The sequence below is a fragment of the Bradyrhizobium sp. LCT2 genome, assembly GCF_009931255.1.
Taxonomy (GTDB): domain Bacteria; phylum Pseudomonadota; class Alphaproteobacteria; order Rhizobiales; family Xanthobacteraceae; genus Bradyrhizobium; species Bradyrhizobium diazoefficiens.
The window spans coordinates 3,993,893-4,217,626 of sequence record NZ_CP034432.1; the positions used below are offsets into that span (position 1 = coordinate 3,993,893).

Sequence of the window (223,734 nt, forward strand, 5' to 3'; positions counted from 1 at the left end):
GTCGCCTGGGAGGTCGTGTTCGTCGACGACAATTCACCCGACGGCACCTGGGACGTCGTGCGCGCGCTGGCCCAGCGCGACAGCCGCGTGCGCTGTGTCCGCCGCATCGGCCGCCGCGGCCTGTCCGGCGCCTGCATCGAAGGCATCCTGGCCTCCAGCGCACCCTTTGTCGCCGTGATCGACGCCGACCTTCAGCACGACGAGACGCAGCTGCCGAAGATGCTGCTGCTGCTCGCCAGCGACGAGGCCGATCTGGTGGTCGGCAGCCGCTATATCGAAGGCTACAAGAGCGAAGGTTTCAACAAGCAGCGCGCCGGCGCCAGCGCTCTGGCGACCGAGGTCGCCAGGAAGATGCTGCGGGTCGAGATCGCCGATCCCATGAGCGGATTCTTCATGGTCCGCCGCGATCGTTTCGAGGAATTGGCGCCGAAACTTTCGGTGCATGGCTTCAAGATCCTGCTCGACCTGGTCGCGACCGCGCATGGCAGCTTGCGGGCCGTCGAGATTCCCTACACCTTCGGCGCCCGCCAGCACGGTGAGAGCAAGCTGGATTCCATGGTCGCGCTCGACTTCCTGGGCCTCGTGCTGGCCAAGCTGAGCAACGACATCCTCTCGCTGCGCTTCATCCTGTTCGCGATGGTCGGCGGCATAGGTCTCGTGGTGCACCTGGCCACGCTGTTCATCGGGCTTCACGTGTTCAAGGCGCCGTTCGCGGAAGCGCAGGCGGCAGGCGCCGTCGTCGCCATGACCAGCAACTTCGTCCTCAACAACTTCCTCACCTATCGCGATCAGCGGCTGAAGGGCTTTGCGCTGCTGCGCGGCCTGATCGCCTTCTACATCGTGTGCAGCGTCGGCCTGCTCGCCAATGTCGGCGTCGCCTTCTCGGTCTACGACCAGGAGCCGATCTGGTGGCTGGCCGGCCTGGCCGGCGCGCTGATGGGCGTGGTGTGGAACTACGCGATGTCCGGACTGTTCGTCTGGCGCAAGAAATAGCGCGCCAAGGAAACCGGTATGGGCGGGGCTGACGCGCGGATTGTCCGCAACACGGCGCTGGTGATTCTCGCGCTGGTGGCCCTGCGGCTCGTCGCGGCCGCATTCACGCCGATCACTTTCGACGAAGCCTATTACTGGATGTGGTCGAAGAACCTCGCCGGAGGTTATTACGACCACCCGCCGATGGTCGCCTATGTCATCCGCGCCGGCACCATGATCGCCGGCGACACCGAGCTCGGCGTCCGCCTCGTCTCGATCCTGCTCGCGCTGCCGATGAGCTATGCGATCTATCGCTCGGCCGCGATCCTGTTCGGGGGTGCCCGTGTCGCGGCCACCAGTGCCATCCTGCTCAACGTGACGCTGCTGGCCGCGGTCGGCACGCTGATCGTCACGCCCGATGCGCCGCTGCTGGTCGCCTCCAGCTTCGTGCTGTTCTTCCTCGCCAAGGTGCTGGAGACCGGCCGCGGCGTCTGGTGGCTCGCGGTCGGTGCCGCCGTCGGTGCGGCGCTGCTGTCGAAATACACCGCGATGTTCTTCGGGCCGGCGATCCTGATCTGGCTCGCGGCCGTGCCGAAGCTCAGGCGCTGGTTCCTCTCGCCCTGGCCCTATCTCGGCGGCCTCGTTGCCCTTGCGCTGTTCTCGCCGGTGATCCTCTGGAATGCGGATCATCAATGGGTCTCGTTCGCAAAGCAGCTCGGGCGCGCCAGGATCGAGGATTTCCGCCCCGTCTTCATCGCCGAGCTGATCCCGACCCAGATCGCGTTCGCGACCCCGCTGGTCTTCATTCTCGGTGCCATGGGGCTGCACGCGCTGACCTGGCGCCGCGCCGGCGCGCTGGCCTCGCGGGTGCTCATCGAGACGATGTTCTGGACCATTGTCGCCTATTTCGTCTGGCATTCGCTGCATGCGCGCGTCGAGGCCAACTGGTTCGCGCCGGTCTACCCGCCCTTCGTGATTGCGGCCGCGGCCGCCGCCAACCTCGTGCAGTGGAAGCCGCGTGCGCGGCGCCTGGTCGATTTTTGCCTGCGCTGGGCTGCACCCGCCGGCATCGTGATGTTTGCGGCCCTGATCGTGCAAGCCAACACGGGCATCTTGTCCGGCTATCGCCGTGACGCGACCGTGCGCAGCGTCGGCGTCGGTTGGCGCGAACTCGCCGCGGAGATCGAAGCCGTGCGCGCCCGCACCGGTGCGACATGCGTGCTCGCGCCGGACTACGGCACCACCGGCTGGCTCGCCTTCTATCTGCCGCGCGGCACTTGCGTGGTGCAGCAGAACCAGCGCATCCGCTGGGTCAACATGCCCGAGCCCGATCCAAAGCAGCTTGCCGGCAAGCTGATCTATGTCGATGAGCTGCGTGAGGGCGGCCATCCCGCCGTCAACGATCTCTTTGCGCAGGTGACGCAGGTTGCGCAATTGCAGCGCAAGCGCGGGCCGCTCGTGATCGAGACCTACGGCATCGATCTGCTCGAAGGCGCCAAGGGCGACGTGCTGGACCGTTCGCCGCCACCGGAAGCGCGGTAATCACCGTCGTCCCGGCGGAGTGTTGGGCGGGTAGCGGTGGCTATTCAGTCGATCATCTCGGCCTTGGCGGTGGCCTGGCTCGGCCTGTGCCGGTCGCGCCAGAACCAGACGGTCACGACGCCGGAGCGGCCGCGGACCTGCGTGAGCAGGGGGCCTGTCAGGACGCCGTTGGGAGTGCCGTGGAAGTCGGCCGCATCCAGCAGCGTGTCGGTCAGCGCGAGCCGCGCATCGTTCTGGGCGGCGACCTCCATCAGCCGGCTTGCGACGTTGACGGTGTCGCCGGTCGCTGTGATGTGCTGGTGGCTTTCGCCGAGACGGGAGGCGACGATCGGGCCGAAATGCGCGCCGATCTTGAAACCGAGCTGGCCCCCGATCGCAGGGGGCAGCGAGGCGATCCAGCGTTCGACGCCGCGATGCAGGTCGATCGAACAATTCAGCGCACGCGCCGCGTCATCCGGCATGGCGTGCGGCAGTCCGAACAGGAGCATGGCGCCGTCGCCGAGAAAGCCGGTGACCATGCCGCCGCAATCGACTGCCGCCTTGTCGATCAACGCGTGAAACGCCTTCAGGAGATCCCTGAGCGCGTCCGGATCGGTCCGTTCGCTCAGCGCCGTAAAGCCGGAGAGATCGATGAAGACCACGGCGGCATCCTGCCGGACGGGCTTCGACAGGAAGTTCGGATCGCGCGCCAGCCACTCCTGCACGGCCGGTGCCTGGAAGAGCGCAAGCGACCTGCTCTTGGCGGCGAAATACTGCGTGCGGCGGCCTCCCGCCCATAGCTGCACGCCGGCAAAGATCGCAACGGGCGGAACCGCGGCCGCAAGCGTGGTCGCGGCGTTCAGCCAGACCCCGTGCGTGAACGCGAACAGATTGAGCCCGGCCCAGGCGATCATCACCGCCGCCGCCGCCATGATGCCGAGCGCGCTGCGCCGCCAGGCGAGCAAGCCCACCAGCAGCACCGGCAGCAGGATGGCGGCAAGCGCGTCGGCGATATGCACCTTGCGGTCGCGCACGATGCCGTCGCCGGCGACGAGATGGGTGATCGCGGTCGAGATCACCTCGACGCCGGGCATGAGGGAATCGAACGGCGTCGGATAGAAATCACCGCCGCCGGCGACCGAGGCGCCGATCACGACGATGCGGTTCTCGATGGCGGCGCGACTGAGCGTGCCGTCGAAGATGCTCTGCGCGCTGACGGTGCGGATGGTGCGGCGCGGGCCGTAATAGGTGATCGGCAGCGCGAAGTCGGTGTCGGTCGGCACCGCGCGATCGCCGAGCATGAGATGATCCGGCGCGATCGTCAGCGGCTTGTCGAGCGCGCGGGTCGCGACCCGCAAGGGGAACGACAGCTCGACCTTGTCGTGCGTCCGGAACAGCATCGGTATCGAGAGCGGCGAGCCGGACTGTCCCGTCGCGACGTTGACGACGCCAACCTCGGCGTGGTCGGCAAATGCGGGCAAGGGCAGCAGGAAGCGCTCGGCTTGCGGCAGGACGGCGAGGGGGCCCCGGCTGCTGGACTCCACGGTCTCGCTGGCGGACGGGAAGATCGCTGCGGCGGCCAGGACCATGGGACCGGTGGCGAGCGTGTTGGCCAGAGTGGCATCGCCGATCGCGGCGCTGCGGTCGACCAGCAAGAGGTCGATCGCGACGACCTTCGGCTTGAACTGCACGATGGTGTCGACGATCCGGGCGAGATCGGCGCGCGGCAAGGGATAGCTGCCGCCGCGTTTGACGACGGTGTCGTCGATCGCGACGATGGTGACGAGATCGGGCGGAGCCTGCACGCCGCGGATTTGCGTCCGCAGGTCGGTCAGCGTCGCTTCGAGGCGGTCGAGAAAGCGCAGATGGCCGTTGGCGTGAGCGGCATAGATGCCTGCACCCCACAGCGCGGTGAGGACGAGTGGCACCAGGATCTGAACGCGTCTAGTCATTACGTACTGCAATCTTCTTCGCTTTGTCGTCCGGGCCTTATTGACCCAGTCTTGCCATCAGCGCGTCGACGCGCGGCTGGCCCCATGTCTTGACGGTCAATGGACCGGTTGCCTCGACATCGACGCCTTCGCCAGGGCCCAGAACGACGCCGCGTCCGCGGCTCCTGCGGCTGACGCCGACACGGCCGTCGGCGACGAAGACCGAGGTTTTTGCATCGGCGACGTCCACGGCCCATTGGGTGCCCCGCACCGCGGCGATCGCCTGCGGTGTCAGCACCTTGAAGGGATTGCCGCCGGGCTTTTTGGGAACCTCGACCAGCAGCGCTTTGCTGCTCAACTCCACGGAGTCTATATGTCCGTCGCGGTTCGCGTCCTTAAGTTCAAATCTGGCGCCGTTTTCCGCAACGATGGTGATGCCGTTGTTGCAGCGCCAGGTTTGCGTGCCGGCGGCGGATGGCGACGGCGTGCAGCCCGCATTGGCGGGCTGCGCGGCCACGTATCCCGTCAACAACGACGACCACGCCAGGGCGAAAAACCCGGCACGTGCGATCCCTCTCATGCCAGCCTCCGTTTGCGTGCGTGGCACAGTTCAAGGCGATGTTGATACGGTACCGTATCACGCGCAGAGGCTGCTGAAAAGTGCCGGGTCTCGCAGCTATTTCGTCGCTGCGGCCTTTTCCAGACCGGCGCGATCAACTTTCGGTCACGGCGCCGTGCTGCGTGAGCGCTCAGTGCGATGTGTGATGTGTGTGTGCGTTGCCGCCATTCCGCTGACATCGGTGCGCCGAAAGACGGAGGGATGGCCAGCGCGACCAGCCTCGCGCAACGCTTCACCGCTATGGTCAGGCCGCATTGAAGACCACGAAAATGACTTGGTTGGATGCGCCTAGAGAGGCCGTCAAAGACGTCCGCTGACCGCACCGATCCAGCCGAGAATTATAGTTAACAGAAGCGTCTAAGTCCGTAGTTCTGCGGGCTTTTTTCTCGAAATGGGACGGCATTAACGAGTTGCCCCATATCTGCCCGAACTTAATCCGCATTTAACTAAAAGTCGCCTTAATGACGCTCCGACCCTCTGCGAGATGCTGTTCCCGGAACCTGACCAGCAGCGGCACTTCGAAGGGGGACTGAGTGACACCGTCCTGGACGCAAGGCGAATGAGTACGAGTATCGCTGCGCAGAGTAACGCGGCACGGAAGTCCAAAAATCCTGGCAAGAATCCACATCGGAAGCCTTCCCGGAAAATGACCACCAAAAACGTGCTTGGCGCCGCTTTGATCGGCTGCGTCGTGCTTGGCGCCGGCTGGACCGTCTACAGCAACATCTTCGCCGCCAGCGTCTATCCGACCGTCGGCAGTAACGGTTACGACGAGCCCGTGATCAAGCGCGCGCCCAAGGTCGCGCTGCGCGAGGCGGGCGATGCCATCAAGGAAGCTTTTGCGCTCCTGCCCGACCGCTTGCAGGTCGCCGCGCCGATCTCGCGCGAGATGTTCAACGAGCGCTTTGCCGCGGCCGCGACGCAAGGAGTGGAATCCAATGCGGCGAGTGCCGTAGCTCAGGCTCCCACGACGAAGGTCGCCGACACCGCGAAGCCGGGCGTGATCGCGAAGGTCGCCGAAGCGCTGAAGCCGTCCGCCCCGGCCAAGGCCACTGACAAGAGCACTGAAAAGATCGCGGATGCCGCCAAGGCCAAGCGCGCTCCGGATGCTCAGATGCAACTGGCTTCGGCCGATCCGGCCGAGATCGTGCCGGCGCCCGAAGCGAAGCCAAAATCCTTTGCCGATCGCGCCAAGGCCGCGGTGATGTCGATCACCGGGCCGCGCCAGTCGATGGTCGAGAAGCTCTGGGGCAAGCGCGAGTCCTCCGGCGGGCTGCTCGCCTATGCCTCGGCCGATGCCAGCGTGACCGCGTCCATCGCGCCGAGGGAGCAGAACCCCATGCTCGGCGGTTCGGCGCCCTATGAGCGCGACACCGCGGTCTACGACATCACCGCCAAGACGGTTTATCTGCCCGACGGCACCAAGCTCGAGGCGCATTCCGGCCTCGGCTCCAATCTCGATGATCCCCGTTCCTCGCGCGTCCGCATGCGCGGCGTGACCCCGCCGCACATCTACACGCTGAAGCCGCGCGAGGCGCTGTTCCACGGCGTGCCGGCGCTGCGCCTGACCCCGATCGGCGGCGAGAGCGCGATCTACGGCCGCGACGGCCTGCTCGCGCACACCTTCATGCTCGGGCCGAACGGCGACTCCAACGGCTGCGTGTCGTTCAAGGACTACTACGCGTTCCTCGACGCCTACCGCAACAAGGGCATCCGCAAGCTCGCGGTGCTGGCGCGGGTCGATTGATCCCGGTTCATTCTCGATGAGAAAAGGGTCGCTTGCAGCGGCCCTTTTCTTTGTCCTGCGTTGTGGACGCGCTTCAGCCCGGCCAGCACTGTCCGCCGCCGTCGATCCTGAGGACCTGGCCGGAGACGAACGCGCCCATGGGACCGGCGAAGAATTCGACGACGCGCGCGACCTCGTCAACGGTCGCGATGCGGTCGAGCGTGCCGGTCTCGACCATCCGGTCAGGGTCCACCGCGCGCGTGCCGAGGAAGCGGCCGGTGCGGGTATCGCCCGGTGCGATGCAGTTGACGGCGATGTCGTAGGGGCGGAGCTGGTCGGCCAGGCATCGCGTGTAGTGGGTCACGCCGGCCTTCGACACCGCATAGATCGCACCGTTGGTGCGCCCCTTGAAGGCGGCGACCGAGCCAAGCGTGACGATGCGGCCGCGGCGCCGCTCCATCATGCCGCGCGCGACCGCCTGGCAGGTCAGGATGGTCGAGAGCAGATTGCGCTCCAGCACCGCGCGCACATCGGCCTCCTTGATATTCACCGCGTCGTTCGGGTCCGGCTTGCCGCCGGCGGCTGCGATGTCGCCGCCGGCATTGTGCACCAGGATGTCGATCGGCCCGAGCGCGTCTTCTGTCTCGGCTATCACACGCGCGATGTCCTCACCCTTGGTGAGATCGCCGAGCACGCGCTGGGTGCGGACACCGAATTGCCGGCCGATCTCAGCGGCAACCGCGGTGAGGGTGGTACCCTCGCCATATTCCGCCGGTCCGTTCTCGCGCATGCCGTGGATGGCGACGTCGGCGCCGAGCGCGGCAAGCTTCTCCGCAAAGGCGCGACCGAGCCCGCGCCCCGCCCCGGTCACCAGCGCAGTCTTTCCTGCCAAAACCTTCGCCCTGTCATGCGACGTCATGATCTTCTTCCTGTCGTGAGGTGTCAGTCCGCTGCGGGATCGAGGCCGATCGCCTTCGCCTGCACTGCGCGATATCGCACGATCAGCGTTTGACGAAAACCAGGTTGCAGGCACGCGCCTCGTTGCGCTTGCCGCTGCCGCGGGTGCGTTCGAACTGCGCATCGACCGTAAAGGCGTAGGGCGAGCCGGGCGGCAGGTTATTGAGGGTGTAAGTGCTTGCCCCTGTCGTGCCGCGCGCGCTCAAGGTCGTCTTGCCGTCCGGCGGGATCTGGCCATCGATCTCCAGCCGGTTGACGCCGTTCAGGCTCTGCGCCTCGGCGTGGAACACGCCGTTCGCAACGGTGGCGGACAGGGGCCTGGTGAAGCCCTGCGCCTTGCCGGTCGCCTGGCAGTTCAACGTCACGTCCCAGTTGCCGTCGAAGTCCTTGCTGCCGCCGGTTCGGGCGTTGCCGGCCGCCGGCGCAAGCGCCGTCTTCTGTTTCAGGCCTTCAATTCGCGCCTTGGCGAGGGTTGCGAAGATGCAATTCGGAAATCGGGCGAGATGGTCTTCGTAGGCACCCAGCGTACCGATGCCATCCGCAGCCTTCCAATGGGCCTCCGCGGCGGCGCAGGGATCGGGCCGCGGCGCGGCTTGCGGGGCCGCCGGCGCGACCGTGACCGCCACCGGCCCGTTCAGGTAGAACTTGCCGATGATCGAGAGCGATAGCTCCGGCAGCTGGGTCTTGCCGCTGGCGTCATAGACGTCGCTGCTGATGTCGCGAAATACGTCGCCGATCTCCTGCGGCTCCTCGATGTGCTTCAGGAACGCCGTCGTGTAGGGGCTGTTGCGACCGGTGCCATCGGCTGCGACCTGCCCCGATTGCGTCGAGAACGACACGATCGTGCCGCGCGGCGCTTCGACCTTTGACAGACCGCGTCCGAGCGAGGCGGCGCGAGTCGCGGAGCGCTTGAGGCTTTCCGCCAGCGGATTGTCGCGGCAGGAATCGAGCACCAGGATACGCAGATTCTTGGCCTGTTGCAGGTCGTTCACGATGTCGTCGACCCGCACGAAGCGCTTGAGGTCGGCTTCATCAGTCAGCACGGCGTCGACAGGCATCAGGTAGTTCACGCCGTTGTACTGCATCGCATGGCCGCTGTAGTAGAACATGGCGACGTCGGCCCGGCTCGCCGCGCGCGCGAAGCGGATGGTCAGGTCCTGCATGTCGGCCTGGCGCAGGTCGATGCCCTCCAGCACCTCGAAACCGCTGCGCCTGAGCGAGCTTGCTACGTCTTCGGCATCGTGCGGCGGGTTGGGAAGCTGCGCCGTCGACGCATAGGCGCCGTTGCCGATCACCAGCGCCACCCTAGTCTCCGCCGATGCGGGACCCAGGCACAGCCAGCAGGCGAGGAGGGCCAGGAAAAATCGAGGCAAAATTCCAGAAGGAGCACGCATGAATGCCTTCCAGGGAAATATTGAAAAATATTCCTCCAGATTAGCGCATGCCGCGCCGGCATCAATGGCCTCGCTGTGGAACCGTCAAATTTGCCGGCCGTGACAACCTGTCACGCCAGGTTCGCCGCCACGGTCTTGCGCAGCGCCATCTCGGTTGCGATCGCCTCCCGCACGGCGGGGCGCGCCTGCATGCGTTCGAGATAGGCCGCCAGGGATGGCCATTGCGCGACGTCGACCCCCGCGGGACGCAGCAGCAGCAAGGCCCAGGTGAGGTGGGCATCCGCGACGGTGAAGCTGTGGCCGACGAGGAATTCGCGGCCCGCAAGGTGCGCGGCAGGTACCGACAATGTCTGCGCGATGCGTGCACGCGGCTTGGCGAGCGAGCCGTCGTCCTTGTACCAGAAGGTCGGAAACAGGAACGCCTTGTGGATCTCGGTGCCGATGAAGCTCAGCCATTCCTGGAGGCGATAGCGATCGGGATCGCCGGACCGCGGCGCGAGCCCCGTCTCCGGCTTCAGATCGGCGATGTATTGCAGTACAGCCGCACACTCGGTCAGCCGTTCGCCGTTCTCCAGGACCAGGACCGGCACCGCGCCCTTCGGCGAGGCGCCGCGAAAGTCGCTGCCGTCGTCCACGACCTGCTTCGTCAAGAGATGCACCTGATGATAGTGCGCATCGAGGCCGGCTTCCATCAGCGCGATGCGGCTCGCGAGCGAGCAGGCCATCGGCGAGAAATAGAGTTGCAGCATCGCGTTGCTCCGTTATTTCAGCGCATCGCCGCGCGCGATGATCGCGAAACGGTCGGATAGCTCGGCGAGTGCAACCTCGTGGATGGTCCGGGCGTCCAGCGTGCCGCCGCGGCCGTCGGGCAGGTCGCGCGTGGCGCAGGCGTCGGCGTCGATGGTCGTACGAAAGCCGAGGTCGAGCGCGGCGCGCGCCGTGGAGCTGACGCACATATGCGTCATGAAGCCGGCCAGCACGATGTTCTTCCTGTCGGTTGCGGCAAGGCGCGCCTGCAAATCCGTGCCGGCAAACGCATTCGGCAACTCCTTCTCGATCACCAGCTCGCCGGCACGGGGGCTCAGCTCGGCGACGATGGCGCCGCGCTCGGTGCCGCGATCGAACAGGCTGCCGGCCTTGCCGCGATGGGCAATATGGATGATCGCGGCTCCGCTCTCGCGTGCCCGCGCCAGGAGCGCAGCCGCCCGCGCGATCGCAGCGCGGGCGTCGGGCAACGCGAGAGGGCCTGCGAGATATTCGTTCTGGATATCGATCAGCACCAGCGCGGCGTCGCCAAGGCGCGGCGGGTTGAGATCGGCACCGGCGAGCTGCAGCAGGGTCTTTGCGGTCGTCATGGTCTTGGAAATCTCCGGGGCAAAAGGCGCTGCGAACATAGCCCCGGGAGTGCCTGCCGATATGCAGGGATATTGCAGCGGGTGGCTGCAATATTGCAGGCTGCGCCCGGCCGGTATAACCTCAAACAATGAACTGGGACGATCTGCGCATCATCGCTGCCGTCAGGGACGAAGGCACCTACGCGGGCGCCAGCGCGCGGCTGCGCATTGACGAGACGACGGTCGGGCGCAGGCTGTCGCGCATCGAGCGTGCGCTCGGTTTGCGCCTGTTCGAGGCCGCCGACGGCGTCCGCAGGCCGACGCGGAGTTGCGAGGCGGTGCTGGCGCATGTCGAGGCGATGGCCGCACATGCCGCCGAGATCGGCCGCGTCGGCGAGAGCCTGGCAGGTCCGGTGGGACGCCTGCGCATCGCCTCCACCAACACGGTCGCCGAGGAGGTGCTGTCGCCGCGCGCGAGCGACTTCCTGCGCGCCAATCCCGGCCTGACGCTGCAATTCCTTACCTCGAGCGAGAACGTCAAGTTCTCGCGCTGGGAGGCCGATCTCGCCATCCGGCTGCGCAAACCCGACAAGGGTGACTTCGCGATCTCCAGGCTCGGCGACATCAAGCTCTATTATTTCGAGCCTGTTACGACCGAGGGCGAGCCGATGCTGTGCGCCTATCCGGACGAGCTCGGTGCCATTCCCGAGATGCAATTCCTGCGAATGAAGCAAGCCCGCGCGCGCTGCGTCACCGACAACGTTCGCGTCATCCGTAACCTGATCCGCGCGCATCAGGCCGCCGGCGTGTTGCCGGAGCATGTTTGCACGGACCTGCTCGGCGATCGCCGCCTGCGCGCCACGCTGCTGCCGAAGCGGCGCGACGTCTGGCTGCTCGTGCAAAACCACCTCAAGCGCGACGCCGCAACGCGCGTGACGATCGACTGGGTGAGGGCGTGTTTCCAGGAGACGTCGCGCAGTTGACGTCACGTCGCGGTGTGACGATCACGTCACAGCGCAAGGCGCGTGACGAAAAATCTCAGCTTTCCCCCTTGCATCCCGAACCTGCCTCGTCTATTAGCCCGCTCCTTCGCTAGGCCATGGGTTCGGGCTCTCTGAGATCCCGACTGGCGCGGGCCGGTTTCCGGTTTCGTGTTCCGCCGAATGAAGGAGAAACGCAGGACGTAGCTCATGGAGAGCGTCGGGCTGAACGCCCGAAGGCATCGGTTCGATTCCGGTCTCTTGCACAAAGGATAGCTCAGTTGGTTAGAGCAGATGACTGTTAATCATCTTGTCGCGGGTTCGATTCCCGCTCCATCGCTCCGGGTCAGCCTGAAAAACTGACACCTCTGACGAGGACCGGACGCGCGCTTCAGTCGCAGTCCGGCCGTTTTGCCGAAAGGCTTTCCGTCCGAACCTAGACACTGTGAGACCGGCTTTGCGCCGCGGGTAGATACCGCTTGCGCCGATGCCGGGTGGCTCCGCATGACCGCTCGACACGCGTCGAGCGATCGCGCGCGTGCGCCCGTCGTCACGCAAGCTCAAGCCCAGGCCCGCCGATTTCCCGGGAAGCGTCGTCCGCGTCCTCACGTCCTTTGCAAACGAAGCCTGTTGTCCGGCATCCGGCCGGGCGCAAATGAAGGAGGCGTGCCATGACTTGGCACTTGCTGATGCTGAACGTGACGGTGAAGGATGGCGAGCGTGCGTTGCTGACGCGCAACGGGCAGCTCGTGCGCGTGCTCGCGCCCGGCAAGCACCGGCTGTTCGATCCCCTGCACGAGCTGAAGGCCGAGGTGCTCGACGTGGTTCGCAGCGAATTCTCTGCGGATCGCTACGCGGTGCTGAAGGCCGCGCGGCCTGATCTCGCCGCCGAGCTGTTCGAGGCGGTCGAGACCAAGGCGGACGAGATCGCCATCGTCAGCCTCGACGGCCGGCCCGTGCATCTGATGACGCCCTGGCAGGTGCGCGTCTACTGGAAGGTCGCGACCCGCATCGATGTCGAGCGCATCGATGTGTCCGCCGATCCCAAGGTCGGCGCGCGGCACCTGACCATGATCGAGCGCAACCGCTCGACCGTCGTGATGGAAGCGGTGGTCGAGAACCACGAGGCGGGCCTGCTCTACGTCGAGGGCCGGCTCGTGGAGCGGCTTGCGCCCGGCCGGCACGCCTTCTGGACCGTCGGCCGCAAGATCGAGGTGAAGCGCCTCGACCTGCGGCCCCAGGCGGTCGAGATCACCGCGCAGGAGATGCTGACCAAGGATCGCATCGCGCTGCGGGTGACGCTGACGGCGTTCCGCCGGATCGTCGATCCCGAGCGCACGGTTGCGACCGTGCCCGACGTGGATGCGTGGCTGTACCGCCTGGTGCAGTTCGCGATCCGCGAGGCGGTCGCCGGCCGGACGCTGGACGAGGTGCTGTCTGCGAAGGCGGCGCTGGATGCGGAGCTGCGCGACTATGTGCGTGCACGCATCGCGGAGTCTGGCGTCGAGGTGACCGAGCTCGGCGTCAAGGACGTGATCCTGCCCGGCGAGATCCGGGAGCTGGTGAACAAGGTGGTGGAGGCGGAGCGGGTCGCGAAGGCGAACCTGATCCGCCGGCAGGAGGAGACCGCGGCAACGCGTTCGCTCCTGAACACCGCCCGCCTGATGGAGGAGAACCCCCTGCTGCTGCGGCTCAAGGAGCTGGAGTCGCTGGAGCGGCTGGTCGAGAAGGTCGGCCGCATCGACCTCCATGCCGGCAACGGCGAGGGCCTCGATGCCCTCCTGACCCGGCTCGTGCGCCTGAAGGCGCCCGAGAGCGCGTGAAGCAGAGGGGCCGCCCATGGGCGGCCCTTCATATCTGCGTTGTCCTCGCTTGCGGTGAACGCGCAAGCGGGCCCGTGCGACCAAAATCCTGCGAGGGGATTGCGCGCCCGCAAGGGTTGCGTAATCATCACGATGACGATCACGGTCTTGATCAGGGCAAGCCCATGACCACTCTTGAGCAAACGATCCGCCCCTCGGCGCAATCGCGGGAATGGAAGGCGATCGTCATCCTGATCCTGCTGGTCCCGGTGCTGTGGTCGCCGCCGTTCCTGTTTCGCTTCTTCCTGTACCAGCCGTTCAACATCCCCTCGAATTCGATGGCGCCGACGCTGATGGTCGGCGACTACGTCTTCGCCGCAAAATCGGCCTACGGCTACGACCGCTATTCGTTTCCCTATGCGCCATCCTGGATCTCGGGCCGTTTCTTTGCCGCCGATCCCGGCTACGGCGACGTCGTCGTGTTTCGCACGGCGAAGGACGCCTCGGTGGACTACGTCAAGCGTGTGGTGGCGCTGCCGGGCGACCGGGTCCAGATGCGCGGTGGGCAACTCGTCCTCAACGACAGGCCGGTGACCCGCGTCGCGCTGGCGAGCGTGGCGGGCGGGGCCGTCTGCGGGACCGACGACGGCACGAAGATCAAGCGCTGGCGCGAGACGCTGCCGAACGGCGCGAGCTATCTGACCTACGATTGCGTCGACAATGGCTACCTCGACAACACCAGCGTCTACACGGTGCCGCCAGGCCATTTCTTCGCGCTCGGCGATAACAGGGACAACTCCACCGACAGCCGCATGATGTCGGCGATGGGCTTCGTCCCGATGGACCATCTCGTCGGCAAGGTGACGCGGATCTTCTGGTCCCTCGACGCCGACGGCCGCTTGCGAGGCGAGCGGATGGGGAAGGTGTGGTAGCTTTGGTCATTCCGGGGCGGCGCAAAGCGCCGAGCCCGGAATCCATAACCCCAGGCGGATGGAATGGCCTACTACGTCTACATCCTCGCGAGCAGGAGCACGGCACGCTCTACATTGGCGTGACCAATGATCTCGTGCGCCGTGTCTACGAGCACAGGAGCAAAGCCGTCCCCGGCGTCACGACGAAGTATGGCATCGACAAGCTCGTTTTGTTCGAGATCTACGACGACCCCGCGAGCGCCATCGCACGCGAGAAGGAGCTCAAGAAGTGGTGTCGGGATTGGAAGACGCGCTTGATCGAGGAGCAGAACCCGAGTTGGGATGATCTCTATTCCGGGATAGCCAACTAAGGTTCGTGGTTATGGATTCCGGGCTCGCGCTTCGCGCGCCCCGGAATGACGGGGTGGGGAGAGTTGCGCCACAAACAAAAACCCCGGCATCGCTGCCGGGGTTTCGTGTTCGTGGAGCGAGATCCCGGATCTGCGGTGCATCGCTTCGCGCTGCACCGCGTCCGGGACGACTTCGTCGCTTAGAAGTCCATGCCGCCCATGCCGCCGCCCGGAGGCATTGCGGGGCCGGCGCCGCCCTTCTTGGGCAGCTCGGCGACCATGGCTTCCGTGGTGATCAGCAGCGCCGCAACCGAGGCTGCGTTCTGGATCGCGGTGCGGACCACCTTGGTCGGGTCGATGATGCCCTTGGTGACCAGGTTGACGTACTCGCCGGTCTGGGAGTCGAAGCCGTAGGCGTACGTCTTGTTCTCCAGGATCTTGCCGACGATCACCGAGCCGTCTTCACCGGCGTTGATCGCGATCTGGCGAGCGGGAGCCGACAGCGCCTTGCGCACGATCTCGACGCCGGTCTTCTGGTCGTCGTTCTTGGTGCGCAGGCCCTTGAGCTGCTCGGAAGCACGGAGCAGGGCGACGCCGCCGCCCGGGACGATGCCTTCTTCCACAGCCGCGCGGGTCGCGTGCATCGCGTCATCAACGCGATCCTTGCGCTCCTTCACCTCGACCTCGGTCGCGCCGCCGACGCGGATCACCGCGACGCCGCCAGCGAGCTTGGCGAGACGCTCCTGGAGCTTCTCACGGTCGTAGTCCGAGGTGGTTTCCTCGATCTGCGCCTTGATCTGGGACACGCGCGCCTCGATGTCGGCCTTCTTGCCGGCGCCGTTGACGATCGTGGTGTTCTCCTTGTCGATCATCACCTTCTTGGCGCGACCGAGCATGTTGAGCGTGACGTTCTCGAGCTTGATGCCGAGATCTTCCGAGATCGCCTGGCCGCCGGTCAGGATCGCGATGTCCTGCAGCATGGCCTTGCGGCGATCGCCGAAGCCCGGAGCCTTGACGGCCGCGACCTTCAGGCCGCCACGGAGGCGGTTCACGACCAGGGTGGCGAGGGCTTCACCCTCGACGTCCTCGGCGACGATGACCAGCGGCTTGCCGGTCTGCACCACGGCCTCGAGCAGCGGCAGCAGCTCGTTCAGCGAGGAGAGCTTCTTCTCGTTGATGAGGATGTAGGCGTCGTCCATCTCAACGCGCATCTTGTCGGCGTTGGTGACGAAGTAGGGCGAGATGTAGCCGCGGTCGAACTGCATGCCCTCGACGACGTCGAGCTCGGTCTCGAGCGACTTGGCTTCCTCGACGGTGATGACACCCTCGTTGCCGACCTTCTTCATGGCGTCGGCCAGGAACTTGCCGATCTCCGCGTCGCCGTTGGCCGAGATGGTGCCGACCTGGGCGATCTCGTCGTTCGAGGTGACCTTCTTGGAGTTTTTGACGAGGTCCGCAACGACGGCTTCGACCGCGAGGTCGATACCGCGCTTGAGGTCCATCGGGTTCATGCCGGCGGCAACCGACTTGGCGCCTTCGCGCACGATCGCCTGGGCCAGCACGGTCGCGGTGGTGGTGCCGTCGCCGGCCGCATCAGCGGACTTGGAGGCGACTTCGCGCACCATCTGCGCGCCCATGTTCTCGAACTTGTCCTCGAGCTCGATCTCCTTGGCGACGGTGACGCCGTCCTTGGTGATACGGGGAGCGCCGAACGACTTGTCGAGCACGACGTTGCGGCCCTTCGGACCGAGCGTGACCTTCACCGCGTTGGCGAGGATGTCGACGCCGCGCAGCATCTTGTCGCGCGCATCAACCGAGAATTTGACTTCTTTAGCTGCCATCTGGATTTTTCCTTGAGGTTGGCTGGGGGCGAGAGGGGGCTCTTAGGCCGCCTTCTTCTTGGAAGCGGGGACGTCGAGGACGCCCATGATGTCGCTTTCCTTCATGATCAAGAGATCGACGCTGTCGATCTTGACCTCGGTGCCGGACCACTTGCCGAACAGCACGCGGTCGCCGACCTTCAGGTCGATCGGGATCAGCTTGCCGGCTTCGTCGCGGCCACCGGGGCCGACGGCGACGACTTCGCCCTGGGAGGGCTTTTCCTTGGCAGTGTCGGGAATGATGATGCCGCCAGCGGTCTTCTCTTCTGCGTCGATGCGCTTGACCACGACGCGGTCGTGAAGCGGACGGAATTTCATGCAGTCCTCCTAAGCAATTGCTCGGGTTGATGATTTCAGATTGTTAGCAGTCTGTGCCCGCGAGTGCTAGCACGGGTGAGGCTGAAATAGGACAGGAATTTTGCGGGGGCAAGGGCTTCTAGCAGAAAAATAAGCACTCGGAAGGCCCGGCTGCCAGAATCTCTTTCCCATCGTTAACCGTCCGCCGGTCCGTATTAGCACGGAGCCGTCTCTGCTGCTAACGCATTGAATTTCAACAGCTTGTTAAACTTTTGGGCTTGAGATGGATTATCAGTTTGCGTCACATTTCTCTCATGTGAGCGCATCTCCACCGGGTGGCTCGTAAGCAGCGTACCGGATCAAGCCACCCCTGAATGCGCTCCTGCAAAGGAGGTTGGCATGGTCTCGCGGGTTGGGGTTGTTTCCGACGACTTCCGGAAACAGGTGCTGGGTTACGGGCTGACGACGGCTGAAATTCTCTATCGGATGCCGGATCATCCTTCGCTGCTTCAGACCTATGTCTGGCAGAACTACGATCTCTTCCCGAAATTCCCGGCGCTGACCGATTTCCTGGCGTTCTGGCAGCAAAAGCTCGACGGTCCCCTCTATTCGGTCACCGTCGCGCATTCCAAGCTGATCAAGCCGGCCGAGCTACGTGCGGTGGACGGCGTGTTCAGGCTGCATTGACGCAGCGATCAGGCGTCGCTGCTGCAATAGCGCTTCCACATCGCGCGATAGGCCTCGTCCGCCGCTTGCGCGTAGGCGACCGGGTTGCAGGCGGGCGCAGCCCTGACCTGTCCGGGCAACTCGCGGCGCAATTTGTCGAGGTCGTCGATCTCAGTCGCGCGGCTCACCGCGATGTCGACATATGCCTCCTCGCTGTCCGTAACCCAGTCCGGCAGGCCAAGCGCGGTGAGGATGGAGCCGGCGGCACGGCTGGGCAGACTGTTCCCGAGCTTCGCCACCACGGGCACGCCCATCTGCAAGGCTTCCAACGTGCTGACGCCGCCATTCTGCGGGAACGGGTCGAGGGCAATATCGACGCGATTGAACGATGCCAGATGATCGACTCGCAAGGTGGTTCCGAGCAGATCGACGCGTTCGGCCGGCACTCCGCAAGTTGCAAGCCTCGCCAGCAGATTGTCGCGGACCAGTTGATCGTCCAGCGCAACATCCTTGATCAGCAGTCGTGACCCCGGCACCCGCTCGAGAATCCGGGACCAAGCCTGCGCGGCCTGGTCCGAAATCTTGCTGATGCGGTTGAAGACACCGAATGTGACGAAGCCGTTCGAGATCGCCGGCGTTGAGGCCCGCGCAAGCTCGATCGGCAGCGGCTCCAGCGTCACAAAGCACGGCAGGTCGACAACGGTTTCCGCAAACAGATGCCGGACCGCGGCAGGAATCGCGACCGGGTCGGAGAACAGATAATCGATCGTCGGCAGCCCGGTGCCGGTGCCGTGACCCCAGCCATGGGCCTGGATCGGCGCCGGTTTGCGCGCAAACACGCCGAGGCGGTTTCCTTTGGTGTGGCCGGATAGATCGATCAGGATATCGACGCCATCGGCGCGGATCTCGGCGGCGAGGCGATCGTCGCTCCATTGCGAGGCGTCGCGCCAGCGATCAGCGATCTTTTGAAATTCGTCGGTCGCCGCATCCACTTTCGACGAACAAGAGTAGCACACGATCTCGAATTGTGCCCGGTCACGGTATTGCAGGACCGGCTTGAATATGAACGCGGCCGAATGCGCGTTGAAGTCCGACGAGACATAGCCGAGCACCAGAGGGCGATCCGGATCGCGGCTGTTGTCGTGCGGTCTCGCCGCTTCTGAGGCGAACTTCGCGCCGATCCGCTCCCACCAGACTTGCCGCGCTCGCTGATGCTGCTCGACGCTGGCATCCGCCGCGAAATCGAGCGTGAATATCTTGTTGGAGATCGCGCTCGGGAAGTCAGGCTCGATTTCAAGGGCTCTGTCGTAACTGGCCAGGGCTTCGTCGACCCGCCCAAGTGCGGCAAGACAAATGCCCCGTACCAGGTGAGCTTGAACAGCATCGGGATCGACAGCGATCGCTTTCTCGCTATCGTGCAGTGCTTCGGCCATGTGCTGGACCTGGAGCCAGACACTGGCGCGCCCGAGCCACCCGTTCATATCGTTGGGCTCCACGGCGATTGCCCGATTGCAATCCGCCATGGCTTCGTCAATCCGCAGAAGCTCCTGCAAAGCGAGGGCGCGGTTCGCCAGCGCCGAGGCATAGGCGGGCTTGATCGCTAGCGCACGGTTCAAGCTGGCGATGGCCTCGTCATAATTGCGCAGACGGCAGAGCACCCAACCCCGGCCGTTGTGGGCTTCGGCAAGGTTTCCGTCGATTGCGAGCGCCTTGTCGAAGCATGCGAGCGCTTCCTGAAGATCGAGGGTCACGCTCGCGTTACCGAGATTGGACAGGGCTACGGCGAAGTTGGGGCGCAAGGCGAGGGCCCTTCGATAGCTCTCACAGGCCTCACCGTGACGTCGTAGCCCGTTCAGCGCGACGCCTCGGCTCATGTGAGCATCGGCAGATCGCGGATCCACGGCAACCGCCCGGCTCAGCAGAATTTCGGCCTGCTGATAGTTTTTGGTATCTGACTCCAAGCTACCGAGCATATGCAGCGCGATGAATTGGTCGGGCGCCAGCTGCAGAACCTGGCGGTAGGCAGCCTGGGCCTGGGCGAGAAGCCCTTGCTTGTGCAACTGGAGGGCCTGCCCGAGCAACGGCAGCACATCGGCTTTCTGCCGCTTCTGAAGCCGGGCATTTTGAAATGCACGCTGACCTACGCTGTTGCTCATGAATCAATCCCCCAGAATCTCCCGGCGAGATTAAATCGGCGAGGGAACGAATACGAGACGACGGCCGTTCGCGACGACAGCTTCGGGCAAGCTACGAACGATCCCGTTATCGCGCTGCTGATCCAAGCCCTGCAATTGCTGCCTCGTCCAGGACTGGCTAATCTGCCGTCCGGTTGCACCCATCCGGCGGGCGCGGCTCAGATCAGGGAGGCAGACAATGGCCAAGCAAAAGGCATCAAGACCCGCAAGCAAGACCGCGGTGAAGAAGCGGAGCGGCACCAAGGCCGCGGCGCGATCCTCGGCACGCAAGGCGGTCAAGGCGAAGGCGCGCACAGCCTCTCCGAAGAAGCCCGTACGTCCGAAGCAGCGCATCGCGATCAGCCATCACCGCGAGGAAGACTTCAAGGCCGACGGCCTGCGCGCCTACGCGAAGTACCGTGACCTCGGTATCGCCGAAGCAAGCCACGGCCTCGCGCAAGCACACGTGATCCGGCTGCAGGGCCCCTGCAATCCCGCCGAAGTCTCAAAGCTTCACTTCCACGACGTCGAATTCCAGATGGTCTACGTGCTCAAGGGTTGGGTGAAGACCTACATGGAAGGCGAGGGCGAGACGCTGATGAAGGAGGGCAGCGCCTGGACCCAGCCGCCGAAGATCAAGCACATGATCCTGGATTACTCGGACGACGTGGAACTGCTGGAGGTGATTTTGCCGGCGGAGTTCAAGACGGTGGAGCTGAAGGCCTGAGGCGCTCTCTCTTGGGCTCCGGTCTCTCCGCTCGTCATTCCGGGGCGCCGCGTAGCGGCGAACCCGGAATCCATCGGGCGGCAATACGCGCGGTAAAATGGATTCCGGGCTCGCGACTTCGTCGCGCCCCGGAATGACGGTGGAGAGACTTACGCCAACACCCCCACCACCGCCCCCATCAAGCACGTCGTCAGCGTCCCCGACACAATCGACTTCAGCCCGAGCGCGTTGATCTCCTCGCGGCGCTCCGGGGCCATCACGCCGAGGCCGCCGATCATGATGCCGAGGCTGGCGAAGTTGGCGAAGCCGCACATCGCGTAGAGCATGATCAGGCGCGAGCGTGCGTCCAGTGCCTCCGGCGCGAGCTTCGACAGGTCGACATAGGCGATCAGTTCGTTGAGCACGGTTTTCGTACCCATCAGGCTGCCGGCCGTCACCGCCTGATCCCAGGGCAATCCCATCAGCCAGCACACCGGCGCCATCACAAGGCCCAGCAGGCGCTGCAACGAGATCGCCGCGCCGCCGATGTGCGGCAGCAGGCCGAGGATGGCGTTGACGAGGTAGACCAGCGCCACCAGCACCAGCAGCATCGCGATGATGTTGATCAGCAGCTCAATCCCCGCGCCGGTGCCCTTCACGATCGCATCCATCGTGCCGGAGACCGCCATCTCGGGATCCTCCAGCGCGCCGCCGGTGCGCTTGTCCGACGTCTCCGGCACCATGATCAGGCTGACAAGGATCGCGGCCGGCGCGCCCAGCACCGAGGCGATGACGAAATGCGCGGCGGCGTCGGGGATGAGCGGAGCAAGGAGCGTCGCATAGAGCACCAGCACCGTGCCGGCGATGCCGGCCATGCCGCCGGTCATCACCAGGAACAGCTCGCTGCGTGTCATCTGTGCCAGATACGGCCGCACGAACAGCGGCGCCTCGACCATGCCGAGGAAGATGTTGGCCGCGGTCGACAAGCCCACCGCGCCGCCGACGCCGAGCGTGCGTTCGAGCAGCCAGGCCATGCCGCGCACGATCGGCGGCAGAACCCGCCAATAGAACAGCAGCGTCGTCAGCACGCTCATCACCAGCACGATCGGCAGCGCCTGGAACGCCAGGATGAAGTCGGCGCCCGGTACCTTCAGGTCGAAGGGCAGGGGACCGCCGCCGACATAGCCGAACACGAAGGAGGAGCCGGCGCGCGAGGCCGCCGAGATCGCGCCGACCGCGTCGTTGATGGCGCCGAAGGCATGGGCGACGGCCGGCAGCTTCAGCAGCACGGCCGCGGTGACGAAGGTCATGACAAGGCCGATCGCCGCCTGGCGCAGCGAGACCGCGCGGCGATTCTCTGCCAACGCCCACGCGATCAGCAGCAATGCGAAAATGCCGAGTGCCGATTGCAGCCGCAGCATGATGTCCCCAAACCCTCTGTGATTATGGCCGCGCGTGCGTTGCAAACGCAATGCCGGGACGTGCGGGAAATGCCCGGCTGTTGACAAGCAGGCCCGCCTCAGTCACGCGGGGGCATGTCGACGTCAAGGGGGCGAGCGGTCCGAGGGTGACCCAAAAGGCGATGCCAGAGCAGCCAATATCCGAAAATCCGCCGGTCAGCGCCGGCGTGCTCCTCTCCCACCGCGCCTTCCTGTTCTTCCTGCTCTCGCGCAGCCTGTCGCGCTTTTCCAGCCAGATCGCGGCGGTCGCGATCGGCTGGCAGATCTACGACCTCACCGGCTCGGCCTTCGACCTCGGCATGGTCGGCCTCGTGCAGTTCCTGCCCACCGCGCTGCTCGTGTTCGTCGCCGGCCACGCCGCCGACCGCTTCGAGCGCAAGCGCGTGGTCCAGCTCTGCCAGCTCGTGGAGGCCGCGACCGCGCTCTATCTCGCAATCATCACCTATCTCGGCGCAGTCAGCGAAGTGCAGATCTTCATCGCGACCTTCGTGCTCGGCATTGCCGGCGCCTTCGAAAGCCCGACCACCGCGGCGCTGCTGCCGCTGATCGCGCCGCAGGGCTCGCTCCAGCGGGCAACGGCCGTCGCGAGCGGTGCGGGGCAGGTCGCGACCATCACGGGTCCCGCGCTCGGCGGTTTTGCCTACGCGGTCGCGCCGCATCTTGCCTATGCCGTGATGCTGCTGTTCTGGATTCTCGGGATGATCCTGACCGGTTTCATCCGGCCGCGCCCGCAGGCGGTCGCCAAGGAGGGCACGGACGCCGACAACATCTTCGCCGGTGTTCGCTTCATCCGGAGCAATCCGGCGATCCTCGGCACCATCTCGCTCGACCTGTTCGCGGTGCTGTTCGGCGGCGTCACCGCGCTGTTGCCGATCTATGCCCGCGACATCCTCCAGACCGGCCCGGTCGGGCTCGGCGTGTTGCGCGCCGCGCCGGCAGTTGGCGCACTGCTGATGACCATGGTGCTGGCGCGCCACGCCATCTCGCGGCATGTGGGCCTGCGCATGTTCCAGGCCGTGATCGTGTTCGGCATCGCGACCATCGTGTTCGCGCTGTCGTCTTGGATGTGGCTGTCGGTGCTGTCGCTCGCGATCCTCGGCGCCGCCGACACGATCAGCGTCGTAATCCGCTTCTCGCTGGTGCAGCTCTCAACGCCCGACGAGATGCGCGGCCGCGTCGGCGCGGTGAATTTCCTCTTCATCAACGCCTCCAACCAGCTCGGCCAGTTCGAGAGTGGAGTGGCAGCCGCGCTGCTCGGCGCCATGCCGGCGGCAGTGTTCGGCGGCGTCTGCACCATTGCGGTGGCGCTGCTCTGGATGAAGCTGTTTCCCAGCCTGCGGAAGGTGGAGAGTTTGGAGTAGGGCCCTTCTTCGCCTCTCCCCGCTTGCGGGGAGAGGCCGGAATTCGCGCGCAGCGCGGATTCCGGGTGAGGGGGACGCTCCGCGAGTCCAACTCTCACCGTGATTGCGGAAGCAGCCCCTCACCCCAACCCTCTCCCCGTAAGAACGGGGAGAGGGGGAAGAGAGAGCCGCTGCGCGCGCAATGACGATTGTTGAGATAGCTCGTGGATTTGTGTCGCGTCACCCCGGCGGCCGAGCGGCAGTAGGCGCCTCTTGACGCCTACTGTGCATGGGGTTGTTTTTCACTTTTTGAGTCAGGCAGGAGCGAGGCCCGTTTCAGCGGCGCCACACGAACGGCGTATTCCGGACGGCATGGTAGTCCGAGGGATCGGTCTCCACGTAGGATAGAGGGGGAGATGGGCAGGCGATCAAGGTTGCTAGTTCTGGCGTGGCTCGTTCTGGCCGGCGGCGCTTTCGCTGCTCATGCAATGACCAGAAGCATCGTCGAAATGACCTGTCCCTACGACGGCGTCAAATTCACCTACAGCGCGCAGAACTCCGGCACGTCCTTTGGCAAGCAGCTCGATTGGATGCCGGTCGGTGCGATTGAAAGCCCCTGGCCGCTCGCGAGTTGCCCGACCAACGGATTTGTCTTCGTCAAGGCGAAGTACGAGGACGACGAGCTGGAGCGGCTTCGGCCTTTGATTCTGTCATCGGAGTTTCAGGGCATCCGGAGTGAGACGCCTTATTACCGCGCATCCTGGATCATGGAGCACACCGGCGCATCTCACGAGGAAGTATCCAGTCTGCTGCTGCAGGCGACGTGGGAGGCGGGACGAACCGAGCTTGGCGAACGGAGCCGGGTGAACAGACCTGGCCTGTCCGCCAAGGATGCTCAGGATCTCGTCCGGCGCCTGATGGCGGAAGGCACGACCGGCGAACGCTACACTCGCTATGCGACTGAACTGCTGGCGCGGCTGGCAGTGGACGTTGCCGACACAACCAGGAGCGCAGAAGCGCGCCTCGACGATCGGCTTCTGACCGGCGAGATGCTGCGGCGTCTCGGCCGGTTCGACGAGGCCGATAGCCACTTCGCTGCCCTGGCCAGCGAACTTGCGCCCGACAGCAAAGAAGCGACCTTGGCCGCATTTCAACGACGGTTGATCGCGGCCAAGGATCGCGGGCTTCATTTGGTGTCAGAAGCCCTGGGCAAGAACCAGTAACGGTCTTAGCCCCGTCCAACGAACGGCATCTTGGTCGCCATGACCGTCATGGTCAGCACGTTGGCGTCCAGCGGCAGGCCGGCCATGTAGGCGACAGCATCGCCGACCGCTTTGGCGTCCATGCGCGGCTCGTGCTTGGTGGTGCCGTCGGGCTGGAGCACGCCGGGGCCGTTGACCATGCGGTCGGTCATCGGGGTTGCCGCATTGCCGATGTCGACCTGGCCGACCGCGATGTCGTACATGCGCCCGTCGAGATTGCTCGCCTTGGTGAGGCCCGTGATGGCGTGCTTGGTCGAGGTGTAGGCCGCCGAGAACGGCCGCGGCGCATGCGCCGAGATCGAGCCGTTGTTGATGATGCGGCCGCCGCGCGGGGTCTGGTCCTTCATGATGCGGAAGGCGTGCTGGGTGCACAGGAACGGGCCGGTGAGGTTGGTGTTCACCACCGCCTGCCACTGCTCGAGGCTGAGATCCTCGAAGTTCACCGCCGGCGCGCCCATGCCGGCATTGTTGAACAGCACGTCGAGGCGGCCATAGGTCGCCTTCACCTTGTCAAACAGCGCGGCGATCTGGTCCGGCTTGGTCATGTCGGCGGTGACGCAGAGGCTCTTTCCTGCGGGACCGAGCTTCGCCGTTTCCTCGAGCATCTCCATGCGGCGCCCCACGAGCACCACGGTGAAGCCGGTGTTCATCAGCGCCAGCGCGGCCGCGCGGCCGACACCGGTGCCGGCGCCCGTCACCACTGCGATCTTTTTTGCTTCACTCATCGTTTCCTGCCTTTTCTCTAAGCTGTCAGGTTTTGGGTTCTTTTTCGTTCTTGTAGGGCGGGCGCGGAATGTTCTGGTGCGCGGCGCGCAAGGCTGCCGACCAGCGCGAGCGCAGATCGTGGAAATAGGGCTCGCCCGCCTCGATGCGGTGGTTGAGATCGGCATCGCAGGCGTCGGCGCGCACCACCAGCACGTCGATCGGCAGGCCGACGCCGAGGTTGGAGCGCATGGTCGAGTCCATCGAGATCAGGCCGGTCTTCAGCGCCTCGTAGAGCTCGACGTCGTAATGCATGGCACGGTCGAGCACCGGCTTGCCGTATTTGTGCTCGCCGATCTGCAAGTAGGGCGTGTCGGTGGTGCACTCGATGAAGTTGCCGGCGGTGTAGACCATGAACAGCCGCATGCGCGCGCCCTTGATCTGGCCGCCGAACAGGAAGGAGACGTCGAACGAGACGTCCTCGGATTTCAGCGCGGGCCCTTCGGTCGCATGCACCGCCCGGATCGCCCGGCCGATGCGCTGGGCGGCCTGGAACATGGTCGGCGCGTTCATCAGCGTCTCGATCTCGCCCGTATTGGGGTCCTCGAGGCCTTCGGTCAGCGTGGACAGCACCGACTGGCTGATGGCGAGGTTGCCGGCGCTGGCGATCGCCATGATGCGGTCGCCGGGCTTGGAGAAGATGTGCAGCTTGCGGAAGGTCGAGACGTTGTCGAGACCGGCATTGGTGCGGGTATCGGCGATCATCACCAAACCGTCCCGAACCAGGATTCCGCAACAATAGGTCATTTCCAGTCCCCGAACGCGTTTGCGCGGAATTACTAGCCAATTTCGGGGGCCGCTCCAACCCCAATTCCCGGGATGAGGTCGTCATTCCCGGGCGCGACGGCTGACCTCAGTCGGCGGCGCCGACGAGAAACGCCTCGTCGACGGGAACGCCGAGCGCCGTGACCAGCCGGTTCGTCTCCGCAGCCATGCCGACGATGGCGAGCAGCTCGCCATATTCGGCCTCGGTCATGCCTTTGGCTCGTGCGCCGGCGGTGTGCGAATGGATGCAATAGCTGCAGCCATGCGCCACCGAAACCGCGACATAGAGCATTTCCTTGACCTTGGGATCGAGCGCCCCCGGCGCCATCACCTCCTTGATGCTCTCCCAGGTCCGCCGCAGCGTCTTCGGATCATGCGCCAGCGCGCGCCAAAAATTGTTGACGAAATCCGACTGCCGCACCTTGCGGATGTCGTCGAAAACGGCGCGCGCCTCGCTCGACAGTTCATCGTCCGAAAGCAGTTTCACAGTCGCCATGGGGGGCCTCGCAGGGTCTGATCTGACCCTGCGATCATAGCACGCCCCATGCGGTCAGCCGGCATGTTCAGTTGAGCGGCGCAAGGCCAGCTTGCCGACATCGACATATTGCCGCTGCTGCGCGTGGGCGTGCTGTGCTGCGACGTGAAGGTCACGCAGGCGCCGCTGCAGCGGCGAGCTGTCGTAGACCGCACTGCTTCCGGCCAGGCTAAAGCAGGCGTCGGCGATGCCGACGCAGGTCGTGGCGAGCCAGGTCGCCGATCGGGTCCCTTCGACGACAAGGTCTTCGTCATTCAACGTTCCGGCCAGCGCGTGACGCCAGTGACTGGCAGCCTGGACCTCGTGAAACGCCTGCGCGGCCCCGAGCTCGGCGGAGATCCGGCCGAGTTCGTACTGGAATATCTCGGACTCCCGCATCGGGACAGCCGCATACAATTGCTGCCTCCCGGTATTGGCCAGCGCGAGCAGTTCATCGACGGTGCTCTCGGCCATGCCTACCACAAATGCGCCGTGCACCAACGGCAGCAATTGCCGCAATGCTCGATAGAGCGGACCCGACTGGCGCGGGGCAGCATCGAGATCGAAGAAATTGGCCTCGGGAACCAGCGTCTCCCGCAGCGTGACGTGATGGCTGCCGGTGCCCTCGAGCCCCGCCACGTGCCAGGTGTCCTCGATCTCCCAGTCGCGAGCCGGCAGCGTAACGGCGCGAAGCAGTGGCTTGCCCTGCGGGCCGGGGACCGGTTTGCCATTTTCGGTGACAATGCAGATTCCACCGATCCAGTCCGCATGCATGCAACCGCTGGCGAACGGCCAGCGGCCCTTGACGCGGTAGCCGTCGGCCACGCGCTCTGCCGTTCCACCCGGCTGGGATGAGCCGCAGATCGCCGTATCAGGTCCGTCCTGGTAGACGCGCTTGTACAATTCCGGGGGTGACGCGGCGACGAAGAGGCTGCTGACCCCGGCGACAGCCGCGATCCAGCCGATCGAGCCGTCGAGACGGGCCAGTGTCTTGATGACCTCCAGTCCCGCCGGAAACTCCAGCTCCAGCCCGCCATGGCTGTGCGGCACGAACATCCGAAAGAGACCGATCGACCTCAGCCGCTCCACCAGGTCGGGCGGGATGCGGCGTGCAGCTTCTATCTCGGCGGCACGTGCCTTGATCTCGGGAGCGAGCTCCCGGATGCCCACCAGCATGTCTTGGTGGGGATCGCGCAGGGGCGCCGAATGGCTTTTGTTTTTTTCGTGAAGCTGCATCTGTTCAACCTCTGTTGCGGAAACGGATCGCGACAGACGTTGAATAGATGGTGCTACGGGGCGGTTTCAGCGCGGCAGTCGTGGATTACAGCTGTAACGTAGCGGCTTGATTACGCCGCAGATGTCTCGCGACGCGATCTCGCCGGATTTAGCTCTGCCGCTGGGACTGCGATTGCCCGCCGCGGCCGGCCTGCTCGACCTTGACGGCCACCGACAGCGTCTCTGCGCCGCCGCCATAGCGGGTGCCGCGCACGGGGGCTGCGCCGAGATAGTCGAGCCCGATCGCGACGCGGACATGGGCGTCGGTGGCGCAGATGCTGTTGGCGGGATCGAAGCCGACCCAGCCGAGATCGGGGACATAGGCCTCCGCCCAGGCATGGCCGGCATCCTGGTGCACCGTGCCGTCCGAGCGCAAAAAGTGGCCGGAGACGAAGCGCGCCGGCACCCCGCCGGTGCGGGCGCAGGCGATGAAGATATGCGCGTAGTCCTGGCAGACCCCGCGCTTGAGCGTGAAGGCTTCCGCCGCCGACGTGCCACTGTTGGTCGGATCCTCGTCGAACGTCATGTGGTCGCCGATCTCGCTCATCAGCGTGTGCAGGAACCCGAGCGTGTCGCTCTCGGCCTCGCTGCGCAACTGGCGCGCGACTGCGGCCATGGCCGGATTGACGGAGGTGAGGTCGGTGGTGCGCAGGAACATGCCGGCCGGAAAGCGCTCGTCGGCGCCGCGCAGCACGCCGCCGGTGTCGTGGGTTTCGATCAGGCCCTCGGCCGTGATCTTGATATCGCCGACGGGCCCGCAGGACAGCACATGGGTGACGTTGCCGAAGGCGTCCTCATGGGTGTCGAGCTTGGTGTCGGTCGAGACGTCGATCTGCCATTCCGCCACATACTGCCCGTCATGGCTGCACGGCGTCATGCGCAGGATCTGGATCACGCTGGTCGCCGGCGGTTCGTAGCGATAGGTCGTGGTGTGCTGGATTCGCAGGCGCATGGTGGACCGTTGTTCTGGCGTCATTCCGGGGCGGTGCACAGCACCGAACTATGGTGCGCAATTGCGCACCTGAGAATCTCGAGATTCCTGGTCTGGTCCTTCGGACCATCCCGGAATGACGGCGTGTATCAGATCAAATACTGCTTCGTGATGATTTCGCCCAGCCTGGAATTGTCCGCGATGAATTCCTGAATGAATTCATGCACGCCATGCTGGAAAATGTCGTTCATATTGCTGTGTTCCAGCCGGTTGCGGATGCCGCGGGCGTGGCGCTGGGCCGGGCCCTGGCGGCCATAGGCGACGCCGATCTGGTCGAGGTTGCGCACGAGATTGCCGTAGCAGCTGGCCAGCGAACGCGGCAGCGTGTCGTTGAGGATGAGCAGGTCCGCAATCAACCAGGGCTTCAGCGTCTCGCGATAGACCCAGTGATAGGCGGTCAGCGCCGAGACCGAGCGCAGGATCGAGCTCCACTGATAGAAGTCGAGCGGGCCGCCGACATGCTCCTCCTCGGGCAACAGCACGTGGTACTTCACGTCGAGAATGCGCGCGGTGTTGTCGGCGCGTTCCAGATGCACGCCCATCCGCGAGAACCAGTAGGCGTCGTTGCGCAGCATGGTCCGGTAGGCCGAACCGTCGAAGCGCAGCGAAGTCTCCTGTACGAAGCGCAGGAATTTTGCGAGGTCCTCGCGCGTGGAGGTGCCCTTGCTCCAGACCTCCTGCAATTCAATCCAGGCCGAGTTGATGGTGTCCCACATCTCGCTGGTGAGCGCGGTGCGCACCGAGCGCGAGTTCAGCCGTGCCGCCTCGATGCAGTTCCTGATCGAGGACGGATTGTTCGGCGAGAACGAGAGGTATTCGACGACGTTGTGCTCGTTGGCTTCCTCATAGGTCTGATAGAAGCTTGCGGCGACGCCGGCGGTCAGCAGCGCCGAGTCCCATTCGTTGGTCTTGCCGATGTAGGCGGCGGGAAGCGCGGTGACGCGCAGCGTCGCATCGATGGTGCGCGCAAGATATTCGGCCCGTTCGACGTAGCGGGCGAGCCAGTAGAGGTTTTCGGCGGTACGCGACAGCATCTGACTACTCGTCCAAAATCCAGGTGTCTTTGGTGCCGCCGCCCTGGCTCGAATTCACAACCAGGGAGCCTTCCTTCAGCGCGACGCGTGTGAGCCCGCCCGGCACGATCGTGGTGCTCTTGCTGCCGGTCAGCACGAACGGCCGCAAGTCGACATGGCGCGGAGCAAGGCCGGTGGCCGTACAAGTCGGGCAGGTCGAGAGCGCCAGCGTCGGCTGCGCGATGAAGCCTTCCGGCTCGCGCTTGAGCTTCTCGCGGAACGCTTCGATGGTCGCTTTCGTTGCGGCGGGGCCGATCAGCATGCCGTAGCCGCCGGAGCCGTGCACTTCCTTGACGACGAGCTCGCCCAGATTGTCCAGCACATAGGCGAGGTCCTTCGGCTCGCGGCAGCGCCAGGTCGGCACGTTCTTCAGGATCGGCTCCTCGCCGAGATAGAACTTCACGATGTCAGGCATGTAGGAGTAGATCGCCTTGTCGTCGGCGATGCCGGTGCCGACCGCATTAGCGAGGGTGATGTTGCCGGCCGCGTAGGCCGACATCAGCCCGGGCACGCCGAGCACGGAATCGGGGCGGAAGGTGAGGGGGTCGATGAAGTCATCGTCGACGCGGCGATAAATCACGTCGACGCGTTTCAGCCCCTCGGTCGTCCGCATGAACACTTCGTTGTTCTTGATGATGAGGTCGCGGCCCTCGACCAGCTCGATGCCAAGCTTGTCGGCAAGGAACGAGTGCTCGTAATAGGCGGAGTTGTAGACGCCCGGCGTGAGCAGGGCGACCGTCGGCTCGCCCGAAGCGCCTTGCGGCGCCACCGAGCGCAGGGCCGCGAGCAGCTCGTCCGGATAGCGCTCGACCGGCGCCACTCGGTGGCGGGCGAACAGGTCCGGAAACAGCCGCATCATGATCTCGCGGTTTTCCAGCATGTAGGACACGCCCGACGGCGTGCGCGCATTGTCCTCCAGCACGATGAAGTCTTCGGCGTCGACCCGGACGATGTCGATGCCGGCGATGTGCACGTAGACGTCGTGCGGCACCTGCTGGCCGTTCATCTCGGGGCGGAAGACCGGGTTCTGGAAGATCAGATCGTCGGGCACGACCTCGGCGCGGAGGATGTCGCGGCCGTGATAGATGTCGCGCAGGAACATGTTGAGCGCGCGGACGCGCTGCTTCAGGCCCTTCTCCAGCAGCGCCCATTCCTTGCCCGACATGATCCGCGGGATCACGTCGAAGGGGATGAGGCGCTCGGTCGACTCGGATTCGCCGTAGACGGCGAAGGTGATGCCGATCCGGCGGAACAGGAGCTCAGCTTCCTGGCGGCGATATTCGAGCGCCTCGGGAGGCGTCTCCTTGAGCCAGCGAGCCAGCTCCTGATAGGCGGGGCGAAGGTCCCCGCCGGGAATGTTCATTTCATCAAACGCGACTGCCATAGATCCCGACTTGTCCCCGCAAGGCGTTGCGCCATTGGACAGGTCGTCAGGCCTTGGTGAAGACCGCAACGTCCTGGCCATGCGGCAAGAGTGCATGACTTTCAGGTGGTAGCAAGGGGCGGGCCAGCGCGATAAGCATGGACTGGCAGCATTTACCGGGGATGGCCGGCGGCTTGCCTGAAAAAATGGCTGAGGACTGCTTATTTCGGCAGCAAAACCGCGTGACTTCAACGCGTTACCTCGGCAAAGTCGGCGCTACAGGTGAGGGACTTAAGGCATGAGCGAGATCGTCACGGCGGGCATTCTGGTCATTGGGGACGAAATCCTGTCCGGCCGGACCAAGGACAAGAATATCGGCTTCATTGCCGAATACCTGACCAATATCGGCATCGACCTGAAGGAAGTCCGGGTCGTCTCCGACGACGAGGACGACATCATCGCCGCATTGAATGCACTGCGGCATCGCTACACCTATGTCTTCACCACCGGCGGGATCGGGCCGACCCATGACGACATCACCGCCGACAGCGTCGCCAAGGCGTTCGGCGTCGGCATCGACCATCACCCGGAGGTGGTCGCCCGTTTCCGCGAGCGCTGGAGCGAGCAGGATCTCAACGAGGCCCGCCTGCGCATGGCCCGCATCCCCGACGGCGCCGAGCTGATCCAGAGCGCGACCATCCTCGCGCCCGGCTTCAAGATCGGCAATGTCATTGTCATGGCGGGCGTCCCCTCGATCATGCAGGCGATGATGGACATCGTCTCGCCCAAGCTGAAATCGGGCGTGCGCATGCTCTCCGAATCGGTCCGCGCCAATGCGCGGGAAGGTGACATCGGCAGCCCGCTGCGGGCGATCGCCGCCGCTCATCCCGACACCATCATCGGCAGCTATCCCTTCATGGACGAGGACTCGAAGCCGAACACCAATCTGGTGGTGCGTTCGCGGGATGCGGATAAGCTCGCCGCAGCCATGGCCGCGGTGAAGGAAATGCTGGCAGGATTGAACATCACCCGGTAGCAGAAAGGCCGCCGGACGACGATTTGCAGGAGAGGATGATGGGCGGTGAAGCACCGGAACTGAGCGCGCAGGAGCGGGCAGGCAAGGCCTTTCCGGTCTCGTGGGACCAGTTTCACCGGGACTGCCGGGCGCTGACCTGGCGGCTCAACGAGGTCGGTCCGTTCCACGCGGTGATCGCGATCACCCGCGGCGGCCTGGTGCCGGCCGCGATCGTGGCCCGCGAGCTCGGCGTGCGCGTGATCGACACGGTCTGCATCGCCAGCTACGACCACAACAAGCAGGGCGAGCTTCAGGTCCTCAAGGGCATCTCGGAAGCTGCGATGAAACTCGGCGGCGGCACCGGCAAGGGGCTCCTGATCGTCGACGACCTCGTCGACACCGGCAAGACCGGCAAGCTGGTGCGCGAGATGCTGCCCGATGCGCATTTCGCCACGGTCTACGCCAAGCCGAAGGGGCGCCCGCTGGTCGACACCTACATCACGGAGGTGTCGCAGGACACCTGGATCTTCTTCCCCTGGGACACCGCGCTGTCCTATCACCCGCCGCTCCGCGACGGAGCGGCGTGAGGGACGGAGACATTCCGGGGCGATGCAAGGCATCGAACTATGGTGCGCAATTGCGCACCAGGGAATCCCGAGATTCCGGGTTCGGTCCTGCGGACCGCCCCGGAATGACGTCAGTTTAACGGGCGCGCACCCATGCCCCTGCAAAATCGCGTCACGCCGACCGGCGAGATCATCGCCACCCCGCATCGCGGAATGTTCACCGGCAATCGCGGCATCATCCACGATCCCGCGACGAAGACGCTCCTGAAGAAGCGCTGGTCGTCGCCGGCCTGGATTACTTGCCTCTGCGAATTCCGCGGCTGGCGGCGCCCGGTGATGGCGCGCCGGAGCTGGACCGAGCTGTTCTTCCTCGACGAAGCCACCTCGTTTGCCGCGGGCCATCGGCCGTGTTTCTTCTGTCGCCGCGACGATGCCAGGCGCTTTCGCAGAGCGTGGGAAGCGGGGAATGCTGCAAGCGACGTCAGCGCGAAGGCGATCGACGCCGCGCTGCATCGCGAGCGCCTTGATCGCGGCAGGAAGCAGCTGCACGCGCTGCCGATGTCGCTGGCAGAATTGCCCGACGGCGCGATGGTGCAGCAGGGCGAGGAGAGCTTTCTGGTGGCGCGGGGCAGGGCGCTGTTGTGGTCGCCGGCAGGCTATGCGGCAGTTAACCGCGAGCTCGCCGAAGCCAAGCTGCTGACGCCGCCTTCTACGCTGCGCGCAATCGTCGCCGGCTATCGGCCTGCGTTGCATCCGACAGCGCGCAGCTAGCGCAGCGGCTTACCGTCATCATCCCAGCTTCTCGCGCGCCATTGCGGCACCTGCGCCGAGCGCCATCAGCTTGGCTTCGGCGATCTCGCGCCGCATCGGCGCCATGCCGCAATTGGTGGTGGCGATGATGTTGCTCTTGGGCACGAATTTCGACACCGCGTCGATCACCTTCACGACGTCCTCGGCGGTCTCCACCGTGTCGCTGGCGACGTCGATCACGCCGGCCTGCACGATCTTGGTCTTGAGCAGCGCCAGCAGGTCGAGCGGCACCTTGGAATTGCGGCACTCGATCGCGACCTGCTGGATCGGGCTCGCGTCGATCGCGGGGAAGATCTGCTCGTACTGCCGCCACTGTGCGCCGAGCGTCTCCTTCCAGTCGGTGTTGGCCTTGATGCCGTAGCCGTAGCAGATGTGCACGGCGGTGGCGCAGGTCAGCCCCTGCGCGGCGCGCTCCAGCGCCTTGATGCCCCAGTCGTTGACCTCGTCCATGTAGACGTTGAAGGCAGGCTCGTCGAACTGTACGAGATCGACGCCGTCGGCCTGGAGTGCCTTGGCTTCCTCGTTGAGCAGCTCGGCGAACGCAAAGGCCATCTTGACGCGGTCGCCATAGTAGCGATCGGCAATCGTATCGATGATGGTCATCGGGCCGGGCAGGGTGAATTTCAGCTTCTTCTTCGTGTGCGTGCGCGCCACGCGCGCCTCAAAGGCATGGACGCGGCCCTTGAGCCGGAGCGGCGCGACCACCTGCGGCACCATCGCCTTGTAGCGGTCCTTGCGGATGCCCATCTCGACCTTGTGGGCGAAATCGATGCCGTCGATCTTCTCCAGGAAACCGTGCACGAAATGCTGGCGGGCCTGCTCGCCCTCGGTGACGATGTCGATGCCGGCGTCCTCCTGGATCTTCAGCCAGATCAGTGTCGCGTCCCGCTTGGCGCGGAGCAGCTCATCGCCTTGCGACTTCCAGGGCGCCCAGAGCATGTTGGGCTCGGCGAGCCATTCGGGCTTCGGCAAGGAGCCGGCGATCGTGGTTGGAAACAGCATGGCGGCTCTCCCGGCAGGTTATGTTGCGCCTCTTCCTGCCATGTCTTAACGTCGAGGTACAGAACAACAAAAGTCGCTCTCTATTCCAGCGGCGACGACAGGGAAGGCGATGATCGATCTCTATTATGCGCCGACGCCGAACGGCTGGAAAATCTCGATCATGCTGGAGGAACTCGGGCTCCCCTATCGCGTGAAGCCCGTCAACATCCGCGCGGGCGAGCAGTTCAACCCCGAGTTTCTCGCGATCAGTCCGAACAACCGTATTCCCGCGATCGTCGATCGCGAACCCGCCGATGGCGGCGCACCTTTCTCGGCCTTCGAGACCGGCGCGATCCTAATCTATCTGGCAGAGAAGACCGGCCGTTTCCTGGCCGGAGATTTGCGCGGCCGCTCCACCACCATCCAGTGGGTGATGTGGCAGATGGCGGGGCTCGGGCCCATGCTCGGCCAGCACGGCCACTTCGCGCTCTATGCGGCCGAGAAGGTCCCTTACGCGATCGAGCGCTACCGCGACGAGGCGGCGCGGCTCTACGGCGTGCTGGACCGGCAGTTGGCCAAGACCGGCGCCTATGTCGCCGGCGACTATTCCATCGCCGACATCGCCTGCTTCCCCTGGACCATGACCCACAAGGCGCAGGGCTTTACGTTAGAGGACTATCCGAACGTGAAGCGGTGGTACGCCGAGGTCCGTGCCAGGCCGCCGGTGCAGGCGGGGCTCGCGATCGGCAAGTTCGTGAAAGAGCCGTTCGACGAGGAATCACGCAAGATCATGTTCGGCCAGCGTGCGAAGGAAGTGTTGGGAAAGAAGTAGGCTGCACCCGTCATTCCGGGGCGGCGCGAAGCGCCGAGCTAAGGTGCGCAATTGCGCACCTGAGAATCCATCGGGCCGCAATAAAACTGGTGGAATGGATTCCGGGTTCGCGCCCAAGAGGGCGCGCCCCGGAATGACAAGAGCAAAGGAAACGCCATGATCGAATTCTTCTTCGACTGTTCCAGCCCCTGGACCTATCTCGCCTTTCACAACATCCAGCCGCTGGCCAAGGAGCTCGGCGCGGAGATCGCCTGGCGGCCGATCCTGGTCGGCGGCATCTTCAACACGGTCAACCCGAGCGTCTACGCGCAGCGGGAGAAGCCGGTGCCGCTGAAGGCGCGCTACATGAAGAAGGATCTCCAGGATTGGGCGCGCTCGGCCGGCCTGTCGATCAAGATGCCGCCGACGGTGTTTCCGGTGAACAGCGTCAAGGCGATGCGCGGCTGCATCTGGCTGGGTCGGGACATGGTGCCGTTCGCGACCGCCGTGTTCGAAACCTATTGGAGCGGCGACAAGGACATCTCGCAGGACACGGTGCTCGCCGAGATCTGCAGGACGGTTGGCATCGATGAGCAGAAATTCTTTGCAGGCATTTCGGAGCAGGGGATCAAGGACCAGCTCAAGGCCAACACCGAAGAGGTCGTCGCGCGCGGCGGCTTCGGCTCGCCGACGATCTTCGTCGATAAGACCGACATGTATTTCGGCAATGACCGCCTGCCGCTGATCCGCGAGGCGCTCAAGCGCCGCAGGGCGAGCGCGGCCTGATGGTGCGCGCTGTCGTCTGCCGCGAGTTCGGCGCGCCCGAAAGCTTGCTGCTGGAAGAGTTTCCCTCGCGTGCCCTGAAGCCGGGCGAGGTGCGCGTCGCGATCCGCGCCGCCGGGCTGAATTTTCCCGACGTGCTGATGGCGGCCGGGGAATATCAGCTCAAGCCGGAGCTGCCCTTCACGCCCGGCATGGAAGCGGCAGGCGATGTGACCGAGGTCGGCGTGGAGGCGAGGGGCGTTGCCGTCGGCGACAAGGTGATCGTGAAGATGCGCCACGGTACTTTCACCGATGAAGCGGTCGTCGCGCCGTCGCAGCTCACGCCGATGCCGTCCACCTTCGATTACGCGGAGGCTGCGACCTATCTCGCCGGCCACGGCACCGCCTATCACGCGCTGATCGACCGCGGCAGGGTCGAGCCGGGCGAGGTGCTGCTCGTGCATGGCGCCGGCGGCGGCGTCGGCCTTGCCGCCGTCGAAATCGGCAAGATGCTGGGCGCGACCGTGATCGCGACCGCCTCCAGCGACGAGAAGCTTGCCATTGCGAAATCGCGCGGCGCCGATCATCTCGTGCGTTACGATCGCGAGCCGTTTCGCGATGCGGTCAAGCGCATCACCGACGGCCGCGGCGCCGACGTCGTGTTCGATCCGGTCGGCGGCGAGGTGTTCGAGAGCTCGATGCGCTGCATCGCCTGGGGCGCGCGGCTGCTGGTGATCGGCTTCACCGGCGGCATCGGCTCGGCCAAGACCAATCTCTTGCTGATCAAGGGCGCCAGTGTGCTCGGCGTGCGCGCCGGAGAGGCCGTGCGGAAAAATCCCGCGCTCGGCGAGGTGCGCCTGAAGGCGCTGCTTCAGTGGGCGGAGGAAGGCAAGCTGCGCCCCAACGTCTCGCACCGCCTGCCGCTTGGGGATTACGCGAAGGCGATGCGGTTGCTGATCGACCGCAAGGCGATCGGTCGCGTGGCGCTGGTGATGGAGTGATCTCCATCACCGTCATTCCGGGTTCTCGCTTCGCGAGCCCCGGAATGGCCGTGAACTATTTGTACTCCCGCTCCGTCCACCACGGAAAATAGTCCGGCATGTCGCTCGACACCTTGTTCTTGAACTGCGCCGGACGCTTCTCCAGGAACGACACCACACCCTCCTTGACGTCGTCCGAGCGGCCGCGGGCGTAGATGCCACGGCTGTCGACCTTGTGGGCTTCCATCGGATCGTCCGCACCCATCATGCGCCACATCATCTGCCGGATCAGCGCCACCGATACCGGCGCGGTTTTCGCCGCGAATTCCTTGGCGAGCGCGCGGGCGGTCGGCAAGAGATCATCCGGCGGCACCACCTTGCTGACGAGACGCCCAGCAAGCGCTTCCTGCGCCGGGAAGACGCGGCCCGAATAGCACCATTCCAGCGCCTGCGAGATGCCGACGATGCGCGGCAGGAACCAGCTCGAGGCGGCCTCGGGCACGATGCCGCGCTGGGAGAACACGAAGCCGAAGCGGGCGGCGTCGGAGGCAATGCGGATGTCCATCGCGAGCTGCATGGTGACGCCGATGCCGACGGCAGGGCCGTTCACCGCGGCGATCACGGGCTTGAGGCATTTGAAAATACGCAAGGTCACCTGGCCGCCGCCGTCGCGCACCTGCGGATCGCTGTAATCGACCTTGCCGTCGGCGAGGCGCTTGACGGGACCGCGCCGCGCGTCGCGATCAAACGTGTCGGCGCCGGAAGAGAGGTCCGCGCCTGCGCAGAAACCACGGCCGGAGCCGGTGACGATGATGGCGCGGACGTTGTCGTCCTTGTCCGCGGCATCGAACGCGTCGATCAGCTCTGCTTGCATCTGCGCGTTGAAGGCGTTGAGCTTGTCGGGCCGGTACAGCGTGATGGTGAGGATCTGCTCGGCGACCTCGTATTTGATCGTCTCATACGCCATGGGTTATTTCCTTCCTTTGTTTCTTATTCTCTCTGTAGCACGTCATTCCGGGGCGCGCCTCTTGGCGCGAGCCCGGAATCCATACTCACGATGGTGGTTATGGATTCCGGGCTCGTCGCTTCGCGACGCCCCGGAATGACGGAGGATATTCAGCGTGCCGGCGGCTTCGGCCAGGGCCGCTGCGGGCCGCGCAAGCCCTCGAAGGCCTTGGCCATGCCGAGCACGCCGATGTCGTCGAAGCGGCGGCCGACGATCAGCACGCCGATGGGAAAGCCGTTGGCGTCGAAACCGCCGTTGAGGGAGACCGCAGGGTTCTCCGACATATTCCACGGCACGGTATAGGCGATGTGCTCGAACGGCCTCATGGGATCGTTGGTCGGCGACGCCCAGTCGGCCGGATAGTTCACGTTCGGCGCGGTCGGCGAAATCACGTAGTCGAGCTCGCAGAACAGCTTCGACGCCGCGGCGCGGATCGCCATGGTCTGGTTGAAGCCGCGGATGACATCCACACCCGAGAGCTTTGCGCCGGATGCGCCCCATTTGAAGATGTAGGGCAGCACCTTTGCCTGCTCGGCCGGCGTCAGCTTGGACAGATCGTCCCACATCCGCGCGCGCCAGAAATTGTCGAGGCCGTCGAGCATCTCGCGGGTCAAAATGCCGTCGACCTCGGTGACGACGCTGCCTGCGGATTCGAACGCCTTTGCGGCTTTCACGGCAACGTCACGGACCGGCCGTTCTGCCGGCAGCCCGACGCCGGCATCGAGCATCAGGCCGATCCGCAATTTGCGCGGAGACTTCTCCGGTCCTTTCCAGTTGAGGGGTTCGGCGGGCAGGCTCATGCCGTCGCGCCGGTCGGGCTTTGCGATCGCGCTCATCATCAGCGCGCAATCGTCGACGGTGCGGGTCATGGGGCCGGCGACGCGGCCGACATAGGTGGGGTCGATCGGTACGCGGCCGAAGCTCGGCTTCAATCCGACGAGGCCGCACCAGCCCGCGGGCAGGCGCACCGAGCCGCCGATATCGGTGCCGAGATGCAGGGGGCCGTAGCCGGCCGCCGCGGCGGCGCCCGCACCGGCACTGGAGCCGCCGGGATTCTTGGAGAGGTCCCAGGGGTTGCGCGCGAGCGCGTGGAAGCTGGAGAGCCCCGAGGACAGCATGCCGTAATCGGGCATGGTGGTCTTGGCGAAGATGATCGCGCCGGCCTCGCGCAGCCGCGCGGCGGGCGGGGCGTCCTTCTCGGCCGGCACGAGCTTGACGCTGGCCGCCCCCAGCGGCACCGGCACGCCCTTGGTCGCGATGTTGTCCTTTACCGTGACAGGCACGCCGTCGAGCGGGCCGGACGGCTCGCCGCCGGTCCAGCGCGCGGTCGAGGCCTTTGCGGCCTCGCGCGCGCCGTCGGGGTCGAACGCATAGAGTGCCCTGAGGTGCGGCTCCCACGCGGCGACGTGCGTGAGCACGTCCTCCAGCACCTCGCTCGGCGAGAATTGCTTGGCGCGATAGCCCGCGATCAGATCGACCGCGGAGAGATCGTGCAGCGAGGTGACCGCCTCTTCGACACTCTTTTTATGCATTGCTAAACGACCGGCATGCGCGTTTCGATGATGCGGGCGAACATGCTGGCGCCGATCGGCAGGATCTTGTCGTCGAGCACAAAACCGGGATTGTGCACCGGCACCGAGCCGTCATGGCCGACCCAGAAATAGGCGCCGGGAATGGTCTCCAGCATGTCGGCAAAATCCTCGCTGCCCATCTTCGGCTGGGTGCGGGTGATCACCTTGGCGGGGTCGACGACGGTGCGCGCCACCTCCTCGACCACCTTGGACTGCTCGACCTGGTTGACCAGCACGTTGAAGGTGTCGCGGATGTCGACGTCGATCGCGCACTGATACGCGGCCGCGATGCCGGCGCAGATGGTGCGGATGCGTTCGCTGACCAGGGTGCGGACTTCTTTCGAGAAGGTGCGGATGGTGCCGCAAAGATGCGCGTCGCCGGGAATGACGTTGTAGGCGGAGCCCGCATGGATCTGGGTGATCGACACCACCGCAGCCTGCAGCGGCTCGACGTTGCGGCTGACGATGGTCTGGATCGCCTGCGCCAGCGTGGTCGCGATGATCACCGCGTCCTTGGAGCGTTCGGGCATTGCGCCATGCGCGCCATAGCCGGTGATGCGGAGGTCGAAGAAGTCGGCGCTGGCCATCGCCGGACCGGGCAGGATCGCGATCTCGCCGTGGTTGAGGTCGGGCGCGTTGTGCAGGCCGTAGAGCTCGTCGCACGGAAACTTCTCGAACAGCCCGTCCTTGATCATCGCGCGGGCGCCGCCGAGGCCTTCCTCGGCCGGCTGGAAGATCAGGTGCACGGTGCCGTCGAAGTTCCTGGTCTCGGCGAGATAGCGCGCGGTGCCGAGCAGCATGGTGGTGTGGCCGTCATGGCCGCAGCCGTGGAAGCGGCCGGGGATTTTCGAGCTCCATTTCAGATTGGTGTTCTCTTCCATCGGCAGCGCGTCCATGTCGGCGCGCAGGCCGATGCGCTTGCCGCTCGACCCCTTGCCCTTGATGACGCCGATCACGCCGGTGCCGCCGAGGCCGCGATGCACCTCGATGCCCCAGCCCTTCAGCTTGTCCGCGACGATGCCGGAAGTGCGCACTTCCTCGAAGCCGATCTCGGGATGGGCGTGGAGGTCGCGCCTGATAGCGGTGAGTTCGTCGGCATAGCCGTCGATGCGGTCGATCGTGGGCATGTGTTCTGTCCGGTTAGCGTGAAGGAGGATTGAAAACGGGGCCGTTCGGCTTGATGCGAATGCCCGGGCGCAGCTTCGTCCAGGGCAGGGAGGCGGTATCGGCCGGCATCGCGCCGGGGGCGGCGCAGATCATCAGCTGTTCCGCGATCGGCTCAAAATCGGCGCGGAAGTGCACCGAGCTCTTGTTGACCAGGATCTTCTGTTCGGTCGGCTCGATGCCGACATAGCGGTACATCGCCTGATCGGCGAGCTGCGCCTTGTGCGAGGAGACGACGACACGAACGTCGCCGATGCGCAGGGCCGCGGAAGGACCCATCTCCATCTCGCGGCCGCCGTAATAGGGGCCTGGCGCGATGAAGCGGCCGTCGGACAATTTTTCGACGACGAAGGTCTCGCGATAGGGCTCGTCGCCTGGAATGCCGGACTTGCCGCCGAGCGACAGCGTCACCGTGGCGCCGACACCGGCCGCATGGGCGGCCTTGGCCGATTCCGGATCGTAGATCGCGCCGGTCGCGGCGCTGGCCTTGTTGCGCACCAGCGCGCGCAGCATGCCGGTGGTGTCGGAATCGCCGCCGGCGCCGGGATTGTCCTGGGTGTCGGCGATGATGATCGGCTTGCTGGCGCCCTTCGCGAGTTCCATCGCATGGCGCACGCCGTCGTCGGGCGACCAGATCTTGCCGTCGAAATCGTCCTCGTGGCTTTCGATCAGCTTGACGATCGCATCCGCGGCGCGATCGGCGTCGGCTTGCGTCTTGCCATAGGCGAACACGCTCGGCCCGCAATCGCGGAAGTCGGCGGCGGGGAAGCCCGGCGCGAAGGACAGCGTCGGAACCCCGTCGCTCTCGAGCGCGGCGAGCTTCTCGTAGATGCCCTTGGTCGGCTGGTCGTTGGTGCACTGCCAGCTGATCGGGATCAGGAACGGCAGTTGCCGGAAGGCTTTCGCAAAGCGCTGCTTGGTCTTCAACAGCAGCGCGAGATGTCGCGCCGAGGCGCGGCCCGTCTCGGCCATGTCGACATGCGGATAGGTGCGGTAGGCGATCAGCGCGTCGGCATGCCCGATCATCGCGGGCGTGACGTTGGCGTGAAGATCGAGGCTTGTGACGAGCGGAACATCCTCGCCGATGACGCGGCGTACCCGTGCCAGGATTTCGCCTTCGCCGTCGTCGAGATGCTCCGTCACCATCGCGCCGTGCAGGTCGAGATAGACGGCGTCGATCGGGCCCGCGGCCGCGATGCCGTCAACCATCACCCTCACGATGCGCTCGAACGCATCCTTGGTGACATGTGCGGAGGGGCTCGCGCCGCAGGCGATGGTCGGAATGAGTTCCCAGCCGTTGGCTTCGGCGCTGTCGACGAAACCGGCGAGTCCGACATTGATGCGGCGCATCACCTTCAGCACGTCGGCACCTTCAGTCATCGCCGGCCAGCCGCCGCCATGCTGGAAGTCCGCAAACGTCGCCTTCGTCGGAGCGAAGGTGTTGGTCTCGTGCAGGAAGCCGCCGACCGCGATACGTGTCATCAATTCAAGTCCAGGCGATTGAAAGTGCGCGCGTTAGCCTTCGACGTTAGCCTTGCCCTTGCGGCGAGAGCAAGGTGAGAAGCAATCGCGCCGTGCATAGGGTCAGATCGTTTTGGGAATGCTGCTCCGCAGTCATTCCGGGGCGCGCAACGTGCGCGAGCCCGGAATCCATCATGCGACAGAGTCTGCGGCCTGATGGATTCCGGGCTCATCGCCTCGCGATGCCCCGGAATGACGAGGAGAGAGTGGAGTTACGCCGTCGCCACCAAGCCCTCCGACACCGGCCGGAAGTTCGCAAAGTCCCAACCGCGGCCGGGGGCTGCCTCCAGCAGGGCCCTGGTGTAGGCCTCCTTCGGATGCGTCAGCACTTCGGCGGCGGGGCCCTGTTCGACAACGCGGCCGTGCTGCATCACCACGACCTCGTCGCAGATTTGCGCTGCGACTCGGAGATCGTGGGTGATGAACAGGATCGCGATGCCGAGCCGCTTCTGGATCTCGTCGAGCAGTTCCAGCACCTGGGCCTGCACCGAGACGTCGAGCGCGGAGACCGCTTCGTCCGCGACCAGCACGTCCGGATCGAGCGCGAGCGCACGCGCAATCGCGATGCGCTGGCGCTGGCCGCCGGAGAACTGGTGCGGATAGCGTGACACCGCATCGGCCGGCAGGCCGACCAGCTCGAGCAGCTCGCGGGCGCGCTTCATCGCGTCGGCATGCGAGACGCCGTAATTGATCGGGCCTTCCGCGATGCTCTCGCCCACCGTGATGCGCGGGTTGAGCGAACGGTAGGGATCCTGGAACACGATCTGGATCTTCTGCCGGTGCGGCTGGAGCAGGCGACGCGAGATGTCGGAGATCTCGCGACCGGACAGGCGCACGCCGCCGGAGGTCGGGTCGATCAGGCGCACGATGCAGCGTGCCACCGTGGACTTGCCCGAGCCGCTCTCGCCGACGATGCCGAGCGTACGGCCCTTGCGCAGCGTCAGCGTCACCTTGTCGGCGGCGACGACCTCGCGGCCTTTGCCGAAGAAGGCGCGCTCCTTATAGACCTTGCTGAGGTCGTTGGCCTCCAGCACCACCGGTTCCTTGGTCTCGGGCCGCGCCGCGCGCGGCACGAGGCTCGGCACCGCCGAGAGCAGGTTGCGGGTGTATTCCATGGTTGGATTGCGCAGCACGGCGTCGAGCGGACCGGTTTCGACGAGGCGACCCTGCCGCATCACGGCGACACGGTCGGCGATTTCCGCCACCACGCCCATGTCGTGGGTGATGAACAGCACGGCCGTGCCGTGATCGCGCTGGAGGTCACGGATCAGGGTCAGGATCTGTTTCTGCGTGGTGACGTCGAGTGCGGTGGTCGGCTCGTCGGCAATGAGCAGCTTCGGCTCGAGCACCAGCGCCATCGCGATCATGATGCGCTGGCGCTGGCCGCCGGAGAGGCGGTGCGGGTAGGAGGCGAAGATGCGCTCGACCTGGGGCAGGCGCACCTGCTCCATCATGTCGAGGATGCGCTTCTTCCGTGCCCTGGCATCGAGATTGGTGTGCGCGCGCAGCACTTCGTCGATCTGCCGGCCGACCGGCACGACCGGATTGAGCGCGGTCATTGGCTCCTGGAAGATCATCGCCATCTGCGTCGCGCGGAGCTGGCGCAGCCGGCGGTCGGTCGCGGTGAGCAGCTCTTCGCCGACCAGCTTGACGCTGCCGGCGGTGGGCACCAGCGTGCCCTTCGGCAGCAGGCCCATCGTGGTCAGCGAGGTCACCGACTTGCCCGAGCCGCTTTCGCCGACGAGACACAGCGTCTCGCGTTCGCGCACCTGGATCGAGATGCCGTCGATGATGTTCGCCGCCTTCGGCTTCTTGCCGACGGAAACGACGAGGTTGTTGATGTCGAGAACAGGGTTGGTCATGCCGCAAAACTTTCGCTCGTCATTCCGGGGCGCGCGCTAGTGCGAACTAAGGTGCGCAATTGCGCACCTGAGAATCCATCGGGCCGCAGTACATGAGATGAAATGGATTCCGGGCACGCGACTTCGTCGCGCCCCGGAATGACTGAACTCTTGGTCATCACTTCCCCTCCCGCTGCTTCATGCGGGGATCGAGGGCGTCGCGGGCGGCGTCGCCAATCAGATTGATGCTGAGAATGGCGATCGAGAGCAGGAGGCCCGGCCAGAAGATCAGCGACGGCTTGATCTGGAAGTACTGGCGGCCCTCGGCCATGATGTTGCCCCAGGTCGGCGTCTCCGGCGAGATGCCGGCGCCGAGGAAGGACAGGATCGCCTCGGTTAGGATTGCAGAGGCGCAGACGTAACTGCCCTGCACGATCAGAGGCGCGATCGTGTTCGGCATCAAATGCCGCCACATGATCTTCGGCAGGGATGAGCCGACCGAGATCGCCGCTTCAACATAGGGTTCCTCGCGCGCCGACAGCACGACCGAGCGCACCAGGCGCGCCACGCGCGGAACTTCGGGGATCGTGATCGCGATCAGCACGGTCCAGATGCTGGCACCGGACAGCGACACCACGGCGATCGCGAGCAGGATGCTCGGCATCGCCATCAGGCCGTCCATGACCCGCATCAGGACGGAGTCGACCAGCTTGAAGAAGCCGGAGACGAGGCCGATCGCCAGCCCGATGACGATCGACAGGATCGCCGAGCCAACACCGATCAGCAGCGAGATGCGGCCGCCATAGATGACGCGCGACAGCAGGTCGCGTCCGTAGGCGTCGGTGCCGAGCAGGAATTGCGCCGAGGTCGGCTTCAATCGTTGCGACGGCGCGAGCTGGATCGGATCGTGCGGCGCGATCAGCGGCGCCAGAATCGAGATCAGCACGATCAGCGCGAGCAGGACCGTCGCCGTGGCGATGATCGGCGTCGAGGTGAGGAATCCGAAGCGCGGCCGCAGCGGCGACGTGATCGGAATGGACGACTGGGGAAGGGTATCGACCGACATTTTTGTCCTTATCCTTGCCTCAGTACCGGATCCGCGGATCGAGCAGAGTGTAGGCGACGTCGATCAGGAGATTGACGACGACATAGATCAGCGAGGTCAGCAGGATCATCGCCTGGATCACCGGATAGTCGCGCGCCAGCACCGCATCCACGGTGAGGCGGCCGATGCCGGGGATGTTGAATACGCTCTCGGTGACGACGACGCCGGAGATCAGAAGCGCAAAGCCGGTGCCGATGACGGTAATCACCGGCACGGCGGCGTTGCGCAGCGCATGGCGCATCATCACGGCGACTTCGTTGATGCCCTTGGCGCGCGCGGTGCGGACATAGTCCTCGCCGAGCACGTCGAGCATCGCCGCGCGCGTCATGCGCGCGATCAGCGCGATGTAGATGAAGGAGAGCGCGCAGGTCGGCAGGATCATGCGCTCGAAGAACGGACCGAAGCCGTTCGAGATGCTCTTGAAGCCCTGCACCGGCACCCAGCGCAGGTCGATGGCGAAGACCTCGATCAGGACATAGCCGACCACGAACACCGGGACCGAGAAGCCGAGCACCGAGAGACCCATCACGAAACGGTCGATCCAGGTGCCGTGCTTCCACGCCGCGATCACCCCCAGGGGGACCGCGACGATGACGGCGAGGATGATGGTCGACAGCGCGATCGAGATCGACGGCTCGACGCGCTGGCCGATCATCTTCATCACCGGCAGGTTGGAGATCAGCGACGTCCCGAGATCGCCGTGCAGCAGTTTGTTCACCCAGGTGATGAACTGCACGATCAGGGGCTCGTTGAGGCCGAGTGAGGTCCGGATGCGCTCCAGCCGTTCCGGCGTCGCGTTGTCGCCGGCGAGGATCGCGGCGGGATCGCCGGGGGTGAGGCGGAGCAGGAGGAAGACGAACAGCGCGACGACGCCCATCACGGGCACGGCGGCGAAGATTCGGCGAAGGAGATATCCGAGCAAGTTGAATCCGTCAGATTAGAGTCAAATCGGCGGCAGCGGTCGTTGCCTGTTCTGCCATCAGCCTAACATTTGAGCAATTCCCGTGCCATCAGGGCCACAGGTTTTGCAGTGCGGCCAGTTATTTTCTTGCGGCGTCATTCCGGGGCGATACGCCAGCATCGAAGAATCTCGAGATTCCGGGTTCGCGTCTTTCGACGCGCCCCGGAATGACGATCTAATCACTCCAGCGTGGCCAGCAGTCCTGCCATCAGGCGGCCGCGTTCGACCAGGCTCTCGACTTCGATATACTCTTCGAGCGTGTGGACATTGCCGCCGCGCACGCCCAGGCCGTCGAGCGTCGGGATGCCCATCGCGCCGGTAAAGTTGCCGTCCGAGCCGCCGCCCGAGCTCGCATGCGGCAGCTCGGCGCCGAGCGATCTGGCGATGTCGCGCGCCTTTTCGTACAGCGCCATGGTGCCGGCATCGGGTTCCCACACGGGCCGGGTGACGCCACGCGTCACCTTGAACGCAACATCATTGGTTGTGCCTGACAGCGCCAGCATCCGCTCGACGCCGCGATCGAGATCGGCCTGGCGCTTGGCCATCGAAAGCGCTTCGCCGGTGGCGATCGTAGCAACGCAATTAACCCATTGTCCGCCATGCACGACGCCGACCGAGAAGGTGCAGTCCTCCGTCGTCATCGCATCGATGGCGAGGATTTGCCGCGCCATCTCGCGAATCGCCGAGCGGCCCGCCGACAATGTCGAGCCGGCGTGGCTCGGCCGGCCGGTCGCCTCGAGATTGAATCGCGCGATCGCGTAACGTCCGGTGGTGACGCCGTTGTCGGCACGGCCGGGCTCGGGCACCAGCACGTATTTGTTGCGCGCAGCCTCGGCCTCGATGATGTCGCGTGTCGAGGGCGTGCCGACCTCCTCGTCCGGCGTGAACAGCACGGTGATCGGCAGCGGCGTGGTGAAGGAGGCGCGCGCCAGCTGCCGGATCGCTTCCAGCGAGAGATAGTTGCCGCCCTTCATGTCGCAGATGCCGGGGCCGTAGCACTTGCTGCCCTCACGCCGCCATTTCAGCTTCTCGATGGTGCCGACCGGGTGGACGGTATCCATGTGTCCGGCGATCAGGATGCCGGGCTCGCCCTGCTTCGGATGGGGAAAGCGCGCACGGATCACGCCGCCAAAGCCCTGGCGGCCGGCGATGCGTTCGATCGTCGCACCCATGATTGCCATATCCCGCGCTGCGATATCGAGCATGCGGTTCACGGCGCCCGCGTCCCAGGTCGGGCTTTCGCATTCCACCCATCCGCGCAGGCCCTCGAGCATCGCCTCGGAATCGAAGGGAAGATTGGCTGGATTCATCGTAATGTCTCTCAAGCTTCGAAAGATGGAACGCGCATTGCATCGGCGCGGGGCAGGACAAGCGGAGAGCGTTGTAGAGCCAAACCGATCTTTGGGGAGCCCGTGCGCGCGCCGCCTGGGCCTGCAGCGAAACCGGATTGACGCGCTCGGCACTGTCTGCAAGTCTCGAAAAGATAAAGGCATTGCATGAGGTTAGTTCGCCCAAAGAACGAACCGAATGCCCAACCAATAACCTGCCTTTGAACAGTTTCACGTCAGGAGAAACTTTTTATGTTCCACTTCATGCGCCGGGCGCCTCGCGCGTTCGCCTCCAAACTTGCGCTGTCGGTCGTCGCGCTCTCGACCGCGCTGGCCTCGCCAGTGCTTGCAGCCGGCAAGACCCTCACCGCGGTAATGCATTCCGATCTGCGCATCATCGATCCGATCTTCACCACGGCCTATATCACGCGTGACCACGGCTACATGGTCTACGACACGCTGGTGGCCACCGATTCGAACTTCAAGATCCAGCCGCAGATGGCGGACTGGAAGATCTCCGACGACAAGCTCACCTACACCTTTACACTGCGCGACGGCCTGAAGTGGCATGACGGCACGCCGGTGACCGCGGAAGACTGCGTTGCCTCGCTGAAGCGCTGGGGCGCGGTCGACGGCATGGGCCAGAAGCTCATGGACTTCACCGCGAGCCTCGAGGCGACCGACGCCAAGACCATCACGTTGAAGCTGAAGGAGCCCTACGGCCTCGTGCTCGACTCCATCGGCAAGCCGTCCTCGCGCGTTGCCTTCATGATGCCGAAGCGCCTCGCCGAGACGCCGCCGGACAAGCAGATCCCCGAGCAGATCGGCTCGGGCCCGTTCAAGTTCGTGCAGTCGGAATTCCAGCCCGGCGTGAAGGCTGTCTACGTCAAGAACACCGATTACGTGCCGCGCAAGGAGCCGGCGAGCTGGACCTCCGGCGGCAAGGTGGTGAAGGTCGACCGCGTCGAGTGGATCACGATGCCGGACTCGCAGACCGCGGTGAACGCGCTGCAGTCGGGCGACATCGACTTCGTGGAGAACCTTCCGTACGACATGCTGCCGGTGCTGGAAGCGAACAAGGAGATCACGATCGAGGTCTCGAACAAGTTCGGCTTCCAGACGCTCGGCCGGATGAACTTCCTGTATCCGCCGTTCGACAACGTGAAGGTGCGCCGTGCTGCCTTTCTGGCGATGAACCAGAAGGACGTTCTCGATGCGCTCGTCGGCAACGCCAAATATCAGAAGGTCTGCGGCGCGTTCTTCGTGTGCGATACCCCGCTCGCGACCGACGTCGGCGCCGAGACCCTGGTGAAGGGCAATGGCATGGCGGAAGCCAAGAAGGCGCTCGCCGAGTCCGGCTATGACGGCACTCCGGTCGTGGTGATGGCGCCCGGCGACGTCACGACGCTCAAGGCGCAGCCGATCGTTGCGGCCCAGTTGCTGCGCGAGGCCGGCTTCAAGGTCGACCTGCAAGCGACCGACTGGCAGACGGTGGTGAGCCGCCGCGCCAGCCAGAAGCCTCCGAAGGAGGGCGGCTGGAACATGTTCTTCACCAACTGGGTCGCGGCCGACGTCTCCAACCCGATCGCCAATCTCTCGATCGGCGGCCAGGGCAAGAAGGGCGGCTGGTTCGGCTGGGCGGAAGACCCCAAGATCGAGCAGCTCAAGGATGCTTTCGTCCGCGCGCCGTCGGTCGACGAGCAGAAGAAGATCGCCGCCGACATCCAGAAAGAAGCCTATGAGCAGGTGATCTACGTTCCGCTGGGGCAGTATCTGCTGCCGAGCGGCTGGCGCAAATCGCTGAGCGGTGTGCTCGACGGGCCCGCAACGCCCCTGTTCTGGAACGTCGACAAGTCGGAATAGGCGGGCGGGTCCTTCCGCCTTTCGTCCGGATTATCACGCGGCGCCGCTGTCACCAGCGGCGCCGTTGTCGTTTGCCGGCTCGAGACGACCGTGGAGCCTTTAACTCTTCCAGTTTCCAATCATTGCTATTTGTTTCCAACCTGAAATAGATGTGCCGTCTTCGCGCATCACTTTCCGTGTCCCAATTGATTCCTGTGCCAGTCGATTTTGCATTCCAGGCGATGGCCGAACGGTCCGATCGCGCGCCGGCGCGATGGCGTCGGCCCTTCCTGCGCTGGCTCGACGGCGTCGAAGCGGGCTGGGCCGTGCCGCTTCTCATCGCCTGCTTCGTTGCGATCTGGACGCTCTATCTGGCCATCGCCTATGCCGGCGGCGGCCTGCACCCCGATACGCTCGAGGCCTGGACGCTCGGACGGAACTTTGCCTGGGGCTATCACAAGCATCCGCCGTTGATGGGGTGGGTCGCGGCGGCATGGACCTTCGTCTTTCCGCTCAGTGACGGGTCGCTGCAACTGCTGGCGATGGCCAATGCCGGGCTTGCGCTGTTCTTCGTCGATCTGATCTCGCGGCAGTTCGTGACCGGGCACAAGCGCATCCTGGTGCTGCTGCTGTTGATGCTGACGCCGGCCTATCAATTCCACGCCCAGCGCTTCAACGCCAATGCGGTGCTGCTCGCGACCTGGCCGCTGGCGACCTGGTGCTTCCTGCGCGCATTCGAGACGCGCGGCAAGCTGTGGGCGGTCGCTGTGGGATGCACGACGGCGCTCGCGATGGTCGGCAAATATTATTCGATCTTTCTCGTCGCGAGCTTCGCCTTTGCCGCGCTGGCGCATCCGGCACGGCGCGCCTATTTCACCTCGGCTTCGCCCTGGATCTCGGTCGCCGTCGGGCTCGCGGCGCTGTCGCCGCACCTCTACTGGCTCGCGACGACGGGCGCGTCGGCCTTCACCTATGCGCTGGCTCACGCCAACGGCAACGCTGTGAGCTCGCTCGGTGAGGCGAAGAATTTCCTGCTGGGGTTGGTTGCGGCCATGAGCGTGTCGGCCGTGCTCTGGATGCTCATCGCCGGCACGCGGCTGAAGCAGTTTCCGGCCGACTTCATGGCGATGAGTCCGGGCCTGCGGCTTCTCTTCTCCATTGCGATCGGCACGATCGTGCTGCCGGTCCTGACGTCGCTTGTGATGGGAACGGATCTGCCGTCGCTGTGGGCGTTGCAGGGGCTGTTCCTGTTCGTCATTCTCGTGGTCTGCGGCACGCGCTATCCGATCGAGCGGTTCTACACCGTCAACCTCGCGGTGACCGCGGCCGGCGTCGCGCTCGCCGCCGTCCTGGTCGCGGCCCCGATCCATGCCGTCTATCGCAACAATCACGGCTACGAAGAGGGCCGGAACTTCTACGCGCAGGCGGCCGGCGAATTGACGCGCGAGTGGCGCGAGCTGACCGGCGAGCCGCTGAGCGCCGTGAGCGGCGATGATGCGCTGGCTTTTGCGGCGGCATTCTATAGCCCCGATCATCCCTATTATGCACGGCCGCTCGCGTATCAATACATTTGGGGTTTGCCGCGCAAGAGGACGCTGGATCGCGGCTGGGCCGCGCTCTGTTTCCGCGGCCAGGACTATTGCAACCGTTGGATGGAACGGGTGTCCTCGGGCGCCGGACAGTTCGTCAGGCGTGAATTCACCGTGCAGGCCACGCTGTGGGGCCGGCCCGGTCTCACGCGGGAGGTGGTCGTGCTGATGGTGCCGCCGCGCGGAAGCAGCGCCGCGCCCGAGAGCAGCGCAAATGATTTCAGTGCGAGCCGGCGTCCGACGGAATAGGCTGCGCGCTCAACAATGGCTGTCGCGCAGCCGCTCGAGGCCTTCGCTTGCGAAAGGCGCGTTGAACGCAGCCTGCTCGGCGTTTGGCTCGGAACGCCCCGTATCAGGCCGATCCGGGGTGGGGTCTTCGCGGTGTTCCGGTTCCATAGCGGCGGCCTCTCGAATTGCTGCACTACAACATCGAGGCCGGCCGGAAGTTCCTCATGCGGTGGGGCGATGATGCGGCTTGAACAGCCGACCCTTCTCCACCACCAGCACGATCGCGAGCGCAGCCAGCGTCGACAGGAAGAAGCCGACCGAGAACGGCAGCAGCGTGCCGTCAAAGCTCTGCCCGATCGCCATGCCGACCACGATGCCGATCAGCGTCGTGATCGAGCCGTAAAGCGAGGAAGCGGTGCCGGCGATATGGCCCTGCGGCTCCATCGCGAGCGCGGTGAAGTTGGCGACCATCATGCCGAACGAGAACATCATCAGCGCCGACAGTGCCATGAACAGAGCAAGCGGCAGCACGTTCAGGATTTCGGTGACCAGCATGACGCTGGCGACCACGGCATAAAGCGTCAGGGCGCCGTGCGAGATCACGCGCATGCCGAGCCGTCCGACCAGCCTCGCATTGAGGAAGCCGGCAATGGCGGTGCCGGCCGCGATCGCAGCGAAGGCGAGCGGGAAGTAGTGACCGAGGTGATAGACGCCGGTGAAGACCTGCTGGGCCGAGAAGACATAGGCGAAGAGTGCGCCGATGACGCTGCCGGCGGCCGTCGCATAGCCGATGGTCTGGCGATTGGTCAGGGTCTGCCGGAACGCCGCGAGCACGTCGGCGGGCGCCAGCGACCTGCGTTCTGACTGAGGGAGGGTTTCGGGCAGCCGCAGCACGGACCATGCGAGCGCGAGCAGGCCGTACAGCATCAGCACGACGAAGATGCCGCGCCATTGCGTGACGAGCAGCACCGCCTGTCCGAACGACGGCGCGATCACGGGCACCGCGATGAACACCATCATGGCAAGCGACATCACGCTCGCCATGCGGCGGCCGACATAGCAGTCGCGCACGATCGAGGTCGCGATCACGCGCGTTGCCGAGGTACCGAGCCCTTGCAGCGCGCGCGCCAGCAGCAGCGTCTCGAACGAGGGCGCGGCAACCGCCAGCACGCTCGCCACCGCATAGACCGCCATGCCGCCGAGCAACACCGGGCGACGGCCGAAACGGTCCGACAACGGACCCATGACGAACTGACCCACGCCGAAGCCGATCAGGAAGGTCGACAGCACGAGCTGGAGATGGTTGGCGACGGGAATCTTGAAGGCGGTCCCGATATTGGGCAGCGCCGGCAGCATCATGTCCATCGCAAGCGGATTCAGCGCCATGATGGACGCGATCACGATGACGAATTCGGGAAAACCCATGGGCCGGTGTCCCGAGGACACCCAGCTGTCGGCATTGACGTCGGACAAGAAGCTCACCTCTGATTGGAAGGCTTTATGTATTGTCCATGCTGCGGCGCACAACCCATGTTTTGAGATGGCTGTCAGGCGGAGCGGGAGCGGACAAGGCTGGGTGAGGCCCGCCGTCGCTCCGGGACAGGTCGGCTGGGGCGCGAGCGCCGTTGCACCGGCCACGCCGCCTGGAAGGCGTTCAACAGCCTGACGAAGCGGCGCGGCGATACCACCCAAGGTGGCAGGATTCTTGCTACGGTATCCGTCGCCGGAATGGCGGCGGAGAACCGTGATGCTCTCTACGCAACGCTCGCTCGCGACGGCCCAGCTCGGCCGCAACAGCTTCGAGGAGATCTTCGAGTCCCGGACGCCGTTGCGCGAGGCCGCCCTGGAGTCGTTTCGCCGCAGAAACGCGGTACTCGACGGAATCTTCTACGACATCGGCAAGGTGACCCAAGGGGAGGCCCACGAGACTGCGCCTTGGCTCGCGCGCGAGGGCGCGATCCTGATCGTCCCGCCATCCGGCGCCGGATCGCTCAAGCTCTGCAACACCGTGGAAGACTTCGCCAATGCTGGCGGCGCCGATGTCCGTATCCTGGCGGTGGCCGGCGTCGGCAGTTCGGCGCTGGGGGCGGCGGCCTTCGCACGGAATGTCGCCGACGCGTTTGGCGTGTCGGCTGCTGCCGTGGTGTCGGGCTACGGGCTTGCCGATCTCCTGACCGAGGCGCTCGGTGGCTGGTTCTGGTTCGGCACGCTCAACCGCCTGCGCCATCAGTTCGAGGAGCTGGACGACGTCAGCCGGGCGCTGAACCGGCCCGAGACCGTCAGTCCGCCGACATCACCGCTCGAACTCGGCCGCGTCAGCCTGGATACAAGGACGGTCATGGCTTTGCTGGCCGATGATCGCTTCAGCTTTTCGCTGGTGACCGGACACTCCAAGGGCAACCTCGTGGTCTCGGAAGCGCTGTACGAGCTCAGGGAGCAGCCGGCGATCGAACAGACCATTCCCGACGACAAGTTCTGGATTGTCACGGTGTCTGCGGCGGTCGCGATGCCGCCCCGATACAAGAAGATCGTCGACGTGATGGGCACGATCGATGGCTTCGGCGCGCTCAACTCGACGCCGGGAATCTCGATCGAGAAGTCGTGCCCGTTCAGCTGGCACCACACCAACACGGATTTGCCGCTTCACCTGCCGGTCACGAAGGTGTTCAGGGAGCTCAGGGTCGAGCGGAATGTCGCCGTCTGAGTTACGCCGGGACTCGAAATGACGTCAGCGTACCGGGACGAAAGCGATGCGATTGCAGACGGCGCCATCCGCCGTCCTCGCGCCGTCAACTCTCGTGGTGCGGGCAGCCGGGGTCGAACCGGCACAGCGCTTGCGCACCGAGGGATTTTAAGTTGCTTTCCGGCCGTCCCCGGTAGACCCCGGCAACCGCACAAAAACCCTGTATTTTATTGCACTTATGGCGTATCGTTGGCGTTAGCCGGGGCAGCACTGGTGTCACCGAGAACATGAAAAACGTACCCGGAGACGTACCCTGGGGGAAAGGAGATCCGCCCGATGCCCCACTATCTCTCGGAAGATTTTGTTCGCAACAAAGTCGGCCGCCTGATGGCCGGTCGCGACGAGCGGCTATTTCGCGATAGCAAGCTGACCGGATTCGCGCTGCGGGTTCGCCGCGCCGCGGACGGCACCACGCTCATGCGGGACTGGTTTGTATTGCAGCCGGTGCCGGGCAAAAGCAACCCGAAGAAAATTCCGATTGGCAATTATCCGACGTTCAATGCTGACAAGGCCCGCGAAGAGGGGGAGGGCATGCTGCGGGCGGTCAAGCGCGGCGACGATCCCAGTGCCGAGCGCGCGACCAAGAAGGCGCAGCCCCAGTGGGAAGATCTGCTCGCAGCGTTTCGCGCCAAGTTTCTGCCGAAGAAACAGCCGTCGACGGTCAAGCGCTACAATGGCGTGATTAACCGCATCCTGACGCCTGCCTTCAAGGGCAGGCGCGTCGCCGACATCTCGACGCCGATGGTTGCGGCGATGTACGCGCGCCGCGCCAGGACGCAGGCCGACGCCAACAACGCCATGCGCGTGCTTTCGAAGATGATGTCCTTCGCGATTGGTGAAGGCATGCGCCCGGACAAGGTCAATCCCTGCGGGGGCATCGAGCGTTACAAGCCCCGCGCGCGCGAGCGCTGGCTCGACGAGAAAGAGCTCCCGCTCTATGTGGCGGCGCTCGCGAAGGCCCCGGTCGATGCGGTCCATGATCTACTGCGCTTTCTCACCATCACCGGCTGGCGCGTTACAGATGCGCGCCTGTTGGATCATGCACAGGTCAACCTGAAGACGCTTGAGGTCCATCTTGAGGACAGCGCGACCAAGGGCAGGCCGACAGCATTGTCGGCCGACGCGGCGGCCCTGATTGCAAGGCAGCCAGGCCAAACCGGCGCGGTGTTTTCCAATGGCGGCGGGCGTCCGGTCGACTACAAGAAGCTGCGCGCGGCGCTCGCGGCGGTGCTGCTCGCCGCCGGGGTCGAATCCGCAAAGCCAGCATCGGACGGCGTCATCGAGAACGTCACGCCGCACACGCTCCGTCACACCGCAGCGTCATGGTCGGCGCTGGGTGGCGCAGATCCGTTCGAACTGCGCGATACCTTCGCCTGGAAAACGCTGGCGATGGCTGGTCGCTATGTGAAGCGCGCCGACACCCGCGCGCGTCGCGGGGTCGAGCGACTCGCCGGGGCCATCAATCTCAACGGCAAGCCGTCCGCCGAAATCAAATCCATTGCGGAGGCCAAGCGATGAAGTCAACACCGCGCAAGAAGGCGAGCGAGCCGGTCATTGCACAGTGGGGCGATGGGCCGCTGTTGCAGATTGAACGGCGGCGGCTTTCACCATTCACCGCCGAGGAATTTTGGCGCATCTGCAAAAAATATCTCCCGGCTGAACTGCAAGACGCTGCGGCAGCTTTTGTGTTCGACCTGCACGGCAACGCGCAGCGGGCAGAGACCCCGCACGGTCCAGGCCGTCCGCCGGGGGGCGTCGGCTCGCGGGTGGAAGAGTTGATAATTGGGCTCAAGCTCGATCAAAGGACGGCCAGACGGTTCGTTGCCGCTCAAGTCTGTACTTGCGGCGATGACCGCGAGCGCTGCGCCTGCGGTGCCTACGAGCGCGTAAAGTCCCTGCACAACCAGTGGCGACGCGACCAACGCAAGGGCAAATAACGAGGGGGCAGTTAACTCGGCAATTTCCTGCCCGGCAGGAAAAGGCTGTTTTGTCTGATCTGCCCCGCATCGGTTCACCGGGCTAAACCGGGTGGCACCTGGATAAGGAGTGCCACACAATGAAAACCCCAGACGCAATCACCGCCGTCGTTACGCTGTTCGGCGAACGATCCGCCTACTGGACGAGCCGGGGCTTTTTCGGCGCAGAACTGTACGAGCGGCTTGCCTCAGATAGCGAGCTTCCAGAAAATTTCGACTCCAAGGCCGTCGCCGCCATTCTCGGCGTGAAGCATGACGCGATGGCGCAGCGGCGCAAACGCGGCGATCCACCGTCCTTTATCCGCTTTGCCCAGAATTCCGTGATGTACCCGCGTCATGCGCTGTGCCTCTTCCTGCGCGACCGTTTTGTCGAGCGGCGACCGACGCCAGCGCGGCGCGAGTATACCTGCGCCCAAAATCCATGAATGCATCTTGAGTCTCGGAGCACGCGGAGAGGGCATGACCATGACAAGACGGAAGGCAAAAAAAGCCCGGCTGTAGCTGGCCGGGCTTCAATTGATGATTTGGAGCACGGTGGGGTAAAACCATGCAGCAACCTTTTTATACCGACCCGCACAAAAAGACAAGCCCGCCGCCGCCCGCCCCCATTGTCATTACGCCGGGAACCGGCCGGTTGCGGGCCGAGTTTGGCGAGTGGTGGCCTTGGCTTGATGTTAATCCCTGGAGCCTGGAGGGCCACTGTTTCAACATCACCTGGTTCAGCGGCACCGCCTATATCACCCTCGGGCGTGATAAAAAACTGACGCTGCCGGAGCTGTGCGCCAAGATCCAGGCAACGGTGACCCCCAAAGAACACAGCGCGTACCCGCCATCGCTCAGCCTGTACGATTGCCAGCGCCTCGAGATCAGCGGCATTAACGCAACCTACCCGCCGATCGGGAACACGCCGTTCGCGACCCTCCGCGAGATCGTGCGCAAAGCCAACATCCGGGCGCTGATCTTCGAAGGCCCACACTATTTGCAGGCGCCGCCGATGCTGCACCTGGTGGTGCCGTTCTCCGTGCCGCTGTTGCCTGAAAAACTGGACGACATGGCGGCACGCCTGAACGGGATCTTGCTAGGCAGGCTGATCGGCGGCAGCTTCGATGAATGGCATCATTACCCCTTTGGCCGGATCGGCGATCAACAGATTTCGGCCGAGGCCCTTGGCGGCGACTTTATCGACCGTCGCGCCGATCTCGACGCCGAGGCCCTGGAGTTTAACCATGCGATCGAAGACGCCGAAATCGAGCCCGATGACGACGTAAAGAATGTATGGCCGGAACCTATCGACTTGTGGAGCAATTTTGAGCCGCCGGAATTGCCGAAGGGCTTGCTGCCGTCACTGATCGAAACTTTTGCCTTCACCGAAAGCGAGAATATGGGCTGCGATCCCGCCGGCTTGGCAATGGGCGCGCTAGTGTCATGTGCGGCAGCTATTCCCGATTACGTGCAACTGCAAATGAAACCTGGCAGTGACAGCTGGGCGGAATCGGCACGGCTCTGGGCCACACTGGTTGGCAATGTCAGTGCCAAGAAGACCCCGGTGCTCAATCGAGTAACTTGGCCTATCAAGCAAATTGACTCCAAGCTTTACCGACAATACGCGGCCGAGCTTGAGCGATATGAAGAGCAAGAGAAGGCGAAAGAGAAAGACTCACAAGAGAAACCGGAGCGACCGAGACAACAACGGCTGCGGCTTGAAGATACTACAATTGAAGCAGCACAGGAGGTTTTCGCAAATAGCCCAAATGGCCTGCTCGTGCTGCAAGACGAATTGTCCGGCTGGTACGGAATGATGGATAGATACAACGGTAACGGCGCCAAGGATCGGGGGTTCTGGCTGCAAGCCTACAACGGCGGCGAGTATATTGTTAACCGCATCAAGCGCGGCTCACTGTTCATTGAAAACCTGAGCGCTTGTGTGCTGGGCGGCATTCAGCCAGATAAAATTCGGGAAACCGCCGCCGACGGTGTTGACGATGGACTACTCCAGCGTTCGATACCGATCATCATGCGCCGGGCAACCGTCGACCGTGATGAGGTACACGACAAAGCCAACGAGGAATATGGAAAGCTGATCGGACGATTGAATGATATCGCCTTGGACAAGCCGGACGACTATTTGCAATTCGATTCCGGCGGACAAAAAATCCGTCGCGAGATGGCCGACAAGCATCTGTCGCTTATCAATTGCGACGCGGTTAACAAGAAGTTCGCGGCACATATTGGCAAGTACGACGGGATCTTCGGCAGGTTGTGCGTGGTGTTCCATTGCATCGAGAATACGAGATACCGCGACTTTGCAGTGACCGTGCCACGCATCGTTTTGGAAAAGACCGCGCGGCGGGCGGCTGATTTTCTGCACGACTTCCTGTTGCCGCACGCGGTTTGCTTCTATGCCGGCGTGCTCGGGCTGTCGAACGATCACGAGAGTCTAACCAATGTCGCCGGATTCATTCTGGCTAAAAAACTCGACAAGATCGACAGCCGCACGATCCAGCGCGGCAATCGCGATATGAGGAATATGAAAAAGAGAAACATCGAGGATGTGCTCGATCAGCTTTACGCCTTCGGGTGGATCGTCAAGAGCGTCAACAGTAACGGCAACGCTTTTGGGATGGTTAATCCGAGGGTGCATCTGCGGTTCGCTGAGCGGGCCAAGGCTGAGGCGGCACGGGCTGCCGGCATCCGCGAAGCCATTGCCACGGCCTTGGGCAAGGCTAAGCGCCAGTGAGCCGGCGCGCCTGTTTGGAACCAAAGGCTGCACAAGGGCGGTCAGTGTTAATGTTTGTCCGCAATGTCCCTTGCGCGCATGAGGCGGAAATACAAGTTCAGCCTCTCTCTTTACCTTTTTACCATTGTTGCCTACGCTTGCCTGTGCAGCTATTTACGCCTCGCGCGCGCAAGGGACATCGCGGACACGCACTGTGCAGCCTTTGGTTCCAAACAGGCGCGCGCCTAATGTCAGCTTGAAACCGTGTGACGATCCTTTGCCTCTCATCGCGCTGGGGTCCTTCAAGACGAAGGCCGCGGGGGGGCGCATGTTTTTTCTAGGCCCCCGCTTTGACGGACCGCCCGGATAGCCTTAGGTCGCTAACCGTCCAAAATTTTGCTACACTGGAGCATGCGACAGCGAGGTAGGGTTTCGGCTTCAGAGATTTCAACGGTCGTCATCGGGGCGGGTGAACGCGCGCCCGCCCCGCCGCCACCTGAATTAACCGACGCTCAGGCGACGGTCTGGCGTGATGTCGTCGCATCACTGCCCGCTGACTGGCTTACTCGCGCGGCACATCCGATCCTGGTGGCGTATTCTCGTCATGTCTGCCGCGCACGATTGCTCGAGATGCAGGTCGCACGATTCGAAATCGAGTGGGCTGACATCGATGGCGGTCTGGAGCGGCTGGATCGGCTCTTAGCAATCGCGGAGCGAGAGACGAGGGCGATTACCGCGTGCGCGCGTGCTCTGCGACTGACGCCGCAGGCACAAATGCATCCACGCACCGCTGGACGCGCCATCAGCAATCTACCTGTTGGCCCACGGCCGTGGGACCGCGAATAAAGAAGCCGCTGTATCTCGTCGATGTCGCCTTTGGATCTTGCCGTATGATGCTCCAGGCGATTTCGCGAATGAAGAGCGAGCGCGGTGACGCAACAGCGAAGGCAAGTTGTCGGATCGCGAAACGCCTCCCATGCTTCTTCCCTGACCCTTGCTTCGGATCTTGTCCTGTACCTGTCTCGATCAGGTGCTTCACGTCATCGACGGCACCGACCGGCACTTCCGACATCGACGATGCTGGGCAACGTCGCCGTCGACAACGCGTCCAGAACGGCGTCGAACTCTGCACGGGCAGCACGGCCGCCGGTGCGCTCGATGGCCTCGCGGGCAGCCCGCGTCTGGAAGAAGCTGACCCGCTCCTTGAGTCTGAAGCAGCCGATGGCTGGCGTCGATCTCGATGATCGGAGCGCCCTCCACCCCTTCTGCGAGTGCGCGGACGAGAGTGGTCTTGCCGACCCCACCCTTTTCCTGGCAGCTGAAGAGAATACGCGACATCGTGCTAGTCTTTCTCTGTCATCCGTTGAACGCGCTCAAAAGCGAGACGACGGATTTCATCTTCGCTCTGAGACGGCCGGCCTTCGACCGCTTGCGTTTCTGCCTAAGTTCGGATGACAGAGATAGAGGTTGATTCTGCATTGCAATTTTTTTTTGCTTCGTGCTCACTCCTTTCTTCACCTGCTTGGCGGCGCGTTTCTCATCCTGTAGTTCGATTTGGCGGACAAGCGCGGTCAGGCGATTAGTCGTCAGCGGGATGCGATCTTTGCCCGACTCCCTGGGCAGCCAAGGCCGCCGCAATCGCCAACCATTGCACGCCGTCTTTGCGCAACTTGTAGATTTCCGGAAGAGCCGCCCTGATTGCCTTCGTCGTTCCAGTCGTTTCACGGCTGGATTGCGACTTCGATCGTTCGGTCTGCAATCTTGAGGCGTCGGTGCGAAGGCGCTTGAGATCCAAGGTCGTGCCGTAGACCTAGGCTTTGGCTTTCAGCACCACACTAGCCAGAACTAGAGTTACTAGGGCGTGTACTCATAAATCGAGGAAGTGGGCCGGCGCTTAAATGTCCGCTTGTGCCCCAGTAGCGGCCCAAAAACAGACATGCCGGGAGGTCCGTTACGGGCCAGAAGGCGACGTCTCGAAGATGGGACTGATAATGTAAAAGGCCGCCCAACCGAGGCGGCGTCGAGCGCCCATAGGATAGTGGTCCGCCCTGGGAATATGCGGGCAGCCTCGGAATGGGATGATGGTCATCCTTGCTATCTTGCTGTTTTGGGCCTGGCTTCGGCGAAGCACCTAAGTGTAGCCCGACGCCACTCTGATGGCATCAAAAAGCGCCTCTGGTTGAGTACCTCTTAATGGTAGGCGCTCGATCTACCGCTTGTTCGCGACGATCGGCATGATGCAGGCAAATGACAACGGCCTATGGTGAGGATTTGGTGATGCGCTGGCTTGCGATCGGACTGAGTTTCCTGACCTTCACGGGGGTGGCGGCGGCTCAGCCTCGCACTAGCTCTGAAGCGCAGTTTGCTCCAGCATATAAATACGAAACTCGCGCGGAATGCGAAGCTGATCGCAATAGGACGAGAAGCTGTTGCGATTTTACTGAGCGGCTGCGGTACATCCCGCGGCACGATGGCAGGCTGGTGTCCGAACTAGGAAGGGAGATGCCGACCCGACTGATCTGCCACGACCCAGACTTCAAACGGTGAGAACGGCGTCAGTGCTCGTGCCGGAAGCCGGTTGACATATTTCAGGAGGGTTCTCTTATGTTGCTTTCAGGATTTTGGCGATGCTGTGCAATTGCAACGTTGATACTGCTGCCCCACGGCGCGTTCGCCCAGCCGCCGGAAGAAGTCTCCATCCCAGCAGAAGACACGATCAGGCTACAGCCCGGTCAGATGCGAATCTTCCACTTTGGCGATGCTGTGAAGGATATCGGTACGCCTGTGGACAACATCGTGGAGATCACGCCGCAGTCTGACCGTATATTCACCTTTAGGGGGCTCGCGTCGGGCGAAACTATTGTGACTGCCCGATCCGACGACGGTCGCGTGGTCCATCGGATGCGGGTCGTCGTCGGAGGCAATCTGGTGAAGGTGTATGGCTTGGCGGAGGAACCGGACTATGTCGGCTTTATATGTGACGAGTACGGCTGTGGTCGCGGTGAGTCCGGTCAGGCTAAGGCCAGCTCGACGACGATACGTAAACCATTGCGCGGCGGTGGCTTCATAGAAAAGAACTATCAGTAAGATCAGGCGGCAGCGACGAAGGACTGAACGTCGAATAGAAGTTCGTTCAAGGAGTCAAATGGCCGCTTCGGGTCAAAAGCAGCGGCGGACGCCAAGTTGGATCGTCGTCCGGTTTGCCCCTGGCAGCCGACATGACACGAGTTCAATCGACCTTCGGCTAAGCGTCCGCAAGCGAACGGCGGTGGGTCAGCCAATAGTCATTCTGCCACTCCTCGTAGCCAAGCAACTCGCCAAAGCGCCTTTCGCGGTTGTCGGACCAAGCTCCGCGCTCGCTCAGAAGCGTTAGCATTGCATCAACCCGCCACTCGTGGCCCGGTAAGGCGTAGAATAGCCTCCGGTATTTGAGCTGTGGCAGTTCGGGGCATGGTTCAATCACTTCGTGTCTTATCAGTCGGCCTACAGCAACATGCCTATCGAACAGCCGCCAATATCGAATACAGATGTCTGGCTCATCGCCAACTATATCCATGAAATATGCGAGGGGCTTTGTGCCCCTCAGCATTAGGCCGAGTTCTCTGTTGGTGTGAACCAAATAGGGCAGCTGACGAAGCCATGCGGGTTGCATGTTCGGCATCTTAACTGCACAACGTTAATTTCCGCTAATGGGATGGTCCGGCCGTGCTCCTGCCCCGCCAGCGATAAGCTGGCCAGGGGCGCCAAGACAAGGAGCACGCCATGTCCCAGACACCCAGTACCGCGATCGCCGTGATCGGCATCGATATCGGCAAAAACTCGTTCCACGTCGTGGGCCACGATACGCGCGGCACCGTCGTGCTGCGGCAAAAGTGGTCGCGTGGCCAGGTCGAGGCGCGGCTCGCCAATATGCCGCCTTGCCTGATCGGCATGGAAGCCTGCGTCGGCGCACATCATTTGAGCCGCAAACTCGCATCGTTAGGTCACGATGCCAGGTTGATGCCGGCCAAATATGTCCGCCCTTATAGCAAAGGACCGAAGAACGACTTCAATGACGCCGAAGCGATTGCCGAAGCCGTGCAGCGCCCGACGATGAAGTTCGTGGCGACCAAGACCGCGGAGCAACTGGATCTGCAGGCGCTGCATCGGGTGCGCGAGCGGCTGGTGTCGCAACGCACCGGCATCATCAACCAGATTCGCGCCTTCATGCTGGAACGCGGGATCGCGGTGCGCCAGGGTATCGGCTTCCTGCGCACAGAACTGCCCACCATCCTTGCGACGCGCACTGATGCCCTGTCGCCACGCATGTTGTGTGTCATCGAGGAGTTGGCAGGCGACTGGCGTCGGCTGGATCAGCGCATCGATAGGCTCTCCGGCGAGATCGAAGCACTGGCCCGTCAAGATCAGGCATGTTCGCGCCTGATGACGGTGCCTGGCATCGGGCCGATCATTTCGAGCGCCATGGTGGCCGCGATCGGCACTGGAGACGTCTTCTCCAAAGGCCGTGACTTCGGCGCCTGGCTCGGGCTGGTGCCCAAGCAGATCTCGACGGGAGACCGCACGATCCTCGGCAAAATCTCAAGGCGCGGCAATCGCTACCTCCGCGTTCTGTTCGTCCAGGCGGCATGGGTGGTGCTGGTCAGGATCAAGAACTGGGAACGTTACGGACTCAGATCCTGGATCGAAGCCGCCAAGAAGCGATTGCACCACAACGTGCTGGCGATCGCACTCGCCAACAAGCTTGCCCGCATCGCCTGGGCGGTGCTGGCTAAAGGACGCGCCTTCGAGCTGACAAGGACCAACGATGCAGGCGTCCGACCCGCTTGATCGTCGCGCCGTGCTCGGCGCGGTCAAGGCGCGGCCTGGCAACGCCGGAGCCAGCCGCAAGCAAAGCGCAACGGCCGGCCTTGACCGCCCGTGCGCGCGACGCGACGCACGTCCTGCGGGCCGGGACGAAGGAACGGCCCCTGGCTCGAACACAGGAACTGCGAGGTAGGAGGAGCAAGCGATGACGTAACCCCATCAACAGGTTCCAGCCGAGGTCTGCGAGAGGATGAGACGAGATGGAGGTTCGGTCTTCCCGGCGCATGCGAACACTGGTGACCCAAATGGCCCAATCGAGGCCTGTCCGCTAATGAGAACGCACGCGCGCTGATATCCATGATGGCCCGGAGAAAATGCTCCAATCAAAGGCCGGATACATTGATGCAAGACCACACCACCTGATCGACGAACCTCTTGCTACGCACGGCCGGACCATACATAAGGGTCAAAATCCGAAGAACTCACGTTGAGCACAAATGGTCTGCTGTGCTCGCGGTGTAGACTTCCCATCCGGCCATTTATGAGTACACGCCCTAGTGTTTACCAGTCAGTTTACTATTAAAAAACTAGTCAGAATTGATGCGCACCTGTGCATCTTCAGGTATTATGCGAAGAAGCGTAGCCTGACGCGCACAGCCCTTGCGCGTCAGGCACCGCACCGCGCCAATCCGCTCTCGACTATGACGTCGGAATTTGCCGAGGGCGGCGGCGCCGACGTCAGGGTGACAACCGCCTCGGTACGTCCGCAACTTCGGCGGCAGATCAATTCACGTACGCTGCCGCGCCAGCTGTGACCTCAATCCCGCCGACCTCCGGCGCTTGGTGGCGCGTCGGTTACCATCACGAGTAACGGCTTCACCGGAGCCACCGCGGTGAAGGTCGGCTCCAATAATGCAGCAAGCTGCACGTGGAACTCGGCAACGTCGATCAGGACGGCCTCTGCGCGTGGAACTGGCTCCGTCGACGTTGACGGTAAGGACAGTCGGACGGCAGCGAGACTGGGACGCCTTTCGCAATCTTGGCGCACTCGACACGATGGTCTGACCGCAAGACCCCTGCGGCGGTTCAACGAGCCGATGGACCTGGGCAATAGGTTCATCAGGGCTCAAGGCTCGGTTGGCTTTCTGGCAATCAGCCCCGATCTCGGGGCTCAAGGTAAGCGGCGACCATGATGCGTTTGCCTGTGGCGAGTTGCTGGTAGGCCCCGGGTGGCGGAACGAGAATCCGAACATCCTGGAAGCCCAGCCGGTTGAGCGTCCAGCACAGTCCTTTCGGGGACGGATAGAACACGATATCGCTCGCGCTTCCATCTATGTTGTCGGGGTTTCCTGCAAAGATACCCCAGTACCCGTGCATATAGTTGGTTGCCGTCCAATCACCTGAGTCGATGCGGCCTTCAAGGTCCAGAATGGTGCACTGGGTCTCGATCAGAAGCACCTTGCGCGTCATCTCGCGGCAGCGGCGCAACACGCCTATCGGGTTCTCAAGATTATACATAAGGCCAAAGTTGATGACGATGTCAGCCGGCTCGAACTTTCCTGCCGGCATTGTCTCTACGTTGTCCTGGACGAACTTGACGTGATCAGCGCCCAGGCACTCCGCCATCAGCTTGGCGCTTTCGACATGCCTGGCCTGGTACTCGATGCCAAGGACGGATTTACAGTGTTTCGCCAGTTCAAGGGAAAACCATCCCTGGTGAGACGCAACGTCGATTGCCGAAAGAGAGGTCAGATATTTCGCGAACAGCGGCTCCAGCTCGGCGAGCATCATATCGCGACGGGTGCGGTGGATGTGCTCGACCACTTCGGGAATGTAGAGCTTCGTCCGGCGACCGGATGGCAGCGCAAAATCGTAGAACCACTCCTGAGAGAGAATGCGCTCTTCCAGGGACGGATCTTGCATAGGACCTGAACTCATATCAATTCGCCTCCTGCAGCCGGGACCATCTGGGTCAAAGACATTTCGGCAATTTCCATCGCGATCATCACGCCATTTCGGAAGGGGGAGTGGACGTCGAAGAAAATGGCATCATGCAGCCAGTGATGCTGCACATGCTCTTCGGGAGTGCCCGACGCGAGCGCCAGCGTGATCGAGTATCGGCCTGTGCCAAGGTTGGGTAGTCGGAACCCAAAACGAGCCTCCAGCCGGTCGCCTGGTCGGCACAACAGTGGTGCTGATGCATAGCGGAGAAAGGTATTGTCCCCGAGCAGGGGCTGGCCGAGCCGATCCTTGATGATGAAGCCGGCGATGGGAGCATAGGTCTCGGCTTTGATGTTGATGCGGGCGGTAATCAGCAGATGCTCACCACCCTCGATCCAGCTTGGCCGCTGCCCGTCGGGATGGGTAAGAGAGACCTCGTAGATTTCGGCCTGACCGCTGCCAAAGCTGGTGCTCTCCGTCAGTGCGTTGAAGACGGCCGCGCTCTGATCTTCCGGCGGCAAGGGCAGAGCCATTTTCGGCCGTCTGACGGGTGGGGCGTCAGCCTCGATGGGACTGCGGTCCGGTGCGGTCGGCTGTCCGTCATTTTCCGCTGCCAATGGCTTGACTGGGGGCATGGTAGGATCGGCACTTCCCGTCGCCTGATTCATGATCGAGGCGGAATAAGCCTCGCACACGTCCTTCGCGGTCCCTTCAAGGACCAGGTTTCCCTTGTCGATCCAGATGGCACGATCGCAGAGGCTCATGACTGCCCCCGTGTCGTGCCCGCAGAAAAGGATCGTGCCTCGTTCGCGGAACCGACGAAGCCAGCGCAGGCATTTCTGGGAGAAATAGGCATCTCCAACCGCGAGGGCTTCGTCGATGATCAGGATCTCGGCGTCGACATGCGCGATTACGGCGAACGCGAGACGCATGACCATGCCCGTCGAGTAGGTCTTGACGGGCTGATCAACAAATTCGCCTATCTCTGCAAACGCCAAAATGTCATCTATACGCGCCTCGGCTTCCTCCCGCTTTAGGCCCAGGATGTTCGCGTTGAGAAACACATTCTCGCGTCCGGTGAACTCGGGATTGAAGCCGGAGCCAAGTTCAAGAATGGCCGCTACCTTTCCGTGGACGGAACTGGTGCCTCCTGTTGGAGTGAGCGTGCCGCACACGAGCTTGAGGAGGGTCGATTTCCCCGAGCCGTTGCGCCCGATGATGGCAATGCTCTCGCCGCGCTTCACTCGAAAGGATACGTCCCGGAGCGCCCAGAACTTCGTGAAGTAGGACCGCTCTCGCAGCGAGATGCCGAGCAGGCTGGCGAGCGGCTGCACAACGCTCTGCGCTCTGGGCACGAGCGCCTGCCACAGGCGGTACACTGGATCGGGGTAGATCAGATACGCCTTTGACAGCCCTTCGACGACAATTGCTTCATCAGAGGACATCGGAAAAGCCCGGCCGTAGTCGTTGGAAGACCCAAAACGCGAATGCAAGCGCCGCGGATGCCCACGCCAGAAATAGTCCTAATCGAAGGAAGTCAGGCGAGTGTCCATAAAGAACGACCGCACGGGCTTGTTCCACTGCCAAGGTCAGCGGGTTTACGGTGACCAGCCACCGGATTTTCTCTGGCACGGATTCGAGCGGATAGAAGATAGGCGTCAGGAAAAGGCTGGCGGTCACCAATAGGCCAAGCATCTGGGAGATGTCGCGAACGTAGGTGCCGAGCGCAGCAAAGAGGAAGACGAGAGCGATCACGAAAATCAGGAACGGGAGCAACACAAGGGGTAGTAGCATGACCGTCGGATGGAAGCTGCCGTTTAGCAGGGTGTTTCCGACGAGCACGATAGCAAGTCCGATCGCGGCATTGATGAGCGCCGTGCCCACGGCCACCACGGGCAAAATCTCGAGCGGAAAGACCACGCGCGTGACGTAGTTGGCATTGCCGACAATGAGAGAAGGCGCCCGGGAGACCGCTTCAGCGAAAATCGTATGAACGATCATTCCTGTTAGAAAGATGATGGCATAACCGCTCGTGCCGAGGTCTTCGGCACCTCCCGCCCACCGAGAGCGAAATACGACCGAGAAGACAAAGGTAAACACCATTGCCGTCAGCAGCGGCGTTGCAATTGCCCAGACCGTTCCGAGAATGTGGCCTCGAAAGCGCGCCTCGAACTCCCGCGACACCAGCCGTCCGATGAGGGTGCGGTGCTCCAGGGTGGATCGCCAAAGGTACAAGAGCGAGGTCGGATGCTGTGTCATAGGGTGGCGCCCGGGAAAGGCATGACCGAAGGATGAAGCGGACAGAGGTGGCTCACCTCAACCGCCTGTGATGAGCGCACAATCATGGGAGAGCCCCCCGAGATGCGGGGACCTGCCACCATACGGCCGCCCCATCAACGGCGCTCAATGGAGCGTCGATCCTGTGGGTGGACCGAAAGTTATCGACAGCCTGCGCGCAGTTCTTCAGGATGTAGTCGTCGATGATAACAAAGCCGCCTGGAGAGACCTTGTGGTAGAGTGCATTCAGAGCCTGAATAGTGCTTTCGTACATGTCACCGTCCAGCCGCAGGACTGCGATCTTTTCGATCGGGGCGGTCGGCAGTGAATCCTTGAACCACCCTTCGACAAACACCACGTTTTCGTCGAGCAGCCCGTAACGTCGGAAATTCCGCTCTACCTCCTCCCGGCTGACGCTGAGTGCGGCAAACGTGGAATGCGGATCGTTGGTATCAGCGGGATAGTTCTCCGGATCGGGCGGAGGCAGTCCGCGAAAGCTATCCGCAACGAAAACCCGTCGGGTCGGCTGATGATGTGCCATTAGGATGGCGCGCGCGTAAATGCATGTGCCACCACGCCATACCCCTGTTTCGATGAAATCCCCGGGGATCTTCTCGGCGATTGCGCGTTCAAGCAGCATGCGAACATTACGCAAGCGAGCCACGCCAATCATGGTTTCGGCTGTGGCGGGCCAGTCATATCCAACTGCTCGACGAATCTCGTCCTGCTGCGCTGTTCCTGTGTCAGAAATGGCCGCATCACCGTGGAGGGTGCCGGTAAGGACCTTTTCGAGCAGGCCGAGGTAAAGGTCGATCGCAAGGGCGCCGGTTTCGGGTCCCGCGATCAGTCGTTTCAGTGATGCAACCGCCTCATCCTGGCGACTGCCCACGGCGAGCAGATTTGCTCCGAGCAACTGAAGCGATTCGGCGATTGCCGCCCGCGTGTCCGTGATCTGGTTGGAAATCACCGTAGCTCGAGACGAGTCCGCTAATGCATGTTCTTCAGCGCGATGAAGAAGCGAAGATTGAACGGTGTCGAGGACGCGAAGAATGTCCGCGGCCGCTGCTGCGCTCTCAATATGCTCCGAAACCCTCGTAGCCCGCTCCATTTGCGGAAGCCTGGCATTCCACGCATCAAAATTGCGCTGAAGAGACGCGTCCATTTCGGAAAGCCTGGATAGAATTGCGTCATGCTGAACTTGCAGTGCCCCATTCCACTCATCCACGTGTCGTTGGAGAGTCTGGCCCAGAGCAGAAAGTCCTGCTGAAATTTCGCGATTCTGAATGTGAAGGGTCGCAAGGCGACCTTTCGTTTCTCCGCCAAATGCGCTCGTGAGCCAGTTCCGAATTCGGTTATGTAGCGCCATTCATATGGCCTTCTTTATTTTGGTCACCTACGCAACGGTGCCGGAGCGGACCGAGAGCCTGTGCCAGAGTCGCCTTGCGAGTGCTTTCGTGCTTGCGGGCAGCCTACGGCCCGCGCGTCGCACAAAGCGCTTGATTTTGATAATTGCAGTAACGGGACGTTCGATCGGCAGCGCGACTGGTACCGAGGTTTCGAAAAACGTCGGCGCAACCTCCGTCTCGGCAGGTGGAGCGACAACGGCAGGTTGGTTAATCGCTTCCGCTAAGGCACGAGATCTCGCTTCATAAGCTGCGCGCTCTGCCATCACAGCCGCCGCCAAGGCCTCCGCGCGCTCGGCAACCAGCGCCGTAACCAACTGTGAGACGCCTTCAAGCTCTTCAATCGCCGCAGCACTGCGTGGATCGGGCTCCTTTGCCTGACGTTCGGCCAGCTCTTGTATCGAATTGCGAATCGCGTCTTTCGCGAGCCGCGTCGTATGCCGTGAGGCTCCGATGAAGCCTCGCTGTCCGAGGTTTACCGCCAGGTCGAGAAGCGCTACTGTAGCAGGTTTGGATGATGATCGGCGCAGTTCTTCCGGGGTCAGATTGCCTGCGAAACGACCGAGCAGCTCATTGCACTCCGTGAGCACAATGTCCTTCATGCGATTTGTGCCCTGACCTTCGTGGCCGCGGGCAAAAACTCCGGCGGCCGGCAAATGGACGAACCGGTGCCGGGACGCAAGGCGGAACCATAGGTCGTAGTCCTGGGTGGTCCGAAGGGTCTCATCGAACAGGCCGGACCTATTGAATGCGGCTTTGGGCACCAGCAATGTGCAGCCGTGGAGGATGTTCTGCTCCGTAATGAAATAGCGGAAGTCTTCCGGCGCGACGTGAGGCATCCGTATCAAAGCGGCGTTCTCGACGGAACCAGTGAACACCGAGTAATCGCCGTAAACGATGCAGTTGAACGGATCGGGCTGCTCTGCAAGGAATTCTACCTGGCTGGCGACCTTCTCGGCGGAATAGAGATCATCGTGGCTGAGCCAGGAGAACAGTTCGCCCGACATTTCACGGATGCCACGGTTGAGGGCAGAGGCCACGCCGCCATTCGGCTTGCGCACGTAATGGATGCGTTCGCCGTAGCTCAGCGCGATGGCTTCCGTCGCTCCGTCATCATTTGAGCCGTCATTGACGACGACAATTTCGATATTGGGATACGTCTGCCTTATGGCGCTATCGATCGCTTCCCTGAGGAAGTCGGCGCCGTTGTAGACCGGAATGACGATGGAGACTTTCGGCTGGAAGTAGAGCGCGGCTTTGTCGGAGAGGGCCTTGCCGGCTGGAGCAAAGCGAGGGTCGGTTGCCATCGCAAATCCGTAGTGCTTGTAAAGTCGCCTTGCGCCGGCCTCCAGAATGCCAGGAGGAATGTCACGGTCCTCTGTCATGACCTTGGACACGTACTGGTTAACAGCGGCTGCCAAGGTTTCGGGATCCTGGCTACCGAGAATGTTGCCTGAGTGAGTGCGCACCAGACAGGTCACTTCGTCGATAGCTCCGAACAGGTGATGCTTGGCGATTCGCCGCCACAAATCCGTATCCTCAAAGCGATGCATTGCTTCATCGAAGACCCCGGCCTCGTCTAATACCGCACGGCGCACCATCACGGTGGGGAGCGTGATGGTCACAGGCTGGAAGAATGCGATGTCGGGGTAAATGTTTCCGGAAACAGAGGCGCGATAGACGAAGTTAAGGCTGTCTCCGTTGTCACCGATGCACGAGGCAGAGGTGTAAACGGCAACATAATCCGGGTGCTCGTCAAGGAACTGCACCTGCTTCGCCAGTTTTGCCGGAAGATAAAGGTCGTCGGAGTCCTGGAAGGCAATGTAATCTCCGCGTGCATGTTGCAGAGCGAAGTTGCGCGCGCTGGAGCGACCTCTATTCGGCTGTGAGAAGCACCTCAAGCGAGGGTCATCGAAGCTGCCAAGAACCGCTGGCGTCTCATCGGTCGAACCATCGTCGACGACGATCAATTCGAAATCCCGGTATGTCTGATCTAGCACGCTCGCAATTGCGTATCTGACCAAGTCGGCGCGATTGTAGGTAGGCAGTATGACTGAAACACGCGGGGATTGTGTCATTCAGGGCGCCTCAAATTGGCAAAACTTCCGGCAGGTCGGCGATCCGCCAGAGCCCGAGGCTCTTGTCGGACCAGTGGCCATCCCACTCGGTGCAATTTTCGTTGATGATGCGTATCGGCTTCGGGAAATTGAATGGGGGCAGCGACAGGTTCAGAGGTCTCCATTCTCCGGTTTCGATCTGAGCGTTTTCGGGTCGCAGCGGAAACGTCGTCGTGAGGATGTAGCCCGACCCGCTGGCGCGAAGATTGCCGTAAGCCGATCGAATGTGCTCGAACGAAAAATGGACAAGTAAATCGCGACAAAAAATCAGATCGACTTTCGGGATTTGCTCCTGGGCCACATCGTGCACAATGAATCGACGGTGATCATTGCCATACCTCGTCTGGTTGGTGGCAATCAGTTCGGGAACGATGTCCGCGCCGATGTAGTCGATTCCAAGATCGACGAAGCGCATCCAATTGAAGTCGCCGCAAGGCAAGTCCAGCATTGAGCGCGCGCCCACCATGGCGATGATTTCGGGTATCACTGCCCGGATGGTGGTCGTCTGGGATAGCTCCCCACCTTCGCCGGAACGAGAGTCAGCGCTGCCCCATTTGTTTTCGTGGAAGATACGATCAAACACGTCTCTCAATGCAGTTCCCCCGCCTTGCCTAGCATTTCAGCCCGATTACCCAAAATCGACAGCTAACGCAACGGTTTGGTGTACAATGGGACACTACCTGGAAGACTCTTCAGGGTGCCTCTCGATCAGGTTTCGGTAGTCCCGCACGACCTCGCGTTTCAACACGGAAGCGTCGAGCCGGTTTGAGACTAAAGTCCAATTCATCTCGGCAGCCGCGTCCACGAGCTCGTCATTAGAAAGCGCCTCGCGGATCCGATCGGCAATGACCCCTACGTCATCAGGTGGAATCGAAAAACCGGTCTTCCCATCTTGGATCCATTCCTCGCAACACGAGGTGTTGGTCTGAATTGGGAAAGCGCCCAGGGCCATCGCCTCGAGCATCGACGTGCTTATTGCATCCGAGACGCTGACGCCAAGGTAGCACCGTGCCGCAGCAAACAGCCGTAGCATCCTTCCGTGGTCGGCATATTGCAGGACTTCGATGTCCAAATCGTAGTATTTCCGCAGTTCGTCAACGCGCAGATAGATCGGCTCCGAAGGAGAGAAAACCAGGATCTTGTAGCCGGTCAACGCATCAGAGGCTTTCGCGAGAGCATCGAGCGCAACAAGTGCCCGGCCCGCGAAATGCTGGTAGCCCTTGACCATGATGAGACGACGCTTGGAGGGCGGGCGCAGCGAACGCAATTGCTTGACGGCCGGCAGGTCGAAGCCGCCGGAATTTGGCTTGACCGGCAGCACCTCGGCACCCATCCCCAGACTTTGAGCGATCTCAACGTCTCTGTGACACTCGCAGCTATAGTAGTCGATCGAAGAAAGCAGCTCACGTATCTGCTTCTCATGGGACGGGAAGTGCCTGTAGTAGAAGATGTCGCTGCCCCAGTTGGTCGCCAGCCATTTCGGGAATTTATCTTCACCAATGATCTTCTTGGCCTCCAGCACGTTATATCCGCAGTGCTGAAACTCCATTGAGTGGATCAAATCGGGCTTCAACTTTCTTATGAGCCGCGCGAGCACATGTGGACCATAGGCGAGCGGTGCCTGGGCGCCGGACGTTCCGAGAGGTGTCTTGAAGCCGTTGGCAACACGCGCGAACCTCGTGAGCATCGGGATCGGATAGATCGAGCGTTCCACGACCGAGCCGCTTAAGGGTTCTTGGTCGCCTTTGATGTTGAACACATGTCGCCGAGCAAATCGCTCCGCCGCTGCCAGTGTGGCCCGCGGACGGACGGTGAGCCAGGGCTGATGGACGGTTATGTCGCGGAACTCTGGAAGCAACGGCATCGAGTTGACGGGGAAAAGGTGCAGATCCCAACCCTGATCCGCAATCATGTTGACCCATCGCGCCGCATGCGGACTGGCTTGCATCGCAACAAAGAGAATCCGCGGTTTCTTCACGCGATAACCCGTTCAAAGATCGACTTGTACTGGCGTGCAATGGTATCGGCCGACAGCGTCTGCGCGACCGCTTCATTACGCCAGGTCGCACTTCCTTTGCTCTGGATGTGGTCGAATGCCTGCTCCAAGGCCTGCGAAATGTCGTCAACATTACCCGGCTCGGCATGCCAGCATCCGAGGGATCGGGTGAAATCTCTTGCCGCCCCTGGCGGGACGAGAGCAAGGATTGGCGTGCCTGACCCGACATAGTCAGCAAGCTTGCTCGGGAGGAATAAGTTCACCTTTACGTTGGCTTCGATGAGCACAAGCAGATCCGCACCAGCCATGTATCTGAGCGACTCAAGATATCCGACGTGCGGCGCATTGTTAACCATACCGCCGGGTAAGGAGGAGGCAGCATCCGAAGCAAGCATGGCCGGCTCAACCGGGCCGACAAGCTCGAGCGAAAAAACGCTTGCCAGCTCCGGTCGTCTTGTCAGCAGACCTTGCACGGCTGCGAAGAATGGCTCCGGCGTCCGCCGGCCGAACAGAGTTCCGACGTAACGAATCACAAAGCGATCGCGCGATCGCGGCTCTCGTATTCCGTAGAGTGAGCGATCATAGCAATGCCCGATGACCGAAAATTTGTTCTTGTCGGCGGTGCCTACCGCGTTAGCCATCATTCTCATGGAATAATGGGAGCTATGGATAATAGCGTCAGCGAGCGGCACGACCCGCTGCTCGAAGTGGGAATTCCAGCGATTTGTGCTCCAGTGGCGTTCCAGGGGGTTCCCGGCCCATGGGTCGCTGAACTGTGCGACCCATTTTACGCTAGGACGCTCGCTCTTTAATTCCATCATCACCTGGTTGATGGAATGAAATGGAGACCACGTCAGGATCGCATCGTAGCGGCTGAGGTCGAGGTTCAGCAGTGCATGGAGGGTTCGCCGGCTGTAGGTCGCCATGAGGTCCGGCAGCCGCAAAAGTTCACCACACTTCAACGTCCAGGAGCCGGTCTTTTTATAGTCGTCGACAAAGATTTTCTTCTCAAAGATGGCGTCTGCGTAAGGGACCAGATCGTCGCTCAGCGGAAGGGTGGAAGGAAAATTCCGGACCGTCACGACGTCAACCGAGACGCCAAGTTTGGTCATCGCCGCCATTGGCTTGAGGGCCACCGGGGTCATCTGCACATGAAGCGGAGGAAACGCGTAGGTCAGAACAAGAATTCGCACGCTGCCATCCGGTAATCAGTGATGCTATCTGAAGAATGACTTGATGGTCAGCACAGTCTCATCAGGTTGGTCTTCTTGCGTCAACCTCGACATCGGAACGTGGGAATCGTCTTGCTGGGCAGTAGCCGGACAATGCTGCGCCGCACATTTCGCGTTGTTGGTGAGAAATCTCACACTCAAGCGGGTCAGGAAAAACCGGCAAAGGCAAGGTCTCTAACCCGTCCTATTCGTGAGAGTGCGGCTTTTGGGCCCGATTGATGCGGCCGCACATCTTGTCTGACGAGGCGCACAGGATTGCCTTCGGCTTTTCGCCGCCTGACGACCGGTACTTTGCAACGCGCTTGAGGGATGGGTTGGGCGAACGGGGGCGGACGCCCCGCCGGTCAAGGACCGAGCGGCAGCAGCGCGCCGGGCAAGCCGCAGATCAGGTCGGCTTCGGGACATGCCGCGGCAAACGCAAGGCGAATGCGGCTCGTGGTCTCGACGACACGGGCGGCGATTTTCAAGAGCCGAAGACGCAGCGTCGCGAACTCGGCAGCGGCCAATTCCCGGGCTTTGGGAATGGCGTCGCGTACGGTCAGCATCAGCCAATAAGCGGCCGTATGGAGCACGAGACGGACCTGGTTGGCGAGCGCCGAACGGCAGCTGGTGCGATCGGAGGCGAGCTGCGTCTTATGCAGCTTGATCAGATTCTCGGCTTGGCCGCGCGCGCAATACAGGCTGTCGTAGATCCACTCGGCCGAGCCGACATCGAGGCTGGTGACGACGAAGCGGATGTCGAGGCCGAGCATCGTCGCCTCAATACGGGCGACAGTGCGCCGTTCGCGATCCCAGGACTTTGCCTTGTGGCGCGTCTCGGTATAGCCACGCAGAACCGGCAGGTTCTCGATGGCGCGTCGGGTGCGGATGTCGTCGGCGACCTCGTCGACTTTTCTGGCGAGAGGCTTGGTGCCGGACAGACCGAAGATGTAGTCGATGCCGTTGGTCTCGCACCACGCCATTGCCTCCGGCCGGGCATAGTGCCCGTCGCCACGGAACGTAATTTGCGTGTTGTGCCATCGCGTCCGGATATGCCGTACCAGGCGGCGCAGATGGGCACGCACCTCGACGCCGCCCGGCGTCTTGCCGGGCCGCAGCACGACGGCCACGGGCCGGCTCTTCTCCGTGTCGTAGACGTGGATCGGCAGGAAGCAGCGTTCGTCATAATGAGCGTTGAACAGCGAGAGCTGCTGATGGCCGTGGACGACGTCGCAGGTATCATCGATGTCGAGCGTGACGGATGCCGGCTCGCGCGGGTAGCTATCCATCCATGCGTCGACCAAAGTGTAGGTCAGCCGGATCACGTCGCGCAGGCGCGGAGCATTCTCCAGCCGCGACAGCGTCGGCTGGGAACACAAATCCCGGCCCGTGTCCGGTAGGCGACCGCAGGCCAGTTTGAATGCCGGATCGGACCTCAGATGATCGAGGTCGTCGGCGTCCTCGTAGCCGCAGCAGATCGCGAACATGCGCGCGCGGAACATATCGACCAGGCTGTGCACGACCCGCGTCGGATCGCGCCGATCCGGGAACACCCGGGCCAGATTGTCGGCCAAACCGAGACGCCGCTCGGCCATCGCCAGAAGCATCACGCCCCCGTTCGAGGTTAGGCGCCCACCATCGAAGGCAGCTGTGACTTTCTTGGCGTGAACGGCTGGAAACGAGAAGGGCGCAATCGTATCGTCGGTCATGGCGGGCGTGGCGTTCGCGGTTGGAGGTGATGGGGTGGCTTCGCAACCGAATCCTACGCCGCATCAGCGCTTTACCCCTCAGGCGCACTCTTACGAATAAGACGGGTTAAGTTGAAGAAAGATTGAGTGACTCCCGATCATTTCTGTGCCGAAACGTGGAGTCGCGGTCGTGCCGCGTCCAAAGAAACCGGCGCGAGCGGCCTATTAGACGCGGTAGGTGATCAGCCTCCGAAACGAGACTATCAAGCATGAAGAGATCGAGCGCGAGGCAGAGGTTTTATTTGTGTTGAATTCTTGCTTCTCGATAGTGGTCTGAAATCGTATCATCGGTCATGGCGGGCGTGGCGTTCGCGGTTGAAGGTGATGGGGTGGCTTCGCAACCGAATCCTACGCCGCATCAGCGCTTTACACCACGCTCGCCAGCCTCTCAGGCGCCCTCTTGCGAATAAGACGGGCTAACCCGTCCTATTCGTGAGAGTGCGGCTTTTGGGCCCGATTGATGCGGCCGCACATCTTGTCTGACGAGGCGCACAGGATTGCCTTCGGCTTTTCGCCGCCTGACGACCGGTACTTTGCAACGCGCTTGAGGGATGGGTTGGGCGAACGGGGGCGGACGCCCCGCCGGTCAAGGACCGAGCGGCAGCAGCGCGCCGGGCAAGCCGCAGATCAGGTCGGCTTCGGGACATGCCGCGGCAAACGCAAGGCGAATGCGGCTCGTGGTCTCGACGACACGGGCGGCGATTTTCAAGAGCCGAAGACGCAGCGTCGCGAACTCGGCAGCGGCCAATTCCCGGGCTTTGGGAATGGCGTCGCGTACGGTCAGCATCAGCCAATAAGCGGCCGTATGGAGCACGAGACGGACCTGGTTGGCGAGCGCCGAACGGCAGCTGGTGCGATCGGAGGCGAGCTGCGTCTTATGCAGCTTGATCAGATTCTCGGCTTGGCCGCGCGCGCAATACAGGCTGTCGTAGATCCACTCGGCCGAGCCGACATCGAGGCTGGTGACGACGAAGCGGATGTCGAGGCCGAGCATCGTCGCCTCAATACGGGCGACAGTGCGCCGTTCGCGATCCCAGGACTTTGCCTTGTGGCGCGTCTCGGTATAGCCACGCAGAACCGGCAGGTTCTCGATGGCGCGTCGGGTGCGGATGTCGTCGGCGACCTCGTCGACTTTTCTGGCGAGAGGCTTGGTGCCGGACAGACCGAAGATGTAGTCGATGCCGTTGGTCTCGCACCACGCCATTGCCTCCGGCCGGGCATAGTGCCCGTCGCCACGGAACGTAATTTGCGTGTTGTGCCATCGCGTCCGGATATGCCGTACCAGGCGGCGCAGATGGGCACGCACCTCGACGCCGCCCGGCGTCTTGCCGGGCCGCAGCACGACGGCCACGGGCCGGCTCTTCTCCGTGTCGTAGACGTGGATCGGCAGGAAGCAGCGTTCGTCATAATGAGCGTTGAACAGCGAGAGCTGCTGATGGCCGTGGACGACGTCGCAGGTATCATCGATGTCGAGCGTGACGGATGCCGGCTCGCGCGGGTAGCTATCCATCCATGCGTCGACCAAAGTGTAGGTCAGCCGGATCACGTCGCGCAGGCGCGGAGCATTCTCCAGCCGCGACAGCGTCGGCTGGGAACACAAATCCCGGCCCGTGTCCGGTAGGCGACCGCAGGCCAGTTTGAATGCCGGATCGGACCTCAGATGATCGAGGTCGTCGGCGTCCTCGTAGCCGCAGCAGATCGCGAACATGCGCGCGCGGAACATATCGACCAGGCTGTGCACGACCCGCGTCGGATCGCGCCGATCCGGGAACACCCGGGCCAGATTGTCGGCCAAACCGAGACGCCGCTCGGCCATCGCCAGAAGCATCACGCCCCCGTTCGAGGTTAGGCGCCCACCATCGAAGGCAGCTGTGACTTTCTTGGCGTGAACGGCTGGAAACGAGAAGGGCGCAATCGTATCGTCGGTCATGGCGGGCGTGGCGTTCGCGGTTGGAGGTGATGGGGTGGCTTCGCAACCGAATCCTACGCCGCATCAGCGCTTTACCCCTCAGGCGCACTCTTACGAATAAGACGGGTTAAGTTGAAGAAAGATTGAGTGACTCCCGATCATTTCTGTGCCGAAACGTGGAGTCGCGGTCGTGCCGCGTCCAAAGAAACCGGCGCGAGCGGCCTATTAGACGCGGTAGGTGATCAGCCTCCGAAACGAGACTATCAAGCATGAAGAGATCGAGCGCGAGGCAGAGGTTTTATTTGTGTTGAATTCTTGCTTCTCGATAGTGGTCTGAAATCGTATCATCGGTCATGGCGGGCGTGGCGTTCGCGGTTGAAGGTGATGGGGTGGCTTCGCAACCGAATCCTACGCCGCATCAGCGCTTTACACCACGCTCGCCAGCCTCTCAGGCGCCCTCTTGCGAATAAGACGGGCTAATAGTCGACTCTTATAGGGCTTGATTTGTTGATCGAGTGTGCTGTAAGGCTGCTACAATCAGTAGGGGAGGCGCTCTCGAGTGCTTCGTCGCGGGGTGGCGACCAAGCGTTGAATCTCAAGCGAAGCATTCGCGGCCAACTACCGAACGGCTCTGATGAAGAGTTGCGTGTTGACGTCTCACGGCCAGACATCGACACGAGCTACTTCTATTGGAGTAAGGGGCTGCATATTGTCTGTTCATCTCTTCATAAGTCGACTTCACAGTTTCATACGCCGCTTTTTCACGACTGTGCTTGCGGGTTCGGCGGGGCCTTCTGACGTCGCCCACCTGGACATCAGGTCAAAGTTCACAAAGGTTTACGAGCACAACGTCTTTGGTGGTTCCGAGTCCAGATCCGGTGAAGGATCCAACCTCAAGCAGACGTCAGTAATTCGCGTGGAGGTGCCGAAGCTCATTGCAGAGCACGGCGTCGGTACTCTGTTGGATGCGCCATGTGGCGACTGGCATTGGATGCGTGAGACAAAGCTGGGTGTGCCGAACTATATCGGCGTCGATATCGTCGCCCCTATGATTCAACGGAACACCGAGATGTACGGATCTGAGGGGGTCCGATTCCTCTGTGTGGATATTGCGAAGGATGAGCTGCCGAAGGCTGATTTGATCCTGACGCGCGATTGCCTGGTGCACCTGTCATTCGAAGACGCCTTTAGGGTTCTTGCCAATTTTCGACGCACCGGTGCGATGTATCTGCTCGCGACGACGTTCGTGGAGCGGGCGCACAATGATGACCTCGACGCTCGGTTTTGGCGGCCTCTCAACATGCAGGCGCCACCGTTCAACTTTCCAGCGCCTTTGAGGGTGATCAACGAGCAATGCTCGGAAGGGGGTGGCGCGTTCGCCGATAAAAGCCTTGGTTTGTGGAAGCTAAGAGACGTTCCCGCGTTCGAGCGACCGAGTGAACAGTCTTGAGCGCGCCTCTCCTGATCTACGCTCCGAATGTTCGGGCTGGAGGCGGATTAGTTCTTCTGCAGTCAATCGTGGCAGCGTGGACCGGTGAGCCGAGAGTGATCGCCGTTTTTGACGAGCGCGCCAAGGCAAACCTTTCCGTTCCTGAGGAGATACACGTAGAGTGGGTTCCGCCGGGGCTGCTGAACCGCCTCCGCGCAGAATGGCGTCTCGGGGCTGCCTTGCGGAGCGGAGCGCGCGTCCTTTGCTTTCATGGAGTGCCACCACTTTTTTTGAACGAGGCGTCGGGCTCGAAGCTTACGGTGTTTCTGCAGAACCGTCTCCTCGTCGAGAGTGGCTCGCTCCGCGATTACCCAATCCTGACCCGCTTGCGGCTTGAGGTCGAACGGTGGCTTCTCCGTCGCCGGGTACATTCGGTCGGGGAAATCATCGTTCAAGGACCGAGCATGAAGCGCGCACTTGCAGTCCTGGCTGGCGCTGTCGCTCATCGCCCTAGGATCCACGTCCGGCCGCTGGTGCCGAACGACATATCCGTGTCGGCAGTGACCTTCGGTCGCGCATTTGACTTCGTCTACCCGGCCGACGGCGAGCCTCACAAGAATCACGCCCGGCTGGTCGAGGCCTGGGAGCTCCTCAAGGAGGGCGGATGCCGGCCGAGCCTTGCGCTCACGCTCGGATCAAAGGATCAGGAGCTCTGGGCGCGCCTCAAAGTGCGCATCGAGAACACCGGCCTTGGTATCGTCAACCTTGGAGCGCTCTCACGTCAACAACTGGCGGAGGTCTATGGTGAGTCCGGAGCGCTCATATACCCGTCCACGACGGAATCGTTCGGATTGCCTCTCGCGGAGGCTAGAGCCATAGGGTTGCCGGTCATCGCCGGCGAGCTCGACTATGTCAGGGATGTTTGCGACCCTGTACAAACGTTCGATCCGACTTCGTCACTGTCGATCGCGCGGGCGATAAACCGCTACTTGAGGCGGGGAGACTGCCTACGTGAGTTTGAGACGCCAGAAGGATTCTGGAAAGCGTTGTCGGTAGACGTTGAGGGTGTGTCATGAAGACCCTGATCGTCACCCAGTATTTCTGGCCCGAGACCTTCCGCATTAATACGGTAGCAGAAGCGCTGCATCGTGCCGGCTGTGAAGTGACGGTGCTTACAGGACAGCCGAACTATCCTGACGGGACAATCTTCAAGGGCTATCGGGCCTGGCGCAGCGACCGGGAATTGCACCCAGCCGGCTACGAGATCTTCCGCGTGCCCCTGATCCCGCGCGGAAAGAAAACTGCGCTAACGCTGACGCTGAATTACCTTTCCTTCCTCGCGAGTTCAATCCTCGTCGGCCAGTGGCGGCTGCGCAAGAAGGAGTTCGATGTCGTATTTGTCTACGGAACGTCTCCGGTCCTGCAAGCATTGGCGGGAGCCTTCTTCAGCGCGAGAAAGCGGGCGGCTCTCATCGTATGGGTCCAGGATCTCTGGCCGGAAAGCCTTTCGGCAACGGGCTATGTCAAGAACCCGTACATACTGTGCGGAGTCGCGGGCCTTGTGCGCTGGATCTACCATCGTTGCGATCTGCTTTTGGTGCAGTCTCGCAGCTTCGTAGAGAGCACCTGTGCGATGGCCGGTGAAGTTCCGGTCGTCTATTACCCAAATCCAGGTGACGTTGAGCGAACTCCCCCAGAGCGCCCCCGAAACCCAGTTAGCCTCCCGAGCGGCTTCAACGTCACGTTCAGTGGTAATCTCGGGACCGTTCAGGCGGTGGAGACGATCGTGGAGGCCGCGGAGCACCTTCGCGACGAGCCGCACATCAACTTCGTCATAATGGGAAGCGGGAGCCGGCTTGGCTGGATCCAGCAGGAAATAAAGCGCCGCGCACTGGCCAATGTGTATCTCCTTGGCCGTGTCGAGCCGGAGGTTGCGAACGATGCGATGGCGCGCAGCGACGCGCTCCTCATTACGCTGAAGAATGTCGAGTCCCTCAAAAAAACCGTGCCAAGCAAGCTTTCGACTTACTTCGGGGTAGGACGACCAGTCCTTGCATGTATGGACGGAGAAGGTGCGGAGGTCGTCAGAGCTTCGGGCGCCGGCATCACCTGCGAGTCTGAGAATGCAGAGCGATTGGCCGCGCTGATTCTGGAGTTGAGGTCGATGCCGCAAGAAGCGAGAGATGAAATGGGAATGGCAGGTCGGCGATGGTACGAAAAGCACTTCGAGCTGATGCAGCTCACGGACGTGCTCGTTGATCACTTCAAGCAAGCCATGAATGGCCGCGATTTGAAATATACGAAAGAAACGATGGGAGATGGTCAATGACAGACGCCGACAAGCCGGCGATCCTGGTGCTCGGCGCTACCGGAATGCTTGGTAACACCGCGCTGCGCAGCTTCGCGCTCAGCGCGGACTACAGGGTGTTTGGTACCGCCAGAACGGACCGTCTGCTGCATTACTTGCCGGAAAAGTTGCGCGACAACATCCTTGTCGGGGTCGACGTCGAAGATTTCGACAACTTGCTCAAAGTCTTTGGCCGAGTACGGCCGGCGATCGTGATCAATTGCGTCGGCATCATCAAGCAGCTCTCGACTGCAAATGAGGCTCTTTCCTGCATTCCAATCAACTCGCTGCTTCCGCACCGCCTTGCGGCGCTGTGTGCTGCTGCGTCCGCAAGGCTCATACACATCAGCACGGATTGCGTGTTCAGCGGAGCGAAGGGCGGGTATGTAGAGAGCGATCCGGCTGACGCGCAGGATCTGTACGGACGCACTAAACACATGGGTGAGGTCGACTACGATAACGCGATAACGCTTCGCACCTCAATCATTGGACACGAACTTGGCTCTTCGGTCGGCTTGTTGGGCTGGTTCCTCTCCAGCAAAGGACAGGTGAACGGCTATCGGCGGGCTATTTTCTCTGGTGTGCCAACAATCGAACTGACCGAGATCATCCGCACCCATGTCATCCCGCGGCCGCAGCTGCGTGGCGTCTATCATGTCGCTGCGCAGCCGATCACCAAGTACGATCTCCTGCAGATGGTCGCCAAGACCTATGAGAAGGAAATCGAGATCATTCCGGACGAAAGACTCGTAATCGACCGGTCACTCAACGCAGATCGGTTTCATGCGGCAACCGGCTATCAACCTCCAACATGGTCGTCTCTGATCGAGAAGATGCACGCGTTCGGATGAACTAATCCAAACTGGGTTATGGGATATGTTTACAGGTAAATCCTTGCTTATTACTGGCGGCACCGGATCATTCGGTAACGCTATCCTGAAAAGCCTTCTCGATGCGGATTTCAGGGAAATCCGGATTTTCAGCCGGGATGAGAACAAGCAGCACGAGATGCGGTCACGACTGAAGAACCCTCGCGTCAAGTTCTTCATCGGGGATGTCCGGAACTATGACCCCGTGTCGGACGTCGTGCGCGGGGTCGACTACATCTTTCATGCCGCGGCCCTGAAACAGGTGCCAAGCTGCGAATTTTTCCCGATCGAAGCCGTGAGGACCAACGTCCTAGGTGCTGAGAATGTGATGCGTGCTGCTATAGAGCACGAGGTGAAGCGTTGCGTGGTGCTAAGCACCGATAAGGCTGTTTACCCGATCAACGCGATGGGACTGTCCAAGGCCATGATGGAGAAGGTCATGATCGCAAAGTCCAGGGGATGCGATCCAGAGAAAACGGTGCTCTGCGCAACCAGATATGGCAACGTGATGGCCTCTCGGGGGTCGGTCATCCCGCTTTTCATTGACCAGTTGCTCAGCGGGAAATCATTGACCCTGACAGATCCTAACATGACCCGCTTTTTGATGTCCCTGGAAGAATCGGTGAAACTGGTGCTGTACGCGTTTCAAAACGCGCGTCCGGGCGATATTTTCGTGCAGAAGGCGCCGGCCTCCACCATAAAGGATCTTGCGGTGGCCTTGCGGGAATTGCTGAAGGTTGGGAACGATATCGAAGTGATTGGGACGAGACATGGCGAGAAGCTCTACGAAACGCTCGTGTCGCGCGAAGAAATGGCTGTTGCGCAGGATGTTGGAGACTACTTCCGCATTCCGGCCGACATGAGAGATCTCAACTACAACAGCTACTTCAGCGAAGGAGACACCGAAATCTCCCGGCAGGAGGATTACACCTCGCACAATACGCGAAGGCTTGACGTCGACCAGGTCAAGGACGTCCTTAGATCGCTCGATATCATGCGGGACCACCTCAATGCTTAAGGTGATGACAATCGTAGGAACGCGGCCGGAGATCATTCGCCTTTCGCGGGTGATCGCAAAGCTCGACCAGCACACCCAGCATACTTTGGTTCACACAGGCCAGAATTACGATTACGAGCTGAACGAGGTGTTCTTCACTCAACTTCAGATCCGGCGACCAGATCGTTTCCTGGAAGCAGCTGGCGGCAATGCGGCCGAGACGATCGGGAACGTCATAACCCGGATCGACAAGGCGCTCGAGGAGTATGCTCCGGAGGCTGTCCTCATTCTCGGCGACACTAACAGCAGCCTGGCGGCTATCGCAGCGAAGCGCAGAAAAATCCCGATATTCCACATGGAGGCAGGAAATCGCTGCTTTGACTTCCGCGTTCCAGAAGAAGTCAATCGACGAATCGTGGATCACATCGCAGATATCAATCTGCCCTATAGCGCGATCGCGCGAGATTATCTGTTGCGCGAAGGGCTGCCGCCGGACCAGATCATCACCACTGGAAGCCCCATGCGGGAGGTCATTGACTTCTATCGAAGTGGCATCGACGCATCGGACGTCCTTTCTCGTCTCGGGATGGCAGCGCGCAAGTATTTTCTTGCGAGCTTCCATCGAGAGGAGAATGTCGATGACCAAAAGAGGCTCGGCAGCATCCTTGACATCCTGAACACGCTTGCCGAACAGTACGGCGATCGCATCGTCGTTTCGGCCCATCCGCGAACCCGGGAGCGAATGAAGCACCTGGATAAGGCATCCCATTCCCTTGTTGAGTTCCACAAGCCGTTTGGCTTCTTCGACTATATCAAATTGCAGACCGACGCCCGGATTGTTCTTTCCGACAGTGGCACAATCACGGAAGAATCATCGATCCTGAATTTTCCGGCGCTCAATATGCGCGAGGTGCAGGAGAGGCCAGAGGGGTTCGAAGAAGCGTCGGTGATGTTTGTCGGATTGAGCGTCGAACGGGTGTTGCAAGCCATTCCGATCCTTGAATCGCAGCCTCGCGGAGCGGAGCGCGCGCTTCATCTCGTGCGGGATTATACTCCGGACAATGTCTCCGACAAGGTTCTCCGCATCATCCTGAGTTACACGGACTTTGTGCGCAGGCGCGTCTGGAGAGTGCAGCACTAGCAGCTGCAATCCGGGTTCGAGCTTTTCATTCGGCAGGTGAGGCAATGCTCAGGTCAATTGAGGCCCGGCGAATTTTGGTTTGGCCTGCTACTTACCACGAATTCAATGTTCATACGGCTGATGCCATCGCCGTGGCGATTGCGTTCTTTCTGCCGCTGTCGACCTCGGCCGTTGCGGTTCTGGTTGTTCTCTGGCTCCTGGCTTTGCTGCCGTCGCTCAGTATCCGTGAGGTTCGGCAGCAGCTGGCCACCTGGCCAGGCGCACTTCCGGTGGCGTTGGTTCTCCTTGCTGTAGCGGGTATGCTTTGGGCCGACGTCGGCTGGAGCGAGCGATTGGCAGGCATTAGGCCACTGCTTAAGCTTCTGGTGATCCCTTTTCTGTTTATCCAGTTTCAGCGCTCAGACCGTGGTTTATGGGTCGTCTACGGCTTCATGGCCGGCTGTACGCTGCTACTGACGATGTCGTTTGTCGGCTTCCTCTTCTCGGTGAGCCTCATCCATGGAAAGCCGCCTGGCATCGTCGTGAAGGACTACATAAGCCAGAGTGGATTTTTCGTTGTATGTGTCTTCTTGCTGCTTGAGATGGCGGAGGAGGATTTCCGCGCGAGGCGGGGCGTACGCGTCGTCGTCGAGGTGCTGCTGGTGACAGCGTTCTTGATCAACATTGGTTATGTCGCGGTTTCTCGAACAGCCCTGATCGTCGTCCCGGTGTTGCTCTTGCTGTTCGGTCTTCGCCGCAACTGGAAGATCGCAATCATTGCTTGTGCGGCTTGGGCGCTTCTTTTCGCGATCGCATGGACATCATCGCCATATCTTAAACATCGGCTGCATTCCGCGGCAAGCATCACTGCCGGTGACCCGGCTCTTCCGGCAGTGTCGAACCGGCAGAGGCTCGCCTATTGGGACGCGTCGGTAGATCTGATCAGGCAAGCCCCCCTGCTGGGTCACGGTACCGGAACGATCCGCAGCATGTTCCGGCATTACACGGCGGACGGGCCTGAATCCGACGTCAACAGGGCAGCAAACCCGCACAATCAGGCCTTCGCCATTGCCCTTCAGACGGGGCTGATTGGGGTTATCGTGCTCTACGCCATGTGGATTTCGCACGCCCTGATGTTCCGCGGCCCTGGCATGGCAGCCTGGTCCGGCCTGGTCGTTCTGGCTCAGAACGTTACAGGCTCGCTATTCAATTCACATATCTCCGATTTCACGCAAGGGTGGACATACGTGATCTGCATCGGGGTCGCCGGCGGAATGGTCCGACGCCACGCTCAGAAGCGCGGACCAGCGTCGACTGTCTCCCCCAGTGCTTGGTAGCGGTCTCATCGGAATCGCTGGCATGGAAGACTTTCATCCGCCCGACATCACCATCGGTCGCGCCGTTGAGATAGTCCGCGCGCGGCACCCAGAAGATACCGTTGAGGACGCGACGGTTGTTGCCCGGCTTGCGGCCTAGACCATCCTTCGGAAGAAGAGGTTCGATTACACTACACTCGAAATCCGTCAGGTCGTAGCGCATGATCCTAGCCCCGATGCTTGGTAGCTTGAATCATGGTTTGACCTGATCTGCTAGACGAATTTGAGCACAAGACCTAGTCTGAGAACCGGCGAATCAGCAGAGAATGGAACAATCACAGGCGCAAGATCCGAGTGCGGATCATTGGATTGCCAAGATGGAGGCCTTGCAGGCTCAGCGAACTGTAGCTGCCGCGTTGCGGTGGACGAGAGTTTCGACCCTGATCTCCGGCACAACACTGCTTCTCGTCCTACTGCTTATGCTTCGTTGATAGGACTCAAGCTTGAACCGCTTCTTTAGCCAAGATAACAACGCTTCTCGCAATGAAGCGATGCGAGCATCATTACTGGAAGAGCTAATGCGAATCATGCCTGTTTGAATCTTAACATGGGCAGCTTACTTCTTCAGAGTATGATTGGAATCGGGGCTACTGCGTGGTTGTACAACGCGGCTGTACTAGCAGGCTGTTGAAAAAGGCACTCGCCGTCGACCTGCGACCGTGATTCATTGGCTCCGACGAGATTCGGAGATGGTGCGTGCGCGGCGGGGACAATCGAACGGGCGAGCTGTTCAGCTACGTTGACCTGGAAGCGCGGGTGCGGCGTGATCATCCGCTGCGAGCGATCCGGACGATTGTGAACGAGGCGCTGTCGGCGCTGGAGCGCGAGTTTGCCGCGCTCTATTCACCGATTGGGCGGCCGTCGATCCCGCCTGAGAAGCTGCTGCGGGCGATGCTGTTGCAGGCGTTTTACTCGATCCGCTCGGAGCGGCTTCTGATGGAGCGGCTGGAATACGACCTGCTGTTCCGCTGGTTCGTCGGAATCGGCGTCGATGATGCGGTCTGGGACCATTCGGTGTTCTCGAAGAACCGCGACCGACTGCTAGAAGGCGACATTGCGGCGAAGTTCCTGGCGGCGGTGCTGGCGCAGCCCAAGGCGAAGAAGCTTCTGTCGAGCGATCACTTCTCGGTCGATGGCACGCTGATCGAGGCTTGGGCCTCGATGAAGAGCGTGAAGCCGAAGGACGGCGCGGGCGAGCCGCCGGCGCAAGGCGGCGGGCGCAATGCCGAAGCGGACTTCCATGGCCAGAAGCGCTCGAACGACACCCATGCTTCAACCACCGATCCGGACGCCAGGCTATACCGCAAGGGCAAAGGCAAGGAGACGAAGCTGTGCTTCATCGGGCACGGACGGATGGAGAACCGCCACGGCGCCTGGTGGTCGACGCCTGCCTGACGCTGGCTGACGGGCATGCCGAACGGGTGGCCGCGCTACACATGATCGAGCCTCGTGCCGACCGGCCGACAGCGATCACGCTTGGCGCCGACAAAGCCTACGACGCCGAAGACTTCGTCAACGAGCTGCGCTCGATGAACGTGACGCCGCATGTTGCGCAGAACACCAGCGGCCGCAGCTCTGCGATCGACGGGCGAACGACCCGGCACGGCGGCTATGCCGTCAGCCAGCGCATCCGCAAGCGCATCGAGGAGGCATTCGGCTGGATCAAGACGGTAGCCGGGCAAGAGAAGACCAGCTTCCGCGGCCGTGATCGCGTAGCATGGGCTTTTACCTTCGCTGCCGCCGCCCACAATCTGGTGCGGCTGCCCAAACTGATAGCGGAGACCGACGCGCCATTGCAGTATTGGAAGCCGGACTTTCTATCGAGCTGTGTGACCCCGTCGCAGTCGTGAAATTGAAGCGGCTCGGGCTGATCGTAGGCTCCCATTTGACAGTGGCTGCGCACGAGTTGAGGAGACGCGTTGTTTTAGACGAACTCAGGGCGCGGGATTGAGTCGTGTAACCAATTGGCACGCTCGATCCTCGTTTAGTCGGGAGTGCCTTGACGGGGGGACAACGACGGTGGCAGGTGCAATTGAGCTGATCGTGGAGGGCTACGTTTCCCTCAGGGACCAAGCCGCTCTTGATGAACTTCGGACACAGCGCCGCAAACTTATCGCAGATCTGAATGCATGCACCGGGATCGACTGCACGAGCACTATCCGACAGATCGAGGAAGACATCGTCGTGATTGAGGCGGGCCTGGCCATGGTATCGCGCACGCCGCCGCGCCGCGAAAGCAGCGAAGAACCCGCCAATCCTGCGCTGCCCACGCCGCCGGCCGCCGGGCTTATCAACGGCGCAAGCAACGAATGACGAGGGCAATCTATCATGCGCGCTTCAGCGAGGACGACGCAGCACCGCGCGAAGGCGACTAGGACAAAGCGCGCGGCGATCATCCCCGTAATCGACCGGTGTGTGTGGCTTGGCGGCGTGGTTGCGCCGGGAACGCGCATCGGTGTCCAATGATCGGCATGAGGCACTTTGAATCGTGCGACGCCGAAAGGAGAACAGCGGGATGATCGCAACGCTTACAAATTTGAACAGAAAATGTCGGACGAAGACCTCCAGAAAATTGGCCGTTTCGCCTGTCGTTGGTCGCACATTGAGCACACGGTGAGCAACTGCTTGAGGCGCTTGCTGGACATGGACCCGGACTCGGCTCAGGTCATGGTATTTCCACTGAGCTTAGATGCGAAAATGCGAGCTATCAGGGGTTTATCGGAGCATCGGAGCAGCGTGGCATGACACCCTATCAACGGGCGTTGTTCGGCGAGCTGAGACCGCTGGTCCTCGCGATCCAGTACGTCAGAAATACAGTTCTGCATGGTATCGTGATCGATCTATTCCAAGACGAGGAGCCGTTCTTTCATCTTCGCTCGAAGGGGCGAGACTTAACGATACAGGAGTTGTTCGGGTGGGAGGACCTGATCAATTACACCGCACACGTAAGCCAGGCGTTTCGATTTTCGCTCGGGGAGAAGGACGACGTTCTGGGACATAGCTATGCGCTGCCCGCTAGACCGTCTGTGCCGGAGTTTCTACCTAATGATTGTCGATCTTTCCCGAAGAAAGATCTTTTGCTGCGCGAGTAACGGCATCCCTGTCGGTTGATATGGCCGCCCTGCCGCTGTTAGGCTGCTGCCTTTTTCTTCGGAGCCGCCGCAATGGCCGCCACAAGATACTTGTGCCATTTCGGGTTGTCGGCTTCGTTGACCCGGAACACCGTTTTCTTCTGTAGTTTGTTCAATGGGGCCGCGAACACTTGCACTGTGCCATCAGCGTTGGCCAACAAACCAATTTCGATATAGACGGTGTTGCCTTTGCCTTGACGGGCGCGAACCGGCCCATGACGACGTGGATCAATTTTCCGGTTCATGGCTTTCCTCCTCTGTGTGACATCGTTGGGCTGAGCCGTCGCGTTAATGCGACAGCTGCTTATGCTGATCGATGTCTAGCGCGTTAGCCAGCATGTCGAGCCATTGCGCGGCCTCGCGAACCTGATCGGACGACGGTAGGTGCTCGGCTGATCGGGTCCGCCAGTACGCCGCAACGGCGGCGGTCGTCGTGCTTGACGCAGCATCGATCATGGCTTGAACCGCTGCGACGACGCCCGTCTGATGTGGCTCTTCTTCCACCGTGGCGCCGTAGCTCGGCCTGATGACAACGGGCGGCGCCTCCTCCACCTTTTTCGAGTAGACCGGCGCGACGATGGTGCGCGTTTCCATCCTCACCGGTATGTTGAGCACTCGGCTTGCCGTCGGTTTCGCAGGCTGCGAAACCGACTGCGCGCACAGACGCCATGACCATGCATCTGGGTTCTCGCGAAAATACTTGCGTGCCGCTTTGACGTTGCTGCCAATGATGATCAGCGCCGCGCGATCATCTTTTGACATGTCGCGGAGACCGGCCTTGATGATCCAGTCGTGAAACGCCTGATCGCTCGGCAACTTCTTGCGCGCCTTGCTCAGCGCAGGCGCAACCTCGAACGTCCCTGCTAGAAATTCTGTTCGACCCTTCTTCGAGCGCTCATAGCCTCGCTTGGCGACACGCGCCAACGCATCTGGGCTAGTCACTTTTTTTCGTACAGGTTTACTCGGCATGGCTTCGGCATCTCCAAATGCGAACCACAAGGCCGCGCGCCAAAGCGCACACCTGGATCTCGCGATGAAATTTCTGGAAGCGGCAGGCCAAAAGCACGCCAAATCGGGGGCGTTGCTCTGCCTGCCTATGCCGTACCGTGCCTACTGCGAGCCGCGCGGCCCGCACCGCGCAACATGTAGCTACCCAATTGCCCGCCTGCCACCCCCCGCCCAGCCGCCAGACCAGAAATGGGGAATTGGTTCCGTTTCCCGCCCCGCCTGGATCTCGCCCGCCTTGGCTGGAACCCTCGGCGCCTTGGAGCCCGCCCGCGCGGGATTTGCTTGGGGCAGCCTTGGGCCGCCTCGGAGCGAGATGCTGCCTGGGGGGCCGCCTCGCCGCCACCCCCGGCGCAATGAGGTTTGCAGATTTGCCGAAAACATAAGGCGGCTCAGGAGCCGATAAGAGGCGGGTTGCAACTTAAGTCGTTGATCTGCCGAGCCATCTGAGTTCCCTAGGGAGCGCCAATCTTTTCAATGACTTATACGAATTTCCCGCCGCGTTCGGTCCGTCCGACCAAGTATTAACCGGGTATCGAAGGGGCACGCCGTAGGGAAGCCCGTAGAGGCGCCCGGACCCCGGACGGCTAGCTCCGGAGGGCCTAGGCCGTAGAACGCGCCGGCAGCCTGTTTCCGGGCTGTCGGATCACCTTCCTTAAGCCGTCCGACAACGCCAGATCAGGCCGCCCTGATCTTTTGTCGAGGTGCAGTAGTGCCCTCAAGGTCTAATTCCAAGTGAATACCCAGCGGTTGTAAGGTTGTCGCAGCTCGCTACAGTAAGAAGGCGGGAGCGGGGGAAACTTGGTGTCATTTGCCGATCGGCTCATCGCTGAGCCACAACGAGAAAAGTCTGGTGAAACGGGATACGAGCGTTTCGACTATCAGGCTCTCTGGGGCTTAGCGCTGATCTTTGCGCATCATGGCTCGTCTGACGACTACGCCATCGCCTTTGAGTTTCATGATGACATTGTGTTGCTGGACAGCGAGCGGTCGCCGTCGCGCGCTCGCTTCTATCAGGTCAAGACCAGAGACAAGGGGCACTGGACGCTAACCGATCTATCGCCGCAAAGCAAAAAAGGACGACACGGCTGGCGGAAAGCTGCCCTCCTTCATGGGAAAGCTTTTTTCCAATTATGCCATGTTTCCTGATGAGACTGAGCAACTGAACTTCGTCTCCAATATACCGTGCGCATTTCTGCCGTCGGCATCGGGTGCGTGCCAGCTCGTCACTTGCGACGCTGACACTCTCAAAAAATTCATGGGCAAGCTGGCGCAGGAACACCCCGGGGCCACTCACGCGGCGGTGAGCCTCATGCATTACGTTCAAGCAGATTTGAGCCTGCACGACAGTTCCGCGCACATCAAAGGAAAACTCAACGAGTTTATCCTGGAGCAGATTGGCTCGGTCGAATTCAACCCAGACACTCTTTACAAGACGATCGTCGAAGAGTGCCGGACACGCTCTAAGTACACGGGCACAATTTCCAGCTTTGACGACCTGATCCAAAAGAAATCGATCACGCGGTCGCAGGTGGAGGGATGGCTCGATCTTGTTCGCACGCGACAAGCACTGCCCGAATGGTCAACCATCAGTCAGCAGTTGAGCGTTGGTGCGATTGAGCTGGCCAATTTAACTCGCGAGTGGCAGCGGTACCGCGCTGTCGCTTTGGATCCTGGCAACGAGGCAATCAATGTCCTCAGAGACAAAATCCGATCTGAGTTGGAAAAACGTGCTGGTGGTGCTCACACTTTGGACCAGTTAGTCGATGAAATCTATCTTGAAGTCAAAGACCTCGCGCGGGCGAACATATCACCGTTCAGCAATGCTCGATTGAAGATCATGATACTTTACGAGGTGTTCACCCATGAAACGACAGGAGAAGTTCAAACGATTGATCCGCAGCCTTCGGAAGCGCAATCATGAAAAGCTTGAAATTACAAAGGTTGCTCATCTCCTCCGATCCAGAGAAGGCAGCGAGGATCGTCCAGTTCAACGAACGCAGGACAGTGATCTTCGGCGAGAATGACACGGGGAAGTCTTGCCTAATCAAATCGATCTATGCCGCCTTCGGCGCCGATGCCTATAAGACCAACGACAATTGGGACGCGCTAAAAACAAACCTGCTCGTTGAATTCACAGTGAATGACGTCCCTTACCGCGTCATGCGTTCGGGCAGCTTCTTCGCACTGTTCGATGGGCAGGGGCATGCCATATGGAGTGGTTCCAACGTCGTCTCCGGTATCGGTCCTCAAATCGCGCAGTTGCTGGAGTTCAAGCTCACGCTTTCTGATCGGCAAGGCAATCAGGTGGTGCCGCCGCCTGCCTTTTGCTTTTTGCCGTTCTATGTGGACCAAGGCATCGGCTGGCTGCGTTCGTGGGCTTCCTTTGCAGGACTCGGCCAGTTCGAAAATCCTAAGCGCGATGTTGCTTACTTCCACGCTGGTCTCCGCCCGAACGAATATTACGTCGCGAAAGCAACAAAGATCGATGCGGACCACATTGTTGATGATTTGAAGGTTGACCGCCGAGCATTGAACCGCGCGGCAGTGCGGTTGCAGTCCGGGCGAAGGCCAATCAAATTTGACCTGATGCCGGAAAGCTTCGCTGACCGGATCGATGCGCTGCTGACTGAGTGTCAAGCGCTGCAAGATAAGCGGGATCGGGTTCAGCGCGGCCTCTCTGACCTTCATTCCAAGCGGGCAGCTCTAATCGAGCAGAGCGCGATTGCTGGCAACGCGTTGGCAGAGCTGGACGCGGATTATGAATTTATCCGCAAAACGGCTGACGCCGAGATTATCTGCCCGACCTGTGGTACCGCACACCTCAACGACTTTGCCAACAAGTTCGGTCTGATTTCTGACGCAGAAACTTGCCGTGGCTTTTTGTTGGAGGTGCGACAAGAGACTGCCAAGGTGGACGAGGCGATTTCGCTGGAGCGCGCTAAGTTCGAAAGTCTGGCTGAGAATATCGACCGCATCAACGCGATCCTGAATGAGCAGCGAGGCGAGCTAAAACTGCGGGACCTTGTCGAGGGCGAGAGCGAGCGTATGGTTGATGATGCGCTAGCCGCCGAGCAGTCTGATATCAACGCGAAGATCGGAGAGCAGGACGCGCGCTCGGATGAAGCGTTGGCGACGATGAAGTCGTTCGAAGACAAAAAATTTCAAAAGTCAATTAAGGACCGCTATTTCCAACTTATGAAGCAGTACATTTTCGAACTGCAGGTGCCAGGCCTTGCCGAGAAAAGCTATAAGCAAATTGACTGCGTCATAAACGAAACCGGCAGCGATCTTCCGCGAGCGTTGCTCGCCTATTACTATGCGTTTGTAAACACGATGCGGGCCTCGTCAGCGTCGGTGCTCTGTCCCCTCATTGTTGATAGTCCAGTCCAGCAGGATCAAGACCCCGCGAACGCGACGAGGATGATCCAGTTTGCTCTTGAGCACGTTCCTGACGACATGCAGCTCATTCTCGGTTCGGTGAGCCTGCATGGTGCGGCTTACGATGGTTATTCAATTGAAATCGAGGGTAAGCGCAGTCTGCTCCAGTCTGACGCATACGATGAAGTGTCAGGAATCATGAAGCCCTACTACGATGCTCTGATCCGGCCGCAAGCAACCAGCTAAACGAAGTGGCGGCACGCCTCATCGAGGTCCGTTCAATGGGGGTATAGCGGACTGGATTTGCTCACTCTGAGTTCTTCGCATTTTGACCCAACTCAGACATCACTGGGCGGCCGACGCAGGCGGCCGAGCCTCCGTCGCCGGTCCATTCCTTTCGGGCAAATGTTCACTTTTGAACTTTTGTTCCTCCAATGCGTTGCGCCTGCTGCGGCTCGGGTTGACGCTGCGTGGAGGGGGAGATGGAAGGCGTGCCCATTATTCTCGTTGTTGAGGACGAGGAACCATTACAGGAAATCGTTCACGACGCCTTGAAGGAGGGCGGCTTCGACCTGACGACGGTCGCTTCCGGACAAGAAGCGGTGGCTATGGTGGAAAGCGGCGTGGTCAAGTATTCGGCGCTCGTAACCGACGTCAACCTCAAAGGGCCGATGAAGGGTTGGGAGATTGCGCGCCTTGTCAGGCAGATCGATCCTGCATTTCCCGTGGTCTACATGACGGGCGCTGCCGCCGAAGATTGGCCGTCAGAGGGAGTGCCCAACAGCGTTCTGCAGAAGAAACCGTTTGCTCCAGCGCAATTGGTTACCGCGGTATCCCAGCTTCTCAACACAGGCTCGCCCACCTAGTGGGTGCATCTTCGGCTATTGGCCCATCGCGACAAGTGCAGGAGAATCTTGCTGAGGTCTCCTGTCGAAGGCAGAGCCGACTTGATTTGCTCACCGCAAGTATTACGGCTCGTGACCCAAGGGGGCCTCCCAAGGAGAGACACTCTAAGGCAAGATCGCTACCATTTTCGAGGTACTCATCATTGCCAGTTGCGTGGTTTGGAGGGGAGCCGGCCTAATGTTTGCCGATTGCGGTGGCTGAGAGGGGGCTTCTGTGACGAATTTGCTCCGACAGAACGTGACGTCAGCCCGCGGAATCTGCTCGAAGCGCATCTCGTTCGCCCCCGACGGTACAGAGCCCGAGGCGCAATGCGCGCTGGGGCAAGTCATTGGTCGGACTGCGAGCCGGTTCCCAAACCAGCCGGCGATCGTCTCCAGCATGTTCGCGCCGCTGACGTACGGCGATCTGCAGCGTCAACTGGACGACATCCGCAGGCAGTTGCGTTTGGGTGGGTTCGATCGCAGTGCCCGGATCGGGGTGCTCATGCCGTATGGTCCGGAGGCGGTTCTCGCAACCGTGGCGGTCGCCTGCTGCAGCATCGCGGTTCCTCTTGATCCCCGGCTGTCTCCAGCGGAGATAAACCAGCGGCTTGACATGCTGCGCCTGAACGCGCTTCTCGTGCCGCAAGGCAGTGGTTCCGAAGGCCGGCAAGCCGCCGAGCGGCGCGGGATCGCCGTCATCGAAGCCGTTCCGGTCGGACATGGTCAGCTTGGATTTCGTGCCGCTTTGCGCGCGGCCGACTCCGCTGCGATCGACGCTGAACCTGCTCCACACGCGCCCGCCTTCATCCTGCAGACGTCAGGCACGACCGCCCAGCCAAAGCTCATTCCGTTCAGCCACAGCAACATGCTGGCGGCGGCCGCACGTCTTCAGGCGTGGTTCGGCCTCACGCCCCACGACCGCTGCCTGAGCGTGTCGCCCCCTTTCTATTCTCATGGGCTCAAAGTAACGGTTTTCACACCGCTCCTGACCGGCGGCAGCATTGCTGTCCCGACGAGCGGTGCCATCGTGGCGCTGGATGAGTGGTTCGATATCCTGCGGCCGACTTGGTATTCGGCTGGCCCCACGCTCCACGCTGCGGTGCTCGACAAGGCTACCTCTCAGAATGCGCAAACGGCGCACACCTTGCGGTTCGTGGTCTCGGGCGGCGCGCCGCTTGCGAAAGAGGTCCAGGACGGCCTGCAGGGGGCTTTGGGTGTGCCTGTGCTTGAGCATTATGGCTCCAGCGAAGCTGCGCAAATCGCCGCCAACCTGCCACCGCCCGGCCCGAACAGGCCCGGGACTTGCGGGCGGCCTTGGCCTGATACTGTCGCTATTGTTGGTGAGAATGGACATCCCTTGCCAGCTGGCGAGCAGGGGGAAATCTGGATTCGTGGCCCCACTGTGACGTCTGGCTATCTCGATGCGCCGGAACTCAATCAAGCCGGTTTCGTGGAGGGATGGTTTCGCACGGGCGATATCGGCAGCCTCGACGAAGATGGCTTCCTTTCCCTGCACGGCCGCCTCAGCGAGTTGATCAACCGCGGCGGCGAGAAGATCGCCCCCGCTGAGATCGAAGCCGCCCTGCTACGCCATCCGGCCATAGCCGAGGCTGCAGCTTTCTCAATCCCCCATCCGCGCCTTGGCGAGGACGTCGCCGCCGCCATCGTTCTCCGTCCTGGCGCGCAGACGATACCTGCGCAGCTGCGCCCGTTCCTGCAAAACGAGTTGGCCTCGTTCAAGATTCCGCGGCGCATTCTCATGCTCGAGCAACTGCCAAAGGGGGCAACGGGAAAAGTTCAACGACGACGACTGCGCGAATCCCTCGAAGGGCTGTGGGGGCATCAGGACGCGATGCCCGTGCCTGACGTGAATAAAGTACCGCTGAATCTGGAAGCTGAATTGCTGACCCTGTGGCGGAAGCTGCTCAAGGCAGACGCCTTAACGATCGACGACGATTTTTTTGCCAGCGGGGGCGATTCCCTTCTAGCGATGGAAATGCTTCTTGAAGTCGAACGGCGCATCGGCCGTGCCCTGCCGGATACGATCCTGTTCGGAGCAGAGACGGTCCGGCAACTAGCTCCGAAAATCGCCATCGAGCCGGGCACGCAGCCAACCCCTGTCTTGCAATTCAATGCCAGTGGCGATCGGCCTGCGCTCTACTTCTTCAATGGGAGCCTCGTCAGCGGCCACACCTCGATGCAGAGGATGGTGGAGCTTCTCGGGCCCGACTACCCCATCATCTCCATCGATCCCCATGGTCTTCACGGGGAGGCGATTCCGCCGTCGATCGAGAAGATGGCTGCCGATCGCCTGCCGCTCATCTTGGAAAGACAGGCGAGCGGACCTTTCCTGCTGGGCGGCTTCTGCAACGGCGCCATGGTGGCATTCGAAGCGGCTCGCCTGCTGATGGCAGCCGGCCACAGGGTTGATATGGTCGCAATGGTTGACCCGCCGACCGTTGGTGCCCGTGCGGCGGCGCAAGCGATCCTCAGACCGATGAAGCGACTAGTCTCGCCTTACAGTCTGCGCTGGACCTATCAGCTGATGGTCCGGCTCGAGCAGTTCTTCAACGGGTCGACGAGCAAGCGGGTTGGCCAGCTGTATACCGCTCTAACCAATCCCAAGAAACTGCATGATGCTGTCCTCAATCCCTATGATACGATTCCGCCCGCGTTATGGGAGTTCTATTCGCTCGCAATGGCGCAACATCTCCCGGTACCGCTCGACGTTCCTGTGACGTTCTACGCAGCCGATCACGAGGGTCGCGCATGGCGAGCTCTCAGTTCGCAACTCGAGGTGATCCAGGTGCCTGGAGGACACGGTGAGTGCCTGACCATCGGCGCGGAACGTCTGGTTGCCCATCTGCGGCAAAGAATGGACGCTGTGGCTGACGGCGTGCCGTCTTCCATTGAACCGCACACGTCGCCAATTTCATCTCACAGGGCGCAGGTCGGTAGCCCTATCAGAATCCAAACCTGAGTCGGACGACCGCATCACGATGGGTTCATCGCCGAACGGCTAAATCATGCGGCGCGGCTATCAGGACGGAAGTGCCTATCTAGATTGTTGCGCGCTATACAATCAGATATCTCGCGGACATCCGGTATCGGCCCTCTTCAGACATGACGCGATGCCTGACTAAGAGTCCGTTATGCGCACCATAGCGGACAGGGATGGTGATCCGGGATCGGGTCATCGCGGGCTCCCCGTCTCGTCGTCAAAAAATGCCAGGGCCAGTCTCCGGAGGTAACGACGAAGAGGGAGTTGCACCCTGTCTAAGACCGCCCCGGCTGTGGGCGTTGTTATTCCCGCACGACCACCCACTGCGCGCGCCCGGAGTGGATGAATAAACCCTCCGGGACTTTGGGGTGACAGGAGACCTGCATCCCATCACCCTCGCGACGCGACCGACCGAGTGAAAGGAGGCCCGCTCGGCTTTCCTTTGCATCGCGAAACCATATTCATCTCCGCTGTAGCTCGTCGCCACTGGTGGAGCTTGCAGTCGGTCGGCGATGCGCAGCAGCGGCCAGCTTGGCGTTGGCCGGGGCTGCGAATACCGCAGCGAACAATTGTTGAATGGTTTTAGTTGGCGCTAACGCATGCTGCTTCTCGGCCATCTCCATCAGCTTGTCGTAGGCCGCTTTTGAATCGTCAGCAGTCACAGTCGATCCCACTTCCACTGATGTTGGTTCGAGGCTCATCATGTTCGGATAGGGGATGATGCGGCTGAGAGCCATGCTTTCGAGCGCGCCAAGAGGGTCGTCAAGAGTGACGGCACGAACTGGGAGCCGAACGCTCTTATGGGCGAGATTGGTCGGCAGCTAAGTGAAGCCGCTGACGGTGAATGTCCTCTTTGCGCGTCGTAGCGGCTTGAGCGGGCGCCGCAGCCGGATCAATTGTGGGCGACGCTCGTGTTGCGTTGCGAAGCACGTGCTCGTTGCGGATCATCAAGGCGCAGTGCTCCGAATCCGGGACTTACGAAACAATTTATTAGTCTTTATTTGGCTAGCTGGGAGCGTGCCGATTACCGCCGATTGCGGCACATTGGAATGGGAATGCCGGCCCCGGCTGTTCTCCCAACCTGCGGCTGGGGCCGTTTGAACTTGCGCTGCATCGTTCAACCCGGTCCACAACCATGCTTAGAGGCATTGCTATCGCCCTATTTGGGCTGACCATTCTTTCGCAGCTCGATCAGGCGCTCTTCTACGGCCGAAATACTGACGCTGCGTTCAGGCTTGTGCGGGAGATGCGCCGCAGTTTTGGGCTGTAGGGCCGCCGCCCTGCATTCGATTCAGCGCCTACGCGCAGCGAACGACAGCTACTTCTTCAACAGCATTCCCATCGTTCGGGCCATTCGTCTCACCGACCCGGCATGGCGGCCCAGTTCAGCGGCAATCTTCGATACGCCGACGCCCTGCCGGGCGAGCCTGACCAAGCGTCGGACTTCCTGCTCGGCCCATTGCTTTGGCTTCGGTGCTTTCATGGTGCGGCGCTCAGAACCTGCCGACCACTTAACCAGCGCGCCTGGTTGCCAACACTTGGGAAGTTTACGGGTAATGCCTTCCACCACGATTGACGCCGCGATGCCGGGTGCTGAACGCTAACGTGCACAAAGAGAAACTGTCGTCGGCGCGCTGAACGTGCACCTCCAGGGCAAATTGACATGGATCAACAGAGTGGTGCTGCGAAAAGTGGAAAGTGAGACGCCAGCTGGGATCATTCCACATGCTTCAGAAAGCCACTTGGATCACCACGCTCGCGTCGGTCTTACTTTGCAGCACAGGATCAGTACACGCTATCGATGGGCCCAGTTTCGACTGCAGTCATGGTGTGAATACCGCTCTAGCAATAATATTATGCAGCAATTCAGATGCCGCCAGCGCGGACTGGAATATGAGTTCGGCATTTTGGGCGGCCTTCAAGAGCGATAGAGACGAAACTGAACAGAACGCATTCAACCAATCAGTAAGCTGGCGCTGCGGGCTTCCTCCGCAGCCCTCGCAACTTGACCGGTTCTACGGATTTCCACCGCCGCCAGCCCAGCCGATCACTCAAGCGCACGTAAACTGCGTCATCAGCGCATTCAACGCGCGCACCGCAATTTTGCGGGCCAGGCTCCGCCGTGATGCTCTCCTCGAGTCAAAACTTACTCCAGAGGAGCACATCGAAATTCAACAGGCGCTGATCATTAAGGGATTCTTGCGCAACCGGGTGCAGAAGTACCGGGCGAATCCGGACGGCCAGTTCGGTCTAAACACCCGGGCGGCTATTCGGGACTATCAACGGAGTATCGGCGCAAGTCCGACAGGTTTCTTATCTGACCAGCAGCGTGTAGCTGTCCTTCAAAGCCCGGAGGAGATGGAAGCTCGCGAAGCACGTGCTGCAGCCGAAGCCAAGGCTAAACGGGCTGCGATCGACGCTAAGAAACAGGCTGAAGAGCAGGCAAAGCGCGCGGAGGAACAGGCTAAACAGGAAGCAGAGGAGCGAGAGAAAAAACGACTAGAGGAGGAAGCAGCAAGAGCCGCGGAGTGGCGACAAAAGATTGATGAGGCCCAAAGAAAGGGGCCAGAGTACGCGGCTAAACTGTCTGACGTGAAATGGACGTTGCGAGAACACATAAACCCTATGACCGAGGAGATGGAATACACGGTGCTATCCAGACAAAGCAATGGCACAGGTGCGGTCGCAAACGTGGAGGGATTCTGCGAGAGAAATCAGGTGCCGTTCCAGGCAACGCTGGAAAACGACCACGACCCAGCGGCTTCGCTCGGATTCATCACCTCGCGTTTTGATAACGGCATCATCGGCAAGAAGCGTATTAATGACGGTCCCGTCGAACCGACTAGTTTCCCGGCCGAGAAATGGAGGAATAGAATAACCGTTGCGAGCCTCATTTTCACTCACGACGGTCCAGAGGTGGCGGAGACTACATGGCGAGTACTGGCGGAAATCGAGACTTCGCGTGGCACGTTGTATATCAAAATTCCAATGTTCAATGGGAATGTTCAGAAGCTGATTGCGAATTGTCAGCATAGGTACGAAGTCGAGAAGCGGCGGGGCGGGCACCCTGACGCACCGATGTCACAGCCAATGTAGGGCTAAGCGGGAGAAGCGGTCAATGGTGGGCGCTACGCAGCGAGCACCACGACGAGTTGCAGCTCAAGCCGGCATTAGCCCCCGATCCTCGACGGGACGAAGGGCTGTGCAACTAAAGGCCATCGTCGGCCGGCAGGTCAGCCTGCAGCCGATCACGCCCGAGAAGCCGGGCCGCGTGATCGTGTGTAAGTGGGTCCTGTTGTGGCGGCGAGATGGTTAGGCCAGGGAGCCCGCCGCGCCTGTGCGCTCGACCGATGCCGACGCTTTGAAAGCGCCGCCCACTACTACCCCAGCGGCTGGCCCCCCTGCTGCCCTTGTAGCAAGAATAGGCGCGGTTTTTCGTCTGCCCGATCTCCCAGGGCGCGGGCGAAAAAACTCGCCCTGTTCGCTGCCTTTACGTGGGAGCGCGCGTAGGTTTTATCGTCTATGTTGACAACTTGCGTGATACGCTCCGGGGTGTTCGTACCCGGAAACGTACCCTGACGGCTTTAAGCCCGCGAAATTGCGTTAGATGAAATCGTCAGTTTTAGTAGCAAAATCAAGATGGTGCGGGCAGTGGGACTCGAACCCACACGACGTTTCCCTCGAGGGATTTTAAGTCCCTTGCGTCTACCAATTCCGCCATGCCCGCTTGATCCAACGAGATCAAACACTTAAGTCCACCTTCGGCCGTTTGGAATTGGCGCTTCGCGGGCCGGGTGGGTGGTTCTTCCTTAAGCGAGCCGGCCGCACAAGGCAAAGCCTCAATCCGGACATCTGTTGCTGCTTTAGGCATTCTCAATCCACGGGGACTATTCATCCGGCATGGTTGCTTCGCTTTCCCATCGCCTGCGCTTTTGCGGCGCGCTTTTCGTGCTGCTCGCGGGCGGCGCGCTGTCCGGCTGCGCGAGCATGAGCGAGACGGTCGCTCCGGCGTTTGCCGATCCGGCAAGATACGATCTGTATGATTGCAAGCAGCTCGAGTCCGAGCGCAAGGGGCTCGCCAGCCGCACCGCGGACTTGCAGAGGCTGATGGACAAGGCGCAGACCGGCGCCGGCGGCGCCGTCGTGGCCGAACTCGCCTATCGCAACGAGTACGTCGCGGTGCGTGGTCAGGCGCAGCTGGCCGAAGAGGCCTGGCGCCGCAACAGGTGCCGCGAAACGCCGCCCGAGCCGGCACCGGCTGCTGCGCCGGCGCCTGCAGCTGCCGCCAAGCCTGCGCCGAAATCCGGGAAAGCGGTCCGCTGAAGCGCCGCGCCTGCAGCGCTTCGCATCAGGGGCGCCAGCCGTAGATCCAGTCCTGCCGCGCCAGCATGCGCTCCGGGCCGAGCGCCCGGATCGCAACATCGCGCGCGATCGCGAGCGGTCCGCTGAAATGATAGATACGGCCCTGCTGCCGTGCGGTCCGCTGCACCCGTCGCACGCGCGCCTGGCGTGCACGGCCATATTGTTTCAGCGCTGCGACGATGCCGTCCGTGCTCTCGGCAGTCTCGGGGCTCAGATGCTGTGCCAGCACGGCGGCATCCTCGATCGCCATGCCGGCGCCTTGCGCGGCGAACGGCAGCATCGCATGCACGGCGTCGCCGAGCAGCGCGACCGGGCCTTTGCTCCAGGGGCAGCCGTCGGGCACGCCGAACAGCGCCCATTTGCGCCAGCTATCGACTGCGGCGAGCATCATCCGCGCCTGCGACGGCCAGCGCGGCGCGGCGAACGCATCCATCACCTCGCGCGGATCGCCGGGCGTGCTCCAGCCCGGCCTGTTCCAGGTGCCAGGCAGCACCGCGACCACGTTGATCTGTCGTCCGCCCGCGATCGGATAGGCGACGAGGTGGGCGTTCGGGCCCATCCAGAGCTGGACCCGGCGCGCGGTGTAGTCCTTCGGCAGCTGCGTGGCGTCGAGCGTACCGCGCCAGGCGATCAGCCCGGAGAAGCGCGGCTGGATCTCGGGAAACAGATGCTGGCGTACCGTCGACCAGATGCCGTCGGCGCCGATCAGCGCGCTGGCAAGATCGCTGCGGCGGATCGTGCCGCTGCGATGGACGACGGTCAGCCCCTTGGCATGAGGCGCGACGTCTTCGAAGGTCGCACCTAGCTTCAGGTCGATGTCGGGATGGTCGGAGACCGCGCCGGCGAGCGCGGATTGCAGGTCGGCACGGTGCACCACCCAATAGGGTGCGCCGGCGCGCACCGAGGCCGCTTCGCCGAGCGGCATGCGCAGCAGTTCGCCGCCCGCCCGCGCGCTCATGATCGAGACCGCCTCCGGGACGACGGCACGCAGCTTGAGCCGTTCGGTCAGGCCGAGCCCGACCAGCACGCGGCTCGCATTGGGGGAGAGTTGCAAGCCCGCACCGACTTCCTCGAGGCGCTCGGCTTTTTCCAGCACGACGATACGGAAGCCCCGGGCGGCCAGCGCAAGCGCGGCCGTCAGTCCACCGATTCCGGCTCCGGCAATGACAATCGTTCGGGAGAGCGCCACCCCTGACCGGTGGACGCGGTCAGGCCACCTTGTCCTTCAGGACGCATTCCGGCGGACGGGCTTCGCCGGCCTTCAGGTCGGCCGCGAAGCGGTACAGCGTCGAGCAGTAGGGGCAGATGATCTCGTTGTCGTTGCCGAGGTCGAGGAAGACGTGAGGATGATCGAACGGAGGGTTGGCGCCCACGCACATGAACTCTTGCGAGCCGATCTCGATGACGGGAACACCGGCATCGTTATGGAAGTGCGGGACGACATGGTCGGACATCGTAACTCATCCTGGAGTGGCAGTGGCGGCAGACACAATCACAACTGACGCGGCATCTTTGAGGCGCCGCGGACCATACTGGCGGGTGCAGATGATTGCTAGCCCGGCGGAACCGAAAGGTTCGCAACTGCCCCATGCTCATTTGCTCATGCAAATTCGACACAATCTTGCGGCCTGAGAGAAGCCCTTCTTTCGTCGGGGACGTTGTGTCGCAATTTTGGCATACTATGTCTGTGGACGAGTGGAATTGCGGCAAAAGATCAACCTTCGGGCGCAAACGATCTGGGAACATCCGGGCTCTTGGCATGAAGTGGCTGCGAATCAGCACAGCGTTGACCGGCATCGCGGCATGCAGCTTCATGCTCGCGCAGGTCGCGCCGCACGCCCGCGAGGCCGGCGCGATTCTCGCCGCCCAGGATGATCCGGCCGCGCTGTCCGAGCTGAAGCTCGACGCCGTACTGCGACAGAACGACCGCCTGGTTCAGGACAATATCGAGGCCGCGCTCGCCGCCGGCGATGCCGATCTCGCCGACAGTTTTGTTGCGCTGGCGCGTGACCGCAACATCGCGCTGCCCGACGACCTCCTCGCCAGGGTGAGCGATGCGGTCAAGGACGAAAACTCCACCTCGCATTTTGCCAGGCGCTTCGCCACCGGGCTCGTCACCGGCAACGCCGACGATGTCGCGAGCCTGTCCGGAACCGTGGCCGGCGATCTCTTCGTGATCGGCGACGTCAGGGACGTCGTGCGCGAGGGCAAGCATCTCGCCATGGGCGAGGACACCGACCGCCTGGTGCTAGGCCTTGCAGCCGCCGGCCTTGCGGTGACGGCGGCAACCTATGTGTCCATCGGCGGCGCCGCGCCCGTGCGCGCCGGCCTGACGCTGGTGAAGGATGCGCGGAAAGTCGGGCGGCTCGGCGAGGGCCTCGCGGCCTGGGCCGGCCGGTCCGCGCGCGAGGTTGTCGACACGCCGGTGCTCCAGAACGCGGTGGCGTCCGGCTCGGTGCTGCGGCCGGGCCAGACCGTGAGCGCGATCAAGGCCGCGTTCCGTGCCGAGAAGGCAGGTGCCCTGGTCCGGCTCGGCAAGGACGTCACGCGCGTTGCCGAGAAGACCGGCACGCGCGGCGCGATGGACAGCTTGCGCATCGCCGAGGGCCCCAAGGACGTCGCGCGCGCGGCGCGGCTTGCCGAAGCGCAGGGCAGCAAGACCCGAGCGATCATGAAGCTCTTGGGCCGCGGCGCGCTGCTGCTCGTCGGCGGCGTGTTCGATCTTGCGCTCTGGCTGTTCGGTGCGGCGCTGACGCTGTTCGGCCTGTTGTCTTCGATCAAGGCCACCACCGAGCGCCTGACGCAGGCCTGGTGCGATCGCAGACGGGCGAGGCGGCTTCGCCGGGCGCAGGTCGCCGCCGAAGCCGCTCTGGCAAGTGCGGCCGGTCCGGCCTAGAATCAACCCTTCCCCTCAACACCGCGGAATATCTGATGCCGAGCTTTCACAACGGCGCCGTTGAAATTGCCTATCTCGACGAAGGCGAGGGCGATCCGATCATCCTGGTGCACGGCTTTGCCTCCAGCAAGAACGTGAACTGGGTCTATCCGACCTGGGTCTCGGAGCTGCGCAAGAACGGCCGCCGTGTCATCGCACTCGACAATCGCGGCCACGGCGAAAGCGCAAAGCTCTACGAGCCCACGCAATACTCGATCCCGACCATGGCCGGCGACGTGCTCGCGCTGATGGACCATCTCGCCATCCCGCAGGCCGACATCATGGGCTACTCGATGGGTGGGCGGATGACGGCGTGGCTCTCCCTGAACGAGCCGCAGCGCCTGCGCTCGGCGATCCTCGGCGGCATCGGCATCGGCGGCCTGATCGAGGGCACCGGGCCCGGCGAGAATGTCGCGAAGGCGCTGGAAGCGCCCGCGCTCGACGACGTCTCCGATCCCGTGGGGCGCACCTTCCGCGCGTTTGCCGATCAGACCCGCTCTGATCGGAGGGCGCTCGCCGCCTGCCTGCGCGGCACGCGCGACCTCATGACCAGGGGCGAAGCTGCACGCATCGACGTGCCCGTGCTGATCGCGGTCGGCTCAACCGACGACGTCGCTGGCTCGGCCAGCGCGCTCGGCGCCATCATTCCGGGCTCGGAAGTGCTCGACATACCGGGCCGCGATCACATGCGCGCGGTCGGCGACAAGGTCTACAAGACCGGCGTGCTCGATTTTCTCTCACGCCGCGGCTGAGCCTTTAGGTTCCTCGTCGCCGAACGCGCGCGCCAGCGCCATCAGCACCACGAAGGTCGCAACCCACACCATGCGCGCGCCGTAGCGGTCGTGCGGACCGGAGATGACGGCGCAGATGAAGGCGTTGCCGAGCAGCGCGAGCGTCACCGTCGCCGCCAGCAGCGTCAGATCGTCGAGCCGGCGGCGCGCCAGCGCATGCGCGAGCAACCCGACCAGCGCCAGCATCGAGGCCAGCGCGACGGGAACATGCAGCCAGTTGACGTAGTCGAAATTGACATCCCATTGCTGTTGCCGCGCCGCGCGCATCGGCGCGATCTGTGCGGGGATGTAGCGCTCGATGATGCCGTAGGTGTGCGGGATCCAGCCGCTGGTGCCTTCGCCGGTCGCCACGTGCAGCAATTGCTGGCCCACCGCCCGCAGTGCGGCGCCGGCCTGCCAGGCCGGATAGTCGGCGAGCGAGTGCACGACGATATAGCTCATCTCGTCGTTCATGCCCTCAAACCGGCCGAGCGTGTTGAACACGCTCTTGCCCCACAGGAATTCGTCGGCGGTCGCCGGCAATTCGTTCCGATAGGGACAGAGCTTGAAGCTCTCGCGCGGGCAGTGGTCGTTGAGATAGCGCGCGACGATGCCGTCCTGCATCATGCGGCCGAAGGCGACGCCGTAGCCGCCCGGCGTCCAGGCCCATTTGCCCGACAGCGCATGGTTCGCCGAGACCAGCATCAGGCCGCCCGCGACGATGGTCATGCTCGCCTGCGCCAGTCCGGCGAGCGGAAGCCTGCGGCCCACGAACGGCCGCGCCATCCAGCCGGCGAGGCAGAGTCCGAGCAGCACGCCGAGCGTGGCGCTGTGGGTTGCGGCGGCAAAGGCGGTGAAGACGAACAGCGCGATTTTTTCGTGCGGCGACGTGCGCTGGGCTCCGACGACGAGAAGGAACAGCGACAGCACCGACAGTCCCGCGAAGATGTCCGTGAGCAGCATGCTGGCCAGCCAGGGCAGCGCGGTCGACAGGATCAGGAGCAGGCTGATCGCGACGAAGCGGAACGTCTGCAACAGGCCGAGGACGCGCAAGCTGAGCTGCAACAGCCACAGCGTCGCCAGCGACTGGATCGCGAGGTTGATCCAGAAGCCGAAGCTTTCGCCGGAGTGGAGATAGAGGCCGAACACGGTGGACCGGCTGGGGACGAGATAGCCCTCGTACCAGCGCGCCAGATAGCCGCCGGTATCCCACTGCAACAGCGGATAGCCGTTCCAGAACGCCGGCGCGATCATCAGGAGGGGTAGGGCCAGAGCGGCGAGCCGCACCCAGAACGAGCCCGCGGGGCGCGCGCGCAAATGATCGGTGGTGGTGGTCAAATCCGCTCCGTCGTCGTCCGGACCATGCCTGCAATAAGGGGTGGGAGCGAATTCACCAATAGTTTGACGCTGCCCGGCTTGAATTTGGCAAAACCCTGACCACTTTTAGCCGACCTTGCCGCCTGGGGGCGTCAGAAGAAATTGTTGTGTTTCAACGCGTTGGCGGCTTTCGCGGGGCAAGGTGCTGTTCACTCTCAGGCAAGCCCGTCAGGACTTTGTCGCCTAGACTGTGCTATAGAACCAACAAAACGAGCCCATTCGAAAGAGCAGATCCCATGGCAGTGCATCAGGTCAATCCGGGAGGAAAGCTCGCATCCCTCGATCCGATCTGGGACCGGATCCGGAGCGAAGCGGAGGACATCGTCCATCGCGAGCCGGAGCTTGCGACCTTCATCTATTCGACGGTGCTGCATCACAGCCGTCTCGAGGATTCGGTGATCCATCGTCTCGCCGACCGGCTCGATCATTCCGCGCTGTCGGGCGATCTCGTGCGCCAGACCTATGACGAGGCGCTGCGCGACGATCCCGATCTCGGCAACGCCTTCCGCGCCGATCTCGTCGCCGTCTACGATCGCGATCCCGCGACCTCCCGCTTCATCGATCCGTTGCTCTACTTCAAGGGCTTCCACGCGATCCAGACCCATCGCCTTGCGCACTGGCTCTGGCTGAAGGGCCGCAAGGATTTCGCGTATTATCTCCAGAGCCGCGCCTCTGCGGTGTTCCAGACCGACATCAATCCCGCCGCGCGCATCGGCCGCGGCATCTTCCTCGACCATGCCACCGGGTTCGTCTGCGGCGAGACGGCGGTGATCGAGGACGACGTCTCGATCCTGCACGGCGTCACGCTCGGCGGCACCGGCAAGGAGAACGAGGACCGTCATCCGAAGATTCGCCATGGCGTGCTGATCGGCGCCGGCGCGAAAATCCTCGGCAACATCGAGATCGGCCATTGCGCGCGCATCGCGGCGGGCTCGGTCGTGGTCAAGCCCGTGCCGCACAACGTCACGGTCGCGGGCGTGCCCGCCAAGATCGTCGGCGAGGCCGGCTGCGCCGAGCCGTCGCGCACCATGGATCAGATGATCAACGCGATGGGGCTTTGAGTTCAAGAAGAGGGGCCGGATTCTCCGGCCCTGTCCGTCCCCAAATTCTTTGGCAATTCATGCTGGCGGTTCGTCGCGTCTCGGCCTAAAACCCCGCCAACCCAGATTTCGATTGGAGACTTGCCGTGGACGTCAAGGAAGTAAGGAAGCTCGACGCGTATCTGAAACGCGTATTCGGCAATCCCAAGATCCGCGTCGTGCCGCGGCCGAAGAAGGACGATTCCGCCGAAGTCTATATCGGCGAGGAGTTCATCGGCGTGCTGTTCGTCGACGACGAGGACGACGATCGCTCGTTCCAGTTTCAGATGGCGATCCTCGAGGACGATCTCGTCGATCAGGAATAGCGCGGCGATCGTGTCGCTCAATGGGGCCGCGCACACCGCGACCCCTCATTCTATTTCCTTGCAAGAATGCGCAGCCGCGCCGTGGCATCAGCGACAGTGATGTCCTCTGCATCGACGAGGTCGGCTTGCACGACCATGTCGCGCTCCGTCCGCTCGATGACCCGTGCCCGCGCCGTGATCGGTCCGACCGTTGCGGGCTTCAGGAAGCGTGTGTCCAGGCTCCGCGTGATCACAGTCTGGTCAGGGGATAGCGCTGCGAGCGCGCAGATCCCGGTGGCGGAGTCCAGCATCGCCGCAAGGAATCCGCCCTGGATGGTCCCATGCCTGTTGGTGAATGCGGGCTGAGCCTGGAAGCGGATCAGCGCATGCCCGCTCTCGTCGAAGCCGAGCCATTCGCGCCCCAGCAGCTGGGCACCGGGTGGGAGATGTGTGGCCGCATCGTTCAATCGGTTACCCCATGCTGACATCATGCCCCTGTCTTGCCCGACGGGTCAAGCGCGACTTCGAAAAATGCGAAGCGGCGCCATGGCTTGGCTACTGTGCATGGGGTTGTTTTCGATTTTCTTCGTCGGGAGGCTACAGCCCATCTCTGCAAGCCGATCTTGCCGGCGGCGTAGAGGCCGCGCTCAGCCGCGCGGTCCGCGCAACTGCGCCGTCAGCCGGTCCATCGCCTCCGCCGCATCGCGCCATTGCGACAGCCAGCTGCGCGGAAAGCGGAAGGTGAGGTCGGCGCCGCCGACGCGGCGCTCGGAGAGGCACATGCCCGGGGTCGCCGCATCGCGCGTGCAGCGTGCGGTCAGCGCGGGGCTTGCGGCGGAATAGAGATCCTCGCTGCCGTAAGGTGTGTCGGCGCGGAACATGCGCATCGTCAGCCCGTCCTCGGGCATCGTCGCGCCCGGCTCGAGATAGCGCGGATAGATCGTGGTGGTCCGCTGCTCGGGCGAGAGCGCATCGTGATGGGCCGCGATCGACAGGAAGATGCGGTCGATCGGCAGCAATGCCGCATCCACCGTGTCGGCGGTGACGTGCTTCGGCGTGCCGGGCGGCTCCAGCGAGGGATAGAGGAAGTCGAGATCGATGCGCTCCTGCGGCCCCGAGTGACGCTGGATCTTCATCCGGATCGCCGTCGTCGGCAGGTTGAACAGCGTGCCGCCGACGCTCACCGGCAGCTTGTCGGGAGCGTTGGCGCCGCTGGTGCCCCAGGTCGGCCACAACAGATAGGCGACGAGCGCGACGGCGCACACCGCCGCCGCGCCGCCGAGCACGATCGGGACGATATGCGCCCGGGTGCGCGTCCGGGGGGACCGAGGGGAGGCTGCCGAAAACACCGTCATGACTAGCGCGCGTGGGCCCGTGGTCGGCCGATGGCCGACGAATCAGCGGCGAATATGCCATGCGGCGGCGATTTCGCGGAGCGTTCCCCGGCTGCGGGGAAAGGGGGAGGGCCCTGCGCCGGATGGCCGGCGGCGTTAACCTTCCCTTAAGGATAATGTAGCGTTAACCGGCACTATTTGTCACAGGAAAGCTCCGGCGTTGCGTAAGGGCGGACCGTTCCGATGACACCTGAAGCTCTCAATTCCTTCTTCTCGATTGGCATCGGTTTCGCGCTCGCTGGCGCGCTCGTGAACGGATACCAGGCGGTCGCGCAGCGGCCCGCCGGCTTCGGCCTGTTGCAGGATGGCGTGGCCCCGAAGACCTTCGCGGCGGTGCCGTTCCTGGTGTTCGCCGCACCCTTCATCATCATGCGCAACACGCTGCGCGGCATGCGGCTGGAAAGCCGTCGCCTCGAATTCGTGATGATGGCGACCGTCATCGCCGGCTTCTGGAGCATGATGAGCGGCACCTTCTTCCTGATGACGCTGCGGGCGACCGGCGTCCTGGGCTGACGCTTTGCAGGGCTGCCGGTGCGGGTGGCCCTTTGCCTCCGCGCCGCCGTTTCGCTATGCCAGTCTCAGCGTGACAGGAGACCTCCATGGCGATCTACGAGCTCGACGGGCAGGCGCCCGATCTTCCCGCCGACGGCAACTATTTCATCGCGGAGACCGCAACCGTGATCGGCCGCGTGCGCCTGAAGCCGGGGGCGAGCGTCTGGTTCGGCGCGGTGCTGCGCGGCGACAATGAATGGATCGAGATCGGCGAGGGCGCCAACGTGCAGGACGGCTCGACCTGCCACACCGATCTCGGCTTTCCGCTTGTCATCGGCAAGAACTGCACCGTCGGCCACAACGTCATCCTGCACGGCTGCACGATCGAGGAGGGTGCGCTGATCGGCATGGGTTCGATCGTGATGAACGGCGCGAAGATCGGCCGCAACAGCATCGTCGGCGCCGGTTCCGTCATCACTGAGGGCAAGGAGTTTCCCGAACGCTCCCTGATCATCGGCTCGCCCGCGCGCGTGATGCGCACGCTCGACGATGCCCAGGTGCAGAGGATGGGAAGCGCGGCGAAGTTCTACGTCGCCAACGGACCTCGCTTCACGAAGGGCCTGAAGCGGATCGGGTGAATTCAGCTTCCTTCTGACTCGCGCGCTTCCATCGCGCCTGCGCCCTTCTCGTGCCCCGCAGCCCAGAGCGCATGTTCGTTGCTGCCGTCCGAGTAGGGATTGGCCTCGGCCGGGATGTTGTCGCGCGCGGCGCGCTCGCCTTCTGCAAATGGATCGCGATCGGTCATTGTGATTTGGCCTTTCCGGACTTCGGACGCGCGGCCGGCTTGTCCGGTTCGGCGCCGAGCCTGGCGCTCTTGCGCAACGCGTCCCGGAGATCGATGGGGATCCCATGCTTCTTCAGCAGGTCGGCGAAGGCTTCATCCGCAAGCTCTTGGAACGTCGCCATCCGGTCGCGTCCCAGCTGCTTGAGCTTGTCGAACGTGTCCTCGTCGAACGCGATCAGTTTGCGCATGATCGTGCCTGCCTCCTCGTTTCAAGCTGATGTGACGGCATTTGTTCCGGAACGGTCTTGGTCCGGACCGTCTGCTCGACAAGAAGATGAAGAGCATCTGCCGCGGCTGCTGATGCTCGCGCGGAAGTGAGTCAGGATGGCTGTCACGAGTGCCCCGATAGCATTAGCTTGATCCTGCGTTGAAGCGTGGAGCGTGTCCACGCGGAGGATCGAGTAAATGCTACGGAAGATGATGATGGCGGCGCTGACCGTCGCGGCGGTCGGGCTCTCGGCGCCGCAGGCGGCCCAGGCGGGCGGCGGTTTTGGACATGGCGGCTGGGGCCATGGCGGCGGCTGGGGCCACGGTGGTGGCGGCTGGGGCCATGGCGGTGGCGGATGGGGCCATGGCGGCCATTGGCACGGCGGCGGCTTCTGGCCCGGCCTCGCCATCGGCGCGGGCATTGCCGGTGCCGGCTACTACGGCGGCTATTACGGCTATGGCTACCCCTATTACGGCGACCCGTATTATTATGGTACCGGCTACGATAACGGCGGCTATGGCGGCTGCTATGTCGTGCGCAAGCGCGTGATGACGCCTTCGGGATGGCGATACCGGCGCGTCGACGTCTGCGAGTGAGGCGGGAAGACCTGCCAGCCTGCTAAAAAACAAGGTCGTTGACGCAGTATACCGTCAACGACCTTGCCAGCCCCGGATATTGAAATCGGCTCACGCCATCCGGTAGCGGAGAGCATGGCGTGGAATCATACGGGCAAATGTGATCCAGTTCACAAGTGGAGAAAATTAAACCCGCAGGCCGTGATCCGCTCAGCCGCGCGAGCGCTTGCGCGCGCTGGCATGGACGCGGTGGCGTGCCGGTTTCCTGCGGGTAACCGACGGCGTTTCGGCCTCGGTGGCCCGGGCGCTGGCAAAGGACTGGCGCAGGCCGTCGATGGACTCGTTCAGGGTCGCCACCTGCTCCGACAGGCGCTTGGTATCGGCCTGTTGAGCTGCGAGCAGCCGCTTCACGGTCTGGAGCTGGTCCTGCACGACCTGGAGCTGGTCGATCGATTCCTGCTGGGTTGCCTCCAGCCCCTTGGTCTTCTCGACCAGCTGCTCGGAGGCCTGGGCGGTGCGGGCCTGGAGCTGCCGTGACGCGACCACCCGGTCGGCCTCCGGCGCAGCGCCGGTATAGGCGCGCCAGATCGCGATCGAAGTCACACCGGCGATCAACAGGAGAAGGGCGGCGGCGGTCAGCGCGATGGGCTGGGCGCCGAGGCGAAGCAGGGGGTTGGACGGTGTGTCCTGTGCGAGATCGATCATCGCTGACAAAACCCAAATTGAAACTTGGTGAGTGGCGAAGACCGGCAGCCCAAGGGCCGCCGGGATGTCCCGAAAACGTAACAGTTCGGCAACAAATGGGACCAAAAAGAGGCTGAGGGCGAAAAAACCAGCGATCTTCTGGCCTTGAGACCTCCTAAGGCCCCCGCCGGAAGCAGCGATCAGGGCTGAAACGGCGAAAACGGCCCGGAATAGGTCTTCGATCGTGGCGCAGCGTAGGGCCCGAGCCGGGACGTCTTCAGGCCGAGTCGCACCAGCGCTTCCGCCAACGTCACGGCGGCGGCGACGCCGTCGACCACGGGCAGGCCGTGCGTCGCGGCGAGCTCAGCGGCGAGATCCGCCATGCCGGCGCAGCCGAGCACGACAGCCTCCGCACGGTCGTCGCGGATCGCGGCCGTGATCTCCGCGGTGATCTTTGCGAGCGCATCGGCATTGCGCTCTTCGAGCGCGAGTACCGGCACCTCGGCGGCGCGGACGCGGGCGCAGCGCCCGGCGAGACCGTACTTCGTCAGATTGTCCTCGATCGGCACGATGGAGACACCGAGCGTCGTTACCACGGCAAAGCGCGCCGCGATCAGGCTCGCCATGTGAAAGCCCGCTTCGCCGATGCCGATCACCGGCGCCTTCGCCACCGCGCGTGCCGCGTCGAGGCCGGTGTCGTCGAAACAGGCGATGATGTGCGCGTCCGCGCCGTCTCGGTCGGCCTCGCGGATGCAGCCGAGCATGCCGGGCACGGCGAAGGCCTCGTCGTAAAAGCCCTCGATCGAGACCGGGCCCATCGTCGGCTGGCGCGCATCGATCTCGGTGCCGGGCAGGGCGACGCTGCGTGCCGCAGCGGCGATCTTCGCCGTCATCGACGCGGTGGTGTTGGGATTGACGACGTGAAGTCGCATCGGATCAGACCAGCCCCTTGCCGGCGTCCGAGCCCTTGGCCGCCTGCCGCTTGTTCAGCACGTGGATGGTGCCGAGCGCAAGCGTGATCACCGTGAACGAGACGGCGGAGATCACGGTGCCGAGCGCGTAGATGTCGGGGTTCGTCACGGTGGTGGTGAGGCCCTGGAGATCGAGCGGCAGAGTGTTCACCGCCCCGATCGCCTGGCTGGAGCGCGCGAGCTCGTCCCAGGACAGCGTGAAGCCGAACAGGCCAATGCCGATCACGGAGGGCAGGATGATCGGCAGCACGACATGACGGAACGCCTGCCACGGCGTCGCACCGAGATCGCGCGCTGCTTCCTCGAGCCTGGGGTCGAAGCGGTTGAAGATCGCGAACATGATGAGCAGCCCGAACGGCAGCGTCCAGGTCAGATGCGCGCCGAGCCCGGAGGTGAGCAGGCCCATCGAGGTCTCGAAATTCTCGTTCCAATGCGCCTTGATCAGATCGTCGATGATGCGGAATTCAAGCGAGATGCCGAGCGAGGTGATGATCGAGGGGACGATGAGGCTCGCGATCGCCGAGTAGAACAGGATGCTTTGCGCCTTGAACCTGCGGCGGAAGGCCATACCGGCTGCGACGGACAGCACGACGGTGACGATCATCACGATGAGACCGAGCAGCAGTGAGCGGCGGAAAGCCGCGCCGAGATCGACGATGCCGGTGCCCTGGAATAATTTCGCGATCCAGAAGGTCGACACCCCGTTCATCGGGAAGGTGAGGCCGCCCTGCGGCCCCTGGAACGACAGCACGTAGATCGCGATCATCGGGCCGTAGAGAAACAGCACATAGGCCGCGAAGAAGATCGCGAGCACGTAGAAAGAGCGCGGGCGTCCTTCCTTCATGCTCAGAGCTCCTTCTTGATGTCGACGATGCGCGACATCATGGTGATGATCAGGAAGGTGATCGCGAGCAGGATGACGGCGTTGGCCGCTGCCGCGGGGAACTGCAGCGCGTTCACCCGCGTCTCGATGATCTTCCCGGCCGCCGCAATCTGCTGGCCGCCCATCACGCCGATGGTGATGAAATCGCCCATCACGATGGTGATGACGAAGATCGAGCCGATCACGATGCCGGGCTTGGCGAGCGGAATGACGACGTTCACGAGCGTCTGGAAGCCGGTGGCGCCGGCGTCATAGGCGGCCTCGATCAGCGACTTGTCGATGCGCACCATCGAATTGAAGATCGGAACCACCATGAAGAAGGTGAAGAGGTGCACCAGTGCCAGCACGACCGAGAACTCGGAGAACAACAGCCATTCCAGCGGCTGGTTGATGAGACCTGTCTTGACGAGGCCGGAATTGACGAGGCCGTTGCGGCCGAGCAGCGGAATCCACGCGATCATGCGGATCACGTTGGAGGTCCAGAACGGGATCGTGCAGAGCAGCGACAATCCCATCTGCCAGGTCTTGGACTTGATGTGGAAGGCGAGGAAATAGGCGACCCAGAAGCCGATGAACAGCGTGATCGCCCAGACCAGGAAGCACAGCTTCAGTGTCATCAGATAGGTCTTGCCGATCGTGCAGAGATCGGGGAGCTGCGCGATGCAGCCTTCGAACGTGTCGGTGTAGCCGCGGCCCGAGAAGGCCGGCAGCAGCTGGTATTCGTTGTAGTCCCAGAACGAGACGATGACGACGAATACCAGCGGGATCAGGAAGAAGGCGAGGAACACCAGCATCATCGGCCCGGCCTGGAGCCAGGAGATGAAGGACGGCGACAGGCGCGTCGGCTTTGCGGCGCGCGCTGTGCCCGACCCCGGGATCAATCCCGGGGACGCCTGTTGCAGGATGTCCTCTGACGTGTCCATCAAATTACGCCGCGATGAACTCGTTCCACTTGCGGACCATGTAGTCGTTCTCGTCCATCACCGCGTTCCAGCAGGCGACGCCGCCCATGCGGTCCTCGTAGGAGCCGCCGTCGCGCACCGCGCCGGCTTTCTCCAGCAGCGAGCCGTCGGGCGCCTTGATGTCCTTCTCGGCCGGCTTGCCTTCCATCCAGTAGGCCCACTCGTAGGGCTCCATATGCGCCTTCGCGGTGGAGAGCACGGCGGAGTAGTAGCCCTGGCGGTTGAGATAGGCGCCGGCATAGCCGGACAGGAACCAGTTCACGAACTCGTAGGCCCATTCGAGCTTGGCGCCCGACACGCCCTTGGAGACGCAGAAGCCCGAGGCCCAGGAGCGATAGCCCTCCTTGAGCGGCTGGAAGGTGCAGGGGATGCCCATCGAGCGCACCTTCGTGACTGCCGGCGACCACATCGACTGGATCACGGTTTCACCCGAGGCCATCAAATTGACGCTCTCGTTGAAGTCCTTCCAGAAGGCGCGGAACTGGCCGGCCTTCTTCGCTTCGGTCATCACCTTCATGGTGAGATCGATCTCTTCCTTGGTCATGTTGCCCTTGTCGGCATATTTGTACTTGCCGGTGGCTTCGACGACCATCGCGGCGTCCATGATGCCGATCGAGGGGATGTTGAGGATCGAGGCCTTGCCCTTGAATTCGGGGTTGAGCAGCTCGGACCACGAGCTGATCGGCCGCTTGATCAGGTCGGGACGGATGCCGAGCGTGTCGGCGTTGTACACGGTCGGGATCAGCGTGACGAATTCGGTCGCGGTCTTGGAGAAGGTCTTGGAGTCCTTGCCTTCGAGATAGAGCACCTTCCAGGGCGCGGTGCCCTGGTTGCCGATCTTCTTGCCGCCGGGCGTCTCGCCCTTGGTGAAGACCGGCGTGATGTTGTCGAACTCCTTGATCTTCTTGGCGTCGAGGGCAAGGATGTTGCCGGACGGCACCAGCTTCTTCAGCGAGAAATATTCGGTGTCCAGCACGTCGAAGGAGTTCGGCTGGGTCATCACGCGCTTGGTGACGTCGTCAGTGGTCGCGGTGATGTATTCGATCTTGATGCCGGTGTCTTTCAGGCACTGCTTGGAGATGTCGTCGCCCTCGTTCACGGCGGTGCCGAGATAGCGCAGCACCTTCGCATCGGCCGACTTCACATAGGGAAAGCCGGTGATGGCGCCGGAGCCGGCGGCGAGGCCCGCGAGACTCGCGGTGCCCTTGAGCAGCGTGCGGCGGCTGACGCCCTTTGTCCTGGTGGTCTCGGTCATATCAGTCACTCCTCTGTTGCGCATTCCAGTGATCGATCGGCGCTATTGCAGGCGCTGCGCCTTGGCGGGATCCCAGGTGGCCAGCACCCGATCGCCCGGACGGAACGGGTGAACGTCGAAGGCGGCCTCGGGGAGGTGGGAGAATAGGGCGGTGCCGTCGTCGAGCGTGAGCGAGACGGCGATGTAGGAGCCCTGGTACTCGGTTTGGGTCAGCAGCGCCGGCGCGCCGAACGCGCCGTCGGCGAACGGCACGATGCCGAGCTGATCGGCGCGCACGGCGATGAGGTTGCCGGCGTCGCTGAGGACGTTGTGGCCGCCGATGAAGCGGGCCACGAATTCGGTGCGGGGATGGTGGAAGATGTCGCGGGCGGTGCCCTGCTGCTCGATCTTGCCGTGGTTCATCACCACGATGTGGTCGGCGAGCGCCATCGCCTCTTCCTGGCCGTGGGTGACCTGGATGAAGCTGATGCCGAGCTCGCGCTGCAGCCGCTTCAGCTCACCGCGCATCTTGACGCGCAGGAACGGGTCGAGCGCGGAGAGCGGCTCGTCGAGCAACAGGATCTGCGGCTCGGTGATCAGTGCGCGGGCGAGCGCGACACGTTGCTGCTGGCCGCCGGAGAGTTGCGCCGGCAGCCGGGCCGCATAGGGGGTCATGGCCACCAGCTCGAGCAGTTCGCCGGCACGCTTGTGCCGCGTCGCCCGGTCGATCCCGCGCATTTTCAGGGCGAATGCCACGTTGTCGAGCACGGTCAGATGCGGAAACAGCGCGTAGGACTGGAACATCATCGCGGTGCCGCGCTTGGCGGGCTCGAGGTCGGTGACGTTCTGCGCACCAAGGATGATGTCGCCCTCGCTGACTGCCTCATGGCCTGCGATCATGCGCAGGGTCGAGGTCTTGCCGCAGCCGGAGGGGCCGAGCAGGCAGCAATAGGTGCCGGCCGGGATCTTGAGGTTGACGTCGTCGACCGCCAGCGTCGTGTCGTAGCGCTTGGTGACGGCGACCAGTTCGAGAGCGGCAGGAGTGGCCATGGCGTGTCCGCTGGGAGGGCGATGCTCCGGCTTTCTCCGCAAGGTCCGTGCCAACCGCCCGGAGACTGCCGAATTCCAAAACTGTGCAGTGGAGTCAGGTCGTTAGATCGAATCCGGCGCTGCGACGCGGCTTGCCGGGTGGGCAGTAATATGCACACAAAATGTGCTCGGATTGTATAAAGTTTCGCCTGTGATTGGATACAGCTGGTCGACTAACATTCGAGGCCGAACGTCGCCGATCGAGCCCTCAAACCCAACCCCCTCGAACCGATGGCCGCCAAGACCCGCCAGAAATCCGATGCGCCAGACGCGAGCGACCGTGTCAGCCGTATCCGGGAGGGCGTGACCGCGGCGATCCTCGAGCATCGTCTGCTGCCGGGCACGAAGCTCGGCGAGGACGAGATCGGCGAGATCTACGGCGCGAGCCGCACGCTGGTCCGCACCGCGCTCCAGCAGCTCGCGCATGAGGGCATCGTCAACATCGAGAAGAACCGCGGCGCCTTCGTCGCGCGCCCGACGCCCGCCGACGCGCGCGAAGTGTTCGAGGCGCGCCGCCTGATCGAGCCCACTATCGTCGACCACGCGTGTGAGGCGGCGTCGCCGGCCTGGCTCGAGCGCCTCGGCCGACATCTCGCTGAAGAGCGCGAGGCGGAGCTGCGCGGTGACGCGCGCGCCTCGGTCCGCCTCTCCGGCGAATTTCACAAGCTCGTCGCCGAGATGAGTGGCCACAGCATCTATCTCGGCTTCCTCAAGGAGCTGATCGCGCGCTCCTCGCTGATCATCCTGCTCTATCGCCGCCACGACACGCCGGCCTGCGGCACCGATCACCACGCCGGGATCGTCGCGGCGATCCGCAAGCGCGACAAGCAGGCCGCCCGCGCGCAGATGCTGTCGCATCTGAACGAGATCGAAGCCGAGCTGTTCCTGAAGGATCCCGCCGCCGACGAGACGCGGCTCGCGGATGTGCTGGGCACCTAAGCGAGCCGCACGGTCTTCTATGGCAGAGAAGATCCTTCGTTTCGCCTGACGATCTTCAGCACGAGCAAACCAGCGCCAAGCACCAGGAAGAGGACGCCGACGAAAGTCGTGCCGCTGGATTCAAAGGTCACGCCGACCGCGGTCAGCAGGCATCCGATGATGATTGCGAAGAGTCCGCCGAGCTTCTTGACCAGCAGGACGTGTCCGTCACTCGTTTGTGTCACCATGTTACGCCTCGTCATTTGAGATGCTGCAAAATCCCCTCTGCCAAAAATCCCCCTGCCAAGTGCCCGCAGTCGCGTAGATCGCGCAGGATCGTACTCCTGAGCGAAGACGTTGCAATCTGTCGTTGATCACGCGCCTGGTCGGATATTCGCGTTTTGATTTGAGTTCGACGCATGTGCGGCAGTCGCGCTTACCCATTGTCTGTAGAGCTTGACGCCGGGCAGGTCGCTCATCGCGTCGTATGGCTGATTTGCATAATCTCCTGTGGTTGCAAATTGACTCGATGCGGTTTGCGGGCATCAATCCGCAGATAACATCGCACACCGCGCGGCTGGCTGATTTTCGCTCCGGCAACTTGCGGCCAGAACTGCGCAGCGGCGTATCTGCGTGGAGATTGGATATGCGGAATTTGACCACGCCGGCCGGACTCTTCAGAGTCGCCGCACTGCTCATGTCGGTTGGAACGAGCCTCTGTCTCTCGTCGCAAACGCGGGCCCAACAGGACTCCGCCGTTCTGTTCCGCAACGTCCGGATATTCGACGGAAAGAGCGGTGCGCTCTCCGCCGCGTCCAATGTTCTCGTCAGGAACACGAAGATCGAGAAGATATCGACCGCGAACATCACGGCTGACGCCCAGGCAATCGACGGCGGCGGCCGGGTGCTGATGCCGGGGCTGATCGACGCGCATTGGCACGCGATGCTGGTCCGTCCGACGCCGGCCGCAGCCCTCGGCGACGTCGGCTACAACAATCTGCTCGCCGCGAGCGAGGCGACCGCGACGCTCATGCGCGGCTTCACCACGGTGCGTGACATGGGCGGGCCGAGCTTCGGCCTCAAGCGGGCGATCGACGAGGACCTCGTCGTCGGTCCGCGCATCTATCCCTCCGGTGCCATCATCACCATCACCAGCGGTCATGGCGACTTCCGGCAGCTCTCCGACCTGCCGCGAACGATCGGCGGCATGCTCAGCCGCATGGAGCAGGTCGGCGGCAGCATGGTCGCCGACAGTCCCGACGAGGTGCGCGTCCGGGCGCGCGAGCAGCTCATGCAGGGCGCCTCGCAGGTCAAGCTCACGGCGGGCGGCGGCGTCGCGTCGCCCTTCAGTCCGCTCGACGTCTCCACCTTCACCGAGCCGGAGCTGCGCGCGGCGGTCGAAGCCGCCGACAATTGGGGCACCTATGTCGCCACGCACGCCTATACGCCGGTCGCGATCCAGCGCTCGATCGCAGCCGGCGTGAGATGCATCGAGCACGGTCATCTCATGGACGAGGCGAGCGCGAAGCTGATCGCGGAGAAGGGCATCTGGCTCAGCACCCAGCCGTTCCTGGATATGTCCATGGCTGCCGCGCTCGGACCTGCGGAGCAGGACAAGATGCGGCAGGTGGTCACCGGCACCGACCGCGTCTATGCGCTGGCGAAAAAGTACGGCATCAAGACCGCGTTCGGCACCGACGTCCTGTTCTCGAAGGCATTGGCGGACAGACAGGGCTCAATGCTGGCCGCACTGACGCGCTGGTACACGCCGGCCGAAGCGCTGGCCATGGCGACGTCGGCCAATGCCGAATTGCTGAGCCTGTCCGGTCCGCGCAACCCCTATCCCGGCAAGCTCGGCGTGGTCGAGGAGGGCGCGCTCGCCGATCTCCTCCTGGTCGACGGCAATCCGCTCGACAACATCACCCTCGTTGAAGATCCCGCGAAGAATTTCGTCGTGATCATGAAGGGCGGCAAGGTCTACAAGAATATCGTTCCGCGCTGAAAACCGTGTTTCCCAAGAAAGTTGCGGCCAGCCATTGGGGGATGGCTGGCCGCGCGCGAACCGGTCTGGGACGGGGAGGGGTGGGGATGTGACCGGGTCGCGTAACTCGCTTGTTCCTGACTGCTAGTCCCTGGCGCTGGCGGTGGAGACCGCCGGCCGGGTATCGCCGAGCGAGACCCAGACATTGGGATCGCTCTGCGACTGGCGCTTGACGAAGCGGTAGCCGGTCTCCGTCCAGGCAACGACGTTCTCGTTCTGATTGTCGAGAACGAACTCGCCCTTGTCGGTCTTCACCGTCAGCACCGCGTGCCCTTCGCCCTTCTTGTCGCGCACGACGGTGATGAGCAGCGCCTCGCGAGGCCAGCCGGCATCCATCAGCATCTTGCGCTTCAACAGCACGTAGTCTTCACAGTCGCCGTAACCGTCCGATGGCAGCGACCACTTCTCGATCACGCCCCAGTGCTCCTGGTCGGTCAAAGGCTTGACGGTCTCGTTGACCCAGCGATTGACCTTGACGAGGTCGCGCCATGCGGTCTGCGACATCACGATGTCGCGCGGTTGCGTCGACCCGCCCTGGCACTGAGCGGCATTGTCGGCACAGAACTCGACCCAGCCGATCGGCGCACGCGTGGTGTCGCCAAGGCTCGCGTAGAGCAGACGGTTCTCACCGGCCTGCACCGTCGCGCTGATTCCGAAGAGCATGGCGGCGATCGCCAGCCTCTTCCCCTGTCCCCTGAAATCAAACATTGCGGCCCCCGTTTCTTGTTGGGACCACATTTCGCACGGAGCTTTTGCGTTGCCGCTAAGTCAGCCAAGTCAAGTCGAGACGAATGCAAGTAAAATGAGCGGCGAATTCGATCTATACTTGAATCGAATTCGAATAAAATTTGAAATGACTGCAATTGATTCAAGTTTTATCGATTAACGCGGAAACGCTGGCGGAACGGCCGTTCCGAGGCGCAAACAGGTCCCGCGTTAACCCGCACAGACCCGTCCCCGCGCACGAAAAAGGCGGCGTCCGCATCGCGGAGGCCGCCTTTGAGGCTGGAAAATCAGTGGTTTTGGCGCGCTTTCGCTTTACCGCGCGGTAACGCTCTCTTCGAGTGTCTCGATCGGCTGCTCGTGCATGAACTCCAGCGCGAAGCCGTCTTCGAGGTTCCGGACCACGCGGCCCTGGACCCGGCCGAGCAGCACGATCGATTTCAGTGGCGGGCGGTTCTCGGCGGCGATGGCCGCGCCCGACAGCGACAGGTCGATGATGCGGCAGGTCATCTTGGTGCCGTCCTCGAGCGTCAGCACCGCGATCGGGTTGCGCGGCACGATACGGTCGTGGCGGCGATCCTCCGGCAGGTTGAGGATGTCGCGGTTGGCGAGCCAGGTGAGCTGGGCGGCGAGCTTGTCGCGCTTCCTGGGCGTCGCCCCGATCGTCATGGCGAAGCCATTGTCGATGATACGGGTGATCTTGCCCTCGACGCGGCCGATATGGTCGAGATAGGCGACCACGCGGTCGCCGACATTGCCGATGCCGGGGGCGAGCAAAGCGAGGCCGCCCGGCGACATGTTGATCACCTGGCAAGGGAATTCCCGGCGGTCCGGCAGCATGTAGCGGCCGAGCAGGTGCACCTTGACCCGCTGGAAACGCCGACGTTCCTCGGCGGCCGGAAGAAATTTTTTGTTCGCCAACGCCATTTTCACAACCCGACCCCCCGCCTGGCGGAGTCCGGGACGACCCTAAGGTGCATAGGGTTAATGCCGCGTTAGGATCGGGTGCAGCGATGTTGGACGCACGCAATACGCGCGAAAAGCCACATCGGCGGCCGCCAGGCCGGCCACCGTCAGCGCGACCGGGGTCGAGGGAGACCGGTCAGGCCTGTCTTGTCCCCCGCCGATACAGCCACAGCAGCAGCGCCAGCAGTACCGCGGCCGAGAGGCCGAGCGACCAGTGAATGCCGATCGCCGCGCCGAACAGCCCGACGGTGATGCCGCTGAAGGCCCGCATCCCGAGCCCGGCCATATTATAAAGGCCGACGACGCGGCCGCGGATGTCGGACGGCGCGTTCAGCTGCACCAGCGCCTGCGCCATGGTGTTGAAGGACAGTTCGAAGAACCCCGCAAAGAACAGCAGCACGATCGCGATGGGATAGATCCGCACCGCGGCGAAGCCGAGCAGCGCGGCGCTCCACAGCATCGCCAGCAGGATCGCGGTGCGCGGCGTGCCCTTCAGCCGCCCCCAGGATTCCAGCGCGATGCCGGCGAGCAGCGCGCCGGCGGCGTCGGCCGCGAGCAGCACGCTGTAGGACACGCCGGGATCGCCATGGCCGAGATCGCCGGCAAAGCCCGGCATCTGGGCGTGATAGGCGTTGCCGATCATGAAGGAGGTGAGGCCGGCGAGCCACGTCATCGCCGTCAACACCGGCTGGGTGCCGATGGCGCGCATCGTCAGCACGATGTCGGCGAGACCGCGCACGGCGAAGCGCCGTACCGCGACGCTCTTGTCGCGGACCGGCGCCCAGAACAGCCAGATCAGCATCGGCAGGTAGAACAGCGTGTTGAAGATGATGCCGTGCGAGGTGCCGAGCGTCAGCATGATGACGCCGCCGACCGCCGGGCCCACCAAAATGCCGAGATAGCGCGCCATCGCGTTCAGCCGCACCGCGCTCGGCAGATCGGCGGGGCCGACGAGGTCGTAGAGCAGCAGCTGGTTCGGCGTCTGCCACAACACGCCGGCGCAGCCGTGGATCACCAGCAGCAGCATCGCGTGCCACATCTGGATGCTGTCGGTGATGAAGAAGAAGCCCCAGCCGCTCGATGCCACGATGAACAGCAGCATGCCGCACTGGATGATGCGGCGCGGATCGAACCGGTCGGCGAGCCCGCCGACGGCGACGGAGAACAGCAGGAACGGCAGCCAGTGCGACAGCACGGCAAAGCCCCCCAGCGTCGGCGAATGGAATTTCTGGAACACCACCCAGTAGCTGATCACGTGCTCGATATTGTCGGCCATCATCGCCAGCACGTAGGCGATGAACTGGAGACGATAAGGCACGGACTTCATCGCCGCGAACGAGCCGGACGCGACCACGGGATTTTGGGGAAGGGGGTTCAAGGGGCACCTGGGTGGGACTTAAGTCGTCCCTACACGGTCGGCGCCGACCGCTCAAGACACTTGGGTGTGCTTGAAGATCAGCCATGCACTGCGGCCGCAAGCTCAACCGTCATCCTGACGCAGACGCGTCGCAAGGCTCGCACCTCGTGACGGTTGAGCTTGTGGCAGGCAGGCGCTGTAGCCCGGATGGAGCGCGGCGAAATCCGGGACCGCTGCTCCCGCGTGTCGCTTTGCTCATGCGGGCTGCGAGACTCGCGCTTGGCACGACTGCGCATCTCACATACGCTTTGCCTCAGCCCGCGCCAATCAATCATAACAGACGGGCATCGAGGACACACCATGGAGCACATCCGCGTCTGCATTCACGCAGGACCGGGCTCGGAGCCTGTGATCCGCACCGTGCCGTGGCCGAAGGTCGGCCGCAAGGCTGCGCTGATCAAGATCGGCGCCTGCGGGGTCTGCGGCACCGACCTGCACATCCTCAAGGGACACTGGCCGAAGCCGCTGCCCTGGCCGTTCACGCTGGGACATGAGCTCGGCGGAATCATCGTCGAATGCGGCGACGAGTTCACCGAGGACTTCATGAGCAAGCCGCTGACCGTCGGCTCGAAGGTGATGATCCCGCCGCTGATGCCGTGCGGCCGCTGCTATTACTGCATCCATTATCCGCAGACCGCCAACAAGTGCCTGACGCCGGTCTATTACGGCCGCTATCTCGGCTTCGACAAGGCGCCGCACATGTGGGGCGGCTGGGCCGAATATGTCTATGTCGACCTCGACATGCTGCCGGGCACCAAGATCTACAAGCTGCCCGACGACATGTCGTTGCGGCTGGGCGCGCTGTCGGAGCCACTGACTTCCTGCATCCGCGCCTTCAACCGCGCCAGCCGTGCCGGCGGTTTTTCCTGGGGCGACACGGTGGTGATCCAGGGCTCCGGCCCGATCGGCATTCTCGCAGTCGCGGCCGCAAAAGAGATGGGGGCAGGGCGGGTGATCTGCGTCGGCGCGCCGGAGGAGCCGCGGCTCAAGCTCGCGCGTGAGTTCGGCGCGGAGGCGACGGTGAATATCGACGAGCTGAAGTCACCGCAAGAGCGCATCGCGCACGTGCGCGAGATCGTCGGCGGCTTCGGCGCCGATCTGGTGATGGACTGCTCGGGCCATCCGACCGCCGGCCCCGAAGGCATCGAGATGCTGCGCGACGGCGGCACCTATGTCGAGATGGGCCAGTTCACCGATGCCGGCTCGATCGAGACCTCATGGCATCGCATCTGCACCAAGGACCTCAACGTGCTCGGCTCCTGGGGCTTTACCGGCAACGACCTGCCGCTCGGCGTGGACATGCTCTACCGCACGGCGGGCAAATACCCCTGGCTGAAGATGCAGACGATTTACCCGTTCACGGAAGAGGGCGTCGCGCAGGCGGTGAGGGATGCGATGGCGATGAAGACGGTGAAGTCGACGATCGTGCCGTGGCCGGAACTGGTGGAGTGAAGATCTGTAGCTCGGATGAGCGAAGCGATATCCCGGGCCTTGGCGGGGATTTCCTGCTTCCGCGACCCAGACGGCAATCTATTGGAGGCTACGCGGAGATCTGAGCAGGAGCGATGCCCCAAAAGTTCCATCCGATATCCCCGAACTATCCACGCAGAGGTGAAACTTAGGCCCAAGTTCCGACTTTCACTTCGCGGGAGAGGTGCCGTGAAGCAAATCCTGAAACCTGTCACTTACATCCTGGCTGCGATCTACTTCCTGGTGGATGCGGTCTTCATGGCCGTGGCGAGGCCGATTGGGCGCTGGATCGGGGGGCATTTCGAATTCAGGCGATTGCGCGCCTGGATCAAATCGCTGCCGCCTTATCCGTCGCTCGCCTTGTTCTCCGTGCCCGTCGTTCTTCTGGAGCCGGTCAAGCCGGTTGCTGCGTACCTCGCCGCAACCGGTCAGGTCCTCAGCGGTGCCGTGACTTTCATTGTCGGCGAATTGCTCAAGCTGGTGCTGGTCGAGCGCCTGTTTCATCTCACGCGCGACAAGCTGATGCGAATTCCCGCTTTTGCCTGGACGTACGGAAAATACGCAGCGGCAAAGGCGTGGCTGCAGGCGACCGAAGCCTGGCGCGCCATCCGAGCCCTGGCCCGCGCGGCCAAGAACACTGTTGCGCGCGCAAGAGCCAAGCTGGTCGGCAGCTTCAGCAAACTGGCGACCTCCAGGGATTAAGGTCGCGCCAGGCGCGTTGCTCGCTACGCGAGTTTGCGCGCCGCGGCGGTTGCCTTGTCGCCCGTGTTCGGCGTGCCGGTCGGCTCGATCAGCATCAGGTGAACCTCCTCGCGCGCCACCGGGCGATGCTCGACACCTTTGGGCACGACGTAGAGCTGGCCCGGACCGAGCGTCACCGTGCGATCCCGCAATTCGATGTCCAGATTGCCCTTCAAGACGAGAAAGAAATCGTCGGTGTCGTCGTGCTTGTGCCAGGTGAATTCGCCCTTCACCTTCACCACCATCACGTCGCAATCGTTGAAGGTCGTAATCGTGCGCGGAGACCAATAATCCCCAAAGGTCGCGAGCTTGTCGGCAAGCGATATGCTGTCGGTCATGTTTCACCCGTTGCTCTCTCGTGAGGCACGATTTGGGATCAAGTGGCGGGCGCGACAAGACTTGCATCCGGTCAATCGCGTGATCCTGGCTGGCGAGATCCAAGGGGCGCCGGCTAAGTCGGCGGGGCGCCGCTCCCCGTATCGATCTCGCTTTCCTTCACCACCGCCGCACCCACCACCTTCGTGCCCTCCAGCTCCCGCACGATCCGCTCATCGGGCCCCACGACACCGAGATCGAATTCGCGATCCGGCGTGACGAGGATCATGCGCTGGCCGACGATCACGACCACCGTCATGTTGCTGGTCTCGCCTTCGACCGCCCATGCGCGGATGTCGTCGGCGAAGGGCTGCTTGCGCCAGGCGTCGGGAAAGCCCGGGTCGGATCGGACTTCGATGCCATCCTCGGACGTGGTCAGGACCAGCTTCGACCGGCTCGGCTTCCAGCGCTCGTCGAGGAGATCGTTGACCAGCCACAGGCAGGCGAAGTTCTCACATTCGGCCGGCCGCTCGGCGTAGATCGCGCAGCCGCGGCCGGGCTTGCAATGCCGGCACCAGGCATTCGCGGGCTTGGCCAGCGCCTCGATGGCCATCACCTTGCAGCAGAGCGTGCAATCGCCGCAGGTGCGTTTGATGGAAGAGATCATGCGCGCATTCCCGGCACGTCCAATCGCGCACAATTTAAGCGAGGCGGCCGCGAAAATCAGCCGCTTTGGAGCAAAAGCTCACTATATGCAGCAAAACGGCCCGGAAACGCTGCATGTAGTAGGTCGGACCGCCGGTAAGCTTATTCGCGATGTCGCCAAAGCCATGCGTCATAGGCATGGTGATTTGCCCGCGCTTGGCGTAAAGAGCGTCCAAATCAAATCACCACGCGTGCGGCCGGACCATTTGCCGAGCACGCAGCTTCAGGTCGCGCGGCTCGACGTTCCGCGCCTGGACCAACCAAGGTTTATCCCGTGTCATTCCCGACCATGAGTCCGCCGCTCGCCCGAGCTTTGGCCGAGCGCAACTACGACCGTCCGACCCTCGTTCAGCTCGCCGTGCTCACCGAGGAGGCCGCAGGCCGCGACCTCCTGGTCTCGGCCCAGACCGGCTCCGGCAAGACCCTCGCTTACGGACTGGCCCTGGCCAAGGATCTGCTTGATGGCATCGAGCGGTTCGAGCGGGCGGGCGCGCCGCTCGCCCTGATCGTGGCGCCGACCCGCGAGCTTGCCTTGCAGGTTCAGCGCGAACTGGCCTGGCTGTACGAGCATGCTGACGGGCGCGTCGTCTCCTGTGTCGGCGGCATGGATCCGCGGCGCGAGCAGCGCGAGCTGGCCGCCGGCGCGCACATCGTCGTCGGCACGCCGGGCCGGCTGTGCGATCATTTGCGCCGCGGCCGTCTCGACATCTCCGAATTGAAGGCCGTCGTCCTCGACGAGGCCGACGAGATGCTCAATCTCGGCTTTCGCGAGGACATGGAGTTCATCCTCGAGACCACGCCGGAGACGCGCCGCACCCTGTTGTTCTCGGCGACCTTTCCGCGCGGCATCGTCGCGCTGGCCAAGCAGTATCAGCAGCAGGCGTTCCGGATCGAAGTCGCGGGCGACGAAGGCGGTCACGCCGATATCGAGTATCGCGCGATCCGGATCGCTCCCGCCGATGTCGAGCACGCGGTGGTCAACGTGCTGCGCTTCTTCGAGGCGCCGAGCGCCCTGGTGTTCTGCAGCACGCGCGATGCCGTCCGGCATTTGCAGGCGGCACTGCTGGAGCGCGGCTTCTCCGTCGTCGCGCTATCGGGCGAATTGACGCAGAACGAGCGGACCCTGGCGCTCCAGTCGCTTAGGGACGGGCGTGCCCGCGTCTGCGTGGCAACCGACGTCGCCGCCCGCGGCATCGACTTGCCGAGCCTCGACCTCGTCATCCAGGCCGATCTGCCCAACGACGCCGAAGTCATGCAGCATCGCTCGGGCCGTACCGGCCGTGCGGGGCGAAAGGGCACGAGTGTCCTGCTGGTGCCGCCCGCACGGCGGCGGCGTGCGGAGCTGCTGCTCAATCTCTCAGGCATCGACGCGGTCTGGGGAACGGCACCCCAGGCGGACGAGATCCGCAAGCTCGATCACGAGCGCATGAAGGACGTGCTCTTCACCGAGGAGACGACCGCCGACGATCTGGTGCTGGCGCAGGCGCTATTGGCCGAACGGTCGCCCGAGGATATCGCCGCGGCGCTGGCGCGGCTCTATCGCGCGCGGCTCCCGTCGCCCGAAGACATCATCGATCCCGGCGAGCGGGCTGGCCGGCCGCGTGACGATCGCGGTCGCGACAATGTCCGGGCCCAGGGCGGCGATGATCGCCCCGAAAGAGTCCGCCCCAAATCGGGGAAATCGTCGCCGAAGCACGGCATGGCGGAGGGCAGCGTCTGGTTCCGGGCCAACATCGGACGAAGGAAGAATGCGGAGGCACGCTGGCTGTTGCCGATGATTTGCCGTCGTGGCGGCATCGACAAGAGCGACATCGGCGCCATCAAGATCATGGACACGACGACCGAGTTCGAAATTTCCGAGCGGGTCGCGGACTCCTTCGCTGCCAAGATCAAGCGTCCGGACAAGGAAGATAATATCCGCCTCGAACCGATGGCGGATGCGCCGCAGCGGCAAGCGCCTTCGGAAGAGCGGTCAAAGCCGCCTCGGCGCGAGAGCGGCGACAGTGATCATCGTGAACGTCGCGACGATCGCCCGCGCGAGGCGGGATTCAAGCCGCGCAGCAAGGCTTTCGGCGAGCGCGGGCCGAAATTCGACGATGCTTCTGCTTTCGGGAAGAAAAAGAAGCATAAGAACAAGCCCGGCCACGCCGGACAGCCGCCTGCGGTCACTGCGTGGCCTGTGAAGGGCGCGCCCGGAAAGAAGGCAAAGAAGAAGCATCGGGGCTGAAGTACCCCGCGTGTCCTGGCCCGAACGAATGAACGCCGCTGGCACGAACCAGCGGCGTTCCCGCAAGATCGGGTGGGCTTAGCGGCCGCCGCCGCCACCACCGCCGCCGCCTCCGCCACCACCACCGCCGCCGGCATCACGCATAGCCGAATTGTAGCGAGGGTCGGTCTGCTTCATGTAGATCGGCGAGGTATCGTGAGTGAGGCGAACGACGCGCCGTCCGGCCTGCTGCTGCGGCACTTCGACAAAGCCGGCGCAGCCCTCGAAGAAGGCCGTGTCGCAGCCATAGGTCCGCAACTGCACCGCGTTGGCGCTGGTCGCCGTGAACGCGGTCGCCGCAACGCATGCAATGAAAGCAACTTTCGACAATGAGAGTCTCATGAAATTCTCCAGCCTCGGGTCGGCGAGACCGGAACGGCTCGCACGAACCTTCGACGGAATCTGATCGAAACCGGTTCGAGCCGGTGGCTTCACGCCCGCGTGAGCGGGGAATCGGACGGCGAGCTCATGTGCCGGCGCTCGACGGCTCCGTGAGATCGCGGAGCATGTAGGTCGCGCTGGCGCCGTAGGATTCGAGCTTTGCGCGCAGCTCCGCATCCGCCGTAACGGGCCGAAAGCCGAAACGTTCCCACAGCGGTCGCGTGGCGTAGACCGAGACCAGGGCGAGGGTCGCGATGCCCGACGCGCGCGCCAGGTTCTCGATCGTTTCGACATAGGCACGCGCTATGCCGCCACGATGATCCGGCAGCACGGCGACGTCGTGCACATAGAGGCAATCCGCGTCATCGGGCAGGCGTTCGAGGAATCCGTCGAGCGGCGGAATCCGGGACCGCCGCCAGGGATGCGAGAGTCCGTAGCCGGCGATCTCGTCGTCCGCTATGAGCACACGGCAGCCATCAGGATAGAGCCGCATCTTCTCCGCGAACACCTCGAGGCGTTCAGGCAGACCAGGATGGATGCGCGCTGCGATCGCGCCGATCGCGGGCAGGTCGGAGGCGTGCGCGGGACGCCAATGCAGCTTGCTCATGTCGGTCCGTCTCACTCATTCCAGTTTATTCCGGCGCAATGATGCGTGCAGCGAAAAATTTCTTTGCCGCGCTCAAAGGAATACGACGGCTCGCGCGGCGTCCTACCCATGCAAGCCAATTGCATGACAGGAGAGATCATGACGACATCCCCGATCCGCCTTGCGCTCACGCTCGCCGTGTCGCTCGCAATCATTCCCGCCGCGTTCGCCGCGCCGCCGACGAAAACCGGCAAGACCGACAAGGGCAGCGTGCTCACTGACGCCAAGGGCATGACGCTCTACACCTTCGACAAGGACGCGGACGGCAAGTCGGCCTGCAACGGTCCGTGTGCGACGAACTGGCCGGTGCTGAAGGCCGAGGCCAGCGATGCCGCCGGCGACGGCTACACCATCATCACGCGCGACGACGGCTCCAGGCAATGGGCCTACAAGGGCAAGCCGCTCTATACTTTCGCCAAAGATACCAAGCCCGGCGACATCGCCGGCGACGGTTTCCTCAACGGCGCCTGGCATCTGGCGATGCCGTGAGCGATTGACAGCACGGGCCGGGGATCGCCGTGGCACGCGATGTCCGGCCCGATAGCGCAGGCGGCGTGTCGCGCGACGGACTCTATCGCGCCGGGGGAGGGCTGGCGGCCGCTTCCGGCAGTTCCGGCGTCGCGTCCTTGGGGTCGTACCAGCTTGCCGCGTCCGAGCGCCAGATGTGAGCGCGCGCGGGGCCCGCGACCGGCGTATCCAGGCATCCCATGCGCAACAGCACGTTCGGCTGCGCGATCCGTTCCGCCATGATGTGCGAGCCGCAGCGGGTGCAGAAGCGGCGGAATTTGCCGGGCGAGGACTCGAACGCGGCGAGCAGCTCGTCGCCGCGCACCCACCGGAACGCCGCGCGCGGCACCGGCATCACGCTGGAAAACGCCGAGCCGTGCGTCTTGCGGCAGGTCTGGCAATGGCAATGCACGAAGGGCGCGGGCTCCGCATCCACTTCATACGCAACGGCGCCGCATAGGCAACTTCCGGTCAGCATGCTCTTCCCATAGATCAAATCCTTTTGGAGCGCACAGCTTAGCCGCGCGGGCCGCGCCGGTGAAGCTGTCAAAACGAACTCGCCAGCCCGGGCGCGAAGTGCAATGATGGCGCGGAGCACGCGCAAGTTCGCCTGCATGCCTTGCAATCGGCGGATTCATCGCCATTTCGAGATGACACCCAGCAAAAAGGCATTTCGAATGAAATTCCGTGTCGGATTCGAAATGCTCTACGATTTCCCGCAACCGACTCCGATGATCATGGTGCTGGGCACGCATTTCACGCGCGCCTCCGATGTCATCGTGCCGGACTTCCTGACCACCACGCCTGCGGTCGAGATCACGCCCTATCGGGACATGTTCGGCAATTGGTGCAGCCGCATGGTCGCGCCGGCCGGTCGCATGCGCCTTGCAGCAGATGGCGTTGTTCGCGACAGCGGCCTGCCGGATCCCGTGGTTGCGTCGGCGGTTCAGCACAGGATCGAAGAGCTGCCTTCCGATACGCTGGTTTATCTGCTCGGCAGCCGCTACTGCGAGACCGACCGGCTCTCGGAGATCGCCTGGAAGCTGTTCGAGAAGACGCCTCCGGGGTGGGCGCGGGTGCAGGCGATCTGCGATTTCGTTCACGGCCACATCGCTTTCGGCTACGAGCATGCGCGCGCGACCAAGACGGCGTGGGAGGCATACCAGGAGGGCAAGGGCGTCTGCCGCGACTATGCCCACCTCGCCATTGCGTTCTGCCGCTGCATGAACATTCCCGCACGGTATTGTACCGGCTATCTGAGCGACGTCGGCACGCCGCAGCCTTGGGCGGTGGGCGATTTCGCCGGCTGGTTCGAGGCCTTCATCGGCGGGCGCTGGCACACTTTCGACCCGCGCAACAACGTGCCGCGGCAGGGCCGCGTCCTGATCGCTCAGGGGCGCGATGCCTGCGACGTTCCGATCACGCAGACCTTCGGCCCGAACGAGCTGGTCAGCTTCAAGGTCTGGACCGACGAGATCGCATGATGCTCGGTCATTTCCATTCGCCGGCGAGCTTGGCTCACGCAGCCGGCGCCGGCACCAGTCCGTAGCGCAGCATTGTCTCTTTCATCTTCACGGGATCGGGTGGCGCGCCGGCCGACAGGAGCGCTGCCATCTCGGTGAAATATTGCGGTCCCAGCACCCCGGGGCTCAGGATGCACAAGCATGTCGCAGGCCCCGTCGAACGGTTGGTAAAGCCGTGCACGATGCCGCGCTTGATGAAGACTGAGGCTCCGGGGCCAACATCGGTCTGCTGGCCGTCGATCGTCCAGGTCGAGACGCCGGACAGCCCGTAGATCGTTTCGTCCCAGCGGTCGTGATAGTGCGGGATCGGCATCCGCGCATTCGGCTGCAACGTCATTTCGAAGATGTCGACGCTGCCGCCGGTGTCGTCCTTGCTGTGCAGGAAGCGGAGCTCGAGCGTACCGAAATTGATGATGTCGGGCATGGCTGCTTCGTCCAGGTGAGAGAGGCTGCATCGAGATTGTGGCGCTCGCTCGCGTCGAAACGAAATCTACCGCAGCCCTTCATACACCATCAGCCCGCGTAGACCGGCCAATTTGTCGCACAGGGTCCGTTGCAGGCCAACTTGCCGGCTGCGCAGGCGGTAGAACATTCCGGCTCAAACGGCTCCGGGGATCGACGCCTCTGAATAGCTCGCCGGCGCTGATCTGAAGTTGGCGCATGCAATTGCCGCAACTTTAAGGGCGCAGGATTCTCGCTGCGCCGCTTCGTCGCAATATTCGAATAAATTCAAAGCGAGAGTCCGAAAGCGAACCGAAGCGTCGATTGTCGTCGGCCATAGTTGGCTCCGGCAGGGGGCGAGAGCGGAATATCCGCAGCAGCATCCCTCCATCGTGAAAGTAGGGGCAGTGGCGTCCCGTTGCAGCACGCACCTGGACGCGTCGGGGAGTCTTCAATCCATCATCTAGTTTCGCTTGAAAGGATGAAAGCCCGTGAGTGATGCCGATATGAAAGTCGAGACGAAAGCCGCTCCGCTGAATGGGACGGCGAACGGAAATACAAAGCTCAAGTTCGACATGCCGTTTTTCAACATCCAGGCGATCTTCGGCGATCTCGCCGCGCCGGCCGCGACACGGGCCAAGGCAAATTTCGAGCAGATGAAGGTGACGTCCGAGGAGATTACCGCGGCACTCTGCGACGCCTGTTCGACCAGTGCCAAGCGTTCCGCCGATTACGGCACCAAGGTCATCGAAATATCCAACGCCAATACCAGCTCCGCGCTGGAATTCTTCTCCCAGCTTGCGGATGCGAGGTCGTTTGCGGACCTCGTGAACCTCTCCACCGCCCACGGTCGCAAGACCTTTGAAGCGGCTTCCGCCCAGAATCGGGAGCTTTGGGATCTGGCCCAGAAGGTCGCGACCGAGGCGGCCGAGCCGATCAAGAACAGCTTCAACCGGGTTCTGCATAGGGCTGCTTGAATCGAAGCTACTGGCCACGTGGATCGGCTGGACGAGCGTCTTCGCGAGAAGAGACGCCGTCCAGCCGATGGCGGCCAGCCTCGCCGTGAGGTGATGCCAAGCTGGAGGGAAATCAGGGATGGGTATGGTGATGATCAAGTGCCCGGAAACGGGGAGCGCTATTCCGACAGGCATCGAGGTGGATAGCGACAAGTTTCGCTGCAGCGCGGTCTTTTTCTCGCGCACCTATTGCCGGATGTGCGCGGCGACGCACGAGTGGTTCGCCAGGGAGGCCTGGGTCTACGAGTCGGTCTTGGCGAACGGGAAGTCCGGGGGCGGGCAGCCATTCCGCGCCGGCGCGGCGTGAAGGAGCCTTACCGCATCCTGCGACACGATCCGATCGATCCTGCGGCTCATCACCTTGTAGCATTCGCAAGCGACGACCTCGAGCCGTTGCCTGTCGATCTCGAGCTGGCCGCGCCGATTGGATTTGATGGCCCTTGATGCTCGCAGTGCGCTCACGACGTGCGTGACCGTGGTGCGCCGGACGCCGAGCAGTTCCGACAGCGTCTCCTGGGTCAGGGGCAGGATGTCACCGCCATCCGTCCGGTCGTGAATGTGAAGCAGCCAGCGGGCGAGGCGCGCTTCGACGGAGTGCAGCGCGTTGCAGGCCGCGACGTGCAGGAATTGCGTCATCATCGCCCTGGTGACAATCTGAACCGCGTTTGCGATGGCGGGACTGCGTTCGAGCGCCGCTTGAAATCGCGCGGGTGAGATCTGCAGTGCGGTCCCGGCCACGCGGACAACCGCCGTCAGGGGAGATCGGACGGGGCCGAGCGCCGTCATGAGTCCGACGGCGCCGTCGTTGCCGATCACCGCGGTTGCGGCCGTCTGTCCGTTCGGCAACTCCATGATGAGGGCGATCGCGCCGCTGCAGGGGAAGTAAAGGTGCTCGATCCGGTCGCCCGATCGAACGAGCACTGCGTCGTGCAGGAGCGGTACTTTCCGTAAATGCGGTGCAAGCAAAGCGAAGTCGGCCGGCGGTAACGCAGCTAACAGGCGATTACCAACTCTTGTCGCGCGCTCCATCACGGGAGTAGCCCCTCGACGGAGGCTCGGCGGCGGGCGAAAGCATCGTCACCGGCCGAGCCGCGTTGCCGCGCCGACACTTGCCACGGCAAGTGGACAAACGCACTTCGGCAGGTAAGGTTCCAATAACGGATCGCGCGCCGCGCGCCGACGCGGTCTGACCTTCAATCGACTCGCGCGCTGAAAACTTGGTCGGCCGTTTGCAAAGACTGCGCGCGCGACACGAGGGCTGCTCCTACCGCAACCCCTCATACACCATCAGTCCGCGTGCGATCTGCAATTTGCGGATGGCGCGCGGCAGTAGCTTCTCCGGCTGGTGCAGATAGCGCCAGGAGGTGAGGGTGAACGGGCCAAGCGCGCCGCATTCGTCGTCGAAGGGGGCGAGCACGCCGGTCACGCTCACGGGGGTGTGCGGGCGGGCGTTGAAAGGCAGCAGCAACAGTTCGAGATGCGCCTTGCTGCCGTCCTCGCGCGCGGCGGTGACGCCGGCGATGGCGCCGAGCGTCTCGTCGGCGACGACAGTCGTGATCTCCCCGATCTCGCTGCGGCTGGCCTCAGTGAACAGCGCCGCAAAGCTCTGGTCCTTGAGGTCGAGCCCGGCGAGCGCACAGACGCGCGTGCCGGCGACGCGGAACGGAAACCCGAGGTTTTGTTCGCAGGACAGCACGAAGATGTCACCGAGCAGGCCGCGGACTGCGGCCGGGTCGATGTCGGCCCGGTCGGGGGCCCGCGCAGCGCCGCGCTTCTTGTCCCAATACGCGAAGAATGCGCGGCTCGACGGATGTTTCATGACTGAACGCTTACCCCGGGACCACACCATGTGGGACAGACCTGTCCCGCTTCAGTGCACCCGCGATCCCTTCTGTTGTTGTGCAGGAGGGGATTTGCAGCGTCCATGCCGCAGGGGCGTTTTCACGCCTGTTAAGCCGGTCTTTGCGTTGTTAACGTTAAATTAACTATGCGCTTTGCGTGTCCCGCAGCCCTGCTATGGTGACCGCGGTCGCAAGCCTCGCCGCTTTTCTCCAGGTTCTCGGCGGGGCCTGTACACAGGCGTCAAACAGTTTGGTCACGGGCCGCGGGGAGGGGTGGGGATACACCTTAATCCCTGGGGGTACCGGAAGTCCGACACGGACAGGCAGGGCTTTCCCAGGGCCCTGCCTTTTCCTTTTTCAGGCACACTCTCTCGTGCCCCGGACGCAGCGCAGGCCGTTTCGTTTGCTCGCGAGGATATAGACGAAGAAGGCGGTTTGCATGGGCGTGAGGCAGATCGTTGCAGCTACCTAAAGTTGTGCAATTCGAACCCGCTGCCAATCTGGCTCCCGGCTCGGCGGCGCGTCACTTCGTGCCGCACCTTGTCCGGGACACGAGATCGGTCCGGATCGCTAAGGCTCCGTGTCCCGGACGCAGGGCAGCGCCTTAGCGATGCACTGCTGAGCCGGGACCCAGTGCCTCGCTCGGTTCGAGACGAGCCCTCTTCACGATTTCCTTTTGTGCACTTGCGCGAGGCCGGCAAAGGCGACTATCTCCAAGCGTATCGCTCCGATTGCGCCTGAAAGCGAAGCCGCCTTGGATTCCCCGCAAGATTCGCACGATGCTCAGCCGGACGTGCCGGCCCTTGTTGAGGCGGCTCCGCGCGAGCCGATCCTGACGCTGCCGTTCGCGCTGACCGCCTATATCGTCCTGCTGGCGCTGATCCATCTGCGGGTGCTGCTGCCGCCGGAACTGGAGAACTGGACCATCGACGTCTTCGGCTTCATCCCGAAGCGCTACGATTCCTCGCTGCTCAATCTGCAGATCCCGGGCGGCGCCGGCGCCAAGGTCTGGAGCTTCGTCACCTATTCGCTGCTGCACGCCAATCTGACCCATCTCGGCTTCAACGTGCTGTGGCTGCTGCCGTTCGGCAGCGCGCTGGCGCGGCGTTTTGGCGCGATCAGGTTCTTCCTCTTTCTCGCGGTGACGGCGGCGGCCGGCGCGCTCGCCCATCTCGTCACCCATGAGCATGCGGTGGCGCCGATGATCGGCGCTTCGGCCTCGGTGTCGGGCGCGATGGCGGCGGCGATCCGCTTTGCCTTCGTCCGCGGCAGCTTCCTGTCGTTCAGCCGTTCGGACGCCGATACCGCCGCAAAGGTTCCAGCCCTACCGCTGTCGCGCGCGCTGCGCGACGGGCGGGTGGTCGGCTTCCTCGCGGTGTGGTTCGGCGTCAACATCATCTTCGGCGTCGGCGCGATCGGGGTCGATGCCGAGACCACGAGCGTCGCCTGGCAGGCGCATATCGGCGGCTTCTTCGCCGGCCTGTTGCTGTTCGCGCTGTTCGATCCGGTACCGCGCGTGCGAAGCGATGCTGCGGATGCGTCATCACAGGACGTTTCAGACCGTATTTGAAGCGGCGCTTGCGGCGCGGCCCGAATTCATCCATCATTCGCGTGAAGAATGTTCCGAAGCGACAAGCGGGTAGCGGCTTTGCTTCGTAAAGCGCCTGAGCGTGAAACCGGCGCTAAAACTGTTAGTTGAAGACTCGAGGAACTAGTCCCGACTGCCAAAAGGCGGACGGCTCCGATTCAGGGAGGCGACAATGACGGTACGTTCCATTCTCAACACCAAGGGCCACCAGATCATGAGCGTCGAGCCCGACGCCAAGCTGGCCGCCGCGATAAAGCTGCTCGGTGAGAAGAAGATCGGTGCGGTGCTGGTGATGAACCAGAGCCGGCTGGAAGGCATCCTGTCCGAGCGCGACATCGTGCGCGTGATCGGCGAGCGCGGCGCCGGCGCGCTGGACGAGCCGGTCTCCCAGGTCATGACCCGCAAGGTCGTGACCTGCAAGGAGACCGACACGGTCGCCGAGCTCATGGAGACGATGACGACAGGCAAGTTCCGCCATCTGCCGGTGATCGACAACGGCAAGGTCGTCGGCCTGATCTCGATCGGCGACATCGTCAAGCGCCGCGTCCAGGAATACGAGTCCGAGCAGGAAGCTCTGCGCGACTACATCAAGACGGCCTGACCGCCGTCACTCGCCGGCTTTGGGCGCCGCGCCCTCGGGCGGCGGCGCCAGCGCGTGGATCGCCTCCTGGATCGAGTCCAGCGCACGCTCGGCGGCGCGGGTGCCCAATGCGATGAGATCGTCGGTGCGGTGGAAGTCGAACCAGCCGAACTGGCCGACCCGCGGCGTGATCAGCAGGTCCGGAGGATCGCCGGCGAGGCGGGCGCGGGTGATGCGGTCCTGCATGATGTTGAAGGCATCGACCATCACCGAGGAGAGGCCGGGCCGGTCCCCGCCGCCGAAGAACTCGCGCTTCACCGTCTTCTCAGGCGAGAAGAATCTCGGGAAGCGCCGTTTTGGCGTCGTCTCTTCGGCCGCAGGTGCGGCCGGTCCGGGTGCCGCGCCGTGCGAATAGACCGTCGTCGAATAGGTGAAGATGTCGCTGGAAAGATTTGCAGCGATGACGATTTCAGCGCCGAGCGCCCGGGCGGCGGAGACCGGCACCGGATTCACCAGCGCGCCGTCGACCAGCCAGCGATCGCCGATCAGCACGGGTGAGAAGATGCCGGGCAGGGCGTAGGAGGCGCGCATCGCGTCGACCACGCGGCCGCGTGTCAGCCAGATCTCGTGGCCGGTGCGAACCTCGGTCGCGACGGCGGCGAACTTGATCGGAAGGTCCTCGATCAAGGTCTGGCCGCACGCTGCCTCGAGCCGGGTCGCCAGCTTCTCGCCGCCGATCAGACCGGAGCCGTTGAGGCGGATGTCCAGATAACCAAGGATGTTGCGCATGCCTTGCAGACCGCGGCCCCATTCCTCCAGCGTATCGAGCTTGCCGGACGCGTAGAGGCCGCCGACCACGGCGCCAATCGAGGTGCCGACCACGACATCGGGCACGATACCGTTGGCGAGCAGGGTCCTGATGATGCCGATGTGGGCGAAGCCGCGCGCTGCGCCGCCGCCAAGGGCAAGGCCAATGACCGGCCGGCGGATGCTGCCGAGGCCGATCTTCTCGCTGTTCGAGCCATTCGCGCCGCGGCCCTTCAATCTGTCCAGCACCAAAACTCTCCTACGCGTGGCCAGCCGCACCACCAGACTAGGCATAGCACCTGCTCTGCGCCAGAACCGGGGCGAAGCATGGTTTATGCCGCTTTGGAAAGGGCACTGGGCAGGAGTATGGCGAGGGGCGGTTGCCTGCTGTCTAATCACGCAGGCGTCAACCAGGTTCCATCAAACCGTGGCGGGGCCGTATTTCCTGGGGTTTCAGAGGCTTGAATTTGCCGCGTTTTCGGTGAAAAGCAGGTGGCATGACTATCGGGGGTGACGGCATCATCGGATGGCGGCGCAGCGTATCGCTGCTGCCGGCGCTGATCCTTGCCGCGTGCCTCGTCATCCTGGGGCAAGGTGTTGCCCAGGCGCAGCTTTTCTCCGATCGGCCGCCGCCGGTGCCCCCCGCATCGGTGCCCGACCCCGGCGGCGCCGTCAGCCTGGCGCCGCCCTCCGGGCCGGGGGCGGCTCCCCCCAGCCTGCCGCCGACCCTGACCCAGCCGATTTCCCCCAGCATGCCGCCACCCGCGGTCACGACCGTGCCGCCGGCCGCGCCGCTCAATGCGGCGGCGCCGGGACAGGGTGTGCTGTCGCTGACCGCGAAATACGGCAAGGACTCGGCCCCGATCACCAGCGGCCTGGTCTGGCGTGTCTTCGCCGACCGTCCCGACGAGAACGGCACGTTCAAGCTGATCCGGGAGGACCGCAACGCGACGCCCAACATCGTGCTGCCGCCCGGCAATTACGTTGTGCACGTCGCCTTCGGGCTCGTCAGCGCGGTGCGCACCGTCAGCCTGAAGGCCGAGACCGACCGCGAATCCTTCGTGCTGCCGGCAGGCGGCCTGCGCATCGAAGGCCGCGTCGGCACCAGCCGCATCCCGCAGAACCAGATCTCGTTCGCGATCTACAAGGGCAGCCAGTTCGAGTCCGGCGAGCGCGCCTCGCTGGTGCCGAACGTCGCGGCCGGCGACGTCGTGCTGCTGCCGGAGGGCACCTACTACATCATCTCCAACTATGGCGATGCCAACTCGGTGGTGCGCTCGGACATTCGCGTCCAGGCCGGCAAGCTCACAGACGTCACCATCACCCATCGCGCCGCAGTCATCACGCTCAAGCTCGTCAGCGACAGGGGCGGCGAGGCCCTCGCCAACACCGCCTGGTCGGTGTTGACCCCCGGCGGCGACGTCATCAAGGAGTCGATCGGCGCCTTCCCGCGCGTCGTGCTCTCCGAAGGCGAATACCGCGCCATCGCCAAGAACGAGGGCAAGGTCTACGAGCGCGGCTTCAACGTCGTCAACGGCGTCGACGGCGAAGTGGAAGTCGTCGCGCGCTAGTTAGCCCGACCGGTGCGGCGACTTCGCCTCTCCCCGCTTGCGGGGAGAGCACACCGTCTGCGCGGCCGCTCACTTCCGATACCTCAACGCCTCCACCAGCACGGCAAACGCTGGCGTCGGCTGCCGCCGGCTCGGGTAATAAAGGTGATAGCCCGCGAACGGCGCGCACCAGTCGGCGAGCACGCGGATCAGCCGCCCGTCGGCGATCTCCCGCTTCACCAGATCTTCCGGAATATAGGCAAGACCAAGCCCCGCCAGCGCGGCATTCATCCTGAGCAGGCCGGTGTTGAACACGAGCTGGCCGTCGACCCGCACCTTCATGGCGTGGCCGCGCTTCTCGAACTCCCAGGCATAGAGCCCACCATAGGTCGGCAGGCGGAGGTTGATGCAGTTGTGCTCGGTGAGATCCTGCGGCCGCTTCGGCTTGCCCCGTGCGGTGAAATAGGCAGGTGAGCCCACGACCGCCATGCGCATCTCCGGCCCGATCCGCACCGCGATCATGTCCTTGGCGACCTGCTCGCCGAGCCGCACGCCGGCATCGTAACGCTCGGCGACGATGTCGGTGAGGCCGTAGTCGACGACGAGCTCGACCTTGATATCTGGATACCGCGGCAACAGCCTGGCGAGCGTCGGCCACAGGATGGTCTGTGCCGCGTGCTCGCCGGTGGTGATCCGGACGGTGCCGGCCGGCGTCTCGCGCAGCGCGGTCAGCGCCGACAGCTCCGCGTCGATCTCCGCAAAGCGCGGTCCGATATTGCGCAGCAGGCGCTCGCCGGCTTCCGTCGGTGCGACGCTGCGGGTGGTGCGGGTGAGCAGCCGCAGGCCGAGCCGCTCCTCCAGCGCGCGCACGGTGTGGCTGAGCGCGGATTGCGACACGCCGAGCTGGGCGGCCGCGCGGGTGAAGCTGCGCTCGCGGGCGACCGCGAGGAAGGCGAGGAGGTCGTTGACGTTGGTGCGGGCCATTCATGAATCCGGATCATGAGTACATGCCGGTTTTATCACCTAATCGCAGGCTCGCGCGCGACCTAAATTCGCAGCCGAACGTGATTTCAAGGAGAGCTGCGATGCGGATGCGTAAACTGGGCAAGAGTGGTCTGGAGGTCTCGGCGCTTGGCCTCGGCTGCATGGGACTGAGCTACGGCTATGGTCCGGCGACGGAGACCTCGCAGGCGATCGCGCTGATCAGGACCGCCTTCGAGCGCGGCGTGACCTTCTTCGACACCGCCGAGGCCTACGGCCCCTTCGTCAACGAGGAGCTTTTGGGCGAGGCGCTGGCGCCATTCCGCGACAAGGTCGTGATCGCCACCAAGTTCGGCTTCAAGGGCGGCAAGGTCGAAGACGGGCTCGACAGCCGGCCCGCCAACGTCAAGGCGGTGGCGGAGGCCGCCTTGAAGCGGCTGAAGACCGACCGCATCGACCTGTTCTATCAGCACCGCGTCGATCCCGACGTGCCGGTCGAGGACACCGCGGGCGCGGTGAAGGACCTGATCCGCGACGGCAAGGTCCTGCATTTCGGCATGTCGGAGGCGGGCGCGCAGACGATCCGCCGCGCCCATGCGGTGCAGCCCGTGACCGCATTGCAAAGCGAATATTCGCTGTGGTGGCGCGAGCCGGAGCAGGAGATCCTGCCGACGCTGGAAGAGCTCGGCATCGGCTTCGTTCCCTTCAGCCCGCTCGGCAAGGGCTTCCTGACCGGCGCGATCACCGAGAGCACGACGTTCGACAAGAGCGACTTCCGCAACATCGTACCGCGCTTCTCATCCAGCGCACGAAAATCGAACCAGACGCTGGTCGATCTGCTCGGCGAGATCGCAACAGCGAAGAAAGTGACGCCGGCGCAGATCGCGCTCGCCTGGTTGCTGGCGCAGAAGCCGTGGATCGTGCCGATCCCCGGCACCACCAAGCTGCACCGGCTCGAGGAGAATGTCGGCGCGGCTGCGGTGACGCTGTCGGATGCGGATCTCGCTGCCATCGCGGCCGTGCTGGCCAAGGTGGCGGTGCAGGGCGATCGCTATCCAGCGCATCTCCAGGCGCGAGTCGGCCGCTGACATCGTGCATGAACGCCCGGTGAGCGTTCGCTTACCGGGCGTCCTCGTCCTGTGTTCTGATTTGAATACCTCTGTCAGCGCTATCAGGCGCCCGAGCGGCCGCAAAACACCGCAAACATCGGCTTATTCCACGGGCGTCGCGACTTCGTCACAGCCGGTGCAAGATACGCATTTCCGATAATCAATTTTATTCTCTTTCCATCCTGCTGCGTTATATGTCGGGCATCCGTCTAATGGGGGAGGCCGGAGCAGGCGTGCGCGCTTGCGAGACCGGCAGGAGCAGGGACCAAGCCCGTCGGTATGTTCGAAGTGATCCTCACCAGGCGTAAGCGGTTTGGCTGGCGATGGCAGGTGTGCGACCAGTCCGGCAAGGTGTTTGCCGACGGCTTCGAGCGCACCCGGCCGTCCGCCAAATATCATGGCGAGCGCGCATTGTTCTTCCTGTTGTCGCAGGCCTATTTGCGCAACCGCTCGGCCGCGTCCAGCGAGGACTAGCGCGACCGTCGTTCCGTGGCCCGGACACGCGCGCTCCATCCGGGCTACGAGCCCGACCTCAGACGTCAACGACCAGCTTGCCCTTCGCAGCACGATCCCTGATCAGTGCGTAGGCGTCGCCAACGCTCTCCAGCGTGAAGTGCCTTGCATCGAGCAGGGGCACGAGCTTGCCGGCCTCCACCAGGCGTGTTGCCTCGCTCATGATCTCCCCGTGATGCGCGCGACCTTCGCCTGTCAGCAGCGGCAGCAGTGTGAACACGCCGGAATAGGTGGCAGCGCGGAACGACAGCGGTGCCAGCGCATGCGTGCCCCAGCCGAGCGCGCTCACGACATGACCGAAGCGGCGCACGGCTGCGAAGGAGGCATCGAGCACCTTGCCGCCAACGGTGTCGTAGACGATGTCGAAGCCGCGCCCGCCGGCGTGCTGCGCAACGTAAGTCTCAACCGCGATGTCGCGGTCGATGAAGACGGCGCCAAAGCCCTCTATCGTGGCGCGCTGCGACGCTGAGCCCGTCGCGAACACGTTTCCTCCGAACGCATGCGCGATCTGGATCGCGACATGGCCGACGCCGCCCGCACCGCCATGGATCAACACCTTCTGGCCGGCCTTCAGCGAGGCGCGGTCGATCAGGCCTTCCCAGGCCGTGATGAAGATCAGGGGCAGGGCGGCCGCCTCGCGCATGCTGAGATTGGCGGGCTTGGTTGCCAGCAGATCGGCATCGACGCTCGCGAATTCGGCGAGCGATCCCGGCACACCACCGACGCCTCCGGTCATGCCGTAGACCTCGTCGCCCGGCTTGAATCGCGTGACGTCGCGCCCGGTGCGTTCGATGACGCCGGCGAGATCAAGGCCGAGAATAGCAGGCAATGGATGGCGCGCATGCGCCGCCGCGCCGGCATGGATCTTGGTGTCGAGCGGATTGATCCCGCTCGCGCGCACCCGGACCAGCACCTGATTGGTGCCAAGCTCCGGCGTGGAAATCTGTGAGACGCGCGGCGGTGCGTTGTACGCCTCCAGGACGCTTGCGCGCATGGTCGAGTGTCCAGTCATGATCGTCTTGCTCCGTTGTCGGCCTCCAATATGCCCATTATTTTTTGCATGGAAAGAAACGAAGATGTACGGTTGTCGTGCATTTATGTATGGGATGGTTTTGATGGACTGGAGCGATCTGCGCATCTTCCTCGCGATTGCCCGCGAGGGTACGCTCGGCGCTGCCGCGCGAAAGATCGGTCAGACCCAGCCGACGATGGGCCGGCGGCTTCGCGCGCTCGAGACGGCGCTTGGCCAGACACTGTTCCAGCGCACCGCCGACGGCTTTGTCCTCACCGACGAGGGCACCGCCGTGCTGCGGCATGCCGAGCGGATCGAGGAGGAGGCGCTCGCATTGGAGCGGCATGCGACCGGCGCGAAGACGCAGCTCGACGGCTTGCTGCGCCTCTCGTCGTCGGACTGGTTCGGGACGGTGATGCTCTCGCCGGTGATCGCGGCCTTCGGCAAGCGTCACCCCAAGGTGACTGTCGAGCTCCTGACCGACGCGCGCCTCTACAGCCTGCCGCGCCGCGAGGCCGATCTCGTCTTCCGCATCAAGCCGTTCAGTGAACCCGAGGTGATCTCGCGAAAGCTGCTTCACATTCCCTACGCGCTTTACGACAAGAAGGGCAGCAAGCCGCCGCGCGCCGGCGACGGCAGCGGCGTCCGCGTCGTCACCATGAACGCAGAATTCGCCGACATGCCCGATGCAGTGTGGCTGAAGCGCGTGCTGCCGAGGGCGGAAATCGCCTCGCGCAGCAATAACCGCCAGGCGCAGGCCGAACTCTGCGCCGGCGGCGGTGGATTGGCCGTGCTGCCGCGTCCGCTCGGCGACCGCGACCGCCGCCTCGTCGCGCTCGACATCGGCTCGACGCCGCCCGGTCGCGACACCTTCGTCGGCTATCACCGCGACCTCAAGCGCCTTGGCCGCCTGCGCGCGATGCTCGACCTTGTGATCGAGCGGCTGGCGGGGTGATGGTCTCGTAGCCAGGGTGAGCGAAGCGATACCCGGGACCGGTGGTGATCGAGAATCCCGGATGTCGCTTAGCTCGCCCGGGCTACGAGACCTTGCGTTGCCCGTCGGGCAAGACACGCAAGATGCCGGTCAACGCGCCTTGTCGAAAATATTCCACTTTACCGAAATTCGGAAACGGCGTATGTGTCGCCTCACTCCGGCCCAAGGAAGAGGGGCGTATCGCGATCGTCACGAACGCGGGCCGGGCGGCGGTGGACGCAAGTTGCATCGGCGCGAAGGGTTTCGCAGGGCGGGCAACCGTGAGCGAGGACGTCGCGCGCACGACCGGTGTGATCGGCGTACGGCCAAATCGTGTCGTCCTGGCGCCCGGGGTCTGTGCGCCAAGTTCTGCGGTGATGTGTGCGGCCCGACCGGACCGCGCGCGTCAGCCATCCGCAGGGCGACGGGGGCAATAGTGCATCGCTCCCCGGGGAGAGCACGACATAAGCCGTTCCAACCACTGCGCAGGGAAGGCCGGGATGTCTCCGGTTGCCCTGTTACCCGCTGTGCATCGTAGCGCAATCTGCATCTCGCATGGCGGTCGATGGGAGCCAACCGGCTCCCGGCCTTCCCTGCGCCCTCTTTCATCTGAGGGCGACGTGACGAAGCAAAGCTCGGGCGAGATGAGCCGCGAGAGGGTGAAGGTGTGTCTGCGATGGGAATGCGAGTTGAAAGAGCGACGTTGTCACCCACACTCCGTCATTGCGAGCGCAGCGAAGCAATCCAGAATCCCTCCGCGGTGACAGTCTGGATTGCTTCGCTGCGCTCGCAATGACGGTGGTGATGCAGTTTGTACACACCTCTCCAATGTCGTCCTGGCGAAAGCCAGGACCCATTACCCCGGTCGGCGTTGCCGAAGCGCGATGTGGCCACCAGCGTTCGCAGCAACCAAGTTCGGTGGGTATGGGTCCTGGCTTTCGCCAGGACGACACTGAGAGTGGCGCGACGCTATCGCCATCTCATCCCGCAGCCCGCAAAAACAAAACCGTCATAGTCTCTAACGGCTACTAACCAACGCCTGACTTAAAACTGTCATAATCGCCGAATGGAACCCGCGCCCGCGCGCTCTTTACACGCCGTTAAGTGCACCTGCATTGGATGCGCTCGGAAAGTGCGTTGGGGACTGCGATGAGTGCCGCGAAGAAGATGCCGGCAAAACCGGCCGCCGAAATGTTTGACGACATCCCGGTGCTTCAGCGCAAATGGCGCGCCGCGTTGAAGCCGGGCGAACGGCTGCCGCGCTACGAGGACGTGATGCTCGGCAGCCTCGGCCGGCTCGCCGACCATATCGCACTGCTGAAGAACGACGGTGCGCTCGAGCTATCGCGCAGCGGACGCTACGTGCAGAAATGGCTCGGCGAGGAGCGCTGGGACATCCCCGTCGCCGAGCTCTCGCCCGATTGCGCCACGGCGCTGTCGGAGGCGGCGGCGATTGCGCTTGCGAACGGACGGCCGCATCAGGTGAGCGCGCATTGCGTGCGCGACGGCATGGTCAGGACCTACGATGTGCTGGCGCTGCCGACCGCCTCGCGCTGGGGCGCGACGCTGGTCGGCGCCTATGTCAACGAGCGCGGCACGCAATACAATCTGCTGGATGCGATTTTCGCCTCGACCGACGACGCGGTGATCTCGCTGGCGACGCTGCGCGATGCCGGCGGCAAGCCGTTCGATCTCCAGATCGTGCATCACAACCAGAGCGCCGCCACGCTGCTGAAGGTCGCGAGTGCCGGCCTGCTGTGGCGCCGGATCGGCGAGGGCAACACCCTGCTGGCTGCGTTCGACATCATGGAATTCCTGCTCAAGGCCGTCCGCGGCGGCCGCGGCGAACAGCTCGAGATCGAGCACGATGGCCGGCATCTCCGGCTCAGCGCCACCGCCTTCGCCGACGTGCTCTCGCTGACGATCTCCGACGTCACCGCGTTGAAGCGGCGCGACGCCTCGTTCCGGCTGCTGTTCGACAACAACCCGATGCCGATGTGGGTGTTCGACGCCGAGACCAAGCAGTTCCTCGGCGTCAACGATGCCGCGGTCCAGCATTACGGCTACAGCCGTGCCGCCTTCCTGCACATGAAGCTGCACGAGATCTGGCCGGAGGACGAGTGGGACAGCCACGCCGAAGCGCTCGATCGTGTCGGCGACACCTATCATTCCTCGCGCAACTGGCGGCACCTGCGTGCCGACGGCAGCGAGATCGAGGTGCTCACCTTCGGCCGCCGCGTCACCTTCGACGACCGTGACGGCTATCTGGTCGCGGTGGTCGACATCACCGAACGGCGCAAGGCCGAGGCGCGCATCGCCCACATGGCGCACCACGACGGGCTCACCGACCTGCCGAACCGCGAATATTTCCAGCAGCGATTGAAGCAGGCGCTCGACCAGGCCGGCGGAAAGCGGGTCGGCGTGCTCTACATCGATCTCGACCTGTTCAAGAACATCAACGATTCCTTCGGGCATCCGGCGGGCGACCGCCTGTTGAAGGAGGTCGCCGAGCGCCTGACCACCGCGGTCCGCGGCGCCAATCTCGCAGCCCGGCTCGGCGGCGACGAGTTCGCCGTGATCCTGGCGGCCGACGTCTCGCCGAACGAGGCCAGCGCCTGCGCGACGCTGTTGATCGACATGCTGAAGGCGCCCTACGAGATCGACGGCCAGGAGATGGTGATCGGCGCCAGCATCGGAATCGCGCTGTCGCCCGGCGACGGCGTGACGTCGGAGGAGTTGATGCGCAACGCCGACATGGCGCTGTACCGGGCCAAGTCCGACGGCGGCGGCGTGCACCACTTCTTCGAGCGCGAGATGGACCTCCAGGCGCAGAAGCGCCGCGACATGGAGCTCGATCTGCGCCGCGCCTTCGCCAATGGCGAGTTCGAGCTGCACTATCAGCCGCTGGTGTCGATCGCCTCCGACCGCATCTCCGGCTTCGAGTCGTTGCTGCGCTGGCGTCACCCCGACAAGGGCATGATCTCGCCGGCGGAGTTCATTCCTGTCGCCGAGGACATCGGCCTGATCACCCAACTCGGCGAATGGGTGCTGCGCGAGGCCTGTGCCGAGGCGGTGAAATGGCCCGTCGACGTCAAGGTCGCGGTCAATCTGTCGCCGGCGCAATTCCGCAGCCGCAACCTGGTGCAGGTCGTGATCTCGGCGCTGGCGCAGTCCGGCCTGTCGCCGAAGCGGCTCGAACTGGAGATCACCGAGTCGATCTTCCTGGCCGAGACCGATGCCAATCTCGCGATCCTGCATCAGCTGCGCGAGCTCGGCGTCGGCATCTCCATGGATGATTTCGGCACCGGCTATTCCAGCCTCAGCTATCTCCGCAGCTTCCCCTTCGACAAGATCAAGATCGACCGCTCCTTCGTCAAGGATTTGGCGCAGCGGCCCGATTGCGTCGCGATCGTGCGCGCGATCTCCGGGCTCGGCCGCAGCCTCAACATCACCACGACTGCGGAGGGCGTCGAGACCGAGGACCAGCTCGACTGGCTGCGCGCCGAAGGCTGCAACGAGGTGCAGGGCTTTCTGTTCAGCGCGGCGCGGCCCGCCGCCGAGATCGAAAAGCTGCTGGCCGATTTCGGCCAGCGCGCCTCACGGGCGGCGTAACGCGGGTGGAAAGCAGTCGTAGACCAGCGCCTTGAAGGCGGGCGTGATGCGGCTGCGTTCGTTCTGGGTCTGCTGCATCATCAGGTAGACCATGTCGAGCTTGGGATCGACGCCGAAATAGGTGCCGCTGCCACTGTCCCATTTCAACTCGCCGATCGAGCCCGGGGGCGGCGGCTTCGCATTGCCGGGATCGGTGCGCACCGCAAGGCCGTAGCCATAGCCGAAGCCGTCACCCGGGAAATAGAAATAGTCGCGTCCGACGCCGGAGCCGGGACCGACGTGATCGGTCGTCATGGCCTTGAACGCGGCCGGGCTGAGGTAACGCCTCCCCTCGAACTCACCGCGGTTGAGCAGCATCTGCGAGAAGCGCTGATAGTCGTTGATGGTCGAGAGCAGGCCGCCGCCGCCGGACTGCCAATCGGGATGGTCGAGCCGGTCGCGCTCGGCGGCGAGCAGGATGTAATCGTTCGGCAGCGGCCGCGCCATCCGAGCCAGTTCGTCTTCCGTCGCGAGTGCAAACTTGGTGCTGCTCATGCCGAGCGGGTCGAGGATGCGCTGCTTCAGGAAGTCGTACAGGGTCTGGCCCGAGATGATCTCGATGATCGCGCCGAGCACGTCGGTGGAATGGCCATAGCGCCACAGCGTTCCCGGCTGCCGTGCCAGCGGCAATTTTGCGATGCGATCGGCGAATTTCCTGTTGTTGAAGGGATCCTCGAAAATGTTGGCAGCCTTGTAGGCCTGCTCGACCCATTTGCCGCCGATATAATCGTAGCTGATGCCCGAGGTGTGTCGCAGCAGATCCTCGATGTTGACGGGACGGACCGGGGGCACGAGGTCCAGCTCCAGCTTGCCGTCCGGCTCGGTGACCTCCAGTCCCACCTTGGTGCCGGCGAAGAGGGGGACGTATTTCGATGCGGGATCGGTAAGCGCAAGCTTGCCCTCGTCGATCAGCATCATCGCGCCGAGGCAGGTGATCGGCTTCGTCATCGAGTGGATGGCGAAGATCGTATCCGGCGTCATGGCGAGGCCCGTCCTGACGTCGCGCACGCCGAATGTCTTCAGATAGACCGGCTTGCCGTGCTGCTGGACCATGATCACGGCGCCCGGCAACCGGCCGCTCGTCACTTCGCTGTCGAAGAACGCCGTGATGCGGTCGAGCCCTTCGGGCGCAGGTGCAGGGATATCGGCGGCCCGGCTTCGCGCCATGGTGCCGGCGAGCAGCGCGGCTCCGACCAGAAATTCACGCCGCTTCATCTGGGCTCCCTCCCTCGCCGGGATCAAAGCCGCAAGATATTCAGGGCGTCAACATGTCATCGATCAAAATCGTGTCACGATTTCCGAAAGGAACGGTCGCGGACGGTCCTCGCTCGGCTTGGTCGGCGTGCCGATGTGGATGAAGCCGGCGAGCTTTTCGTCCGGCTTGAGGCCGAGGCCGTCGAGCACGTCGCGGTCGAACGAGAACCAGCCGGTCAGCCAGCATGCGCCGTAGCCGAGCGCGGTCGCGGCCGTGACGATGTTCATGGCGCTGGCGCCCGCCGACAGTTCCTGCTCGAAGGCCGGTACCTTCGGATGCGGCCTGGTGAAGCTGACGATGCCGATCACGAGCGGGGCATCGGTGAGCCGTTTCCGCTCGATCTCGACATCGGCCGCCGGCGCGCCCGGATTCTTCCGCGCAAAGACCTTCGCAATCACCTCGCCGGCGCGCTGGTGCGCATCGCCTTCGAAGATGATGAAGCGCCAGGGCGCGAGCTTGCCGTGATCCGGCACGCGCGCGCCGATGGTGAGGATCGTCTCGAGCTCGGCCTCCGAAGGGCCGGGCCCGGTCATCTCGCGCGGCTTGACCGAGCGGCGGGTCTTCAGGAGTTCGATGGCGTCGGGCACGGGCGTCTCTCTCATGGAACCAATTGGGCACCGCATAGCATGCGATCCTGCCGGCCACGAGACTGAACAGGCTCATTTAGACCGATTGTGATCGGGGCCTATTTGTGCCTCGTCGGCGCAGCGACAGCTGGCGTGCCCGGCATACAGTTGATGCTACCGATGCCGTTCGGGCCGTATTGTACGAAACCCGTTGCCGTCGTCGGCGAGTGCGGCGCCGAGATCGGCAGATACACATAGCAGATGGTGCCGTCGACCGGATCGCGCAAGCGCTGGACCACCGTATCCTGGAGCGGGCCGGCGAATTGCCGTTCCAATTGCATGCGCGGAAGCTTGGCCCATTCGCCCGATGGCTGGAATTGTTGCGGCGGCGGTTGTTGCGGCTGTTGCGCGACGACAGGGCGGGAGCCGAGCACGACTGCGGCCAGCACGAAGGCCGGGAAGGGAAGCTTCATCTGCGGCACCAACGTCAGAACTCGACCGCCATGCCGGCGCGGCCGATATGCTCGCTTCCACCGCCATTGGAATAGCCGCCAAACAGCACCGTCGGCGTCGTCCAGTCCAGGCGATGTGAGATGCCGATGCCCACGCCGGATTGGCCGCGATAATATCCGGCGTTCACTGCGACTGTGGTCCTGCCACGCGCCGACGGCATCAGCACCGGTGCGGCTGACACCGCGGCGACGATGCCGCGCCGGGCCTCCTGCTGGTTGGCGGCGATCTCGCTTTGCAGGCTGCCGATCTGTGACTGGAAGCCTGCGACAGCCGACTGGAGCTGGCCGACATTGACTGCATCGGTCTGGTTGACGCCGGCGGCGACATTGGTGAGGCGGCGCTCATTGCCGGCCGAGCCGAACGACACGGTGTTGGCGACGGTGTTGGTCGAGCCTGTGCCGATCGCCACTGAGTTGGCCGCGGTTGCCGAGGCATTGGTGCCCAACGCGGCCGAGTTCGAGCCCGTCGCAACCGCACCGTCGCCGAAGGCCGCGCCGCCATTGCCTGCGGAGGCTGCTGCGCCGACGGCTACCGAGCCGGTTGCCACCGCACCGGTGCCGATCGCAATCGCATTGGTGCCGGTCGAGGCGGAATTCAACCCAATTGCGATCGAGCCGGACTGGGTGGCCTGCGCATTGCCGCCGATCGCGATCGCATCGGTACCGGAGGCGTTGGCCGCTGCGCCAGCGCTGTTGACCTTGGTGTACTGAGTTGTCCCGGCGATGCCGGCCACCGTCGCACTCAGCGAGGCAACGGTCTGGTTCGTGGCGTAGAGCTGGCTGCCGTTGACGGCGTCGGTGCTGGTCGCGTCAACGGCGCCCGCGGCGACGCCAGTCACGGTGCGGTTGCCCGATGTGCCCGACACGTCGACCACGGTGCCATCCGTGCTGCTGCCGATACCGATGACCTTAGTCGACGAATTCTGCTGCACGAGGCCGATCGACCCGTTGTCGATCTGCGTCTGCAAGTTGCTGATGCTGGTCGCCGTGCTGCTTAGCGCAGCGTTCACGGCAGAGAACGCGCTGCCGACGTTGTTGTAGGAGACGCCCTGGATCATGTAGCTCGGCGCAACCATCTGTCCGCCGGCATCGAGCGTTGTGCCGAATGCTGCGGCGACCCTCTGGTTTGCAGTGTAGAGCTGGCCGCCATTGACGACATCGGTGCTGGTGGAAGACAGCGTGCCGGCGGCGACATTGACGATCCTGCGCTCTTTGCCGGCCGAGCCGATCGAGATCGTGTTTGCGACATTGGCGACGGACTTGGAACCGAGCGCAACCGCGTTGGATGCAGTCGTTTGCGCACCTTCACCGATGGCGACGCCCGAAATTGCCGCCGCTGAAACATTTGTATTGAAACCAAGAGCGGTCGAGTCCACGGCGTTGGCGCGCGCGTTCCAGCCAAATGCCGACGCAGCTGTGGCGCCCGCGACACTTGTGTAGCCGTAGGCCGAACTCCCCTGGCCGGTTGCCGCCGCGGCTTGCCCGACGGCCGTACTGTAGTCGCCATAGGCGTGCGCCGTCCGTCCGACAGCGGTTCCGGCGAGATGGGCTTGGGCGGAACTGCCGATTGCGATTGCGCCTGAATTGTCGGCAAGCGCATCCGAGCCGAGTGCGACGCTGTCCGCTCCGGTTGCCTCGGCGCTCTGCCCGATCGCCAGCGCGCTCTGCATCGTTGCCTGACTCTGCCGGCCGAACGCAATGGCGTAGTCACCACTGGCGCTCGCGGCGTAGCCAACGGCGACGGAGGCTACGCCAGTTGCTGTGCTTGAAGCGCCGAAGGCGGAGGACTGTGTCCCGCTCGCCGTGCTCGAATTACCGAAAGCCGAGGCTTGCTGGGCGGTCGCGCTGCTGTAGGAGCCGAAGGCGGAAGTCTGCGCTGCTGTCGCCTCGCTTCCGTAGCCCACCGCCGTCGAATCCGTCCCGCTGGCATTGCTCGTCGCTCCGACCGCGGTGGCGTGGCTTTGCGACGCACTACTCAGAAAACCGACCGCGACACCATAGGCTCCCGCGGCATCTGCATGGTTCCCCACCGCCGTACTGCTGGAAGCCGAAGCGGATGCAGCGTTGCCACAAGCGAATGAATCGGCAACGGGCGCGCTGCCACTGCCGGAATCGAGCAGGCAGGTTTCGGCGTAGACAGCTTCGGGAAAGACAATGAACCCGAGTGCGAACATGACAAGAGCGACGACGGCACCTGAAGCCGGCCGCCGAAACCCGGCTGCCTCGGCCTCGGCTCGCAAATTCGTATCGAGTTCACCAAACATGACCAATGTTCGCGCGGAGCCCGGTACGTCGGTATCCCCAATTCATGGGGTAGTGCTCCGGAAGTCGGGCTGGTATCGCGCTCTGAGGGCGGCCACCTTGCTGCGCAGACGCGCAGAGCGCGCCGGTAGGCGCGCCCTGTTCGTCAAGTTCAGTGGCAGGTTCTAAACGATGCCCCGTGCCCGCACGACATCGGGCGGGGTCGCTTCCTCGACCAAGGCGGCGATCGCCTCGGCGGTCGTCATCACCTTCTGGCCGTCGCTGCCGAGCCGGCGGACGGAGACCGAATGCGTCTCGGCCTCCTTCTTGCCGACCACGAGCAGTGCCGGGATCTTGGCCAGCGAGTGCTCGCGGACCTTGTAGTTGATCTTCTCGTTGCGCAGGTCGATCTCGACCCGAAGCCCCGCGCGCCGGGCCTGCTCCAGGACCTGCTTGGCGTACTCGTCGCCCTCGGAGGTGATGGTCGTGACCACGGCCTGCACCGGCGAGAGCCAGAGCGGGAAATTGCCGGCATAGTGCTCGATCAGGATGCCGATATAGCGCTCCATCGAGCCGCAGATCGCGCGATGCACCATCACCGGCGGTTTCTTGCCGCCGTCATGGTCGATGTAGAACGCACCGAACCGCTCCGGCAGGTTGAAGTCCACCTGCGTGGTGCCGCACTGCCAGTCGCGGCCGATGGCGTCGCGCAGCACGTATTCGAACTTCGGCCCGTAGAACGCGCCTTCGCCCGGGTTGATCTCGGTCTTGATGTGGTTGTTCTGCGACTGGATCTCGCGCAGCACCGTCGCCATCACGCGCTCGGCGTGATCCCACATCGCATCCGTGCCGACGCGCTTGTCGGGTCGGGTCGACAGTTTCACGGTGAGATCGCCGGTGAAGCCGAAATCCGCGTAAGTCGACAGGATGAGATCGTTGATCTTCAGGCATTCCTCGGCGAGCTGGTCCTCGGTGCAGAAGATGTGCGCATCGTCCTGGGTGAAGCCGCGCACGCGCATCAGGCCGTGCATGGCGCCGGATGGCTCATAGCGATGCACCACGCCGAACTCGGCGAGCCGCAAGGGCAGGTCGCGGTAGCTCTTCAGGCCGTGCTTGAAGATCTGCACATGGCCCGGGCAGTTCATCGGTTTCAGAGCGAACCAGCGCTTGTCCTCGGCCTCGTCGCCGGCCGACTGCGCCGCGAACATGTTTTCGCGGTACCAGCCCCAATGGCCCGAGGTCTCCCACAAAACCTTGTCGAGGATCTGCGGCGCATTGACCTCGCTGTAGTCGCCGGTCAGGCGGCGGCGCATATAGGCGATCAGCTGCTGGAAGATGGTCCAGCCCTTCGGATGCCAGAACACGACGCCCGGACCTTCCTCCTGGAAATGGAAGAGGTCGAGCTCGCGCCCGAGCTTGCGATGGTCGCGTTTCTCGGCCTCCTCGATCTGCTTGAGGTAGGCGTCGAGATCCTCCTGCTTGGCGAAGGCGGTGCCGTAGATGCGGGTCAGCATCGGGTTGTTGGAATCGCCGCGCCAATAGGCGCCGGCCACCTTCATCAGCTTGAAGGCATTGCCGACCTTGCCGGTCGAGGTCATGTGCGGGCCGCGGCACAGATCGAACCAGTCGCCCTGGTAGTAGATCTTGATCGGCTCGTTGCCGGGAATGGCGTCGACCAGCTCGACCTTGAACGCCTCGCCCTTGTCGCGGAACACCTGCTTGGTCTTTTCGCGATCCCAAACCTCTTTCGTGAAGGGTTTGTCGCGCGCGATGATCTCGCGCATCTTCTTCTCGATCGCGGCAAAGTCTTCCGGCGTGAACGGCTCGTTGCGGAAGAAGTCGTAATAGAAGCCGTTCTCGATCACCGGACCGATGGTGACCTGGGTGCCCGGCCACAGCGTCTGCACGGCTTCGGCGAGCACGTGCGCGCAGTCGTGGCGGATCAGCTCCAGCGCGCGCGGATCGTCGCGGTTGATCAGCTCGATCTTGGCATCGGCTTCGATGGGATCGTCGAGGTCGGCGACCACGCCGTCGAGCGCCATCGCGACCGTGCGCTTGGCCAGCGACGGCGAGATGCCCTTGGCGATCTCGAGGCCGGTGATGCTCTTGTCGTATTCGCGCCGGGCGCCGTCGGGGAAGGTGAGGGTGACTTTGGCTGCGGGGGTCACGGGCTTCAGATTCGAGAGGCTGTACTGGAAGCCGGATTCGGATTTGGGCTGGTCGGTCATTGCTTTTCTCCTGAAGCTCACTCCTGCGAACGAGCGCAGGTAAGCGGGAACGAGCGATATATCAGGCGATTCGGCCTGCGCAATCCGGCATTTCCAAGAAAGTGGCACGCAAAAGCTGCGGCCTTGCACCAACTATTTCGGGCAGCGGCCTTTAACAGGCGGCAAGCCGGCTCTACATGCAGTTGCATGCAAAAATCCCCCGCCGCCGGCCGTTTCGCGCCAACCGCCCTCATGCTCGGCAATCTCGTCACCGGCTGCTCGGTGCTGGCGCCGGCGGGGATGCTGCCGGAATTGTCGGCGGGGCTCGGCATCAGCATTCACGCGGCCGGGCTCCTGATCACCTTCGGCGCGATCACGCTGTGCATCGGTTCGCCGCTGACGGCCTGGCTCACGAGCCGCATCGAACGGCGGACGCTGCTTGCGACCACGCTGGCGGTGCTCGCCTTCGGCAATCTCGCCTCGGCGTTCGCGCCCGACTATGCGAGCCTCCTCGTCATCCGCCTGGTGATGCTCGCGGTCGGCGCGCTCTATACGCCGCAGGCGGCCGGCACGGCGGCGCTGATCGTGCCGGCGGAGCGGCGCGGCAGCAAGATTGCCTATATCTTTCTCGGCTGGTCGCTGGCGGCCGCCGTCGGCCTGCCGCTGATCACCTTCATGGCCAGCCGCTACGGCTGGCGCGCGGCCTATGGCGGGATCGGCGCGCTCGGCTGCATCAGCTTCTTGTTGTTGCTGCTGCGCCTGCCTGCCGGACTGAAGGGCACGCCGGTGGACCTGAAGACCTGGAGCGCGGTCGGCCGCGACAGGACGGTTCTGCTGCTGCTTGCGATCACCATGCTGCAAATGTCCGGGCAGTTCGTGGTGTTCACCTTCATGGGCCCGCTGCTCAAGAAGCTGACCGGGGCGGGGCCGGACGCAATCGGAATGGTGTTCGGCATCTACGGCCTCTGCGGTTTCCTCGGCGTCGTGATCGCGACCCGCATCGTCGATACCTGGGGTCCCTATCGTACCTCGCTGCTGTTCACCTGCCTGCTGCTTGCGGGCATTGCGGGCTGGGCGCTCGGCGCCGGCACGTTCGTCCTGATGGCAGGTGCCGTCGCGATCTGGGGCCTCGGCTTTGCCTCGACCAATTCGATGCAGCAGGTGCGGCTGGTCGCGACCGCGCCGCCGCTTGCGTCCGCCACCGTCGCGCTCAACACCTCCGTCCTCTATATCGGCCAGGCGGTCGGCTCCGCCATCGGCGGGCTGCTGTTCGCCCGCGAGCTCCTGCACCCGCTCGGCTTCGTTGCGGTCGGCTTCGTCGTGCTGGCGCTGGTGCTGGTGATCCTGACCCGGCCCGGGCCGGCTGCTGCCGCCTGAACCGGCGTTTTCGTGCGTGCAAGGTGCTTGGCAAACCGCGCGCGGGAGCGCTAGAAGGCCGGTCATGGGGACCAAAGAGAGTTGACTGAGATGAGGATGATTCTGGCGGTTGCCGCGGTGCTCTATTCAGCCTCCGCGTTTGCGCAAGCCGACAAGCCACCGATGGTGGGGGACAAGCCCTTGGTGCAGGTCAAGCCCAAGGGGACCAAAACGGGGACCAAGGAGGCAGCGGCCAAGCCGGCCGCAGCGCCGAAGGGCAAGCCGCAATCGATCGCCGCACGGCTCCAGGCCTGCCTCGATCTCGATGACGGCACCAAGGACCGCCTCAATTGCTACGACGCGGTGATCCCGCCGGCGCCGAAGCCGAAGCCGGCGAAGGCCAAGGGCTACGCCGATTGCCGTTTCTTCAAGGAAGAGGACGAGCGGCTGGCCTGCTTCAACGGTTTTGCCGAGAGCATTCCGAAGCTGCCCAAGACCTAAGGTCAAGACGCCGGACGGCTAGTCGCTGATCCGGCTCAGCACAGCCCTGAAGGCAACGCCCGGCGCTTGCAGCGCGTTGCCTTCGAATTCCGCCGCGTCGCCGTCCTCGCGGCCGGTGAGCGTCAGCGTGATCCGGTCGATGCCGAACAGCCCCTTGAAGGACGGGTCGTCGTTGTAGCGCTGGGTCGAGATCTTGACCTTGATCGCGTCGCCTTCGCCCGTATAGGTGCCCATGAAGGCGAAGGCGGAATTGCCGCCGCGCATTTTGCCATCCACCACATAGACGACACCGCACCCGGTTCCGTGAACCGTGTGGAAGTCGACCTTGTACAGTCCCTGACGCACGACCTGTCCCCGCAGAAATTCCAAATCCAACTTGGCCGGCAAACTATGATCGTTGCCAGCGGAAACAATCCGGTGGCTCACGGGGATGTCGGCCATCAACATCACATTTTGATCATGGCTTGAGAGAATTGCAGGCAGCGCACGGAAATACCGGCTGGCGCAATATCGGGACTATCGGTTCGATGCCGATGGAGTGGTCGCCGCCACGCGCGTCAGCGCCAGCGCCGGTGTCGCCGACATCTTCACCAGCACGTCCTTGAGCGGATACTGCGTCCACGCGCGGTTCACGTAGTCGCGATGGGTGATGCCGTCGCCGGTTTCGACGAACACCACGCTGCCGGGACGCAACGGGCCGTCCATGTCCTCGGAGACGCTGATGCCCTTCTGCCTGAGCATGCTCATCAGCTCGCGGTCGCGCCGCGCCGTGTAGTGAGTGTACGAGCTGACGAAGAAGCCCGAGCGGTGGCTCGCGATCCAGGAGGCGAACTTGTCCATTTCGCCATAGACGGCGTCGAGCAGCACGACGCCGCGGACGCGGTCGCTGATGCCCCCGACCTCGAGGCTCCAGGCCGTCGGCAGGAAGCCGCCGCTATAGCCGACGATGACGATCGGCATGTTGGCGAACGCGCGCGCGCTGTTGGGATCGCCGGTGAGGCGGGCGAGGTGGCTGGCCGATTCATCCATGAAGCGCTTGAGGCCGCCCGCCTGCCAGAATTTTCCGGCGCTGGAATCGGCGGCGTCGAGGGCCATCTGCGGCGCAAGCAGGATGGCATTGGCGCCGGAATCGGTGATCTGCTGCGGCACCAGCTGCCGGTCGCGCACATCGCGCTCGAGCGTCGCGCCATTGCCGTGGAAGAACACCACGATCACGCCCGGCTTGCGGGCGTCGAAATGCTCGGGGACGTGCACCAGCACGCGGCTGTCGCTGTAGGTCTCGTCCTGCCAGTAGACGCGCCCCGAATAGCTGCGGTGGCCGCGGCGGTCACCCTTGGAGATGTTGAGGAACGGCGCGTCGGAGGCAGGGTTGTTGCCGAAATAGGGGAAGGCCGACGACTTCATGCTGACGAGCGTCGTCAGGTCTTCGCGGGGCGGACGCTGGTAGGGCGCCTGCGGTGCGAGCGAAGCGACCTTGTAGGGTGCCTGCTCCGGCTGCGGCTGCTGCTGTACGGCGCGCTTGGGCGAGAAGTCCGACATCTGCCGATGCAGGAAGCTCTCGCCCACCGAGGGGAAGCGCTCCTTGAACTGCGGGGCAGGGAAGCGATCCTCGAACGTGTCGCCGCTCGCAACTTGCGGATTGGTCTTGGCGACGACCTGGACATTGGCCTGCGAGTTGGCTGCGAGCGCCGTCGGATTCGGCGCTTGGCCGCATTGAACCAGCGTGAGCGACAGCGGCACCAAGGCTGAGATCAGGCCGATCCGGAGCGCACGACCGCGCCGATCGGACGGCGTCCGATCGGCACGAATGTCAGCTCTCGTTTTCGGAACGGCCCCGACCATCCACCCATGACCCCAAGTCATGACCACAAGCCCAGCGGCAATCTTGAGATAATTGAGCCGACTGGCGTTTAGGTGACGTTAAGTGTCCGGAGAAACTTCCCCACATCCGGAACGCTCAAAAGGACCACGCAATCGTGTCGCGATTGTGGGGATCGGAAACGGGATTCTCCGGTGTTTGCGCAGCTTTATCGCCCATGACCGTGCTAAGAAGGTGCCTTGATACCTATTTCCCTTGCCTCATTTAACCCTTGTTAACCCTGCTTGAATTGACTGGATCAAACTGCACGATGCTTCCCACGAGACGTGAGGCCTGAGGTTAAGGACCCCGATGACGGCATCAGATGCGGGTACTGCGCCCTGGACTGGCCGGTTGACCGGAAGAGGGGCGGGCGTCTCCGTTCTGGTCGCAACCGCCATCGTCGTTGCCGACATGATCGGGGTCGGCGTCTTCACCAGCCTCGGCTTCCAGGTCAAGGACATCCCGTCCGGCTTCTCGATTCTGCTGCTGTGGAGCGTCGGCGGCATCGTCGCACTGTGCGGGGTGTTCTCCTACAGCGAGCTCGGCGCGATGTTTCCGCGCTCGAGCGGCGAATACAATTTCCTCGGCCGTGCCTATCATCCCGCCTTCGGCTTTCTCGCCGGCTGGGTCTCGGCGACGGTCGGCTTTGCCGCGCCGGTTGCACTCGCCGCGATGGCCTTCGGCGAATATGCCAAGTCGGTCGTCCCCGACCTGCCGCCGATCCCGCTCGCCATCGGCGTGGTGTGGCTGGTCTCGCTCGTGCAACTGACCGGCGTCAGGCACTCCTCGACCTTCCAGCTGATCTCGACCATCCTGAAGGTCGTGCTGATCGTCGCCTTCCTGGTCGCCGGCTTCATCATCGGCGTGCCGCAGCCGATCGCCTTCACGCCGCAGCCGGGCGACCTCGCGCACATCGTCAGCGCGCCCTTCGCGATCGGCCTCGTCTTCGTGATGTACTCGTTCTCGGGCTGGAATGCGGCGACCTATATCATCGGCGAGATGAACATGCCGCAGCAGAACCTGCCGCGCGCGCTGCTCGCGGGCACGCTGATCGTGCTCGTGCTGTATGTCACATTGAATGCGGTGTTTCTCTACTCCACGCCGGTCGGCGCGCTCGCCGGCCAGCTCGATGTCGCCAGTGTCGCCGGCAGCGCCATCTTCGGCAGCCTCGGCGGCCGGATCGTCGGCGCCATGATCTGCGTCGGCCTGATCTCCTCGATCAGCGCGATGATGTGGATCGGTCCGCGCGTGATGATGACGATGGGGGAGGACATTCCGGCGCTGCGCGTGTTCTCGCGCAAGTCGACGAGCGGCGCGCCGGCCTATGCCATCCTGTTTCAGCTCGCGGTCGCGACCCTGCTGCTGTTCACGCGCAGTTTCGAGGCGGTGCTCGACTTCATCCAGTTCGCGCTCTTGTTCTGCTCGTTCTTCACGGTCGCCGGCGTGATCAAGCTGCGCATCACCGACCCTGACCTGCCGCGGCCCTATCGCGCCTGGGGATACCCCTTCACCCCCCTCGTTTTCCTGCTCGTGACCGCGTTCATGATGTACTACCTCTTGACCGAGCGGCCGGTGCAGTCGCTGTCGGGGATGCTCGTCATGCTCTCGGGCCTGTTGATTTATGCTGTTTTCCGCAGGCGGCCGGTCGCCGCTGGCACGTCACACAATCGCGAATAGACATGTTTCGACCCTTGAGAATTGCGGCTGTCGCTGTTGCCCTCGTGGCTGCGGCCGTCTCGTCCGTGCGGGCCGCCGACGTCACCTTCGACGACACCGCGCGCTTCCTTGCGGGCATGCAGCCATCGGCGGACTCGCCGCTGGTGGCGCTGACCAGAGACCCGTCCTGGCAGCATCACGCAAAATTCTTCGACGGCGCCTTTGCCCAGCTCGAGCAGCGGCAACTCTCGAAGATCCGCACCTGGTCCGACGTCAACCTGGCCGCGCCCAGGCCGACCATGTTCTACATGTTCAGCGGCCCGGACTTCCTCTACGCCGACGCCTTCTATTCCAAGGCCAGCACCTACGTGCTCGGTGCGCTGGAGCCGGTTGGCGCCGTGCCCGACCTGACGCGGCTGCCGCGAGGCTCGGTCGGCGCCGCGCTCTACAATGTCGAACGCTCGCTCGGCTCGATCCTGAGCTTCTCCTTCTTTATCACCAAGCAGATGAAGGTCGACCTGCACGCCAACCAGGTCAACGGCACCTTGCCGATCCTCTATGTCTTCCTCGCGCGCTCCGGCAAGACCATCCGCAACGTCGAGATGATTGCGCTCGACGACAAGGGCGGGATTCACGCGGGCAACGACAATCCGGGACCGAACGCGACGCGCGGCGTCCGCATCACCTTCGCCGGCAGCGATGGCGAAGTGCGCACGCTGTATTATTTCTCCACCGATCTCTCCAATCCCGGCGCGCGCGCGGCTGGATTCCTGAAGTTCTGCGAGACGCTCGGGCCCGGCAACAGCCTGCTCAAGAGCGCGTCCTATCTCTTGCACTCTGGCAACTTCACCGTCGTCCGCGACTGGCTACTGGCCAACAGCGCCACCATCATCCAGGACGATTCCGGCATTCCGCTCGCGAACTACAATGCGCGGCAATGGCGGTTCTTCCCGTTCGGCCGCTACCTCGGACCGATCGCCGAATTCCCCGGCCGTTACCAGGAGCGCTATGCCGAACTGTTCGCGCGGGCCCAGCCGATCGATTTCGGCGTCGGTTATCGCTGGCGCACGCATGAATCGAATCTGCTGCTGTCGGTGAAGGTGCCGGGAAGCGACACCGCGCCGGGGGCGGAGACCACCTCGTCCGCTGAACCGACGCCAAAGCCACCGCGCCCGAAGCGGCCGCGTCCGCCCGAATCCGTCCCGCCGTCCGGGCGTTTCTTCTGGTTCCGCTAGGCTATTTGCCGAAGTCCGGGGTTACGTCGTCGCGTTCTGAGCGACAACGACCAGAACCTCCGCCTTCTGCCGGCCGAGGCTCCGGACCTCGTGCGGCGTCTCGCCCGAAAAATACAGACAATCGCCCTTGCCGAGGACGAGCTCTTCGCCGTCGAGCTTGATCGCAATTTTCCCGTTGATCACGAAGAGCAGCTCCTCGCCGGCATGCGAGGCGCGCGTCGTCGATTTGTGCGGCGGGCTGAGGAGGAACGGCTCCATCATCTTGCGGGTGCGGCCGGTTGCCAGCGGCACCACGCCAAAGGTGTCCTGGAACAGCGGGACATTGCCGCCTTCGCGGCGGAACAGCGTGTAGCGCGGCGCGGGCTCGGCGTTCGGGTCGAAGAAGTTCGCGACGTTGACCTCGAGGGCGGCGGCCATCCGCAGCAGCGCGGCGAGCGAGGGGATCTTGAGGTTGCGCTCGACCAGCGAAATGTAGCCGCGCGTGAGATCGCTCTGCCTGGCAAGCTGGTCCAGCGTCAGGCCCTTGGCAATCCGCGCCTGGCGGATATTGGCCCCGACCGCTGTCGCTTTGCTGACGTCAAGCACGCATGAGTCTCCTGAACTGCTGATGCTTCTTTTGCATCAGATGCTGCCGAACTGCCAGCCCGGTGGCGCGCGCAGGGCAGTTCCGGGGGACGTGCAGGTGTATTCCAAAGGAAAACTATCGCGCAGAAATTTCGAGCAGCGCCGCGGATATTGTGGGCAGGCGAGCTGGTATATCGCGAAAGTCAGCCGAATAATGGTGCAATTGATGCGCTCTGCCGCGATCGGCGGCATTTGCCGCATTCCGTGCCGTTGATTTCCATTAGTAAACATGATCGATTTTACCGCCGCGGCTGCCGATGGGCTCCGGGACAGAACCAACTGCTTTTCCCAGGCGCCGGTACCTTTTGGAGAGATCGATGACCGTGGCAGACGACGTAACCCTGAGCGTAGCGCCGGACGAGGCGGCGAGCTTGCGACGGATCGTGTGGTCGAGCGTGATCGGCACCGCGGTCGAATGGTACGATTTCCTCATCTACGGCACGGCGACCGCGCTGGTGTTCAACAAGGTCTTCTTCGCGGCCGGCAATCCCACGCTCGCCACCATCGCCGCCTTCGGCACCTACGCGGTCGGCTTTTTGGCGCGGCCGCTGGGCGCTGCGATCTTCGGTCATTACGGCGACCGGGTCGGCCGCAAGGCGATGCTCGCGATCACGATCATGGTGATGGGCATCGGCACCTTCCTGATCGGCTTGCTTCCGACCTATCAGCAGATCGGCATCGCCGCGCCGCTGCTCCTGATCGGCCTGCGTTTCCTCCAGGGCATCGGCCTCGGCGGCGAGTGGGGCGGGGCGGTGCTGATGGTGGTGGAGAACTGCCCGACCCACCGCCGCGGCCTGCTCGGCAGCATGGTGCAGGTCGGCAATCCCATCGGCAATCTCGCCGCGATCGGCATGTTTGCGCTGGTGGCGAGCCTGCCGGAAAGCGACTTCATGGCTTACGGCTGGCGCATTCCGTTCCTGATCTCGATCCTCCTGGTCGGCGTCGGGCTCTACATCCGCCTCAACATGGAAGAGACCGCGGCCTTCCGTCAGGTCCAGGCCAAGAAGGACGTCGCAAGCATGCCGCTGGTCGAGATCTTCAGGCATCACCGCAGGCCGTTCTTCACCGCGGTTGGTCTGAAGATCTCCGAGATCGCCTATGCCAGCATCGGCGGGGTGTTCGTGATGTCCTACGCCACGGCCAATCTCGGCCTGTCGCGCACGGTAGTGCTGAACGGCGCGTTCGCCGCATCGCTGGTCGCGCTGCTCGCCATTCCCTTGTTCGGCTGGCTGTCCGACCTCGTCGGCCGCAAGACGATGTTCTATGCGAGCTGCCTGTTCTCGGCGCTGTTTGCCTTTCCGCTGTTCTGGCTGCTCAACACCCGCGATCCCGCCGTCGTCATCTGCACCATCGTGGTCGCGATCACCTTCGGCCAGATGGTGATGTTCGGCATCGGCGCGCCCTGGTACTCCGAGCTGTTCTCCGCGCGGCTGCGTTACAGCGGCGCCTCGCTCGGATTTCAGGTCGGCGCGGCCCTGAGCGGTGGGTTGACGCCGCTGATCGCGGCGTCGCTGATGGCCTGGAGCGGCGGCGCAACCTGGCCGGTCTCGCTGCTGCTGATCGCCTGCGCGGCCATCACGGCAACTGCGACCACGTTCGCGCCGGAAATGGCGAACAAGGAACTGACCTGATCCCGCGGCGCGCCGCTGCCGGCGGCGCGCCAACGCCTCTCACAAGGATTTTGTCATGCTCGACACCATCAGCGCCGGCTCGGCGCAGACGACAGCGCAGCTCGGCTGGACCGGCGTGGTGCGTTTCCTCCATCTTGCCCCGCGTGCGTTCCTGCCGATGCGCGCAGCGGAAACGATCACGCTCGTCGCAGGCCGGGGGATCGAGGGCGACCGCTACATGATCGGCAACGAGGAGGGGTTTTATTCGCACAAGCCCGAAGAGGGCCGGCAGGTCACCCTGTTCGAGCTCGAGACGCTGGTCGCGCTCAAGCGTGACGCCGGCATCGAGCTTGGCCCGGAGGAGCATCGGCGCAACGTCACGGTCGAAGGCGTGCCGCTAAACCATCTGGTCGGCCGCCGCTTCTGGCTCGGGGAAACCCTGCTGGAAGCAACCCGGCTGTCGGTGCCGTGCCGGCATATCGAGGAGATCACCGGCAAGGCGATCTTCGATCCCCTCATCAATCGCTCCGGCCTGAACTGCAAGATCCTGCAAAGCGGCATCGTCAAGGTCGGCGATACCGTGCGGAACGCGGCATGAAGGTGCGTCCGATTACGACGATCAAGACGATCGTCACCGGCATCGAGGAGGCGGGGGCAGGCACAAAACTGTTCACGCTGGCCGACCCCGATCGCTGGGAGCTGCCGCCCTTCAAGCCCGGCGCGCATATCGACCTGCATCTGCCGAACGGACTTGTCCGCACCTACTCACTGTGCAACGAGCCCGCCGACAATGCGCGCTATGTTGTTGCGGTCAAGCGTGAGGCTGATGGGCGTGGCGGTTCGCGCGCGCTTCACGATGAGGTCGGTATTGGCGACGTGATCGGCGTCTCGTTGCCGCGCGGCGGGCTCGATCCCGGTGCAGGCATTGCGCGCCATGTGTTCATCGCGGGCGGCATCGGCGTGACGCCGTTCCTGTCGATGGCGCGGCACCTCGTGCAGACGGGCGATGCCGGCTTCGTGCTGCATCTGATCGTGCGCGAGGAGGTGCCGCTCGCCGCGCATCTCGCGCCACTGATCGAAGCGGGCCGTGTCGTCGTGCATTGCACGTCCCGGGCCGGGCGTCCTGATCTCGCTGCGCTCATCGGGGAGGGCGGGGCGGACACGCTGGTCGCCTGTTGCGGGCCGGAAGGCATGGCTGAGGATTTCGAGCAGGTCACCGCAGGCTGGCCAGCCGCCAATGTCCATATCGAGCGCTTCATCGCGCCGCCGCCGGTCATCGATCCCGACACAAAGCCCTTCACGCTGTCACTGGCGCGCTCGGGCGCCGAGATCCAGGTCCGCGCCGGCCAGACCATGCTGGCCGCGTTGCAGGAAGGAGGCATCGACATCGCAACCTCCTGCTGCGGGGGCATCTGCGGCGCCTGCAAGGTCGAATGGATCGAGGGCAAGCCCGTGCACCGCGACCGCATCCTGTCGCCATATGAGCGCGAGCGCTATCTCATGGTTTGCGTCGCCGGATCAGACGCGGAGCGGCTGGTGCTGGATCTCTGAGCTACCAGTGCACACTCTGGCTCGGCACGATGAACGCCGTGTTGCTGGGCGGCGTGGCCAAGCTCGTCGCCAGATACCAGCCGGAGCCGAGCACGAGCGCCAGCAGGGCGACCATGGCGAGCACATCGATTGTTCTTGGATCGTGCCCCCTTGGACTGAATTTGGGATGCGGACCAAGTCTGAAGTGAAGATGAGGGCTGATTTTCCAGCGCATTGTTGTTTCCTCCCGCGGGAGCATCAAAACAACGCGAGGAGAAAGTTCCGGTTCCACTCCGGGCAGCGATGCGCAAAGCACCGCAACAAACTTAGGGTGCGTTGACGCCGCGCCAGCGGCCGTAGCGCCAGGGCAGATACCAGCGTGCGTCTTGCGGCGCGGCGAGGGGCACGTTGTCGATGCCCGACGTGCCGAACGGATTGCAGCGAAGCAGGCGCGCGAGCGTCATCCAGCCACCGGCCCAGAGCCCGAAACGTTCGATCGCCTCGTCGCCGTAGACGGAGCACGTCGGCAAATGCCGGCAGTTGTAGCCGACCAGCGGCGAGAGTGTATGGCGGTAGAGCCAGATCAGCGCGCGACCGAATCTGCGCGGGAGGCGAAGCGCGCCCTCGACGGGAGTGGAACAATGCTCGCAGGCTGAATGCTTCATGTGCGCTTTGCTGCGACGTTAAGCGAGGTGTTGCGCGGTTCCCGAGCAGGGAACAGCAAGCTGTTGTTTGCGCGCCATATTTTACGTGCTTTTTGGGAGCAGTGCAGCAAGTACCTGTGGACGATCTGTATTCCCCCGGATACCATTTTTATGACGCCCGCGTGTAGAAACATACGCCTGTATGATGGACTCAGAGGGCGCTACCGGGGATTGTTGGGGGACCTTTGGGGCTTGGGGAAGGAACCAGATTGAGACTTCTGAACTCCCTTGATCGTCGCGGCTGGTTGGTGCTTGGGGCCGCCGCATTCGGCATCGCCCTGACCGGAGCTGTCGCTACGACCGGCACCAAGGCTCACGCCGGCGCGGCCCTCGAAGAGCGCAAGCTGCCGATGAAGTTCAGCTGGGTCGCCTGCGAGCCGAACTGCCGCGGCTGGGTCAGTGCGGTTGGCATCATCACCGCCGATACGCCCAAGGACTTTGAGGAGTTTTCGCGCGGGCGCCAGCTCGGCGGCGCCACTGTCGTGCTCGATTCCAGCGGCGGTTCCGTCAACGACGCGATCACGCTCGGCAGGCGCTTCCGCAATCTCGGGCTTTTGACCACGGTCGGCATCAGCGTTCAGAACCGCGGCGGGCAGTCGGCCCGTCCGGCGGTCGCGCCCGAGGCCTATTGCGAATCCATGTGCGTGTTCCTGCTGCTGGCCGGCAAGAAGCGCTACGTGCCGGACGCCGCCCATGTCCGCGTCCACCAGATCTGGATGGGCGATCGCGCCGACGATGCCAAGGCGGCGAGCTACAGCGCGCAGGACCTGATGATCGTGGAACGCGACATCGGCCGGCTCGCCAAATACACCTTCGACATGGGCGGCGCCGGCGATCTTTTGTCGCTCGCGCTCAGCGTCCCGCCCTGGGAAGATCTGCATGAGCTGGACACCGGAGAGCTCAAGCTCACCAATCTCGTGACGACGGATCTGGTGGCCGACGTGCTGCCGCATGTGGACGTCACAGCGCCGGCCATGGCGGAGCTGGCGCCGAAGACGCAGGCCAGGTTCGGTGTGGAACCGGAGCAGCCGGCCAAGTCGACCAAGACGGCGGAAGCCGTGGTGCCGACGGGTGGGGTGGCGACGCCGAGCGCGGCCTCGCCGAAGTAGGATCTTAAATCTTGGCAGTCATTCCGGGGCGCGCGTAGCGCGAACCCGGAATCTCGCGCTGTAATCTCCGGATTCCGGGATCGTCGCTTTGCGACGCCCCGGAATGACGCGGGCGGTTCAGCCCGGCGCCGTTGCCGGCTGCTTCGCCTTGGCCTCGATCTGACCGATGGCATCGACGACGGCATCGAAGGTCAGGAGCGTCGAGGCATGTCGTGCCTTGTAGTCGCGCACCGGCTCGAGGAACTTGATCTCTTCCCATTTGCCTTCAGGAGGCGCGCCGTTCTCCTTGAGCATCTTGCGAACGGTTTCGCGTAACTCACGGAGTTCGCTCGCAGTCGAGCCGACGACGTGACTTGCCATGATGGATGAGGAGGCCTGTCCGAGCGCACAGGCCTTCACGTCATGGGCGAAGTCGGTGACGGTGTCGCCGTCCATCTTGAGATCGACCTTCACGGTCGAGCCGCACAATTTGGAGTGGGCAGTCGCGGTGGCATCGGGGGCGGACAGCCGCCCGAGGCGCGGAATATTCCCGGCCAACTCGATGATCCGCTTGTTATAAATGTCGTTCAGCATGTGATGGAGTCCAACACTTCCGCACCGGATCGGCCTTGGCGGGCGCCGTCCAGGGTCCTATATAGGGTCGGAACGGGTGGAAAAACAGTCCAGCGGCCCGGCAGTGGTGATCCAGGACCACGCGGGCGACGTCAGAGATTGCGGACCTTTTTCGCCAAAACTGTAGTCTTCAGGCGTCCGGCGGCTTGCCGCCCCGTCTGCCGGTGACACTCCGGCCGCAAGGCCGTCGAACGGAGTCGATATGGACGCTACGATCAAATCCATCCGCCCGAGCAAGCCCTCCGACCGGCAGCCCGAGAGCCGCCCGGCCGAGCTTGACCCTGCCGAATTCCTCGCGGCCGCCGTCCGCGCCGACCAGCCGCGCCCCGCGCGCGCGCAGGCGGAAGCGGCGGTGAAGACGCTGCTGGCCTATATCGGCGAGAACACCGAGCGCGAGGGTCTCTTGGACACGCCGCGCCGCGTGGTCGAGGCCTTTGACGAGCTCTATCAGGGCTACCACCAATGCCCGGCCGAGGTGCTCGACCGCACCTTTGGCGAGACCGCCGGCTATGACGACTTCGTGCTGGTGCGCGATATCGAGTTCACCTCGCAGTGCGAGCACCACATGATGCCGTTCTACGGCAAGGCGCACATCGCCTATACGCCGGTGGAGCGCGTCGTCGGCCTGTCGAAGCTTGCCCGCCTGACGGATATCTTCGCCCGCAGGCTCCAGACCCAGGAGCATCTGACGGCGCAGATTGCCGCGGCCATCGACGAGGTCCTGAAGCCCCGCGGCGTTGCCGTGCTGATCGAGGCCGAGCATACCTGCATGTCGGTGCGCGGCGTCGCCAAGCATGGCGCTTCCACGTTCACCAGCCGCTTTACCGGCATGTTCCGCGACAATCCGGCGGAGCAGGCCCGTTTCCTGTCCCTGGTGCGAGGCACGCGCTGACCTCGCGAGTTGACTGGCGAGGTTCCTGTGTCCGCTCACTCCCATGAGATCGAGGAAGGGCTATCCTTCCAGCCGCGCTTCGACGCAAGCGGCTTCGTGACATGCGTGGCGACCGACGTCGCCACCGGCGACGTGCTCATGGTCGCCCACATGAACGACGAGGCGCTGCGCAAGACGATCGCGACCGGCGAGGCCTGGTACTTCAGCCGCTCGCGCAATGTCTTGTGGCGAAAAGGTGAGACATCGGGTCAGACACAGCGCGTGGTCGAGATGCGCACCGATTGCGACCAGGACGCGGTCTGGATCCGCGTCGAGCAGATCGGCGCGGCCTGCCACACCGGCCGCCGGTCCTGCTTCTACCGCAAGGTCGAGGCCGAGGACGGGGGAGCGAAACTGGTCTTTGTCGACGCCGACAGGCTGTTCGATCCGGACGCGGTCTACAAGAAGTAGCCCCTCTGTCATTCCGGGGCGTGCGCAGCACGAACCCGGAATCCATCGTGCGGCATCACGCGGGGTTGGATCGATTCCGGGCTCATCGCTTCGCGATGCCCCGGAATGACTCGGGGAGGGGGCGATCCCCGAATTAACCCCGCATTAACCATACCTGTCTCACGGTGAGACGACAGGACGCCGAATTGCCGGCGTCGCTCAACGCCGCGCGGGGCGGGCACTTCATCATGTCGGTCGACAATTCCAGTGCCTCTCAGACGGCGGTTCTCGATCCGTCGCGGGCGCGTGTCGCCGGTGCGATCAAGCAGGCCTCGAACGTCAGTGGCGTCAGCTTCCAATACATGCTGACCACCGCAAAGATGGAATCGGATTTCGATCCGACGGCGGGGGCCACGACATCGTCCGCGCACGGGCTTTACCAGTTCATCGACCAGACCTGGCTCGGCACGGTGAAGGAGGCGGGGACCCAGCTCGGCTATGGCAACTACGCCGACGCCATCACCAGGACTTCGTCGGGAACCTACACCGTCGACGATCCCGTGACGAAGCGGTCGATCATGAAGCTGCGCGACGACCCGGAGGCTGCCTCGAGCATGGCGGCGGCGCTGACGCAGTCGAACAGCTTCAAGCTCACCGGCCTGCTCGGCCGCAGGCCGTCCGACAGCGAGCTCTACATGGCGCATTTCATGGGCGTCGGCGGCGCCGCAAAACTGATCGCCAATGCCGAGGACAATCCGCAAGCGGTCGGCGCGCGGCTGTTTCCCAACGCGGCATCCGCCAACCGTTCGATCTTCTACGCCAGGGATGGCCGCGCCCGCAGCGTCTCCGAAGTCTATTCGGTGCTGGACGCGCGCTATGCGAGCGCGGCAAATTCGAAGACCACGCGCAGCGCGATGGCGATGTATGGCGCCACGCCGTCGACGACGCAGGTCGCGAGTGCAAATGCCGTGCTGCCCACCACGTCGGTGATCGACAACGCCGCTTATCTCCAGACCTTTCCGGATGCGCGCGGCGTGACGCCGGTGAGCGCGACATCCTCGACGACAGTCGCGGACAATGCACCGGTCGCGCCGGCCTTCCGTTCAATCTATCAGCCCGGCGATGCCACGCAGCCGGTCTCGACGACCGTGCAGAAATTGTGGGGCAACAACGCCTCGCTCACCTCGGTCGCGCCCGCGACCTCGGTCGCATCGGCGACGCCGGATGTGCGGCCGCCGCAGCCGCTCGATCTCTTCAGCGATCGCAGCGGCACGTTCTCGAGCTGACATTTCGCCTTTCGCGTCCGGGGCACGTCAACAGGCCGCCTTGGTTCCCTTAACAAAACGTCAATAAAACCAGCCAGTTATGGTGAACGCTTTGTTAAGCGTCGTGGTTTATTTTGTGTTGCAGGTGACGAGCCGTCACCATTTTCGTTTGTTGTGTAAGCCGGAAGCAGCATGATTGTTCGGCAGTTCATCAATTGGATCAGGACGGCGCCCGCCGGCGAGCGGGCCGAGGCAACACGGGCACTGGCCCGGGCCTGGCTGATCTCAGACTTGTCCCATGACGATCGCGTCGCCGCCGAAGGCGCGCTTCTGATGCTGCTCGACGATCCCTCGCCGCTGGTGCGGCAGGCGATGGCGGAGGCCTTTGCGCGCAGCACGGATGCCCCGGCGGCGATCGTGCGGGCGCTGTCGGCGGACCAGCCGACCGTCGCGCTGCCCGTGCTCGAGCATTCTCCGCTGCTGATCGATGCCGATCTCGTCGACATCGTCGCAACCGGCAACGACGAGGTGCAGTGCGCGGTCGCGCGCCGCATCGCGCTGCCGGTGTCGGTCTGCGCCGCCATCGCCGAAGTCGGCTGCGCGGCGGCAGCGCTCGAGCTGATCGAGAATTCCCACGCCGAGCTCGCGCCGTTCTCCTGGAACCGCATCGTCGAGCGCCACGGCCATCTCGCCGCGATCCGCGAGGCGATGCTGGTGCTGGAGGATCTGCCGGCCGCAACGCGCGCGGCGCTGGTGGCAAAGCTCTCGGAGACGCTGGCGCAATTCGTCGTCGCGCGGAACTGGCTGAGTGCCGATCGCGCCGACCGCATCACCATCGAGGCGCGCGACCGCTCCACCATCAACATCGCGGCGCGCTCGCGCGGCGAGGACATGCAGGGGCTGGTGCATCATTTGCGCGTCACCGGCCAGCTGACCGCGGGCCTGATCCTGCGCGCGCTGCTGTCGAGCAATCTCGACCTGTTCGACGCCGCGCTGGCTGAACTCGCCGATTTGCCGCTGGCGCGCGTCACCGCGCTGCTGCACGACCGCGGCGGCAACAGCCTGCACGCGCTGCTCCGCCGCGCCGGGCTTCCCGAGGCGACGTTTGCGGCGTTCCAGGTGGCGCTCGATGCCTGCCACGAGCAGGGCTTCGTCGACAGCGACGACGGCGCGGTGCGGCTGCGCCGGCGCATGGTCGAGCGCGTGCTCACCCATTGCGAGACCGACCGCGGCGCCACCGAGCCGCTGATGGTCCTGCTCCGCCGCTTCGCCACCGAGTCTGCGCGCGAAGAGGCAAGGCTGTTCTGCGACGAGCTGGTCGCGGACGACACGGTCGATCCGGTTTACGACGATCTGATCGCGGCGTAACGAGACGCCGCAGGGTGGGCAAAGGCGCGTAGCGCCGTGCCCACCATCTCTCCACGCAGCTCATGTTGATTGGTGGGCACGCTTCGCTTTGCCCACCCTACGTTCTGGTCGTGTCGATGGAGCAGCCTGAGGCTCCGTCATTGCTTCGCCGCGCTCGCAATGACAAGGCGCGAGAGGGTTTATTCCGCCGGCACGATGCTCGGCGCCAGGATCACCTCAAGGTGCTCGGGGCGGTCGCGGTTGACGTCGGCGAGGTAGTCGTCGGCGACCTTGCGCAGGCGCCGGCTGAGCTCGGCGGAGACGCTGATGCTGTCGAGCTTGGTGTTCTCGTGCACGATGGCCAGGATGGCGTTGATATGGTGCGTGAACAGCTCGGCCGGCACCCTTTCGAGATCGGGCGCGTGCTCGATGACGCGGCACAGGCTCTCGGCGACTCCCGCCGCGGCCGGATAGCCGAATGTCGCAGCGTCGCCCTTGATGTCGTGCGCGGCGCGGAACAGCTCGTCGCGCCTGTCCTTGGTGAAGCCGTCATGGCGGATGGCGACGTAGGCGGCGGACAGGCGGTTGACCTCTGTCGTCATCCAGTCCTTGAACTCGCCGGCGAGGCCGGCGAGCGCCTGCTCGGCGCGGCTGACTGGATCGTCCAGGTCCTTTTCTTCGACACGACGCAGAACCCTGCGCAGCGGATTGGGCTGCGTGATGATTTGATGTGTGGCGAAGGCCGTGACCTCGATGTCCTTTGCGCTGTTCTTCGCCATGATACCTGCCTCGCGTGAGACGTTGCGCTAGATGGAGGAGCGGGCCTTGTCGAGCAGCGAGGGCTGCTGCAGCACCTCGTGCTTTTCGCCGACACGGCGCTCAGGGCCCATATAGGCGGAGTTGGTGTTGCGGCGCCGGTCCGGACCGAAATAGGTCTTGGTCTTGATGAAGGGCCGGGGATTGGCGACCACGTTGAGGATGCGCTGATAGAGCCCCTTGGCCGAGATCGGCTTGGCCAGGAATTCGGTGACGCCGGCATCGCGCGCGACCGTGACGCGGCGCTTCTCGGAATGGCCGGTCAGCATGATAATCGGCGCGTAAGGATTGCCCTTGGATTCCGGCTGCCGGATCATCTGCGCGAGCTCGAGCCCGTCGAAGATCGGCATCGCCCAGTCGGTGATGACGATGTCGGGCACGTAGTGGCTGTACATTTCCAGCGCCGTGGCGCCGTCCTCGGCCTCGTAGACTTCGCGCGCGCCGAAGGAATGCAGCAGCGTCCGCAGGATGCGGCGCATGTGCGGATTGTCGTCGCAGACGAGGAAGCGCAGCTTGTTGAAATCGATGCGGAACATGACGCCTGGGCCAGAGCGGTCAACCTTCGTTAACCATATCGTGGCGGGGGTTAACGAAGGGTTGCGACCGGGCGTCCCAAAGCGCCGGTCAAGGCGCCGGGTAGGGGGCTCAGTAGCCGAACTGCTCGCGCAAAATACGCTCTTCCAGGCTGTGGCCGGGGTCGAACAGCATGCGCATCGAGATGGTCTTGTCGGACAGCACCTCGACGCGGCGGACGTCGCGCACCTCGTCGTGGTCGGCGACCGCGGCGACGGGGCGCTTGTCGCCCTCCAGCACCTCGATCACGACATAGGCCGTGTTGGGCAGCAGCGCGCCGCGCCAGCGGCGGGGGCGGAAGGCGCTGATCGGGGTCAGCGCCAGCAGCGCGGCGTTGATCGGCAGGATCGGTCCCTGGGCGGACAGGTTGTAGGCGGTCGAGCCTGCCGGCGTCGCCACCATGATGCCGTCGGCGATCAGCTCGGGCATCCGCTCGCGCTCGTCGATCAGGATCCGCAAGCGTGCCGCCTGGTAGGTCTGACGGAACAGCGCGACCTCGTTGATGGCGTGGTGCAGGTGGACGCGGTCGTTGACGTCGGTCGCGCGCATCAGCAGCGGATTGATCTCGGACTCCTGTGCCGCCTCGAGCCGCGCACGCAAATCGTGCGTCGAGTATTCGTTCATCAGGAAGCCGACCGTGCCGCGGTGCATGCCGTAGATCGGCTTTCCCGTGTGCATGTTCTGGTGCAGCGTCTGGAGCATCAACCCGTCGCCGCCGAGCGCGACCACGATGTCGGCTTCGTTCGGGTTGCAATTGCCATAGTCGCTGGTGAGCTGGCCGAAGGCGGCCTGCGCCTCGCTGCTCGGGCTGGCGACGAAGGCGATCCGGTCGTAGCGCGCTGGCTTGGTCATGGCTTCCGGGCAGGGCCGCTGGCTCGAGTAAGTTCCGCCGGGCTCGTCTATACACCCGGGCCTGCATTGTCGAGGATGACCGCCCTTCAAGGCAAACGGGCGGCTGCCGATTCGGGACGAAATCGGGTCGTTTCGAGCCAGATCGGCCTCCTTGGGCGCCTCGAGTCCACAATCCCCCAAACCGTCGCAATTTTGCGCTAGTCTTTTGGGCTCGCCGGGCTCTCACAGCCGGCAGGGAGAGCGATCATGACCACGAGTTTGCCGAGCCGCGCGATCCTGGTGCTGGCGGTGTCGGCCTTCGCGCTTGCGGGCCTTGCGCGCGCGGACGATCCGCCGCAGCCGCGATCTGAGACGGCGGCGCCGGCCGGACAGAAAGGCGGACGCGGCGGCGGCACGCAAAGCGCGCCGCAAGCTTCGCCGTCGGCCGCCGAGCCGCACCGTCTTCCCTCGGATTCGACCACGAAGCAGACGCTCGATCTGCCCGGTCGCACGCTCAACTTCGCCGCAACCGCCGGCTCGATCCGCGTGTTCGATGGCAAGGGCGAGCCGCTGGCCGACATCGCCTACACATCCTATGAGCTCGACGGTTCAGACCGCGCGACGCGTCCCGTGACGTTCCTGTTCAACGGCGGACCCGGCGCGTCCTCGGCATGGCTGCAGTTCGGCGCTGCGGGCCCGTGGCGGCTGCCGCTCGATGGCGAAGCCCTTTCGCCATCGGCCTCGCCCGAAGTGAAGCCGAACGCGGAGACCTGGCTTGATTTCACCGATCTGGTCTTCATCGATCCCGTCGGCACCGGCTACAGCCGGTTCGTTGCGACCGGCGAGGACGCGCGCAAGTCCTTCTATTCCGTCGACGGTGACGTCAATGCGATCGCGCTGGTGATCCGCCGCTGGCTCGAGAGGCATGACCGGCTGGTCTCGCCGAAATACGTTGCAGGCGAGAGTTATGGCGGCATTCGCGGGCCGAAGGTGGTGCGCCAGTTGCAGGTCCAGCACGGCGTCGGCGTCAGGGGATTGATCCTGGTGTCGCCGCTGCTCGACTTCCGCGAGTTCACCGGCACCAGCCTCCTGCAATATGTCGCAACGCTGCCGAGCTATGTGGCGGTGGCGCGCGAGGCCAAAGGACCGGTCAAGCGCGCCGATCTCGCCGACGTCGAGGCTTACGCGCGCGGCGAATTCCTGGCCGACCTCGTCAAGGGCGAGGCCGACAGGGAGGCCACCAATCGCCTTGCCGACAAGGTCGCCGAGCTCACCGGCATCGACCGGGCGGTGAGCCGCAGGCTCGCCGGCCGCTTCGACATCGGTGAATTCCGCCGCGAGTTCGACCGCAAGAACGGCAAGGTGACGGGACGCTACGATGCCTCGGTCCGCGGCCTCGATCCCTACCCGGATTCGGGCAATTCGCGTTTCGGCGATCCCTCGGGCGACGCGCTCCAGGCGCCGTTGACGAGCGCCGCGGTGGACGTCCTGACACGCAAGCTCAACTGGCGGCCGGACGGCTCCTATGAAGTCCTCAACGGCGCCGTCGAGGGGCAGTGGGATTTCGGCCGCGGCATCAACCCGCCGCAGTCGGTGTCGGATCTGCGGCAGGTCCTCGCCGCCGACGCGAAGCTGAACGTGCTGGTCGCGCATGGCCTGTTCGATCTCGCCACGCCCTATTTCGGATCCAAGCGGGTGCTCGACCAGTTGCCGGCCTTCGCGACGCAGCGGATCAAGTTCGTCGTCTATCCCGGCGGCCACATGTTCTATTCGCGCGACGGCTCGCGGCAGGCGCTTCGTGGCGAGGTCGAGGGATTGATCAGGGAGTAGGCCGACGCTTGCGCGGTGGATATTGGCGCGCGATCTCGCGGGCGACGACGCTCGCAGGCTTGACGTTGGCGCCGGCGAGCCAGATGTCGCTGACCTTGCCGCGAGCATCGCGGACGCGGCGCACCGGCTCGCCATGACTTGAATGGCCGGCGGCGGCGGCAATCCTGCCGGTATCGCGGCCGGTCACCTCGATCTCGCCGGCATCCAAGAACGGATTGTTGAACTGCGGGTTGGCGATGAGCACACGGTCGCCCATCGGCACGAGGTCAGTCGCGCCCCAGATCGTCCACCAGCGGCCGGTCCAGTCGCGTACGCGCCGGTCGGGTGCGCCGCGGGTCTTGAACGTTCGCAGGATCTGCATCGCGCCGTCCATCCAGAACGGCGCAGCGCCGTCGATGGAGTTGCTGATGATGCTGATCGCGAGCTCGCAGGCGGGAATGGCGCATGTCCGCGAGATATAGCCCTGGAAGTGACCGCCATGGCCGAGCCAGTCCCAGCCGTCGAGCTTGCCGGCGCCGATGCCCAAGCCGTAATAGGCCTCGAAACTCTGCGGGATACGCCAATGATGTCGTGTCATCTCGCGGCGGCTGGCGACCGACAGCACGCTCTTTCTTGCGTTGGGCGCGAGCTGCGCGAAGAAACGCGCCGTATCGGCGGCGGTGGCGGCGAAGCCCGTGGCGGACGCCATCGCATGTGTGGGATTGTCGCCGGGGATCACGCAGCGCTCGCCCAGCGGCACTTTTCGCGTGTGACCGCGTGCGAACGCCGCATCTTTGGGGAGCGGCGCGTCCGGCTCGGTCTCGCGCAAACCCGCGGGTTCGATGATCTCGCGCTTGATCCAGGCGGTGAAGGGCTCCTTCGTCACCGCTTCGATCACGAGACCGAGCAGGCCAAAGCCGTGATTGGAATATTTGAAGCGCGTGCCGGGCTCGATCGCGGTCGGTAGCTTCAGCTCCGCGAGCAACTCCTCCGCGTTAAGATACGGACGACGATCGATGAACTGGCCGGAATCGGCGCCGTCGCGCGTCAGCCCGGCGCTGTGCGAGAGCAGCTGCGCGATCGTGGTCTCGGCGACGCGCGGATGCAGGCCGCCGACATACTGCCCAACGGAATCGTCGAGTCGGAGCTTGCGCTGCTCGCGCAGCTTCATGATGCCAGCCGAGGTAAAACTCTTGGAGTGCGAGGCGATGCGGCAGCGGTGGCGCGGCGTGAGCTTCTCGCCGGTGTCGAGATTGGCGAGGCCGAAGGCGTGCTCGGCAACGACATCGCCGCGATAGACGAAGGCGACGATCACACCAGGCTGCTGGATTGTCGTCTGCTGGAATTCGATCCAGGAGCTGATGTAGTCGATCGCGGATCGCAGCCACGTGTCCATTGCGCACCGATTTGCGAGGGAAGGATTGGTGCGCGAGGCTAGCCGAGAAAGCAGAACCGGCACAACCCCTAGGTTGTGCCGGTTCGCGTCGTTCGGAAACGGGATGGCTTAGTAGACGAGCGTCGCGCCGGTCGGCTTGTCCAGCGCCGCGGCAAGCGAGCGATACTCGGAGCTGTCGGTGCCGGCGAGCGAGGCGATCTTGTTCAGGTGATATTGCGCCTGCTCGCGGTTGCCCTGCTCGAGCTGCCAGAGGCCGTAATACTGCCAGGTGCGGACGTGGTTCGGATCGTCCTTCAGCGCCAGCTCGTAATAGACCTTCGACGACTGGTAGTCGCCGAGCTTGCGATAGGAATAGCCGATCAGATTGGCAACGTCGGCGACGTCGTCGCGCTTGAGCGACTTCAACTGATCGATCGCGCCGGTGTAGTCATGATTGTCGTAGATCGTGGTGTAGGCGGTGCGATAGGCAGCAAGGAATTTCGGATCGCTGACGGACGAGCTCTTCTTCTTGCCCTTCTTGGTCGAAGTGTCCGACTTCGGCGGCGACGAGGGCTCGTCGCTCCCCGCGGCATAGGCGCTGGTCAGCACCGGCCCGGCTGCGAGCGTCATGGCAACGAGCCCCGGCAGCAGAAGCATTGAGAGTTTGCGCATCTAAGTTCTCCCGTATGGAACGTGGCGATCCTACACGATTGCCCGAAGACCGGAACACCCAACGGGCGAAAACATTCCCGCTTCGCACGATCTATTCGCCTCTGGGCAGATGACAAACTTGTCATCCAGATGAACGGAAGCCTGCAACCGGCTTCAGACTGGGTTCAGCGCGCGAGGCCTAGGCTCCCACCTACGATCGAAGGGTTGGCGAGAGGGCGCCCGCCTGAAGATCCTTCCAAGAGGAGATCAACCATGTTGAAGACCATTTCCGCAGCCTTGCTCGCAGCTTCCGTGATCGCAGCCCCGGCCTTCGCCGCCGAGGCCGGCAAGACCACCACGACCGCGCCGGTGATCAAGGCGGACCAGAGCCAGACCAAGGTGTCGAACACCGCCGCGAAACCGGATGCCGGCGTCAAGGCCGACACCAAGGCCGCCGACGTCAAGGCGGACGCCAAGGTCGACACCAAGTCGAAGACGATGAATGCGAACGCCGCGGTCACGCCCGACGAGCACAAGACCGTGCGGACGCATCGCCATCACCACAAGCATCTGTCGGCCAAGAAGTCGCTGAAGGCGCAGCCGGACGCGACCAAGCCGGTGACGACCGAGAAGCGCAGCTAACGACTGATCCCGCGCGGCGGCATCCTTGGCATTGCCCCGCCGCCGCGTGCGGAATTCAGGCCCGGTCCGCTGTCTCGGTGCCTTGCGCGAAAGCGCAAGGCACCGGCGGCGGGCCGGTGCGCCTGCAAGCGAATTCCCTTCGTGCAACCTTGGGGCTAGAACATCTCCGAGTCTGAGCGAGCGGAGAGCGTGACCTGTGGGGCGATTGGCGAAACGTGCGGTGAGCCTGCTATTGATCCTGGCATTGCCGCTGGCGCTCGCAGCGTGTTTCGGCAGCGACGGTGACCGTCCAACCCTGATGGATGGGACCCAGGCTGGAGGTCCTCAGCCTTTTCCCGACAATTTCCGCAGTGACACGCTCGCCCTGATGCGCGCCTATCTGAACAATCCGGTCGGCGTGCGCGAGGCCGGTATGGCCGAGCCGGTGTTGCGCGAGCTCGGCGGCCGGCAGTTCTACGTGAGCTGCCTGCGCTTCACGCCCCGCGAGACCGACGGCAGCTACAAGGGCATGCGCGAGCGCGCCGTCGTCTTCGTCAACGGACGGGCCGACCGTGTTCTCGATCGCGCCAGCGAGCTCTGTACCGGTGCGGTTTACGCACCCTTTCCGGAACTGGAAAAGATGATGCGGTAGCGCAAAGCCCGCCTTCATCGGCTGGTGCTAGGACTGCAGTCGCCGGAGCCGCTGGATCACATTTTGGCGAGCTTTGAACGGGGCGGGTTCGCCTTGCGACAGATTGTTACGGCAAGCCTTGCGCAGGCGACAAAACAGCCGGTGCAGGGCAACGTGACGGAACAAAATCGCGATGTTGCCACCCCGTCACAGTAGCGAACGATCAACGTTCCGGCATCGCCGCGAAGCAACCTAATTCACGCCACGTTGTTTCCTGAGTGTCGAATTTGAAAGAACGGGGATGATCATGAAAACGATCTTGCTGGGCGCAGTCGCTCTGCTTGCGCTGGCCGCGCCGGCCGCAGCGGCCGACATGCAGCCGCGCGCCTATACCAAGGCACCGGCCTATACGCCGCCGCAGGTGATCTACAACTGGACCGGGTTCTACATCGGCGGCCATGTTGGCGGCGCGTTCGCCGGCGACAGCAGCTTCCAGTCGAGCGACGCCCGCTTCCTCGGCGGTGTGCAGGGTGGCTTCGACTACCAGTTCGCGCCCAATTGGGTCGTCGGTGTCGAGGCTCAGTATTCCTGGCTGCCGACCAACAACAACGGTGTCACGTTCCCGCTGGGAACGCAGGTGACGTCCAATACCGACCAGCTCGGGTCGGTGACAGGCCGGATCGGCTACACCTGGGGTCCGGCGCTGGTCTACGCCAAGGGTGGTTACGCCTGGCGCAATGGCGGCCTTGGCGTCAACGTCGCCGGCGTGCCGCAGGGCTTCACCGCCACCGGTAACAACAAGGACGGCTACACCGTCGGTGCCGGCCTCGAATACATGTTCGCGCCGAGCTGGTCGGCCAAGGCCGAGTACCAGTACTACAATTTCGGTAGCACCACCTTCACCTCCGGGCCGGCCGACATCGTCGGCGTCCGCGGCCGGGAGGACGAGCATACCGTCAAGGTCGGTGTGAACTACCGCTTCGGCTGGGGTGGTCCGTCAGCCTCGCGCTACTGACCCGCCAGCGGCAATCCCACTTCCGACAAAGGCCGGCTCCCGCCGGCCTTTTCGTATGCCGGCCCGTGCTGGCGGCCGGTTCTTTGCTTTGCGTGAACCATCTGGCGCGTCATTTGCAAGCAAACATTCCGGCGCGCGCCTTCTCACGCGTGTCATGGGGCTGGCGTAAAGCAAAAATAATTTTTGCCGCTTACGGAACTCGCGCTCCGGAACGCGTTATATGAGAATTATCGGGCTGGTGGGACGACGGTCATGCGTATCTTGGTGTCGGCAGCGGTGCTCGTGTGCTTCGTCGGCGCCGTGCACTGCTCAAACAATCCTCAAATCCGAGCCTCTGATGCTGGCACCTTACGAGGTGGCCTTCGTCAAGGACGCCTCCTGTCCGTCCGGCAAGGTGTTGAAGGTCACCGGTGCGATCCGCGGGCTGCACCGCCGCAAGGCCTGCGTGGCGCTGGCCGGCGAGCAGGCATCGCTGGCGACCGCGACGCCCTGAACCCCGGCTTCCGGCCCGACCTCACAAATTCAACTGAAGCTCTATCCTGGACTGGCGCTCGGCCTCCGCCTTGTTCGTGGCGGGGTCCTCGCCCTGCGCTGCCCGGCAGGGCTTAATCTCGTAGTCGTTGTCGAGCACACGCCGCGGCCCGGCACGGTTGTCGTCGGCGCTGACATCCACGACGAGACCGCTCCGCTGCGCCAATTTCCAGACGTCGGACTCATCAGGATAGGCCTTACTGATCTGGGCATCGTTGCAAAACAGGGCGTAGGGCATTCTTCCCGCTCCCGGAAAGCGCGTTAACGACTTCAATGGCGAGGGGTTCCGGCCGGCGGTTGATCACGGCGCCGTGATCGCGGTGCCCCGGGGTCCTTGAGTCGTAAACGAGTCCTGAATCTCCAAAAAAAGAATCCCTGGGACTCTCCGGCCGGAATCAGCGGATGTTTTCGGCCATGACGAGCGACCTGAAAACCTCCTGCGGGCACATGCTCCTGCCGCTGTCGGTGGCGCTGCTCGGCGCCTGCGCAGCCAATCTCTGGCTGGTTTGGTCCTGGCTGTAGGTCCCCAGACGGACGGCCTGCCTTACTTGGCGGCCGGTGGACGAGGGCCGGCGTCGCGGATGGCGGCGCGGACTTTTGTCAGGGTTGCCGCGCAATATTCCTCGCGCTCGCGCTCGAACCGCTCCTGATGCTTGCGGAAATTCGCGATCCTGGCCTGCATCTCGGTACGGAAATCGCCACCCGTGCGGGGCGTCGGGACCTGGACGGGCCGAGCTTGAGGGGCGGGCGGAGATACGGCCGGTGGCGGGTCGGTTTCGATCGCGATGGCCTGCACGGTCACGATTTCCGTGGTCACCGCGAATGCAGCAGGCGGGCTTTCCGGCGGATGGAGGTCATCCTTCTTGCCGGTTACCGATTGGACGAAGGCCAGTGTCTGCGCGATCAATGCGTCGCGCTCTCGGATCCACTTCATGGGCCACCCCCGTTAGGGGTACTCCACCAAAGCTCGAGGGACGAATCAAGAAGATATCCTCCGAGGGATTGCATATTTTTCCCGGTCGCCCGACAGTGGGCGGATGGATGCCGGAAAAGAGCAGGCGGATGAAGCCGAAGGATTGAGGCTCGTTCGCGCGTTCCTGTCGCTGCCGCCCGACAAGCGGGCGGAGGTGATCGCGTTCGCCGAGGAACTGGCGCGGGCCCATGGCCAGCCCGGGGAGGGCGAGGGCACGTCTCCGAAGGGCACATCCCAGAGGTGAGTGCTATCGCTCGCGCGGGTTGACGTTGGGCACGAAGGGCGCACCGACCACCCGGACCGCCGCCGGGGCTGCGGCCTCGACCGGCCTGCTGTCGGCGACCTGCCTCTCCGGAGCCTGTCCAAAGACGGGCTCGTACAGCGCAAGAGCGCCGGCTACGACGACGCAGCACAGCGTCACCGCCCCCAGCAAGAATATGTCTCGATGGTCTGCCCTGATCCGCATGGGGCAAGAACGAGCGACGTACGTGCTTGGTTCCGCACCAGATCGGCGACGTGGCCAGGACGGTCGAAGAGTTCAAGTCCAACGGACTCGAAGTGGAGCGGCTCAAGGCGGCGCAGGCCGAAGCCGAGAAGCAGGCGGCCGAGCAGCGTCGCCGCGACATGGTCCGTGCAGTCGGTTGCTACCGCCACGGAAGAGCTGTCCTCCTCGGTCAACGAGATCAGCCTGCAGATTTCCGGCATCCAGACCGCGACCCAGGAATCGGTGAACGCGATCCGCGACATCTCCGCGACGATCGAGCGGCTCTCGGAAGTGTCCTCGACCATTCCCGCGGCGGTCGAGGAGCAGGGCGCCGCGACCCAGGAGATCTCGCGCAACGTGCAGCAGGCCGCCCACGGCACCCAGCAGGTCTCCTCGAACGTCACCGACGTGCAGCGCGGCGCGGCCGAAACCGGCTCGGCCTCCTTGCAGGTGCTCTCGACCGCAAAGATGCTGGCGACCGACAGCAACCGGCTGAAGGACGAGGTCGGAAAATTCCTCCGGACGGTGCGTGCCGCCTGAGTCCGCGCGGCGGCATCCGCCGCGCCAAGAGTCTCTATTGCGGCAGCAGCAACGCTAGCGCGATGACGAACAGCATGGCCGTCATGACGACGGCCGTAATCGCGCCGGCGGCGATCCTGGCCTTCTCTTTGGGCGTGGTAGGGCGCATCGGGTGCGCATGCTACCTGATGTTGAATTCTGATCCAATCTGTGATCAGTAGCCGTCCCCGCGGCGTTCGGCGTCCGCGCCCCTTCGAAGGCAGCCCATGACCGACGATGTCGACGACGGCTGGGCCGCGTCCGCGGCCGCCTGGATCATCGAGCAGGGTGAGGACGGCGACTACGGCCGCCGCTTCGTGCTGGATGCGCCGATGCGCGCGCGGATCGAGGGCCGCGGTTTCCGCAATGCGCTCGACGTCGGCTGCGGGGAGGGACGCTTCTGCCGCATCATGCAGCGCGCCGGCATCCGCACCACCGGCATCGATCCGACCGAGGCGCTACTCGCGCGCGCTAGGGAGCTCGACCCCCGCGGGGATTATCGGCTCGGTCGTGCCGAGACGATGGATATCGATGCGTGTTTCGATCTGGTGGTCAGCTATCTCAGCCTGATTGACATTCCCGATCTCGGTACGGCGATCGCGAAGATGGTGGGGGCGCTCCGGCCGGGCGGCACGCTGCTCATCGCCAATCTGACCAGCTTCAACACCGCGGGCCAGCCCGACGGCTGGGCACGTGACCGCAAGGGCGAGATGCGCTTCGCCATCGATCACTACATGGACGAGCGCCCGATCTGGCTGAGCGGGCGCGGCATCCGGCTCCAGAACTGGCATCGTCCGCTCGGCACCTACATGACGCTGCTGCTCGACCACGGCCTCCAGCTGCGACTGTTTGTCGAACCGGAGCCCACAAGCGGCGACCCCCGCAGAAACGACCTTCATCGCCGGGTGCCCTACTTTCACATGATGGAGTGGCAGAAGCCGGCTTGAGTGGAAAGGCCTGTGATTTCTGACGCGACGTTTCGCGTGTAGACTGCGCTCGCGATGGAATCTGGATTTGGAAGCGTCCGATGATCCCCAATCGTCCGCCCGTGCTCGCCCACGAACGCTTCGTTGCCGACCGTGACAATTTCGCGGCCCTCGATCTCGCCGCGCGGTTCGAGCGGATCAAGAAGACGAACCTGTGGGGCGCGGCCGGCTCGGTCTCGGGCCTCGGCTCGGAGGATCCCGCCACGGCCGCGATCCGGGAGGCGCTTCCTGCACTGCTGCAACGGCTCGGCGCGCGCTCGCTGCTCGATGCGCCCTGCGGCGATGCGGGCTGGATCGGCCGCATGAAGCTCGATCTCGACTACACCGGCATCGACATCGTGCCGTCGCTGATCGAGGCCAATAGCGAGCGCGCGGCACGAGGTGAACTGGCCGGCCGCTTCCGCGTCGCGGACATCACGCGCGATACGCTGCCGGCGGCCGACTTGATCCTGTGCCGCGACTGCCTGGTTCATTTGAGCTTCGACAACATCGCTCGCGCCGTCACGAACTTTCGTGCGAGCGGCGCGCGCTTCCTGCTGGTCACGACGTTTCCCGAATGGGATGCAAATCGCGACTGCGAGGACGGCGACTGGCGCGCGCTGAACATGGCGACGGCGCCGTTCAACTGGCCGGCGCCGCGCGAACTGATCAACGAGCGCTGCGAGGAGGGCGGCGGTGGCTGGCGCGACAAGAGCCTCGGGCTCTGGCGGCTGGATGAATTGCCTGATCGCATCCGCATTGCCACGGGGATGTGACGGACGCAGGCGGGACGCCCGTTGCCTCCGCGAATGCCGTCGCGCTACACTTTGGGTTGCATGAAGCCATCTCGCGTTGCGGTGACGATGGAGCACGCCATGAGACCGAGTGTTGCGATTGCCGCCATGCTGATCTGGTGCTGCGCGCCGGCGCTGGCGCAGCAGGAGGGCGCTGCGCTCTACGCAAGCCACTGCGCGCAATGCCACGATGGCGGCGATGCCCAAAGCCGTGTGCCGGGCCGTAGCGCCATGCAGGGAATGTCGTTCGATCATGTGCTGGGGACACTGACCACCGGCAGCATGGCCGCGATGGCGAAGGAGCGCAGCGACGAGGAACGCCGCGCGATTGCTTCCTTCGTCACTGGCAAGACTGCGACCGGCGGCGTCGCAGCCGACGCAGAAGGACGCTGCACGCAGCAGGTCCGTGGCTTTCCAGAGCCGCTTGACGGTCCACGCTGGAACGGGTGGGGCGTCGACGCTGGCAACAGCCGCTTCCAGCCGGCCGACATGGCGGGGCTGACCGCGGAAGAGGTGCCGCGCCTGCGGCTGAAATGGGCTTATGCCTTTCCCGGCGCCTCGGTGTCCTTTGCGCCGCCGACGATCATGGGCGGCCTGCTGTTCATCGGCGGCACCGACCGCAAGGTGCACGCGCTCGATGCGCGAAGCGGCTGCACGCTGTGGACATTCGCGACCGATGCCGCGGTGCGCGCAGCGATCAGCTTCGCGCCGCTTCCCGGCACCGATCAGTTCGTGATCTTCTTCGGTGACTTGCGCGCCAATGCCTATGCCGTGAACGCGCTGACCGGTGCACTGATCTGGAAAACGAAGGTCGAGGAGCATCCGGCCGCGCGCATCACCGGCGCGCCGACGCTGCACTCCGGCGTGCTCTACGTCCCGGTGTCCTCGCTCGAGGAGGCCGCCGGCTCGCAAGCCAGTTACGAATGCTGCACTTTCCGCGGCAGCGTGGTGGCGCTGGAGGCTGTGACCGGCAAGCCGGTGTGGCAGGCCTACACGATCCCGGAAGTGCCGCATCCGACCGGCAAGAATACGAAAGGTACGCAGCTGTTCGGCCCGTCCGGCGCCGCGGTGTGGTCGGCACCGACGGTCGATCCGAAGCGCAACGCCGTCTACGTCGCGACCAGCAATTCCTATTCGAATCCGCCGGCCGCAACCGCCGATGCGATCCTCGCGTTCGAGCTTGCGACCGGAAAGCTGCTCTGGAAGCAGCAGGCGACCCCGAAGGACGCCTTCATCGTGGCATGCTACGGCGCGGACAGGACCAATTGTCCTGACGAGCACGGCCCCGATCACGATTTCGGCCAGTCGCCGATCCTCGTGACCTTGCGCGACGGCAGGCGTGTTCTTGCCATCGCGCAGAAGTCCGGTGTCGTGCATGCGCTCGACCCGGATGATGGCGGCAAGATCCTGTGGCAGACGCGGATCGGGAAGGGCGGTGCGCTCGGCGGCAGCGAATGGGGCTCGGCCGCCGATCAGGACCGCATCTACGTCGCGAACTCCGACGTGCGTTTCCTGCACGATGGCACGCGGCGCCTGGATTCCACCCAAGGTGGAGGCCTGTTCGGTCTCGATCTCGCCAGCGGGAAAATTGCGATGGAGGTGCCTCCCGTCGCCTGCGGCGATCGCCTCCAATGCAGCCCCGCGCTGTCGGCGGCGGTCAGCCTGATCCCCGGCGTCGTGTTCTCCGGCGGCGTCAGCGGCGTCCTGCGCGCCTACGCCACAGCTGACGGCAAGCTGCTGTGGGAGTTCGATACCGCGCGAGACTATACGGCCGTGAACGGCGTCCCCGCCCATGGCGGCGCGATCGACGGCCCAGGGCCGGTCATCGCCGGCGGCATGCTCTACACCAATTCCGGCTACGGCCAGTGGAGCGGCGTGGCCGGCAACGTGCTGCTGGCGTTCGAGGTCGGGAAGGAGTGAGGGCGAGCATAGGTGCATCGCTCCACCAACTCGTCATCGCGAGCGTAGCGAAGCAACCGCAAAGTCTTTCCGCGATGACAGTCTGGATTGCTTCGCTGCGCTCGCAGTGACGGAGCAAGATGAGAAGTCATGGTCAATCCAACTCGCATCTCAAACACGGGCACAGCTCTTTCGTAGCGCGCTCCAAGCAGCGGAATGCGGGAACACCGTCCCGTATTGCGCTCCACTCCATCCGGGCCGCAGGACCCGCCGGCCAACCCAGAGGAAGGAATTTCGATGATCGACGCCCGATGTAATTGCGGCGCTCTTGCGCTGTCGCTTCCGGGGCCATCAAGCCTCGTCGCTGCCTGCCATTGCATTGACTGCCAGCGGCGAACAGGCGCGCCGTTCGGTGTCGGTGCCTTCTATCCGGCAGAGGCCGTCACGATCTCAGGCGCGTCGAAGGAATACGTCCGCACAGCCGCAAGCGGCGGCAAGGTCCGCAACTATTTTTGTCCCGACTGCGGTTCAACGGTCTGGTGGAAACCCGACAATCTGCCTGCGATGATCGGCGTCGCCGTTGGCGCCATCGCGGATCCAAACTATCCGGCACCGATCAGATCGGTTTTCGAGCAGTCGAAACATGCCTGGGTGGAAATCACCGGCGCCCAGCATTTCCAGCAGAGCAGCGCGCAGAAGAATTCGGACTGAGTGCTCCCGCCTCGAGCGCTGGTGCGGCTGAGGGGATTGAAAACTAGATGCAAGAGTTTAATAATACACATTAATTTCTACAGTAAGTCGGCGCCATACCAACAAAATTACCAACATCTCGCGGACACTAGCGGAGGTTTGCCGTGGAAAACGGCAGCGGGAGCATGCCCGGGCACACGCGATGCGTCTATTGTGCGGTGGCACAATCAGGTGGGACCGCTGCGTGTTCGAAAAAGCGTTAATCCGGGGCGCTGGTGTCGATGGGGCCGTCGATATCGGCCTCGTCGCTGAAACGCTCCTGTTCTACCGGTCGACCCATTTGCTTGTCGATATGGCGTCCCTCCCGGCTCTCTGCGTTCAATTGGGGCCGGATGGACTGTTGTCGCTATTGCGAAGGCCTGAAGTCACCGCTTCATATTGTCCGGACACTCCGACGGTCCTAACGAATACACAACGAGGATTATCGCAGCACGATTTCGGTCAAATGTTCTGGCACGGAAAGAGCGCCAAAAGCGATGCGCAAGATCAAATCGTTTTAAGCCTCACTCGGTCCGGCGAATTAGAGGTTCCCATCAAGACCGTAAATCAGATCGTCGATCTCCTTAAAATTCATCGCCTGCCTCAAGAGATGGGAACGATTGCGAGTTCTGCGAGAGCTGATTGCGACGACCCTCACTTCGTGAGCATGGCAGCTCGCACAGTTCTCGAAACGGTACGCCCGTCTTTCGCGATACCCAAGAACATGCAGTTTAGAGTGATAAATCTTGGCGGAGAGTTTGCGATCGACACAAATTTGGATTTTGACGCGATAAATCGATCATCTAACGGCGACGCGATATCGGGAGCTTACATCCTGGCTCATATCGTAAGTTCCCGCGCCGATACGTACTTCGCTGCGGACCATATGAGCGAATTGGTGACCAGCCCGGCTAACTCCGCGCTGATCCGGCTTAAGCATTTCGATTTCGTACGGCGTCGGATCAAAAGCGAAGATCAGCACGACATGTTCGAGAATGTCGTGCTCAACGATGCGCGTACGGTGCGTGAAGTTCTCAATTCAAAAGAGCGCTCGATCACAGAGTTTTTCCGCTTGCTAGATGATGGTGCAGAATTCCGAGGATGGATGCATGGGCAACATCCAGATGCGCAGCTCGTCCGGGAGTATTACGATCAGGTAAACAAAGAGACTTGGATCGGACGGCTGCCCGGAAAATCCCTTCGGTTCGTATTCTTCACTGGGGCCGGAGTGCTCGCCGATATGTTTGCTCCAACGGGATTGGGCACAGCGGCAGGGCTTACCTTGGGTGCGACAGATAGCTTGCTAGTTGATAAGCTATTGAGAGGCTGGCGACCGAGCCAATTTATCGAAGGGCCGTTAAAACGCTTCGTCAATTAAGCCGACGCACTGCACCCGGAGGAACGCGATGAACCGGCTTCAGAAATTCGTCGAACGAGGCGGCTTCGGAGAAGGCCCCGGCCGCGCCGCGTGCGTGATTGATCCGACGAAGCTGCCCGAACCGAGCCGCGGCTTTGAGTGGCACATCGTGGGCGACTTCATGCCTGGCGAGCCCATTCTCGCGGACCCCGAGCTGAAACAAGTATTCGAGGTGGCACTGAAGCGTGGCTGCGCAGTGGTTGCGCAGGACTTCCAACAGCCGAACAGAATTCGATGAAAACTGACCGCTTTCCCTACGAAGCGTCCCGTTGGTCGCCGGCGCAGCCGGACCAAGCCAAACGCTGGTCCGAGGAACTGGAAACGCAAAGTCCGCAGAATGTCCGCAACAGACTGGCGCAGACCGACGCCGGCCCTGCCGGCGCGGTCACGATCGGGACGACGGAAATGACGATCGGCTTCGCAGAAGACTGGCTGGCTTGGCACGATCGCAGGCGAGAGGCATCGGAGGGCAAGCCGTACAGGAAGCATTGGCTCGATTGGTTCTTGGGGGCAGTCACGGTCACATCGCTGGGCATCGCCTTTTTCACGAGCGTTCTTTACCAGCGCGACGACATTCGGGTCGTTATCGGTGAAGCCCTGAAAGTGACGCGCGATAAAGGGGGATTAGTGCTGGCGCAGGATCAGGATTTCACATTCATCAATTCTGGAAACCGCCAAGCCCTCATTAGCGAAATCTACGCCGAATTGGTGCTGATCACTGTTCCTCAGACTGGATGCGATGGCCGCTTCGCCAAATCCATCGTTCTTAATGCGACCCAGATCGTCATAAAGCCGGGAGACATTTTGCCGGTACATGCGAAGGTGGTGCAGCGTTATCCTTGGGAGAGGGACAAAGACGGACTTCGCTTCCGGCAGGCCAAGGAAGAACTGAACGATAGCTACATCGTCTGCTTGCAGCTTTACGTCACGACGCCCGACAGCTCGTCGGCGCGATTGGTGCAACCGCTCTATTTGGTCTCCCCAAATGACGACCTGTCTAAAGACTTTTTTGATCGGAACACACCGCTGAGGGTCATCCAGCGGACGCACTGGGGTTTTGGCTGATGGAAATCGAACGCTATTTCGAACAGATCGTCGACCCGTCGATCGCCGACTTCGAAGCGAACCCGACGTCGGTCCGCCATGCGTTCTTGGCCGCGGTCGCTGTCTTCCACGCAATCGACTATCTGGACGCCGACCGCCTTAGAAAGAAGTTTCGGGAAAACAACGCGGACTTCGCGCTGGTCGACCGTATCGCGCACGCATTCAAACACGTGCACACTGGACATCCGGCCGATCGTAACAATCAGCCCTTGTCGGCCGAAGGCGTAATCGCGCGCCCACCGGCTTACTACGGCGTATCGGGAGCTTGGGACCTATCTCGTTGGAACGATCCGATCGGCGGCGTCACGCTGGACGGCGATCGACAGCTAGACATTCTTTCGGCGATCAAGGGCGCGGCCGAATTCCTTCGCCTCCAGATCGAAACCGATCGATCTGCGGGGTCTTGAGAGGGTTGCCACAGCATGGATCGCCTAAACCCAAAGGCCAAGCCGCGGCGCCGCTTCCGCGGCCCGCGGGTGCCCGTCGATCCGCTCAAGCTGACGCTGGCGCAGGCTGCCACACGACAGGTCGACGCCGCGATCGACGCCTTCGAACGCGGCAAATTCGATATCGCCGTGACGCTCGCCGGGGCGTCTGAGGGAATGATAGAACGCGACGGCCATCATCTATTTGCGGGCTTGCGTGATAACCCCCGAGCCAAAGAGAGATTTTCCAAGCAGAAGGACTGGATCAACGTCCTTAATCGTGAACTCTACTGGCTGAAGCATGGCGGCGATGACGCGATGGAAATCACGTGCTTTGACGCCGCCATGATGATTGCGCGAGCGGCTTCAAAATTGGAAGCGCGGGATTGGACCCCGAAGATGGAAGATTTTCGCGTCTGGTTTCTGAAGAACTTGGATTGCGTTTAGCTTTGACCTGCCCGGCAGGATCGCTAGGGCCGCAACACAGGTATAGAAAGAATGGCCTTAAGAAGACCGAGAAACGACGAAGCTGTCGCCAAAACAACGGACCGACTATGGAAAATCGAGACGCGAATTTATGTTCTTTGGATGATGGGCATCGCCGTTGGAGCGCTTCAGCTGAAGCCAACTTCGTTCAGCATCATCGGTGCGACGTTCTCGCTCGACAGGCCTGAACTGATCGAAGGGCTGCTCTTCGTTGGATGCTTGTTGTACTACGTTGCCACCTTTTATTTTATTACCTTCGCGCCGTTCTCTTCTCGAAGCCTAAGCATGCACCGAAAGGCAATCTGGTTTGGTGCGAGTAGAAACGGCAAAACCCTGAAGGGCATTAGCAAATATCAACGGTTGCGAATTCGGCTTGATGCCCGAACTGCTTTTCGCCTGTCATTCTGGACAGCTGTTGCAGGAGCCGTTCTGCCGCTCGCACACATTTTGATCTATCGTCGAGAGCCGCTATGGAACGCGCTGCGTTTAATTTTCGCTAGCGAGCTTTGAGCCGGCTGTCGATCCGGCCAGCGCTGGCGTCCGATCATATCGACGAAGCAGCGCCTCCCAATCGCCCGCACGATAAGACGTCCTCAAAACCGTATCGATCGTCCATTCGACCTGAGCGCGCTCTTGCCATCGAACCGGACGTCGAGCTACTGCCTATGCGTATTCACGATGGCGGTCTTATAGGCCGAGAACAGCTTTAGGCAGTGATCCGCGAACATTCCTACCATGAAGGTGTCGCCTGGATCGCTTCGAAACTCGGCCAACCACCCTTGCGCCCAATCTACCGGCTGCTGGAAGAGATGGTCGGCGTCCTTGAATGAGTAGTCGGTCAGTGTGTCGGCATCTGCGAGATGGCCACGCTGCTCAACCTTTCGTACCAACAGACGCGTGTATGCGGAGAGAACAGGTCGGAGGTTTGTATCGGGGTTGGCCACGCTCGCAAGCGCAACAAAGCAAAGCGTCTCCCGCAAGAATAGCGCCTTCTCGTTGAACCGCGGCAACGCAGCCAACGGAATTCGCAGCTTCTCGGGCGACATGTCGCCGACGTGATTTGAGAGTGGCAAGGCGTCATAGATGCGCTGAGCGTATGTTTCCTCCCACGACGGGCCGCCGCCAAGCGCGGCGGGCGCCGCCGACCTCTTGCCCGATAGGATGTAGCGGATCGCTGCGCCGACCGCCCAAATGATGAGGGCGAGGACCAAAATCGTGCCCGTGACCAAAGGGCCGTCTTTGCGGCCGTAGCCTTCGCCGAAATAGATTAAGAGTGCGATGCTGGCCGTGAGTGCGGCAAACATGCAGGCGATCCAGTAGAGGACGTTAGCAAGGCGATCAATCATGAGGACTTCCAGCTCTCGCCCTTGTCCCGCGCCTTGTGGATCAATTCTTCAATGATAACCAAGATCACAACGACGAGGAGGCCGACCACGAAGGCGATCAGGCTAGAAGGTATGGCGAGAAACCAATCGATTATCTTCTGAGCGCCCACCCAGCTCACATTCGGGAGCGGCCAGTCATTGTAGGTAAAGAGCTTCGAGATCGGCAGGGGCATCCATTGACCCTCGCGGAGCCAGTGGTATGCCTGCCAGCACAGTATGGCCGGTCCAGGCAGCAAAAAAAGCCCGTAGAACTCCTCCATAGTCGCCCCTCATTCCCCGGCGGGCATCTTGCCCGAACTACAACCCTCAAGACAAGGGGCCACGTAGCAGTTATAATTAGGGGCATTGGGGACTGATTGAGCGAAGCATGCCGCAGGGGTTTGTCTATCTACTCGTTTCACCGAACAGCGATTACATCAAGCTTGGGCGTACCGAACGGCCTATCGCTGAACGCCTTCGAGGAATAAATAGTGGCGAGGCGTATGCTCCTCATGGTCCTTGGGAACTGTCGGATTTCGTGCATGTCACGGACTGCGTCGCAGTAGAGAGCGCGCTTCATCGTCACTTTCGTGACCGAAATGTGGAAGTCGACGGGACGCGGGAGCTATTCAGCGTGGCTCCTCACGAGGCCAGAGAGCGGCTTCGCTCGATCAGTGAACCGCTCCGCGTCGATCCCGCGCGAACGGATCAGCTCTTCCACAATCCCGACGTTAGCCTGTTTCTCTTTCGTTTGTTCCAGCTCTCCGGATTGTTTGGAAACTTCGACATTCAAGGATCGTGGACTTTGAGCGTTCTCCCGCAGACCAACGGAGGGCGTTGGTTCACGCTTAACATCGGGTCCCACGAGGTTGCGTTTAGCACGCGAACGCCGATGGACGGGAAGTTCTCACACTACCTCGTGCTGGATCGTCTCATTTTGGAGTATCCCAAAACAATCATGTGGCTTGGCCAACATGGAGGGGATGTTCGAGAGGCCGATTATAAAGCCGCTGAACGGGCAGTGTGCGTAAGTTTCGACGAGGATTTTGCAAAAGCTGAACGCTTCTTCGCTTTCGACGGAGTTCGTCGCGCAATGGTCGCTTATTGGGCCGATGCGCTGGCCGATCTTCGCGAGAGGAATGCCAAGAGCGTCTACGCAAGGTACCATTCCTACGATGCGGTATCGCAGTTGCTCGAATACAAGCGAGCAAGAGACAAGGTGGTAGTGGGGCCTAGGGAGCGATGACACCATCCTTCAACGAGGGGAGGGTCTGTGCGTGGCGCTTCACGTGCCGAGCGCTAGTTGCGCTCTTTCTGGGGGCGGTTCGAACGGCGACCGCCGGCGAGCACTCAGCCGAGACGCCTGAATGCAAGGAAATAACAGCGCGGATCATCGAGCAAACGAATACGAATTTCGATCACTTCTCGCCGTCTGGCGGCAGCGTTTTCTTCAAAAGGCCGGACATGGTCCTGATCTGTGATCCCAAGTTCGTCACCTACGTTTCGCTGAATTGGGATGCAAGCGGCTTTCCTCCGAACGAATGGTTTGTGTTGGCCGCGGCGGCTGGCAGTGCGGTCACCGGTGTCGACCGGAAAGAGCTGGAAGCCGCTGCGCGTCGGTGCCACCGCGTAGCGCTTAAGGAGACCGATGAACAAGCTAGCGTCGTTCTTCCCAAGGCAACGGTTGGGTGTCAGGCATTCACCAAAAACGGCGGGGGCGTCGTCGTAGATGTTGGAACACCTGTGCGAAAGAACTGATATGGGAAGTTGTCATTCGATCGCGGGCGACCGTGCTTAGATCATGGTCGCTTCAATGTTACGGCTGCTAATCTTGGCAAGCATTTTCGTTCCGGCGCTGGTTGCCCCAGCGATGGCCGAAGACATCGTAGGCCGCGCCAGCGTGATCGATGGCGACACGATTGAAGTTCACGGGACGCGCATCCGCTTGTGGGGCATCGACGCACCTGAGAGCGATCAGCTTTGTCGCGGTGACGACAGCGAACTTTATCGATGCGGCCAGAAGGCCGCGGCGGCCTTAGCCGGCCTCTTCTATGCGATCCCGCGGCCGATCATCTGCACGCCGAAGGATCGTGACCGATACAGTCGGATTGTCGCCCTCTGCAAGATCGGTGATCCGGGCCCGGACATCGCGCATTGGATGGTCTCGAACGGCCACGCGATAGACTGGCCGAAATACTCCGCGGGCCAATACGGCGAAGCCCAACGGCGCGCCGAGCGTGCCGGCGCCGGCATCTGGGCCGGCAGCTTTGTGGAACCTTGGCGATACCGTTCTTGCATCCGCGTCGGTCGGCGGCCGTCTGAGTGCTCGGACGAAACGCCCGTCCGTTAATCGATAGGCAAAAGCATACGCGGAAATCATGGCTCTCTCTATTCATGGAAATCCAACGACAAACATTTTCCGCTTGATGGGTGCCGACGAAAACAGCGCCACTTTTGCTTTGGGCTGGGCTCTCGAAAAATGCGAAGGCTTTCGGAAGAGCGTACTGAGCGCTTGGGTGGGCTCGCCTTTCGAAGGGCGCGATACAACGATTTCTCTTCAAAAGCACGGTGAGGATGGCGGCTACACCGACATCGAAATTTACTCGGAACGACATTTCCACCTAATAATCGAAGCAAAGCGCTCATGGGACCTTCCAACTGAAGAACAGTTGCAGCGATATCGACCTCGACTGTCGTCCGGGAGAGCTGACATTCAACGATTGATCAGCGTGACCTCCGCTAGCACAGATTTTGCGAAGCGCCATCTACCGGAGCACATAGATGGAGCGCCTGTTGTCCATCAGTCATGGGGCGAACTCCGAAGGATTGCCCGCTCAGCTCGGTCCGAAGCGAGAAGCTTTGAAGAGAAGCTTTGGTTAGATCAACTTTCGGAGCATTTGCGGGAGTTCGTCGCTATGGAGCGCATCACCGATAACACCGTTTACGTCGTCTCTCTCAGTATCGACGCAATGATCGAAGGTGCGGATTATACGTGGATCGACGCTGTAGAGAAGGACGGTTGCTACTTTCACCCAATGGGAGGCGCAGGTTGGCCCGTCCAGCCACCTAACTACATCGGGTTCCGCTACCACGGCAAATTGCAGTCGGTTCACCACATCGATAGTTACGAGGTGACGGACGATCTTTCAAAGGTAAATCCCCGCTGGCCGAGGGGAGATATGTTTCATTTTGTCTATCGACTTGGTCCTCCAATCCGGCCAGCTACAGAGGTGAGAACGGGGAATATTTTTCGAGCCGGACGAGTGTACTGCGCCATCGATACTCTGCTCTCGGGGGCCTTCAAGACCATTAGCGAGGCCCGAGACGAAACAAAGCGACGACTAAGCGAGCCCGTAGCGCCTTAGTCGGCACGGTAGCCTTGGAATGTGCCGTCGCCCAGATATTCACACCCGCGATTGGCAGTAGCTCGCGGCTACTTCGACCCCCAAGGTATTGATAATTTGCCGGCCGTTGTATTGCCGCTTTGATGCGGGCATGCCAGTACTCACCCGTCGCTCCAGTAAAGATGATCCCCATCGAGAAACATGGCTGATCTATTTCGGCGACCATTCGGATCGGCATGATCTGCCGGTGCTCGGGTGTTCCCAATTCCGCACCGCAATGGGGGGGGGCTTGCGGCTTCTATCCCGGCGTTGACCCGGGCGAACATCGCAGCGGGATTGCTGAGACCTTCGACCAGGCGCGGGACGGTTTCCAAGGGGCCTGGGACGAGCTCGCAGCGACGCTCACGGAAAAGAACTACGACACATGGCGACAAGCCCGAGACTGGTCGGCTTGGAGAGACCGAATGCACTCGCTCGCGCTCCCGCTTCCCACGCAGTGACGCGGTCAGCATCTCTCGATGCACATGTACGTAGTGCGCACAGCTTGGCGCCGACGAATTTCGCGGCCCGGTAAATTCGTACGGCATGATTATTCTCAATATCGGTGCTTGCCCTGACTTAATTCCGCGAATATCGTCCTGTCCCTTTTTGGTAACGAGTTTGGGGCGCCACATGATCGGTTTTCAGGCCAAACTGGAGCGTTTTGAAAGTCTCGCAGCCGAATGCGAATTGATCGCCAAACGATCGGCTGGAAGTAATCGCGAATTTTATCTTCGTGCGAGCGAACACTATCGCGGGTTGGCCAACGATCTACGTATCCTGATCGCATCGGTCGACGTCGCCGCGTAAGTGCCGACCTATTTTTGAAGGCTTCGGATGCTTACGGCGAAGAAAAAGGCCGCCAACCGAGGCGACCTTAATCATCTTGCAGGCGAGCTTCCGGATGGTCTGCGAAGCTCTGCGGCGTATTCCTCAATAATGCGCCGAGCCTCATCCAAGCGCGACGGCTGGGCGCCCTTACGCTGAGTTTGCTTGTCTGGCTCCGGCATAACCGGATGATCTGGCGAGCAGGCCGTCGTCGTTTAGCCATTTTTTGAAAGCGATCCCGTTTACGATGAGCGTAGTTCTGCCTAGCCCGCGCTGAGACTATGACCTTCCGAAAATCGATCTACGAACCGCTACAGCAGCGATTGTCGAGTGAGCGCGGCAGTTTCGTTCGGCTGACGTTCGTGGAGATCGAGCAGACATTGGGGAGAAAGCTGCCGGCGTCCGCGCATAAGTTCACTGCGTGGTGGGGCAACGAAGTTTCCATGAAATTCGGGCACCCTCAGGCGAAGGCTTGGATGAACGCCGGCTTTCGTGCGTACGCTTCGATCAAAGACCGTGTCGTTGAATTTCGACGGCTTTGATCCAGCAGTTCGTCTAATGCTTGTCGAAGGCCTTCGCGCGCTGGAATAGCCACGGTTTGAAGTCCGGTGATGATCAGCTTGTTCAACGTCTCACAATCGGTCGGCGACAGGTGGGGAAGCTGACGCGAAGTCTTCCACTGCTCAATGGCGGCGGTCACGGCGGCACGCAATTCATCATCAGTCGGGCTGGTCATCGGTCGCCCCCAACGCGATCGTCTACAGCTTGGCGCTTTTTGAATTGGAGGCAATTGAACCTTCGATGTATCGGTTGAGGGTTACTTCAGCGCGGGCGGACGGACGATGCAATCGGATCGGCTCGCTACCCTGTTTCCGCTGGAGAGGTGATCTTGCGACCTTTGAGATCGATCGCCGTCGCTAGATCGCTCCGGCAACTGAGCGAATAACCTCCCACTCGTCCTACTCGCTCGTCCCCGCTGTTTTTGAAAGCGCTGCAAGCGAGCGTAAACCGCTTGTCGGGTGCGGCCTAGCCGCTCGCCGACCTCTTCAGCTGTGGCACCTGCGCCAAAGAGCGAGAGCAATTCCGCCTCTTCGTCTGGCGACCACGGACGCGTTGATGTGCGACTGTTCGTCATTCGCAATGCCTAAATGCGCGGCGGCGCTGGCCTTCTCGGTGGATCGGGAAAGCGAGCTGGCCGCTCCGAGCGCGGCGGCGCCGGCAAGCGGCTGGGCTCAGGCGCGCGATTACCGCGCGTCATCCACGCTGCTAGACGAGCGTAGCTTCGCCTGAGAGCCGGAACGAACCAAGCCGCCGATGCGTCCTCGTGATCCATGTTCGAAGCATAATTTCGAGCCATTTAGAAAAGATTGCCGATTTCTCCCGGTTGGTAACTGATCCTCAAGAATGCAAATGCAAAATTAGCTGCCATGCAAACAGGGCGCTCGCTTGAGACGATATTGCAGGACCAAAAGCGCAGCCCGGTCTTCAATCAGTGTCACCGCCAATTTCTCAACCTTCTGCGGGATGTCGATTGGATCGCCTCCACGAAGTTGCCCGCCCCCCCAGAACCACGCTTGCGCTTCTGCGGAATGGCTGGATCGAACGGCGCTCCACGAAAACGGGTATCGAATGCCGCATGACAGAAGCTGGTCTGAGGGAGCTTTACCAACCGCGATAACTGCAAGGCGCGGATTAGGAAACGACGAACGTGTCAAAGGCCATGGAACTGATCGTCGCTGGCTACGTGAAGGTGCGGGACCGTCGCGCGCTGACGGACTTACTCGCGCATCGCCGCAAGGTTCTCGCTGAGCTGCAAGCCGTGTCGGGCATCAACCCACAAAGTGCTGTCAAAGCAATACAAGACGAACTCGCGATGATCGAAGCCGGCCTCGAAAAACTCAAACCGCCGCCGGGATCATTGCCCGAGAACGAGTGGAGCTAGCACAACAAACGTCCTCTCACCCCGGCCCTCGTTCGCTTGACTGCGAATAGTAACCGGGTGGAAACCAATCCGAGCTACGCTAGTTGAGCGCTTAACGGACAGGGCGCGATACGCATGGGCAGGAGAAGCCCGCTCCCCGAAAGTGAGCGGGTTTCTTTTTCGATTGAGCAAGAATGCGCGTTAATAAGATCACGTGGGACAAAGTCGGCCGGGTAACCGAGCCGGGTCGCTACAAGTGCTTTTTCGGATATCTAACCGTCACTTCAGAGGACATCGAGGTGTGGACGCGCTATCCCGACGCGACGTTCACTTTGATCGCGCGGCCGACGACTGAGCAATCGGTGGGGGAAGATTACCGTCTAGGCGCGTTCGACATCGGCGATCGTGAACAGTAGGCCTGAGGAAAGGGAACATCTCGAACAACGGCGCTTCGACATTCGCTGGAGGCTTTCATTACTGCCAACGCCACGAAGCAGTTTGACGCTTCCGCTCCGCGGCGCGGCCTAAAGATTGAAGCATCGCAGCCCCATAGGAACTTAGCCGCGCAGGTTCGGTTGGCTACGGTGTGCCGCTCGGCGTCCCTTTGCCAACTCAGGAGATGAAGGTGGCAAAAGCTTTAATTTCAAAGGCTGACCTCGAACGCATTGCGCTTCAGGACATTCGTAGTTTCCCCGGCTCCGAACATGTCGTCTCAGTAGAAGTCGAATACGCGGCCCATCAACCACAGGGCATCAACTGGCAATTGTGTGTCATAGCGAACGACGGAGGCGATCTCGACCGCATTCAATATGCTGCCAAGGTCACAAGCGATCGGTTGAAGCGCCGATACGATCTTCGGCTGGCCTCCTAGGCAGCACGATCAGCCGTGGTGTCGAGCTGATGCGCAACGAGGATCTATATCAATCGCCTCGCCGGGACGTCGCTGGACAAGGGCGTCGAACTGAACGCGCTGGCATGCTGCCAGGGACAGCAGCCTTGTTCCAGATTTAACGTTCCGCGGCGACATCAAGCTTAATCCGCGTCTTCGATTGCACCGGGGCTAAGGAGAGTTAGCCTCTCTTGCACCGGACATGGTCCCATTCGGGTTCGTCCGTCGCGCCAATATACTCGGCGCGGCGGCTTCGTTTGATTTGATTTGGACATCTCGCGCGAGTTGCATTTGAAAAGGCAGTCAGACAGCGCCCCCCTCGATCTTATTGAGATGCGTCGGCAACTCACGGCCATGCGCTCGCAACACTCTGACGATCTTCTCGTCACATCGCGATTGAACCGCTTCCTCGTGAAGATTGCGTTTTTGTCGGAGCCAAAGAATGCGGCGCACGAGCAACATCTGAAACATGAGTTCGTAAGGACGTTGCGAAGCGTTGAAGCGATCGTCTCGAGGAGCCGATCTGTGAAGCCATCGGGCGCCGTTAAGCAGCCCAAGTAACACTAACGCACGGACGTTCTTGCGCCGGCTCGGGCAGTCGCCGATCCTCGCTGTAGTCGCGAAGTCGTCTTCGTCTCGCGTATCGACGCCTTTGCGGCGAGGGGTCGCCGTCCCCTCGGTCGGCGGCCCCGCCCCATGATACTGAACCTTGAGGGGCGTAACGTGTCTGTTGAATGGAAGGGCGTCGAGCGGCGACGCGTCACACGCAAGACGGTCAACCAGACAGTTATGATCTCGCTCTTAGGCGGCGCAACAGTCACGCCCTGCGCAATGCGAAACCTTTCAGTTCTTGGCGCCGGCATACTTCTTGAAGAAACTCCGATCCCGCCGACGCACTTCGACCTGTCCTTCGACGAATTCCGAACGAGCTTTGCCTGCCGCGTGGTGTGGCGTCGCGATGCTTTCGCCGGAGTGGAGTTTGTCCACTAGCGTGTCAACAGCGGCTTCCACGGGTCATTCTTGGTTCTTCTGGGTCTCACGGCGTAAGACGGGGTGCATCCAGTAATTTTCGCCTAGCTTGGGAATGTTATCGTAGTTGATCTTGTCCCAATGAACGCGCTCGGCATCCTCGCGCAGGAATGCAATGCGCAACATCTCTTCCGTTGTATCGTTTCCGCGGATGTCTCGGAAGGGACCACTTTCCCGTATAATGATCGAGTTCACTTGTGAATATTTGGCGAAAACGACGGGCACTACTCTCGCGACGTTGACGTTAAAACCGGTGACGGCCGCGCTCGCCGAGAGGACAGCATCGGGGGTATAATTGACGGCGAGCACACCGTTATTCAAGCTCGCCGTTGATTTTCCGCCATAGAGAAGGGCTTCGGCGAGCTGCTCGGGTGTGGTCGCTTGATCGATGCGAGCCCTGCGTTCGTCAGGCATGAAAGCGGTGACTGCCGCCAACCCGATAAAAACCGCGATTAGGATCCACAGCAACTTCTTCATCGCAGCTACCTCAAGGGGTACAAACCTCTCCCCGATAGAGCATCTAGCTTAGACGGTGGTCACTCGCAAAAAGTGATGTGGAAAAGTCTAGCGTCTCCGGCGGAGTGGCCCCTCTCAACGCCCTTGGCTTCGCAGTGTGCGTCCGATCGTCGACTAACCGGCGCAGCGACAGCTTCATTTCGTTGTGTTGGACATCGTAAACGCGTGCGCGGCCGCCGCCGGGGAGATCGATTATGAACCCGGCGGCGTTGCGGCGAAGGATCGCAGCAGCGACCTTCGCCAGTGACTTGATGCGTTCTGAGCGCTGGGCGCTGTTCATTGCGTTGGCAGATGACCTAATAATGCGATCTGAACATCACGACAGAAGGAGGCGATTTCCCCTTCATCGCAAGGGGCGCCCAAATCAGCTTCGCGCCTAGCTACGACCTGCGCCTTTATCGGTAGATCGGCTTTTGGGTCGGTTGTTTCAGCCTCAAGGATGGCCTCAGAAAGGTCCGACAAGACGTCGTGGGCCCGATCACACGCTGCTTCGGCTTGATCGATCTCATCTTGAGTGCCGACGACAGCGACACGATTAAAAAGCGAATAGATGCGCTGCTTGAGAGCCGCTTCGCTTTGATATTTTTCCCAAAGCTCTTGTATCGCTGTTAGGCTCTGAGGGGGCTGCGCCCACGGTCCAATGATGATATTCGTCTGGCTAGCTTGTGACATTGCTTATCCCAATGTTCGAGTTAGGGCCGTGAAGCAGGTGCAAACTGCTTCGCGGCCCGCACAAAATAACTCCACATTTTCGAGATGCAACCGGTAAGTTGACCGGGAGCGCCGGGACAATTCCCGGTTTATTCCCCGGTTTGAGCCAACGCGGACCGCGATCATCGAGCCCGGTAGACGACACCCTTGATATCTAAGACGCCCGCAACAGACCCGTCCGATCGATCGCCTGAGGAGCAGGAAGCGCTCGACAAGTCGATCCGGAACTCGACGTCGCGCGAGCAAGCAAAGCAGCGACGGCTGAACGGCGACACGATCAAGGATCGGCATCGACGACAGGTAACACTGGAAGACTTACCTCTGTTCGCCAGCGAAATGGACATCTCTGTCGCACTGATGGGACCGGGACGGTACACGGAATGGCGAGGGATAGTGCCGCTACTCGAACGACGCGGCTTCCCGAAGATCGATGGGCTGATGGGTGGTCGTTACACGCCCGCCGTGCGGGCGTTCTTCGATCGCGAGTATGGCATCCATGGGCAGTCGTCCGGCCGCGCCGTCGATGGACCCGAGCGGTTCGGCTCGTATCAAGGTCGCACGAGAAAGCGGAAGCCGAATACGGACACCTGATCGCCGCCGCCTTCCGCGCGCAGGCCGACGCACCGGATATCGAGGCGCAGGCAAAGCGGCGGCTCGCGGATGAATTCGACGCAGCGCAGGCGCGCGGTGAAATAGCCAAAAGGTCGGACGGGCCGAAATTGCGCGATCAGGTCGCAGGCTCCGACACGATCGCCACGATCAAAACAGGCGGGGATTACCCGACATGAAAATTATGAAGAAAGGCAAATTCGCGATGCCGAAAAGCGCGACCGGGGCATCCGTTTGAAGGACCACTGCCGCAGCCGCAGCCGGTTCTCGGATAGAACTTCAAGGCACTGCCGCCGATGTCGGACCGCAAAGACAAAACTTAAAGGGCCTGCATCGAGTGCACGCCTTGACGGGCGCTATCCCTTAGCCTGGTTGTTGCCCTGCTGCGCGTCGGGCAGCGCGCTCGATCCGATCAGCGAGTTTTGCAACGTGCTCTTCGACAAGCAGCGCGTAATAGCTGCCGTGATCTGCACCCTCGGCATGCAAATCACCGCGTATTTCGGCAACCAGCTCAGCGGACAAGTTCGGGCCGATCTTGAGGGATAACGCCGCCAAAACCTGCGTAACGATCGCTTCTAGCGCCACTTGGCGTGCGAAGAGCGCTTCGACTGGGTCGAAAGGATCGCCGACGACTTTGCTCACATTGCTCCCCCGCCACCGGTGCCCGTAGACGGCCGCGGCGCAGGCGCTGCGGCGTCCGGCGACGAATGGCCCAGCGAGCCCGGGCCGCTCGAGTTGATCGTTCCAGACAGCTTGATCACGGCTTCGGCGCGCCGGACGACGTCGAGAAAAGAGGAACTGGCGTTGATGTCGACCTGAAGCTTTCCGTCACCGGTGACCTGACCGGAAACGTCGACGTGCTGCGATCCCTTGTCGCCGCTGACGCCGGTCCCATAGGTCATCGTGTCGGACAGTTCGGGGGCCAGCGTGTTGTCGCCGTACCCGAAGGCCCGGCGATAGACGTCGCGCATCGAACCGCCGCGCTGAAGCCGCAGCCGCTCGCCGCTGGTCAGGCCGGAATACCCTGCGTCCTCTACCGACTTGTGCATGGCCCAGAGGCCGCCGGCGATCCCAGCCGCGCCGGCAGCCCACGGGGCGGCCGCAGCGCCGGCCGTCCAGATGGCGCTTCCAGCGCCCGCAGCGGTCGCCGTGGAGGCCGCGCCCTTGGCAGCTGCGCCGACGCCGGCAGCCGCGGACAACTCCGCAGCGGCCGCGGATAGCGCCGCAGCGGACCCATCCAGCGCGACCGCGGACGTCCCCAGACCAAAGCCGTTCATGAGGCCCGACACAAGGCTGAAGGTGCCCGCAATACCAACGGCGCCGGCACCGGCGACGGCGCCGCCGCCGATCAACTTCGCCGCGTCCGGATGGTCCTTGGAGAACTGCGACAGGCTTTCGGCCCAGCTTCCGATCCAACCCGACATACTCGCCATCACGCCGGCAGCGTCTTCCATCGCGGGCGAAGTCAACGCCCCGGTGAAATTCGTCAGCGACGTCGTCAGCGAGTTGAGCGCGACGAAGGGGTCTTTCTGATTGCCTTCGGCCGCCTTCAGGCCCTGCGCCTGCCCGTACAGGGTCGCATGGTTTTGCAGCGACTGCTTTTGCGTAATCAGCTTGGCGACAAGGTCGGACGACGTCCCCGGGAACATCTTCCGGGCTTCGGCGATCTGTTCGGCTTGATCCGTGACGCCGCGCTTCTCCAATTCCGGGATCAGGTTTTCCCAGACCCATTGATCCGGGTTCGCCATCGCCTTCTTCCAGTCCTTGACGTGCTTCCCGGCCTTCAGGCCCTTCAGTTCGCCTGTCTTGGTCTTTTCGAAGTCTTGTTCGTTCGCGAGGCCGTAGCGGACGAACGCCTTCGCCGCGGCGTGCCGGTTCGCCAGACCGCCCTGAACGGTCTTTTCGAACATGTCGGTCGCGACGCCGGCGCTGGACCCGCCCATTTCCTGCGCGAGCGACAGCGCGGTCGTCGTCAGGTAGCGGTCGGACAGCTGCGCGCCGGACGACCGCATATATTTGGCGTTTTCATAGATGCCTTCCGCGGTCACGGTGTTGCCCATGACCTGCCGGGCACGAATGACGGCGTCCATGTAGTCGCGGAATTTCTCCGGGTTCTGTGCGCGCCCGAGGATTTCCGCGCCTCGAAAGGCGAAGCCGAGGCCGTGCCCAGCCTCGCCGCTGCGGTCCATCGCATTCAACACGCTGTTGGCCGCGATCGCCGTCGGAAGCAGTTCATGTGCTTCTTCCGGGTGCAGGACGATCGATCGCAGTTCCTTGAAGCGCTCCAACGCGTCGGCCGTCTTCACGTTGGTGTATTTCGCAGTCAGGTGCGGCGCTTCGGTCGCCGCCCGGTTGATGTCCGCTTCGGGAATGCCCGCAGCCCGCATCTTGACCATCTCGGACTGGATTTCGGCGCCGGACTTCACCGCGCCCTTCGTGCCGGCAAGGATGCCCGGACCAGCGAACATGAGCGCGTTGCTGGCGCCGCGGCCGACGGCGCCGATCGCGCGGCGAGTAAGACCCGGTTGACGTTCCAGCGCGGCGTTAGTTCGGTCAACAGCAGCGCGTAACGCATTCTGCGCGGCAGCTGCCCGGTTCGCCGGAATTCCAAGCTGTTCGAGGCCGTGCTTCGCCTGAAGGACGGCGACCTTCTGCCGTTCGAAAGCGGCCGCGGCCCGACTGACGGCGCCTTGAGCGCTCTCATAAGCGCGTTGGAGCGACCGCGCATCGCCTTCGCCGTTCTTCATGGCCTTTGCAGCGCCATCAACCGCGATCTGTGCTTCCCTGAAACGGGTTCGCGCAGCGGCGAACCCGTCCTTCGCTGATCCGAAGCGGTCGATCGCCGCCATCTGTTGCTGCGCCCGGGCGAGCGCCTTCGACAAGGCGTCGACTTCCTTCGAAGACCTCGCCGACTTGGCGATGCCTTCGATCTTCTTAGCGATCTTGTCGAAGACAGCGCCGGTTTTGTCTTCGGCGGTGATGCGCGCAACGGCTTCGATGATTTTAGCCATCAGGAATTCCCTTCAAATGAAAAGGGCCGCAGATCCCCTCCGGCATCCGCGGCCCGACGCGCACGGCGACGGAGAGCCGGGCAGCGCGCAACCGAAAAGACGGGGTCGCGGCTTCCCGCGACGAAACCCGCGACCCCAACGACGCCCGCGCTTTTGGCCGAGGACTATCAGCAAACCAAAAGCGAAAGCGCCGAACCCATGTCATGCCGCCGCGTTCCGATTGGCTTCAGCCGCAACGCCATCTGCTGGCGGCCACGTGGCGTCGACCGGGATCAATTCGACCTGCGTCGGCCGCGGCTGCTTCCTCCGCGGCGTGGTCGCGGCGGCGATATCGAGATCGGCGACTGCTTCAGGCGTCATGCGGCTGCCATCGAAGGCGAAGCCCGGACCGTCGAGACGGGGAAGGCGGATCAGCGAGAACAGGTCGCCCGGCCAGTCCGCGAGCGCGCTCGGGTGAAACTCAGTTTCCCGGAAGCGGCGCTTTACGCATTTCCAGCGCATTGTCCCGCCGAAGACATGCACAGAACCATGCACGCCGTCGTTGGACGCGACCGCATCTTGATCGCCAATGATGGCGCCGGTGGTCTCAGCCACCCACAATTCGACGGTGCGCGATCGGATGTCTTTGCGAGGTTCGGCGCCGAAGTCGCGGGCGATGACGTCGGCGGCGGGGATCGGCGCTTCACCGTCGGGCAGGGCTTCGTTCAGCCGCTTGGCATCAAGGGCCTGTTGGGCGGCTTCCTTCGCCAGTTGCAACAGTTCGGCGGCGATCCGCTGCCCGTCCGTCCTGATGCGCGCCGCCAAATCGTTGGCGGTTTTTCGGGCGGTCGCGATTTCTCGGCGCGCAGCGGCGGCAGCTTCGGCCTTGGTCGCTTCGGCCGCGGTGTTTTCCGTGACCGTCGCGAGCCTTTCGAGCCTATCGACTTCGCTCGCCGCGGCGGCGCGCTTTGTCGACCACGCCGCAAATCGAATGCTGTCTGCCAGCGCTTCGGCTTCTTCCGCATCGATCGCGGCCAGCTGGTCGCGGGCGGCCTGAAGGTCCGTCCGCACGGCGGCGATACGCTTGTCGGCCTCGGTCGGCTTTCTGAAAGGATTTCGCATCAGTGCCCCCTTAGCCGACCTGCATGCCGCGCGACTTCAGGGATGCATCCAACGAAGCGGTAACGTCCGGCGGCTTCGGCGCGTCGGACTTCTGCATCGGCAGGCCGCGGGCCGACAGCGCCCGATCCCACAATGCCGACGCATCAGTCGCGACCGCAGGGTCCGCCGGCTTATCGGCAGAAGCGGCAGCCAGGGCGGCTTTGGCGTCTGCGACCGATTGATCGGTTGTCGTGGCGATGGACAGCGCCAGACCCGCGCGGCCCGCGGCTTCCGGCAGCGTCAAGATTGCAGCGACGCGGCGGCGATCCGCCGCGACCGCCGCCGCGACCGCAATCTGAAGTCCTGATCGCGTGAAGACCCTCGTTTCATCATTCATGGAAGTTCCCTCTCGATTTGCGCTGCGATCGTCGCCGGTTCGGCCGCCGTCGATCAACGTCGAAGACGTCTCATCATGTCTCAGGTCCGGGCTATTTCGTCTCTCGACGTCTCAGGCCGTTCGATCTGGCGTACCGTTCGAAGCGCGGCCGCGAAATCAGGAAGCGGGCGCCGACACGAAGCGCGAAGCCGGTCGGCTCGCTGATCGGATGCAGTGTGCAGAGCCGATGCAGATGCGATCGCGATATCTCGAATTCGCTCACGATGCGACCGGGACGCGCCCAGTCATCAAGTTCGACGTCGGATCGCGCATCAGGCGCGCGCGCAGGGAGCGCGCGCAGCCGATCCAAGGCGGCGTTGGCCGTTGCGATGACAGCTTCCAGATCGCGCGCGATGGCTGCGACGTCGTCACTCACCGGGCAAACTCCCGGGCAAGGCGTGACGCTGCAACCCGTAAGGAAACCGGGAAAACGGCCGCCGGGAATATACTCGAAGATCGGGGCGCTTCGTGCCGCACCCCAAAGCGGCCCGTCCTACGGTCCCTAAACGTTTTTTTATGGGGCCCGCGCCGAAGGGGAGGGCCGCCGCTGTGCGTTGGCTGCCAGTTGCCCGCGTCGGAGTGCCGCCGACAAGCGCGCGCATCAGCGGCCTTGCTAGCGGCCCTGCCGCGCTACTTGCCTTCATGCTGTTGATCCTGATCGGCAGCATCGTCGTTCGTCTTGTCGGTCGTCTGCGGCGGCGCCGGTCTCAGCGGCGACTGTCCCCGCCGTGTCGGTGCGATCGGCTTGATCGGCTGAAGATGCTCGCCGGTCGCCCGGTCGTCGTGATCGATCGTCATCGTTTTCCTTTCACTCAGTCTGGACGTCTTCGGGAATGTCGTCGTCCAGTTCGGTTTGATACCAGCCGTCTTCATCGGCCGGTCGCGCCGGGAGGCGCGCCGGCGATACAGGTTCACTGCGGGAGCTTGCCCGGGAGGGATCAGTTGCGATCAAGCGCCAGACGTCGCGCTCGACGTCGTCGCGGATCAGGACGATCAACGCATTGCCCAATCGGCCAGTGAAGAAGGTGTCGCCGGCTGGGTTTCGGCGCTGTCGCAAGCTGGACAGTTCTATGCCGTCGATCATGATCGAACCCCGCCTCTGGCGATGTCCATCTTCGGTCCGCGTAGTTGCCTATCGCCGGCGCGCCCGAAGGCGCGTCCGGCGCTTCGGACATTACCGATCACGCCCAGGCGTCTAAGCCCAACAGCACTTTCATTGGGCATCGCGGGGCCCAATGGTCCCAATAGCCCCAATGAGGCCCAATAGAACCCCAACGGCATCATCGTTGGGCCCAATGACTGTCCCCCAACAAATCCTCTCTCTTAAGAGAGGATTGGGCCGTTGGGGTTGGGGACGGCTCTGGCTGGGTCCAGACCTCCTTGGAGGTGAAATCCAAGCGGGACTGCTTCTTCAGTTCCACTAAACAACGCCGGAGCATTTCGGCACCGGAAGATGGATTTAGGGGTGTAACGATCTCTTGCTGCCGGGCCACATCCAACAGGGTAGCCCTGTCGATCCGACCATCGGCAGCTATCGTATTGAACAGTGCAAACACCCTTTCGGCTCGTTGCAAGTCCGCCCTGGAGGCGGTGGCTTGCGCGCCTTTGGGCGCGCCGCCGGCATCACGATCGCCTTCATCGTAGATCGGTTCGATGAAGACCGAGAACTCCGCATCCACTTCTTCGGTCGCCGGCGTGACCTCGACTGTGGGCATACGAAACCGAAATGTTTGACCGTCGGGAGCATCGTTTGCCAGAGTGACTTCCGCCACCCGAACTTCATCCGCCTCCTTCTGAATGGAGATGACGACGTCGGCGCTGGCGGTGATCGTGGTGCTGCCGCGCGCCTTTCCACGGCCTTCAGTATTATGATGCAGAACCACGACGGCAACACGGGCTTCTTCCGCTATGCGGGTCATTTCGTTCATCATCGTGCCCATCGGACCGGCGGCATTTTCATCGATCCCGCCGGCGCAACGGTTCAGTGTATCGACTACGACTAAGCTGCCGTTTTGGACCTTGGATGAGATTTCGCGCATCGTTGCGATCACGGCGCTCGCATCCTTTGCGGTGGTTAGATTGATCGGCGTGGTCGATACGGCGATCGGGGGCCGAATATTGCCGTGCAGCTTCTGCGAGGCTCGAAAGCGTTTCTTCGTAATGCGACCTTTTTCAAGGGCGAGGTACAACACTGCGCCTTGGCGGACCTTCCGTCGGAAGAAATCGGTGCCGGTTGCTATGCACAAGCTGAGGTGAGTGGCGAACTGGGTTTTTCCGATCTTCGTGTCGGCATGGATCACGACGACCTCTCCGATACCGAACAGCCCGGGAACTACCCACTCCTTGCGTTGAACGATCGAGGGGTCACCTAAGAACTCGTAATCGACAGTTGATGCCCTCTTTGATCGGCCGTCACTAGATTGCACGACGGCGTCCGATACTTCTTTGATCTGAGCGCGTGGTGTCATTTCGACCCGTCAAGTTGGATGCGGAAATCCGGACCGTGCAACTCGCGTCCGATGGCGCTGGCGAAGTCCATAAACATGTCGTCAGCGTCACAACAGGCGATGCCGAACTTCTCGATGTCTTCGCAAACTCGTTCGAGGACCTTAGCCAGATAGTCGCTAGCTTCATCAGGCGGCAGGCCGCGCATCGCGCGTGCGTGACGCTCAACGAGATGACGTTGCCGGCTGTAGGGGAACGGAATAATCGTTGTCACTTCTGACCTCGCAGACTGATGCGTGGGAAGGGCGGCGCGCTGCAAGGGATCACAGCGCGCCGCCGGTGCGCTGCCCGGGTACATCCGCCGGGTTCAGCGCACGCACCGGCGGTCGTGCCCCGCCGGTGAAAGGGGAGGGGATCAGGCAGCGGCCTGATCGCCGCGAAGAAACTTGTAGAGGTCTTCGACAGGAACCGTTGTGCGGCTTCCATTCTTCCGGAGGCGGATGACGCCTTCCTTCGCGAGTTCATAAAAGCGGGTGTTGCCGATGCCCGCGATTTCGCGAAACCGCCCGGCATCCACGTTCGGCGGCAGTTTGTAGATTTCGATCATGTCGGTAAGGGTCAGATCGCCGGGCATTTGGAAGCGCGCTCCTAGGTTTTCGTTCGTCCGTGCCCGCAGTAGTTCGTCGCTCTCTCGCCTTCGTCAACGGGGGGACAGAGGGACAAACTCGCGCTTTCCCAATTGAAGTTTTTATCGGTGTTAACGGCGCGATCTGTAATGCACTCGACTTGCGAGCGAATTTTCAGCGCTCGGAAATGCTGACCTGCCTTAAAAAAAATTCGCGTGTCCCGGCATGTCCCTCTGTTTGTCCCCCTGTTTGTCCCTGATTTTTCCGGGCGCTTTCCCGGATTTTGAACTCACTCGACAGAACACGATGGCGAACAAGATCGGTCGCGGCGGCTCTGGCCGCGCGCGACTGAGGTATCCAGCATCTTCGTAAAGACAGGAAACTAGGAGGCAGACGCGGCCCTAGAGCGCCGGGCTTTGGCAATCGATACGACGCTGCCGGACTTGCGCAGGTCGTCCAGATAATCGGCCCACCATTGAGCGAGGCGGGTTCGGTCCGCATCGTACGTTGCACGGTTGTAAATGCTGCGAATTTGGTTGCCGTCGCTGTGGGCCAGTGCTGCTTCGATGATGTCGGCGTCGAAGAGGCGGGAGGAATTCGACAGGGTCGAGAACGACGACCGGAAACCATGTGGAACGTGTGTGTCGCTTGCATAGCCAAGCCTGCGCAGAGCGGAGCCAAGCGCGCCTTCAGACATTGGCCGCAACGCTGGACGCTTCGACGGCTTGCCATCCTTGCCGACCACGCGGCGCGGCTGCGCGTTGGGGAAGACGTAGTCGGCACCGGCCTCGGCGTGGATGGATGACCATCCGGTCAGCTCGCGCAGCTCTGCGAGGACGGCGATTGCCTGCCGAGAGAGCGGCACCTTGTGTTCGCGTCGCATCTTCATCACGTCCGGTGGGAGCGTGATGGCAGGCATGGTGACGTCGCTGGCCACCCAGCTCCATCGCAACTGCCGCAGTTCACCGGGGCGCAGCGCGGTTAGGGCGAGAAGTTGCAGGGCAAGCCTCGTTTCCTTGGTGCCGTCGTAGCCGTCGATCGCGCGGAGTAGGGCCCCGAATGCCTTTGGGTCGACGATGGCGGCGTAGCTTCTGGTTGGGGGCGGTGTTAGGTGGCCGGACTTTGCGAAAGCCGCGGCGGGGTCGAATTCCCGCAGGCCTTCCGCGACCGCATACGAGAAGACGCGGCTAAGGGTCGCCCGGCATCGCTTCGTCGTTTCGTACCGGTTCTTCCCATGCCGGCCGGCAGCCTCCACTTTGCGAAGCGCCGCCAGCACGTCTGACGGCGTGATGGCGCCAATCTGAAGCTGACCGATCTGTGGCCGGACTAGGTCGATTATCCAAGTCAGCTTGTCTAGGGTGGTCGCACTCTTTGAGGTCTCGCGCTGCTTGGCCAGCCACGCATCAGCCACCGCGTCGAACGTCGTCAGATGCGCCGCAGACGCCGCGATCTTGTCGGCCTTCCGTTTATCCGACGGGTCTACGCCCTTCGCCAGAAGCGCCTTGTTCGCATCCCGCGCGATCCGGGCGTCGGCGAGGGTGATCGCGGGATAGGCGCCCAGCGCGATCAGCTTTTGTTTGCCGCCGAACCGATACGCCTGCCGCCAAAGCCGCGACCCGCTCGTTTCGACAAGCATATATAGGCCGCCGCCATCGCTTATTTTATACGGCTTCTCCGCTTTCTTGGCTGCGCGACAGGCTGCATCGGTCAAAGGCATGGATCGTCCCCCCGCTAGGGCTTCGTACCAACAGCCGATCCGATCCCTACCAACGTCCATACCAACAGAATTTGCGGAAGCTGACGGAGGGAAACGAACGCAGGCGTAGCAGAAACCCCTATGTTTCAGCGACTTCTCTCGCCGAAGCGGAGACTAGCGAACGATCGGGAATAGTCAAATGGTGCCGGCTGAGGGGATTGAACCCCCGACCTTCGGTTTACAAAACCGCTGCTCTACCGCTGAGCTAAGCCGGCGACGCGGGGCAGGGCTCGGCATGTGCCGGAGCTGTCCGCCCGCTCGGGCGTCGCAATATCAGACTTGGTCGGAAAGTGCCAGAACCTGGCAGTGGCGTTTCGCCGGCAAGAAACAGGCGGCCCGTCGGGCCGCCTGCAAGCTTTCAGCCTGATGGCCGGGGCCTTACTGGCAGAGGTGCCGCCGTCCGTCTTCGCCCTTGAACCATGTGCCGGGTCTGCACACGATGCCGTTGCGGGCTGCGTAGGCGTCCCAGTTGCCGTACCAGGCGGGGCCGCCGCTGTCATAGCGCGCGTAGGAATTGCCCCAGCCCTGGAACGGTGCAGCCGCAATCGTTGCGGCGGTGCCGACCGCCCACCAGCCACCGCGCCCGCGGTGTCGAGCGGCCAGAAGCCCGATTGTGTTCCATCATTCGGATTCACTTGGCCGCGGGCCATGTGCCGGCGGCGATAGGCGCGGTCGGCGGTCGCATTGCCGGGACCGAGATTCTGGCAATTGGGATCCTGGAAGAGCCCCGTGCAGCGGCCCGAATTGTCGACTGTCGCTTGCGCGAAAGCCGGTGTTGCCAGCGTGGACGCGACGATCGCGGCCAAGCCAAGAAGCTTCAGGCTCGTCATGGCATTTTCTCCATGTTGTTGAGACCTGTGCTAAGTGCGGCATCTGGTAGTCGTTCCGCGGATTCTCGCACGCGGGGTCACATCGACGTGAGCCCGCCCAGGATGTGCAGTTTGTGCCACGCAACCTTGCGCGCTCCGGCACGTGCGGCGAGCTTGCGCCGCGTTAACGCTTCGCTAGCGCAGCTTGCGGCATTTGAGCGGCCCGCGCCCCTTGCGCGTTAGGCTTACCGGCATTTGGTGAGCCGGCCTTAACCCTCTGTGTGCCGCGATCGGTTAGGTTGTGTTCCAGACAACCGGGATCCCACCATGCGCGCTCTGGCGCTCGCAGCCTTTCTGATCGGACTGCCCGCGACGGCGTTTGCCGGCGGCGGCTTCGATATCGTCGTGCCCGGCCGCCCCGGCGTGCCGATCATCATCAATGGCATCGACGCGTCCTATAGCGTCGTCGAAGGTGTCTGGGGCCTCGGCAAGAACGTCCAGGTGCAGCCGACGATCTATGGCGGACGCTATATCGCCGAGCGGCAGCCCGACGACGTCGGCCATTATTATCCGACACTGGGCCTGCGGCCCGGCTACGGCCGGCTCGAGGTCGAGCCGCCCGCGAACCGCAGATTGCCGAAGCCGGCCGAGAGCTACCACCAGAGCTGGGGCGCGCAATCGGCGCCGCTGCCGCCGCAGATGGACGTGCCCGCCGATCCGCCGCCGGTGATCCTGGCGCCGGAGATCAATGTGAATCCGCAGCATCGTCGGCCCCGGCCGCGTGCCGAGGTGCCCGGCAAGCCGCCGGGTTAAGAAACGTCAAAAATCCGAGATACGGAAATCAACAGGAGAGAGTAATGCGTCAGATGATTTCGGGACTGGTCGCGGCGGCTGCCGTGATGTTCGTCGGGGCCGCGCCGGCCGCGGCTTGCGGCTTCAATCCGTGCCAGCCGGTTGCGCCCGTCTATTCCGGCTGCAACACCGGTTGCGGTGGTTACGGCTATGGCTATGGCGCCTATGAGCGTCTCGCCGAGCCGACCACGCAGTATTACTACGTCAACCAGGGCCCGACCTACACCGGCCCGGGCGCCTTCGCGCCGTATCCGACCTATCGTGAGGACGCGGTCGTCGCCCCCGCCAACTATGGTTATGGCTATCGCGCCGCCGCCTATCCCTATCACCGCCCGTACTACCGTCCGTATCGCTACGGCTATGGCCCGCGCTACGGCTATCTGCCGCGCGTGCATTACGGCTACGGCCCGCGCTATGGTTACGCCCATCGCCACGCGCCCGCGCCGTACTATGGCGGCCACCGCGTGCTGCGCCGCTACTACTGATCACTCGATCGGTTGAGTTTTTCGAAGCGCCCGTCCGCGTCATGCGGACGGGCGTTTCTTGTTTGTGTCTCTTCGCTTGCGGGGCGAGGGAGCGTAGTTGCGTCCGCGGCCGCAGCTACCGCTTCATCAGCCCGAGCCGGCTCGCGCCGACATAGAGCGAGAGCGCGGCTGCGTTGGAGACGTTGAGGCTCTTGATCTCGCCGGGCATGTCGAGCCGCGCCACGACGCTGCAGGTCTCGCGCGTCAATTGCCGCAGGCCTTTTCCTTCCGCGCCGAGCACGAGCGCCAGCGGTTCGCGCAGTGCGACGTTTGAGAGGTCCTCGCTGCCTTCGCTGTCGAGCCCGACGGTCTGGAAGCCGCGCTCGTTCAGCGCGGTCAGCGCGCGGGCGAGGTTTTGCACCGTCACGACGGGCACCAGCTCGAGCGCGCCGGAGGCGGCTTTCGCGAGCACGCCGGTCGCTTCCGGGCTGTGGCGCGCGGTGGTGACGATCGCCTTCACCGCGAAGGCCGCGGCGGAGCGTAGGATGGCGCCGACATTGTGCGGATCGGTGATCTGGTCGAGCACCAGCACCATGCCCTCCGGCGTCAAGGTCTCGATGTCGGGTGAGAGCAGGGGATCGGCCTCGGCGAGCAGGCCCTGATGCACGGCGTCGGGCGACAGCAGGCGGTCGATCTCCTGGGGCCGGACGATCTCGGGCGTGACGCGGGTCTCGATATTCTCTTCGGCGAGGCGCCTTGCGGCGTTCTCGGTCAGCGTCAGCTTGCGGATCCGCCGCGCCGGGTTTTGCAGCGCCATGGTGACGCTGTGCCAGCCATAGAGGATGACCGGCCCGTCGGATGCCGAATCACGGTCGCGCCAGGCCGGCCGGCCGGCCGATTTCCCGGGCCTGTTGAAGGGCTTAGCCCCGCCGCGGGAGCCCTTGGAGGTGAATTTTCGATCCTTCATGGGCTCGCTTGTGTCACGGGTCCCGGAATATGGCAATTTGAGCGCCTCCGAGGGCGATTTTAGCTGTTCGCCTCGGTTGACTTTGCCCCACCGCTTCGCCCATAAACGCGCCCGGTCGCGCCCCCATCCGGGCTGTCGCGGCCTTCACGTTCCATGGCCGTCTTCGGTCCGCCGGCAAGGTCCGGCCCGATTGTGCTGCCGTCGAGCGGGGGAGTGTCCCGAGTGGCAAAGGGAGCTGACTGTAAATCAGCCGCCTCATGGCTTCGCAGGTTCGAGTCCTGCCTCCCCCACCAGCCTTCGCTCGCTTCGCGAGCTACGGCTGGGCAAGCCAGCCCAAATCATCGTCACGCGAAGCTAGCGAAGGCTGTCACGCCGTAGCCCGGAGGGCGTAGGCGGACTGCCTCGGAGCGTAAGTCACCCCATCATCTCCCGCACCATCGGCACCACCTTGCGCCCATAAAGCTCGATACTCTTCATCAGCTTCTCGTGCGGCAGGGGGCCGGCCGAATATTTCAACTGAAACCGTGAAATCCCGAGCGCCTTCGCGGTCGCCGCGATCTTGCGCGCCACGGTTTCCGGCGAGCCGACATAGAGCGAGCCGTGCTCGGCTTCGCTCACGTATTCGTCGCGGCCCATCGGCGGCCAGCCGCGTTCCTTGCCGATGCGATCGCGCATGGCCTTGTAGTCGGGCCAGAGCTCCTCGCGCGCCTCTCCATCCGTTTCCGCGACATAGCCGGGCGAGTGCACGCCGATCGGCTGGGCCGGGCGGCCGAATTCCTTGAAGGCGCGGTGATAGAGATCGACGTAAGGCGCAAAGCGCGCGGGATCGCCGCCGATGATCGCCAGCATCAAAGGCAGGTCGTAATGCGCCGCGCGGACCACGGATTGCGGGCTGCCGCCGACACCGATCCAGGTTTTGAGCTGGCCGTTCTCGACAGGGGGATAGACCAGCTGATCCTTCAGTGGCGGGCGCAGCTTGCCTTGCCATGTCACCGGCTTCTGCGACAGCAGCGCCGCGAACAGATCGAGCTTCTCCTCGAACAGCGCTTCGTAAGAACGCAGGTCGAAGCCGAACAGCGGAAAGGATTCCGTGAACGAGCCGCGGCCGAGGATCACCTCGGCGCGCCCGTTGGAGAGCGCATCGAGCGTGGCAAAGCGCTGGAAGACGCGGATCGGATCGTCCGAGCTCAGCACCGTCACGGCAGAGCCGAGATGGATGCGCCTGGTGCGCGATGCGATCGCGGCGAGCACCGTCTCGGGCGAGGAGATCGCGAAATCGGCGCGGTGATGTTCGCCGAGCCCGATGAAGTCGAGGCCGAGCTCGTCGGCCAGCACCGCCTCATCGACGACGTTGCGGATCACCCGCGCATGGGAAAGCGTGGCGCCGTCGGCGTCCCTGGTGACGTCGCCAAAGGTATCCAGTCCGAATTGAAGCGGTGCAGTCATCGATCAGATCTCTATCGGGCGCGAGCGGCGCCCGTCATGTGGGAGGAAACACTTAGCTGCGCAGCTAGGGCGCGGAGGCCGCTTCGGCAATGCCGCTCCGGGAAAGGCACGGTTTCCGGTTTTGCATCACGCCGGCGGGTTCAATCGGATCTGGCGAACATCTCGACCAGGGTCTCGCGCAGCCAGCGCTGCGCCGGCACGGTGTCGTTGCGCTGGTGCCAGAACAGGCTGACGATGCGCGGCGGCGCCTGAAGCGGAAGCGGCATGGCGTGCAGCAACGGCGCATGCCTAGATTGCGAACGCAGGTCGCTCGGCAGCACGGCGATCAGGTCGGACTGGCGCACGACCTCGTAGGCGGCGCTGTAGTGATTGACGGTCGCGACCAGGTTGCGTGACAGCCCGCGCGAAGCGAGGAAGAGGTCGTAGGACGGCATGGTCTTGCCCGCGAGGCTCACATCGACGTGGCCCGCGTTGAGGAAAGTTCGCGTGCTGAGCCGCTTCATGCCCGCGAGCGGATGGCCGCGCCGCATGAAGCAGGCATAGTCGACGGTCCACAGCGAGCGCGAGCGAATGGCGGCCGGTTGTTGCGCCTCGTTGACATAGACGCTCATGACGCAGTCGACCCTGTTGTCCTCGAGCTGGTCGGCGATCTCCAGGATGGTGTTGGGGACGTATGGACCCGCGCCTTGGGCGCGACCTTGCCGAGATGGCCGAGGAGGTCCGGCATCACGAGCGAGGAGACGTAGTCCGACATCGACAGGCTGAACTCGGTCTGCGCGCGGGCGGGATCGAACACCTGCTCGTCGAGCGCGCCACGCACGCTTTCCAGCGCTTCGCCGATCGGCTCCCACAGCACCACGGCGCGCTGGGTGGGACGGATGCCGGTGCCGGACCTCACGAACAGGGGATCGCCGAGCGCGTCGCGCAGCCGCGCCAGCGCGTTGCTGACCGCGGGCTGGGTCATCGTCAGCGCGCTCGCCGCGCGCGTGACGCTGCCCTCGGTCATCAGCGCCTCGAAGACTTTCAGGAGGTTGAGGTCGAGTGCACGGAACGACACGAACATTCACCACAGTGATATATTAGATCATGATTATAAATTATGACGATAATATCTCCTTGTCTATGGTTCCCTGAGGGACACGCGGTGCGCCGGGCCGCCAGACTGAGGGGACTTTCATGTCGATGATATCGGCGCGCATCGAGCGCCTTCCGTTCGCTCGCTTCCACAAGCATCTGCTGCTGATGGGCGGGCTCGGCTATATGTTCGACGCGATGGATGCGGCGGTGCTGGCCTTCATCCTGCCGGTGCTGCGCACCGCGTGGAATCTGTCGAGCGTGCAGATCGGCGTGCTCGGCAGCAGCACCTATATCGGTTTCCTGTTCGGCGCGTTGCTGGCGGGCACGCTGGGTGACCTGATCGGCCGCCGCGCCGTGATGATGTCCGCGCTTGCGCTGTATTGCGCGGCGTCCATCGTGAGTGCGATGGTCGATACATGGCCGTCCTTCTTTGCCGCCCGCGTCGTTGCAGGCATGGGCACCGGCGCGGAGAGCGCGATCATCGCGCCCTATCTCGCGGAGTTCGTCGCGCGGCGCTACCGCGGCAGCTTCACCGGCGCACTGGCCGGCTTCTTCTCCTTCGGCTTCGTTGCGGCGGCGCTGCTCGGCTACTTCATCGTGCCCGCCTATGAGAACGGCTGGCGCATCGTGCTGGTCATCACCGCGGTGCCGGTCGTCATGCTGTTGTGGTGGCGCAGGGCCTTGCCGGAATCGCCGCGCTGGCTCGAAAGCCGCGGCAGGGAGAAGGAAGCCGAAGCCTTGCTGGACACGATCGAGGCGGGCTTTGCGCGCCAGGGCCATGTCCTGCCGCAGCCGGTCGTCGAAGCCGTCGCACCGCAGGGCACGACCGGAACGCTGCTCGCCAATTTCGCCGCGCTCCTCGCAGGCCGGCAGGCGCGCATCACCATCATGACCTGGATCATGTGGCTGGCGATCACCTTCAGCTATTATTCGTTCTTCGTCTGGATCCCCGGCCTGCTGGTCCAGAACGGCATGAGCATCACCAAGAGCTTCGCCTATTCGATCGCGATCTATTGCGCGCAAATTCCCGGCTATTTCAGCGCCGCGTATTTCAACGAGCGTATCGGCCGGCAGGCGACGATTGCGACCTACATGGTGCTCGGCGGCGCCAGCGCGCTCGGGCTCGCCTTCGCGCAGAGCGACCAGCAGATCATGGCGGCGGGAATCTTCCTGTCCCTGTTCATGAACGGCACCTATGCGGGCGTCTATGCCTATACGGCCGAGGTGTTTCCGACGCCGGTCAGGACCACCGGTGCCGGGCTTGCCTCCGCGATCGGCCGCATCGGCGCGATCGTCTCGCCGATCCTGGTCGGCTATCTCTATCCCAATTTCGGCTTCGCCGGCGTGTTCGGCGTCACCACCACCGTGCTGCTGCTCGGGGCGGTGACCGTCGTGCTGATGGGCGTGCCGACGCGCGGCCGTTCGCTGGAAGAGATCGCGGCGGGTGAAGTTGCATGACGCGGACCAAACGCCAGGCCGATCCGCTGCTCTGTGCCGTCGCGGCGGCGCAGGGCACGGTGGATCAGCCGGATGCGCTGTTCGCGGCGCTGGACGAAGCCGTGAAGTCGGCGATCGGGCACAAGCTGTTCACGATCCTGACCTATGACGGCGACAGCGGTGAAGCGGCGCGAATCTATTCCAATCTCCCCGGCCCATATCCGACCGGCGGACGCAAGCGCCTCGCGCCGGGCCCGTGGACCGAGGCCGTGCTCGATCGGGGCGAGGCCTATATCGGCCGCACCCAGGCCGATCTGCGCATGGTGTTCTCCGACCACGAGCTGATCGCCTCGCTCGGCTGCGAGAGCGTGCTCAACATGCCTGTGCGCTGGCGCGGGCGTACGCTCGGCTCGCTCAATCTGCTTCACGAGGCGGACTGGTACGGCGAGGACGACGTCGCCGCGTGCCTTCCCTTTGCCCAGCTCACATTGCCGGCGTTGCTTGCGCCGGCCCACTTCTGACAGGACGCCGCGATGCCCAGCATCCTCTTCAAGAACGCCGCTCTGCTCGATCCGCTCCAGGCGGACCTGATGGACGGACATCACGTGCTGGTCGAAGACAATTTGATCAAGGAGGTCTCGGACCGGCCGCTGCAGGTCACCGCCGACCGCACCATCGATCTGAAGGGCAAGACGCTGATGCCCGGCCTGATCGACCTGCATGTGCACGCGGTGGCGGTCGAGCTCAATCTGGCGCAGCAGGTGCACATGCCGAACGTGCTGGTGACGCTGCGCTCGACCCTGCTGCTGCGCGGCATGCTGCGGCGTGGCTTCACCACCGTCCGCGACGCCGGCGGCGCCGGCCATGCGCTGAAGCAGGCGATCGAGACCGGCCTCACTGACGGCCCGCGGCTGTTCGTCTCCGGCCGCGCGCTCAGCCAGACCGGCGGCCACGGCGACATGCGGGCGCGCTCGGATTATCTGGCGAGCGACGCACCATGTCCGTGCTGCGTGCGGGTTGGCGCGCTGGCGCGCGTCGCCGACGGCGTCGACGGCGTGCGCAGGGCCGCGCGCGAGGAGCTCCAGATGGGCGCCGACCAGATCAAGATCATGGCGTCCGGCGGCGTTGCCTCGCCGACCGACCCGGTCGGTGCCTTCGGCTACTCCGAGGACGAGATCCGCGCCATCGTCGAGGAAGCGCGCGGGCGCCAGACTTATGTGCTCGCCCATGCCTACACCGCCGCCGCCATCGCGCGCGCGGTTCGCTGCGGCGTGCGCACCATCGAGCACGGCAATCTCGTGGATGAGCCGACCGCGCGCCTGATGGCCGAGAAGGGGGCCTATGTGGTTCCGACGCTCGTCACCTATGAGGCGCTGGCCAACGAGGGCGCGCAGTATGGCCTGCCGCCGGAGAGCGTCGCCAAGATCGCCGATGTCCGCGACGCCGGCCTGCGTTCGCTCGCGATCTATCGCGATGCCGGCGTGAAGATGGGGTTCGGCAGCGATTTGCTCGGGCCGTCCCAGCGCCTCCAGAGCGATGAATTCCGCATCCGCGCCGAGATTCTCGGCCCGCGCGCCGTCATCGCCAGCGCCACGGTGATTGGTGCCGAGGTGCTCGGCATGGAGGGCAAGCTCGGCCGGATCGCACCCGAGGCTCTCGCAGACCTGCTGGTGGTCGACGGCAATCCGCTGCGCGATGTCGCCTGCCTGCTCGGCCAGGGTGAGCACATTCCGCTGGTGCTGAAGGCCGGCAAGGTCCAGTTCGACAGGCTGAACGCGTAGTCGGCCTTACCGCCACATCCCGCGCATGCGCGCGCCGATGTCGATCTTCGGCCCTTGCGCCGCGTTACGGGCTCCGCCGGCGGCGGCTTTGGGCCAGGCGGTGCGCTCGAACAGATAGACCAGCTGCTCCGGGATGAAGCGGGTGCGCGAGGCGTAGACGTGGCGGTCGCCCTTGGCGGCCTGGCCGTGGGTGAAGAAGCGCTGCGGCACGATGAGATGGAGATCGTCTTTGGCGCGCGTCATCGCGACATAGAGCAGGCGGCGTTCCTCCTCGAGCTCGGCGCTGGTGCCGGCACCGAGATCGGAGGGCATGCAGCCGTCGACGACGTTGAGCACGAATACCGACTTCCATTCCTGGCCCTTGGCGGAATGGATGGTGGAGAGGATCAGATAGTCCTCGTCGCGGAGCGGTGGCCCGGATTTGTCGCTGGTCGCGTCCGGCGGATCGAGCGTGAGCTCGGTCAAAAACTTCTCGCGCGAGGCGTAGCCGCTCGCGATCTGCTCGAGCTGCATCAGATCGGCGCGACGCGTCTCGGACTCCTCGTGGATGCGGTCGAGATGCGGCTCGTACCAGAGCCGCACGCGCTCGAGATCCGCCGGCCATTCCGAATAGCGCAGATTCTGGGTCGTGCGGACGAAGTCGGTCCAGTCCGCGCCGGTGCGCGGCGGCACCGGGAGCTGGCCGAGTGCATCAAGCGGATCGGCGCTCTCCGCCATCTGGTCGAGCACGCGCTGCGCGGTCGCGGGGCCGATGCCGGGCAACAGATGCAGGATGCGGAAGCCCGCAACGCGGTCGCGCGGGTTTTCGGCGAAGCGCAGCATCGCCAGCACATCCTTGACGTGCGCGGCGTCGAGAAACTTCAGCCCGCCGATCTTCACGAACGGGATGTTGCGGCGGGTCAGCTCGATTTCCAGCGGTCCCGAATGCGAGGACGTCCGGAACAGCACCGCCTGGTGCTTCAAGAGCGCGCCTTGCTCGCGGTTGGCCAGCACCTCTTCGACGATGTAGCGCGCCTGGTCAGCCTCGTCGTGCACGGTGACGAGTTGCGGCTTTCGCGCGGAGGTGCGGTCGGTCCAGAGGTTCTTGGTAAATCGCTCGCGCGCGAGCCCAATGACACCGTTGGCCGCCGCCAGTACGGCTTGCGTCGAGCGGTAGTTGCGGTCGAGCGTGATCATCTCGGCGCGGGGCGAGAAGCTTTGCGGAAACTCCAGGATGTTGCGCACGGTGGCGGCGCGGAACGAGTAGATCGACTGCGCGTCGTCGCCGACCACGGTGAGGCCGCGTCCGTCGGGCTTCAGCGCCAGCAGGATCGAGGATTGCAGGCGGTTGGTGTCCTGATATTCGTCGACCAGCACGTGATCGAAGCGGCTGCCGATCTCTTCGGCGATCAGCGCGTCGCTCATCATCTGCGACCAGTAGAGCAGGAGGTCGTCGTAATCGAGCACGTGCTGGGCCTGCTTGGCCTCGACGTAAGCCGCGAACAGGCCCTTCAGCTCGGCGGCCCAGCCCACGCACCAGGGATAGTGCTGTCCCAGCACCTTCTCGATCTCCATCTCGGCGTTGACGCAGCGGGAGTAGATCGACAGGCACGTGCCCTTGGCTGGAAAGCGGCTCTCGGTCTTGGACAGGCCGCGCTCGTGCCGAACCAAATTCATCAGGTCGGCGGAATCCTCGCGGTCGTGGATGGTGAAGGCGGGATCGACGCCGATCCGCTCGGCATATTCGCGCAAGAGGCGCGCGCCGATGCCATGGAACGTGCCGGCCCAGGTCAGCGCATCTCGCATGATCGCGGCGTTGTTCTCCCCGAGCACCTTTCGGGCGATCCGCTCGACGCGGCCGGCCATCTCGGCCGCGGCGCGGCGCGAGAACGTCATCAACAGGATGCGGCGCGGATCGGCACCCGCAACGATCAGATGGGCGACGCGATGGGCCAGCGTGTTGGTCTTGCCCGAGCCGGCACCGGCGATGACGAGCAGGGGCGCGCCCACGGTCGCGCCATCGGCCACGCCATGCTCGACGGCGCGGCGCTGCTCCGCATTGAGCGTGTCCAGATATGTTGCCACGAATCGCCCCGGTGAAACCGTGAGATTCGGCGATCTCCTCGCGAATCGCAATGCGGCTGGACGGAACCTTATTTAACACCTAGGGAAAAGACGGCCCAAGGTTCCAGCCCGAGAAGAGCGCGCCCGGCATGACCGAGCTCAAGCCCGACCAGTTCGAGATGCGGCGGCTGGAGTCGCTCAGCAACACCATCTTTGGTGTCGCCATGACGCTCCTGGCCTACGATCTGCCCAAGGCCGCCGTCTTCACCGGCGCACCCGGCTGGAGCGATCTCGCCCATGTCTATTCCGGCAAGCTTGCCGGCTTTGCGCTCAGCTTCATCATCGCCGGGGTGTTCTGGATCAGCCATCACCGGCGGCTGGCGCGCCAGCCGGTGGGCAGCCGCGGCGCGGTGATCCTCAACCTGTTCTTCCTGCTCTCGATCGTGCTGCTGCCGGTGACCAACGGCCTCTATACCAACTACGCCATGAGCAGCGCCGTTGCCGTGCTCTACGGCTTGCACCTAACCGCGATCGCCGGCCTCAATGCCTGGCTGTGGTGGACGATCCTGGGCGGCTGGCGCCATGAGATCATGGCATCGCTGTTTCCGCTGCTCGTGTTCATCCCGGGCACGATCGTGGCGGCGTTTGCGCCGCACGTCGCACCCTTCGTGTGGTTCATCGCCTTCGGCGGCCTGCTGATCCAGCGCTTCTACAGTGCGCAAACCGAACCGGATGCGTAAGGTGGTCGCTTCCCCTTATGTCGCGCCGAACCCGTCGGCCGGCACATAAAGCTTGACCGGGCGGATTTCGTAGACGGCACTCGGATTGACCTGACGCAGCTTCCGTGCCGCCGCGATCGCCTCGTCATCCGTGTCGTATTCCACGAGGTGGAAGCCCAGAAGCTGCTCCTTGGTCTCGGCAAACGGGCCGTCCATCACCACGCCCGCGCCGGGGCCGCGCAAGGTGCGGGCCTTTCGGGTCTCGTCCAGACGGGCGGCCGGCCCAAGGTGTCCGCTTGCCCTGAGCGGCGCCTGAACCTCGATGACCTTGGCCACGACCGCGGCGTCCTCCTCCGGAGTCCAGGACAAGATCTCGTCTTCCACGTGATAGGCCAGGATGGCGTAGAGCATCGTCACCTCGTTTTCTTTTGCTGCGCGCGTCCCAAGGACGTATCACGGCGGCCGGCGCCGACAATCCCCGAGCGCAAAATATTGCGTCGTGCAGGCCTCGACGAAACCGTCCTGAAACCCGATTACCGCCTTGCGGTGTGAACGCTGCCCAAAGCCGAGGCGACTGATGGCCACAAGAACACGGAAGGCCATCGGAGGCGGCAATGTCGGGTCACACTATCAAGATCATCTGCGACGCACGGCGGGCGGCACAATCGGAGCCTGCCGATTTGCACGACCAGAGCGGTCATCACCGCTATTACGGCAGCTCGGCCGAGAACGGCGGCGAACGCATCGTGGAGAGCCGCCGCGGCAAACGCCCGCGCGCGGTCAATGTCTGTGGCTTCTGAAGCCTTTTCTGAAGCTTTGGGCGAGACCGGTCTCCGCTGATGGGTGTCCTGCAAATATCGGTTGCCGCGCTGCCGTTCCTGGTCTCGCTGGCGAGCCGGAGCAGCAAGGCGATCGCGCCATGCCTGCTCGCGAGCATCTTCACAGTGCTGCTCGGCGAGGAGCCTCACCGGGCGGTCTTGGCCTGGTGTGTTGGCGTGCTGA

General features: G+C 63.2%; 221 protein-coding genes, 5 tRNA genes and 4 pseudogenes (2 of these 230 only partly in view). 116 read left to right on the forward strand and 114 right to left on the reverse strand.

What is annotated here, in order from left to right:
• Nucleotides 1-993, forward strand: the 3' portion of a protein-coding gene (locus EI171_RS19180) for a glycosyltransferase family 2 protein (protein ID WP_028175447.1). It extends 141 nt beyond the left edge of the window; 993 of the gene's 1,134 nt are visible here — the last part of the coding sequence; its start codon lies beyond the left edge, outside the window; the stop codon is at nt 991-993.
• An 18-nt stretch (nt 994-1,011) separates the two neighbouring features.
• Entirely contained in the window at nt 1,012-2,514 is a 1,503-nt protein-coding gene (locus EI171_RS19185) for a glycosyltransferase family 39 protein (RefSeq protein WP_028175446.1), read from the forward strand.
• 44 nt (nt 2,515-2,558) lie between these two features.
• On the opposite strand, the gene EI171_RS19190 is transcribed toward EI171_RS19185, so the two are convergent.
• Nucleotides 2,559-4,445, reverse strand: coding sequence for a CHASE2 domain-containing protein (locus EI171_RS19190; RefSeq protein WP_028175445.1), 1,887 nt, complete (start codon nt 4,443-4,445; stop codon nt 2,559-2,561).
• Between the two features lie 37 nt (nt 4,446-4,482).
• Complete coding sequence (locus tag EI171_RS19195) at nt 4,483-5,004, reverse strand: FecR domain-containing protein (protein ID WP_161534396.1); 522 nt, start codon at nt 5,002-5,004, stop codon at nt 4,483-4,485.
• 685 nt (nt 5,005-5,689) lie between these two features.
• On the opposite strand from EI171_RS19195, the gene EI171_RS19200 reads away from it, so the two are divergent.
• Nucleotides 5,690-6,790, forward strand: coding sequence for a DUF2778 domain-containing protein (locus EI171_RS19200; protein ID WP_161534397.1), 1,101 nt, complete (start codon nt 5,690-5,692; stop codon nt 6,788-6,790).
• A gap of 73 nt (nt 6,791-6,863) precedes the next feature.
• Here the strand turns inward: EI171_RS19200 and EI171_RS19205 are convergent, their stop codons facing one another.
• The 4 genes from EI171_RS19205 to EI171_RS19220 all read right to left on the reverse strand — a co-directional run bounded on the left by EI171_RS19205 (nt 6,864) and on the right by EI171_RS19220 (nt 10,475).
• Nucleotides 6,864-7,688, reverse strand: coding sequence for an SDR family NAD(P)-dependent oxidoreductase (locus EI171_RS19205; protein ID WP_011088380.1), 825 nt, complete (start codon nt 7,686-7,688; stop codon nt 6,864-6,866).
• 82 nt (nt 7,689-7,770) lie between these two features.
• Complete coding sequence (locus tag EI171_RS19210) at nt 7,771-9,120, reverse strand: caspase family protein (RefSeq protein WP_110116496.1); 1,350 nt, start codon at nt 9,118-9,120, stop codon at nt 7,771-7,773.
• Nucleotides 9,121-9,230: 110 nt separating this feature from the next.
• Entirely contained in the window at nt 9,231-9,869 is a 639-nt protein-coding gene (locus EI171_RS19215) for a glutathione binding-like protein (protein ID WP_161534398.1), read from the reverse strand.
• Nucleotides 9,870-9,881: 12 nt separating this feature from the next.
• A complete protein-coding gene (locus EI171_RS19220; protein ID WP_028175439.1) occupies nt 9,882-10,475 on the reverse strand; it encodes a cysteine hydrolase family protein in 594 nt (197 codons plus the stop codon).
• Nucleotides 10,476-10,603: 128 nt separating this feature from the next.
• On the opposite strand from EI171_RS19220, the gene EI171_RS19225 reads away from it, so the two are divergent.
• The 6 genes and pseudogenes from EI171_RS19225 to EI171_RS19250 all read left to right on the forward strand — a co-directional run bounded on the left by EI171_RS19225 (nt 10,604) and on the right by EI171_RS19250 (nt 14,518).
• The gene (locus EI171_RS19225) at nt 10,604-11,437 is read left to right on the forward strand and encodes a LysR family transcriptional regulator (protein WP_161534399.1); all 834 of its coding nucleotides are present in this window, start codon (nt 10,604-10,606) and stop codon (nt 11,435-11,437) included.
• A 193-nt stretch (nt 11,438-11,630) separates the two neighbouring features.
• Nucleotides 11,631-11,700 (forward strand) — tRNA-Phe (locus tag EI171_RS19230).
• Between the two features lie 4 nt (nt 11,701-11,704).
• A tRNA-Asn gene (locus EI171_RS19235) sits at nt 11,705-11,770 on the forward strand.
• A gap of 335 nt (nt 11,771-12,105) precedes the next feature.
• Entirely contained in the window at nt 12,106-13,257 is a 1,152-nt protein-coding gene (locus tag EI171_RS19240) for a slipin family protein (RefSeq protein ID WP_161534400.1), read from the forward strand.
• 164 nt (nt 13,258-13,421) lie between these two features.
• Complete coding sequence (gene lepB / locus EI171_RS19245) at nt 13,422-14,168, forward strand: signal peptidase I (RefSeq protein WP_161534401.1); 747 nt, start codon at nt 13,422-13,424, stop codon at nt 14,166-14,168.
• A gap of 63 nt (nt 14,169-14,231) precedes the next feature.
• Nucleotides 14,232-14,518 (forward strand): annotated as a pseudogene (locus EI171_RS19250) (GIY-YIG nuclease family protein).
• Nucleotides 14,519-14,697: 179 nt separating this feature from the next.
• Here the strand turns inward: EI171_RS19250 and groL are convergent.
• Together groL and EI171_RS19260 are read right to left on the reverse strand one after the other, a co-directional pair.
• Entirely contained in the window at nt 14,698-16,338 is a 1,641-nt protein-coding gene (gene groL, locus EI171_RS19255) for a chaperonin GroEL (RefSeq protein WP_011088372.1), read from the reverse strand.
• A gap of 42 nt (nt 16,339-16,380) precedes the next feature.
• On the reverse strand, nt 16,381-16,695 hold the full coding sequence (locus tag EI171_RS19260) for a co-chaperone GroES (protein WP_011088371.1): 315 nt from the start codon (nt 16,693-16,695) through the stop codon (nt 16,381-16,383).
• Between the two features lie 378 nt (nt 16,696-17,073).
• Between EI171_RS19260 and EI171_RS19265 the strand changes: the two genes are divergently transcribed.
• Nucleotides 17,074-17,361, forward strand: coding sequence for an usg protein (locus tag EI171_RS19265; protein ID WP_011088370.1), 288 nt, complete (start codon nt 17,074-17,076; stop codon nt 17,359-17,361).
• A gap of 8 nt (nt 17,362-17,369) precedes the next feature.
• On the opposite strand, the gene EI171_RS19270 is transcribed toward EI171_RS19265, so the two are convergent.
• Entirely contained in the window at nt 17,370-19,496 is a 2,127-nt protein-coding gene (locus tag EI171_RS19270) for a tetratricopeptide repeat protein (RefSeq protein ID WP_028175434.1), read from the reverse strand.
• A 217-nt stretch (nt 19,497-19,713) separates the two neighbouring features.
• On the opposite strand from EI171_RS19270, the gene EI171_RS19275 reads away from it, so the two are divergent.
• On the forward strand, nt 19,714-20,241 hold the full coding sequence (locus EI171_RS19275; protein WP_011088368.1) for a cupin domain-containing protein: 528 nt from the start codon (nt 19,714-19,716) through the stop codon (nt 20,239-20,241).
• A 149-nt stretch (nt 20,242-20,390) separates the two neighbouring features.
• Here the strand turns inward: EI171_RS19275 and EI171_RS19280 are convergent, their stop codons facing one another.
• Nucleotides 20,391-21,641: a NupC/NupG family nucleoside CNT transporter gene (locus EI171_RS19280; protein ID WP_060908094.1), complete on the reverse strand. Its 1,251-nt coding sequence runs from the start codon at nt 21,639-21,641 to the stop codon at nt 20,391-20,393.
• 161 nt (nt 21,642-21,802) lie between these two features.
• Here EI171_RS19280 and EI171_RS19285 point away from each other — a divergent pair, with 161 nt between their 5' ends.
• Nucleotides 21,803-23,041, forward strand: coding sequence for an MFS transporter (locus EI171_RS19285; RefSeq protein WP_161534402.1), 1,239 nt, complete (start codon nt 21,803-21,805; stop codon nt 23,039-23,041).
• Between the two features lie 413 nt (nt 23,042-23,454).
• A complete protein-coding gene (locus EI171_RS19290; protein ID WP_161534403.1) occupies nt 23,455-24,243 on the forward strand; it encodes a hypothetical protein in 789 nt (262 codons plus the stop codon).
• Between the two features lie 5 nt (nt 24,244-24,248).
• Here EI171_RS19290 and EI171_RS19295 read toward each other — a convergent pair whose 3' ends face one another.
• From EI171_RS19295 to EI171_RS19325, 7 genes are all read right to left on the reverse strand, one after another.
• Nucleotides 24,249-25,007 (reverse strand): SDR family oxidoreductase, encoded by a 759-nt coding sequence (locus tag EI171_RS19295; protein ID WP_011088364.1) that lies wholly within the window; start codon nt 25,005-25,007, stop codon nt 24,249-24,251.
• Between the two features lie 25 nt (nt 25,008-25,032).
• Entirely contained in the window at nt 25,033-25,791 is a 759-nt protein-coding gene (locus EI171_RS19300) for a proteasome-type protease (protein ID WP_011088363.1), read from the reverse strand.
• A 106-nt stretch (nt 25,792-25,897) separates the two neighbouring features.
• Nucleotides 25,898-26,305: a carboxymuconolactone decarboxylase family protein gene (locus EI171_RS19305; RefSeq protein WP_028175429.1), complete on the reverse strand. Its 408-nt coding sequence runs from the start codon at nt 26,303-26,305 to the stop codon at nt 25,898-25,900.
• Between the two features lie 54 nt (nt 26,306-26,359).
• Entirely contained in the window at nt 26,360-27,559 is a 1,200-nt protein-coding gene (locus EI171_RS19310) for a flavin-dependent monooxygenase (protein WP_161534404.1), read from the reverse strand.
• A gap of 148 nt (nt 27,560-27,707) precedes the next feature.
• Nucleotides 27,708-28,550 (reverse strand): transglutaminase family protein, encoded by an 843-nt coding sequence (locus EI171_RS19315; RefSeq protein ID WP_038967763.1) that lies wholly within the window; start codon nt 28,548-28,550, stop codon nt 27,708-27,710.
• A gap of 128 nt (nt 28,551-28,678) precedes the next feature.
• Complete coding sequence (locus tag EI171_RS19320; RefSeq protein ID WP_011088359.1) at nt 28,679-29,623, reverse strand: alpha-E domain-containing protein; 945 nt, start codon at nt 29,621-29,623, stop codon at nt 28,679-28,681.
• A 4-nt stretch (nt 29,624-29,627) separates the two neighbouring features.
• Entirely contained in the window at nt 29,628-31,046 is a 1,419-nt protein-coding gene (locus EI171_RS19325; RefSeq protein WP_161534405.1) for a circularly permuted type 2 ATP-grasp protein, read from the reverse strand.
• Nucleotides 31,047-31,323: 277 nt separating this feature from the next.
• Here EI171_RS19325 and EI171_RS19330 point away from each other — a divergent pair, with 277 nt between their 5' ends.
• From EI171_RS19330 to EI171_RS19340, 3 genes are all read left to right on the forward strand, one after another.
• On the forward strand, nt 31,324-32,061 hold the full coding sequence (locus EI171_RS19330) for a molybdopterin-binding protein (RefSeq protein ID WP_011088357.1): 738 nt from the start codon (nt 31,324-31,326) through the stop codon (nt 32,059-32,061).
• A gap of 38 nt (nt 32,062-32,099) precedes the next feature.
• Nucleotides 32,100-32,627 carry a xanthine phosphoribosyltransferase gene (gpt, locus tag EI171_RS19335; RefSeq protein ID WP_028175425.1) on the forward strand — a complete coding sequence of 176 codons (528 nt, stop codon included), beginning with the start codon at nt 32,100-32,102 and terminating at the stop codon, nt 32,625-32,627.
• 132 nt (nt 32,628-32,759) lie between these two features.
• Nucleotides 32,760-33,377: a hypothetical protein gene (locus EI171_RS19340; RefSeq protein WP_011088355.1), complete on the forward strand. Its 618-nt coding sequence runs from the start codon at nt 32,760-32,762 to the stop codon at nt 33,375-33,377.
• A gap of 18 nt (nt 33,378-33,395) precedes the next feature.
• Here the strand turns inward: EI171_RS19340 and EI171_RS19345 are convergent, their stop codons facing one another.
• Nucleotides 33,396-34,418, reverse strand: a complete 1,023-nt coding sequence (locus EI171_RS19345; RefSeq protein ID WP_011088354.1) for a methionine synthase — start codon at nt 34,416-34,418, stop codon at nt 33,396-33,398.
• A gap of 109 nt (nt 34,419-34,527) precedes the next feature.
• On the opposite strand from EI171_RS19345, the gene EI171_RS19350 reads away from it, so the two are divergent.
• From EI171_RS19350 to EI171_RS19360, 3 genes are all read left to right on the forward strand, one after another.
• Nucleotides 34,528-35,229, forward strand: a complete 702-nt coding sequence (locus EI171_RS19350; protein ID WP_161534406.1) for a glutathione S-transferase N-terminal domain-containing protein — start codon at nt 34,528-34,530, stop codon at nt 35,227-35,229.
• 156 nt (nt 35,230-35,385) lie between these two features.
• A complete protein-coding gene (locus EI171_RS19355) occupies nt 35,386-35,994 on the forward strand; it encodes a 2-hydroxychromene-2-carboxylate isomerase (RefSeq protein ID WP_161534407.1) in 609 nt (202 codons plus the stop codon).
• Nucleotides 35,994-36,971 carry an NADPH:quinone oxidoreductase family protein gene (locus EI171_RS19360; protein WP_161534408.1) on the forward strand — a complete coding sequence of 326 codons (978 nt, stop codon included), beginning with the start codon at nt 35,994-35,996 and terminating at the stop codon, nt 36,969-36,971. The genes EI171_RS19355 and EI171_RS19360 overlap by 1 nt, the downstream gene beginning before the upstream one ends.
• A gap of 55 nt (nt 36,972-37,026) precedes the next feature.
• Here EI171_RS19360 and EI171_RS19365 read toward each other — a convergent pair whose 3' ends face one another.
• The 8 genes from EI171_RS19365 to EI171_RS19400 all read right to left on the reverse strand — a co-directional run bounded on the left by EI171_RS19365 (nt 37,027) and on the right by EI171_RS19400 (nt 47,429).
• On the reverse strand, nt 37,027-37,917 hold the full coding sequence (locus EI171_RS19365; RefSeq protein ID WP_161534409.1) for a crotonase/enoyl-CoA hydratase family protein: 891 nt from the start codon (nt 37,915-37,917) through the stop codon (nt 37,027-37,029).
• 149 nt (nt 37,918-38,066) lie between these two features.
• On the reverse strand, nt 38,067-39,488 hold the full coding sequence (locus EI171_RS19370; RefSeq protein ID WP_161534410.1) for an amidase: 1,422 nt from the start codon (nt 39,486-39,488) through the stop codon (nt 38,067-38,069).
• Nucleotides 39,489-39,490: 2 nt separating this feature from the next.
• Entirely contained in the window at nt 39,491-40,654 is a 1,164-nt protein-coding gene (locus tag EI171_RS19375; protein ID WP_011088348.1) for a M20 aminoacylase family protein, read from the reverse strand.
• A 13-nt stretch (nt 40,655-40,667) separates the two neighbouring features.
• A complete protein-coding gene (locus tag EI171_RS19380) occupies nt 40,668-42,173 on the reverse strand; it encodes a M81 family metallopeptidase (RefSeq protein WP_161534411.1) in 1,506 nt (501 codons plus the stop codon).
• Between the two features lie 251 nt (nt 42,174-42,424).
• The gene (locus EI171_RS19385) at nt 42,425-44,074 is read right to left on the reverse strand and encodes an ABC transporter ATP-binding protein (RefSeq protein ID WP_161534412.1); all 1,650 of its coding nucleotides are present in this window, start codon (nt 44,072-44,074) and stop codon (nt 42,425-42,427) included.
• A 157-nt stretch (nt 44,075-44,231) separates the two neighbouring features.
• Nucleotides 44,232-45,119, reverse strand: coding sequence for an ABC transporter permease (locus EI171_RS19390; RefSeq protein WP_011088345.1), 888 nt, complete (start codon nt 45,117-45,119; stop codon nt 44,232-44,234).
• Nucleotides 45,120-45,138: 19 nt separating this feature from the next.
• Complete coding sequence (locus EI171_RS19395) at nt 45,139-46,080, reverse strand: ABC transporter permease (RefSeq protein WP_028175416.1); 942 nt, start codon at nt 46,078-46,080, stop codon at nt 45,139-45,141.
• A 218-nt stretch (nt 46,081-46,298) separates the two neighbouring features.
• A complete protein-coding gene (locus tag EI171_RS19400) occupies nt 46,299-47,429 on the reverse strand; it encodes a M20/M25/M40 family metallo-hydrolase (protein WP_060912602.1) in 1,131 nt (376 codons plus the stop codon).
• Nucleotides 47,430-47,699: 270 nt separating this feature from the next.
• Between EI171_RS19400 and EI171_RS19405 the strand changes: the two genes are divergently transcribed.
• Both EI171_RS19405 and EI171_RS19410 read left to right on the forward strand, forming a co-directional pair.
• Nucleotides 47,700-49,310, forward strand: a complete 1,611-nt coding sequence (locus EI171_RS19405; RefSeq protein WP_011088342.1) for an ABC transporter substrate-binding protein — start codon at nt 47,700-47,702, stop codon at nt 49,308-49,310.
• 221 nt (nt 49,311-49,531) lie between these two features.
• Nucleotides 49,532-51,127: a glycosyltransferase family 39 protein gene (locus EI171_RS19410; protein WP_371740520.1), complete on the forward strand. Its 1,596-nt coding sequence runs from the start codon at nt 49,532-49,534 to the stop codon at nt 51,125-51,127.
• 201 nt (nt 51,128-51,328) lie between these two features.
• On the opposite strand, the gene EI171_RS19415 is transcribed toward EI171_RS19410, so the two are convergent.
• Nucleotides 51,329-52,579 (reverse strand): multidrug effflux MFS transporter, encoded by a 1,251-nt coding sequence (locus EI171_RS19415; RefSeq protein WP_161534414.1) that lies wholly within the window; start codon nt 52,577-52,579, stop codon nt 51,329-51,331.
• Between the two features lie 274 nt (nt 52,580-52,853).
• Between EI171_RS19415 and EI171_RS19420 the strand changes: the two genes are divergently transcribed.
• The 7 genes from EI171_RS19420 (at nt 52,854) to EI171_RS19450 (ending at nt 63,368) form a co-directional block, all read left to right on the forward strand.
• On the forward strand, nt 52,854-53,810 hold the full coding sequence (locus EI171_RS19420; protein ID WP_161534415.1) for a hypothetical protein: 957 nt from the start codon (nt 52,854-52,856) through the stop codon (nt 53,808-53,810).
• 366 nt (nt 53,811-54,176) lie between these two features.
• Complete coding sequence (locus EI171_RS19425; RefSeq protein WP_161534416.1) at nt 54,177-55,367, forward strand: tyrosine-type recombinase/integrase; 1,191 nt, start codon at nt 54,177-54,179, stop codon at nt 55,365-55,367.
• Entirely contained in the window at nt 55,364-55,786 is a 423-nt protein-coding gene (locus EI171_RS19430) for a hypothetical protein (protein ID WP_161534417.1), read from the forward strand. The genes EI171_RS19425 and EI171_RS19430 overlap by 4 nt, the downstream gene beginning before the upstream one ends.
• Before the next feature lie 119 nt (nt 55,787-55,905).
• The gene (locus EI171_RS19435; protein WP_161534418.1) at nt 55,906-56,250 is read left to right on the forward strand and encodes a hypothetical protein; all 345 of its coding nucleotides are present in this window, start codon (nt 55,906-55,908) and stop codon (nt 56,248-56,250) included.
• Nucleotides 56,251-56,372: 122 nt separating this feature from the next.
• Entirely contained in the window at nt 56,373-58,562 is a 2,190-nt protein-coding gene (locus tag EI171_RS19440; RefSeq protein ID WP_161534419.1) for a DUF3987 domain-containing protein, read from the forward strand.
• Nucleotides 58,563-61,145: 2,583 nt separating this feature from the next.
• Nucleotides 61,146-61,628 (forward strand): pilus assembly protein N-terminal domain-containing protein, encoded by a 483-nt coding sequence (locus tag EI171_RS19445; RefSeq protein ID WP_161534420.1) that lies wholly within the window; start codon nt 61,146-61,148, stop codon nt 61,626-61,628.
• A 675-nt stretch (nt 61,629-62,303) separates the two neighbouring features.
• Nucleotides 62,304-63,368 (forward strand): IS110-like element ISBj4 family transposase, encoded by a 1,065-nt coding sequence (locus EI171_RS19450; RefSeq protein WP_011087397.1) that lies wholly within the window; start codon nt 62,304-62,306, stop codon nt 63,366-63,368.
• Between the two features lie 1,128 nt (nt 63,369-64,496).
• On the opposite strand, the gene EI171_RS19455 is transcribed toward EI171_RS19450, so the two are convergent.
• From EI171_RS19455 to EI171_RS19500, 10 genes are all read right to left on the reverse strand, one after another.
• Entirely contained in the window at nt 64,497-65,267 is a 771-nt protein-coding gene (locus EI171_RS19455) for a bifunctional 2-polyprenyl-6-hydroxyphenol methylase/3-demethylubiquinol 3-O-methyltransferase UbiG (protein WP_161534421.1), read from the reverse strand.
• Between the two features lie 11 nt (nt 65,268-65,278).
• Complete coding sequence (locus EI171_RS19460) at nt 65,279-66,730, reverse strand: ABC transporter ATP-binding protein (protein ID WP_161534422.1); 1,452 nt, start codon at nt 66,728-66,730, stop codon at nt 65,279-65,281.
• Nucleotides 66,720-67,544: an ABC transporter permease gene (locus EI171_RS19465; protein WP_161534423.1), complete on the reverse strand. Its 825-nt coding sequence runs from the start codon at nt 67,542-67,544 to the stop codon at nt 66,720-66,722. Before EI171_RS19465 ends, EI171_RS19460 begins: the two co-directional genes overlap by 11 nt.
• An 82-nt stretch (nt 67,545-67,626) precedes the next feature.
• Complete coding sequence (locus tag EI171_RS19470; protein WP_246740584.1) at nt 67,627-68,928, reverse strand: TylF/MycF/NovP-related O-methyltransferase; 1,302 nt, start codon at nt 68,926-68,928, stop codon at nt 67,627-67,629.
• Nucleotides 68,929-68,955: 27 nt separating this feature from the next.
• A complete protein-coding gene (locus tag EI171_RS19475; protein ID WP_161534424.1) occupies nt 68,956-71,043 on the reverse strand; it encodes a glycosyltransferase family 2 protein in 2,088 nt (695 codons plus the stop codon).
• A 10-nt stretch (nt 71,044-71,053) separates the two neighbouring features.
• A complete protein-coding gene (locus EI171_RS19480) occupies nt 71,054-71,665 on the reverse strand; it encodes a class I SAM-dependent methyltransferase (protein WP_161534425.1) in 612 nt (203 codons plus the stop codon).
• Nucleotides 71,666-71,758: 93 nt separating this feature from the next.
• Complete coding sequence (locus EI171_RS19485) at nt 71,759-73,060, reverse strand: glycosyltransferase family 4 protein (RefSeq protein WP_161534426.1); 1,302 nt, start codon at nt 73,058-73,060, stop codon at nt 71,759-71,761.
• Nucleotides 73,057-74,271 carry a glycosyltransferase family 4 protein gene (locus EI171_RS19490; protein WP_161534427.1) on the reverse strand — a complete coding sequence of 405 codons (1,215 nt, stop codon included), beginning with the start codon at nt 74,269-74,271 and terminating at the stop codon, nt 73,057-73,059. Before EI171_RS19490 ends, EI171_RS19485 begins: the two co-directional genes overlap by 4 nt.
• Nucleotides 74,272-74,654: 383 nt before the next feature.
• A complete protein-coding gene (locus EI171_RS19495; protein ID WP_161532339.1) occupies nt 74,655-75,998 on the reverse strand; it encodes an IS1380-like element ISBdi2 family transposase in 1,344 nt (447 codons plus the stop codon).
• Nucleotides 75,999-76,623: 625 nt separating this feature from the next.
• The gene (locus tag EI171_RS19500; RefSeq protein ID WP_161532339.1) at nt 76,624-77,967 is read right to left on the reverse strand and encodes an IS1380-like element ISBdi2 family transposase; all 1,344 of its coding nucleotides are present in this window, start codon (nt 77,965-77,967) and stop codon (nt 76,624-76,626) included.
• A 688-nt stretch (nt 77,968-78,655) separates the two neighbouring features.
• On the opposite strand from EI171_RS19500, the gene EI171_RS19505 reads away from it, so the two are divergent.
• The 7 genes from EI171_RS19505 (at nt 78,656) to EI171_RS19535 (ending at nt 86,045) form a co-directional block, all read left to right on the forward strand.
• Nucleotides 78,656-79,396 carry a class I SAM-dependent methyltransferase gene (locus EI171_RS19505; RefSeq protein ID WP_161534428.1) on the forward strand — a complete coding sequence of 247 codons (741 nt, stop codon included), beginning with the start codon at nt 78,656-78,658 and terminating at the stop codon, nt 79,394-79,396.
• Between the two features lie 95 nt (nt 79,397-79,491).
• On the forward strand, nt 79,492-80,451 hold the full coding sequence (locus EI171_RS19510) for a glycosyltransferase (RefSeq protein WP_161534429.1): 960 nt from the start codon (nt 79,492-79,494) through the stop codon (nt 80,449-80,451).
• Nucleotides 80,448-81,704, forward strand: coding sequence for a glycosyltransferase family 4 protein (locus EI171_RS19515; RefSeq protein WP_161534430.1), 1,257 nt, complete (start codon nt 80,448-80,450; stop codon nt 81,702-81,704). Before EI171_RS19510 ends, EI171_RS19515 begins: the two co-directional genes overlap by 4 nt.
• On the forward strand, nt 81,701-82,573 hold the full coding sequence (locus EI171_RS19520; RefSeq protein WP_161534431.1) for an SDR family oxidoreductase: 873 nt from the start codon (nt 81,701-81,703) through the stop codon (nt 82,571-82,573). The genes EI171_RS19515 and EI171_RS19520 overlap by 4 nt, the downstream gene beginning before the upstream one ends.
• 25 nt (nt 82,574-82,598) lie before the next feature.
• The gene (locus tag EI171_RS19525; protein WP_161534432.1) at nt 82,599-83,609 is read left to right on the forward strand and encodes a polysaccharide biosynthesis protein; all 1,011 of its coding nucleotides are present in this window, start codon (nt 82,599-82,601) and stop codon (nt 83,607-83,609) included.
• Nucleotides 83,602-84,729, forward strand: a complete 1,128-nt coding sequence (wecB, locus tag EI171_RS19530; protein ID WP_161534433.1) for a non-hydrolyzing UDP-N-acetylglucosamine 2-epimerase — start codon at nt 83,602-83,604, stop codon at nt 84,727-84,729. The genes EI171_RS19525 and wecB overlap by 8 nt, the downstream gene beginning before the upstream one ends.
• A 44-nt stretch (nt 84,730-84,773) precedes the next feature.
• Nucleotides 84,774-86,045 carry an O-antigen ligase gene (locus EI171_RS19535; RefSeq protein WP_161534434.1) on the forward strand — a complete coding sequence of 424 codons (1,272 nt, stop codon included), beginning with the start codon at nt 84,774-84,776 and terminating at the stop codon, nt 86,043-86,045.
• Between the two features lie 76 nt (nt 86,046-86,121).
• Here EI171_RS19535 and EI171_RS45755 read toward each other — a convergent pair.
• Nucleotides 86,122-86,247: pseudogene (locus tag EI171_RS45755) on the reverse strand (IS5/IS1182 family transposase); the annotation flags it as partial.
• Nucleotides 86,248-86,780: 533 nt separating this feature from the next.
• Between EI171_RS45755 and EI171_RS19540 the strand changes: the two are divergent.
• The 3 genes and pseudogenes from EI171_RS19540 to EI171_RS19550 all read left to right on the forward strand — a co-directional run bounded on the left by EI171_RS19540 (nt 86,781) and on the right by EI171_RS19550 (nt 89,176).
• Nucleotides 86,781-87,934: pseudogene (locus tag EI171_RS19540) on the forward strand (IS5 family transposase).
• A 169-nt stretch (nt 87,935-88,103) separates the two neighbouring features.
• Entirely contained in the window at nt 88,104-88,397 is a 294-nt protein-coding gene (locus tag EI171_RS19545; RefSeq protein ID WP_371740521.1) for a hypothetical protein, read from the forward strand.
• A 428-nt stretch (nt 88,398-88,825) separates the two neighbouring features.
• Nucleotides 88,826-89,176, forward strand: coding sequence for a hypothetical protein (locus EI171_RS19550; RefSeq protein ID WP_161534435.1), 351 nt, complete (start codon nt 88,826-88,828; stop codon nt 89,174-89,176).
• Nucleotides 89,177-89,214: 38 nt separating this feature from the next.
• On the opposite strand, the gene EI171_RS19555 is transcribed toward EI171_RS19550, so the two are convergent.
• Nucleotides 89,215-89,460, reverse strand: a complete 246-nt coding sequence (locus tag EI171_RS19555; RefSeq protein WP_161534436.1) for a hypothetical protein — start codon at nt 89,458-89,460, stop codon at nt 89,215-89,217.
• A gap of 43 nt (nt 89,461-89,503) precedes the next feature.
• Nucleotides 89,504-90,184 carry a hypothetical protein gene (locus tag EI171_RS19560; protein ID WP_161534437.1) on the reverse strand — a complete coding sequence of 227 codons (681 nt, stop codon included), beginning with the start codon at nt 90,182-90,184 and terminating at the stop codon, nt 89,504-89,506.
• A gap of 840 nt (nt 90,185-91,024) precedes the next feature.
• Here EI171_RS19560 and EI171_RS46455 point away from each other — a divergent pair.
• From EI171_RS46455 to EI171_RS19585, 5 genes are all read left to right on the forward strand, one after another.
• A complete protein-coding gene (locus tag EI171_RS46455) occupies nt 91,025-91,369 on the forward strand; it encodes a dsDNA nuclease domain-containing protein (RefSeq protein ID WP_161534438.1) in 345 nt (114 codons plus the stop codon).
• The gene (locus tag EI171_RS19570; protein WP_161534439.1) at nt 91,332-92,144 is read left to right on the forward strand and encodes a dsDNA nuclease domain-containing protein; all 813 of its coding nucleotides are present in this window, start codon (nt 91,332-91,334) and stop codon (nt 92,142-92,144) included. Before EI171_RS46455 ends, EI171_RS19570 begins: the two co-directional genes overlap by 38 nt.
• Nucleotides 92,141-93,847: a hypothetical protein gene (locus tag EI171_RS19575; RefSeq protein ID WP_161534440.1), complete on the forward strand. Its 1,707-nt coding sequence runs from the start codon at nt 92,141-92,143 to the stop codon at nt 93,845-93,847. Before EI171_RS19570 ends, EI171_RS19575 begins: the two co-directional genes overlap by 4 nt.
• A 236-nt stretch (nt 93,848-94,083) precedes the next feature.
• Nucleotides 94,084-94,467, forward strand: coding sequence for a response regulator (locus EI171_RS19580; RefSeq protein WP_202633165.1), 384 nt, complete (start codon nt 94,084-94,086; stop codon nt 94,465-94,467).
• Nucleotides 94,468-94,720: 253 nt separating this feature from the next.
• Complete coding sequence (locus EI171_RS19585; protein ID WP_246740585.1) at nt 94,721-97,468, forward strand: AMP-binding protein; 2,748 nt, start codon at nt 94,721-94,723, stop codon at nt 97,466-97,468.
• Between the two features lie 482 nt (nt 97,469-97,950).
• On the opposite strand, the gene EI171_RS19590 is transcribed toward EI171_RS19585, so the two are convergent.
• Entirely contained in the window at nt 97,951-98,226 is a 276-nt protein-coding gene (locus EI171_RS19590) for a hypothetical protein (RefSeq protein ID WP_161534442.1), read from the reverse strand.
• Nucleotides 98,227-98,807: 581 nt separating this feature from the next.
• Nucleotides 98,808-98,972: a helix-turn-helix domain-containing protein gene (locus EI171_RS19595; protein ID WP_161534443.1), complete on the reverse strand. Its 165-nt coding sequence runs from the start codon at nt 98,970-98,972 to the stop codon at nt 98,808-98,810.
• Nucleotides 98,973-99,382: 410 nt separating this feature from the next.
• On the opposite strand from EI171_RS19595, the gene EI171_RS19600 reads away from it, so the two are divergent.
• Nucleotides 99,383-100,585 carry a peptidoglycan-binding protein gene (locus EI171_RS19600; RefSeq protein ID WP_161534444.1) on the forward strand — a complete coding sequence of 401 codons (1,203 nt, stop codon included), beginning with the start codon at nt 99,383-99,385 and terminating at the stop codon, nt 100,583-100,585.
• A 544-nt stretch (nt 100,586-101,129) separates the two neighbouring features.
• On the opposite strand, the gene EI171_RS19605 is transcribed toward EI171_RS19600, so the two are convergent.
• Nucleotides 101,130-101,216 (reverse strand) — tRNA-Leu (locus EI171_RS19605).
• A 173-nt stretch (nt 101,217-101,389) separates the two neighbouring features.
• Here EI171_RS19605 and EI171_RS19610 point away from each other — a divergent pair.
• Complete coding sequence (locus EI171_RS19610) at nt 101,390-101,812, forward strand: hypothetical protein (protein ID WP_060908086.1); 423 nt, start codon at nt 101,390-101,392, stop codon at nt 101,810-101,812.
• A gap of 25 nt (nt 101,813-101,837) precedes the next feature.
• Here EI171_RS19610 and EI171_RS19615 read toward each other — a convergent pair whose 3' ends face one another.
• Entirely contained in the window at nt 101,838-103,040 is a 1,203-nt protein-coding gene (locus tag EI171_RS19615) for an FAD-dependent monooxygenase (RefSeq protein WP_097532370.1), read from the reverse strand.
• Nucleotides 103,041-103,059: 19 nt separating this feature from the next.
• Nucleotides 103,060-103,305, reverse strand: a complete 246-nt coding sequence (locus EI171_RS19620; protein WP_007602543.1) for a zinc-finger domain-containing protein — start codon at nt 103,303-103,305, stop codon at nt 103,060-103,062.
• 305 nt (nt 103,306-103,610) lie between these two features.
• On the opposite strand from EI171_RS19620, the gene EI171_RS19625 reads away from it, so the two are divergent.
• Nucleotides 103,611-104,747 carry a hypothetical protein gene (locus EI171_RS19625; protein ID WP_161534445.1) on the forward strand — a complete coding sequence of 379 codons (1,137 nt, stop codon included), beginning with the start codon at nt 103,611-103,613 and terminating at the stop codon, nt 104,745-104,747.
• A gap of 35 nt (nt 104,748-104,782) precedes the next feature.
• Nucleotides 104,783-105,538, forward strand: a complete 756-nt coding sequence (locus EI171_RS19630; RefSeq protein ID WP_161534446.1) for an alpha/beta fold hydrolase — start codon at nt 104,783-104,785, stop codon at nt 105,536-105,538.
• On the opposite strand, the gene EI171_RS19635 is transcribed toward EI171_RS19630, so the two are convergent.
• A complete protein-coding gene (locus EI171_RS19635) occupies nt 105,524-106,894 on the reverse strand; it encodes a hypothetical protein (protein WP_161534447.1) in 1,371 nt (456 codons plus the stop codon). The two genes, EI171_RS19630 and EI171_RS19635, sit on opposite strands and share 15 nt — an antisense overlap.
• A gap of 275 nt (nt 106,895-107,169) precedes the next feature.
• On the opposite strand from EI171_RS19635, the gene cysE reads away from it, so the two are divergent.
• Both cysE and EI171_RS19645 read left to right on the forward strand, forming a co-directional pair.
• Nucleotides 107,170-107,994 (forward strand): serine O-acetyltransferase, encoded by an 825-nt coding sequence (gene cysE, locus EI171_RS19640; RefSeq protein WP_028175407.1) that lies wholly within the window; start codon nt 107,170-107,172, stop codon nt 107,992-107,994.
• A 125-nt stretch (nt 107,995-108,119) separates the two neighbouring features.
• A complete protein-coding gene (locus EI171_RS19645) occupies nt 108,120-108,338 on the forward strand; it encodes a DUF3126 family protein (protein WP_007602550.1) in 219 nt (72 codons plus the stop codon).
• Nucleotides 108,339-108,388: 50 nt separating this feature from the next.
• Here EI171_RS19645 and EI171_RS19650 read toward each other — a convergent pair whose 3' ends face one another.
• Together EI171_RS19650 and EI171_RS19655 are read right to left on the reverse strand one after the other, a co-directional pair.
• The gene (locus tag EI171_RS19650) at nt 108,389-108,808 is read right to left on the reverse strand and encodes a PaaI family thioesterase (RefSeq protein WP_060908084.1); all 420 of its coding nucleotides are present in this window, start codon (nt 108,806-108,808) and stop codon (nt 108,389-108,391) included.
• Between the two features lie 156 nt (nt 108,809-108,964).
• Entirely contained in the window at nt 108,965-109,672 is a 708-nt protein-coding gene (locus tag EI171_RS19655; protein ID WP_161534448.1) for a hypothetical protein, read from the reverse strand.
• A gap of 222 nt (nt 109,673-109,894) precedes the next feature.
• Between EI171_RS19655 and EI171_RS19660 the strand changes: the two genes are divergently transcribed.
• Both EI171_RS19660 and EI171_RS19665 read left to right on the forward strand, forming a co-directional pair.
• Complete coding sequence (locus EI171_RS19660; RefSeq protein ID WP_011088330.1) at nt 109,895-110,224, forward strand: hypothetical protein; 330 nt, start codon at nt 109,895-109,897, stop codon at nt 110,222-110,224.
• An 86-nt stretch (nt 110,225-110,310) separates the two neighbouring features.
• Nucleotides 110,311-110,841, forward strand: a complete 531-nt coding sequence (locus EI171_RS19665) for a gamma carbonic anhydrase family protein (protein WP_011088329.1) — start codon at nt 110,311-110,313, stop codon at nt 110,839-110,841.
• A gap of 2 nt (nt 110,842-110,843) precedes the next feature.
• Here the strand turns inward: EI171_RS19665 and EI171_RS44795 are convergent, their stop codons facing one another.
• Both EI171_RS44795 and EI171_RS19670 read right to left on the reverse strand, forming a co-directional pair.
• A complete protein-coding gene (locus tag EI171_RS44795; RefSeq protein ID WP_202633166.1) occupies nt 110,844-111,008 on the reverse strand; it encodes a hypothetical protein in 165 nt (54 codons plus the stop codon).
• On the reverse strand, nt 111,005-111,235 hold the full coding sequence (locus EI171_RS19670; RefSeq protein ID WP_161534449.1) for a hypothetical protein: 231 nt from the start codon (nt 111,233-111,235) through the stop codon (nt 111,005-111,007). Before EI171_RS19670 ends, EI171_RS44795 begins: the two co-directional genes overlap by 4 nt.
• Before the next feature lie 217 nt (nt 111,236-111,452).
• Here EI171_RS19670 and EI171_RS19675 point away from each other — a divergent pair, with 217 nt between their 5' ends.
• Nucleotides 111,453-111,851: a hypothetical protein gene (locus EI171_RS19675; protein ID WP_060908083.1), complete on the forward strand. Its 399-nt coding sequence runs from the start codon at nt 111,453-111,455 to the stop codon at nt 111,849-111,851.
• Between the two features lie 189 nt (nt 111,852-112,040).
• On the opposite strand, the gene EI171_RS19680 is transcribed toward EI171_RS19675, so the two are convergent.
• From EI171_RS19680 to EI171_RS19705, 6 genes are all read right to left on the reverse strand, one after another.
• Nucleotides 112,041-112,535 carry a hypothetical protein gene (locus EI171_RS19680; protein WP_028175404.1) on the reverse strand — a complete coding sequence of 165 codons (495 nt, stop codon included), beginning with the start codon at nt 112,533-112,535 and terminating at the stop codon, nt 112,041-112,043.
• A gap of 179 nt (nt 112,536-112,714) precedes the next feature.
• Nucleotides 112,715-113,446 carry an aspartate/glutamate racemase family protein gene (locus tag EI171_RS19685; RefSeq protein WP_161534450.1) on the reverse strand — a complete coding sequence of 244 codons (732 nt, stop codon included), beginning with the start codon at nt 113,444-113,446 and terminating at the stop codon, nt 112,715-112,717.
• 4 nt (nt 113,447-113,450) lie between these two features.
• Nucleotides 113,451-114,329, reverse strand: coding sequence for an ABC transporter permease (locus EI171_RS19690; protein WP_011088324.1), 879 nt, complete (start codon nt 114,327-114,329; stop codon nt 113,451-113,453).
• 2 nt (nt 114,330-114,331) lie between these two features.
• Entirely contained in the window at nt 114,332-115,291 is a 960-nt protein-coding gene (locus EI171_RS19695) for an ABC transporter permease (protein ID WP_011088323.1), read from the reverse strand.
• A gap of 4 nt (nt 115,292-115,295) precedes the next feature.
• Complete coding sequence (locus EI171_RS19700; protein ID WP_161534451.1) at nt 115,296-116,585, reverse strand: PotD/PotF family extracellular solute-binding protein; 1,290 nt, start codon at nt 116,583-116,585, stop codon at nt 115,296-115,298.
• Between the two features lie 42 nt (nt 116,586-116,627).
• Nucleotides 116,628-117,614 carry an ABC transporter ATP-binding protein gene (locus EI171_RS19705; RefSeq protein ID WP_161534452.1) on the reverse strand — a complete coding sequence of 329 codons (987 nt, stop codon included), beginning with the start codon at nt 117,612-117,614 and terminating at the stop codon, nt 116,628-116,630.
• 270 nt (nt 117,615-117,884) lie between these two features.
• Here EI171_RS19705 and EI171_RS19710 point away from each other — a divergent pair, with 270 nt between their 5' ends.
• A complete protein-coding gene (locus EI171_RS19710; RefSeq protein WP_161534453.1) occupies nt 117,885-118,592 on the forward strand; it encodes a GntR family transcriptional regulator in 708 nt (235 codons plus the stop codon).
• 17 nt (nt 118,593-118,609) lie between these two features.
• Here EI171_RS19710 and EI171_RS19715 read toward each other — a convergent pair whose 3' ends face one another.
• Nucleotides 118,610-118,819, reverse strand: a complete 210-nt coding sequence (locus EI171_RS19715; RefSeq protein WP_028175399.1) for a hypothetical protein — start codon at nt 118,817-118,819, stop codon at nt 118,610-118,612.
• A 398-nt stretch (nt 118,820-119,217) separates the two neighbouring features.
• Here EI171_RS19715 and EI171_RS19720 point away from each other — a divergent pair, with 398 nt between their 5' ends.
• Entirely contained in the window at nt 119,218-120,573 is a 1,356-nt protein-coding gene (locus EI171_RS19720) for an amidohydrolase family protein (protein ID WP_161534454.1), read from the forward strand.
• A 123-nt stretch (nt 120,574-120,696) separates the two neighbouring features.
• Here the strand turns inward: EI171_RS19720 and EI171_RS19725 are convergent, their stop codons facing one another.
• The 3 genes from EI171_RS19725 to EI171_RS19735 all read right to left on the reverse strand — a co-directional run bounded on the left by EI171_RS19725 (nt 120,697) and on the right by EI171_RS19735 (nt 123,679).
• Nucleotides 120,697-121,320 carry a transglutaminase-like cysteine peptidase gene (locus EI171_RS19725; RefSeq protein WP_038967896.1) on the reverse strand — a complete coding sequence of 208 codons (624 nt, stop codon included), beginning with the start codon at nt 121,318-121,320 and terminating at the stop codon, nt 120,697-120,699.
• 330 nt (nt 121,321-121,650) lie between these two features.
• Nucleotides 121,651-122,262, reverse strand: coding sequence for a PilZ domain-containing protein (locus EI171_RS19730; RefSeq protein ID WP_028176079.1), 612 nt, complete (start codon nt 122,260-122,262; stop codon nt 121,651-121,653).
• Between the two features lie 175 nt (nt 122,263-122,437).
• Nucleotides 122,438-123,679 carry an MFS transporter gene (locus EI171_RS19735; protein WP_271551868.1) on the reverse strand — a complete coding sequence of 414 codons (1,242 nt, stop codon included), beginning with the start codon at nt 123,677-123,679 and terminating at the stop codon, nt 122,438-122,440.
• 339 nt (nt 123,680-124,018) lie between these two features.
• Between EI171_RS19735 and EI171_RS19740 the strand changes: the two genes are divergently transcribed.
• Both EI171_RS19740 and EI171_RS19745 read left to right on the forward strand, forming a co-directional pair.
• A complete protein-coding gene (locus tag EI171_RS19740; RefSeq protein WP_161534455.1) occupies nt 124,019-125,170 on the forward strand; it encodes a zinc-binding dehydrogenase in 1,152 nt (383 codons plus the stop codon).
• Nucleotides 125,171-125,377: 207 nt separating this feature from the next.
• The gene (locus tag EI171_RS19745; RefSeq protein ID WP_161534456.1) at nt 125,378-125,890 is read left to right on the forward strand and encodes a hypothetical protein; all 513 of its coding nucleotides are present in this window, start codon (nt 125,378-125,380) and stop codon (nt 125,888-125,890) included.
• 23 nt (nt 125,891-125,913) lie between these two features.
• Here the strand turns inward: EI171_RS19745 and EI171_RS19750 are convergent, their stop codons facing one another.
• Together EI171_RS19750 and EI171_RS19755 are read right to left on the reverse strand one after the other, a co-directional pair.
• The gene (locus tag EI171_RS19750) at nt 125,914-126,267 is read right to left on the reverse strand and encodes a cupin domain-containing protein (protein WP_161534457.1); all 354 of its coding nucleotides are present in this window, start codon (nt 126,265-126,267) and stop codon (nt 125,914-125,916) included.
• Between the two features lie 113 nt (nt 126,268-126,380).
• Entirely contained in the window at nt 126,381-126,857 is a 477-nt protein-coding gene (locus EI171_RS19755; protein WP_246740586.1) for a hypothetical protein, read from the reverse strand.
• Between EI171_RS19755 and EI171_RS19760 the strand changes: the two genes are divergently transcribed.
• Entirely contained in the window at nt 126,850-127,242 is a 393-nt protein-coding gene (locus tag EI171_RS19760) for a hypothetical protein (protein WP_202633247.1), read from the forward strand. The genes EI171_RS19755 and EI171_RS19760 overlap by 8 nt on opposite strands.
• Entirely contained in the window at nt 127,239-129,176 is a 1,938-nt protein-coding gene (locus tag EI171_RS19765; RefSeq protein WP_161537042.1) for a DEAD/DEAH box helicase, read from the forward strand. Before EI171_RS19760 ends, EI171_RS19765 begins: the two co-directional genes overlap by 4 nt.
• A gap of 78 nt (nt 129,177-129,254) precedes the next feature.
• Here the strand turns inward: EI171_RS19765 and EI171_RS19770 are convergent, their stop codons facing one another.
• A complete protein-coding gene (locus EI171_RS19770) occupies nt 129,255-129,557 on the reverse strand; it encodes a hypothetical protein (RefSeq protein WP_038967893.1) in 303 nt (100 codons plus the stop codon).
• Between the two features lie 124 nt (nt 129,558-129,681).
• Nucleotides 129,682-130,203, reverse strand: coding sequence for a GNAT family N-acetyltransferase (locus tag EI171_RS19775; protein WP_161534459.1), 522 nt, complete (start codon nt 130,201-130,203; stop codon nt 129,682-129,684).
• 138 nt (nt 130,204-130,341) lie between these two features.
• Between EI171_RS19775 and EI171_RS19780 the strand changes: the two genes are divergently transcribed.
• Nucleotides 130,342-130,731, forward strand: coding sequence for a hypothetical protein (locus tag EI171_RS19780; RefSeq protein WP_161534460.1), 390 nt, complete (start codon nt 130,342-130,344; stop codon nt 130,729-130,731).
• An 82-nt stretch (nt 130,732-130,813) separates the two neighbouring features.
• On the opposite strand, the gene EI171_RS19785 is transcribed toward EI171_RS19780, so the two are convergent.
• Nucleotides 130,814-131,227, reverse strand: a complete 414-nt coding sequence (locus EI171_RS19785; RefSeq protein ID WP_025575720.1) for a GFA family protein — start codon at nt 131,225-131,227, stop codon at nt 130,814-130,816.
• 199 nt (nt 131,228-131,426) lie between these two features.
• On the opposite strand from EI171_RS19785, the gene EI171_RS19790 reads away from it, so the two are divergent.
• Nucleotides 131,427-132,233, forward strand: a complete 807-nt coding sequence (locus tag EI171_RS19790; protein WP_011088305.1) for a transglutaminase family protein — start codon at nt 131,427-131,429, stop codon at nt 132,231-132,233.
• A 34-nt stretch (nt 132,234-132,267) separates the two neighbouring features.
• Here EI171_RS19790 and EI171_RS19795 read toward each other — a convergent pair whose 3' ends face one another.
• Entirely contained in the window at nt 132,268-132,696 is a 429-nt protein-coding gene (locus EI171_RS19795; RefSeq protein ID WP_161534462.1) for a cupin domain-containing protein, read from the reverse strand.
• Nucleotides 132,697-133,204: 508 nt separating this feature from the next.
• On the opposite strand from EI171_RS19795, the gene EI171_RS19800 reads away from it, so the two are divergent.
• A complete protein-coding gene (locus tag EI171_RS19800) occupies nt 133,205-133,690 on the forward strand; it encodes a phasin (protein WP_161534463.1) in 486 nt (161 codons plus the stop codon).
• Nucleotides 133,691-133,969: 279 nt separating this feature from the next.
• Here EI171_RS19800 and EI171_RS19805 read toward each other — a convergent pair whose 3' ends face one another.
• Entirely contained in the window at nt 133,970-134,761 is a 792-nt protein-coding gene (locus EI171_RS19805) for a Crp/Fnr family transcriptional regulator (protein ID WP_011088302.1), read from the reverse strand.
• Between the two features lie 232 nt (nt 134,762-134,993).
• Complete coding sequence (locus tag EI171_RS19810) at nt 134,994-135,548, reverse strand: PAS domain-containing protein (protein ID WP_028175850.1); 555 nt, start codon at nt 135,546-135,548, stop codon at nt 134,994-134,996.
• 776 nt (nt 135,549-136,324) lie between these two features.
• Between EI171_RS19810 and EI171_RS19815 the strand changes: the two genes are divergently transcribed.
• Entirely contained in the window at nt 136,325-137,140 is an 816-nt protein-coding gene (locus EI171_RS19815) for a rhomboid family intramembrane serine protease (protein WP_060908042.1), read from the forward strand.
• 190 nt (nt 137,141-137,330) lie between these two features.
• Entirely contained in the window at nt 137,331-137,759 is a 429-nt protein-coding gene (locus EI171_RS19820) for a CBS domain-containing protein (protein ID WP_011088299.1), read from the forward strand.
• 6 nt (nt 137,760-137,765) lie between these two features.
• On the opposite strand, the gene EI171_RS19825 is transcribed toward EI171_RS19820, so the two are convergent.
• Nucleotides 137,766-138,794 (reverse strand): patatin-like phospholipase family protein, encoded by a 1,029-nt coding sequence (locus EI171_RS19825; protein WP_028175852.1) that lies wholly within the window; start codon nt 138,792-138,794, stop codon nt 137,766-137,768.
• A gap of 248 nt (nt 138,795-139,042) precedes the next feature.
• On the opposite strand from EI171_RS19825, the gene EI171_RS19830 reads away from it, so the two are divergent.
• Nucleotides 139,043-140,116, forward strand: coding sequence for a hypothetical protein (locus EI171_RS19830; protein WP_011088297.1), 1,074 nt, complete (start codon nt 139,043-139,045; stop codon nt 140,114-140,116).
• Between the two features lie 69 nt (nt 140,117-140,185).
• Here EI171_RS19830 and EI171_RS19835 read toward each other — a convergent pair whose 3' ends face one another.
• Complete coding sequence (locus EI171_RS19835; RefSeq protein WP_011088296.1) at nt 140,186-141,079, reverse strand: LysR family transcriptional regulator; 894 nt, start codon at nt 141,077-141,079, stop codon at nt 140,186-140,188.
• Nucleotides 141,080-141,180: 101 nt separating this feature from the next.
• Between EI171_RS19835 and EI171_RS19840 the strand changes: the two genes are divergently transcribed.
• Together EI171_RS19840 and EI171_RS19845 are read left to right on the forward strand one after the other, a co-directional pair.
• Nucleotides 141,181-142,164 (forward strand): aldo/keto reductase, encoded by a 984-nt coding sequence (locus EI171_RS19840; protein ID WP_011088295.1) that lies wholly within the window; start codon nt 141,181-141,183, stop codon nt 142,162-142,164.
• A 300-nt stretch (nt 142,165-142,464) separates the two neighbouring features.
• Nucleotides 142,465-142,659 (forward strand): hypothetical protein, encoded by a 195-nt coding sequence (locus EI171_RS19845; RefSeq protein WP_161534464.1) that lies wholly within the window; start codon nt 142,465-142,467, stop codon nt 142,657-142,659.
• A gap of 58 nt (nt 142,660-142,717) precedes the next feature.
• On the opposite strand, the gene EI171_RS19850 is transcribed toward EI171_RS19845, so the two are convergent.
• Entirely contained in the window at nt 142,718-143,692 is a 975-nt protein-coding gene (locus EI171_RS19850) for a zinc-dependent alcohol dehydrogenase family protein (protein ID WP_161534465.1), read from the reverse strand.
• Nucleotides 143,693-143,813: 121 nt separating this feature from the next.
• Here EI171_RS19850 and EI171_RS19855 point away from each other — a divergent pair, with 121 nt between their 5' ends.
• Both EI171_RS19855 and EI171_RS19860 read left to right on the forward strand, forming a co-directional pair.
• A complete protein-coding gene (locus EI171_RS19855; protein WP_161534466.1) occupies nt 143,814-144,665 on the forward strand; it encodes a LysR family transcriptional regulator in 852 nt (283 codons plus the stop codon).
• A gap of 1,167 nt (nt 144,666-145,832) precedes the next feature.
• Nucleotides 145,833-148,295 (forward strand): bifunctional diguanylate cyclase/phosphodiesterase, encoded by a 2,463-nt coding sequence (locus tag EI171_RS19860; protein WP_161534467.1) that lies wholly within the window; start codon nt 145,833-145,835, stop codon nt 148,293-148,295.
• Here the strand turns inward: EI171_RS19860 and EI171_RS19865 are convergent.
• From EI171_RS19865 to thrS, 5 genes are all read right to left on the reverse strand, one after another.
• On the reverse strand, nt 148,281-149,549 hold the full coding sequence (locus tag EI171_RS19865; protein ID WP_097532345.1) for a serine hydrolase: 1,269 nt from the start codon (nt 149,547-149,549) through the stop codon (nt 148,281-148,283). The two genes, EI171_RS19860 and EI171_RS19865, sit on opposite strands and share 15 nt — an antisense overlap.
• A gap of 63 nt (nt 149,550-149,612) precedes the next feature.
• Nucleotides 149,613-150,176, reverse strand: coding sequence for a nitroreductase (locus tag EI171_RS19870; protein WP_161534468.1), 564 nt, complete (start codon nt 150,174-150,176; stop codon nt 149,613-149,615).
• Between the two features lie 98 nt (nt 150,177-150,274).
• Nucleotides 150,275-150,628: a hypothetical protein gene (locus EI171_RS19875; RefSeq protein WP_161534469.1), complete on the reverse strand. Its 354-nt coding sequence runs from the start codon at nt 150,626-150,628 to the stop codon at nt 150,275-150,277.
• A 14-nt stretch (nt 150,629-150,642) separates the two neighbouring features.
• Nucleotides 150,643-152,697, reverse strand: coding sequence for a YadA family autotransporter adhesin (locus EI171_RS19880; protein ID WP_161534470.1), 2,055 nt, complete (start codon nt 152,695-152,697; stop codon nt 150,643-150,645).
• Between the two features lie 396 nt (nt 152,698-153,093).
• On the reverse strand, nt 153,094-155,136 hold the full coding sequence (thrS, locus tag EI171_RS19885; protein WP_049832605.1) for a threonine--tRNA ligase: 2,043 nt from the start codon (nt 155,134-155,136) through the stop codon (nt 153,094-153,096).
• Nucleotides 155,137-155,322: 186 nt separating this feature from the next.
• Between thrS and EI171_RS19890 the strand changes: the two genes are divergently transcribed.
• Both EI171_RS19890 and EI171_RS19895 read left to right on the forward strand, forming a co-directional pair.
• A complete protein-coding gene (locus EI171_RS19890) occupies nt 155,323-156,492 on the forward strand; it encodes an MFS transporter (protein WP_161534471.1) in 1,170 nt (389 codons plus the stop codon).
• A 90-nt stretch (nt 156,493-156,582) separates the two neighbouring features.
• Nucleotides 156,583-156,972: a hypothetical protein gene (locus EI171_RS19895; protein ID WP_161534472.1), complete on the forward strand. Its 390-nt coding sequence runs from the start codon at nt 156,583-156,585 to the stop codon at nt 156,970-156,972.
• Between the two features lie 18 nt (nt 156,973-156,990).
• Here EI171_RS19895 and EI171_RS19900 read toward each other — a convergent pair whose 3' ends face one another.
• Both EI171_RS19900 and EI171_RS19905 read right to left on the reverse strand, forming a co-directional pair.
• Complete coding sequence (locus EI171_RS19900; RefSeq protein WP_231166515.1) at nt 156,991-157,413, reverse strand: GrlR family regulatory protein; 423 nt, start codon at nt 157,411-157,413, stop codon at nt 156,991-156,993.
• 75 nt (nt 157,414-157,488) lie between these two features.
• Nucleotides 157,489-158,814 carry an alpha/beta hydrolase gene (locus tag EI171_RS19905; protein WP_161534473.1) on the reverse strand — a complete coding sequence of 442 codons (1,326 nt, stop codon included), beginning with the start codon at nt 158,812-158,814 and terminating at the stop codon, nt 157,489-157,491.
• 328 nt (nt 158,815-159,142) lie between these two features.
• Here EI171_RS19905 and EI171_RS19910 point away from each other — a divergent pair, with 328 nt between their 5' ends.
• Nucleotides 159,143-160,510 carry an APC family permease gene (locus tag EI171_RS19910; RefSeq protein WP_161534474.1) on the forward strand — a complete coding sequence of 456 codons (1,368 nt, stop codon included), beginning with the start codon at nt 159,143-159,145 and terminating at the stop codon, nt 160,508-160,510.
• Between the two features lie 2 nt (nt 160,511-160,512).
• Nucleotides 160,513-161,724, forward strand: a complete 1,212-nt coding sequence (locus EI171_RS19915) for a hypothetical protein (RefSeq protein ID WP_202633167.1) — start codon at nt 160,513-160,515, stop codon at nt 161,722-161,724.
• A gap of 21 nt (nt 161,725-161,745) precedes the next feature.
• Here the strand turns inward: EI171_RS19915 and EI171_RS19920 are convergent, their stop codons facing one another.
• Together EI171_RS19920 and EI171_RS19925 are read right to left on the reverse strand one after the other, a co-directional pair.
• Nucleotides 161,746-162,309, reverse strand: a complete 564-nt coding sequence (locus EI171_RS19920; protein WP_161534475.1) for a helix-turn-helix domain-containing protein — start codon at nt 162,307-162,309, stop codon at nt 161,746-161,748.
• Between the two features lie 36 nt (nt 162,310-162,345).
• Nucleotides 162,346-162,540 carry a hypothetical protein gene (locus EI171_RS19925; RefSeq protein WP_161534476.1) on the reverse strand — a complete coding sequence of 65 codons (195 nt, stop codon included), beginning with the start codon at nt 162,538-162,540 and terminating at the stop codon, nt 162,346-162,348.
• Nucleotides 162,541-162,665: 125 nt separating this feature from the next.
• Between EI171_RS19925 and EI171_RS19930 the strand changes: the two genes are divergently transcribed.
• From EI171_RS19930 to EI171_RS19940, 3 genes are read left to right on the forward strand one after another with little or no spacing between them, the layout of a single operon-like run.
• Nucleotides 162,666-163,979 carry an MFS transporter gene (locus tag EI171_RS19930; protein WP_011088277.1) on the forward strand — a complete coding sequence of 438 codons (1,314 nt, stop codon included), beginning with the start codon at nt 162,666-162,668 and terminating at the stop codon, nt 163,977-163,979.
• Between the two features lie 55 nt (nt 163,980-164,034).
• A complete protein-coding gene (locus tag EI171_RS19935; RefSeq protein ID WP_161534477.1) occupies nt 164,035-164,556 on the forward strand; it encodes an MOSC domain-containing protein in 522 nt (173 codons plus the stop codon).
• The gene (locus EI171_RS19940) at nt 164,553-165,509 is read left to right on the forward strand and encodes a PDR/VanB family oxidoreductase (protein WP_161534478.1); all 957 of its coding nucleotides are present in this window, start codon (nt 164,553-164,555) and stop codon (nt 165,507-165,509) included. Before EI171_RS19935 ends, EI171_RS19940 begins: the two co-directional genes overlap by 4 nt.
• Nucleotide 165,510: 1 nt before the next feature.
• Here EI171_RS19940 and EI171_RS19945 read toward each other — a convergent pair whose 3' ends face one another.
• Both EI171_RS19945 and yidD read right to left on the reverse strand, forming a co-directional pair.
• A complete protein-coding gene (locus EI171_RS19945) occupies nt 165,511-165,723 on the reverse strand; it encodes a hypothetical protein (RefSeq protein WP_038967523.1) in 213 nt (70 codons plus the stop codon).
• A gap of 91 nt (nt 165,724-165,814) precedes the next feature.
• A complete protein-coding gene (yidD, locus tag EI171_RS19950; RefSeq protein ID WP_011088273.1) occupies nt 165,815-166,153 on the reverse strand; it encodes a membrane protein insertion efficiency factor YidD in 339 nt (112 codons plus the stop codon).
• A gap of 248 nt (nt 166,154-166,401) precedes the next feature.
• Here yidD and EI171_RS19955 point away from each other — a divergent pair, with 248 nt between their 5' ends.
• On the forward strand, nt 166,402-167,301 hold the full coding sequence (locus tag EI171_RS19955) for a hypothetical protein (protein WP_028175874.1): 900 nt from the start codon (nt 166,402-166,404) through the stop codon (nt 167,299-167,301).
• Between the two features lie 117 nt (nt 167,302-167,418).
• Here the strand turns inward: EI171_RS19955 and EI171_RS19960 are convergent, their stop codons facing one another.
• Nucleotides 167,419-167,874, reverse strand: a complete 456-nt coding sequence (locus EI171_RS19960; RefSeq protein WP_161534479.1) for an iron-sulfur cluster assembly scaffold protein — start codon at nt 167,872-167,874, stop codon at nt 167,419-167,421.
• Nucleotides 167,875-168,115: 241 nt separating this feature from the next.
• Between EI171_RS19960 and folE the strand changes: the two genes are divergently transcribed.
• The 4 genes from folE to EI171_RS19980 all read left to right on the forward strand — a co-directional run bounded on the left by folE (nt 168,116) and on the right by EI171_RS19980 (nt 171,867).
• Nucleotides 168,116-168,805: a GTP cyclohydrolase I FolE gene (gene folE / locus EI171_RS19965; protein ID WP_011088270.1), complete on the forward strand. Its 690-nt coding sequence runs from the start codon at nt 168,116-168,118 to the stop codon at nt 168,803-168,805.
• A gap of 27 nt (nt 168,806-168,832) precedes the next feature.
• Nucleotides 168,833-169,255: a phosphoribosyl-AMP cyclohydrolase gene (gene hisI, locus EI171_RS19970; protein WP_161534480.1), complete on the forward strand. Its 423-nt coding sequence runs from the start codon at nt 168,833-168,835 to the stop codon at nt 169,253-169,255.
• A 185-nt stretch (nt 169,256-169,440) separates the two neighbouring features.
• Nucleotides 169,441-170,520: a lytic transglycosylase domain-containing protein gene (locus EI171_RS19975; RefSeq protein WP_161534481.1), complete on the forward strand. Its 1,080-nt coding sequence runs from the start codon at nt 169,441-169,443 to the stop codon at nt 170,518-170,520.
• A gap of 171 nt (nt 170,521-170,691) precedes the next feature.
• Nucleotides 170,692-171,867, forward strand: a complete 1,176-nt coding sequence (locus tag EI171_RS19980) for a DUF2336 domain-containing protein (protein ID WP_060908025.1) — start codon at nt 170,692-170,694, stop codon at nt 171,865-171,867.
• Between the two features lie 179 nt (nt 171,868-172,046).
• Here EI171_RS19980 and EI171_RS19985 read toward each other — a convergent pair whose 3' ends face one another.
• From EI171_RS19985 to EI171_RS19995, 3 genes are all read right to left on the reverse strand, one after another.
• On the reverse strand, nt 172,047-172,625 hold the full coding sequence (locus EI171_RS19985) for an Hpt domain-containing protein (protein WP_011088266.1): 579 nt from the start codon (nt 172,623-172,625) through the stop codon (nt 172,047-172,049).
• A 27-nt stretch (nt 172,626-172,652) separates the two neighbouring features.
• A complete protein-coding gene (locus EI171_RS19990; RefSeq protein ID WP_008549760.1) occupies nt 172,653-173,198 on the reverse strand; it encodes a response regulator in 546 nt (181 codons plus the stop codon).
• Between the two features lie 109 nt (nt 173,199-173,307).
• Nucleotides 173,308-174,087, reverse strand: coding sequence for an NAD kinase (locus EI171_RS19995; protein ID WP_028175878.1), 780 nt, complete (start codon nt 174,085-174,087; stop codon nt 173,308-173,310).
• Between the two features lie 246 nt (nt 174,088-174,333).
• Between EI171_RS19995 and EI171_RS20000 the strand changes: the two genes are divergently transcribed.
• Nucleotides 174,334-175,896 carry a S10 family peptidase gene (locus EI171_RS20000; RefSeq protein ID WP_161534482.1) on the forward strand — a complete coding sequence of 521 codons (1,563 nt, stop codon included), beginning with the start codon at nt 174,334-174,336 and terminating at the stop codon, nt 175,894-175,896.
• Here EI171_RS20000 and EI171_RS20005 read toward each other — a convergent pair.
• Nucleotides 175,886-177,271 carry a serine hydrolase gene (locus EI171_RS20005; RefSeq protein WP_161534483.1) on the reverse strand — a complete coding sequence of 462 codons (1,386 nt, stop codon included), beginning with the start codon at nt 177,269-177,271 and terminating at the stop codon, nt 175,886-175,888. The genes EI171_RS20000 and EI171_RS20005 overlap by 11 nt on opposite strands.
• A gap of 108 nt (nt 177,272-177,379) precedes the next feature.
• Nucleotides 177,380-177,922, reverse strand: coding sequence for a lipopolysaccharide assembly protein LapB (locus EI171_RS20010; protein ID WP_097532332.1), 543 nt, complete (start codon nt 177,920-177,922; stop codon nt 177,380-177,382).
• A gap of 252 nt (nt 177,923-178,174) precedes the next feature.
• On the opposite strand from EI171_RS20010, the gene EI171_RS20015 reads away from it, so the two are divergent.
• The 4 genes from EI171_RS20015 (at nt 178,175) to EI171_RS44800 (ending at nt 180,661) form a co-directional block, all read left to right on the forward strand.
• Nucleotides 178,175-178,543: a His-rich protein BRANT gene (locus tag EI171_RS20015; protein ID WP_028175882.1), complete on the forward strand. Its 369-nt coding sequence runs from the start codon at nt 178,175-178,177 to the stop codon at nt 178,541-178,543.
• 196 nt (nt 178,544-178,739) lie between these two features.
• Nucleotides 178,740-179,174: a hypothetical protein gene (locus tag EI171_RS20020; RefSeq protein ID WP_202633168.1), complete on the forward strand. Its 435-nt coding sequence runs from the start codon at nt 178,740-178,742 to the stop codon at nt 179,172-179,174.
• Between the two features lie 286 nt (nt 179,175-179,460).
• Nucleotides 179,461-180,168, forward strand: a complete 708-nt coding sequence (locus EI171_RS20025; RefSeq protein WP_028175884.1) for an outer membrane protein — start codon at nt 179,461-179,463, stop codon at nt 180,166-180,168.
• A 337-nt stretch (nt 180,169-180,505) separates the two neighbouring features.
• Entirely contained in the window at nt 180,506-180,661 is a 156-nt protein-coding gene (locus EI171_RS44800) for a hypothetical protein (protein ID WP_202633169.1), read from the forward strand.
• A gap of 21 nt (nt 180,662-180,682) precedes the next feature.
• Here EI171_RS44800 and EI171_RS20030 read toward each other — a convergent pair whose 3' ends face one another.
• Together EI171_RS20030 and EI171_RS20035 are read right to left on the reverse strand one after the other, a co-directional pair.
• The gene (locus EI171_RS20030; protein WP_011088256.1) at nt 180,683-180,937 is read right to left on the reverse strand and encodes a hypothetical protein; all 255 of its coding nucleotides are present in this window, start codon (nt 180,935-180,937) and stop codon (nt 180,683-180,685) included.
• 306 nt (nt 180,938-181,243) lie between these two features.
• Nucleotides 181,244-181,633, reverse strand: a complete 390-nt coding sequence (locus EI171_RS20035; RefSeq protein ID WP_161534484.1) for a hypothetical protein — start codon at nt 181,631-181,633, stop codon at nt 181,244-181,246.
• 103 nt (nt 181,634-181,736) lie between these two features.
• Between EI171_RS20035 and EI171_RS20040 the strand changes: the two genes are divergently transcribed.
• Nucleotides 181,737-181,916 carry a hypothetical protein gene (locus tag EI171_RS20040; protein ID WP_028175886.1) on the forward strand — a complete coding sequence of 60 codons (180 nt, stop codon included), beginning with the start codon at nt 181,737-181,739 and terminating at the stop codon, nt 181,914-181,916.
• Between the two features lie 3 nt (nt 181,917-181,919).
• Here the strand turns inward: EI171_RS20040 and EI171_RS20045 are convergent, their stop codons facing one another.
• Nucleotides 181,920-182,138, reverse strand: a complete 219-nt coding sequence (locus EI171_RS20045) for a hypothetical protein (protein ID WP_038967516.1) — start codon at nt 182,136-182,138, stop codon at nt 181,920-181,922.
• 38 nt (nt 182,139-182,176) lie between these two features.
• Here EI171_RS20045 and EI171_RS46750 point away from each other — a divergent pair.
• The 11 genes and pseudogenes from EI171_RS46750 to EI171_RS20100 form a co-directional block, all read left to right on the forward strand.
• A pseudogene (locus EI171_RS46750) lies at nt 182,177-182,696 on the forward strand (methyl-accepting chemotaxis protein); the annotation flags it as partial.
• 245 nt (nt 182,697-182,941) lie between these two features.
• A complete protein-coding gene (locus EI171_RS20055; RefSeq protein ID WP_161534485.1) occupies nt 182,942-183,661 on the forward strand; it encodes a bifunctional 2-polyprenyl-6-hydroxyphenol methylase/3-demethylubiquinol 3-O-methyltransferase UbiG in 720 nt (239 codons plus the stop codon).
• Nucleotides 183,662-183,741: 80 nt separating this feature from the next.
• On the forward strand, nt 183,742-184,455 hold the full coding sequence (locus EI171_RS20060) for a class I SAM-dependent methyltransferase (RefSeq protein WP_161534486.1): 714 nt from the start codon (nt 183,742-183,744) through the stop codon (nt 184,453-184,455).
• Nucleotides 184,456-184,554: 99 nt separating this feature from the next.
• Entirely contained in the window at nt 184,555-186,393 is a 1,839-nt protein-coding gene (locus EI171_RS20065; RefSeq protein ID WP_060912589.1) for a PQQ-binding-like beta-propeller repeat protein, read from the forward strand.
• Nucleotides 186,394-186,669: 276 nt separating this feature from the next.
• Nucleotides 186,670-187,083, forward strand: coding sequence for a GFA family protein (locus tag EI171_RS20070; RefSeq protein ID WP_038967514.1), 414 nt, complete (start codon nt 186,670-186,672; stop codon nt 187,081-187,083).
• 223 nt (nt 187,084-187,306) lie between these two features.
• A complete protein-coding gene (locus EI171_RS20075) occupies nt 187,307-188,479 on the forward strand; it encodes a hypothetical protein (RefSeq protein WP_161534487.1) in 1,173 nt (390 codons plus the stop codon).
• Between the two features lie 28 nt (nt 188,480-188,507).
• Complete coding sequence (locus EI171_RS20080; RefSeq protein ID WP_161534488.1) at nt 188,508-188,756, forward strand: hypothetical protein; 249 nt, start codon at nt 188,508-188,510, stop codon at nt 188,754-188,756.
• Nucleotides 188,753-189,583 (forward strand): hypothetical protein, encoded by an 831-nt coding sequence (locus EI171_RS20085; RefSeq protein ID WP_161534489.1) that lies wholly within the window; start codon nt 188,753-188,755, stop codon nt 189,581-189,583. The genes EI171_RS20080 and EI171_RS20085 overlap by 4 nt, the downstream gene beginning before the upstream one ends.
• Nucleotides 189,583-190,029 (forward strand): hypothetical protein, encoded by a 447-nt coding sequence (locus EI171_RS20090; RefSeq protein ID WP_161534490.1) that lies wholly within the window; start codon nt 189,583-189,585, stop codon nt 190,027-190,029. The genes EI171_RS20085 and EI171_RS20090 overlap by 1 nt, the downstream gene beginning before the upstream one ends.
• 15 nt (nt 190,030-190,044) lie before the next feature.
• Complete coding sequence (locus tag EI171_RS20095) at nt 190,045-190,494, forward strand: hypothetical protein (protein WP_161534491.1); 450 nt, start codon at nt 190,045-190,047, stop codon at nt 190,492-190,494.
• Nucleotides 190,495-190,635: 141 nt separating this feature from the next.
• A complete protein-coding gene (locus EI171_RS20100) occupies nt 190,636-191,043 on the forward strand; it encodes a hypothetical protein (RefSeq protein WP_161534492.1) in 408 nt (135 codons plus the stop codon).
• 146 nt (nt 191,044-191,189) lie between these two features.
• Here EI171_RS20100 and EI171_RS20105 read toward each other — a convergent pair whose 3' ends face one another.
• Both EI171_RS20105 and EI171_RS20110 read right to left on the reverse strand, forming a co-directional pair.
• Nucleotides 191,190-191,879, reverse strand: coding sequence for a hypothetical protein (locus tag EI171_RS20105; protein WP_161534493.1), 690 nt, complete (start codon nt 191,877-191,879; stop codon nt 191,190-191,192).
• Complete coding sequence (locus EI171_RS20110; RefSeq protein WP_161534494.1) at nt 191,876-192,178, reverse strand: hypothetical protein; 303 nt, start codon at nt 192,176-192,178, stop codon at nt 191,876-191,878. The genes EI171_RS20105 and EI171_RS20110 overlap by 4 nt, the downstream gene beginning before the upstream one ends.
• A gap of 107 nt (nt 192,179-192,285) precedes the next feature.
• Here EI171_RS20110 and EI171_RS20115 point away from each other — a divergent pair, with 107 nt between their 5' ends.
• The 5 genes from EI171_RS20115 to EI171_RS44810 all read left to right on the forward strand — a co-directional run bounded on the left by EI171_RS20115 (nt 192,286) and on the right by EI171_RS44810 (nt 196,090).
• Nucleotides 192,286-193,143: a GIY-YIG nuclease family protein gene (locus EI171_RS20115; RefSeq protein WP_161534495.1), complete on the forward strand. Its 858-nt coding sequence runs from the start codon at nt 192,286-192,288 to the stop codon at nt 193,141-193,143.
• Nucleotides 193,140-193,655, forward strand: coding sequence for a hypothetical protein (locus tag EI171_RS20120; RefSeq protein ID WP_161534496.1), 516 nt, complete (start codon nt 193,140-193,142; stop codon nt 193,653-193,655). The genes EI171_RS20115 and EI171_RS20120 overlap by 4 nt, the downstream gene beginning before the upstream one ends.
• Nucleotides 193,656-193,767: 112 nt before the next feature.
• Entirely contained in the window at nt 193,768-194,247 is a 480-nt protein-coding gene (locus EI171_RS20125; RefSeq protein ID WP_246740587.1) for a thermonuclease family protein, read from the forward strand.
• A gap of 28 nt (nt 194,248-194,275) precedes the next feature.
• Entirely contained in the window at nt 194,276-195,262 is a 987-nt protein-coding gene (locus EI171_RS20130) for a hypothetical protein (RefSeq protein WP_161534498.1), read from the forward strand.
• Nucleotides 195,263-195,913: 651 nt separating this feature from the next.
• Entirely contained in the window at nt 195,914-196,090 is a 177-nt protein-coding gene (locus tag EI171_RS44810) for a hypothetical protein (RefSeq protein ID WP_202633170.1), read from the forward strand.
• A gap of 478 nt (nt 196,091-196,568) precedes the next feature.
• On the opposite strand, the gene EI171_RS20135 is transcribed toward EI171_RS44810, so the two are convergent.
• The gene (locus EI171_RS20135; protein ID WP_161534499.1) at nt 196,569-196,844 is read right to left on the reverse strand and encodes a hypothetical protein; all 276 of its coding nucleotides are present in this window, start codon (nt 196,842-196,844) and stop codon (nt 196,569-196,571) included.
• Nucleotides 196,845-197,828: 984 nt separating this feature from the next.
• On the opposite strand from EI171_RS20135, the gene EI171_RS20140 reads away from it, so the two are divergent.
• From EI171_RS20140 to EI171_RS20155, 4 genes are all read left to right on the forward strand, one after another.
• On the forward strand, nt 197,829-198,050 hold the full coding sequence (locus EI171_RS20140; RefSeq protein ID WP_161534500.1) for a hypothetical protein: 222 nt from the start codon (nt 197,829-197,831) through the stop codon (nt 198,048-198,050).
• A gap of 173 nt (nt 198,051-198,223) precedes the next feature.
• Entirely contained in the window at nt 198,224-198,445 is a 222-nt protein-coding gene (locus tag EI171_RS20145; protein ID WP_161534501.1) for a hypothetical protein, read from the forward strand.
• Between the two features lie 209 nt (nt 198,446-198,654).
• Nucleotides 198,655-198,900, forward strand: a complete 246-nt coding sequence (locus EI171_RS20150; protein WP_161534502.1) for a hypothetical protein — start codon at nt 198,655-198,657, stop codon at nt 198,898-198,900.
• 714 nt (nt 198,901-199,614) lie between these two features.
• The gene (locus EI171_RS20155) at nt 199,615-199,908 is read left to right on the forward strand and encodes a PilZ domain-containing protein (protein WP_161534503.1); all 294 of its coding nucleotides are present in this window, start codon (nt 199,615-199,617) and stop codon (nt 199,906-199,908) included.
• A 24-nt stretch (nt 199,909-199,932) separates the two neighbouring features.
• On the opposite strand, the gene EI171_RS20160 is transcribed toward EI171_RS20155, so the two are convergent.
• The gene (locus EI171_RS20160) at nt 199,933-200,424 is read right to left on the reverse strand and encodes a hypothetical protein (protein ID WP_161534504.1); all 492 of its coding nucleotides are present in this window, start codon (nt 200,422-200,424) and stop codon (nt 199,933-199,935) included.
• 315 nt (nt 200,425-200,739) lie between these two features.
• On the reverse strand, nt 200,740-201,135 hold the full coding sequence (locus EI171_RS20165; RefSeq protein WP_161534505.1) for a hypothetical protein: 396 nt from the start codon (nt 201,133-201,135) through the stop codon (nt 200,740-200,742).
• A gap of 186 nt (nt 201,136-201,321) precedes the next feature.
• Here EI171_RS20165 and EI171_RS20170 point away from each other — a divergent pair, with 186 nt between their 5' ends.
• Nucleotides 201,322-201,765: a hypothetical protein gene (locus tag EI171_RS20170; protein WP_161534506.1), complete on the forward strand. Its 444-nt coding sequence runs from the start codon at nt 201,322-201,324 to the stop codon at nt 201,763-201,765.
• A 381-nt stretch (nt 201,766-202,146) separates the two neighbouring features.
• On the opposite strand, the gene EI171_RS20175 is transcribed toward EI171_RS20170, so the two are convergent.
• The 12 genes from EI171_RS20175 to EI171_RS20230 form a co-directional block, all read right to left on the reverse strand.
• Nucleotides 202,147-202,425: a hypothetical protein gene (locus EI171_RS20175; protein WP_161534507.1), complete on the reverse strand. Its 279-nt coding sequence runs from the start codon at nt 202,423-202,425 to the stop codon at nt 202,147-202,149.
• Nucleotides 202,422-204,794, reverse strand: a complete 2,373-nt coding sequence (locus tag EI171_RS20180; protein WP_161534508.1) for a hypothetical protein — start codon at nt 204,792-204,794, stop codon at nt 202,422-202,424. Before EI171_RS20180 ends, EI171_RS20175 begins: the two co-directional genes overlap by 4 nt.
• A gap of 201 nt (nt 204,795-204,995) precedes the next feature.
• Complete coding sequence (locus tag EI171_RS20185; protein ID WP_161534509.1) at nt 204,996-205,895, reverse strand: hypothetical protein; 900 nt, start codon at nt 205,893-205,895, stop codon at nt 204,996-204,998.
• Nucleotides 205,896-205,905: 10 nt separating this feature from the next.
• Nucleotides 205,906-206,328 carry a hypothetical protein gene (locus tag EI171_RS20190; protein WP_161534510.1) on the reverse strand — a complete coding sequence of 141 codons (423 nt, stop codon included), beginning with the start codon at nt 206,326-206,328 and terminating at the stop codon, nt 205,906-205,908.
• A 34-nt stretch (nt 206,329-206,362) separates the two neighbouring features.
• A complete protein-coding gene (locus EI171_RS20195; protein WP_161534511.1) occupies nt 206,363-206,686 on the reverse strand; it encodes a hypothetical protein in 324 nt (107 codons plus the stop codon).
• A 254-nt stretch (nt 206,687-206,940) separates the two neighbouring features.
• A complete protein-coding gene (locus EI171_RS20200) occupies nt 206,941-207,108 on the reverse strand; it encodes a hypothetical protein (RefSeq protein ID WP_161534512.1) in 168 nt (55 codons plus the stop codon).
• A 10-nt stretch (nt 207,109-207,118) separates the two neighbouring features.
• Nucleotides 207,119-207,394: a hypothetical protein gene (locus tag EI171_RS20205; protein WP_161534513.1), complete on the reverse strand. Its 276-nt coding sequence runs from the start codon at nt 207,392-207,394 to the stop codon at nt 207,119-207,121.
• A 196-nt stretch (nt 207,395-207,590) separates the two neighbouring features.
• Nucleotides 207,591-208,778, reverse strand: coding sequence for an AAA family ATPase (locus tag EI171_RS20210; RefSeq protein ID WP_161534514.1), 1,188 nt, complete (start codon nt 208,776-208,778; stop codon nt 207,591-207,593).
• Nucleotides 208,775-209,029, reverse strand: a complete 255-nt coding sequence (locus EI171_RS20215; RefSeq protein ID WP_161534515.1) for a DUF6074 family protein — start codon at nt 209,027-209,029, stop codon at nt 208,775-208,777. The genes EI171_RS20210 and EI171_RS20215 overlap by 4 nt, the downstream gene beginning before the upstream one ends.
• Before the next feature lie 141 nt (nt 209,030-209,170).
• A complete protein-coding gene (locus tag EI171_RS20220; RefSeq protein WP_161534516.1) occupies nt 209,171-209,389 on the reverse strand; it encodes a DNA-binding protein in 219 nt (72 codons plus the stop codon).
• Between the two features lie 374 nt (nt 209,390-209,763).
• Nucleotides 209,764-211,098, reverse strand: a complete 1,335-nt coding sequence (locus EI171_RS20225) for an integrase arm-type DNA-binding domain-containing protein (protein ID WP_161534517.1) — start codon at nt 211,096-211,098, stop codon at nt 209,764-209,766.
• 179 nt (nt 211,099-211,277) lie between these two features.
• A tRNA-Thr gene (locus tag EI171_RS20230) sits at nt 211,278-211,352 on the reverse strand.
• A 921-nt stretch (nt 211,353-212,273) separates the two neighbouring features.
• On the opposite strand from EI171_RS20230, the gene EI171_RS20235 reads away from it, so the two are divergent.
• Entirely contained in the window at nt 212,274-212,759 is a 486-nt protein-coding gene (locus EI171_RS20235; protein ID WP_011088249.1) for a hypothetical protein, read from the forward strand.
• A 44-nt stretch (nt 212,760-212,803) separates the two neighbouring features.
• Nucleotides 212,804-213,283: a hypothetical protein gene (locus tag EI171_RS20240; RefSeq protein WP_028175994.1), complete on the forward strand. Its 480-nt coding sequence runs from the start codon at nt 212,804-212,806 to the stop codon at nt 213,281-213,283.
• Between the two features lie 115 nt (nt 213,284-213,398).
• Here the strand turns inward: EI171_RS20240 and rlmB are convergent, their stop codons facing one another.
• Nucleotides 213,399-214,229 carry a 23S rRNA (guanosine(2251)-2'-O)-methyltransferase RlmB gene (gene rlmB, locus EI171_RS20245; RefSeq protein WP_060908009.1) on the reverse strand — a complete coding sequence of 277 codons (831 nt, stop codon included), beginning with the start codon at nt 214,227-214,229 and terminating at the stop codon, nt 213,399-213,401.
• Between the two features lie 207 nt (nt 214,230-214,436).
• Between rlmB and EI171_RS20250 the strand changes: the two genes are divergently transcribed.
• Nucleotides 214,437-214,522, forward strand: a tRNA-Tyr gene (locus tag EI171_RS20250).
• Between the two features lie 121 nt (nt 214,523-214,643).
• Here the strand turns inward: EI171_RS20250 and EI171_RS20255 are convergent.
• From EI171_RS20255 to EI171_RS45775, 3 genes are all read right to left on the reverse strand, one after another.
• Complete coding sequence (locus tag EI171_RS20255) at nt 214,644-215,675, reverse strand: LLM class flavin-dependent oxidoreductase (protein ID WP_161534518.1); 1,032 nt, start codon at nt 215,673-215,675, stop codon at nt 214,644-214,646.
• Nucleotides 215,676-215,815: 140 nt separating this feature from the next.
• Entirely contained in the window at nt 215,816-216,286 is a 471-nt protein-coding gene (locus EI171_RS45770) for a LysR substrate-binding domain-containing protein (protein ID WP_246740589.1), read from the reverse strand.
• On the reverse strand, nt 216,283-216,732 hold the full coding sequence (locus tag EI171_RS45775) for a LysR family transcriptional regulator (RefSeq protein WP_246740590.1): 450 nt from the start codon (nt 216,730-216,732) through the stop codon (nt 216,283-216,285). Before EI171_RS45775 ends, EI171_RS45770 begins: the two co-directional genes overlap by 4 nt.
• Nucleotides 216,733-216,851: 119 nt before the next feature.
• Between EI171_RS45775 and EI171_RS20265 the strand changes: the two genes are divergently transcribed.
• The 3 genes from EI171_RS20265 to EI171_RS20275 are packed head-to-tail and all read left to right on the forward strand — an operon-like array spanning nt 216,852 to nt 219,970.
• A complete protein-coding gene (locus EI171_RS20265; RefSeq protein WP_161534519.1) occupies nt 216,852-218,210 on the forward strand; it encodes an MFS transporter in 1,359 nt (452 codons plus the stop codon).
• Complete coding sequence (locus tag EI171_RS20270; protein WP_161534520.1) at nt 218,207-218,710, forward strand: GAF domain-containing protein; 504 nt, start codon at nt 218,207-218,209, stop codon at nt 218,708-218,710. Before EI171_RS20265 ends, EI171_RS20270 begins: the two co-directional genes overlap by 4 nt.
• Before the next feature lie 12 nt (nt 218,711-218,722).
• Nucleotides 218,723-219,970 (forward strand): amidohydrolase family protein, encoded by a 1,248-nt coding sequence (locus tag EI171_RS20275; protein WP_110116418.1) that lies wholly within the window; start codon nt 218,723-218,725, stop codon nt 219,968-219,970.
• 6 nt (nt 219,971-219,976) lie between these two features.
• Here EI171_RS20275 and EI171_RS20280 read toward each other — a convergent pair whose 3' ends face one another.
• Nucleotides 219,977-222,034, reverse strand: coding sequence for an ATP-dependent helicase (locus EI171_RS20280; protein ID WP_161534521.1), 2,058 nt, complete (start codon nt 222,032-222,034; stop codon nt 219,977-219,979).
• A gap of 128 nt (nt 222,035-222,162) precedes the next feature.
• Here EI171_RS20280 and EI171_RS20285 point away from each other — a divergent pair, with 128 nt between their 5' ends.
• Nucleotides 222,163-222,753, forward strand: a complete 591-nt coding sequence (locus EI171_RS20285) for a TMEM175 family protein (RefSeq protein ID WP_028176002.1) — start codon at nt 222,163-222,165, stop codon at nt 222,751-222,753.
• Between the two features lie 15 nt (nt 222,754-222,768).
• Here the strand turns inward: EI171_RS20285 and EI171_RS20290 are convergent, their stop codons facing one another.
• Nucleotides 222,769-223,143 carry a YciI family protein gene (locus EI171_RS20290; RefSeq protein WP_028176003.1) on the reverse strand — a complete coding sequence of 125 codons (375 nt, stop codon included), beginning with the start codon at nt 223,141-223,143 and terminating at the stop codon, nt 222,769-222,771.
• A 203-nt stretch (nt 223,144-223,346) separates the two neighbouring features.
• Between EI171_RS20290 and EI171_RS20295 the strand changes: the two genes are divergently transcribed.
• Together EI171_RS20295 and EI171_RS20300 are read left to right on the forward strand one after the other, a co-directional pair.
• On the forward strand, nt 223,347-223,532 hold the full coding sequence (locus EI171_RS20295; RefSeq protein WP_027549099.1) for a hypothetical protein: 186 nt from the start codon (nt 223,347-223,349) through the stop codon (nt 223,530-223,532).
• A gap of 39 nt (nt 223,533-223,571) precedes the next feature.
• A protein-coding gene (locus EI171_RS20300) for a hypothetical protein (protein ID WP_011088238.1) crosses the window boundary here: on the forward strand, nt 223,572-223,734 show its 5' portion. Its footprint extends 41 nt past the window's final position; the window shows 163 of its 204 coding nt (coding positions 1-163); it begins with the start codon at nt 223,572-223,574; the stop codon falls past the right edge of the window.

Coding starts and splice junctions, on each gene's coding strand:
- EI171_RS19500 (WP_161532339.1), bottom strand. CDS start 77,967: ATGACCGACGATACGATTGCGCCCTTCTCGTTTCCAGCCGTTCACGCC.
- EI171_RS20200 (WP_161534512.1), bottom strand. CDS start 207,108: ATGACGATCGATCACGACGACCGGGCGACCGGCGAGCATCTTCAGCCG.
- EI171_RS19685 (WP_161534450.1), bottom strand. CDS start 113,446: ATGCGACTTCACGTCGTCAATCCCAACACCACCGCGTCGATGACGGCG.
- EI171_RS19985 (WP_011088266.1), bottom strand. CDS start 172,625: ATGGCGAAGAACAGCGCAAAGGACATCGAGGTCACGGCCTTCGCCACA.
- EI171_RS19550 (WP_161534435.1), top strand. CDS start 88,826: ATGACACCCTATCAACGGGCGTTGTTCGGCGAGCTGAGACCGCTGGTC.
- EI171_RS20045 (WP_038967516.1), bottom strand. CDS start 182,138: ATGCGGATCAGGGCAGACCATCGAGACATATTCTTGCTGGGGGCGGTG.
- EI171_RS19915 (WP_202633167.1), top strand. CDS start 160,513: ATGTTTCGACCCTTGAGAATTGCGGCTGTCGCTGTTGCCCTCGTGGCT.
- EI171_RS19210 (WP_110116496.1), bottom strand. CDS start 9,120: ATGCGTGCTCCTTCTGGAATTTTGCCTCGATTTTTCCTGGCCCTCCTC.
- EI171_RS19770 (WP_038967893.1), bottom strand. CDS start 129,557: ATGAGACTCTCATTGTCGAAAGTTGCTTTCATTGCATGCGTTGCGGCG.
- EI171_RS19980 (WP_060908025.1), top strand. CDS start 170,692: ATGATTGTTCGGCAGTTCATCAATTGGATCAGGACGGCGCCCGCCGGC.
- EI171_RS19900 (WP_231166515.1), bottom strand. CDS start 157,413: ATGGCCGACATCCCCGTGAGCCACCGGATTGTTTCCGCTGGCAACGAT.
- EI171_RS20185 (WP_161534509.1), bottom strand. CDS start 205,895: ATGCGAAATCCTTTCAGAAAGCCGACCGAGGCCGACAAGCGTATCGCC.
- EI171_RS19265 (WP_011088370.1), top strand. CDS start 17,074: ATGGTCTCGCGGGTTGGGGTTGTTTCCGACGACTTCCGGAAACAGGTG.
- EI171_RS19935 (WP_161534477.1), top strand. CDS start 164,035: ATGCTCGACACCATCAGCGCCGGCTCGGCGCAGACGACAGCGCAGCTC.
- EI171_RS19575 (WP_161534440.1), top strand. CDS start 92,141: ATGAAAAGCTTGAAATTACAAAGGTTGCTCATCTCCTCCGATCCAGAG.
- EI171_RS19710 (WP_161534453.1), top strand. CDS start 117,885: ATGGCCGCCAAGACCCGCCAGAAATCCGATGCGCCAGACGCGAGCGAC.
- EI171_RS19220 (WP_028175439.1), bottom strand. CDS start 10,475: ATGACGACCGCAAAGACCCTGCTGCAGCTCGCCGGTGCCGATCTCAAC.
- EI171_RS20180 (WP_161534508.1), bottom strand. CDS start 204,794: ATGGCTAAAATCATCGAAGCCGTTGCGCGCATCACCGCCGAAGACAAA.
- EI171_RS20225 (WP_161534517.1), bottom strand. CDS start 211,098: ATGCCTTTGACCGATGCAGCCTGTCGCGCAGCCAAGAAAGCGGAGAAG.
- EI171_RS20265 (WP_161534519.1), top strand. CDS start 216,852: ATGTCGATGATATCGGCGCGCATCGAGCGCCTTCCGTTCGCTCGCTTC.
- EI171_RS19410 (WP_371740520.1), top strand. CDS start 49,532: ATGGCCGAACGGTCCGATCGCGCGCCGGCGCGATGGCGTCGGCCCTTC.
- EI171_RS20060 (WP_161534486.1), top strand. CDS start 183,742: ATGATCCCCAATCGTCCGCCCGTGCTCGCCCACGAACGCTTCGTTGCC.
- EI171_RS19675 (WP_060908083.1), top strand. CDS start 111,453: ATGCTACGGAAGATGATGATGGCGGCGCTGACCGTCGCGGCGGTCGGG.
- EI171_RS19420 (WP_161534415.1), top strand. CDS start 52,854: ATGCTCTCTACGCAACGCTCGCTCGCGACGGCCCAGCTCGGCCGCAAC.
- EI171_RS20055 (WP_161534485.1), top strand. CDS start 182,942: ATGACCGACGATGTCGACGACGGCTGGGCCGCGTCCGCGGCCGCCTGG.
- EI171_RS19375 (WP_011088348.1), bottom strand. CDS start 40,654: ATGCCCACGATCGACCGCATCGACGGCTATGCCGACGAACTCACCGCT.
- EI171_RS20015 (WP_028175882.1), top strand. CDS start 178,175: ATGTTGAAGACCATTTCCGCAGCCTTGCTCGCAGCTTCCGTGATCGCA.
- EI171_RS20285 (WP_028176002.1), top strand. CDS start 222,163: ATGACCGAGCTCAAGCCCGACCAGTTCGAGATGCGGCGGCTGGAGTCG.
- EI171_RS19570 (WP_161534439.1), top strand. CDS start 91,332: ATGGGAAAGCTTTTTTCCAATTATGCCATGTTTCCTGATGAGACTGAG.
- EI171_RS19625 (WP_161534445.1), top strand. CDS start 103,611: ATGAAGTGGCTGCGAATCAGCACAGCGTTGACCGGCATCGCGGCATGC.
- EI171_RS19725 (WP_038967896.1), bottom strand. CDS start 121,320: ATGTTTGATTTCAGGGGACAGGGGAAGAGGCTGGCGATCGCCGCCATG.
- EI171_RS19315 (WP_038967763.1), bottom strand. CDS start 28,550: ATGCGCCTGCGAATCCAGCACACCACGACCTATCGCTACGAACCGCCG.
- EI171_RS19740 (WP_161534455.1), top strand. CDS start 124,019: ATGGAGCACATCCGCGTCTGCATTCACGCAGGACCGGGCTCGGAGCCT.
- EI171_RS20115 (WP_161534495.1), top strand. CDS start 192,286: ATGCCGCAGGGGTTTGTCTATCTACTCGTTTCACCGAACAGCGATTAC.
- EI171_RS19650 (WP_060908084.1), bottom strand. CDS start 108,808: ATGATGTCAGCATGGGGTAACCGATTGAACGATGCGGCCACACATCTC.
- EI171_RS19205 (WP_011088380.1), bottom strand. CDS start 7,688: ATGACGTCGCATGACAGGGCGAAGGTTTTGGCAGGAAAGACTGCGCTG.
- EI171_RS20120 (WP_161534496.1), top strand. CDS start 193,140: ATGACACCATCCTTCAACGAGGGGAGGGTCTGTGCGTGGCGCTTCACG.
- EI171_RS19670 (WP_161534449.1), bottom strand. CDS start 111,235: ATGCGCAAACTGATCGCGTTCGACGAGGACACGTTCGACAAGCTCAAG.
- EI171_RS19560 (WP_161534437.1), bottom strand. CDS start 90,184: ATGCCGAGTAAACCTGTACGAAAAAAAGTGACTAGCCCAGATGCGTTG.
- EI171_RS19305 (WP_028175429.1), bottom strand. CDS start 26,305: ATGGCGACTGTGAAACTGCTTTCGGACGATGAACTGTCGAGCGAGGCG.
- EI171_RS19860 (WP_161534467.1), top strand. CDS start 145,833: ATGAGTGCCGCGAAGAAGATGCCGGCAAAACCGGCCGCCGAAATGTTT.
- EI171_RS19260 (WP_011088371.1), bottom strand. CDS start 16,695: ATGAAATTCCGTCCGCTTCACGACCGCGTCGTGGTCAAGCGCATCGAC.
- EI171_RS19785 (WP_025575720.1), bottom strand. CDS start 131,227: ATGCTGACCGGAAGTTGCCTATGCGGCGCCGTTGCGTATGAAGTGGAT.
- EI171_RS20010 (WP_097532332.1), bottom strand. CDS start 177,922: ATGCGCAAACTCTCAATGCTTCTGCTGCCGGGGCTCGTTGCCATGACG.
- EI171_RS19190 (WP_028175445.1), bottom strand. CDS start 4,445: ATGACTAGACGCGTTCAGATCCTGGTGCCACTCGTCCTCACCGCGCTG.
- EI171_RS19445 (WP_161534420.1), top strand. CDS start 61,146: ATGTTGCTTTCAGGATTTTGGCGATGCTGTGCAATTGCAACGTTGATA.
- EI171_RS19905 (WP_161534473.1), bottom strand. CDS start 158,814: ATGGTCGGGGCCGTTCCGAAAACGAGAGCTGACATTCGTGCCGATCGG.
- EI171_RS20220 (WP_161534516.1), bottom strand. CDS start 209,389: ATGCCCGGCGATCTGACCCTTACCGACATGATCGAAATCTACAAACTG.
- EI171_RS19380 (WP_161534411.1), bottom strand. CDS start 42,173: ATGACACGTATCGCGGTCGGCGGCTTCCTGCACGAGACCAACACCTTC.
- EI171_RS20255 (WP_161534518.1), bottom strand. CDS start 215,675: ATGACTGCACCGCTTCAATTCGGACTGGATACCTTTGGCGACGTCACC.
- EI171_RS19385 (WP_161534412.1), bottom strand. CDS start 44,074: ATGACCAACCCTGTTCTCGACATCAACAACCTCGTCGTTTCCGTCGGC.
- EI171_RS19425 (WP_161534416.1), top strand. CDS start 54,177: ATGGCCGGTCGCGACGAGCGGCTATTTCGCGATAGCAAGCTGACCGGA.
- lepB (WP_161534401.1), top strand. CDS start 13,422: ATGACCACTCTTGAGCAAACGATCCGCCCCTCGGCGCAATCGCGGGAA.
- EI171_RS19890 (WP_161534471.1), top strand. CDS start 155,323: ATGCAAAAATCCCCCGCCGCCGGCCGTTTCGCGCCAACCGCCCTCATG.
- thrS (WP_049832605.1), bottom strand. CDS start 155,136: ATGACCGACCAGCCCAAATCCGAATCCGGCTTCCAGTACAGCCTCTCG.
- EI171_RS20090 (WP_161534490.1), top strand. CDS start 189,583: ATGGAAATCGAACGCTATTTCGAACAGATCGTCGACCCGTCGATCGCC.
- EI171_RS19875 (WP_161534469.1), bottom strand. CDS start 150,628: ATGAAGCTTCCCTTCCCGGCCTTCGTGCTGGCCGCAGTCGTGCTCGGC.
- EI171_RS20145 (WP_161534501.1), top strand. CDS start 198,224: ATGCGCGTTAATAAGATCACGTGGGACAAAGTCGGCCGGGTAACCGAG.
- EI171_RS20030 (WP_011088256.1), bottom strand. CDS start 180,937: ATGCCCTACGCCCTGTTTTGCAACGATGCCCAGATCAGTAAGGCCTAT.
- EI171_RS20295 (WP_027549099.1), top strand. CDS start 223,347: ATGTCGGGTCACACTATCAAGATCATCTGCGACGCACGGCGGGCGGCA.
- folE (WP_011088270.1), top strand. CDS start 168,116: ATGGACGCTACGATCAAATCCATCCGCCCGAGCAAGCCCTCCGACCGG.
- EI171_RS19855 (WP_161534466.1), top strand. CDS start 143,814: ATGGACTGGAGCGATCTGCGCATCTTCCTCGCGATTGCCCGCGAGGGT.
- EI171_RS19730 (WP_028176079.1), bottom strand. CDS start 122,262: ATGGCGTTGGCGAACAAAAAATTTCTTCCGGCCGCCGAGGAACGTCGG.
- EI171_RS19620 (WP_007602543.1), bottom strand. CDS start 103,305: ATGTCCGACCATGTCGTCCCGCACTTCCATAACGATGCCGGTGTTCCC.
- EI171_RS20085 (WP_161534489.1), top strand. CDS start 188,753: ATGAAAACTGACCGCTTTCCCTACGAAGCGTCCCGTTGGTCGCCGGCG.
- EI171_RS20125 (WP_246740587.1), top strand. CDS start 193,768: ATGGCCGAAGACATCGTAGGCCGCGCCAGCGTGATCGATGGCGACACG.
- EI171_RS19400 (WP_060912602.1), bottom strand. CDS start 47,429: ATGAATCCAGCCAATCTTCCCTTCGATTCCGAGGCGATGCTCGAGGGC.
- EI171_RS19440 (WP_161534419.1), top strand. CDS start 56,373: ATGCAGCAACCTTTTTATACCGACCCGCACAAAAAGACAAGCCCGCCG.
- EI171_RS20155 (WP_161534503.1), top strand. CDS start 199,615: ATGATACTGAACCTTGAGGGGCGTAACGTGTCTGTTGAATGGAAGGGC.
- EI171_RS19405 (WP_011088342.1), top strand. CDS start 47,700: ATGTTCCACTTCATGCGCCGGGCGCCTCGCGCGTTCGCCTCCAAACTT.
- EI171_RS19555 (WP_161534436.1), bottom strand. CDS start 89,460: ATGAACCGGAAAATTGATCCACGTCGTCATGGGCCGGTTCGCGCCCGT.
- EI171_RS20065 (WP_060912589.1), top strand. CDS start 184,555: ATGAGACCGAGTGTTGCGATTGCCGCCATGCTGATCTGGTGCTGCGCG.
- EI171_RS19945 (WP_038967523.1), bottom strand. CDS start 165,723: ATGCGCTGGAAAATCAGCCCTCATCTTCACTTCAGACTTGGTCCGCAT.
- EI171_RS19455 (WP_161534421.1), bottom strand. CDS start 65,267: ATGCAAGATCCGTCCCTGGAAGAGCGCATTCTCTCTCAGGAGTGGTTC.
- EI171_RS20275 (WP_110116418.1), top strand. CDS start 218,723: ATGCCCAGCATCCTCTTCAAGAACGCCGCTCTGCTCGATCCGCTCCAG.
- EI171_RS20210 (WP_161534514.1), bottom strand. CDS start 208,778: ATGACACCACGCGCTCAGATCAAAGAAGTATCGGACGCCGTCGTGCAA.
- EI171_RS19695 (WP_011088323.1), bottom strand. CDS start 115,291: ATGGACACGTCAGAGGACATCCTGCAACAGGCGTCCCCGGGATTGATC.
- EI171_RS44795 (WP_202633166.1), bottom strand. CDS start 111,008: ATGACCGATCGCGATCCATTTGCAGAAGGCGAGCGCGCCGCGCGCGAC.
- EI171_RS19535 (WP_161534434.1), top strand. CDS start 84,774: ATGCTCAGGTCAATTGAGGCCCGGCGAATTTTGGTTTGGCCTGCTACT.
- EI171_RS20000 (WP_161534482.1), top strand. CDS start 174,334: ATGACCACGAGTTTGCCGAGCCGCGCGATCCTGGTGCTGGCGGTGTCG.
- EI171_RS19990 (WP_008549760.1), bottom strand. CDS start 173,198: ATGTTCCGCATCGATTTCAACAAGCTGCGCTTCCTCGTCTGCGACGAC.
- EI171_RS20270 (WP_161534520.1), top strand. CDS start 218,207: ATGACGCGGACCAAACGCCAGGCCGATCCGCTGCTCTGTGCCGTCGCG.
- EI171_RS19450 (WP_011087397.1), top strand. CDS start 62,304: ATGTCCCAGACACCCAGTACCGCGATCGCCGTGATCGGCATCGATATC.
- EI171_RS19755 (WP_246740586.1), bottom strand. CDS start 126,857: ATGGCCATCGAGGCGCTGGCCAAGCCCGCGAATGCCTGGTGCCGGCAT.
- EI171_RS20135 (WP_161534499.1), bottom strand. CDS start 196,844: ATGACCAGCCCGACTGATGATGAATTGCGTGCCGCCGTGACCGCCGCC.
- EI171_RS19515 (WP_161534430.1), top strand. CDS start 80,448: ATGAAGACCCTGATCGTCACCCAGTATTTCTGGCCCGAGACCTTCCGC.
- EI171_RS19845 (WP_161534464.1), top strand. CDS start 142,465: ATGTTCGAAGTGATCCTCACCAGGCGTAAGCGGTTTGGCTGGCGATGG.
- EI171_RS19270 (WP_028175434.1), bottom strand. CDS start 19,496: ATGAGCAACAGCGTAGGTCAGCGTGCATTTCAAAATGCCCGGCTTCAG.
- EI171_RS19525 (WP_161534432.1), top strand. CDS start 82,599: ATGTTTACAGGTAAATCCTTGCTTATTACTGGCGGCACCGGATCATTC.
- EI171_RS19960 (WP_161534479.1), bottom strand. CDS start 167,874: ATGCTGAACGACATTTATAACAAGCGGATCATCGAGTTGGCCGGGAAT.
- EI171_RS19775 (WP_161534459.1), bottom strand. CDS start 130,203: ATGAGCAAGCTGCATTGGCGTCCCGCGCACGCCTCCGACCTGCCCGCG.
- EI171_RS20025 (WP_028175884.1), top strand. CDS start 179,461: ATGAAAACGATCTTGCTGGGCGCAGTCGCTCTGCTTGCGCTGGCCGCG.
- EI171_RS20140 (WP_161534500.1), top strand. CDS start 197,829: ATGGAACTGATCGTCGCTGGCTACGTGAAGGTGCGGGACCGTCGCGCG.
- EI171_RS19430 (WP_161534417.1), top strand. CDS start 55,364: ATGAAGTCAACACCGCGCAAGAAGGCGAGCGAGCCGGTCATTGCACAG.
- EI171_RS19310 (WP_161534404.1), bottom strand. CDS start 27,559: ATGCAGCTTCACGAAAAAAACAAAAGCCATTCGGCGCCCCTGCGCGAT.
- rlmB (WP_060908009.1), bottom strand. CDS start 214,229: ATGAAGGATCGAAAATTCACCTCCAAGGGCTCCCGCGGCGGGGCTAAG.
- EI171_RS19995 (WP_028175878.1), bottom strand. CDS start 174,087: ATGACCAAGCCAGCGCGCTACGACCGGATCGCCTTCGTCGCCAGCCCG.
- EI171_RS19185 (WP_028175446.1), top strand. CDS start 1,012: ATGGGCGGGGCTGACGCGCGGATTGTCCGCAACACGGCGCTGGTGATT.
- EI171_RS20100 (WP_161534492.1), top strand. CDS start 190,636: ATGATGGGCATCGCCGTTGGAGCGCTTCAGCTGAAGCCAACTTCGTTC.
- EI171_RS19340 (WP_011088355.1), top strand. CDS start 32,760: ATGCCCCTGCAAAATCGCGTCACGCCGACCGGCGAGATCATCGCCACC.
- EI171_RS20040 (WP_028175886.1), top strand. CDS start 181,737: ATGGATGCCGGAAAAGAGCAGGCGGATGAAGCCGAAGGATTGAGGCTC.
- EI171_RS19790 (WP_011088305.1), top strand. CDS start 131,427: ATGAAATTCCGTGTCGGATTCGAAATGCTCTACGATTTCCCGCAACCG.
- EI171_RS20035 (WP_161534484.1), bottom strand. CDS start 181,633: ATGAAGTGGATCCGAGAGCGCGACGCATTGATCGCGCAGACACTGGCC.
- EI171_RS19700 (WP_161534451.1), bottom strand. CDS start 116,585: ATGACCGAGACCACCAGGACAAAGGGCGTCAGCCGCCGCACGCTGCTC.
- EI171_RS45770 (WP_246740589.1), bottom strand. CDS start 216,286: ATGAGCGTCTATGTCAACGAGGCGCAACAACCGGCCGCCATTCGCTCG.
- yidD (WP_011088273.1), bottom strand. CDS start 166,153: ATGAAGCATTCAGCCTGCGAGCATTGTTCCACTCCCGTCGAGGGCGCG.
- EI171_RS19690 (WP_011088324.1), bottom strand. CDS start 114,329: ATGAAGGAAGGACGCCCGCGCTCTTTCTACGTGCTCGCGATCTTCTTC.
- EI171_RS19285 (WP_161534402.1), top strand. CDS start 21,803: ATGCCAGAGCAGCCAATATCCGAAAATCCGCCGGTCAGCGCCGGCGTG.
- EI171_RS19600 (WP_161534444.1), top strand. CDS start 99,383: ATGAGTTCGGCATTTTGGGCGGCCTTCAAGAGCGATAGAGACGAAACT.
- EI171_RS19195 (WP_161534396.1), bottom strand. CDS start 5,004: ATGAGAGGGATCGCACGTGCCGGGTTTTTCGCCCTGGCGTGGTCGTCG.
- groL (WP_011088372.1), bottom strand. CDS start 16,338: ATGGCAGCTAAAGAAGTCAAATTCTCGGTTGATGCGCGCGACAAGATG.
- EI171_RS20005 (WP_161534483.1), bottom strand. CDS start 177,271: ATGGACACGTGGCTGCGATCCGCGATCGACTACATCAGCTCCTGGATC.
- EI171_RS19475 (WP_161534424.1), bottom strand. CDS start 71,043: ATGACACAATCCCCGCGTGTTTCAGTCATACTGCCTACCTACAATCGC.
- EI171_RS19830 (WP_011088297.1), top strand. CDS start 139,043: ATGACTATCGGGGGTGACGGCATCATCGGATGGCGGCGCAGCGTATCG.
- EI171_RS19520 (WP_161534431.1), top strand. CDS start 81,701: ATGACAGACGCCGACAAGCCGGCGATCCTGGTGCTCGGCGCTACCGGA.
- EI171_RS19610 (WP_060908086.1), top strand. CDS start 101,390: ATGGTTGCTTCGCTTTCCCATCGCCTGCGCTTTTGCGGCGCGCTTTTC.
- EI171_RS20130 (WP_161534498.1), top strand. CDS start 194,276: ATGGCTCTCTCTATTCATGGAAATCCAACGACAAACATTTTCCGCTTG.
- EI171_RS19850 (WP_161534465.1), bottom strand. CDS start 143,692: ATGCGCGCAAGCGTCCTGGAGGCGTACAACGCACCGCCGCGCGTCTCA.
- EI171_RS20240 (WP_028175994.1), top strand. CDS start 212,804: ATGCGTCAGATGATTTCGGGACTGGTCGCGGCGGCTGCCGTGATGTTC.
- EI171_RS19200 (WP_161534397.1), top strand. CDS start 5,690: ATGACCACCAAAAACGTGCTTGGCGCCGCTTTGATCGGCTGCGTCGTG.
- EI171_RS19295 (WP_011088364.1), bottom strand. CDS start 25,007: ATGAGTGAAGCAAAAAAGATCGCAGTGGTGACGGGCGCCGGCACCGGT.
- EI171_RS19595 (WP_161534443.1), bottom strand. CDS start 98,972: ATGAAAGCACCGAAGCCAAAGCAATGGGCCGAGCAGGAAGTCCGACGC.
- EI171_RS20070 (WP_038967514.1), top strand. CDS start 186,670: ATGATCGACGCCCGATGTAATTGCGGCGCTCTTGCGCTGTCGCTTCCG.
- EI171_RS19360 (WP_161534408.1), top strand. CDS start 35,994: ATGGTGCGCGCTGTCGTCTGCCGCGAGTTCGGCGCGCCCGAAAGCTTG.
- EI171_RS19760 (WP_202633247.1), top strand. CDS start 126,850: ATGGCCATCACCTTGCAGCAGAGCGTGCAATCGCCGCAGGTGCGTTTG.
- EI171_RS20165 (WP_161534505.1), bottom strand. CDS start 201,135: ATGTCACAAGCTAGCCAGACGAATATCATCATTGGACCGTGGGCGCAG.
- EI171_RS19215 (WP_161534398.1), bottom strand. CDS start 9,869: ATGCTGCAACTCTATTTCTCGCCGATGGCCTGCTCGCTCGCGAGCCGC.
- EI171_RS20105 (WP_161534493.1), bottom strand. CDS start 191,879: ATGATTGATCGCCTTGCTAACGTCCTCTACTGGATCGCCTGCATGTTT.
- EI171_RS19630 (WP_161534446.1), top strand. CDS start 104,783: ATGCCGAGCTTTCACAACGGCGCCGTTGAAATTGCCTATCTCGACGAA.
- EI171_RS19895 (WP_161534472.1), top strand. CDS start 156,583: ATGAGGATGATTCTGGCGGTTGCCGCGGTGCTCTATTCAGCCTCCGCG.
- EI171_RS19910 (WP_161534474.1), top strand. CDS start 159,143: ATGACGGCATCAGATGCGGGTACTGCGCCCTGGACTGGCCGGTTGACC.
- EI171_RS20095 (WP_161534491.1), top strand. CDS start 190,045: ATGGATCGCCTAAACCCAAAGGCCAAGCCGCGGCGCCGCTTCCGCGGC.
- gpt (WP_028175425.1), top strand. CDS start 32,100: ATGGGCGGTGAAGCACCGGAACTGAGCGCGCAGGAGCGGGCAGGCAAG.
- EI171_RS19435 (WP_161534418.1), top strand. CDS start 55,906: ATGAAAACCCCAGACGCAATCACCGCCGTCGTTACGCTGTTCGGCGAA.
- EI171_RS19470 (WP_246740584.1), bottom strand. CDS start 68,928: ATGGCGCTACATAACCGAATTCGGAACTGGCTCACGAGCGCATTTGGC.
- EI171_RS19350 (WP_161534406.1), top strand. CDS start 34,528: ATGATCGATCTCTATTATGCGCCGACGCCGAACGGCTGGAAAATCTCG.
- EI171_RS19925 (WP_161534476.1), bottom strand. CDS start 162,540: ATGCCGCCGATCGCGGCAGAGCGCATCAATTGCACCATTATTCGGCTG.
- EI171_RS19365 (WP_161534409.1), bottom strand. CDS start 37,917: ATGGCGTATGAGACGATCAAATACGAGGTCGCCGAGCAGATCCTCACC.
- EI171_RS19865 (WP_097532345.1), bottom strand. CDS start 149,549: ATGAAGCGGCGTGAATTTCTGGTCGGAGCCGCGCTGCTCGCCGGCACC.
- EI171_RS19345 (WP_011088354.1), bottom strand. CDS start 34,418: ATGCTGTTTCCAACCACGATCGCCGGCTCCTTGCCGAAGCCCGAATGG.
- EI171_RS19275 (WP_011088368.1), top strand. CDS start 19,714: ATGGCCAAGCAAAAGGCATCAAGACCCGCAAGCAAGACCGCGGTGAAG.
- EI171_RS19300 (WP_011088363.1), bottom strand. CDS start 25,791: ATGACCTATTGTTGCGGAATCCTGGTTCGGGACGGTTTGGTGATGATC.
- EI171_RS20290 (WP_028176003.1), bottom strand. CDS start 223,143: ATGCTCTACGCCATCCTGGCCTATCACGTGGAAGACGAGATCTTGTCC.
- EI171_RS19840 (WP_011088295.1), top strand. CDS start 141,181: ATGCGGATGCGTAAACTGGGCAAGAGTGGTCTGGAGGTCTCGGCGCTT.
- EI171_RS19680 (WP_028175404.1), bottom strand. CDS start 112,535: ATGATCGATCTCGCACAGGACACACCGTCCAACCCCCTGCTTCGCCTC.
- EI171_RS19495 (WP_161532339.1), bottom strand. CDS start 75,998: ATGACCGACGATACGATTGCGCCCTTCTCGTTTCCAGCCGTTCACGCC.
- EI171_RS19330 (WP_011088357.1), top strand. CDS start 31,324: ATGAGCGAGATCGTCACGGCGGGCATTCTGGTCATTGGGGACGAAATC.
- EI171_RS44800 (WP_202633169.1), top strand. CDS start 180,506: ATGCTGGCACCTTACGAGGTGGCCTTCGTCAAGGACGCCTCCTGTCCG.
- EI171_RS19835 (WP_011088296.1), bottom strand. CDS start 141,079: ATGGCCCGCACCAACGTCAACGACCTCCTCGCCTTCCTCGCGGTCGCC.
- EI171_RS19655 (WP_161534448.1), bottom strand. CDS start 109,672: ATGACGGTGTTTTCGGCAGCCTCCCCTCGGTCCCCCCGGACGCGCACC.
- EI171_RS19590 (WP_161534442.1), bottom strand. CDS start 98,226: ATGGCTCTCAGCCGCATCATCCCCTATCCGAACATGATGAGCCTCGAA.
- EI171_RS19325 (WP_161534405.1), bottom strand. CDS start 31,046: ATGGCAGTCGCGTTTGATGAAATGAACATTCCCGGCGGGGACCTTCGC.
- EI171_RS19750 (WP_161534457.1), bottom strand. CDS start 126,267: ATGACCGACAGCATATCGCTTGCCGACAAGCTCGCGACCTTTGGGGAT.
- EI171_RS20080 (WP_161534488.1), top strand. CDS start 188,508: ATGAACCGGCTTCAGAAATTCGTCGAACGAGGCGGCTTCGGAGAAGGC.
- EI171_RS19795 (WP_161534462.1), bottom strand. CDS start 132,696: ATGCCCGACATCATCAATTTCGGTACGCTCGAGCTCCGCTTCCTGCAC.
- EI171_RS19665 (WP_011088329.1), top strand. CDS start 110,311: ATGGCGATCTACGAGCTCGACGGGCAGGCGCCCGATCTTCCCGCCGAC.
- EI171_RS20160 (WP_161534504.1), bottom strand. CDS start 200,424: ATGAAGAAGTTGCTGTGGATCCTAATCGCGGTTTTTATCGGGTTGGCG.
- EI171_RS19355 (WP_161534407.1), top strand. CDS start 35,386: ATGATCGAATTCTTCTTCGACTGTTCCAGCCCCTGGACCTATCTCGCC.
- EI171_RS19705 (WP_161534452.1), bottom strand. CDS start 117,614: ATGGCCACTCCTGCCGCTCTCGAACTGGTCGCCGTCACCAAGCGCTAC.
- EI171_RS19930 (WP_011088277.1), top strand. CDS start 162,666: ATGACCGTGGCAGACGACGTAACCCTGAGCGTAGCGCCGGACGAGGCG.
- EI171_RS19765 (WP_161537042.1), top strand. CDS start 127,239: ATGAGTCCGCCGCTCGCCCGAGCTTTGGCCGAGCGCAACTACGACCGT.
- EI171_RS19240 (WP_161534400.1), top strand. CDS start 12,106: ATGACTTGGCACTTGCTGATGCTGAACGTGACGGTGAAGGATGGCGAG.
- EI171_RS19320 (WP_011088359.1), bottom strand. CDS start 29,623: ATGCTGTCGCGTACCGCCGAAAACCTCTACTGGCTCGCCCGCTACGTC.
- EI171_RS19465 (WP_161534423.1), bottom strand. CDS start 67,544: ATGACACAGCATCCGACCTCGCTCTTGTACCTTTGGCGATCCACCCTG.
- EI171_RS19720 (WP_161534454.1), top strand. CDS start 119,218: ATGCGGAATTTGACCACGCCGGCCGGACTCTTCAGAGTCGCCGCACTG.
- EI171_RS19940 (WP_161534478.1), top strand. CDS start 164,553: ATGAAGGTGCGTCCGATTACGACGATCAAGACGATCGTCACCGGCATC.
- EI171_RS19280 (WP_060908094.1), bottom strand. CDS start 21,641: ATGCTGCGGCTGCAATCGGCACTCGGCATTTTCGCATTGCTGCTGATC.
- EI171_RS19660 (WP_011088330.1), top strand. CDS start 109,895: ATGACACCTGAAGCTCTCAATTCCTTCTTCTCGATTGGCATCGGTTTC.
- EI171_RS19810 (WP_028175850.1), bottom strand. CDS start 135,548: ATGAAACATCCGTCGAGCCGCGCATTCTTCGCGTATTGGGACAAGAAG.
- EI171_RS20235 (WP_011088249.1), top strand. CDS start 212,274: ATGCGCGCTCTGGCGCTCGCAGCCTTTCTGATCGGACTGCCCGCGACG.
- EI171_RS19820 (WP_011088299.1), top strand. CDS start 137,331: ATGACGGTACGTTCCATTCTCAACACCAAGGGCCACCAGATCATGAGC.
- wecB (WP_161534433.1), top strand. CDS start 83,602: ATGCTTAAGGTGATGACAATCGTAGGAACGCGGCCGGAGATCATTCGC.
- EI171_RS19780 (WP_161534460.1), top strand. CDS start 130,342: ATGACGACATCCCCGATCCGCCTTGCGCTCACGCTCGCCGTGTCGCTC.
- EI171_RS44810 (WP_202633170.1), top strand. CDS start 195,914: ATGATCGGTTTTCAGGCCAAACTGGAGCGTTTTGAAAGTCTCGCAGCC.
- EI171_RS19460 (WP_161534422.1), bottom strand. CDS start 66,730: ATGTCCTCTGATGAAGCAATTGTCGTCGAAGGGCTGTCAAAGGCGTAT.
- EI171_RS19715 (WP_028175399.1), bottom strand. CDS start 118,819: ATGGTGACACAAACGAGTGACGGACACGTCCTGCTGGTCAAGAAGCTC.
- EI171_RS19580 (WP_202633165.1), top strand. CDS start 94,084: ATGGAAGGCGTGCCCATTATTCTCGTTGTTGAGGACGAGGAACCATTA.
- EI171_RS20205 (WP_161534513.1), bottom strand. CDS start 207,394: ATGATCGACGGCATAGAACTGTCCAGCTTGCGACAGCGCCGAAACCCA.
- cysE (WP_028175407.1), top strand. CDS start 107,170: ATGGCAGTGCATCAGGTCAATCCGGGAGGAAAGCTCGCATCCCTCGAT.
- EI171_RS19225 (WP_161534399.1), top strand. CDS start 10,604: ATGAACTGGGACGATCTGCGCATCATCGCTGCCGTCAGGGACGAAGGC.
- EI171_RS19390 (WP_011088345.1), bottom strand. CDS start 45,119: ATGTCGGTCGATACCCTTCCCCAGTCGTCCATTCCGATCACGTCGCCG.
- EI171_RS19370 (WP_161534410.1), bottom strand. CDS start 39,488: ATGCATAAAAAGAGTGTCGAAGAGGCGGTCACCTCGCTGCACGATCTC.
- EI171_RS20110 (WP_161534494.1), bottom strand. CDS start 192,178: ATGGAGGAGTTCTACGGGCTTTTTTTGCTGCCTGGACCGGCCATACTG.